The organism is Paenibacillus amylolyticus (genome assembly GCF_001570725.1).
Lineage (GTDB): Bacteria > Bacillota > Bacilli > Paenibacillales > Paenibacillaceae > Paenibacillus > Paenibacillus amylolyticus_A.
This window is the reverse complement of sequence record NZ_BCNV01000001.1, coordinates 632,823-863,508: the sequence shown is the minus strand read 5'-3', so window position 1 is coordinate 863,508 and position 230,686 is coordinate 632,823. Positions and strand designations below refer to the sequence as shown.

The following is a 230,686-nucleotide window of genomic DNA, read 5'->3' as shown; positions in this document are numbered from 1 at the left end:
AGTAATACCTGTCGTACCGGTTGCTCCTGTTGAACCTGTTGAACCTGTTGCTCCAGTTGGACCGATTTCCCCTGTAATACCTGTCGTACCTGTAGTACCCGTAACGCCAGTAACTCCCGTGGTTCCAGTTTCTCCAGTTAGACCGGTTACCCCTGTAACACCTGTGAATCCAGTAATACCTGCTGTGCCGGTGCTTCCAGTAGCTCCCGTCACACCAGTGATACCTGTAACGCCAGTTGCCCCTATCGATCCTGTTTCGCCGGTGGCTCCGGTTACACCTGTTAGACCCGTTTCCCCTGTGACACCAGTTACGCCAGTTGTGCCGGTTACGCCAGTAACTCCAGTTGTACCCGTGCTTCCTGTTGCTCCAGTCGTACCTGTGACTCCTGTTGTTCCTGTAGCGCCGGTGACTCCAGTTGTGCCAGCGGGTCCTGTTAACCCTGTATCACCAGTAATTCCGGTAGCACCAGTAATTCCGGTAGCACCAGTAATTCCGGTAGCACCAGTAATTCCAGTAAATCCAGTCACACCTGTGTTGCCCGTAACGCCAGTAACTCCCGTAGATCCGGTCGCCCCGGTTGGTCCCGTTACACCTGTCGTACCTGTTACGCCTGTTACACCCGTCTCACCAGTAATACCAGTGGCGCCAATCAGTCCAGTGATGCCTGTTGTTCCAGTAGAACCAGTTAGTCCAGTCGCACCAGTTAGTCCAGTCGCACCAGTGACTCCGGTGATACCTGTTTCTCCAGTAGATCCAGTCAAACCTGTCTCACCAGTTGGGCCGGTCGTACCTGTAATCCCCGTTTCCCCAGTGGCACCCGTAATGCCGGTAAATCCAGTAATACCTGTCGTCCCGGTTACTCCAGTCGTTCCTGTTGTACCTGTAATTCCTGTGGTTCCTGTTTGACCAGTACTTCCCGTTATACCTGTTAATCCAGTCGTTCCTGTTAGCCCCGTCTCGCCAGTGACACCAGTTGCTCCTGTTGATCCCGTTGTTCCTGTTTCACCAGTAGTTCCAGTTAATCCCATCACACCAATCCCAGTTGGACCAGTTGCTCCAGTGAATCCGGTGGCCCCAGCTAATCCAGCAACTCCAGTTGAACCTGTAAATCCGGTTATACCAGTATTTCCTGTAGCACCTGTCACGCCTGTTGCACCAAATCCGGTAATTCCAGTTGCCCCAGTTGTTCCTGTGACTCCAGTTGCTCCTGTGCCAGTTGGACCTGTAAATCCGGTTGTTCCAGTTATTCCGGTGCTGCCCGTGATTCCAGTTGAACCCGTAACACCCGTAACTCCAGTTACTCCAGTTACTCCAGTCCGTCCTGTGAGACCGATTGCTCCCCTTTTGCCTGGAGACCCAGGGTCTCCGGTTGCTCCAGTTGCCCCTGTTGTTCCGGTGTATCCTCTCATTCCTCGATAACCCCGTGGGCCGCGAAGGAAAGGAATCCTGTGGCTTTTCTTTTTTTTGCACGAACATCTGTTTTTCTTACAAGATTTACTCTTCTTCTTTGGGATAGCGTGCTTTTTTAATTTTTTTGCTTTCCGTTTAACTGTGCTGATTGAGGAAATTTTGCGTTTCTTTTTTGACATACCGCTCACAAGAAAATCCCCCCTCCTTGTACACCACGTCAAATCTCCGCATTTTACAATAGTACACTCTATGCCCGGGACTAGCTTTGTGCGCCCCCTAATCAATATGCCTATGAAACCACCATAATTAGTGATCAATCAATTACTTTTCTTTAAAAAATATATTCCCCTCTACTCACCCTGTAACTCCTTAATCGTCAACGCAATTCCGTCTGCAAAAGATGTTGCCACAACTGGACCAATCTGTTCCTCATATTTCTGTCTGCTCAAGATCAGGGGTTCCTCGGTCAGATATAACATCTCTACAATTTCTTTCATAACGGGTACACCCCGTCCAATCAACGACAATCCCAATTTTCCTAACGCCATCACAGGTTTTCTTATCCCCGCAGCCTTCTGTGCCATACGCACAATCTCATAACCCGAAATGATCCCCGATCCAGGAATGTTCCAGTTCTCTCCATACGTCGTCTCCCTGCTTGCCAGCTCCACTACCATAACCGCAGCATCCGGTAAATAGATGTACTCTCTGGGAACCTTCATATTTCCGATAAAAAAAGCCATCCTGCCTTTCGCTATCGCTTCAAGCGTTGAACCCAGATAGGAAGCCTGATTAGCCGATGGGCCATAATAGTCCGGCAAACGAACGATCATCACCTGAGCTCTGCTCCATCTTGTGCTAAATAACATTTGTTCATAGGCAAGTCGTGTCTTGCCTTTGCGGGTATGTGGCTGTTTCGGGTGTTCTTCCGTTACCTCGCTCATTTGCCTCCTACCATAAGGGTAGATTCCGTCTATTACAACCACGTTTAGCCCCAAGTGATCTGCCGCCGCCATCACGGATTCGCCCAGCGGGATCAGCCTGCTCTCCATTTCGTTATACGGGACATTCGCACAATGAAACATGACATCCGTTTCCTGAGAAGCAGCGATAATATCATCCGACCGAAATGCATCTCCCACTGCGATTTGCAGGTGATCTGGAGATCCCAACTTTACCGCAAGTTGCTCCAGTTTTTGATGGGAGCGGCCAAAAGCAATCGTAGAAATGCCTCGTTTGATCAATTCCTCCGTAATCGCTGCACCTGTTCCACCTGTGGCTCCAATCACAATAGCTCTTTTCATCGTAGATCGACCTCTTTCATCCATTTAGTTATTGATCAATTACTTACATGAAAACAATATAATCCATAATTAGTGATTGATCAATAACTAAAATTCAAAAAGGGAATTCCCATCCCTCTCTATCGGTCCTTCAGCTCAGGCATATCCAGTGCAGTAGATAAATTACACAACATCCCGATCGCCAGGAAAATCATGGTTCTTTTCAGCGGTTCAGCAATACCTGCAACGGTGAAAGCTTCAAGCACCATGCTTCGTACATCACTAATGCCTTTTTGCATGGCCTGACGAATGACTTCTTCCCGGATCGTCTGTGCCTGCATCTGAAGCAAAATTTCGCTCTTGTGCGATTCCAGAATCTTATCGTAGGCTTCAATGAGATCATTCTCCAACTGATCTGGCGTCGCCGTCTCCACCACAATTCGAAACGAATCAATCACCCGTGTCCATGAGACCTCAATTGCAGTTAGTAATAAAGCTTCTTTGGTTTTGAAAAAACGAAAGATATACGGCTGTGAGATCTGTGCCCGTTCAGCCACTTGGGCTGTTGTCGCACGATAATAGCCAATTTCCGCGAACACATCGATTGCCGCAGAGATAATATCATTTCGCCGATTAACCGACGCTGCTGTATCTTTAGCCATCATTTTCCCCTTCCAACGTACAGTTATGAATTGATCAATAACCTGAAGTATATCTGATTCATGTAATCAACGCAAAACGCAATAAAGTGACACTTCATTTAACCCTTGAGCTTACTCGGATTATAGCCATACGTTTGCCTGAAACGACTGATGAATTAACTGCTGTTCACCCGTCAGGTTGAATGCAAGGACGAATCCTTGCGAAATATGAATGAGTCCATGATCTGGCTGCACCCTCTCACGAGCGAACTGAACCAGACCCAGCCGTTTCCTGATGCCATCATCGTTCGTCAGGAATTGCTCGTCAGTACACCCGGCAGTAACTTTCCCGTCCAAAACCAACAAACCCGCAGACGCTGGCTTAAGCCGCTGCAGGTTGTGGAACATGTCGATGTTCAGCAGGATTCCTTGGAAGAATTCCGCAACATCATGATCCATGGGAATGGACCGGCTATGAATTTCATTTTGAGTGAACGGAAATGGTGCCAGTTTCGAAGAGAACATGGATCGTCTGAAACAGATTCGGACGATGCGGTACAAAAGTGTCAGTTCACTGCTGTAGAAGATGATGCAATCGGGATTCCGAATCCAGCTTGGGACAACTGTTGCAATAACCATGTGAATGACTGCCGTCTCCAACCTGATAAGCCAAACAACAATATCGGCGTATCAAGACCGGCGTTCCTTGCCACTCAGGGTGATCAAAACGATTCAGCTTCATGGCAAAAGTAAATTCATTTTCATTTTCTTCGTCGAGCCATATGCATTGATCTTCCTGGATCTGTGCAAGCCGTTGATCCGTCTTCCATATTCTTTGATCATTGACCATACGTACATACAATTGTTGAACATTATGCGCAACCAGAGTCCACATGACGTTATAACTCGCTCCTGTACCGTCAGCTACCGCTCGCAGAACAGGTTCCAGATGTAGCAGCATTTTCTTCTTAAGCAAGATACTCTCTGACCTGCGCTGAACAAATTCTTCACCAACCAGAGAGATTCTCTCCAGCCGGGTCTCATATCGCATGCCACCTGCTCCATTCAATTCAAATCGCACATCATCGTCTGCCATACTAAGTGGAATGTCGTACAGACTGAATGCAGAGATCACGGCCATCACCAGCACCGAATAGCGCTTGGCAAAAAGTGTACCGACGGCCACACTCCCTTTACCGTCCAGTTGAAGCCCTTGCTGCATGGCCTGTTCATGTAATATCGAATCTCGTTTCTCTTCATCCAGCAGATCCTTCACACGGAAAGCATACTTGAAATCATCGCAGTTCGCTCGGATTGTCGTCACAAAAAAATGCTGTAATGTTGCCGACATCTCTGAATGGTTATGCCCTGGATAACGTTCCATCTATTGAATCATATCTTCAACTTCGTTAATAATCTCGCTGCGACCGATTACCCCCCAGCCCTTAAACAGCCAGAACGAGTCTGTCGTATAGACCTGATCTGTACCAACAGCCGGTACTGCCTTCCAGAGTGAGCTGGCGTTGATGTTGTTTAAATACTCATCGGCATTCGGATCAACCTCAAGAACGACGAAATTGGCATCGATATCCGCGATTTTCTCCATGGACAGGTCCTCACGTTGTTCGGCAGGTGTCACAGCAGTGGGTATGAATCCAAGATCATGATACAAGAGTGTGTTGGTTGGATGGCCTTTTTCCGCATAAATTTGCAAGGTCTTCTCTCTTACACGCAAGTAAGCCAGCTTTTTCTGATCCAGTTGTTCGATCTTCGCTGTTAGTTGTTCTGCCTGTTGTTCCACCTCAGCGATTTTCTCCTTGGCCAGATCAACCTTGTTGAATAATCCGGCAATGGTCAACAGATCCTGTGTCCAATACGTTGTGTCATCTTCATAATCCAGCCATTCGTTACCAAGTACAATCGTCGGAGCGATTTTCTCCAACTGCTCATATGTACTCTCAGCAGTTCGACTCTCAACAACGATGACATCCGGATCAATCTGCAGGATAGCCTCCAGATTGGGACTATCTGCCGACCCTACCGTTGGAACACCGGCCAGCTGATCTGCAAGATAAGGCAGGTAATCTCCCCCGTAACGAACTTCTACATTAACGCCTGCTGGTTTCTCACCAATCGTTAACATGTGATCGATGTAGGCGGCGGATAACACAACCATACGCTCTATCTTTTGCGGTACAACCGCTGTTCCTTTGAGATGTTCAATCATTTGTGTACCACTCTCTTCCACAGGTGTATCCTGTGGCTGAGGCGTTGCTTCCGTCACTTCTGCTGTCTTGCCACATGCCGCCAGAACGAGCACAAGCAAGGCCAACAGTATCATCGTTGCTGCTCTCTGTCTTACCATTTGTAGTAAATCCCCTCTACTATTTAATAATAATAATCATTATCACTATAGTAGGGAAAAGCGAACGGGCTTGCCATGGATTATTCCACGCTCTTCACTTGCACAATATCACCGCACGGTAACACCCAGTTGCTCTGCTACATATCGCATAGCCCACATACGTCCGGTTGGACCCAGCGTTTTGAAGAAAATATCTCCTGCATTATAGACACAGCCTTCTTGAACAGCCCTTAATGCCAACCATTCACTAGATTGCTGCAATTGTCGCAATTGAGCCCGCGCCTCTTCCGTCGGATCCACCATTACAAATATATGATCCGTGTCGTATAACTGCAAATCGCCAACTTTCGTCTCCACAGCCCACTGTTTTTCCGGAAAATAACGTGGCAATTGAAATCCCAGATCATCGTACAAGAGAGCGCCTGTCTGGTTATTCAATCCATACATTCGGTAGAAATGAGAGGACACCCGGATGAACATAGCACTCTGCTTCCCCCACCTCGATTGAACGCGCCCTTGAAGCACCCGGCCCAGTTCAGCATGCTGTTCAATCCAATGTACAGCCTGTTCCCTACGGCCCATAATGTCCGCCATATACAGAAGTCTCTCACCAAAATGGTTGGTGTGCTCCAGCATCGCCGTAGGTGCGATATGATGCAGGGATTCATTGGGCTCTAAACGATCACTTGTAATGATCAGGTCCGGTTGGACTCGCCTCAACCCGTCATAGTTCTGATTGAAGCTGTCCAGGATAAGTCCCTGATGACTGTGCGCTTGAAGCGCAGGAACAGCAACATGTCGGGCCACTCTCTGACCATAAGATAGTGCGGACACTGGCGTCATCCCAAGCGTTATTACGTAGTCATCCAACCCGTAATACAATGTGGCAATGCGACTCACTTTATGTTTCATATACAACGTCGGGGCGACACCTTCGTTTTTCTTGAAGACTCTGCTGAAATAGTGCTCGTCCCTATAACCTACTTGCTCCGCAATTTCCTTGATTTTATCTGAAGAAAATAACAGTTGCTTGGCCTTCGCCATACGTTGTTTCAGGATATATTCGATCGGAGTCATGTTTAATTGCCGTTTGAACGTTCTTATAAAATGATTCACACTAAGCCCTGCCATGCGGGCCATCTGATCGACTCGAATGTCTTTCATATACTGATGTGTCATGTATTCAAGTGCCTGATCCATACCTGCTACAGGTGGAGTTGCTTCTTTCGCACGAATCATCAACTGAATCAATAACTGATGTAAGAGATTCTTCCTGCGCGTCTTTTCCAGACTTGTGAAAGCGTGTTTTCCATTCACCAGGGTATCCATCATCTCCTGAATATCACGTGTGCTAGAAGGAATATGAAGCTTGCCCGTAACAGGGAAATCAAATGCCTCAGTAAGCCAAGCCTTTCGACTCCGGGTAAGTGCCACACAGGAAAATAAAATGATCTGATATCGGACAGGTGCTTCCATATCCGTCTGAAACTCCACATGCATTCCTGGCTTCAACAAAAACCACTCGTCCTGAGACACCGTATGTACAACGTTATCCATAGACAGAGATCCCTTGCCAGCAATGACCCTGCAAATAGCGAACCTTTTCCAGATCCGACGCTGAACAGCCCCCGGATTGCTAGAGTAATGGCAGACGTGGACAGCAGTGAAATAGAGTTGCTCCAGTCGTTTTATCCAATCATTTTCTTTCATGCTGACGTCCCTTCCCTGTTCGAATCGAATCCTATAATCGCCTGATTACACTCTATTTTTTAGCTCCCAATAGTAAATTCTTTATACTATCCAACTGCAACTCCAGTGAATAAGGGTCTTCCATGACGAACTCATCCTCTGTACCATCCAAGGAACCATAGGCGTAGACTTGTCCTTTCTGCACAGCAGGCAGACGTTTCCACACCTCGCTGTTCAGGATCTCTTTGGCGTCTTCACTACCCGAACCATATAAGAAGATATGATCTCCCATATACTCAGGCAGTACTTCAAGGGAGATCGTCTCGAATCCATCCTTCATATCGAGTGCTTGCTGAGTTGGAGGCAGTTTCAGCATCTCATAGATCGTGGAACTACCATAGTTCCCACCTTCTGCACCAAGTACATACAACGCTTTGTATCCTATTTGTATGATGGATACGGTCTCGCCTTCTTTAATCACACCATCAATCTGCTGCTTAGTGTCTTCGATATTCCCTTCATATGTCGTGATCCATTGCTCTGCTTCCTTCTCTTTTCCAAAAACACCAGCAATCCGGCGTAGCTTTTCCAGTGGGCCAGAAGTTTTATCGCCTTCCCAATAAGGTAAAAAGACGGTCGTTGCAATTTTTTCGTAATCCTCAATATTTTTATCGATGGAACCGATGATGAGATCCGGCTCAAGTGACACTAATTTCTCCAGATTCATTGGGAACTCTCCTCCCAAATCCTCAATACCCGCTATAACATCAGCAGCAATGCCAGACTTTTCAATCCATCCTTCGTTCAGCATAAACGTTCTTACACCAACCGGTACAATGCCCAATTTCAACAGGTACCCCATATATTGATCTGAAGCAACACGCTGCGGATTAGCCGGTATCACCACATCTCCTCTTAATGTAGAAACCGTTCTCGTCTCTGGTTGTGCAGTCGATTTTCCTGCCTCCGCTGCTTGGTTACCCGCTTGTGTAGTAGCCGCATTCGTTTCTGTTTGTGTACCACTTGCAGACGGTGCAGGACTGGAACAGGCGGCGAGTAATAGCGTGAGACACAGCATCATGCTTAGTGCTGTCATTTTGAATTTTCCTTGCATCAGTAATTCCCCTCCAACATTCTTTTGATATTGATAATCAATATCATTATATAGAGAGAAATGTAGCGGATGAAGGGCATTTTCTTGCATCACACTGGGCAAATCTTGCTTATGGTTCAATGCCAATGCCTTTTTCGGCTTATTAAACTGTGGGCTTAGTCCTTTTTTGTAACGAATTGGAGAGAGTCCTTTGATTTTTTTGAAGCTGCGACTCAGTGAATGTGCATCCGGATAGCCCACCTGCTCTGCAATCTGTTGCAACGTAGCATTCGTATGGACCAGAAGATGTGCAGCTCTCTCCATTCGAATCTGTCCAAGATATTGAATGGGACTGATGTTCAACTTTTGTTTGAACAATCTGGACAAGTGTCCCACACTGCATTCCAATGCTTCAGCCATTACATCAAGAGCTATAGGTTCATGCAGATGAGCATTCATAAATTCAATCGCCTGTGTGACCGTATCCGGTTTATATGGCTGAATGGATTGTCCATGTAAGTCTGCCAACAAAAAATATACCCATTGATAAAATAAGGTTTTAGCATGTAACTTTGCGAGTTTCGTGGACTGTTCCCACTCCCGTTTCAATTCCTCCATACATTGATACATGTCCAGCGGACGGGTTGGTACAAGTGCATATTGGTCCTGGAACGGACGTTCATGGTCCATCAGATGCTGAATCTCCATACCACAGGGCAACGCCAGAATGGCTTTGTACAAAATCATATAATACGCCACGCCCGAATCCGTCTCCATGTTTAAGTACGCCTGCTTGCCCCCATGAACAATGTGGAATCCATCCACGATATATCTGTGTTGATCCATTTGTATCCGTGCACTTCCATCGATGATATATAGATAGGTGCTCGCTGGCAGTTGATAATTCTTCAACTTCTCGCCAGGATGCAAAGCGTTTTGGCGAACATCCAGTATTTTGACAAAAACATGGTTCCACAGCCTGATGTGATCATTCAAATTCATATCCTTTATACTTACCCTCCCGTCCAAATACATCTTTATGCCTTCTCAGCTGTTGTATGAACTGCCTGTTACGTTCGCTCGTTATGTACATTTCCTTTTATTATAGACCAATTGATAATAATTCTCAATAACTTAAGCAATCGATATAAACTCATGCAGATGGACATCCTATACAGACGACAATGCTTATGTACTGGGATAATACAGGTATAATCATCCTCTTCTTCTGAACCTGTTGCAAAATGATAAAAGGCATGATATATTAATTGAGCCATCAATGATTGAGGCATCAAATATTGATACATCAATGATCGAGAGCATTCAAATAATCATTAGACAATGGCATTGTATACTGCAACTATAATTATTGGTTAACATACGCCGTTGTTCATGATTCAGATTCACCCGGGAGGTCTAGTCATGACACGTATTGTTTCCAAAGAAGAACAGATCATCAACCTGCTGAACGTGCTGGGCAACAAAATCAGTCCCAAGTTCGAACGCTGTACGGGTATCAGTTCCTCTCGCTTTGAAATTCTGCATGAGCTGGATCAGGTCGATGAGATTAACCAATCCATGCTGCAGAAAATCATTAACATTGATAGTGCTGCGATTACACGCCACTTGAAACAGCTTGAGGCGGACCTGATGGTTACCAGACGCAAGAACCCCGAAGATAATCGGGTAACTTTTGTTCGTCTGACGGATCACGGTCGGAAGCAGATTGAAGGCTACAAAGCAGAGAAGACCAATTTCATCAACCAAATTTTGCAGGATTTCAGTGAAGACGAAGTTCAGGCTCTCGCCGATTACCTGGAACGTATGCAGAATAATTTTTAAACCTATATATAGAGGAGAGATTTATCCATGAGTACAATTGAAAGCAAATTCCAAAAAACCAATGATTTTAACGAAATTACTTACGGTCGTCGTTCTGTTAAGCTTTACGATCCTGAGGTAAAAATCAGTCGTGAAGAAATGACAGAAATTCTGGCAGAAGCTTCACGTGCACCTTCTTCCGTTAATATGCAACCTTGGCGTTTTCTTGTTGTAGATACAGCTGAAGGCAAAGAAAAACTCGCGCCTCTTGCTAAATTCAATCAAAATCAAGTATTGACTTCAGCAGCTGTCGTTGGCGTATTTATTGACATGAATAATGCTGAATATCTGGAAGAGATCTTCAGCAAAGCGGTAGAACATGGTTTCATGCCACAAGAAGTTAAAGACGCACAAGTTCAATTTGTTAAACCTTACTATGACAACATGCCTGCTGCCGATCTTCGCGACGTTAACCTGATTGATGCAGGTCTTGCTTCCATGCAATTGATGCTTGCTGCACGTGCTCATGGTTATGACACGAACCCAATCGGTGGTTACGAAAAAGATCAAATTGCTGAAGCATTCGGCATGGACAAAGAGCGTTATCAACCGGTTATGTTGATCTCGATCGGTAAATCGGCTAAAGAAGGCCACCCTTCCTACCGTCTGCCCGTAGATACAATCACAACTTGGGCATAATATCAGGGACGTTTTCCCTGTAAGTCATGATTAAATTGCTCAATAAGCTTACATTCTTAACACAATCCAACAAACACAATATGGAGGTTATACACTATGATTATCATTCACGCGCATCTGCAAGTTAAACCGGACCAAGAGCAAGCATTCCTCGCATCTGCGAAAGAACTGATTGCTGCAACACGTCAAGAAGAAGGCAACATCAGCTATGATCTGGCGAAGAGCACAGAACAAGAACAAAAATACACGATGATCGAGCTGTGGAAAGATGAAGCTGCTACAGCTTCCCACAACACAAGCGCGCATTTCCAAGCTTTTGTACAACAAGCAGCAGCATTCATGGCCGCTCCAATGAACGTTGAAGTATTTGCTGGAGAACAAGTGAAAGCTTAATCGCTCATTGACTGGCATGCGTAGTTGGCATGTGAAGAAGCCGCTCTTGGTCATATGACCGAGGGCGGCTTTTTTAGTTTTCTTTTGAAAATACGTCCACTTCAGATCCGCATTACTTGGTGTACAAATCTTTCATTAATTCGCGATTTTTCTGAGTAAACAAATCATTGTGCGAGGAGACCATCCCGTGTGCATTCGCATCAGGTGCCACATGCAACTTCGCTCGATTCACAGCATTGGCTGCGTCCTGGAACGCTCCGGCAATCAGATGAAGCTTTCCTTCATGATGCAAAATATCACCCGCGGCATAGATGCCCGGTACGGATGTCTCGCTGACCGGCGTTCCTGCAATCCAATGATCCTTCATATCAATCTGAATATGACTGTTGACCAGCAATTCCTTATCACGCTCATAGCCATAGTTAATGATGACCTCATCCACTGCCAGCTCAAGTGCTGCGCCATCCTCATTGCGTTTCAACACAACCGTCTCAATCTGTTGATGATCATCTGTAGCGACCAACTTCTCGATCGTTGTATTAAGCAGGCACTCGACCGAACTGTTGCAAAGACGAGATATTTCAGCTTCATGCCCCTTCAGTGTATCTTTCCGATACGTCAGATAGACTTGTTTGGCAATAAGTGCGAGTTCATTCGCCCAATCAATCGCCGCATTCCCTCCACCGGAAATGAGAACCGTTTTGTCTTTAAAGCGGGAGAGTGATTTGACGGTGTAATGTAGATTGGACACTTCAAAACGTTCTGCTCCTTCAATCTCCAGTTTGATTGGTTTCAAGATTCCTCCGCCGATAGCCAAGATCACGGTTTTGGAGTAATGCACCTCTGTGGAGGCTGTGTGCAATGTAAAATACCCCTGTTCATCTTTGGATATGGACGTGACCTTTTCTCCAAGAACTACCTCTGGCTGAAATGTCAGTCCCTGATTGACGATCTGTTCGATTAACTGGGCACCGGGAACAGGTTGTAACCCGCCCACATCCCAGATCATCTTTTCAGGATAAACATGTACCTTCCCGCCCAGATAAGGTTGGAATTCAATAATTTTCGTTTTCATCTCACGCAGCCCACTATAAAAAGCCGAAAATAAACCAGCGGGTCCTCCACCGATAATGGTTACATCAAATACTTCACGCTCGTTCATCCTGTATGCCCTCATTTCTAAATATGTTCTGCCCAATGATGGGCCGGTTCACGTATTTGAAACATATATTAATAATGATTCTCATTATCATTAAATATGATAGCAAGGATGAGCGCTCATGCGAATACACAAATCACGAATTCCATATGTATTATTGTCTAATTTAATTCAAGTACATGTTGGAATTAGTTTTAATGCCTTTCTAACTGATCCGCATATGCTGAGGGAGATACACCGAATTTATTTTTAAACACTCTGCTGAAATATAACGGATTAGGATACCCTACACTGATGGCTACATCACGGATAAGAAAATTCCCCGATTTCAACAGATCCCTTGCCTTCTCCATACGATGATGGATGACATAATCAATGGGTCGCAATCCCGTGTACTTATGAAAAAAATAGGAAAACTGTTTGGAATTCATTCCATGTGTCTCTGCTAACTCGTCCAGTGTCAGTGGATTCATGTAATTGACATTAATGTAGGACAGAGCTTCCTCAATGACCTGTTCACTCGGAGAAGTTACACTTTCCCGCTGCCTGTACCCCATCAGAACCTCGACCAGGATACTCAGAAATAGTTGCTTCACTCGAAGCTTTTCCATCCCCCCAGAATGATAAGCATGTTCTTGCAGCATCGCCAATAATTCTACGATCCTCGGATTGACTGCCTGATCCATTTTGAAATGCACATCTAATGCATTTTGGACGTCTTGTTCTTTTGCATCATCCATCTTGTCCGCCCCATAGAATACAGCGTAGTATTCATACTCGGTTTCGCTAATCACTCGGGAATCCATCTTCATGCCAGGAGCCGCATGAAACACTGACCCGGATTGTAGTTCGTATATCGTTCCATTGACCGTCATTCGTGCTTCTCCACGCATTACAAAAAGAAACCCGTACTTCAGAGTTTTAAATTCACGCAGTATACTTCTGGGCTGGATCACCAATCGGTTGACCTCATGTATCTCATAATGACTGCTTGCAAATGTGTTGGCTAGTTGATCTACATCAATCATGGCGTGTACCTGCTCTCTATATCAATGACTTGATTTCATTTTTGGTTTTGGCATTTATACTAACATACATAGCAAAAAACACGCCAATTAAGGCGTGTTTCTTCACTCATTGAACAGGTTACAATGGATTATACTCTCCGAGCCGGCGTGATGCTTTGCGGATTGTTAAACACATTTTTCGGGTCATACTTGGCTTTGACTCTCCGCAGTCTGGCATAGTTGGCTCCATAGTACACTGGACCGGAATTCTTGATCCCTTGGTCTGGAACGTTGATATAGGAACCCACAATGTATGGTTGCAATTTCTTGCGAGTATTACGAGCGAGTGCAATATTTTTGGCGCCATGGGATGGTTTGAGCCACGTACTGGTCCATTCCACATAGAACTTCTCTTTGCGCCAGAAGAACGCGGTAGATCTAGGTGATTTGCGACTTACCGCTCCGCCCCAGTTGAGGAAATAGAACCCGCCTGGTCCCTCTTCCAAGTTCTCCAAAAATGCGCGCATCGATTTGATGGCTTTGTCAGGGAATGGTTTCTGTCCAAAACCGGACGAGAACTGGTTACTGTACCTTTGAGTCTCAATTGGATCAGGAAGCAATAAGAACTTTACCACTTCCGTGTAAGGTAACAAACGAACAACGGAGCTCGTCGGTTTGCCAACACTCGTAATTGGCCGTAATAAACGGAGAGCCTCTGTTTTAGAGCCTAAGAACAACCCTTCCATAAGGACGTTGCCACCCTTTTTCGGTCCGATGGACAACTCGCTGCCCAGTCTCGTATCAACTGAGGGAGCCCACCTCTGCCATACTTTAAGTACCTCTTCGAATTGAGACCATGGCCAGGTGATTTTAAATACAGTAGCCTTCGCTGGAGCACGGCGCACTTTGAATTTGTAACGAGTGTATACTCCGAAGTTACCACCGCCTCCTCCCCTCGAGGCCCAAAAGAGATCTGAATTACGATTTTTATTGGCCCGAATCACTTTTCCGTTGGCATCCACCATCTCTACCTCAAGCAAGTTATCACTGATAAGACCGATGGTACGCTGGAGAGGCCCAATTCCCCCACCTAATGTAATTCCACCGATCCCTACGGTAGGGCTATCACCAAAAGGAGCTATGAATCCTTGCTTGGCAAGGGTATTCGCAATTCTTCCCACTCGATTACCCGTCCCCACAACAACGGTTCCATTTTTCTTATCAAGCTTAATGGAATTCAGATCACTCACATCAATCACAATTCCGCCGTTAACCTGTGAAAGATTGACCTCAAGCGCATGTCTGCCACTACGCGGCCTGATCGGTACATTGTTTTCACGCGCCCATTTGATGGCATTGGAGACGTCTTTCGTTTTTTGAGCAAATACAAAGACTTTAGGATATTTGTCGGTATGCGGGTCCCAGTTCTTGCGCGCCGCTTCATATCCCGGATCTCCTTTATAAATAACCCGTCCGGTAAGCTTTGTTGATGATTTCACACGTCCCACTCCCTATTGAACAAATGTTCTACAGTATTGCAACACAAGGCACTTTATACTGTATGAAGGGCATTCGCGGAGGGAATGGGCGAATGTATAAAAATAATCTGACCTGCTAAAAATTGAATCGAGGATGACCCGAAACCGTGTATCTATCGTATCCTTCCAGTTGAAGCAACTTTTCTTTCATCTTTAATCCGCCACTATAACCAGTCAATGTTCCGTTTTTGCCGATGACACGGTGGCATGGAATGACTATGGGAATCGGATTCGCTCCATTGGCGCTGCCCACCGCACGGATGGCTTTGGGATGATCGATCATCTTCGCAATCTCCAAATAACTGCGAATCTCACCATATGGAATCGTCATTAACGCTTGCCACACTGATATCTGAAATTTCGTCCCCTGTAGATCAAGAGGAATATCGAATGCCTTACTTTTCCCCTCACAATACCATTGCAACTGTTCCACATATGGAGAAAGCCTGTTCTGATCTTCAACTAGATTTGCATGGACAAACTTCTTGACGACCCATTCCTTCATATTCATATGGGTATCATCCGGCATAGATATCAGGCATAATCCTCGCTCCGTTGCAGCTACATTCACTGGCAAGTCGTTGAACAGAGTATGTGTAAAGGTTGTCCAGTAAATTTCAGTATGCATTGACTTCATTCTCTTACCACCCGGTAGCTATTGGAGCTGTACCTGTATGCGTCGGAAATAATGGCAGCACTTCCTCTGCCAACTCCTGGATCACCTCGGCGGGTGGCCGACTCGAAAATTGAATACCAAGTGCAGCATGATTAACGCCGACTGCTCGCCATTCCTCCAAAAGCTGAATGAGACCTGCCCGTCCTGTACGTAATATGTACCCGCCACGAAGTGGTGTTCGAGGATAATTGACATCTTCTACAAGATCAATCCATTCGTTCGTCATATGCGGCTTGAACATTCCATTAGGTATTTTTTCACGCCATGCATTGATCTTATGTCCAAGCATGCGGGGACCGGAGTCATTAGCCGTCGCTTCGGGATAGGTGAGCCAACCATCACTGTGCTCTGCGATCCAATCCAAGGATTGCCTGCTTGAACCTGTCACAACAAGTGGTATACCACCTGTTGCAGGCTTAGGTAACAAATCAAGCCCACTCATTTGACCCAGCGATGATTGAATGGTGGGACTGTTATGCTGAATCAGCTCACGAAAGAATTTTACGGTATCTCGAAAACGTTCATCCCGATGATCCACATGTAATCCATATGCCGGAAACTCAGCAGGGCGATCACCTGATGCAATGCCTAGTACAAGTCGTCCGCCCGAAAGTACATCAATGGAAGCGGCTGCCTTGGCTAAATCAATCGGATGGCGAAGCGTGAAAATGGCACTTCCTGTTACCAAGGATACGTTTTTGGTCCTTGCAGCAAGGTAGGCAAGATAAACAAATGGATCGAATACCTGCCCGGCATCTCGGAATCCAGGATCAAATAGCGGAACATCACGCACCCACACGGATGCAAAATGTTGTTGATCGATTATATCCACCAGGTCAGCCTGACCCTTCAGAACATCCATGTTACCTGTATAAAATCTAAGCGGTAGAAATAGGCCTATTGTCAATTGATCAGGGGCAAACATACGCCGGAAACCGGGATGATTATGAAATCCACCCACATTCAGTGCGGATTGTTGACCTCTCTCCATTTGTCCAATGGAGTCTGTTTTTTTATCCAATTCAAGTCTCCTCCTAAAGCAATGGTGATCCCCGTCATGGAGTGCTGTTCCCACCCAGACAGGACGTGATATAATTGTAATCGTCCATTGACCCCATAAGTAGTGACAAAACTAAACTATGTTATAGGGGCAGTTGACAAAACCAATAGGAGGTTATAGATGATCGATTTAACCTTATTGCTGAAGAGAGAGTCTGAAGAGCCGTTATACACCCAGCTATATCAATATATTAAGAAGGAAATTATGAACGGGAAGTTGCCAGCGCAGACACGGCTTCCATCCATTCGTTCGCTGTCTGCACACTTACATATTAGCCGTAATACCGTTGATCTGGCCTATCAACAGTTATTAGCAGAAGGTTACGTTCTAAGCAAACCAAGAAGTGGCTTATACGTTATGGATCTGCAATTGGATACCTTGCCCTCATCTCCTCATGTTCGTAAACAAGGGTCGGAAGATCACGCACTGGCTCATCCATCAATCCAGTACAATTTTCGATATGGTGATGTGGATGCTGAGCATTTTCCACTTGCTACTTGGCGTAAATTGTCCAACCTCAGCTTACAGCAAAACCATCAGGCCTTATTTTCTTATGGTGATCCACTTGGAGAACCTGGCCTTCGAATGGAAATTGCCAAGTACCTGCACGGATCAAGAGGTGTGAATTGTTCACCAGATCAAATCATGATAGGTGCTGGCATTCAATATCTACTTGCCGTGTTATCTGGATTATTAAAACCCGATAACCGCAGTATAGCGATGGAAGAGCCTGGCTATGACGGTGCTCGAACGATTTTTCAACATCATGGTCTACAACTTCGTCCGATTCCGTTGGAAACGGATGGGCTTCATATTCAGCAGCTCTATGAGAGTCAGTCCCGCATCGCGTATATTACGCCGTCTCACCAGTTCCCCTATGGGATGGTCATGCCTCTCCACAAGAGAATGCAATTACTGAAATGGGCAGCAGACCAGAATGGCATTATTATTGAGGACGATTACGATAGCGAGTTTAGATATGTCGGTAAGCCGATACCTTCCTTGCAGAGTCTGGATAGCCATCAACGTACGGTATACCTGGGGACTTTCTCAAAATGCCTGCTTCCTTCAATACGTATTGCCTACATGGTTCTGCCTAAACACTTGCTGGAGCTTCATAATAAGCATAACTACCGTTTGTATGATCAGACCGTTTCACGTTTTCACCAAAATACACTGGAGCTATTTATGAGAAATGGACATTGGGAAGCCCACATTCGCAAAATGCGCAAAGTATACCGCCATAAGCAATCCACACTGATCTCAACAATTCAGCAGCTGATGGGATCTAACGTGACAGTCATTGGTCAGGATGCAGGACTTCACATTTTACTGCGTGTACATAATGGAATGCATGAGCAACAATTGATTGCCACAGCTGAAAAGGAAGGTACCCAAGTCTATCCGGTATTGCCCTTCTGGGCACAACAAGCTCAGGCTGAGCAATCCATGGTTCAGATCGGTTTTGGCGGTTTGAGTATGGAGGATATTCAAAAGGGCGTACATTCGCTTCATCGTGCTTGGTTTGGAGAAAGTGAACGTTGAGTTTACATTAAAGTATTTCGCTGCAATTGGATGAATTGAAGGCTAGTCTGGCAACGCATCATGGGATAATTTAAGTGCAAAACAAAAAAACACGCCATCAAAGGCGTGTTTTTTTACTACTATATGGAGCCTAAAGGGATGGAACCCTTACCTCATCTCTGTTTAATTCAATGAAATAATTACTCTATGTCTAGCGTAGAACCAAGACTGATATTTAGCATACGTAAAATTATGAGTAACGACTCGGCTCTTGAAGCTTTAGCGTTTGGTTTGAATGAACCATCCGTTCCACCTTTTACAATACCCATATCGGATAACGTATCAATCTCCGCCTCTGCCCAATTACCAGAAACATCCGTAAATTTAGCATTCTTCTCTAAATTAGTGTTCAATACCTTTGAAAGCATAGCCACGATTTCTGCTCTGGAAATAGACTGATTCGGTCTGAATGTTCCATCCAGGTATCCGTTGATAATACCACTTGCTTTTAATGTAGCTATTGCCTCTCCCGCCCAGTGCCCATTGGTGTCCCGGAAGTTAGTATTACCTTCTGATGTTAAACCAAGTGCTTTTACTAACATCGTCGCAAATTCAGCTCTAGTGACGGTAGCATTAGCATGGAATGAACCATCCTTATACCCCTTAATGATCCCAAGCTTAGTCGCTAATTCAATTGCTTTCGCGTTTGGAGCATTCACAGGTACATCCTTGAATGTTATAGCAGGTACTGAATTTGCTTCCTCTACCAAAGCTTTAATTACGTCAATATTAACCTTTTCATTATAAAAAGGCTTAGATGTCGGCACTGGTGTTGATGTTGTTGGCGGTGCAGATGTAGGTGGAGTCGGCGTTGTTGTTGATGAAGGTGTTGATGGAGCTGGTGACGGTGTAGTCCCTCCGTTTGAAGGTCTCGATTCTATAATCTTCACCGTTCTGCTTACCCGTTCAGCCGCGTTTCCAGCTCGGTCGGTTACGTCATAATGAATCGTATAGACTCCTGGCTTATTGGCATCTATCGGATCACCTGATCTGACAACTTGCGAGGTCACATCCCCATCATACTCATCGGAGGCTCTCACTCCAGGATCGATAAACCCGGTTCCGCTATTTATCTCTATCAAGGAATTACCAACTAGAGTAATTGTCGGTTTATTACGATCAATTGATGTTATTTCTACTTGCTTCACAGTCTCGTTGCCACTTTGATCTTTGGCATATATGGTCATCCATCCATTATCGACGACGACAATTCCGGCAGTACCGTTTACGATAACCAACGGTGTTCCTGCCGCTGCAAAGTAGCTGCTATCCTGTTTGCCCAACGCATATTTCACCAGATCAATTCCATTCTGAGCATAGACATCAGCCGTAACACTTACGTTCTCTCTTGTCGGCTCAGACGAGTTGATCGTCCATTGAATGGTAGGGCCTACTGTAGAAATGTTGCTAACGGTAATCGTTTCAATGCTCTCATTTCCGGCAGCATCTTCCACATAGACGGTGTAGGTTCCGTTCTCCGCAACACTGAAGCTGTTGCCGCTAAACGCTGTACCAGCAGCGACAAAATAGGAGTTATCACGATTTCCCTCCGCCCATTTCTGTAACGCAACCCCGCTATCCTCATCAGAAACATCAGTCGTAATTGAAACTGGCTGATTCGTAGGAGCAGTTGAAGTGACGCTTAGTTGAATAACGGGCGGTGTTCGTTCTATATTGAAAGCATTCGAATGGTAGAATGTTTTATTACCGTTACTTTCGACGGTCTGAACATGTAAATACCACGTGCCTGCATCTAGAGGGGTAAGAATCTGAACGGTTCCATCAAACGGCGTCCAATCGTTGGCATCTGGTTCCACGGTCGTCTTTGTCCATTTGTAACTTTTCACCGCTGGAATGTATGAAGTACCTGTTAATTCCGTCGTTTGAGCATTCGACCAAGCTGCACCATCTGGATTAAAACGAATTGAAATCATTTTTTCATAAATCAATTTGATTGGAGTATTCGGTTCGCTATTGTTCGAAGCCACAAACTGTTCCGCATTTTCATAGCCAGAGATTTTAACTAATTTATCGTTATCCAAAAACCAATCAGAGACGATCGCTATGGATCTTCCTTCAAAGATTACGTTCTCTAATTCGTTTGTCATAAAAGCCATTGTACCGATGCTAGTTACATTACTCGGAATCGTGATGCTGGTTAATTTGTTATAGCTAAATGCTAAATAGTCAATAACGGTTACACTTTCGGGGATAACCACGCTGGTTAATCTGTTATCTGCAAAAGCATTTGACCCTATGCTGGTTACGCTATTCGGGATGGTCACACTTGTCAATTGGTTTTTGTAAAATGCATTTGACCCTATATGGGTCACGCTATCGGGGATGGTCACACTGGTTAATTGTTTGTTTTTAAAAACTTCACGTCCTATATGGGTGACTTCGTAAGTATCTAAAACACGAGGAATATCAACCACCAATTCATTGCCTGAATACCCTGTGATTGTCGCAGTTCCATCTCCATCAACTGAATACACCCAGTCACCAAAGGTAGCAGCACTAGCTTTTTGAATCTTCGAGGTCGTCCAACCTCCTCCCATGCTCACAGCCAAAATAATCAGGCAAATGAATAACTTCTGCACTTCCACAGAAAACCATCTCATGTGTTAATTTCCCCTCATCGTTAAATTGATTGGTATCCTTTTTTTGCTGGCATTATATGTCGAAAATGCTCACACGAGAAGTGTATTGGATACCACCCTATTGATCAACTTAACTCTGTCTTAATTCTAGCTTAACTTTAAGAGTTTAAAAAAGATGATACATATCAATGCTGTATCTCTTCTAGTAGGTCTCAAGAGTCTTATGGTTGTCTAGAACGCTTTACAGTTAGTCAAATACAAAAACGCCATCACATTAATGTGATGACGTTTTTAAATATGGAGCCTAGGGGGATCGAACCCCTGACCTCATCGCTGCCAGCGATGCGCTCTCCCAGCTGAGCTAAGGCCCCAGGATATAAAATGAACAACTTGTCCAGCTCTGCTACGTTCCGCAGACGACTCCTATATCATATAAAATCCAGCTTTCGCTGTCAATCACTTTTTGAAGCTCCAAAGTGATTGGAGAAGAACAACCGATTTCACTGGCACATACGGACTGGAACCTCAGACTGCTCTTCTCCCCTTACCCACTTCACTAATCCTCCAGATTGTCTTTGGACAACAGGGATTTTAGTTCTTTCATGAACATATTGATATCCTTGAACTGGCGATACACGGAAGCAAAGCGCACATACGCCACTTCATCGACTGGAAACAGCTGCTCCATCAATAGCTCACCAATCTGGCGGCTCTCGACCTCAGCATCGGCTGTATTACGCAAAGACTTTTCTACCTCAGATACCATCATCTCCAGCGTCTCAACAGAGACTGGACGCTTCTCACAGGCACGAATAAGCCCACGGAGAATCTTGTCCCGGCTAAACTCTTCCCGGCTGCCATCTTTCTTAATAACGATCAATGGTGTTTCTTCAATCATCTCAAACGTTGTAAATCTTCTGGCGCACTGCTCACATTCACGACGGCGACGAATCGATTTTGATTCATTAGCCGGCCTTGAATCAAGGACTTTGGTGCCCAGAAAAGCGCAATAAGGACATTTCAAATCAGATCACTTCCCACGTTTTACTTTTTACCACATATTCCCTGTACTCATTTTGTAATGAAAAACGCATTGCCGACACATAATACTTTTACCAACCCGCGAGGAGGTGAACAGCAATGGCACAAAGCAACGGTAACTCCAACAACTTGGTGGTAACTAAAGCTTCCGCAGCCCTCGAACAACTGAAATATGAAGTTGCTCAAGAACTCGGAATCAGCATCCCACAAGACGGATACCAAGGTAACATGACTTCTTACGAGAACGGTTCGATCGGTGGATACATCACGAAGCGTCTGGTAACAATTGCAGAACAGCAATTGGCAGGTCAATACCAATAATATCTGCATCGTATTACGCTACACAGAGGAGCATGGAGCGGCCGGTGAATAACCGGCCTGCTCTGTGCTTCTACTTATATACTTAGAACGTATTATAGATCTTTACATACTGATTATAATAGTAAATGACTCTTTGTACATAGTGACGCGTCTCACCAAACGGAATATCTTTCACCGTATCGAACGAGCCATCCCATACACCATCTCTAAGCCAACTGTTTACTTTGCCTGGACCCGCATTATAGGCAGCGATCATAACCGCTTCATTGCCATCAAATTGATCGGACAGATTGCGCAGATACCATGTGCCTAATTGAATATTGCGTTCAGGCTCGTGCTTCAATTCCTCCAGCGAAGTGTCGGGAATTTTGGCTTGTTCCAGTATCCAGTTCGCCGTGTCAGGCATCAGTTGCATGAGCCCAATGGCACCACGTTTGGATTCCTTGCTTGTCTTAAAATTGGTCTCCACCTTGATAATGGAAGCAATCAGAAACGGATCAACCTCATAACTCTGAGATTGGGCGCGAATCTCTTCCTTATAATGAATTGGATAGAACCATGCCATCCAGTTTGTATTCAGAAATAACACCAGTACAAAGGACACAAACATCAACAGCAGTACACGTTTCTTGCGTAATATTTTCATAACAAACCCTTACGCTGTAAATATGAGTCAATTTGCTGCTCCGTCGCAGGCCATAAGCCGCTGTTATCGATGACAATGTCTGCAAGCTGCTTTTTGCGCTCAATATCCATCTGTACATCCATCCGGGCTTCAGCCTGTGCCGCAGTCATTCCATCCCGACTCATCAAGCGATCTCGTTGGACTGACCTGGGAACATATACAACCATGACTTCCTCGAAACCATCTTCCAGACCCGATTCGTATAACAAAGGAATATCAGATACCACAAGTTTATCCGGATGTTGCAACGCGTATGCGGCGGCCCGTTCGCGCATCTCTCTACGGATCGCTGGGTGTGTGATGGCCTCCAATGCCTTTCGTTCCTCTGGTTGTTGAAAAACAATGCTTCCAAGCTTTTTCCGATCCAGTGTTCCATCTTCGTTCAGTATGGCTTGTCCGAACCGCTCAACAGCGGCGGCCAACACGGGATGCCCGGGCATCATAACTTCCCGGGCAATAACGTCTGCATCGATGAGCAACGCTCCCTTACTGGCGAGATAGGCGGAAACACTGCTTTTGCCTGTCGCGATCCCGCCGGTTAAGCCTATATTCATCGTTTCACCTCATAACAGCTTCATTATTCCCATAATCATTAACAATAGTGCTGGCAATACAGACAGTCTTCGCATCCAGCGCAGAGCTGAGAAACGCAGTCCAACCTTCATGCCGAGTGACAAAAACGCCCCACTAAACAGCGCAATAATGAGTGCCGTCCATAGTGTAGGGAATCCCAGAAGTGCCGCTCCCAATCCTGCTCCAAACGCATCCAGAGACAAGGCAATACCAAGCCACATCGCTTCTTGGGCAGATATACTCCCCGAGTTATCCATATCCGCCTTGGAGGGACTGCGAAGGATCTGAATGACGACCCCAAGCTTACGCAGCTCCAGTGTAAATACCATGCGTTCCAGCGATCCACCTGAAGCCGACTGTTCCAGATCCAGCGCAAGCACCTGGTTCCTGCCTTTTGAATCCGTCAGTGTCTCTTGTGTTTCTCCAACTCCAGTTGCTGATGTTTCCGTTCCCTCGTTCGTTCTAGTGTCTGTTTCCAGCTGTTCTTTGCCTTGCTTTCGAATAAGTTGCAACAGTGACCATGCACCAATGCCGATCAATATAACGGCTCCCACAATCGAAGCGATATCCGGTGACACCACATGGGACAACAGCACACCTACTTGCATCGACAAGGCAATAACCAATCCCGAACAGATCGAAATAACAGCGATAGATAACAGGGGAATCTTAGTCCTCCGTAACCCATATGTAATCCCGACTCCAAAACCATCTAAACTAAGCGCCAAAGCAAGCGCCAGCAATGAAATAAAATGATGCAGCACCCCGGATTCCTCCTCTGTGCGGTACTCGTGCCAACTGAAGATGCCAGTATGGGTATACGCCCGCTTATTTCTGCCATATCAGTATATGGAGGGAGGAATCCAAGGGTGCTATGATTTCATTATTTCGTTCATTCAGTTCATGTTCAGCGGCTGACAGTTCGGACAAAAATGCGTACCACGGCCACCAACTACCGTTTTTTCGATTAACGTACCACATGTTGCACACGGCTCTGACTTACGTCCGTAGATCTTCAGTTGATGCTGGAACATGCCCATCTCACCCTGTCCATTCACATAGGATTTGATGGAAGATCCTCCTGCATTCACTGCATCTTGCAACGTTGCCACAATCGCTTCATGCAGCACCGTTAACTGAGCTTCGGTCAGTGTCTTGGCAATAGTCTCGGGATGGATGCCTGCGCGAAATAGAGCCTCGTCCACATAAATATTCCCGATGCCGACCACATATGCCTGATTTAACAGTACAGCTTTAATTTTGGTTGTGCGCTTGCCAACCGCCTCACGGAATGCAGTTATTGTAAAGGCCGGATCAAGCGGCTCCAGTCCCAACTTCAGCAAAGGTTTCGATACCAGTTCCTCACCTGCATTGAACAGGTGCATCGTACCGAACTGGCGCACATCCTTATAACGTAATTCCGTACCATCATTAAAATGGAAGATCACATGTGTATGCTTCTCCACATCTTCATGCTGCTCGTACACACCGTATCTTCCTTCCATCCTCAGATGGGAGACAAGCACAAGCCCGTCCAGCAAAATACGCAAAAACTTGCCTCGTCGCTCCACCCCAATAACGGTATGTCCCGCGAGTTCCAGTGCAAATGCATCTATGTCGTCCGGCCGCTGAATAATCCGCGGCAAGCTAACGGTAACATGATCAATCGTTTTGCCTACAATAAGTTGATTCAATGTTCTTCTGACTGTTTCGACTTCCGGTAATTCCGGCATGATGTTCTCACCTCCCCTATATTATAACGGAAGATGGCGCTCAGCGGGACCCTTTTCTTATATCGAAAACATGGAAAGGTCTATTGTAAAATACCGGAAAAACCGCACAGCGCTTGATTTATTTCGCTTCGTACCAGTTATCACCAAAGCTGACTTCGGCTTTCAGCGGAACCGACAGTTCCAATGCTTTTTCCATAACCGAAGGTACTAAATCTTTCATCAATTCCAATTCATCGGCAGGCACTTCGAATACAAGCTCATCGTGCACCTGAAGCAACATACGGCTCTTCAAATTGCTTTCCCGCAGCGCTTCATCCATCTGTACCATGGCCAGCTTGATGATATCTGCCGCTGTTCCCTGAATAGGGGTATTCATCGCCGTACGCTCTGCGAAGGAACGCAGATTGAAATTACTGGCGTTAATCTCTGGCAGGTAACGACGTCGCTCCAACAACGTTTTGACGTAACCATCCTGCCGAGCTTCCTTCACAATGTCATCCATATATCGGCGCACACCCTGGAATACTTCAAAATACTGATCAATAAACTGTGCAGCCTCTTTACGCGTAATGTGCAGATTCTGTGACAAACCATAATCACTTATTCCATAAACGATACCAAAGTTAACTGCCTTGGCGGAACGACGCATATCCCCATCCACATCCTCAGGCTTCACGCCAAATACATCCGAAGCAGTCTTCGTATGAATATCCATATCGTTGACAAACGCTTCCTTCAAGCGCTCATCGTCTGAAATGTGTGCCAGTACACGCAGTTCAATCTGGGAATAGTCCGCTGCCAAAATGGACCATCCTGGCTCGGAAGGAACAAATACCTTCCGAATTTTGCGACCTTCCTCCATCCGAATCGGAATGTTTTGCAAGTTCGGGAACTGACTGCTAAGCCGTCCCGTTGCAGCAATGGTCTGACGGTAATACGTATGCACCTTGCCATCGCGATCCGAAATCTCTTTGAGTAACCCTTCCACATAAGTGGATTGCAGCTTGGCAAGCTGACGATATTGCAGAATATGCTTGACCACATCATTATAAGGAGCCAATTTCTCCAATACTTCCGCATCTGTGGAATAACCGGTTTTGGTTTTCTTCACCACTGGCAGGCCCAGTCTATCAAATAAAATCTCACCCAGTTGCTTCGGTGAATTCAGATTGAATTCCGTTCCTGACAGCTTGTAGATCTCAGCCATCAACCTGCTGATCTGCTCTTCAAACTCACTGCCCAAGGCTTGCAGATCGGCTGTATTGGCCTTGATGCCCTGTTTCTCCATGTCTGCCAGTATGCGTGACAACGGCATTTCCAGCTCATGGAACAGTGAATTCATCTCATCCGTTTCCAGCACCTGCTCCTGAAGTGGAATAATGGCTGCTACTGCAGCAGCTTTACGACATAGGAAATCGCCCAAGATCTCCATTTCCGGCACCTTATACTTGGCTCCTTTACCCATAATGGTGTCATCCTCTACGAGCGAAGGTAGACCATACTTGGTCGTGAGTCCACTAATCGTCTGGTTGGATTCCGTTGGATCAAGCAAATACGCCGCCAGTTGTACATCGAATGACGCACCTGCGAATTCAATGCCATGTGCATGCAGGGCCAGATCTACACGATGAAGATCATACCCGCGCTTAGGCTGCTCTGAATTACCAAGCCATGCCCGCACCGGAGCCGCTGCCTCGGATTGAAGCAATTCGGGAGCGATGAATGTATAGGCTCCAGCAGAACCTACAGCTAGTCCGATCAGTTTCGCTTGGTGTGGGTTATCCCCATGTGTTTCCACGTGGAGTACATCAATGGAATCAAGCGAACTGAACAGCTCACTGATCGTGTCCTCTGTTGCAATGGAGGATTGCACCTCGGCAGCAGGGACCGCTTCCTGTTCAGAACCGATGCTGCCACTGAATGACAGGCGTTCGAGCAAAGATTTGAATTCCAGTTTGGCCAATGCAGGGCCAGCATGTTCTTCTTTTAATCCGGCAAATTGCATATCCTCCCACGTCTGCTCCAGCGGAACTTCGCGGTGAATCGTCGCGAGTTTTTTGCTCATCCGGGCATCTTCGGCGTGGGCCTCAATCTTTTCTTTCATTTTGCCTTTCAATTCACCTGTGCCGTTCAGCACATCTTCTACCGATCCGAACTGGTGCAAAAGCTTCAATGCTGTCTTCTCTCCAACTCCGGGAATCCCCGGAATATTATCGGACGCATCGCCCATCAGACCCTTAAGATCAATGATTTGCAACGGCGTCAGACCATAGCGCTCCTTAATCTGAGCAGGATCATACAGTTCGATATCGGTTACTCCTTTACGCGTCAGCCCGATATGTACATGTTCGGAGGCAAGCTGCAGCATATCTTTGTCACCCGATACAACGAGCACCTGTCTGCCCGCTTCATCTGCGCGTTTGGTTAACGTTCCGATGATGTCATCCGCTTCGAATCCAGCCAGCTCAAACTGAGCGATGCCAAGTCCTTTCAGCAGTTCTTTGAGCAAAGGGAATTGCTCTGACAATTCTGGTGGTGTTTTCTCCCGGCCACCCTTGTATTCCTGGTACCCTTCGTGGCGGAACGTGATTTTGCCTGCATCAAAAGCGACCATAACATGTGTAGGCTTATGCTCTTCAAGCAGTCTCAGCAGCATCGTGGTGAAGCCGTATACCGCATTGGTATGCAGACCTTTCGAGTTGGTCAGTGGCGGCATTGCAAAAAACGCCCTGTAAATAATGCTATTTCCATCTATGAGAATAAACTTGTCCATTCCAGCACCTCGCGTATCATATGGTCAACCTCTTCAAATTACAACTACTCTCATGATACCATACCCACCTGTCACATCAAAAAGATTAGCCATCTTTTCACATCATTTTTACTCGCAAAAAAAGAACCTTCTCCGCAGACAGCCTGTGCACAGGCCACCCGGGAGAAAGTCCTTCATTTCGGTATTATTGCTATTCTTGCCAAGCATTGATTCCCCAATTCCAAAACAATGCTCTTCCTATTGGTTCAGATCCGGACGTTTACCTGTCACCAGGTATACCGTACTCTCACCAATGTTGGTTGCATGATCACCAATACGTTCAATGTAACGTCCAACCATCATCAGCAACATAGCCTGAGAAGCCTGATTCGGATGCTCCGTCATTAACGTGTAGAGATCACTGATCATGTGACTGTACAATTGATCGACCTGATCGTCCGTTTGAGCCATCTTATAGGCCAGGTCTGTGTTTTCTTTCAGGAAAGATTCGATGGATTCATCAATCATGGATTTCACGATTTCTGCCATTTGTGGAATATCCACCAGAGGTTTAATCAGTTTCTGTCCATCCATCCGAAGGGTTACCTTCGCCACGTCGAGCGCGAGATCTCCCATACGCTCCAGATCACTGGAAATTTTGAAAGCAACGATAATACGTCTGAGATCCTTTGCCACCGGCTGTTGTGTGATGATCAGTTTGGAGCCAAGTTCCATAATCTTGTCTTCAAGGGCATTCAGATTCGCATCATTCTTGATGATGACCTGAGCTTTCTCCGCGTTCATCGTCTGCAGACTCTCAATGGCACCATCCAGTGCCGCTCCTACATGTTCACCCATTTGCTTGAGCAAGGTACGTAGCTCTTCAAGCTCCTGATCAAATTCTTTTCTGCGAATCATAGATTTCATGTCCTCCTTGTCCATCATCTCCGGGTATGCCGGGATCGTTCCAATTCAGCTCGCTTAACCAAACCTTCCCGAGATATAATCCTCGGTCCGGGAATCTTGCGGTGTGGAGAATAACGTCTCCGTATCAGCTGCCTCCACCACTTCACCATTCAGGAAAAATACCGTACGTCCAGATACCCGTGCCGCTTGGTGCATATTGTGGGTAACCATAACGATCGTATACTTGTGATGCAATTCCTTCACCAGTTCCTCAATCTTCAATGTGGAGATCGGGTCGAGTGCCGATGTTGCTTCATCCATTAGCAGAACGTCAGGCTGTACAGCCAGCGCCCGTGCAATACAGAGACGCTGTTGTTGTCCACCGGACAAACTAAGTGCCGACTTTTTCAATACATCCTTCACTTCATCCCACAGTGCCGCATGGACAAGGCTTTGTTCCACCAATTGATCCAGTTCAGCCTTTTGGGTTACCCCGTGCAAGCGTGGTCCATAAGCGACGTTATCATAGATGGATTTCGGGAAAGGATTCGGTTGTTGAAACACCATGCCGACCCGTTTACGCAGGGTCTCCACTTCAATCTCATTACTGTAAATATCGGAGCCATTCAGCATAACCTGTCCTTCCACACGAACACCCGGAATCATGTCATTCATCCGGTTCAATGTGCGAAGCAATGTCGATTTACCACAACCTGACGGCCCGATGAACGCAGTAACGGTTTTTTCCGGCAGATCCATCGATATATTTTTAAGCGCGTGATGCGTATCATAGTATAAATTAAGATTTTCAATGTGAATGAGGTCCTTCATGGATGTTCACTTCTCCTTCGCTGCAGGGACACTGAAACTCCCTTTACGTTGAGACCGATGCTGATAATGATTCATCTCTGCTCGGCCATCTTTAATATCCTACCCTCTCATTGTAAAAACAGTATCACTTTCGTGTTAACGGAATGTAAAAAGACATCCTTAACCTTCATGATCTGCTTGATGGATCAATCTGATTGCTGATGCCTGCCTTATTGATTTGCTTTTATATCACTCACTATCCGCAACCATCTCATCCAGCTTCATTCGAATATGCTCAGCGACTTCTCCAGCTTTTCCGCCTTCCATGGCGATCTCCTCTGCTATACGAGACAAATCTCTCACTGCACTGTTCAGTTGCCGGAACGTTGCTCCCCCAGAGGTCACATGCACTGAACTATCGTCAATTTCGGTTCCGCTTGCCTTAACCAGTTCTACTGTCTGGAGGGTCAATCCACCAATATTCTCAAGCAATGAAGACATGTTGCCTGCAACCTCACGGGTCTGTTTCGCAAGCGCTCGAATCTCACCTGCAACAATCTGAAAACCTCGTCCGTATTCACCCGCGTGAGCTGCTTCGATGGAAGCATTTAGCGCAAGGAGTCCACTTTGATCTGCCAGGGATCGAATGGAATGTGCCATGCCTGAGCCGGTTTTGATCGAATCCAGCATGTAATCCGCATGTTGTCCTTGGCTCTCCATATGCTGATGTACGCGGTTATAGGAAGCATCGACGTGCTTCAAACTCTCTTCTCCATGCTCGGATAATGCCATGATCTCACGGGCTTCATGTACAGTTTGATTAGCCGCTTGCACCAGCTTGGTGACTGCATTATTGATTCTAGATATCTCTTGTCTGCTCTCGGTTACTGTACGTATGCGCTCTTCCGTAACAGCCTGTTGCAGTCTTCTGGATAGAGACATCACGTCACGCATCGTCAGCACACCGAGCAGTCTGTCTTGTTCTGTAACGAGCAGACAATCATAGAAATGCTGTTCAGTGCGTCCAAGTGCAATATCAATAATCGTTGTGGCTTCCATATCAATATCCGCAATAACCGGAGATGCATTCGCTACTTGTATGACGGGTTTACGGTAGAACAGATCTGCGGCAAAACGACCATTCAACATCCGATATAACGTCTCACGCATTAATAACCCGGTCGGTTTCATCTGCTCATCACATAATACGATGCACGGGTGCTCCTGATCCTGATTCATCATCGTCGCAGCTTCTCCACAGGTTGTATGGACCCCGGCGACAGGAACCTGACGATAATAGTCATGCAAATTGATTACAGGCTCTTCAGCAACAACCCTTACTTCATTATGCTTCATTTCAGGTGTAGTTAATTCTTCATTATGTAAAACAACGAGAGGCTGATCGGGTTTCACTTCGAGCAACATAGGCATAAATACGCAATCTCCTTTACGTAATAGCTCCGTCTTGAGGTAGGTTATGTAGGTACAAAGTATCACTCAGATAAGTCCATGCTACTCCCTCTGCGTAAAGAAAAATCTTCCTTTATGTTAAATGAACGTAAAATAAAACTCCCCGATCATTGCTAACTTGAATGATGGGGAGTTTTTCTTTTGACAACCAATTTATAACCTACACCGCGAATCGAATCAATGTGAACCGATTCCGGGTCTAGCTCCAGCTTTTTACGTAATGAGCTGACGTGAACATCCACGGTTCGTTGACCTCCAATATAATCGAAGCCCCACACCGCGTTCATCAGATCATCCCTTGTGAGCACCACACCTGGCTTTTTGGCCAAATATAGCAGTACTTCAAACTCTTTTGGACGCAGACTGATGGATTGTCCACCCAGTGTCACTTCATACTTCAGAGGATAGATCTCCAGCTCTCCCAAAATAATTCGTGAACCATCCTTGTCCTCAGGCTGTGGTAAATCTTCACCATTGGAATAACGTCTTAATACCGCATCCACTCTGGCTAATAACTCCGATACACCAAATGGTTTGGTAATATAATCATCGGCACCCGATTTCAGCCCCTGTACAACCTCGGCTTCACCGGTCTTTGCCGTCAGAATGATAACTGGTGTACTGACACCCTGAATTCTTAACTTGTTCAGAATGTCCAGACCATTCATACCCGGTAGCATCAGATCCAGTAAAATCAGATCAAATTCCTGAGACAAGGCCCGGTCATATCCTGCTGATCCGTGATCCTCAGCTGTAACGTCATAACCCTCTTGTGTCAGGTTATACGTGAGTAATCTTGATAATGTAGGTTCATCTTCAATAACTAGCAAACGCTGTGCCATGATACCCCTTCTCTCTTCATAGGTTGTCTGTTGCCACAACACTTTTTCTATCATAGCACTAAATTGTTAACGCTGTGTAAAACAATACATACTTTTTACATTTGATACCTGACACCTACATCTCTTCGTCCTGAATGAATGGAAGAATAACACGGAACGTTGTACCCATGCCCAGTTCACTCTCTACAGACAATTTGCCATGGTGTAATTCCACCAGATGTTTCACGATGGAAAGCCCAAGACCCGTTCCTCCGGAATTACGGGATCTGCCCTTATCGACGCGATAGAATCGTTCGAAGATTCGCGGCAAATCTTTTTTCGGTATGCCAATTCCCGTATCCGACACCGCAAACACGACTTCCTCATCGTTATCCATTGTCACCTGCAACTTCACCCGGCCACCGTCGGGCGTATAGTTGATTCCGTTGGATAAGAGATTGATGAATATCTGCTTCATTTTGTCCTCATCTGCTTCAATGTACAGTTCCTCGGGAACATGCATTTCCAGACGAATCTGCTTTTTCTCCGCCACTTTGGATAAAGTGCCCAGCACCATTTCGAAGAAAGAGTGTACATGAACAGGGGAGCATTGCAGCGGCGCGCGTTTGGATTCAATTTTGGATAACTCCAGAATATCCCCGATCAATCGATTAAGTCGATCTCCCTCATCATAGATGATTTTCAGGAATGAGCGCTCCGTCTCCTTGTCCTGTACCCCGCCACTGAGCAACGTTTCCGCAAACCCTTTGACCGCGGCAACAGGTGTCTTGAGCTCGTGAGAGACATTCGCGACAAACTCACTACGCATCGACTCCAGTCGACGGATCGCCGTCACGTCCTGTAAAAGGAACAACATGCCTCGATACCCGCCATCATCTTCGGACATGGGTACCCCATCAATACGAATCAATTTTTCCTCCGGGTTGAACACACTCACTTCTTCATGCATCCGTTCTTTAAGGGCAACACTCTCTTCAATGGTACGGGTTAATTCGTAGTGTCTTTTCAATTCAGTATAAGGTTTACCTGTAACCTTTCCTGCCTGAATACCCAGCATACGCTCCGCTTCCCGATTGACCAGCGCAATGGATTGCCCTGCATCGATCATAACAATGCCTCCAGTCATATTCGCCAGGACACTCTGTAGCAGCGCTTCATTGTCACGAATCGTTTTTAGCTGAGACTGCAAGCTGTCTGCCATTCCGTTTATCGCAAGCCCCAGCTGTCCGATCTCATCTCTACGCGTGACGTCCACTCTCGCATCGTATTCCAGCTTGGTAATGCGATGGGCCACTTTCGTAATATGCTCAATCGGCGAGGTTAATCCGCGTGCAACCCGATAACTGACAAACGCGACAATCAGGAACAGCAGTCCCAGTGCAGCAAACATGATCATCCATCCACGCTGAAGCCCCTGATCAACAGCCTGCAAACTCATGGAAAGACGAATATAGCCATCAAATTTGCCGCTCGGAATTTCAATCATGTCACTTTGATCCGAATTCACAGGTAGTGCCACGTACAGCATGTCCTGTCCCAGTGTTTCACTGTAACGTATGGACTGCCCGTATCCATCTCCAACGGCACCCTTAATCTCCTCTCGGTTCAAGTGGTTATCCATCGATGCCGGATCACTCTCGGAATCTCCGATGACCGTGCCATCTTTATTGATGAAAGTTACCCGGGAATCCGTTAGGCGATCTAATTCCAGCGCCCGATCTGAATAATACTTTCGTGTAGCTTGCGAGGTTGGATCACTTGCATCATGGAACGGGAAGGTTGCTTTGAGCAAATTAATCTCACGCACCATCGTTTGCTCCAGTGCGGTCGTATGCGTAGTCTTAAACACTCTGCCCATCGTATATCCAGCCACAATGACGGATACGCCGATCAGCACCATCATAATGATGGCAAGGCGAATTCGGAACGGTCTCATCTATCTCTTCCTTTATGATCAGATTAATATCTAATGTCTTACTCTACAATGAATCCAGTTCAATTCGATCCCCACGAGTACCAGGATTGGAAATAACGAGAAACTCCACTTCTTTGTCGCTCCGGTTCATCATCTGATGAGGCTCTCCCGGAGGAATCTCAATCCCTTCATGGGGTTCCAGCACAACCGTATCTCCATTAAGTTCCATACAGGCTTCACCGCTGAGAATAAAAAAGAACTGACGGCTTATCGAATGATAATGTCGGATTTCAGCCGTTCCTGCGGGCATTCGTTCATGAATAATGCTGAGTGTTTCATTTTGAACGAGGTGCCAACCATCGCACTGCCCGCCCCATATATAATGTGCTGCATTTTGTTTGCTCATTTTCATATGACTGTCCCCCTGAAGTAAACTTGCTCGGTCTATCATATCACAGATGACATGGTGACTATTCCCATTCATGAGGAAACATATCGATCTTGACTACAGTCAACTTTAGACAAGGCTAATCATAAAATATCATGGTTGTATGAAGACTGATCCCGACTTTTGTAAAAAGAAGACTGAGATATTTGATCTTCATCAATTTGCCGAAAATTCGAAATTTATTCGAAATTAGACTGTTTCATGATACAAAGTGTATTCCTATGCTGCTTGGGCTGATGTACAATGTACAGTATACAGATATGCTTTGACTAACATTACAGGCTTGATCATTCTAACCTGACATGGAGACCTGACAATGGAATCGCACATTAATTCATATATAACACTTGTAGCCACTTCAGCTGTGCTGAATGTCTTTTTGTGTTTATACACCTATTTCAGAAGATCCGAGATCCCCAGTTCCAAAGTATTCATTCTCTACACAGCAGCACTCTCCATATATACCTTCGGGTATGCCATTGAGCTGGCCAGCAACACGCTGGAACAGATGAAGTTTTGGACCACCGTGGAGTATATAGGCATGCCCTTCTCCGCATCTCTTGGTCTCATCCTGATGATAAAATATACCGGGAGAACGCTATCCAAAAAGGTAACTGCCGCGCTGTTTGTAATCCCTTCCATTACGCTATGTATGGTAGCAACCAATGATTTTCATCATCTATTTTATAAAAAAGTATGGCTAAGAGAAGATAGTTCTGTACCTCTGATGGATATCGCAGTAGGCCAATGGTATGTTGTACACGGTGCATTCACGTTCTCCTGTTTGTTGTGTGCCTGTCTTATTCTGATCGGACAATGGAAACACACCAAGAAGATGTATCGTCGTCAATTACTTACGCTGATCACTTCGCAGATTATTCCCATGGTCGCAGCTTTTCTGTACTTGCTTGGTTTGACGCCAGGCGGCATGGACCCTGTACCGGTGCTCATGTGTATCACATCTGCCATGTACATCTGGGCGATTCTATCCTCTCGTCTACTGACCATCGTGCCGATCGCCAAGGACAGTATTTTCGAAAGCATGCGTGAAGGTGTTATCGTACTGGATAGTTCGAATCGTCTGGTCGATTACAACCGATCTATGCGTGACATGTTGCCGGAGATTAATCCGACCATGATCGGCCGACCCTTGGATGACATATGGCTTAACCTTGCTGGAGAGACTTTTCCGGTTGAATACGGCAAGGAAGGATTGCAAATGGATCTGTACTGGCAGTTAGATGGAGAGACCGTATGTTATCAGGTCAGGACATCTTACGTGTATAACAAAGATGCGCAGACCGTGGGCAGCCTAATTATGCTCATCGATATAACGGAACAACGTTTCTTGCAAGAACAACTGAAGCAACTGGCTTATTTCGATGGTCTGACCAAAATTTACAACCGTACTCAATTTTTGCATAAAGGTCGGGAAATTTTAAGTGAAGCCCTCCTTAATCTGCAACCTGCCTCATTTATATTATTTGATATTGATCACTTTAAACGCATCAACGATACGTACGGGCATGATGTTGGCGATCAGGCCATCATTCATGTTGTCTCCGTCTGTAATCGTTATTTGAGCCCTGAGATGTTGTTCGCTCGTTATGGAGGAGAAGAGTTCGTGATCGCTCTTCCGAATACCTCGCTCCAGGAAGCCGAGAAACTTGCAGAACAACTGAGAGTTGCCTTGTTGAATGAACCGCTCGATGTTCAGGGAGTCCCTATTACGCTGACCTCAAGCTTTGGTATTGCTCAGTACAATGGAGGTGTGGATTCGCTGGAGTCCTTGTTACGCGATGCTGATACTGCCTTATACGAGTCCAAGCGCAATGGTCGGAATGCTGTTCGTGTCCATGCTGTGAGTACAGTCTAACCAATACAGACCGTGTCTGATGGAATATGTATGGTGCATGTTTGATAGCCATCTCTGTAGCTCCAGTTCACATAACCTGACTCTCTGTCGATCTCTTCATCGCAACAACTAAAATAGACAGCCCAAGAGGCTGTCTATTTTTCATTCGTTATAACGTAAACACCATCTACACCTTATTCAGCTTGTCCTTGTTACGTGTGCAAACGCTTAACATACCGCGATCAATACATCTCGTCATGATAAATTAAACGTGTCCAACGTACTTAGATCACCTGACTATTCACCATCAGGTACACCATGATTAGCAAGAATACAGCCAAAAGTGTACTGAACATACGGATCTTGCTTTGTTCGGGACCTACATCACGTTTGTTTTTCACACCTTCTGCAGCGAGTCGCAGCGGTTTACCCATAATTCCTCCAATAGCAGCAATAGCCAGGAGCAGAACGACAACGACCGCCATCCAGATATGAGAATACTCACCTTTTGTCATCAGGTAACCGCCTGTAAGAAGTTGAATCACAAGTCCATACTGCGCGACTTTGTTCAAAGAACGAAGCGACGCAAATGCTCCCTCTTGTGCTGCAGCATTCAAGGTACGGATTTTACCGACCACGAATGGCAGAATCAGATAGAATCCCATCGCCAGTGCTCCAACAATATGAAGCAGATACATAATCATTCCCAAAATTTTCATCCTCCTCAACATTTTCGGTGTGCTATACATCACATCCCATTATACTGGGGAACTTATCCAAAGAAAAGAAAACCTCCGGGTTTACCGGAGGTTTTCTCTCTATCTCTGTTCAAAAAGTTTTCAAACTTACAGGTTTACTACCGAAATGACGTTGCGAACCGAGTCAGCAGATTTATCCAATCCTGCTTTTTCTTCCGCAGTCAGTTCAAGTTCGAATATTTTCTCAATGCCGTTACCGCCTAGAATGGTTGGTACACCGAGGAACAGATCATTGTAGCCATACTCACCTTCAAGATAAGCGATCACTGGAATGATGCGTTTCTTGTCCTTCAAAATCGCTTCGGTCATCTGAACGAGTGAAGCCGCCGGTGCATAATATGCACTGCCGTTACCGAGCAGATTCACAATTTCACCACCACCAACACGTGTGCGCTGAACGATGGATTCGATTCGCTCTGCCGGAATCAGCGTATCGATCGGAATGCCACCTACGCTCGAATAACGAACGAGAGGTACCATATCGTCTCCGTGGCCGCCAAGAACGAATCCACGAACATCTTCAACAGATACATTCAACTCTTGCGCAATGAAGGTACAATAACGTGCTGTATCCAGAACACCTGACTGACCGATAACACGGTTTTTAGGAAAACCCAGGGTCTGATAAGCAGCATAAGTCATCGCATCCACCGGGTTGCTTAGAATAATGACGATGGAATCAGGGCAATATTTTTTCACATTTTCACAAACGGACTTCACGATACCCGCATTCGTATTGACCAGATCATCGCGGCTCATACCCGGTTTACGGGCGATACCCGCCGTGATGATTACAATCTCAGAACCTGCAGTATCTTCGTAGTTGGAAGTGCCGACGATATGACTGTCAAATCCTTGAACAGGACTTGCTTCCATCATATCGAGTGCTTTCCCCTTCGTCGGGTTCTCCAGTTGAGGAATATCAACCAGCACAACATCCCCGAGTTCTTTTTGGGCAAGCATTAATGCGGTCGTAGCACCGGTAAACCCGGCGCCGACTACTGTGATTTTTTTGCGCTGAATAGTCAAGATTCACATCTCCCCTTACAGGTTTTTAATGATTTGATCCGCGAATTCAGAACATTTCACTTCAGTAGCGCCGTCCATCAGACGTGCAAAGTCATACGTTACTGTTTTATTGTTAATGGATGTTTCCATACCTTTGTAGATCAGGTTAGCGGCTTCTTGCCATCCCAAGTGCTCAAGCAACATTACGCCGGACAGAATAACGGAACCAGGGTTCACGACATCTTTGTCCGCGTATTTAGGTGCAGTACCGTGAGTTGCTTCGAAGATAGCATGTCCTGTTACGTAGTTGATGTTCGCTCCAGGAGCGATACCAATTCCGCCAACTTGCGCTGCAAGTGCATCAGACAGATAGTCACCGTTCAGGTTCAATGTTGCGATAACATCAAATTCACCTGGACGAGTCAATACTTGTTGCAGAGCGATATCGGCAATTGCATCTTTTACGATGATTTTACCAGCATCTTCAGCGGCTTTTTGCGCTGCATTCGCTGCATCTGTACCTTCGTTATCTTTGATGATGTCATATTGTGCCCAAGTGAATACTTTGTCAGCGAACTCTTCTTCAGCCACTTCGTATCCCCAGTTTTTGAAGGCACCTTCAGTAAATTTCATGATATTACCTTTGTGTACCAAGGTAACACTCTTACGGTTATGATCAATTGCATATTGAATTGCTGCACGTACCAGACGTTTCGAACCTTCGGAAGAAACTGGTTTGATACCAATACCCGAAGTTTCAGGGAAACGAATTTTGTTAGCACCCATCTCCTGTTGCAAGAACTGGATTACTTTTTTCACTTCTTCAGAACCTTCAGCATACTCGATTCCTGCATAGATATCTTCCGTATTCTCACGGAAAATGACCATGTCTACCAGCTCAGGACGTTTAACCGGAGAAGGTACACCGTCGAAATAACGAACAGGACGCAAGCATGTGTACAGGTCAAGCTCCTGACGCAGGGCTACGTTCAGGGAACGAATACCGCCACCGATTGGCGTAGTCAATGGTCCTTTGATCGCTACGATATACTCGCGAATGGCTTCAAGCGTATCATTCGGCAACCACTCACCGTATGTATCGAATGCTTTTTGTCCAGCAAACACTTCATACCATGCAATTTTTTTGTTGCCATCGTATGCTTTTTCAACAGCTGCATCCAATACACGCTTAGAAGCTTTCCAGATGTCACGGCCTGTACCGTCACCCTCGATAAATGGAATGATCGGATTATTAGGTACTTGAAGTGTACCGTTATCAATTTGAATTTTTTCGCCTTCAGTTGGGTGAGCAAATTTTTCTAATTTCATAGTTAAAATTCCTCCTAGGTTTCATATGTGCAGTATTTATAATACCACTAGTCTTATTGAGGGAAGGGTCCTGAGAGCCAAAGCAAGTAACGCCTCTACTTTCCAACCCTTCACCTCGTCCTTATTATTATACTGGTTTTGCGGCTATTAGCGAAGTTCAATAGAAACGTATTTCTGTTCTGCAGGGCCAGTGTACTCCGCACGTGGACGAATGATGCGATTGTCCGCAAGCTGTTCCAAAATATGCGCAGTCCAACCAGATACCCGGCTGATGGCAAATATCGGCGTAAACAATTCCTGTTGAATATGCAGTTGGGTATATACAGAAGCAGAATAGAAGTCTACGTTTGGCTTCAGTCCTTTTTGTCCAGTTACCAGTTCCTCGATCTTCACAGACATATCATACAGACGTGTGTCATTGTTCAGCTCGCCCAGTTCCTTGGACATCTTCTGCAGATGTTTGGCACGTGGATCACCGTTTTTGTATACGCGATGTCCAAAGCCCATGATCTTTTCACGGTTGTTCAGTTTTTCCTGAATTGCCGCTTCCAGACGATCTGGCGTACCGATCTCATTCAACATTTTCATAACGGCTTCGTTCGCACCGCCATGCAGTGGTCCCTTCAGTGCGCCAATGGCGGAAGTTACACCGGAATAGATATCCGACAGCGTTGCAACCGTTACGCGTGCTGCAAATGTCGAAGCGTTCAACTCGTGATCCGCATGCAGGACAAGCGCTTGGTCCAATGCTTTTACTGCGGTCTCGGATGGTTCTTCACCAGTCATCATATATAAAAAGTTCTCTGCGATGGAAGCGCCTTCTTTTGGAGCCACAGGTTCTTTGCCCTGACGAATACGGGCGATGGCTGCCACAATCGTTGGCAACTGTGCTTGCAACTTAACGGCTTTGTTCTCATTCGCTTCCGTTGTCATCTCATCAGCTTGCTCGTCGTACAGTGCAAGTGCAGAGATAGCGGAACGAAGTGCTGCCATGGTACTCACGTTTTTCGGATACAATTGGATTTGTGCAATCAACTCGCTCGGAATCGGCGCGTAATCGCTCAGGCTTTTGCGAAGGGATTTCAGTTCATCTGTTGTCGGCAATTTACCAAACCACAACAAATAGGCAACTTCTTCAAAGCTGGCATGTTCAGCCAAATCGTCGATATCGTAACCACGGTATGTAAGCACACCGTCTACAATAGAGCTGATCGAAGAGGTTGTTGCAACGATGCCTTCCAGACCTTTGGTAGCTGTCATATTACATCTCTCCTTTAATAAGCGAAATCAGGAACCATTCCAGAGTGTCATATAAGTGCCAAAATGCACCTATCCTCTTTTTGTAAACATTTTCATTTTGAAATTACCAAATAATTCAAAATACGGTTTTCCTATCTGTCAATCGGTATTTACTTATAACATCATACTGGATTTTGTCGTTTATGTGAACATGATGAGAGTTCATTCGCACATCAAACTTCTTTATCGGTCCGATAAAGCATTTTTGAAAGCCTTTACAAAAACAAGGTTGACATTTAATGTTTTTTAACCAATTCTGTCGTATGAAGAACTTTCTATTGCTATATTCTGTAATACTGAGGCATACTCTAGGCAAAAGAAAGATTCAGGTATAGGTTAACCTCCCGGCGTTTCAAAACCTTGTAAATGCTCTATATTAATTAAGATAGCCATCTATTTCTAATACTGCTTCGTGCATCATACATAGGTCGGCTTAATTGAAATAAGGAGAGTTGATGCTTGGATAGAATTATAATGAAACGTCTGCTCCGCGGCTTATGGGTGATTATTGCGACCGTTCTGATCGCCGTTGCCATATACTTGCTGTTTCCGCTCTTATACCCTTTTGCGATCGCCTGGATTATCGCCTATGCCATGAATCCATTGGTGAAGCTGCTTCAGCATCGAGCTCGATTTCCCCGCTGGCTGGCTGTGACTCTTTCATTAATCCTTTATTTTGGAGCCATTGCGGTGGTACTATCTGCGGCTATTACCCGTATGGTGAAAGAAGTCATTTCACTGACGACAAGTTTCGATCTCCACGTTGATGAGATCAAAGACACGTTTGTGCGTTGGACTCAGAATGACACGATTCAGAGCTTGATTGCGCAGATCAATGAGTTTTACAAGGAAAATCCTAACTACCAGGAAACCATCAACAGCAATATTAGTAAAACGACTGAAACCGTAGGTACAGCCGTGACAGATCTGGTCACCGGATTTTTCAACATGATTCTGAGTCTGCTGACTTCCCTGCCTAACATGGGTGCGGTATTAATCGTTGTTCTGTTGTCTACGTTCTTCATTAGCAAAAGTTGGACCCGACATAGCATCACCGTCTCGGGTTGGGTACCCTCTTCCATTCGCAAGCCAATATCCGACATATGGACTGACCTTAAGAAGGCACTGTTCGGATACGCAAGAGCACAATTGATCATGATCTCGATTACAGCACTATTCGTCATGATTGGACTGCTTATATTGCAAGTCAATTCAGCCTTCACCATCGCTCTGATGATTGGTTTGGTCGATCTGCTTCCTTATCTGGGTGTCGGTCTGGTCATGGTGCCTTGGGCAGCATATCTGTTTATGAATGGAGATCTGTATCTTGGCATTGGGATCAGTGTCATCTATCTGATCTTACTGATCGCCCGTCAGATTATTGAACCAAAGGTACTTGCCAGCAGTGTAGGACTCGATCCGCTCGCCACGCTGGTTGGCATGTTCGTAGGATTGAAGCTGTTCGGTGTACTGGGTTTGATTATTGGTCCTGTCAGTCTGGTCATCCTCGATGCGTTCAATCGGGCTAACGTGTTACGCGACCTCAGAACATATATTATCAACGGACGTGTCCGATGAAGCATGACCTTATGAGCACGCAGGACAAATAAAAAAAAGGCTTCGTTCAACAGAAACCATCTGCTGAGCGGAGCCTTTTTGCATAACAACCCGTGTTTCATTCATTTCGGACGACGATAAAACGTGATGTTGCCACTTTTCATTTTTTTCTCCAACCATCCCAAGAAGAACAGACGGTATACCGGACGTGTTAACGGAAACACCAGTGTAAATCCGATCAGATCCGTTACAAAGCCTGGAATCAGGAGCAAGAAACCACCGACAAAAATAAAAAGACCATCGACCATTTTTCTTCCAGGTACCTTACCGCGCTCCATCTCGGATTTGGCGTCCACAAGTACTTTTCGCCCTTCAAACTGCAACATTGCTATACCAATCAAGGACGTGAGGATCATGAGAAGCAATGTCTTTCCGGCTCCAATCCAGTCACTCATCAGAATGAAACCAAATAATTCAATCACCGGAATGATTAATAGTAAAGCCCACATCCATTTTCGCATTGACGTATTACCCCTTTCCCGAAAGCCACACCTTTTCAAGCGCGCTGTATAGCTCAGAGGCTGCCTTATCCAGCCGAACCGGCTTCCAGTCCCCGTTTACCCATACATGCTGGGTAGAACCTGTAACCAGCCGTTCACCGGGGAGTGATTCATCCGCTGACCATACCCGTTCTCCAATCGCCATATGCTCATCAGGTTCTTCAGACATGCGCCTTATGTCGTACTCATAGTTCAGTCGCAGACCACTAAATGCAGCAATACGGGTGAAAATGATAATCTCATCATCATATCGGGCAGGTTTGTGATACTTCACATCCAGTCCGGTTACGGGAAGCAGTAACCCCTGTTCCTCCATTTTACGATATGTATACCCCATTTGGCGAATCATCTCAGTGCGACCGATTTCAAACCAGTTCAAATAGTTCGCGTGATAGACCACGCCCATCTGGTCACTCTCTTGATAGCGTACACGAAGACGTGCCGCATACCAGCTACCGTTGATCTGTTCCTGCATGTTATCGGCCTCCTTCGCTCTACCATTCATACGTGTTACATCGCTGTAAAGTGTCATTAAGATGGAAAAAAAGCAACGGGACACTAACGCCCCATTGCTTCTTTCCTGTTGCTTCTCCATCCAAAAACGAAATTAAGCGTTGTTTGGAATTTGGCTTACTTTAATCAGGTTGGTAGAACCGGAACGACCCAAAGGTACACCAGCTGTGATCACAACCAGGTCTCCTTCTTTAACAAGTCCCGATTTTACGCCGCCTTCAATTGCATTTTCGAACAAAGCATCCGTGGAATCAACCAGTCTTCCTTTGACAGGAGTTACACCCCAAGCCAGAGCCAAACGACGGGAAGTTCTATCTTCCGTTGTAACAGCGATGATTGGAGATTCTGGACGATACTTGGAAATCATGCGTGCAGTGTGTCCTGATTCAGTTGAAGTAATGATCGCTTTTGCGTTCAGATCTTGAGCTGAGAGGGCAACCGATTGGCTGATTGCTTCTGTAACGGTTGTTTGTTGAGCAACACGTTGTTTCAGATACAGCTCTTGGTAAGGCAGAGCAGATTCTGCTTTTTCAGCAATACGGGACATAGTCAGAACGGATTCAACTGGGTATTTACCCGCAGCTGTCTCACCAGACAACATGATAGCGTCCGTACCATCGAAGATCGCATTCGCCACGTCACTTGCTTCCGCACGTGTTGGACGCGGGTTACGCTGCATGGAATCCAGCATTTGTGTAGCTGTGATAACCGGTTTACCTGCAACATTACATTTTTCGATCATGCGTTTTTGTACCAATGGTACTTCTTCCGCAGGAATCTCAACACCGAGGTCACCACGAGCAACCATCAGGCCGTCAGATACTTCAAGGATTTCATCGAGGTTGTCGACACCTTGTTGGTTTTCGATTTTGGAGATGATTTGGATATGTCCAGCATTGTGTTTTTCAAGCAGTTCACGAATCTCAAGTACGTCACTCGCTTTACGAACAAAAGAAGCCGCGATGAAGTCGACACCTTGCTCAATACCGAATACGATATCGTTAGCGTCTTTTTCAGTGATACCCGGCAGAGAAATGGCAACGCCCGGAACGTTAACACCTTTTTTGCTTTTGATCGATCCGCCGTTAACGATACGGCATTTGATCTCGGTGCCTTGCACTTCCACCACAGTCAGTCCGATCAGACCGTCGTCGATCAGAATTGTAGATCCCGGTTCAACATCATTCGGAAGATCTGTATACGTAATGGAAAGACGTTCTTTGGTGCCCAGAATTTCTTCTGTTGTCAAAGTGATGTACTCGTCTTGAACCAATTCAATCGGCTCAACTTCGAGTTTACCTGTCCGAATTTCCGGTCCTTTGGTGTCCAGCAGGATCGCTACTGTTTTGTTCAACTCTTCGCATGCTTGGCGAATCGCAATGATCCGTCCGCCGTGCTCATCGAAATCACCGTGGGAGAAGTTCAGACGGGCCACATTCATACCGGCCATAATCAATTTTTTGGTGTTCTCCAGGGATTCACTGGATGGACCAATGGTACATACAATTTTCGTTTTGCGCATTTTGGGTTTCCTCCGATTTTAAAGGTATATCTCTTTATCTATTTTTCTTTTTCCAACTATTAAATTTACTATACTTTTGCTCATTTGTATAGGAAATTCGTCACATTATTCAGCATTTCCCGACAAATTACTCGCCACATCGACTTCTACAGGCTCTTGAGGGGCTTCAATGGGTGCTTGAGGTTCAAACGTGACCGATCCAATTTTACGGAATTTCTCATAACGATCCTGTTTCAGCTGATCCCCGCTCCAACCCTTCATCTCGTCGAGATGACGGACCAAAGCTTCGCTGATGAAAGCAGCAGACGCTTCATAATCCCGGTGAGCACCGCCGCGTGGCTCAGGGATGATATCTTCAATGACTTCCATCTCCAGGAGGTCTTTGGCTGTTATTTTCATCGCTTCAGCCGCCTGATCTGCCTTGGATGCATCCTTCCAGAGAATCGAAGCAGCCCCGTTCGGAGAGATCGCAGAATAGATCGCATGTTCCAGCATCAACACACGATTACCCACAGCCATAGCGAGGGCACCGCCGCTTCCACCTTCGCCGATGACCACAACAATAACAGGGACCGAAAGCTTCGCCATTTCCATCAGGTTGCGCGCAATAGCTTCCGATTGACCTCTCTCTTCTGCAGTATTACCCGGATACGCCCCTTTAGTATCAATAAACGTAATAATAGGGCGGCCAAATTTGTTCGCTTGTTTCATCAGACGCAGCCCTTTTCGGAAACCTTCCGGATGAGCGCTCCCGAAAAAGCGGGCGATATTATCCTTCGTATCTTTCCCCCGCTGTTGTCCAATTACCGTTACTGTCTTTCCATTGAACTTGGCAAGCCCACCAACAACCGCAAGATCATCTCCGAACATGCGGTCGCCGTGAAGCTCAATGAAGTCCGTAAATATCAGCTGGATCAGATCCAGCGCAGTTGGGCGCTGCTGATGACGAGCCAGATGCATCTTCTGAGCTGCCGTTATGCCTGTGTAGATCTCTTCTTCAAGTCTATGGTAACGCTCTTCCAGGCGGGCAATCTCATCCGTAAAGTCGATGCCTTTTTCCTGTCCAAACTGTACGAGTTCATCAATCTTTTTGCGCATCTCAACCAGAGGCGCTTCATATGGCAACTCACCCGCCATTTAGACCCCTCCTTTTTCACTATGCATATCCAGAAGCTTGCCAAGAGTGGCCCGAAGTTCTTTCCGGTGCACAACCATGTCCAACTGACCGTGTTGCATATTAAATTCAGCCGTCTGGAAATCATCAGGTAACTTCTGACGGATCGTCTGTTCGATAACGATTCTGCCGGCAAAACCAAATACAGCGCCAGGTTCGGCAATGTTAATATCGCCAAGACTCGCAAAACTTGCCGAGACTCCACCTGTCGTTGGGTCCGTAATGACCGAAATGTACAGCCCGCCCTGTTCATCCAAACGGGATAAAGCTGCGCTTGTTTTGGCCATTTGCATGAGACTGAGAATACTCTCCTGCATCCGGGCACCACCTGATGTGGAGAAAATGATCAATGGCAGGCGTTTCTCTGTTGCATGCTCAATGGCACGGGTGATTTTCTCCCCTACAACCGAACCCATACTGCCCGTGAAGAAATCAAAACTCATGACAGCGACAACTACAGGCAGGCCATCAATGGTTCCTTCCCCCGTAATTACCGCTTCTTTCAGACCCGATTTCAGGCGCTGTTGTTCCAGTTTGTTGCTATATCCAGGAAAGCCAAGTGGATCAACCGATATCATATCAGCGTCAAACTCAACAAACCCTTGATCATCAAGTACCATAGCAATGCGCTCCATAGCGTTAAGGCGCATATGGTAACCGCAAGCAGGACATACTTTCAGATTTTTCTCCAATTCCTTGCTATATTGAATGGTGCCGCATTTGCTGCACTTGTTCATAAGCCCTTCAGGTATTTCACGTTTTGGGCGTTCTAGGACTTCCTGGCCTTCGCCGGGAAGCGCACGCTCGGAAGGTATGGTAGCGTACTTCCGTTTCTTCTGGAATATATCTTTGAACACAACTACACCTCTCCAGCCGTTGATTTGATGGCCGCAACCTGCAGTTCGCTGCTTGTGGCAGCTTCATCCGCGTGCTACGGTAAACCGCTTACGACCCACACGCTGCCATGGGCCTTGTCCAGCATTCACAACAAAAAAATCCGCCGGTACAGGGCAAGGATCAGCGGCTTCTGTCAGCACGATTGATGTTACCTGCAATAACCGAAAGATTGTTGCGCCGATGTTTGAATCTATCTTGGTAGGGTCTCCGGGAGCAACCAGATCGGTCCTTGTCCTAACAAAAAAAGAAGGAAGGACAGCAGCATACAATACATGCAAGTCGATTCCTCTCTCCGCTTACGCGATTAGTCCCTTATGTACCGATGGTACTTCTTCATCTGCCAAGGCACGTCGATGTTGAACGAATCAGGAATGCAGAATGGAATTCAGCACTTCCTGGACCTCTTCCAATTCCCCAGAAGGGACGCGAATCTCAAATTGCTGCTTGGATAAACTGATGGGACGGGTCTGTACCAGAAAACCTTCTTCCGAAAGCTTGGTCTTGATCTTGTCCGCAACCTTTGCTGTCGGCGCAATGTAAATCACCGTCCACATGCCTTGTCCGCCCCCTAAGCTAATGTTCAGAGCCCGTATATTGGACTAATGATAACATACCTCACTTTTTTTCTGCAAGAAAGGGTTCGGGACCTTTGGGGAGAATTCGGGATCATGAGGGACGTTTGTCCCCCACGAATAACTCATATGGTTGACGAAATCTTCTTGTTCAGCCCCTCCGACAAGCAGCATCAAGCCTATCAGGGCAGCCTCAGCCGCCCTTGATGACTTCATATGAGCCATTGGAGTGACAACAGCATATAAGCATGGAAATGCAGGGGGTTACAGGTCTGAGGGGTATTTTTTGGCTTTAATATTTTTGTGTGCAATCCGGGCAGATGCGGCAGCCGCCACCCCTGCGACCAGATCATCCAAAAAGACATGAATGGCTGTTGCGTGTTCGTTCAAATCATGAATAACACCTATTTTTTCTTTATCCAGATAACCAAAGCTGGTTAAACCGATCATACCATACACATGAGTAATGCCGAGGGCCAGAGTCTCGTCCACTCCATACAGGGATTCATCCGCTTCCATAATAGCCTGTAACGGTTGAGGCAAGAGTTTTTTCTCCGCAAGTTCGTCGAGAGCAATACCGGTATATAGCGTGTATTGCACCTCTCGTTTCTGCAGAACGGATTTCACGCTGGTTACACAGTCGTCCAAGGTCAGTTCGGGGTGGTACCCTTTTTGCAGACGGTATACAATTGCTGCGATGGCATCAATCCGTACACCCCGCCGGGCCAGCATGGCTTCTACGATTTCATATGACATATCTCGACCTCCCGCATCAATCCCCCGAGGACCGCGAGGTCCTTCGGTGTTCTCAAGTGTATGCAGCAACCTGTTAAAATGTTCATAAAATGTGCGGATGGTTGAAGTCAGGAACCGTTCTAAAACAATTACCAAAAAACCTGTTCAGCATTTAGCCGAACAGGTTTCGTATTTATGGGATTAAGAGCTATCCCTTGCGGGACAGCCTCTTATTTAATTTTGACCGTGCCTTCACCTAGCATCTTCTCCATATCGGAGAACAGGGCTGGTGATGGCTTAATCCGATAGGCATCGCTCAGCGCAAGCAGCTTCTGTTGCTGCTCATAGAAGAGCACCGTCGCTACAGGTCCGGGATGCTCCTGAAGCAGCTGCTTCAGACGTGCCAGAAGCTCAGGTTTCTCCGCATGCGGGGCGATCTTCACGAACACCCGCTGCTCCACCGCCCGCGGTCCGCGGATCTGCTCCGGGCTGCCAGCCGCCTCTACGGCACCGCCGGCCCGGGAAGCCGCCGCCGTGGCTGCGCCCGTGCTCGCCGCATCGCTGCGCGTCGCTGCCGAACCTTGGCTTCCGCTGCTACGCACAGCGGAAGCCTCCCCGCCTGCGCTGCTGCGCTGCGCTTCGGCTCCTGCGCCCGCTGGCCGCCGCGGCGAAGCCGCCTGCGCCGGGCGCGAAGAGCTACCGCTGCCGGGCTTGCCGCGCCGGTCACGGCTGCGCAGCTGCTGCTCCAGTGCCGCCGGTGATAGCGGCGCCACTTCTTCAGCCAGCAGCTTAAACCCTTCGTCTTGCTGCTGCACTTTGGCACGCACGACGAGCAGTTCGCCTTTCCCGACATACTGCTGGCTACGCCGCCATACCTCGGGAAAGAGAACCACTTCGCAGCGTTCAATCTGGTCTTCCAGCTCCATGAACGCCATAGCCTTGCCTTGTTTCGTCGTAATCGACTTCACGGACACGACCATTCCCGCGGCGACGGTCATCGTATCGTCAGCCGCCTCCGTCAGCTCCATGATCCGGTCAGCTCCACTCGATTCCAGCACATCTTCATAGTCATCCAGCGGATGCCCGGAAAGATACAAGCCTAACAACTCACGCTCCAGCTCCAGTTGCTGTCCTGAAGAATAAGGGGGGATTTCCGGATATTCGATCTCCCAGTTCGGCGTCTCCACGAAGTCGAACAATTGAATCTGCAGATCCTCGCGTTCCTTGCGCCATTTCAGCGCTGCCTCTACCGTCTCATCCAGCATCGCGAGCAATTGGGCCCGGTGTCCAGGCAAGGTGTCAAAAGCGCCTGCCTGAATTAACGATTCAATCACACGTTTGTTGCATACACGCAAGTCCACACGACGACAAAAATCGAGCAAACTGTCGAACGGTCTCTCCTGCCTTACGATCATGATGCTTTCCATCGCCTGGGTACCGACATTTTTCACAGCGGCCAGACCGAACCGTATTGCACCCGTTAATTTTGCATCATCCGGATTCTCATCAGACACTGCAACATTCTTCTCTGCCGAGGACACTTCACTTTGCTCCGCGTGCGAAGAAGACACTTCTTGTCCCTGGTCATTACCATTTTCCGTTGAAGCAGCAGTCACCAATCTCGGTTCCTTCCGGTTGTCCGGTGCCTCAGGCATGGATGTCGCTGCTTGCCATTCATATCCACCACTGTCCTCTTCCGGCCCAGGACCGGGATCATCCGGCAGAGGTGCTTCACCATATTCGGCTTGTCCGGAATACCCATCATGCTCATGAACGGGATGTTCGTCGAAGGAACTTCCGTTACTGTTCCCGGCATGTTCTTCGGTAAATGTTCCGGTATCACTCTCTGCATTTACTCCCGCAGTCTGCTTCGATACATTGCTCTGATCCCCGGTTCCTGCACTGCCGGACGGCACAAATACAGGTGTAAACAGAATACCGCTCTCATTCACATCCGGCGGAAGCACCTCCATATCCATACGCCGACATTCCACCACGTACTCTGCCACTTTCCGATGGCTGCCCATCACAGCTGTAAGCATGGACGCCATAAAATGAACCGGATAATGTGCCTTCAGATAAGCCGTCTGGAACGCGAGCACACCATATGCCGCGGCATGAGCACGCGGGAAGCCATAATTGGCAAACTTGACGATCATATCATAGACCAGGTCTGCCTCTTCTTCGCTATACCCTTGTTTCAGACTGCCCTGTACAAAGTGTCCACGCTCCAGATCCAGCACTTCCCGTTTCTTCTTGGAGACCGCTCTGCGAAGCAAATCTGCTTCACCCAGCGAGAAACCCGCCATCCGGGAGGCAATCTGCATAATCTGTTCCTGATACACGATGATCCCGTACGTATCTTTCAGGATAGGCTCCAGATCCACATGAGGGTAATCCACTTCGATCTGTCCATGCTTGCCCTGAATATACTTGGATATGAACTCCATTGGGCCCGGACGGTACAAGGCAAGTACAGAGATTACATCTTCAAATACACTTGGCTTCATCTCTTTCAGCACACGGCGTACCCCGGCAGATTCCAGTTGGAATATGCCCATCGTGTCCCCTCGCCCAAGCATCTCGTACGTTAACGGATCATCATCGGGGATAAGGCGGAAATCCGGGATTTCTCCATGTTCCCCAATCCAGCGCACACAACGCTCAATGATTGAGAGGGTACGCAGACCCAAAAAGTCCATCTTAAGCAACCCAATCGACTCCAGGTTTTCCATCGAATACTGGGTTAATGCTGTCCCTTCACTGCCCTCCTGAAGCGGCACCGCATCGGTCAACGGATCACGGGAGATGACCACTCCCGCAGCATGCGTCGAAGCATGACGCGGCATGCCCTCGACCTTCATGGCCATATCCAGCAGTTCACGCGTTTTCGGTTTGGTCTCATACAGCGCCTTCAGTTCAGGTGTAGCTTCCATGGCCCGCTCGATGTTAATGCCGAGCTGCGCTGGAATCAGCTTCGCAGCCTTGTCCACTTCGCCATAAGGCACATTCAGTGCCCGCCCAACATCACGTACAGCCGCTCGGGCAGCCATCGTTCCAAACGTAATAATCTGGGCGACATGGGCTTTGCCATATTTATGCGCCACATAATCAATGACCTCATCCCGCCGCTCATCGCTGAAGTCAATATCAATATCCGGCATCGAGATCCGCTCGGGATTCAAGAACCGTTCGAAGAGCAGGTTGTATTTCATCGGATCAACATCGGTAATGTGCAAAGTGTAAGCTACCAGACTACCTGCCGAGGAGCCCCGGCCTGGTCCAGTAACAATCCCTTGTTTATGCGCATAGGCGATAAAATCCCAGACAATCAGGAAATAATCCGAGAACCCCATGCTGTCGATTACACCCAGTTCATACGCCAGGCGTTGTTCAAGTTCGGATCGAAGCTCCGCGTCTGTCCAGCGTGTGGACTGCGCGTAACGCTCCTTCATTCCTTCTTCGCACAGCTGACGCAGATACGCCGAAGGGCTGAGCCCATCAGGAAGCGGTCTGTACTCCGGCAAAATCGATTTGCCGAATTCCAGCTCCAATTCACAGGACTCCGCAATGCGGACGGTGTTCGCCAAAGCTTCCGGTACATGAGGAAACAAGCGAGCCATCTCTTCTTCACTTTTCAGATAGAGCTGATTGGTTCCGATCCGAAGCCGACTCTCATCGTCCACGGTCTTGCCCGTTCCGATACAAATCAGCACATCCTGAAGCTCAGCATCCTCTTCCGACAGGTAATGCGCATCATTGGTCGCGACAAGTGGAATCTCAAGCTCAGCAGCCAGTTTGATCAACTGCGGATTTACCCTTTTTTGCTCGGAAAGTCCATGATCCTGAAGTTCCAGATAGAAGTCGGCACCAAAGATATTTTTGTAGCGTAACGCCGCACGTCTTGCCTCTTCTTCTCGTCCATGCAGTAGATGCTGTGGTACTTCCCCGCCGAGACACGCACTGAGGCAGATAATGCCCTCGTGATGGGCAGCCAGACTTTCCATATCTACACGTGGCTTGTAATGAAAGCCTTCGAGATGTCCAATCGAGCACAATTTCATTAGATTACGGTAACCCGTCATATTTTTGGCCAGCAAAATCAAATGATGAATCGGTTGATCCTTGCGGCTTCCCCGCTCTTTGCGGGACCCTGCTGTCATGTATGCCTCGCAACCAATAATCGGCTTGATGCCTCGCTCCATACATGCTTTATAAAAAGGAATTGCACCATACATCACGCCATGGTCGGTCAGCGCAAGTGTCGTCATTCCGAGATCTGCAGCCTTGCCCACGAGATCCGGAATACGCGCAGCGCCGTCCAGCAAACTGTATTCGCTGTGAACGTGCAAATGCACAAAAGAACTCATGTTTTTTCTTCCTTTCGCCGCAGATAGTCACAGCATCGATCTTCTGATCCGTCTGCTGCCCTATCTTTCTCATATATATGAATTAAATAAATAAAAAATGGAATCACCTATTAAAATTCGTGACAACCTCTTAAAAGGAGACTTTATTATTCTATTTTATCATAACGTTCGGGGGCACGCCCATACAATAGAAGTACAAGCCGCTCCCCCTGTGACAGACCAAAGACAGGAGGTGTGCTGCTGGGTCTGAAAGGGGTGTTGCCAATGAGCACATTTTTGTCCAAAGCCATTCTTGATTTCTTTATTGCGTTTGGGATCGTGCTGGGCGGCGCGATGATCGGAGGTATTGGAGCGGTGATCTCGCTTCAACCTCCGACACAGACGATGCTCGATATTTCCGGAAAAATAAAGATATGGGCACTCGCAGCTGCTGTCGGTGGAACCATCGATCCCATGCGTGTCATCGAGAGCAATTTCCTGGATGGCAACCTGTCTCCGGCGGTCAAACAAATCCTGTATCTGATCTCTGCTTTTATGGGCGCGCATATGGGAACCGAATTAGTAAAATGGGTGTGCGGCGGAGGCCGGAGCTAATATGAGACAGGAACAGCGTTCATGAGGATTCCGCCATTCTCCCGTTACCGCCCGCTGATGCGAATGACCGCTGTATTTGTTCTGGGAATGATCGCTGGATGTGTCGTCTACAACGGTGTATTTCACCTAAGTTACAATGCGTTGTGGCTGAACAATCAGGAGCTGCAGCTTCAGCTGCATCAGAATGAGGAGGATATCAAAACGCTGAAAAAATACAGTAAACGCCAAACCGTTATCAAGGAAATCAAGGTGCGCGCAGAAGAATCTGATAAAGGTCCGGACGAAGCTTCTCTGAAAGTAATGTTACAGAAGCTCGGGGACGAACTTGAGGTGCTGCGGGGCAGAGATGTATTTAACATCGACGAGTACAGTAAAATGACGCGAATTATGCTGAATCAGAAAGTGTATTCTGTCAGAGAGAAGGAGTACACCGTTCAGGTCAAGACCATGCTGGTCATGGAAGGCGTACTGCAAGTTTGGGTACAGATTCGCATGCATGTTCCTGCGTAATAGCAAAAAAACTGCCCTTGTCTTCATCTCTGCATGGTACAATAAGGGCAGTAAATGCTTTCCAGAAAAGGAGCTGCGTCTTTGTGTTCATCGATGTACTCAAATATGCTCTGATCGCTATCTTTGCCGTTGTCATGGTCTTTGCAGCTCTGAACAGCATTCGTTCACGCAGAACCTCGGATGCTGCCAGCGCTGGTCTTTACCGCTCCTGGACGAATATCTGGATGGGTAGCATGCTCATCGTGCTTGCGCTAATCCTCATGTTTGTCTTCACGGGTTCCACGTTATCTGTAGTTGTGGAAGCGCTATTTCTAATTATGGGTGCATACAATGTATTCGCCGGAATACGTAACCGCAGTTACTATGCCAGGCTTCAACAACGGTCCAGTAATGGATCAGGTAAAACCTCTGGACAATCTTCATGATATCTTGAAGTATTATCGTTGTGTCTGCAAAAAAAGAGAGTACTTCCCTACATCGAGCGTTGCCTGAACCGCGGTTTCAGCGGAACCCAGCATTGCTTCTCGATCAGGAGTACTCTCTTTGTCTATGCCTGGAATCATTCGCCCGATTAGGCATGATCAATGGATTGTAATGTCATGACCGCTTTACATACCACACTGCCTTCACGGGTCACCACAATGTCCATCTTGCATGTACGACGGCTCGTTTCCAGAATAACCGGTCGAACCAGAATCTGATCTTCAATCTGTACGGGCCTTACAAAATAAGTCGTCACATTATCCACCACATGGTCGTTCCCTGTTACATCCCAAGCTGCCCGCCTGCCGGCCTGAGTCATCACATTCAACAGAACACCTTCCGAGATCGTCCCCAGGTCGGTTGCCATCTGGGGAATGATGAATCCGTGAAATAACAGTTCATTCTGTTCTCCGCGTTCCTCGGCAAACCCATTCCAGATCAGATGATCAAACGTCTCTCCCAGTTGGGGCTGCTTCTGGGCATCCCGCATGGCCTGTAGTACTTCCTTGCGTGTGACGGACGCAATCAGTTTGCGGTTCCGGTCCACGATCGGCAGAAAGTCGATGCCTTCCCAGGTCATAATCTGGGCTGCTGAAGCGAGTGAAGTCTGCAGTGAGGCCGTAATCGGGCGGCGTATCACGCATTTCTCAATACTCTGATCTGCCGTAAGCTCACTGACATCCTTCAGACTCACAATGCCGATGACCCGGTTCCATTCATCCACCACCGGGAAGCGGTGTTCTCCCGTTTCCGAAACCAGCATATGAAAATCTGCGGCTGAACTGGTCACCTTCAGCACCTGCAAGCGAGGTTTCTGACCGATGATATCCTCAACAAGCATAATTTTTTTCTTAATCAGCCGGTCGAAGATCGCACGGTTAATCATTGAAGCCACCGTGAATGTATCATGTCTGGATGAAATAATTGGTAGCCCAAGCTCGTCAGCCATAATTCTTACTTCACGGCTTGTCCCGAAACCACCTGTAATCAACACACCCGCTCCCTGTTCGAGGGCAAGAGAATGAGCATCCTCCCGGTTACCTACAATCAGCAAACTCCCAGCGTCAATATAACGGGCCATCGCCTGTTCTTTCATCGCACCGATCACATACTTGTGCAGCGGTTTGGCGAGGCCCTCGTTTCCGCCCAACACATGGCCCTCCACAATGGTCACAACATCCGCAAAGGTCAACTGCTCCGACATGCCCCGAGGTCTCTTCTCAATCCGCACGGTCCCAATTCGTTCCTTGGTCACGACCAGCCCGAAGTTCTCGGCCTCTTTCACCGCACGATAAGCTGTCCCTTCACTTACGCCCAGCTCCCGCGCAAGTCCACGTACCGATATTTTACTGCCAACCTTCAGTTGTTCAATATGTTGAAGTAACTGTTCATGCTTCGTTACGTTCTCTTCTTGTCCGTCCATCTGTACCACCCCCGAAGATGCATCTGTACTATACTGTATCTATTATAACACGCCCTTAGGAAAATAACCCCATCTCCTGCCCCATTCTCATAGGGAAATCCACCGCTTGAATTCAATCATCCGATTGATCTCTAATCTTATATGTACACAAAAGACCGGACCCCCTGATATGAAGGGGAATCCGGTCTTTTTTCCAGTGACAGAACCGAATCTGTCGGCCCTGCCCTGGCATACTGAATGTAATGCTATTCCTTATACAGACTTGCTCCGCTCTTGCTTGTCCAGCAGTTTCATCTCCCACTGCCGCAGCTTCGCCCGGCGAACAGCTTCCAGTGCACGTTTCTTCTCTTCATCCACACCGAGAATAAAATGCAGATGTGCACCAACGATTAATAAAGAGAACAGCACCCATACGATGCCAAAAATATTAACCCAGTCCATTCCTCCAGCAAAGGAAATCCGCGGCAGTGCAATGACCAGCATCGACAACGCGATAAGCAGATAGATCACATGTTTTGCTTTTTTCAACCTCTTCACCCTTCACAGCTCCTTCGTTCTTGATCAACTCTATATGTCTAGTCTATGAACGATAAGGAGCTAATATGAAAGGTTTAGGTAAAAAAACAAGACAAGCATTTACGCTTCAGCGCCACCGTACAGATGACCCAGGCTGTCTGCAATAATTTTGTTCACGTCTTCAATGATGACACTGAGGCGACGCTCTGCATCAAACAAACGACGGATGTTCAGGTTCAAGCTCAGTACTTCAAACAGCTTTTCCATTTTTTCCATTTCATCCGGAGCCGGCATATCCCCGCTCATCATGCGTTGTTGCAATTCCATCTGTTGATCACGGAAGTTATCCAGCATTGCTTTTGCATCCGGATCAGCTTCAATCAGCTTCATCGCGGAAGTAATCTCTTCCACCTCGCTGCTTTCTCTCAGTGCTTTGGCCAAATCATTGGCTTTGTCATAAATGTTCACTATTATTCCTCCTCAGATTGGTTTGTTCATCCGTGTTAATACACGCTTTTCTCTCCTGTCAAACAAGGGCGATCTGAAACAAGCCTTCGATAACGTACCCCTAATGAAATGCATTTAATCCATATGGGTCAATCACCAAGGGTTATATGTCCTCATATGATGAAGCACATGCCATGTTCAGATGCCGTTCAACTTCGAGATCAGACATCAAGTTGCCGCCCGGAAGGAGATCCGTGATGTCCACTAAAAAAGTAACGATTCAGGTTACCGGCTCGGGCATCCTGCAGGACGACGTCATCATGCTGGGCGAAGGGGTGCTCAAGGCACTTAAAATCCCTTCAGGAAGGCCGCTTCAGCTGCAATTTGGCTCTTTCCGCCGAGAAGTCACTGTCATTCCGGTACCAAGGTATGACGGACTGCGCATCAATCAGACGGTTGCCAGCAAGACCGGTCTTGTTCCGCGTTCGGTCCTGAGGGTATCCTATCGTTCAGCCAGCCGTACGCTTCGCCTTGGACCCTACATCAGTGTACTGGTTAGCCAGGATTATCCCGATCAGCCCGATCGGCCCTTTGGCTCCATCACGATGTTCTGTCAAGAACTGGTGAACGCCTGCCGTAAGCAGGGCGCCTATGTATCCTTTTTCACACCGGAGGATATTGGAGCGGTAACGGGTTATATGAAAGGCTGGGTGTATGATGACGGCTGGAAAAAGACTGTTCTGCCTGTAGCAGACGTCGTCAATAACCGGCTAACGTCCCGCAAGCTTGAGAACAAACCTAGCGTACAGCATTTTATGAAAGAAGTAAAATCGCTCTACGGCACGCAAACCTTCAATGAAAAGTTTCTGGACAAAAACGAAGTATTTGACGCACTCAAGTCCATTTCAACGCTTAAACGAGTTCTTCCCGAGTCCCATTTGCTCAAGACATCCTCCATGCTCAAGACCATGTGTAACCGACATCCGGTTGTATTTTTGAAGCCAGTTCGCGGTTCATTGGGCAAAGGCATCATCCGGGTCTCACGTCAGACGGACGGAAGTTTCTTGACTCTGGCGACTGGCGTCGGGGGTACCCGGAAACAAACGTATGCTTCTCTGGATAAACTGTATGCCAGTCTGTCTGGGAAAATGAAAACAACGCGTTACCAGATCCAACAAGGGCTGACTCTCATTGATCACAGTGGCAGACCCGTGGATTTCCGTGCGCTCGTGCAAAAAAACCGTACCGGAAAATGGAGTGTAACCTCCATCGTTGCCCGGATTGCAGGCGGGAGTCACTACGTATCCAATCTGGCACGGGGTGGAAGTCTCAGTACCGTGAAGGAAGCCGTTGCCAAAACACAGTTGTCCGGATCGGCCAAAGCTTCCGCATATGCAGGATTGCACACGGCAGCACTGGATATCGCCAAAGGGATCGAGAGTGCCATCCCTGCTCACTTTGGAGAACTTGGTATTGATCTGGCCCTGGATTCCACTGGACGCGTATGGCTGCTTGAAGTCAACTCGAAACCATCCAAGAACGACAATACACCACTGAGTGAGAGCAAGATCCGTCCTTCGGTCAAAGCCATGCTGGAATACTCCACGTACCTGGCCGGGTTTTGAAAAGTGATTCCCTATTGGACACAAATCTGATAGAAGAGAGGTGCAGCATAATGTTTCCATCAGCTCAGACAAAAACACTGGCCATTCTGGTACGTGCGACCGAAGGCTCACCTCCCTTCACGGATGAACTTTTCTGCCGTCGTCTCAGTCTGGGGAGTATGCGATATGCCCTTCAGGTTATTGTGATCCCGATATCGGTTGATGCAGCCCATTCCCCTCTTCAATGGGGATATGCCTATCATCAAGGGACGTGGGAGAAGATCCTTATTCCTACAGTCGACCTCATCATGGACCGTTGTCTTCGGCCCCTACCCAGAAACGTCAGACAGCAGCTCAAGGAACGGATATCCACCAATGGCACAGATCAGCACCGTTATTGGTCTGCTTCCCTGCCAGGAAAATGGGAAGTGCACCGTGTGCTGTCCCGAAATCCTGAATTGCGGGCAAAACTTGCACCGACAACTCGGATCGGGTTGCATATCCCCTGGGAAACATGGCTGGAACGTTGGCCCATGGGGCTGTTTTTCAAACCGGTATCAGGTACCCATGGCAAGAATACCTTTCGCCTGTCTCTGGGAGCGACTCCAGCCACATGGATCGTGGAGGGTCGTAACGCGGATAATGAAAAATTTTGTATCACCTTCGATCACACTCAGGCCGTATCTTCCTGGCTGGCAACACTTCAGGCTGAGCGCAAGATGATCGTGCAGCCCTATCTGGAGCTCAGCCATCAAGGAAGATCGTTCGACATACGGGCTCTAATGCAAAAGAACGGGCAAGGTCGCTGGACGCTGACAGGATGTATGGTGCGAGAAGGACCCGTGGGCTCGCTCACGTCGAATCTTCACGGAGGCGGTAGAGCATATCCCGCCCATGCATATCTGCTCCAGCGATATGGAACGGTCCGCACGGAAGCTCTGCTGAAGAGCATCCGGCAGACTGCCGCTCTTATCCCCACCCTGCTGGAGAGTCGTTTCGGCAGGCTAGCCGAATTGGGGCTTGATTTTGGAGCAGATGCCGATGGTCAACTCTGGCTAATTGAAGTCAATTCCAAACCAGGCCGCACCTCATTCGCAGAAGCGGGCGACCGACGCATGCATGCCCTGACTTATACCCGGCCGCTTGCCTATGCCCGTTATCTGTTGCAACAACATGTTCTCACGGACATCATTCGTCCAATGAAAATGCCGAATACATCCAGCAAAGCTGGCCTGAAACCCATCCCGATTCACGGCGGCTGAGGCCCGCAGCGCCCGCTTGCCATGGAGCACAAGGATCTTTTCAGGATAGGAGGATAAATCATGAGTTTGACCTTTTGCAATCTGCATTTCACCAAGCAACCGGATAAAGTGGTTTATGTATCGAACGCTTTAATGAAGAGCCTCAACCTGTCCGGCAAAAAAACGGTGAACCTTCGCTTCGGGCGTGACCGGGTGCCTGCGACGATCAAACCAATCAAAAAAGCAGGTAAACATCTCTATCTCGCTTCAGGCATCCGTAATCTGATGAACGTTCCCAAACGGGGCAGTATTTATCTCCGGAACTTGCAAAATGATGAAGTCCAGTTAGGTCCACTGATCGGCGTACTCTCCGATGGGCCTTCGACAAGCACGAATCCATTCGGTTCCCGTACAGGGTTCATCAAACAGTTACTCCGGGAAGGCAGCCGGAAATCCTATATTTATGCCTTTACTCCCCGGGATATTAACTGGCAGAACGAGACGGTATCCGGTTTTTTTCTGAATGATAACGGAAGCTTCACCCGCAGAACGGTACCCCTGCCCGATGTCGTTTACAACCGGTTGCCGAGCCGCCGTTCAGACTTCTCACCAGCGATTAACCAACTGCGGGAGCGATTTATTCGCCGGAAAATTCCATTCTTCAACTGGAGCTTCTTCAACAAATCGGATATCTATACATTGCTGGAAAATGAACCGACAGCAGGACGGTATATCCCTGAATCGATTACCAATCCGTCGGTGGAACAGATGAAAGAAATGCTGGAACGCCATCAGTTTGTCTACTATAAGCCTACTGCCGGAAGTCTGGGGAATGGGATCTATCGCCTGACCTACTCGCCAAAACGTGGATATTTCGCGCGTTATCGCAAAAAAGGTGGTAATGCTCTCCTGCGCTTCGGGTCGTTCAACAGTCTGATGCGCATGCTTCAGGGAAGACACGGCAAACAACTTCGCGGATATGTCGTTCAACAGGGAATACGACTGATTGAGATTGATGAATGTCCGATTGATTTTCGTTTTCACATGCACAAAAATGGTAACAATCAATGGGTTGTTGTCGGAATTGGCGCCAAAAAGGCAGGACGTGGCAGCGTCACAACACACATCAAAAATGGTGGCTCCCTAATGACCCCTGAGCAAGCTCTCAGTCGCAACTTCGGCGACCGTTCGGGAGAAGTTCTTCAGCAGGCCAAATCCGTCGCTATTACACTGGCCCAGGCGATTGAAACCCAGCACCAGCATCTGATTGGTGAGATTGGCTTTGATCTGGGCATTGATCAGGAGGAACATGTATGGATGTTCGAAGCGAACGCCAAACCCGGGCGCTCCATTTTCCGTCACCCTTCACTCCGGGTGGAGGGAAAATCGTCGGTGGAGCACATTTTGGAACACTGCCTGTATTTGAGCAAGTTCCGGAAGAAGGAAGGCATTTGATGAGCCTTCATGATGATTTCAAACCTGTCATTGCTGTTTTGACCATGCATGATAATCAGCGGATGTTCAGGGGGAATCATCAAAATTTTCAGGATATTCTGCAGACAGGCGAGAGCATGGGATATGTGGTGTACATTGTGACTGTGCGGGATCTGAACGTGAGTGGTCCCACCGTGAAAGGATATACGTACAACAAGGGGAGTGGAAAGTGGGTTTCACAGCCTTTCCCCCTTCCCCATGTGCTATACAATCGTATTCCCAACCGTGAAGATGAAGGAAAACCTTCCGTTCAGCGCAAAATTGACGAATGCATGCAATCGGGAATCGAACTGTATAACCCATTCTTCTTCAATAAATGGAACCTGTTCGAATGGCTCAAGAAATCCAAATCGACTCAGCAACTGATTCCCCATACTCGGCGGATGCGCAGCGCTTCTTCTCTCGGTGCCGTTCTGCGGACACATCCCTATCTGTACCTCAAGCCCGAGAGTGGCAAAGCTGGCAAAGGAATCATGATGCTGAAATTCCAGGAAAAAGAGCGCCTTCCCTATCGGCTTAAAATACAGACCACACGGAAAAGCACGACCTATAAGACGGCTACACTCGCCAAGTTATGGGCACGAATTCGCAAAGAAACCGGGCTTACGCCCTACATTATGCAACAAGGCATTGAACTGGCTTCCTCTCGTAAACGTCCTTTCGATTTGCGTGTTCTTGTACAAAAGAACAGCAAGGGTCAATGGAGCGTAACCGGTGTAGGTGCGAGACTTGCTGGCTCCCGCAGCATTACCACTCATGTGCCGCGCGGAGGAAGTGTGGAGGATCCCGAGAAGCTGTTGACCGAACTTTTCGGCGAAGAAATGACAACTACCCTGATGAAACGTGTGAAATCCACTTCATTGATGATCGCAAGACAGGTAGAACGAGGGTCAGGTTACACGCTCGGAGAGATGTCCATGGACCTGGGCATTGATGATCTGGGGGAAATCTGGTTCTTCGAAGCCAATGCGAAGCCCATGAAGTTCGATGAACCACAGATCAGGCGGCGGTCACTGGAACGTATATTTCACTACAGCGCTTATCTTGCCCGTCAGTCCAAACGATGATAGACAGGAATACTGCAAAAAGAAGGTGATTGTTTGTGTCCTCACCTGTTCTGGGCATTATGACGTTGTACTTAAATGAACATCGCGCTCTTGAAGAACGAAGCATCTATCGCAGAATGATTCTTGAGGGGCGCAAGCGGGGACTCGATATCTATGTATTCACACCTGCCGACGTACACCCAGGAGGCAAACAGATTGAGGCGATGGTTTTTCATGAGGAAAAAGGCTGGTCTCGGGAATGGCGATCATTCCCGGATCTGATCTTTGATCGCTGCCGGATTCAGCGTAACCGCAGATTCCAGCAACTGCTTGCTTTTCGGGAGAAATATGGACATCTGCTCTTTCTGAACAGACCACTGCGTAATAAATGGACCATCCATCAGACCCTTTCGGAAAAAGCCAACTTTCGTGAACACCTGCCGGAAACGGTGTTATTTCAGGATATGTCCGATGTGAACCGGATGCTCAAAGCGTCTTCTCTGGTCTACCTGAAACCCATTAACGGAACCGGCGGACGTGGTATTCTGCGCGTTGAACGCAGCAGTAGCGAGGCGAATACCGTCCTTGTTCAGGGACGGGATCAGAAGCGTCGTATTATCACGCCACGCAAAGTCCATCTATCACGCCTAGGTGCGTTGCTCCAACACTGGAATATGAAAGACAAATATCTTGTACAGAAGGGCATTCAACTTCAGCTTCCCAATGGACGGGTGCATGATTACCGCATGCTGGTTCAGAAGAACGGCGAGGGTCATTGGGAACTTACCGGATGTGCAGGACGCATGGGTGCAGAGAAAAGTGTAACCTCCAATCTGCATGGCGGCGGTCAGGCTGTAGCGATGAATCGACTCATGAAGCAATGGATCCCTGACGAAGAACTTCGAGCAGAAATTAACACGACGGCCGAGAAATTCGGTATTGATGTCGCTTCGTTTCTGGAAGATACCTATGGGGACTTATGCGAGCTGGCACTGGATTTGGCGATTGACAAGAGCGGTCGTATCTACCTGCTCGAAGTTAACCCCAAGCCTGCACGTGAAGTATTCGCCCGCATCGGTGAGCGGGATATGTATTATAAGGCCATCACTCAGCCACTTGAATATGCATTATGGGTATACCGTAACCGGGCAAGTCGCCCAGTCAAACAAATCAGAACCACCCGGCTTGCAAGCAACAGAACATCTGCATTGAAGAAAGCACGCAAAAAGAGATGATCTTGTTGATCACGAATAAGAGCGCCCAACCCGCTGATACATATCGGGTTGGGCGCTCTCGTATGATTATCGACATTCTTATCCGTTGATTCGCTTATTCCGCTTCATCATACAGACGCAGTAGTTCCTTAAAATCAGAGATCAGCGCATCCGAGCCTGCTAGCTCCTCATCACGACCGAATCCGGCATAGGCACAGCCGATGACCGTCTGATGGTTCATTTTACCCGCTTCCACATCAGAGGAGCGATCCCCGACCATCCAGGCGTCCTGAATCCGATGTTTCTCCAGCAGAATCTGTACTAAATTGATTTTGGAGGGCGTCTTGTACTGGCCTGCACTGTATACCCCTTCAAAGAAAGGCATAATCTCGTGTGCGAACGCTACCCCCTTCACATAATCCTCCAGCCCATTACTGGCGACAAACAGCCGTATTCCTTGGTCTTTCAATGCTTGTAGCGTTTCTTTCACTCCAGGATACAATTGGGAGCTACCTTCATCGAGCCCCTCAATCTCCAGTTGAAGCAGTAGTTCGTCTGCACGACGATGTGCCGCTTCCGACGCCTCAGGCATAACGACTTTCCATATATCTTCGAGCAACATGCCCAAACTTCCCAGCATCCGTTCCTCTGGTGGGGTTTCACCTTCAAAATGTCCTTCAGCACGTAATGTATCAAATAACTGCTGGTACGCTGGCAACAACAGGGTCTCTGTCTGGAACAGCGTACCATCCATGTCAAAAATCATCGCTTCCGGTTTGCGTAATACCGTCTCTTTGGTCATGTCCAATGTTCCTTTCGGATTGGGATATGTATATGTCATCTGAATTGTTCCCTTTCCATGATAAACATAACATCTGAACGTGTAAACCAACGATTGTAAAACCTCAGTAACCCTAACCTTATACAAAAACAACAAACATTATATGAAAGTTAAACAAACTATGTACAAACAAACTTCCTTTACGTATAATACTAAAAAATAGTGCTTTAGACATCAGATCTAAAGGCCTATGAAAATCAAATTTCCAGTTTTTTCGACAATTACATATACCCCATAGAGAGGAATAACAAACATGAATAAGCGCAGGACTTTCAAAATTTTTTATAAGATCGGATTGGGTTATTTGCTTGTACTGGCTGTACTTGCCGGCTGCATTCTCCTGATTCAGAGCAGTACAAGTAAGCTTCAAGAGGAACTGGATTTTCTGGTCGATCACGATATGAGAGTTCATGCCCTAACCTATGAGCTCGAAAGAAACATGGTAGACATGGAAACGGGGCAACGCGGTTACGTCATTACTGGTGAGGACAATTACCTCGATCCCTACACCAAAGGAAAAGAAGAGCTGGGTACGCTCAAAGATGAACTTGCGTTATTAATTTCGGACAACCCGGCCCAAACCGCACTCTTGGAAGACATACATAGTAATATGGAGAACTGGATTCAGATCGCTGGTGAACCTGTAATCGCCCTTCGCCAAGCGAATAATACCCCAGCCATTCTAGATTTCTTTGCCGATGATCCAGGTAAACGAGACATGGACCAAATACGCTCCGCCCTTGATACGTTTCGTACCAACGAGCTTACGCTGACCGACACCCGTACAGAAGCACTCAAGCAGAAAAACAAAATACTGAACTTGGAACTGTACGGGGCACTTCTCGTTGTCGCCATTATTTCCTTCATCACTGCGTTAATTTTGTCCCGTGCCATTGTCAGAAACATCCGTACTGTGAAGCAAGCCCTGAATGACATCGGTTCTTCCAATGGTGACCTGACGCTGAGAATCGCTACCCCAATGAGAGACGAAACTCGTGAACTTGCGGAGTCAGCCAATATCATGCTCGCTGGTTTGCAGCAAATGATGCTGGACGTTCAGAGCAATGCCATGACTCTGAGCACAGCTTCGGATCGATTGGATAAAGGGGTCTCCGATAGTCATATTGCCGGAAAAGAAGTTGCTACTGCTATGGAACGCGTCGCTGAAGGCGCCGACGAACAGGTTGCTCTAACTCAAACAATGGTAGCTGCGATGCAGCAATCCCTCACTGGGCTTAATCGGGTCGCCTCCTCGGCAGCTGATGTGGCTGAACGTGCCGTGCGTACGGAATCCATTGCTGTGGATGGGCAACAGCGTATTGATAATGCTGTAGGCAAAATGAGTTCCATTGAGCAATCCTTCCTCTCCGTACAGGAAGCCATTAACGACATTTCGAAGATGTCTGATCAAGTGATCAACATTGCAGATTCCATGTCAGGTATTGCAAGACAAACCAATCTGCTTGCACTTAATGCCGGAATTGAAGCTGCTCGCGCCGGGGAAAATGGACGTGGATTCGCCGTTGTTGCCTCGGAAATCCGTAATCTTGCTGACCAAAGCGCAACCTCAGCCAAAGAGATCACAAGTATATTGGAAACCGTAGTAGCAGGTGTTCAAAGTACGGTGCAGGTGGTTGATGAGAGCACACTTCATGTGAATGAAGGATTGCAAACTATCGAGGATGCAGGTAATGCTTTTTCAACCATTACTCAGCATATTCATGATCTCAGTGGTGAGGTGCTGGATGTATCCGCTGTTGTCGAGGAACTAACTTCCGGAAGTGAGGCTGTAATGAAGTCCATCACCGAAGTATCGGCTGTAGTGGAAGATACGGCATCAGCCACGGAAGAAGTATCCGCGATGACGGAGGAGCAACTTGCTTCTCTCCAGGAAATGTCGGATACATCCAAACAGTTAAATGAAATGTCCGACGCGCTTGATCAACTGGTTAAACGATTCAAGCTTGCGTAACCGGACTCAACCTACTGATTGAGTATCTATATAGCTGGATCATATTGCATATATCAAAGCAAAGAAGCATCGCAGACAGACTCACACGAGCCTCTGCGATGCTTCTTTGTGTTAAGGAGAGCTGAATCAGGAAATGGTGTGCCGGCACCTCTATCTGAAAAACCTGAGCACTCCTTTTCTTATCTCGATTGTTCCGTGTTCCGTAGTGCTTCAAGCACCAATTGCGCCTGATACCCATCATTAAAATCATATATTCTGGCCGGTTTGCCTTGTATACGGGCAATGACATGTTTAAGAACAGGCAGTTCACTGGCGGATTCAAGCACTTCCACTGGAGATAGTGGTTGCCCCACCAGGCCACTCTTCAGTTCATCCCAATTTTCCAGAGCAATCGTACCTTCTGTGCCATATACCACCATGGATACACGTTCTTCCCCGGCAAATTGAGAAATACCGTTTAGCTGAATTCGGGTTCCATCTTCCAGTTCCAGAGCAGCCTGTACTTCAAGCTCACAATCCCCATTTTCGGGATATTGAACCTGAGTCTTTACTACCCGGACTGCACCAAACACTTTTTGAATCATATGAATCCAGTGAATTCCCACTTCAAGAATAAATCCGCCCTGTTCACGGCTCGTAATCCATGCATTCTGTTGCCATGATCGTGGCCACTGTGGGAATTGCAGAATCAGGTCTATTTTGCGAATCGTGCCCACGGTGCCCTGCTCGATCATCTCTTGCAGCTTCAATACTGAAGGTTCATGTGGCATAGAGAAATGGATGGCATGAACGACACCCGATTGTTGCGCTGCATCCAGCATCTCTTTCGCTTCTTCCACACTATTGGCAAGCGGTTTCTCACAGAACACATGTATTTTTCGCTCCAGCGCCTCCATGACAACCGGATGATGAAATTTCGGCGGAACTGCAATATACAGCAGATCAATCTGATGTTCATTCATCAATTGCTTGTAATCCGTATACGTCCTAACCCCCGGATGAGAATCTGCAAAAGCCGCCAGACCTTCCTCATTCGCATCACACACCGCTACAATCTCAATCTTCGTGTCCATCTTCGTATTCTCAACTTGATGAACCATATGTAATCCCATTTTACCCAGCCCAATCAAAGCCATCTTCATCACTGTCACTTCATTCACCCCAATCCATTCCAGTATAGCAGAAAGCGACGTATTGCCAACGCTATACACTATTGCGAAAAAAAGAGCCCCCTCTTTCTGCGATGTTATTTCACGACTGAAAACCACCATTTTTAGTCATTATTTTACATTAATTGTATCTGTGTTTCGATTAGGTAATTTGTTGCAGGAATATATAACCATTTATTTTCGCTTTACCCAGCAACACTTTAAGCGTTACCAACTTAAGAATCAGGAACTTCGACTTACAAAATAGGTTGACAAAAAACCACAAAAAAAGATACTCTTCCTAATAACAAGCATATATTTCCTCTGACAACCTTAGACAACGACTTGCATTCAAATAATGGAATACGCGTATGGTTCTAATAACCTATTTCATGAAGCGAGGTGTCCCGCATGAGAACAGTTGCGGACTATTTGGCAGAAACTCTGCGTAATCTAGGCGTTACTCATGTCTTTGGTATTATTGGTAAATCCATCTGTCCTGCTGTCCTGAAGATGGTGGATTACGGATTAGAATTCATTCCAGGCCGTCATGAATCCAGCTCAGGTTTTGCCGCATCTGGTTATGCCCTTCAGACGGGCAAGCTTGGCGTTGCTTTTGCCACATCCGGTCCGGGCGGAACCAATCTGCTTACTGCCGCAGCCCATGCGAAGGCCAACAATCTGCCCGTACTGTTGATTACAGGTCATCAATCCATTCAGGAACTGGGGCTTCCCCAGTGTCAGGATTCCTCTTCCTATCTGGCTGATCTGGCCGAGATGTTCAGGCCTGCCACGCTGTTCAGTAAACTGGTAGAACGCGGAGATCACTTCGGCACCCTACTGAATCATGCCCTTTCCATTGCACTTGGCCCCAATAAAGGCCCTGTTCACCTCTGTCTACCTTTTGACGTACAGACTGAATTGTTATCTCAATGCCGGATTGTCATTCCCGAACCGGAACCTCTTCTTAGCGTATCTAACCTGAATCGCATTCTTCCTCTAATTCAACAATCCAAACGTCCCTTAATTATTGCTGGTAAAGGTGTAAGTCGCGCCAGAGCTCACGATGAATTGCTTCATTTGGCCGAATCGTTCAACATTCCCGTCATTACGACTCCTGGTGGAAAAGGAGCAATTGCGTGGGACCATCCCCTGTACCATGGACCTTGTGGTGTTGGAGGTTTCCCGCATGCAGACGACATGCTGAACCAAAGTGATCTCTATATCGTGCTCGGTTCACGTCTGAGTGATATGACCATCTGCAACTTAAAGCCTGAGAACCACCCGGAACATCTCATTCAATTCGACGCAGATCCTACGTTTGTCGGTAAGATTCTGAGCGCTCAAACCTTACATATCACGGGTGATTTGAAAGACAACATGCAATATTTGCTGGGAACACTCGTAGAGCATTCTTCTCCAAAGAGAAGCACGGCCCCCATAGATTACACTGTACCTTTACCGGATCTGCCCCGCTTGTCTCTGGCTTCTGTGCTGGACGGGATGAGTGAACTGCTTCCTTACGATCATAAGCTGTTTGTCGATGATGGCAGCCATGGATTTCATGCGGTTCAGCGATATAAAGTCAAGAAACCTGGCAGCTTTGTGTTTGACGCGTACTTTGCATGTATGGGTAATGCCATTGGTATGGCGATAGGTGCGAAAGCCGCTTCACCTGAAGAGACCGTCGTATGCATCACCGGTGACGGATGCTTTATGATGCTTGGCACGGAGATCAATGCCGCAGTATGCAACAATCTGGATGTTATTTTTATTGTCGTCAACAACAAACAACTGGATATGGCACTCAAAGGAATGGAAAAAACAACAGGCAGAATCGATGGCACCCTATTTGAAGTTCCTATGGACGCAGCCAAGTTTGCCGAATCTCTGGGTGCTGTTGCATTCCGTGCAGAAACCCTTGCCGAATTCTCATCTGCGCTGAACACAGCACAAACGTTGAATCAGGTGGCTGTCATTGAGCTACTGACCGATCGCGACGAGATTCCACCTACAGCTCATCGCACCGTAACTTTGAATTAGGAGGAGCATATCATGAGTGAACATGTGGCTCAGGGACTGGACCGTTTTGCTAAACTTTCTGGTGAGTACGGCGCTAAAGCCCTCGCCCCCATCAAAGAGCATTTTCCCGAATTATCCGAATTTATTATGGGGACGGCATATGGGGATATTTTTCAGCGCACCACGATTACGGATCAATGGAAGGAAGTTGCCATTATCTCTTCGTTGATCACTCAAGGACAGTATGAACAATTGGGGGTGCATTACACGATGGCTCTCAGCGTGGGAGTGACCGTGGATCAGCTCAAGGGAATATTGCTACATCTTGCGCCTTGTGTAGGTGCTCCACGCATTATAAGTGCATTTAATATATTGCTTACCACCTTGAAAGAAATACAGTAATTCACTTTTCTACATTTTTATACACCATTCGACTTTTTTATTGATCTTTTTACATTCCTACCTTTATAATGTGGTTAAATTATCCTTCAAACCAGCTCTCATCTTAGAAGCTTTCAGCAGAGGTCTCACGGGCTGTGTATCCATTAGCAGGATAGCCTTAACTCATTTAAAGGAGAGAGATCAAGCATGGGAAATTTCATTCTTAAGACTGACGTTCCGAACAAGGTGTTAAACATTGAACTGGAGGGTTCTTTCTCTCAAGAAGACGGTTTGCGTTCCATCTCGGCCTATCAGGATACGATCGCTCCTATTAACACCAAGGAGTATGACTTGAACATCGATTGCAAAAAGTTGAATGTTACTGCTCCGGAGATTGTTCCTCTTTTGGAAGGCTGCCTTCAAATGTTCAAAAAAGACGAATATAAAAAAGTCGTGTTGACCCTCGAGAACAACGCGATTCTAAAAATGCAATTGTCCCGACTTGGTCGGTCTGTAGGCCTGGACAATCTCGAAATCATATCTACCGTTACCACTTAATAAACCAGGCGGACAAGCTGTGAATTCACCCTTCCGCTCAAGAGGAGAATGAAGATGGCCGGAATTCGTATTGTAGATATCGATATCTATCATCCAGCAACCAAGGTGCACAATGATTTTTATATTGAACATTTTGATGCAAGAGGTGTAGATATTCGTGGATTGTTAAAGGCACTTGGTCGTGATACACGTTATAAAATTGACAATGATGACGAAAACTCACTAAGCATGGCCTTTGAGGCAGCCAGTAATCTACTGGAAAAAACCGGACTTACCGGTGCAGATATTGATCTGATTGCTTATGCAAGCCAAACGCCAGAATACATCTTTCCTACGAATTCCCTGATGATTCATCGCCTGATTAACGGAGCTTCTCACACGATCTGCATTGACAGTAACGCGAACTGTGCAGGCATGACCGCTGCTTTTGAACAGGTTAGCCGGCAGATGCTGGGCAATCCTCGAATTCGGCGTGCCTTAATCGTCGGCTCGGATTACGTGGCTCCTCACGCTAGTCCGGATGATCCCGTATACTTCGCCAATTTCGGTGATGCATCTGCAGCGGTTATTGTTGAGCGGGATGAACAAGCTGTCGGTTTCATTGATTCCATCTATCAGACGGATACCTGTGTGTATGGTAACTCACTCTTTCCTGCAGAAGGCCTGGCGAAACTGGGCAAAACGGGTGTAGATGCAGGTGCTTTTCATGTGAAATTCATCCCATTTGATGATTCCATCTGCGTGGATGCCGCTTCGGAGTCCATTCGTACCCTGCTGACACGTAACGAGATTGGACCAGACGAGATCAAAGCCGCCTGCTTCTCTCAACTATCCATTGGAAACATTCGGGCTGTCTCCGCGAACGTTGGCATCGGTGATGATATTGCCGTCTACATCGGAGACGAATTCGGGTATACCTCCACCAGCAGTCCATTCATCGCATTGCATCGAGCGGTTACATCAGGTCAGATTCAGCGTGGTGACAAAGTGCTCTTCTGGACCGTTGGAGCCGGGTGGCAAAATGTTGCCATGGTGGTAGAGTATTAGGCCTTTATTCGCCAAAATAATAACCAGGACGATCCCTTTTCTTCCAAAGTGGATCGTCTTTTTTATTGGGAAGCAATCCACATCTCAGCACGCGTAACTTCTTTTCGTCTCTATAACTTCAAAGCAAAAAGCAGCCCTCATCGGACTGCTAGGTTCCTATTTTCACCTGTTCAGAAAATCTTTTTCGTCTCCCGATCGTCTTTCAGAATCTCTACCGCCTCCCGGAAACGCAAGGAATGTACAATCTCCCGTTCCCGCAGAAACTTCAGACTATCCTGCAGATCCACGTCATCGGTCAGGTCGATCAACCATTGATATGTAGCCCTGGCTTTCTCTTCTGCTGCAATGTCCTCGTACAAATCCGCGATCGGATCACCTTTTGAAGCGATATAAGCTGCTGTAAATGGTACTCCCGAGGAATTCGTATAAAACAAGGCAGAATCACGCTGCGCATAGTTCGGCCCAAGTCCCGCTTCCTGCAACTGCTCCACCGAAGCGTCCTTTGTCAACTTGTAGATCATGGTGGCAATCATTTCCAAGTGAGCGAATTCCTCCGTGCCTATGTCCGTCAGTAGCCCAATAATTTTGTCCGGAATCGTATATCGCTGGTTCAAATACCGCAGTGCCGCCGCGAGTTCCCCATCCGCTCCTCCGTACTGTTCCGCTAGCAATTTTGCCATATGAGGATCACATTTACTAACCCTTACGGGATATTGCAGTTTTTTCTCATACACCCACATGCCAGACGCCTCCCTCTACGTTATCAAAATACACCCCTTCTTCGGCCGCCCCGAGCTTCCCGAACTGATAGTCTTGCGAGGAAACCCGGGGCCGATGCGTCACACTTGCCATGGCCAAGGTGTCTGAGACCATTCCCACGGATATTTGGAGAACGCATGCCCAAAGTTCATCAACGGTCCGTACAACTGTTGAAATTCATGCGCTACCCGCATTCGCTCCTGGCTGAACTTGTTGTACTGCTCAATGCTTTGGAAGTCTCCTGGATGGGTGTCCAGGTACAGATTCAGTTCCACTAACACGAAATCCAGCGCCTGAAGTTCTTCAAGCAATTCGTAGTATTTAGCGTCACAGGGTTTCGGCACTTCAGGTTCCATCCACTTCCACCTTCCTTCCCTTCGATCTCGCCGGTGTATAAGGGCTGTACAATGCAGGCCATAAGGTTCCCAATCTTAACGCTTCTGCCGGACTGTACTGCGGCCAGCCCATGGGCTGAAATGGAATAAACAATTGCGGAGGTACCAGATACGTCCGAATCGCTACCGGCGGACAAGGATCAAACGGCCCCACAAAAGGGGCGTAAGCACGAAGCTGCGGATCTTTCACAGAACAACGCCTCCTTATTACATCATTGGTGCAACTGAATACCACTGAGGTCCTTCCCATTTCCCGTCACTATAACCATATGACGCTGTCCCCAAAGTTAATCCGAAATTCGCCTGAACGAAGCCCAGAAATTCTCCGCTTTCTCACTCCAATAAAAAAAGACCCTCGGTTCGCTACCTTTTCAGGTAACTTCCGAAGGTCTCTATCTTTGCAGATTTCTTCTATAATCTGCGTCCTGTAACGAGAACTATTCTGCCGGTTTTTCTTCCGATTTCATATCTTGAGGGACAGATTGCTTGTACACTCGAACCCGGGTTATTCGCAAACGAGTGGATTCTTCCACCTCAAAGACGTATCCGTTCATTTCCTGCGTTCTGCCCTTGGCCGGACTTCCTCCAAGCTCTTTGAACAGCCATCCGCCAATGGTATCCACCTCTTCATCCTCAATGACGGCTCCGGTCCACTTATGAACCTCTTCAATAAGGGATCGACCATCAACGGAAAATGAATCACCACTGCGTTCCATATGCGGACGCTCATCCTCAAATTCGTCATACAGGTCTCCAACGATCTCTTCCAGAATCTCTTCGGCTGTTAGCAGCCCCGCCGTACCGCCATATTCGTCAACCACCAGTGTCATCTGGGAATGCTTCTTCTGCATCAGACGAAGCACATGGCTGATTTCCATGGATTCAGGAACGTTCAAGATCGGACGGACAAGTGAAGCGAGATCATGTTGTTGCTCCGGGTCAGCCAGCAACAGATCAGTGATGTGGATAAATCCGATAATCTCATCCTTGTCTTCCACTGCCACAGGATACCGGGAATGCTTGGTTGCATTAATAATCTTCAGGTTTTCTTCCAAAGACATATGGGTATACAGGCAATCCATGTCTGTACGTGGCAGCATCACTTCACGTGCCAGCATATCGGAGAAATCAAAGATGTTGTCCATCAGTTTGATCTCATCTTTATCGATGACACCACTCTTGGCACTCTGCTTCATCAGAATACGAAGTTCATCTTCCGAGTGTGCTTCTCCTTCGCTGGCAGGCTCGATACCCGCCAAACGCAGCAATGCATTAGCCGATACATTCAGTACCCAGATGAAGGGGAAGAAGATTTTGTAGAACAACAGCAAGGGTGCAGACAAAAACAATGCCACTCCGTCTGTTTTTTGAATTGCCAATGACTTAGGCGCAAGCTCACCCAGCACAATATGCAGAAACGTAATGATACAGAAACCGATAATGACAGACACTGTCGATATAAGCCCTGTATCACCTACGCCGATCTTATACATTAGTGGCTCAACGAGCAATTCGGAGATGGCCGGTTCTCCCAGCCACCCGAGTCCAAGCGATGTCAGTGTAATCCCGAACTGAGTTGCCGATAGATAGGAATCCAGTTTACTATTCACCTTCAATGCGTAACCAGCCATACGGTTTCCTTCACTCTGCAATTGAGTTAAGCGTGTCTGCCTTACTTTCACAAGGGAAAATTCCGCTGCGACAAATACGCCATTCAAAAATACGAGCAAAAAGACACAGACCAGATTAAATACCAGCTGCCCAAGATGAAATTCGGTATGAATATCCAAGTTGAAACTCCCCTTTTCTATCTATTTCAGGAATACACCTGGAATATCAACGTGTGATTGCCTTTCTCGATTTGAAATCCACACCTTTGTAATACATATCTGCCACCAGCAGGTTTGGTCCGCAACAGGATGCGATATCACAATGGCAGTTGACCGTTTGATTCAACGGATGTTCAGCTGACCATTCATGGAACACATCATCCAGTTTGCGATCACGAATGTTGCCAAATGCCGGGATGTCTGCAAAATCCGTCACATACACATTGCCCGTAAACATGTTGACGTTAACCCGGTTACGTCCGTCCGGATCATTGCGTACCGTCACATTTGGCTCGCTGTATAGTCGGTTGATCAGTTCCCGATCCTGCTCTGCGGCACTGCACGCGAAGAATGGCAGGGTTCCGAAGAGCATCCACATATCCTTGTCACGCACATCAAGCAAACGATGAATCGCTGCTCTCATATGGTCCAGTGATAACACAGGCAGGGAAGAAGCAAAGTTCGAATTATACATCGGATGCACCTCATGACGAACACAGCCCATCTCACGAATCAATTGATGAATACCATCCAGTTTGTCGTGTGTACGGAAGTTAATCATGGACTCGGCAGAGATAAACATGCCTGCTTCACTTAATTTACGGGAATTTTCAATCATTTTCTCATACATCTTCACCGCTACTTCACGTTTCACAGGTCTGCCACTATTCGCAAATCCGACTTGATGGAAATCGTCAGCATTCAGGTAGTTGAATGAGATATGCATAACGTCCAGATACGGCAAAAGTTGCTCATATCGGCTAATATCCAGCGTTAAGTTGGAATTGATCTGGGAACGAATTCCACGTTCCTTGGCATATTTAAGCAGTGGAATAATCATCTCATCCACTGTTTTCTGGCTAAAGCTTGGCTCGCCTCCCGTCAGACTAATCGTCTGCAGATGCTCGACTTCATCCAATCGTTTCAGCATCAGGGGTAACGGAAGAGCCGGTGCTTCACGCATCGTAAGCATATCTCCCACGGCACAGTGCTCACACCTCATGTTGCACAGATGTGTCACAGTCATTTCTACACTGGTCAACACATGGCGTCCATATGTACGCAGAGAGCCGATCGGATCCCACGGATCATTCGTCGGAGATAAAGGCATCGGTTGTACCGATCCTGAGTTTAGCATGGTCATTGTTCTTCACCTTATTCCTTTTATTAACCTAAAAAGTTTTATTTACATCATACCTTGTGTTTCTCTTTTTGGAGTTATCTTTTATCATAGCACAATTTTGATTGCTTCGGCATACGTAGACCCTGTCCATTACATGACAAAAAACACTCAGGTAACTCCGGGCCGAATCACGAAACGGCCCCGATATTACGACATGAGCGCTAATCATTTCCAAGCTTGTTCAGCTTTCCAACCGTTCACTTTGGGCAGATGAAGGTGTATCCTCCACACCCTCTACACCTGTAATCATCACAGACAGTGCTGTCAGAAGGTTGATTTCATAAGGCGAAGATAAGGTCTGGCCCTCCGCATCCTTGAGAACCCGGATCAGCGGACGTTGAGGAACGCGTGAATGAATCGATGCGACGACCCCGACTTCTCCTGTACTGAGCGTAACTGAAAGACCCACAGGGTAGATTGCTACACAATCTCTGAACTTCTCCAGCATGCGTTGTTCATAAAGCGTTCCTGAGCCAGTATACAGCACCTCTACGGCCTGATGTGGCAGCAAAGCTTGCTTGTACACCCGATTCGTCGTCATGGCATCATACGAATCAGCAAGCGCAATCCACTTGGCATACTCATGAATCTCTTTATCCTTCAGGCCAAAGGGATATCCGCTGCCATCAATTCGTTCATGATGCTGTAACGCACAATGCGCAGATAGAAGCGGAATACCTGGCTCGTCTTTGAGAATGCGGTGACCATATGTAGTGTGCTGCTGAATGATTTTGAATTCCTCGTCACTCAATCTGGAGGGTTTGTTCAGGATTTCTGGTGCAATCTGTGTTTTACCAATATCATGCAACAAGGCACCCAGACCAATCTCCATTAATTGCTGGCGTGTGTACCCCGAAGCGACACCAAGAACCAGTGTATACACACATACATTCAGCGAATGATTATACAGGTCAAAATCACTGGAGTTCATGTCCATCAGCATAATCATGGCTTCCTTCTGACTGCCGATGTCTTCCAGAATGGTATTCATCACACCACTAAGCGCTTTGCCGAAATGAGGAATCTGATTCTTCGTTTTCATACCGGACATGCTCTGAAATTGCTGCTTGATCTCTACCAGTGCCTTCCTTCGAGTCTCTTCCTGCAACATATCTGGAACAATGATATCCTCGGTCGCAGCATCTTTGATATACACATAACCGACCCCAAGATCCTTGAGACGCCCAATCAGTCGGCTCGTCAGCTCAACATCCTCACTAAGTAATACCAGGCCTTCTTCACTATAAATACGTTTCCCCAGCTTCATGCCAGGCTGCAATAAGTTTATATGTACTAAACGCACAGCCTATCCTCTCCCGCTCCGTAGATGTAATTACCACTAGCCGCCGCTACAGCAGAAGGCAAGTCCTTTATTTAGTTTCATGCCAGCGGGCTCGCAGGCTGTCGTCCAGCGCCCCTGGTCGTTTTAATTCCAGTTCCAGCAAATCGCGTATGAATTCCGGAAGATGATAGAGCGTACCGGTTCCATGAGCAAGAGAAGGATACCCCACATTGAACGTAAACATGTCCAGTGTTCCAACGATATACTCACATTGATCGTTCATAGGCTCCCCATTGATGTAAATGGTCTGAATTTTCTCATAGGCTGGGGCATGTGGATTGTATTGAACTTCCATTCCATCCATACACAGCGTGCCGAGAAGTTGACCACGAAAACCAAATCCGACAATGGCTTTACCGGAAAACTCGTCCAACAAGGACTGCTCAAGTGCTTCACGAATATGACTTCCACTCAAGCATATTGTACAAGCATTTATAGGAGATGGACATAGGGAATGCAACATTCCTTTTGTAACATTTCCCTGTGGCAGATCTCCGAGAAGCTGGCCCGCATTCACCAGAGACAACTGAGCTCCTGTAAATTGACGAACAGCTTGCGCAAGTAATGTGGCAAATGGAGACTCCCGATCATACTGGATGGGCAGCATCCGGTCCGTAATCACGGCCGTCTGATCCAGTGCCCTTTCGGCTTCCGTGCGATTCGTGGCGATTGCCAGAGAGACTTGATCATCCAGTAATATACTATCGGCAGCAACACATCCGCTGCTTACCAGTTCAAGAGGTTTTGCCATGCTTGTTCGTTCCAGAACCACTTTACCGAGCCATTGGCCGAATTTGCCGGCTGCGCCCAGCACGGTCTGACCAATGACTAATGGTTCTTCGAGAACATGATGGGTATGCCCACCGAGAATAACATCAATTCCAGCAATCTGCTCCGCCAGTCTCCGATCCGTGGAAAGTCCCAGATGTGAGAGAATAATCACCACATCCACTTCATGACGTAATGCTTCAACTTGAGCTTTTAACGTCTCCATCGGATCCAGAACATCCCATCCTAGCAGTTCATAGAAGGTAGTGAAGGGCGCAGTAGCTCCCAGCAAACCAATGCGAAATGGACCTTTCTCCACGATAAGAGAAGGTTTCATCCATACTGGCGGAAGGTCAGTGGCTTGTTCCACGACATTGCCGCACACTACCGGACACAGAAGTCCAGCGTAGGACTGTGCGAGCTGATCAGGCGTAAAGGTCAATCCTTCGTTATTCCCAATGGTTATAGCATCGTAGCCCGTCAGATTGATCACATCCACGTTAGCCGTGCCCAGCGTCCCTTCTGTCTCAACGGCCATACGGTCCATATGATCGCCAATATCCAATACAAGGAGGTTTCCACCTTGTTCACGTTCCTCATTGATCATAGCGGCGATGGTGCTCATGGAGCCGAAGTGACTGTGGATGTCATTGGTGTGCAGAATCGTCAATGTTTGCTTCTCTCTGGTGCTCATCACACCGCCTCCCCCACTCTTCGATAAACGTTCATTCTTCTAATGGATAAGCATAACATTTTCCGCTTCGTTATGATATATTTAAAGGGTTTAGAGATCAAAAAGAGGTGAGTCATATTCATGAAATTTACAATTCAACTATTTGCAGGCATTGCGGAACGTCTAAATACATCCCTTCTGGAGTTTGAGTACACTGGAGACGCTCCGACTGCTGCCGATATAAAAGAAAAACTGAGTCTGGATTACCCGGAGGCAGCTTCTCAGATACGGACATCCTTTTTGGCAGTTAACCAGCAGTACGCACCTGCCGATACGATACTCAAGTCAGAAGACGAACTTGCCTTGATTCCGCCCGTCTCCGGAGGTGATGGTACGGATATGCCCGGTGAAAAGCATCATTCTGCCTCCCCTGAGCATCGGACTGAAGATGGATTATTTTTGATTACCGAGTCCGCCCTGTCTGTGGAAGCTACAACGGCGCTGGTCATTACCGCGAATCACGGTGCAGCTCTTACTTTTGTAGGTACGACTCGCGAAATGACCGGTGAACAGCGCACCGTTCATCTGGAATACGAGGCTTATGTGCCGATGGCTCTTTCTCAGATGGCAGCCATTGGTACGGAGATCTCCGATCGCTGGCCTGGTGTACTGTGCGCAATCAGTCATCGCATCGGCAAAGTGGATGTGGCAGAGATTAGTGTTGTCATTGCCGTTTCCTCGCCTCATCGCAACGACTGTTATGATGCAAGCCGCTACGCCATTGAAAGACTCAAACAGACGGTCCCCATCTGGAAAAAGGAAATTTGGGAAGATGGTTCTGAATGGAAAGGACATCAACTAGGACCCTGGAACCCTATGGATAACTAAACAATGAGTCCTTACACCTTTTTCGACAGAGTGACTTAATAGTAAATAAGTCGTTGTCAACCCATTTTTTTCTTGTTATTATAATGATATGTGTCGATATTAGTCGAGGAAAAGGTGGTTTATACGTGAGAGTGCATGTTACTGATCTTAAACCTGGTGACCTGTTAAAAAATGATGTATACAACAGTTCGGGTCTCCACATGCTGATGAAAGGTTCCACCCTCAGTGAAGATGACCTATCCAAGCTGCTGCAACATGGAATCGATTACGCAGATGTAGAACATACAACATCCGACCTACACTCTGATGAACAAACCTTACCTTCCGATCAAACCCGTCTGTTAACTAATCTGTTTAACGATACGATCAAAGGTACTGAATCTCTATTTCAGCAAGCGATGGAGAAGGGTTTTATTGATGAGACACAGGTCGATGAGATTTTAATTACCCTAACGGGACAGCTGGAAAAACAAAAAGATGTTGTCTCCTTGTTGCTTATGCTGGACGGGGATAGCGATTATACCTACAACCATTCATTGCAAGTCGGAATGCTCGCTTTTTATATCGCCGGCTGGATGGGCTACAACCCAGAGGAATGTCTAACGGTAGCCAAAGCAGGATATCTTCATGATATCGGAAAGTCCAAGATTCCTTCTGAAATGTTACATAAACCGGGTAAATTGACCACGGAAGAATTCGATGAAATGAAGAAACACACGTTCTATGGATACGATATTATTAAAGAATCCACGCAGGATGAAATTCTGGCAACGGTTGCCCTTCAGCACCATGAGCGCGAGGACGGAAGTGGTTATCCACATGGACTGCGAGGCGACGAGATCCATCCATATGCCCGTATAACGGCTGTAGCGGACGTATACAGCGCCATGACGACCAATCGGGTGTATCAGACCAAACAGGAGCTTATCTCTGTTCTGTGCGAATTGTACAGCCTTAGCTTCGGTCAGTTAAATGGTGAAGCAACACAGGAACTGATCAAACACATGCTACCTAATTTTATCGGTAAAAGGGTTCTGCTCACCACGGGTCAGACGGGACTCATTGTCATGAATAATCCTGCAGATTATTTCCGACCACTCGTTCAGACCTCTACGGCCTTTATTGATTTAGCGAAGGAAAGAGATATTGCTATCGTTGAAATCTATGTACAGTAAGCATGCAACAAGCCATTAGGTTCATTTTTGCACAGCACGCAGGCATGTATACGAAGGAACAAACATTAGCTTGAATAACCAACTCATAGGTTGGCATATGTAAAAAGGGAAGCCATCACGGCTTCCCTTTTGTCTATCTCGATTCGTTCATGTTGGATTACACGCAGAATGCTTTCGTAATGATCACCAACAGAATGAACAGTACCAAGATCGCACCAGTGTTTGTGAACATATTGTATCCACCAACGCCGCCTACTCCGCCTACGTTGCCCCCACAGCCATATCCTACTTCGCTCATGTGATTGCCTCCTCTTCATCAGGTATACCCTAACATATGACGCTCCACGCCAGACGAACCGGGCGAACAGGCAACATTTAATAAATGGTTGTCTGCCTGGAATCTACCTGAGGATCCGCCTTCTGCTATTCCCTGTTCTTTGCAGGAGGCTATATGTCAGAATCCGAATAAACCTGGATACCCTTTTCCTTGCGGTACATGATGACGAGTAATCGCCAAAATTCATAACTGCCTGTGTCGTTCATAATAAACGGTCGATAATAGTCAAACGCTTCCTGCGCCCATGTGGGACAAGCCATATTGGAAAGCTGCTTCTGTTGCTGAATCCATCCCCCCTGAATCTCCAGCGTCTTCTGCATGGCTTCAAACATTCTCTTCTGCTCAGTGGTCATCGGCGGAGCCTCCTGTTCCTGAGATGCAGTTCCGTATTCTGCCTGTAGATATGCTCCCGGTTCCGTCACACCATCTTCACTGGCTGTATACCCATACGATGGCGCACTTGTTTTACGAATCTCATAATGTACATGCGGGCCGGTGCTCTGACCCGTGCTTCCCTGATTGCCGATAAGCTGACCTCGCTTCACGCGTTGTCCAACAGTTACAGCAATACGCGAAAGGTGCGCATAACAATGCAAATAGCCTCGATGATCCTGAAGTGCTACTGTAAGCCCGTAGCCGCCGAATCCGGAGCCTGTAACTCCCTCGGAAGCAAAACGTACCCTCCCCTCCATAAATGCATAGACGGGACCATTCCATGGCTCTGTTACGAGATCAATTCCGCGGTGAAACGTCTGTCCACCATGAATGGGATGAATCCGATAGCCGAATGAACTTGTAATCCGGTATCCCTCGAAAGGGTTCACGCTCATACACTCACATCCTTTTCTATCATTAGATGCTTAAATCTATGAAATGGCTTGTGCTATTGGTCTTATTTTATTACAAAAAAATACCGCTCAGAATAGTATTGGAAAAACCTTATGGTCTCTCCAACGCATATTCCAAGCGGCGCACTATGCCGTTATGAACATTCTATGAGATGTATATATTATTATTTCATTTTAACTACTACTCACTTCTAATTCAGAGGTCTGTATATGACACCTAGTTGATCCAACTCCTGTCCTGCTCTTCCATAAAACCCGGCGATATACCAACCAGCTGGTGCCTCAAGTTTGATTTCATCCGAGGTCTTTTGTCCGCCTTCAATTTTATTTCCAAGATTGGTGGACAACTCCACGTAAAAAATCCGTTTATCTCCATTACGTGTCCCCTGACCAATTGTAGCCTGAGTTAAGTACTCTCCGTCTGCCAGGTTCAGTGTGGCAATGTTCGATTGGCCGCCATGTGCCAGGTTCGTTCCATCCCCATATAACGTTGAAATGCCATCTACACGGTTGCCCGAGTTAAGCACTACAGAGCTGGGTCTGGCATCTGGAATCTGATTCAGATCATTAAAACCAGTTCCCCCGGACCCTCCAATCGTTGAACTAAGTTGGTACTGAGGAGATGTACTGTACACGAATTCCGCTGTAATCGGATAATGATCGGAGAGTTGCTTTCCACTCGGATCAACAAACGTTTGATTTTCCAAACGGTAGCTCTGCGCATTAAGTGACAATGCTTTGCTTCCTCGATACAAAATTTTGTCCACAATCTCATAGTTCGGACCATTTAAATTGGTTGCATCCATAAGGGCATCTCCATCAGCAGGAATGCTCCCACCTCGAATCAAATCGATCCACGGATCTCTTAATCCATTTTCAGACATGAGCAACTCTATATTGTCAGCGGAACGGGTGTACCGTGTATTGGTATCCCCGAATACGATAACCGCGTTCCCGTCCGAGTGCTCCTTTATGTAGTTGGAGAGCTGTCTGATATTATCTCGTCTGGCCTCAAGCGACTTATCGTCACCACCTGCGTCCGCGTGCAAATTGTATACGTCTACTTTCACCTGAGGTGCAATCTCATAAGTAGCTGCGGTGAATCCTTTCGGAGTCAATTCATCACTTCCATTGTCAAAAAGACCCGATCTCTTCTCCCAGGTAATGCGCTTCAGGTCACGGAATGGATATTTGGATAAACTGTTCAACCCACTGCCAAAACCGGCAATTCCGCTTGTTTTTGTTAAATACGGCAGAGTGACTTGGGATATCAGCTCATTATGATAATTAAAATCCTCTTGTACATTAATGATGTCATAGTCATTTAATTTGGGAGAAATCTGAACGGTGTACTCCTTCGGGTTCGAACTGGATACCAGATCCGGAAGACCACCTACGTTGTAACTAAGTACATTGAATGAACCGGTTACCGTTCCACCTTCTGCTGCACTTGCCGTTGGTGAAAATAATGGAGAGATCGTAAAGGCAACAACAGCAGACAATACCAAGGATGCTCCCTTTTTGACTATACTTCTTCGCATCATATACCCCCTCATATTTGAATCTATTCAAATATATGTAACATTCATTATGAGAAGAATAAATGTGCTCGCTTCATTTGTATAAATAGGACCTTTCTCGCAGGAAAATAAAAATACCCCATAGAGAGACTTTTAAAGAGTCTGCTCTACAGGGTATTCGATCACATTAAACGATATCTGCCGCTTAACATCAGCAGCTGGGTTCAGCTTCACGGCTTCGAAAGGCGCTGCATTGGATTAACCAATGGAGCCTTCCATTTCGAACTTGATCAATCTATTCATCTCAACTGCGTATTCCATTGGCAGTTCTTTCGTGAACGGCTCAATGAAGCCCATGATGATCATCTGTGTAGCTTCTGCATCCGTCAGACCGCGGCTCATCAGGTAGAAGAGCTGATCCTCGGACACTTTGGAGACTGTAGCTTCATGCTCCAGCATGATGTTATCATTCATGATTTCATTGTAAGGAATTGTATCCGATGTGGACTCATTATCGAGAATGAGCGTATCACACTTGATATTGGATTTCGCGCCCTCTGCTTGACGTCCAAAGGAAGCCAAACCACGGTACGTTACTTTACCACCATGTTTACTAATGGACTTGGATACAATCGTAGAGGTTGTATCCGGAGCCAAGTGGATCATTTTCGCTCCTGCATCCTGATGCTGGTTTTTACCAGCTACAGCGATGGAGAGTACGGAACCTTTAGCTCCACGGCCTTTCAGTACAACCGCAGGATATTTCATCGTCAGTTTGGAACCGATGTTACCATCGACCCATTCCATCGTTGCATTTTCTTCTGCAACCGCACGTTTAGTTACGAGGTTGTAGATGTTTGGTGCCCAGTTTTGAATCGTTGTGTAACGAACACGTGCATTTTTCTTACATACGATCTCAACGACCGCACTGTGCAGTGAGTTCGTGCTGTAAATCGGAGCTGTACAGCCCTCTACATAGTGAACGAAGCTGTCTTCGTCCGCAATGATGAGTGTACGCTCGAATTGTCCCATATTCTCGGAGTTAATCCGGAAGTAGGCTTGCAGAGGCACTTCACATTTAACGCCCTTAGGCACGTAGATGAAGCTTCCTCCGGACCATACCGCACTATTCAATGCAGCAAATTTGTTATCTGCTGGCGGAATAACCGTTGCAAAATATTCACGCAGGATTTCCGGATGCTCTCTAAGAGCCGTATCCGTATCCATGAAGATTACACCTTGGTCTTCCAATTCCTTTTGCATGTTGTGGTATACAACCTCGGACTCGTACTGAGCCGATACACCTGCTAGGAACTTTTGCTCCGCTTCAGGGATACCCAATTTATCAAAGGTTTCCTTGATTTCGGAAGGAACTTCCTCCCATGTTTTACCTTGTTTTTCAGAAGCACGAACGTAGTACTGAATTTCATTGAAATCCAATCCGTCGAGATCTCCGCCCCATTTCGGCATTGGCATCTTTTCGAATTGTTTCAAAGATTTCAGACGGAATTCCAACATCCAATCCGGTTCATTCTTAATCTTGGAAATCTCGGTAACCACTTCTGCAGTCAGACCTTTACCGGTTTGAAAGATGGATTTGTGCTCGTCGCGGAAACCATATTTGTACTCTTCCATTTCTGGTGCTTTTTTAGCCATCTTGCTCTACCTCCCTATCGTTATTGTACTTTGTTCTCTTCGTCAATCCCTTTGCGTAATGCATTCCAGGCCAGAGTGGCACATTTGATGCGTGCAGGGAACTTGTTCACACCGGATAGGGCTTCGAGATCTTCATAATCGTCGAAATCGACTTCTTCACCTTTCATCAGTGAGGAAAAACGGTTAGCGATATCGAGTGCCTGTTCCATCGTTTTGCCTTTGACAGCCTCGGTCATCATCGATGCCGAGGACATGCTGATGGAACAGCCTTCACCCGTATATTTGGCTTCCTGAACGATTCCGTCTTTCAGCAAAATTTGCAGTGAAATCCGGTCGCCGCACGTTGGATTGTTCAAATTCACCGTGACAGCGTCATTATCAAATGTTCCGCGGTTACGCGGGTTTTTGTAGTGGTCCATTATAACACGCCGGTACAGATCATCAAGTTGCATCGCCAAAATACTCCTTTGTCTGGATTAAGGCGCTGACAAGCCGATCTACATCTTGTTCGTTATTGTATAGATAGAAACTGGCACGAGCTGTTGAACTAACTTCAAGCCAGCGCATTAGCGGTTGACAGCAATGGTGTCCGGCACGAATGGCTACGCCACTCGCATCAAGCACAGTTGCCACATCATGCGGATGAACATCACCCAGGTTAAAGGTAACGACACCCACATGCCGCTTAGCTGGGCCATAGATCGTTAACCCATCAATTTCGGACAGACGTTCTGTCGCATAAGCTGCCAGCACACTTTCATGATGTGCAATCTCATCCATACCAATCTGTTCCAGAAAATCAATGGCAGCTCCCAAGCCTACCGCACCTGCGATAATTGGGGTTCCGCCTTCGAACTTCCAAGGAAGCTCTTTCCAGTTGGATTCGTACAGACCTACATCATCGATCATTTCACCGCCGAACTCAATAGGTTCCATGGACTCCAGCAGCGCCTTTTTGCCGTAGAGTGCACCGATTCCGGTTGGTCCGCACATTTTATGACCGGATAATGCATAGAAATCACAGTCCAGATCCTGAACGTCCACCTTCATGTGAGGTGTGCTTTGTGCGCCATCTACAACAATGACAGCACCATTGCGGTGTGCAATTTCTGCAATTTGTTTCACAGGATGGATTAGCCCCATAACATTGGATACATAAGCGATCGCTACAATTTTAGTATTGTTCGTAATCGTCTTCTCGACATCAGACAATTCAATATGACCGTCAGGCTGAAGCGGAATGTATTTCAATGTTGCACCTGTCTCCTTGGCAACTTGCTGCCAAGGAATCAGATTACTATGGTGCTCCATTTGCGTGATAACAATTTCATCGCCTTCTTTGCAATTGGCGCGGGCGTACGATGAAGCCACCAGATTCAGGGCTGTCGTTGTCCCGCGGGTAAAGATAATCTCCTGTGTACGGCGGGCATTGATAAACTTGGCTACCTTCTCACGTGCGCCTTCGTAAGCGTCTGTTGCACGGCTTCCAAGAGTATGAACACCGCGGTGCACGTTGGAGTTCTCATACTCATAATAATGTTTGACTGCTTCGATCACAGCACGAGGCTTCTGTGAAGTCGCAGCACTATCTAAATATACGAGCGGGTGTCCGTTAATTTCCTGGTGGAGGATCGGGAACTGCTCGCGAATGGACGGGTTCATTGTCCCAGCTTCTTCTCGATCAGGGACTGCAATTGGGTACGCAGTGCTTCCAGAGGAATATCCGCCACCACCGGAGCCAAGAAGCCGTAAATGATCAGGCGTTCGGCATCCGTACGGTTAATTCCGCGCGACATCAAGTAATGAATCTGCTCGGCATTGACTTGACCAACAGAAGCCGCGTGACCTGCTGTTACATCATCTTCGTCAATAAGAAGGATTGGGTTAGCGTCTCCACGTGCTTTAGGGCTCAGCATCAATACTTTCTCTGTCTGCTGTCCATCGGCTTTGGTAGCGCCTTTCTCAATCTTCGTGATCCCGTTAATGATTGCAGAAGCTTCTTCACGCATAACTGCACGTGTAATCATCTGACTTGGCGTATTCTTGCCGAAGTGACGAGCTTCTGTGGTGTAGTTGATTTTCTGCGAACCGGAACCTACAGCGATGACTTTGGAATCCGAACTTGATCCATTGCCTTTGAGCACGGTCATCGTGTTGCTCGCTGTATCGCCGTTATTCATTTCGCCCACAATCCACTCGATAGAAGCATCATTCTCCAACACTGCACGACGGAATGAAACATCAGTTACATTCACACTCAGTTGATGAACCGATGCGAAACGTACTTTAGCACCCGATTTTGCGAATACTTCCACAACACCGTTATGGAAAACAGGTGCGGACAATTCGCCAGATACATAGTTATCCACATAAGTTACAGAGCTGTTTGCTTCTGCAACAACAAGCACGTGAGGTGCAAACGTGGCAGATGCATCATCCGTAAGCAGAACTGCTTGCAGTGGTACTTCAATTTCCACGTTCTTCGGAACATACAGGAAAACCCCGCCATTCCAAAGTGCCGCATGCAATGCAGCGAGGGAATGCTCATCTGCTTTCACCGCTGTGTTCAAATATGGTTTTACCAGATCGCCATGTTCGCGAACCGCTGTAGCCAGATCCGTGAAGATAACTCCTTTTGCCGCCAGATCAGCAGACACCTTGGAGTAGACCGTACCGGAATTGCGCTGGATAACCAGGCTACCTTCAGCTTGATCCTGAACCAGATCTTTAATGGAAGCAGGTACTTCTGTCAAAGAAGAAATAGCTTCACTTGCTTTATATGTTCCGTACTCGCTGACATTCCAGCGTTCAATTTTTTGTTTTTCCAGTTTAGGAAGCGCAAGCCCGCTCGCAAGCTTTAAAGCTTCGAGCCGCTGTTCGGTCAACCAGCCGGGTTCATTGTTGCTTTCCGACAAGGCGCGAAGCGCTTCAGATTCAACCGGAAGAATTGTTTGTGTAGTCATTGATTAATCCTCCTCCGTTTTGTCTTTACGCTTCTTGACCTACAGTTTCGTCTGTAATTCCCAGTTCTTCCTTAACCCAGTCATATCCTTCAGCTTCCAGACGGTGTGCCAGTTCAGGTCCGCCGGATTTCACGATACGACCTTGCATCATAACGTGTACATAGTCAGGAGTAATGTAGTTAAGCAGGCGTTGATAGTGAGTGATGATCAAGAAACCACGATCTTCGCTCTTCATTGCGTTTACGCCGTTTGCAACGATTTTCAAAGCATCGATGTCCAGACCGGAGTCAATTTCATCAAGTACTACGATTTTCGGATCAAGCAGCATCATTTGCAGAATTTCGTTACGTTTTTTCTCACCACCGGAGAAACCTTCATTCAGGTAACGGTGAGCGAACTCAGGGTTCATGTCGAGTTCTTTCATTTTACCTTCCATTTGACGAATGAACTTGATCAGGGAGATCTCGTTACCTTCGCCGCGACGTGCATTGATTGCACTACGCAAGAAGTCGGAGTTCGTAACACCTGCAATTTCACTTGGGTATTGCATAGCCAGGAAGAGACCTGCACGTGCGCGCTCATCTACAGCCATATCCAATACATCTTCACCATCAAGTGTAATTGTACCGTCTGTTACTTCATATTTAGGGTGGCCCATCAATGCAGAAGCCAGAGTGGATTTACCTGTTCCGTTCGGTCCCATGATTGCGTGGATTTCTCCACCTTTCATTTCCAGGTTGATGCCTTTCAGGATTTCCTTACCTTCGATCGTCGCTTTCAGACCTTCAATGACGAAATTCGTAGCCATGTGTATTGTTTCCCTCCATTGATTAAATTGATGTTTGTTGTCGAAAACGAAAAAGCGCCTATTATATCTGAACAGGGCTTCCCCTGAATTTCTCCTGTACTTGATTCTGTAAAGGAAGAACACTTTAGAATAATTCTAAACTGATTCTCAATGATAATCAAGTCATTTCCTAAGAACCTTTGTCCCTTGCAGGAAACATTATTCTTTCTGATTCTATAATAAAAGACAAATTGAATCAAATTAGAAAACATCTTACCTGCAAATGTACAGTGAGAAAAATCACAGCAATTCAAGCTTTTATGTTATCTGCTGTACACTAATCCAAAAAAGGACTTATCCATATTATGGACAAGTCCCTCCGTTAATAACGTTACCATTTACATTTTGAGCATCTCGTTAATCTTCTGTACCTGTTCGTCAAAATCCGCAACGTCCACCACCGGCGTCATTTCGCGCGGCACCGGACCATTCGGAATAGAAATCCATGAACGGCAACCATTATATTCAGGCAGTACGGGGATCTCCATCGGTTCTTTCAAACGGTACACACGTAAAATCAATACATGGAGCGGATCTTTCCGTTTCCATTTCAAACGGTCTTCGGCAAAATCCGCTGTCCACATATGAAAGTCAAGAAGTCGATCCAGCATCTCCTGATCTCGTATCTCCAGATCCTGCGTTACTTCAGCGTATGCCGTAACGCGGATTGTTGAAGCTTCGGGCACCCATTCGGCCAATGATTCTTCAACATAGGATTGATCCGAGGACTTAATCAGTTCTTTACGCTGATGTTCATAAGTCGGATACAGGTAAAATGCTGGACTTTTCAGCTCAAAATGTCGGGTTTCCTCTACAATCCCACCTTTGCGCATCACCATAATCTGGCGACCCGTTTCCAGTGCTTTGATTGCAGAAGCCCATTCTTTTAAAGCCGGTATCGTTGGTTCTAACATAAGCGGTTCTCTCCCCTCTCGTTCTTGTCAGCAGTATAGACGCTCAGGGCATTTCTGACAACAGATCGGGGAGCAGAAGGCTTACGTAAGAGACACACTTGTATTAGGCTACAATAGTAGATTTATTAGCCCAGGAAAGAGCGAAGCATCCACATATGTTTCTCCAGATCCGCCTTGAAGCCTGTCAGCATATCGGATGTTGGTTGATCTTCAGCTGCATCTGCAACTTCGATCCCTTCCTGATATTCATTCGAAAGTGTAGCGAAGTCCTCGATCAGGTTTTGCACCATTGTTTTCGCGTCTTCGCCGCCTGCTGCTTCCTGGATAGAGGAAAGCTCCAGATATTCTTTCATTGTAGCCGCTGGGCTGCCTTTCAGCGTAAGAATACGCTCAGCGATTTCATCCATTTGCACCGTAACTTCGTTGTAGAACTCTTCGAATTTCACATGCAATGTGAAGAAGTTAGGTCCTTTAACGTACCAGTGATAGTTATGGATTTTGACATACAATACGTTCAGGTTAGCCACCTGACGATTAAGTACTTGTTCCACTGATTTTGCTTGATCTGTTTTGTTTGTTGTAGCCATATTAATCCCATCCTTTATTTAAAATTAGTCTGTCATGCAGCGGTAATCAGGTTGTCCTGCACTGTATAACAGAGAGTTAATAATGTGTCACCGCTTGGTAGCGGGGAGGCCTGCTCGCGGCGTTTCTCTCAACCGTCCGGCCTATTTGTTTTTACCCTTGAACAGGAAGTTCGAATCAGGATCGCCTTGGCTTGTCTCAAAAAAAAGTTCAAAAACCGCGCTATTTCCGATATACTGACATATACCAAGCAAAGAAGTGGGTTTTCCTGTTTCTTCATATATATGGAGGTGGCACCTTTGTCCCAATATCACCCTTTTACCCCCCAGGATGCAATTGAACTGGCCAAAACATTACCGGGTCCATTTGCGGCAGATGCGAATCTGGATTGTCACGAGATCGGCGACGGCAATCTGAATTTGGTATTCCACATTACGGATCAGAACTCCGATAAAAGTATCATTATCAAACAGGCGCTTCCTTATGCGAAAGTGGTTGGAGAATCATGGCCACTGTCTCTGGTGCGCGCCCGAATCGAACGTGAGATTCTTCAGGAAGAGTATCGTCTGTGTCCAGGGATGGTACCCAAAGTGTATCATTACGATGATGACCTCGCGTTAACGGTTATGGAAGATCTGAGTGATCATGTGATCATGCGCAAAGGCCTAATCGAAGGTGTTACCTATCCTCTTTTTGCACAGCATATTGGGGAATTCATGGCAAGAACGCTGTTCTTCACATCCGACTTGGGCATGGATCAGCAATTGAAGAAGGAACAACAGGGCAGATTCATTAATCCGGACCAATGCAAAATAACGGAAGATCTGATCTTTGATGAACCCTACCGGATCGCCGAGAAAAATAATTATGATTCTTCCATTGAAGATGAAGCTGAAGCCCTTCGTACAGATGGAGAACTTCACCTTGAAGTGGCCTTGCTGCGGGAAAAATTCCTGACACATGGGCAGGCACTGCTTCACGGAGATCTGCATACAGGCAGTATTTTTGTTACACCTGAATCGACGAAGGTCATTGATCCCGAATTTGCCTATTACGGCCCTATGGGATTCGATGTCGGTGCAGTCCTTGCGAATCTGCTCTTGAATTACGCATCCTTGCCAGGATGGATTCAGGATGAGACCGCTTTGCGTGAACGTGAAACGCTTTTGCTGAATATGGTTCGTGATGTATGGACTGAGTTCGAATCCCGTTTCCGTGCCCTCTGGGCTAACGACCTGATTGATCCAATGGCGAAAACGCCAGGGTACCAGGATCTGTATGTGCAACAATTGTTCAAAGATTCGATCGGCTTCGCAGGTGCCAAAATGGTTCGTCGTATTGTGGGCCTCGCTCACGTGGCGGATATAGATACCATCTCCGATGCGACCGAACGTGAACGTTCTCAGCGTAAATCATTGGCCATTGGTAAAGCGTTAATCAAAAACAATCGCCGCTTGAATACCATCGGTGAAGTGCTGGATCTTGTATCTACAGCTGTCTCAACTACTAAGGCTTAACATAAGGAACGGAGGAATCATCCATGACAACCCCTGAATATCAGCCTCTGTCCTCTCTCATCTGGAAAAAGGACAAGCTTGAAATGCTTGACCAGCGTCTGCTGCCCGAAACCATCCTCATGCTGAAATTGTACACACCCGAAGAAGTATGGGAATCCATCCACTCCATGAAAGTACGCGGTGCTCCAGCAATTGGCATTGCTGCTGCATTTGGTGTCGTACTGGGTGCGAAGTCATATGACGGAACGACCATTCAAGGCTGGCTGGATCACGTAAAATCCATATGTGCTCATCTGGCTACTTCCCGTCCAACAGCGGTGAACCTGTTCTGGGCACTGGATCGCATGATGCAAAAAGCAAATGAGGTCGTTGAATCCGGCCTGAGTCTGGAAGAGGGTAATACTGCTCTTGAAGTAGAAGCCCTGTTGATTCAGAAGGAAGACGAAGAAGTGTGCCGCATGATCGGCGAGAATGCACTACCTTTGTTCGAAGATGGTATGGGTGTACTCACCCACTGTAATGCAGGCGGACTGGCTACAGCGAAGTACGGTACGGCAACTGCTCCAATGTATCTCGCACAGGAACGTGGCATCCATCTCAAAGTATTTGCAGACGAGACTCGTCCTGTACTTCAAGGTGCACGCCTGACTGCATTTGAGTTACAGCAAGCCGGCATTGACGTTACGCTGCTCTGTGATAACATGGCAGGCATGGTCATGTCCAAAGGCTGGATTCAAGCCGTTATCGTCGGAACAGATCGTGTTGCTGCGAATGGCGATGTAGCTAACAAAATCGGAACCTACAGTGTGGCCGTGCTTGCCAAGGCTCACAATATTCCTTTCTATGTAGCAAGCCCACTGTCGACCATCGACTTGTCCACTCCATCGGGAGACCTCATTCCGATTGAGGAACGTGCTGCGGAGGAAGTGACTGAAGGATTTGGTAAACGTACCGCACCGCAAGGTGTTAAAGTATACAATCCAGCGTTTGACGTAACGCCTAACGAATATGTAACAGCTATTATCACGGAGAAAGGCGTTGTTCGCGCTCCTTTCCAAGAAAATCTGGCTGCCTTGTTCGCGAAGGAAGAAGCTTAACTTATGAAGAGTATTTAAAAAAAGTTTGTGTATATAGAGTTGGTGCATATCGTTGGTGGATACGACGTGCACTAGTTCTGAATTACGACGCTAAAGAAGGGCTTCCCATATGGGGAGCCCTTTTGTTAGTGATTAGATCATTTTCAACAAAGCCTCTACACCCGTCATGCCAACCGTAATGCCCATGGCCTCGGCTTCTGTTGTCACCGACTCCATAGGTGCATGCAGCAACTGCTCTAGTGTACGCACACCAACCGCCCGAGCTGCAATAATTTTGCGATCCCCGAGCTTCTCATTAAGTAATCCCACGTCGAGTGCTCCGCACATGATATATCCTTTGGATGTGTTAATGGTCAGCAACGTTGTTTTGGGCAGCTTAACTTCTACCCCAACCAATACATGCTCTCCAACTACAATAGGCTCCATCGTCACCATAATTTCCCGATCCACCTCCTCTTCCACAGGTCACGATAATTGTATGCCTCATTCTGGATTGTCGTGTGGACACCTGCCGTGTTTGAGAAAATGTAGGTACTTACAGTTCAAATACATTGTTGATAATTCTCTTCGCAGACTTAGATATTAGAAATATGCTTAGTTGGAAAATAAAAAGCTACCTAAGAAATGAGGCAGCTCCTTCACTGATTTAACCTACACTTTACATAGAATCCATTAGTTCATCGATATCGAAGTCCAGAGAGTTGTCGCTGTAGATTACTCGATTAATTAAGAAGCTTCCAAAGATAGAGAGGGAAAGACTAATATGTGTTTTTTTCTTATCTACTATCCAATAGCATTGGTAGCTTATCTTTCCAGCAGCTAGATCTTTCTCTTCGCCATCATACATAGTGACACGCTTGCCGCTTCGATCAAGAATGTCTCTGTTGTTAATAGATCTGTCATATGTTTCAAATAGATCTCGCTTTAAACTGAAATATTCACCTATCAAGTGCATTGTAGTTCCATTAGTATTGTTTGGGTCAAATACATACATTGCACGGACTAATTTGTTTTTGTAAAACAAGTAATACAGATTCGCATTCTTCCTAAATCCTTTTGTTTTATAAACTACGTAGGTAAAATCTTTACTTTTTACTGTTTCAAGGCTAAAAACGATAAAACCAACTTCTTCATACGTAGACCTCGTTTCCTAAATTATGGAATGATTATACTATGCCAAAAGGAGTGGGTCTATGGGATTAGATGCAAGGTAAATATTCATATAATACGTTGAATAACCGATAATGATATTAATCGGGAAGGAGGGAAATATGAACTCGATTTATAAAGTATCTTTTTTTATAACTGTACTTGTACTGATCATGTTGTCGTTTGTTCTTTTCACTGATATTAGAATTCCACTTGAAGGTACAGGTAGGTTCTATAAAAAAGAGACAATGAACTTTGGTATGGTCTTGTGTATTAGTATAACTGGATTATTGGGTGTCCTTTCAGGTTTAGCCGCACTTGAAGAAAAAGTATTGGTACATGCTTCATTTCTTTACAATTTCACGGGCTGGTTGTTTATGATGGCAGTTCATTATTACAGAGTTGCCTACAATAACGATTTATTTGATGGCTTACTTCTTAGCATCTTAAAATGGACTGCATTATTTATTATAATACATATAATATTTGCTTTCTTCTTCATTAGAGTGGATAAGAAAAAAGCAGAACGGGAAGAAGAGAAAAAGCGTAAAGGAAGTATTGAAAAAGTAGGTAACCATTACGTTTATACTTTTGGAGATGGAAGCAAGATTACCGTAACACAAGAAGACTTTCAGAAAAAAGATGAATAGCGAATACTAGTGGGGACGTCAATAATTGGCGCCCCTTTTTTTACTCTTTACGCTTCAACCAAATCAGGGGAGAGTACGCTCAATTCCGTCAGTTGACATCTGATTAAAATGCTCAGTACTTGCAGACAATTACAATGGCTTTATTCCATCACAATAATATCCTCAGCTTCTCAAATTGGGCCTACCTTAAAACGTATGTTCATCATTCTTTAATCGCCTTATCTCCGTCAAATCTCTTCTAATTCCCAGTACACGTCTATGAAGGACACTGCGATCTATTGATTCAGCTATCGACTTTTTGGACCGGACATCCGATTCACTTAATTGCTCCTGAGCTAGTTTCTTTTTATGTATTGGTTTGACTTGAAGTTTATTAATTTCAGGATTGATACGCTTCAATCTCTTCTGCTTCATAATCTGTTCAAATACGCTGTCCTCTTGACGCATGGTCTTCATTCCTTAAAGTTTGATGAACTCATTGTACCATAACAAGAAGACAGGTTGTGTATTCACTACACCATTCCATACCGATTTTAAAACCCTCCTCAATCCATCTCCAATTTATTTGTGAGTACATAATTTCAGAATCGAATAAAGCAAGTCCATTCAAAAATTTTTTAAACCTAATGAAATCTTTTCTCATAAGGTTCATGACGTGTCCCAGCACTTTGCGACTCTACTAAAAAACAAGATACAGTAGTTGTTCACACATGATATATCCTTTGGACATACTAATGGTTAGCAACGTTGTTTTGGGCAGTTTGACTTCTACCTCATCCAATACATGCTCTTCAACCACAATGGCCACCTGCGGAAAGACGTGAATAGTGGAGATTTATTGCAACATTTTTCCAATATATCAACTCATTTTCTGCGTCTCAAGCACTATGATTATTACCTTTTTAATGATATAGTGTATTGAAGCGTTTTATATGCTGACATACTTTTTAACGGGGCTGGGATGAATGAAAGAAACCTTATCCAATCAAGAGGAAATCGGCTTTCTATTTAATGTCGATATACTTATTAAGAGCCGCTCAAATGCATTGGCACTGCAGTCCCTGTTGGAGCTCATAAACAAAGAGGAACAAATTGCGGACTTTCGGATTCAATCCGGCATAGAGCTAGGCAAAATTATTGAAGCGACACTCCAGTCCAAGAAGGACTCCTTCGTCACACTTCACAATGAACGTAAAAAATCACAAGCCAACGCAGCACAGAAGGCGTCCACTGCAACTCAGACACCTGCCTCACCTGCTCCAGTCAAAGCACAGAATCAGCAAGAAAAAACAGTTAGCGAGAAAAAGCCTGCCCCCCAAACATCCAATGTTTCCGATGGAAATTCGTTTGATGCGTGGATTGACACGCTTATTAAAGAGAATCGTCTAACCCGTATTGTTGTCAACAACAAGAACGGTAAACATCAGAGCATTCCTTGCCGCATTTTGAATTTTGATCGGGATACCAGTGTGGTGAGTATCTACCATGTAGATGAAAAACAAGTGTATACGTTCCGAACCAATGAAATCGATGAGTTTCTGTAACTAACTTCTAACTTCATCTGATTAAAACAAAAAGCAACTTGCGTTAGAATGACGTGACATTCTAACGCAAGTTGCTTTTTAAGTTCAATGAATCATGATCCTACAAGATTGATTCAGCTGGATCATGAGCGATCCTTACCTCTCTGCCATACATCTAATGCCAGTAACAACCATCCGGCAATGAAGGCTACCCCACCAATCGGTGTGATGGCTCCCAGAATCTTGATACCGGAAATACTGAGCACATACAAGCTGCCCGAAAACACGATAATTCCGATAAACAACAGACGCGCGGCCCATTTCAGTTTCGTAGATGCCCCAAGCTGACCCGCCGTCAAGCCGATAATGAGCAAGGCCACTGCATGAATCATGTGATATTGCACACCCGTCTCATATGTAGCTATGGCCGCCGGTCCAATTGTATCCTTGAGCATGTGTGCGCCAAACGCACCGATTGCCACCGATAACATGGTCATTACAGCTCCAAGCATCATCCATCTTCGTTGCATGTAAGTTCTCTCCCTTAATTCAACTCTTCCCTTCTTTTATTGTAGCGAATCCACTCACCCTTTACCAGTCAGGGCGGAGCTTGACAGATCATATGTCTGTTTATACTTACTATTCCTATCCCTACCCTATGTATCATAGAAAACTGGCGTAAATCCTTGATTTTTATCGATAATTATGGAAAAGTAAACAGGTATGCATTCGTTGTATTTTAAGTGCAAGTTCAAAAAGATTGGTTTACGCCGATTAGGTTAATAACACTCAGTACGATGATTAAGGGAGGGATATTACAATTATGGATAATCACAATTCCTACAATTCAGGTTATAACAACACAGATCAATATAATAACAACATGGTTGAACCATACCCTCCAGATCATGAGAGGCAACCCATGGCTCCACTAAAACATTCCGGACCTGGAATCGCCAGCTTTATCATTGGATTGGTCGCAGTCGTGGGTTACATTCTGATATTCTTTATTGCCGCCATGGCTCTAAACGATTCAATCGAAGTTCTCACTCCGTTGCAAGCAGAAGAGCTTGCCCTGCATCCAGCGGTAATTCTGGCTTCCTTATCTATACTGGTTTGCCTGATTCTTAACCTGGCCGGAGGCATCCTAGGAATCATTGGTCTTATCCTCAAGAATCGCAAGAAAGTCTTTGCCATTATCGGGACGCTGTTAAATGGGATCATCATTCTGGCATTCATTGGTCTTATTTTGGCAGGCATGAGCATGATGTAACCATTTGCATCAGCGTCATGTTTCCTTATAATTAAAATGAATGGGTTTACACCTGGATATAATCTATATTATTTTGCTAAAAATTCTTGTATTTCAAAGGAGATTGACATGTCACGAATCAAAATTTTTGCGGACAGCACAAGTGATCTGGCTCCCGAATGGATCCAGCAACACGATATCGGTATCATCCCCCTGTATGTGGTGTTCGGTGAAGAATCATTGAAAGACGGTGCTGAGATTAAGCCTGAACAGCTATATGAACGTGTCAGTCAAGATGGGCGTCTTCCCAAAACAGCTGCACCTTCACCTGCTGATTTCATGACGGCCTTTCAACCTTACATAGACCAAGGGGATGAAATTTTATATATCAGTTTATCCTCTGAACTTTCCTCTACCTACCAAAATGCACGACTCGCGAGTTCCGAGTTTCCGGAAGGTCGAATTTCCGTCATCGACTCACAGAATCTCTCATCCGGAATTGCTCTTATGGTGATGAAAGCAGTACATGCGGCCGATAAAGGACAAAACCTGACTCAGATTACACACCTGATTGAGGCAATGAAACCAAATGTGCGCACGGAGTTTGTCATAGATACACTGGAGTATCTGCACAAAGGCGGGCGTTGTTCAGGCATGCAGAACCTGATTGGCAGTCTGTTGAAGATACGCCCTGTCATCCGAGTAACGGATGGCAAAATGGCACCTGCCTATAAAGTGCGCGGGAAACGGGAGAAAGCCCTCGAACAAATGCTGCAAAATACGCTCAGCGCGAAGGAACAGATTGATTCCGACCTGCTGATCGTTGTGCATACCATGGCTGAAGACGATGCGCTCGACCTGCAGAAGTCTTTGCAAGAACAGACGGGTGCCCGGGTGGAACTAACCACTGCGGGGTGTGTAATATGCAGTCACTGCGGTCCCAAAACGATTGGAATTATCTATAATACAGTTATATAGTTACACACAACATTGTATCGTATAACTAGATCCTATCTTCTGGATCTGTATGTGGTCACATCCAATACTTGCAACCGACATACCGATACAACACAAAAAGGGCATTCCGAGCTTAATCGCTCAGGATGCCCTTTACCATTTTGCTAAACCTAAGGAACGATCTTTCGTTTAAACCGACGGGTCATGCTGAAAATGCATCAATAACTTTTGGTCCGCAAATCATCCAGACTTTTAAAAGCATATCCTTGTTTACGCGCCTCATCGATAATGGAACCCAGAGCTTCCGTGTTGTCTTTGGATACCGAATGAAGCAAAATGACAGCCCCCGGATGCAGCTGTTTCAACACCTGCTGATGAGCATATTGTGCACCACGCTGCACATTCGTATCCCAGTCTTTATACGCAACAGACCAGAACACATTCACATACCCTTGGGCATGACTCTCTGCGAGCGTACGATTGTTAAAAATTCCACGTGGTGGCCGCAAAAAGGTCGCTTGTTGACCCGTTAGCCGATTCACTTCCGACTTGACCTTATCCAGTTCCAGCCTAAGCTTCTCATTGGAGATGCGGGTCATATCTGGATGGCTCCATGAATGGTTACCCACAATATGACCTTCAGCCGCCATGCGTTTGACCAACTCAGGTTGATCCTTGAGATAATGACCAGTCACAAAGAAAGCCGCAGGCACCTTCTTGGCACGCAAAACATCCAGTATGGCAGGCGTGAACCCATTCTCATACCCGTTATCAAACGTGAGATACAATTCCTTCTGCTTCGTATCCCCCAGGAAAATGGCATCGTTATGTTGTAAAATCGATTTAAAGCCTTCCTGGTCAATGGAGGGGAGCTGACCATTTTGACTTTTCTTGAAGCCAAAGTGATAAGCTCCGGTAACCGGCGATGCTTCAGCCTGTGCCGGTACCATACTGATGGATAATAGCCCCAACAGTATGTATAGAACCATTCGCTTCATTCTATCCGCTCCTGTTCCTGCAAAATTCGGTTAGTCGTTTGCACACACGAACACCTTCAGCTAATATGCCACAGGAACGGCTAATGTATGTAAATCATTAACGATCAAAACGTTTATTTTCATGTTGTGGCGGCGTTTGATGAAACAGTTCGAGCAAAGTCTGTGGTTTGCCACTGGAAGCGAGCCACTCCCTCACAGTCTGTATCGCACGGGTCTGCCCATCTCCCCGATCACGCCATGTAAGTAGCTCGATGACTTTGATAATCAAGGCCGACATATTGTGATTATCCAGTTCAGACCGCTCTGCCCTCAGCTTGTGATACAAAGCCTCCTGCTCCCAATCAAGTAGAATCTCATCTCCGATGGTTGGTTTCAATAGCGTGTACGCTCTGTCACAACCTTTACAACGAACCGTGCTAACCTGTTCATCTATAAATTCCACTCGGACATCCTGCTGGCAATCCGGGCACTTAAATCCAACCTGTATGTTTTGTATGTTTTCACTCATGACATTGTTCCTCCTGCTATGTATGTACTACATCTATACCCGATATGTTGTCGATTCACGCTTATTTTGAAGAAATCTGTAAGGTGCTATAATCTTGTAAATATGTTAAAATATTATACATATCATGGTAGGGAAAAGGCGGGATACTCATGTCAAAGGAAGAGCGCAACATAACCTGGCAATCATCCAGCATCAACAGACAAGACCGGGAGAAACATAATGGATACCGTAGTCGTGCCATCTGGTTTACCGGGTTATCGGGTGCAGGAAAGTCATCCCTTGCATTTGCCCTGGAGCAGTATCTCTACGACCAAGGCGTGCGTTGTTATGTTCTAGACGGGGATAATGTGCGCCATGGACTGAACCGGGATCTCGGTTTTACAGCTGGGGATCGTCAAGAAAATCTGCGGCGAATTGGTGAAGTGTCGAAGTTAATGCTGGATGCCGGGCTGTTCGTCCTTTCAGCCTTTATCTCTCCTCATGAACAGGATCGGGAGATGGTTAGACAGCTATTTGAACCGGATGATTTCATTGAAATCTATGTGCGCTGTTCGATTGAAGAATGTGAGCGGCGTGATCCCAAGGGCCTGTACAAAAAAGCCCGCAATGGTGACATCCCACATTTTACAGGCATTTCCGCCCCCTATGATGTACCCAAATCTCCTTCGTTCATTATCGATACGGAGCAATGGTCTATTGATGCCGCCGTGCAGGAGATCGTACAGCATTTGGAGCAGATCGGTGCTCTTCAACTGCCGCTTCCTTCCAATTCAGCACTGGTTCATTAATTATCAGTTACTACTTATATTAACGACTTACATGAAAGGCGCGCCCATCGTGGCGCGCCTCTTTACGTTATGTCATAACCTCCTACTGTCCCACAACACCCGCTTGCATGTTCAGTAGTTTGCTGAAGGTGCCTACGGGGTCTGTAGATAACTGCTGATATCCGCCCTCCTGGATGACACAACCTTCGTCCAGCACAATCACACGATCTGCCGTTCGAATGGTGGACAATCGGTGTGCAATCACAATAATGGTTACATGTCCTTTCAACCGTTCCAGCGCCTCATGAATATACTGTTCATTCTCACTATCCAGCGCACTCGTTGCTTCATCCAGCACTAGCACCGAAGGATTCCGCAGCATGGCCCGGGCGAGCACTAATCGCTGGCGTTCTCCTCCCGACAGACGAATACCTCGATCACCTATAATCGTATCCAAACCCTGAGGTAACTTACGCACAAAAGCCGCAGAAGATGAAAACTGCAAAGCCTGCCACATCTGTTCTTCACTTGCATTTGGATCAACCAGACGCAGATTCTCACGAATACTCGTATGAAATAGAAATGGGTCCTGGGAGACATATCCGATGGAACTTCGCCAGCTCAGTAGTCGCTCTTCTGACAGAGGTATACCATCAATCAAAATACGACCAGTCTCGGGCCTGACGAGGCCCATAATCAGATCTATCAGCGTGCTCTTCCCTGCTCCGGATTTGCCTACGATTGCAGTCATGCCCCTTGCCGGAATAGAAGCTTGCACATTCATTAATGAGTAGGTATCACTGCCCTCATAGCGATAAGAGACATCCTGACATGTGATAGATTCTTTAAGTGCCATTGGTTGAATCCCATCAATTCCAACATCTCCAGCTGAAGCAATCTCTTCACTAATCTCACGACTTTTCGCCGTCTGCGCTTGCAATTCTCTTACCACCCGAAACGCAGGCAGCATGGAGCTGATGTACTCCAGATTGGACTGAATTGCCGTAAATCTGGGCCATAAGCGGGAAAAGATAAGGATAATAAGCAGTAGACTTGCCGGAGGTACCGTCATTACACGGAGAGAAAGATAGATGAATGCCGCAATAATGATAGCCGCGGACATCCGGTGAATCAGCTGTGTTCCACTGTTCAATTGGCTGAACTGAATGACGTTGCGTTCAATCTGTCTGCACATGCGCTCGAACCAGTTCATATGTGAACGCTCAAGCATGTTGCTCTTAATATCCTTAATGCCGTTGAAATGCTCGGTAATGCCGTTATAATAACTTTGCGAGAATTCAGAGGTCTGGTCTCCGATCTGCTTGGCCCGCTTGACGAATTTTCTCAAGACTATAAATAAGAGCAATCCACAGACCAGCACAAGTGCCGTCAGCTTGGCGGATAACCAGAAAGCAAGACCAATCTGTATCCCCGTAAAGATCAGCGAGGCTGCCATTTGCAGCATAATGCTCGTTCCTTGGCTCACACGTGCAAGTTCAGTCGTTAATATATGGTTAAAATCGGATTTTCGTTTTTGGAGAAAAAATGACCATTGCGCCATGATAATGGCTCCATAGGTTTCCATGCGCAGCGTTCGTACAAATTGCTGCTGGATTCGCGTATTACGGATCGTCTGGAGGCGCTGCATCCAGGCCTGTCCGGAGACAATTAACACAAAGGTGAACAGTACGAGTAACAATTGGCTATTTTCAGAAAAACGATTCAACACTTCGCCAAGCCAGGGAATGTTTAAGCCTGTGGAGCCCATCTCAAATATGCCAATCAGACTCAGCATCGGAACAAGCATGTAGATGCCGATCCCTTCCATGAGACTGATACAGATCATTCCTAGCAGATTCCAATATAGAATGGGCCCCGTGACATGATGCAGCTTTCGCATGAAGTACTTTAATTCCGAGATCATACTTTACCCCTTTCCGTCACCGTATACCTTTTAATTCGCCGCCAGAACCAGAGAAACGGACGTAACGGAAAGTATAGAAAAAACAACGAACGTGGAAGCGGCAATTGATCCACATCCCATGTACTTGGATACAAGCGTTCAATAAAGAAGAACCACTTCTGCTTCGTGCTTCGAAGTTTAAACAAATACGATTGATAATTTTTCATATCAGCCGGACTTTCCAGCATGTCGTTCATGAACTTTGCGCCTTCGTTGGCTAATCGCTTGCCTGTACGGTCACTCAAGGACATCAAGGACCTGTACTCTACATCCAGCGGCGTGTTCAGCAGCTCCGAAACCAGATAAAGAGCCTGTGAACCGATCGATAAACGTCCCTCAGCTTTCAGACGTCTCTCTACTTTCTTCACATCGAGTGGCATGCTGCGGATCATCTGATCGATATCCAGTAACCAGCGCAGTCTGAACCAGCCGTGTCGTGCACCATGGGTTACGAGATAGGCCCATAGATCTTCTTGTTCGAGCATACGGACAGGTGTCTGTGTGTATGAACTGAACCGGCTACGTTTCCACAGCAATTCAAAATCGGTTTCTTTGCCCGAATCCGGGTTCAGGCGCCAATGGATCTCCACTTGAGTCCGTTTGACCGGATGGGTGTAACAGATATGATGTTCCCGCCATTTCCAGCTGCGCACCGTAGGTGCCCGCTCCCCTTCCTTGGATACGTATCCGAGGGTAGCCAGAATGCCTTCAGCCGCTTCCACATCATCGAATGGAATCAGAATATCCAGGTCTTTGGAGGTTCGCATCGATACATCGCCATAGAGATCATGCGCGAGCGCTGGTCCCTTTAGTGTAATATTGCGGATGCCGCGTTCACGAAAAGCTCCGCATACCTGCTCCATCTCAGCTGTCAGATGTAACATACGAAACGTATTGGCTGTATATTGTTGTCTCAAACTCTCCATAACATCTGCAGGAATGATCGTGGAGTTCAGTTCTTTCATTTTCAAATAAAGGACAGAGTATAAGCGGTGATGATAGACAAGCCGCAGAAAGAGCTGCCAATCGGTTCCTTGCAAACTCGCCTTGAGTTCTTCAGGGGATAGAGCCGTCAGATCACCTCTAATCATGCTCAAAATCAGCTTAAGCTCCTTCGGAAACCCTGATGAATAGAGTTCACTTTCATGTATCATAGACAATCTCCCCAGATCCCTTCTCCGGACACCGTTTGCCAAACACACCGACAACCGTATATTGGTCCATAGTATCAGCTCCGGTCACGATCAATTTCCCACTTCGCAGCCAGGCATGAGCCATCATATGTCCTTGCTTATTCCGTGCAGTCCCCATATATAACGTACTCTCTATCTTGCGTCGCTCAAGCATTTTCATTCCGGCAATCGCCATCACCAGGCAGCGGCTTTCCCATAACGTATATTTGCTGGCAAGCACAATCGCTTTGGAAATATTCCGTATCGCAATTACCTCGCTGCGGTCGAGTCCGGTCATCGGTGTTTCGACCATGGGCGTCCCTAGCCCTGGTGCGATTTTGGCAAATGGCATAGCCTTCAGAATTCGCGCCCAACCCAGGAGGACATAAGCTTCCCAGACCAGTCGGCGCATCGCGCGTGGAAGGGAGAAATAGGCCTTTATTTTTCGCAGCATCGTTCTACACTCCGCGGGTAACGTCAATTAGTCCTTCACGGGAAAGATGTTCCAGGAATTGCACTACCTGCTCACGACATACATCTGGCTCAATCTCATACTCCGCAGCCAGCACCTCAACCAGTTCACCCAATGTGCGTTCCTCTGCAATCAGATCCCAGATTCTCCCGCCGGTACTCCCGAGATTATAGTACTTTCCAGAGCTAATGCTCATCATAACTTTCTCACTGCCCATATCACTAACCAGATTGCCTTCCTTCCGGGTTACCCGGTCTTCCACATTCATCGGTGTAGTCGCTGTCATTGTCCTGTATGCACTCCTTTGCGAATATGATCTGTGATCCGATCCACCATCTCAAATGCTGTAAACTCAGCACCGGTTCTGGTCAATCTACCTATTTCCACACTTGCCGAGAGCCTTGAGACGGTCTCGAACAACCATTGTGCCAACCCCTGTCTTGCAACAAGTCCACCACGGAACGTATGGGAACACAGCAGATGCAGTCGTTCCAGCCCTGTCACTTCAACCAGTTGAACGGACGTATGGTCTTCTTCCGGTTGTGGAGCAAGTTCAAATATCCCTGCCAGTGGCACAGCCATCTCATGAAAATAGTGCTGAACAGGTATGGCATACTTCGTAATCTCTGCATGAACCGTTGCATAATCCTGTTCCTTCATGCCGAAGCCATCCAGACTGGGCTGCCACAATTTCTGCTGCGGATAACCAGGTGATACGATGGCCCTTCCCCCGGCATCCCAGGTCAGTGCGACAACATCATCGGTGAGAAGCGGATACCCGCGTGATGCGAGTGCAGCCGACAACGTCGATTTACCTGCCCCCGAATGTCCGACAAATGCGTAAGCCCATCCATCAATAACAACTGCACTACCATGCAGCGGAAGAATGCCACGTTGCATCATAATGACCGCCATACATGTGCCCAGAATAAATAATCTAACCTTCTTCTCATCTGCTTCCGGCTGGGGGCATACAACGATGCGCTTTCCGTGCTCCATTAGAAACAGACCTGTATCTTCGATTTTGAAAAAAAGGCTGCCTTCCCGTGCCACAAAGTTGTCGTTGCCGAGATCCCACTTTTCCCATAATGTATTCAGATCTGATGACTCAATGTGTACATCCACGACATCAGAACGAATCTCTGCATCCTTGGGTACGCTCTGTAATTCAGGCATTGGAATTTGGCTCGACCAGCGCAAACCATACGCTACATAATGCACAGGCAACAATGAACGACGCCTCCTTCGTAATAAAATGTAAAAAAAAGCCCTTATATTCGTGTTGCTCAATATAAGGGCGGAGGCGAAAAGCTGGATTTAGTGCATTCCGCCCTTTAAGTATGATGACACTTCATAAAACTTAATAACTTAGGAAGTTGGATCGTACAGATCCGCATCGTGAACCGTTACCCAGTCAATTTGTCTGTAGCCAGTACCGGCCATCGTTTGATTGACTTCCAACACTTCAAGAGCTGGTGCTTGCCATTCCTTTTTTTCCATTTGCATCGTATTCACCTCCTTTCATGTGCCCTCATTCAGAATTTCCGAATGAACCGATAAACGATCAGACTATGCATCATTAATCGCAGATCTGGATGAGAAGCAAGTTCAGGTCTCGGACTCGGAAAATTGGCTAGAGCAGACTTGATACGCTCCGTGTTTAATATGCCAGCAACCTTGCTATCAGAACACAACGCACGCAACTCTGCCGTAAAGGCATCCCAATTCGGAATGATGCGATGTAACCAGTCCGCCGGCTGTACACCCCGTACCCGCTGATTCAGTCTGACCTTGTCAGGCAACTCTGGTGAAGTAGCCCGGCGAATCAAGGAGCGATCCGTCCCGTGTTTCACATATTGTTCAATCGGTACGGACAAGCAGAACCGAATGACTCTGGCATCGCTTGTCGGGTCACGCTCCCAAGCCCGATAACGGAGAGAACATTTCGTGGCTACAGCACCGTTTTTGTTCGCAATGGCCAGATTATTGAATTTCTCGGCACGCACTTTGAGTGCATCCGCCTGAGCACCACCCTGCAGAACAATAATGGATTTGAGTCGTTCCAGTACACCCGTTCTTTGCGCAAAATCAGGATGGATCAACTGCACGGATGCAGCCTGGCTGGCTCCTTTGGATTGAGCCTTGAACCAATCCGGATATGCCTTTTTCCCGGTGATCTTGGCTATACGGGAGAAGGGCATGCCGGTCCGTTCACTATACTGCTGCATCTCACGGAACCAGCGGTACCAGCGACCACTTTTCAGTAGACTGGCGTAATAATCCAGAGCAGGCCCCCAGGAGATGGTGAAATTACCACGTGCTCCTGTGAGCAGAATGCCTGCATCCTGCTGGCTCGCTTTTTCATAGAATCCGCGTATCCAGAACGAATTTTCAAAGTATTTATAGGGCATTTCCATAATGTCGAGCCAGGTATCTACTTCACTAAGTGGACTTCTGCCTTCAAAATCAAGATAGTTCTCGGTTATATTGCCGACATGATTAATGGTGGAACGAATGAAGGGCCTCTCGTCCGCCAGCAACGTTTTCGACGTATAATCAGTGAAATCCGGCACGGGAACATAACTATAGGCATGCAGCCGTTTGCCCTGACTTCTCAGTGTTCCGGAGGCAAAACCAACCACGGCCCCAGAGTCCAACCCGCCACTTAATGCAGCAGCCACCTGTCTGTGGGTTCGCAATCGTGATCCGACAGCCTGCCCAAAGACCTCTCGAAACGCTTCTACATACTCACCGTCGGACTTAAGTCTTAGAGGCTCCACTTCATCCCAGCGATGGTATTGCTTCAGTTCCAGTCTCCCGTCCCGGAAGACAAGTGTATGTGCAGAAGGCAGTTGGCTTATTCCCCGATATACGGTCGAGTTGATATCTGCTGAATCATGCATGTCAGGAATGGCAAGGAACTCAGACAACCAGGTCTCATCAAGTTCTTTATGTACCCCTTCAAGCCCGAGCAACGGATTCATGAGTGTACAGAAAGCAAAACGTGAACCATCATGTCGGTAATAAAAAGCTCTCATGCCTGTAATGTCTCTTGCTGCATATAGTTTGCGATTCCGATCATCCCAGATGGCAAATACAAAATCCCCTAGCAATCGGACAGCTACATCGTCTCCCCAGCGTTGATAGGCACGCAAGATCAGTTCACTATCCGCCAGCATAGCCAGTTCCGCTCTGGATATGTGCAATTGATCAGCCAGTTGTTCCCGATTATCCAGGATGGCATCTGCTGTGATGGTCAGACCACTTTCCTCATCATATAAAGGCAGCTTCTCGCTCACTGATTCCGGTGTAATCCACTGGGCATGACAGCTGAGGAATGCCTCATGTCCCTTCCATACGCCTGTCGTATCTGCAGGAACATGCCCCAGGCTTGCGTACAAACGCCAGCTGTCTTCCCATAGCGCCTGCTGACCATCGTTGTGAACAATTCCTGCTATGGCGCTCATGATTTCCCTCCCCGTAGAATCTTGCGCTGTGAAGCCCAGGCGCTGATCTGATGACCAAATGGTACCCATGATTTGATACGCTGTATTTTGCTTTGAGCGGAGGCCAGCTGGACTTTCAAGCGCTCACGCTCACTGTATCCCCGTTCCAGACGATGATCTGCTGCACGCAGTGCGGCCTGCAATTGCCTGATCGTTGCCAGCGCAGCCAACGTCGGATCTGTCTTTTCCTTTCCTTCGCCAACTGGATCATTCCGATTCGCGAGCGAATCACGAACAACAGAATCAGCTGGCTGCAGCCGGTATTGTTGCTGCCACTGGCAACCGGTCGCTACCGTCAACTGATGCGTGATTCGGTCAATGACCTCCTGATCCGGACTTGCCTCATAACGAACACCCGTCCATTGTTCAGCTTCCGCCAGCTGTTCACTGTACCCCATCCGGTGGAACAGATCTGCACCCATCACACGGCAATACAGTTCAACTTCTTGCGGATCTAATATACTTTTCCAGTTGTTAACAGAACCCTGATGAGCCTCTTGATGCGAAGAGAGGAATGGATCACCCACACCCATACTGTAGAACATGTCAGATTTTGCACTGTCTAGAAACTGTCCATACTGTTCCATACCCTGTTCATATCGAATTCCCAGAAATGCACATAGTTTCTCGAGTTCTTCCTGAGGTCTGGCGACCAATTGTTCATATTGCAGTTCATGCGCATTGGCGTGTGGTTCGGCAAAATAATCATTCAAACGGAGCATACCCAGTGTGAGATCTACAGCTTTCATATTTAATTTGTTACTCTGCAGACTATGAGTCAGGTCGAATCCTTCACCTGTATGACGGTTTACCTTTTTGAATGATGCTGCGATGGCCAGAGGATTACGCTGGAGATGAATGCGCTTGGACTGCGGGAACAGACGATCCAGCCATTCAAGCATGTAATAATAACGAGGTGATTTATCAACGATGAAATCTGCTCCACTGCCTTCCAGGAATCCATTGTAGATCTCAAGAGCAAAACTTCTGCACGCCTTTTCGAAGACATCCTCAGATACCATGGCATTGTAGAACTGACGCATGATGGAGCTGCCACCATAAGCACGTGAATCGGTCTTTGGCAGATCGACAAGACTCATCAGAAACCACATTTCCTGGGTGGCAAATATACGGCTGTGATTTTGTAGCATGACGGTGGATAACGAGCTACCACTGCGGGGAACACATAGTAAGAAAACAAGTCCGTTACCTTGAGCGTCGATCAATGGCAGCCTCTCCTCTGTTCATTAAAATAAGCATGCAGCCGGGATAGACAAGACTCTACTTTTGTGCTTGGCAAAACGATTACTACGAACGCTATAGGTCAGCATTTTGCAACATTCCGTCGGAATTTTACCCAAGAGTGATGCAAAATACATGTATTCTTTCGACAACTCTCAGATACGTTATGTATTCATAGTTTTACTCTATGATACAAAATGTATCATGTCAATCTTTTATTTTCACCTTTTCATAAATTGTTACTCTTTCACTGTATTCTGCTGTCTGTCGTTTAAGCACTTATTCATGAGCAATTCTGAGTAGGATGCACAAACGCGAATAAGCTCCAGACATGTTCTGTGAGGAACAATGCCTGAAGCCACAAGAGTATCCATTAAGGAATTAGTATGAAAACCGATGAAAAACTAGCCCGTAAACCTTACATTTGAACCTTTCCCAACAGCTCCGATACGCCCTTTTCGCTCTTCTTCCTGATCTGCCAGTGTAGCATCCTGCATCCCCTTTTGTACCTTCACGGTTAACAATACAGCAATTCCAGCGACGAAAAAGAAGATGAGTGACAGAATGCCCCAACGCGTGGAACCAGTGATCTGCCCAACATAACCAAACACAAACGGACCGAAGATCGAAGAGAATTTGCCTGTAATATTCACAAAACCAAAATACTCTCCCGTTCTGCCAGCTGGCATCAGATTGCTAAACAGGGAACGAGCTGTGGATTGACTCACACCCTGCACGACACCAACCAGCCCAGCGAGTATATAAAAGTGGCTCGCTTGTGTCATGAAATAACCAAGAATCACAATACATATGTACACGGATAAACTCACGATCAATACCTGCTTCGCTCCCCAGCGCTGTGCCCATGCTCCCAATAACAAGGTGCACGGAAATCCGATGAACTGTGTCAGCAGTAGTGCGAGCATCAAGTCGGCTGTACCAATGCCAATACTTGTCCCATAGATCGTAGCCATCAGAATGATGGTATTAATGCCGTCATTAAAAAACCAGAAAGCCACCAGCATACGGATTAACTGGGGAAAACGGCGCATCTGACGGAAGGTTTGCCGCAGTCTGCGAACGCCCACCACGGCGTACCCTTTCCATGATCCAGGCATGTCCGGTGATGCAGGCCGTCTCGGAGCATGGCGAAAGATCGGTATTGAGAACAGTAACCACCACAACGATACGGAGATAAACGCAAGCCTTGTACCTGCCAGTGTACTGCTCATCCCAAACCAGCCCGGTTGCTGTATCATCAGCATGTTTACGACAAGCAGCAAGCCTCCTCCAATATATCCATAGGCATAACCTTTGGAGGATATCATGTCCCTGCGTTCCACGGGAACCAAATCCGGCAGCATCGCATCGTAAAAGGTGTTACCACCCGCAAAACCAATGGTCGAAATGACCAGTAACGCAGAAGCAAGGAGCCAGTCCCCTTCTCCAATTGCGCTGAATCCCAATGTAGCAAAGATGCCTATGATTGCAAATACACGCAGGAAGTCACCCTTCCGTCCTGACAAATCAGCCAACGTACCAAGCAACGGTGTTAACAGAGCTACGCACAACATGCCAATGGAATGTGTATAGGCCAGGTAGGAGGCAGCGGTATCCGTATCCAGCGTAGCTGCAGCCACCGAAGCATAGAATACAGGCAATACTGCCGCCAGTACTGTTGTTGCATACGCCGAGTTGGCCCAATCATACATAATCCAAGCCTTGATCGCCTTTTTATTCACATGAATCCTTCCTTTACATGCATCTCTATTATTTGATCAATGTCTTTCTCCTATTGTAAAGGAAGGATATCACACTTGTTCACTGTTTATGTAAAAAATGGAGCAGGTTCTATTCTTAAGACTCATCTTACCTCAGAGGTGAACTTGCGTAATTGTATCATTTTATATCCACTCTCATCACATATCGTCCTCGCCCGTGAATATACTTAATTACCGACAGGCCAAACTGTGCCGCGTAATCAATGGGGGGTGCCTACATGTCAAATTCACACCAGCCTTACTCGTTCGTCGTGTCGAAGGAAGATTGGTCGCTTCACCGCAAAGGGTACCAAGACCAGCAGCGCCATCAGCAAAAGGTGAAAGATGTCATCAAGCAGAATCTGCCTGATCTGATCACGGAAGAAAACATCATCATGTCTGATGGAAAACAAATCATCAAGGTACCGATCCGCAGTCTGGATGAGTACCGTTTTGTGTATAACTACCAGAAGCAAAAACATGTCGGCCAAGGAGACGGTGACAGTCAGGTCGGAGACGTCATCGGTCGTGATCCCGCTGCCTCGCAGAAACCCGGTAAAGGCGAAAAAGCTGGTGATCAGCCTGGTCATGATATTGTGGAAGCCGAAGTTAGTATTGAGGAACTGGAAGATATGCTTTTCGCTGAGCTGGAATTACCCGATCTGAAGCAGAAAGATAAAGACCTGATTGAGACACATACGGTGGTATTCAACGATATTCGCAAAAAAGGCATGCAGTCCAATATTGATAAGAAACGTACCATAATGGAGAATCTGCGCCGCAATGCAACGACCGGCACACCAGGCATCCATCACATCAGTCCGGATGACCTGCGCTACAAGACATGGGAAGACAAAATCATTCCACAATCCAATGCCGTTATTATTGCCATGATGGATACATCCGGGTCCATGGGTTCATTTGAGAAATACTGCGCGCGCAGCTTCTTCTTCTGGATGACTCGTTTTCTACGCCGCCAGTATGAGAAGGTCGAGATTGTTTTCCTCGCCCATCATACGGAAGCCAAGGAAGTGACCGAAGAAGAGTTCTTTACCCGTGGCGAAAGTGGAGGCACCATCTGCTCCTCTGTATATATGAAGGCGCTGGATATTATTGACAGTCGTTACCCACCTTCCAGCTACAATATCTACCCATTCCACTTCTCTGACGGGGATAACCTCACCTCGGATAACGAACGGTGTGTGAAGCTGATTGGTGAGTTAATGAAGCGCAGCAACATGTTTGGGTACGGCGAGGTGAATCAATACAACCGCAGCAGCACACTGATGTCGGCTTACCGTCATATCAAGATGGATCAATTCATGTATTATGTGATCAAAGAAAAAGGCGAAGTGTACAAAGCTTTGCGCAGCTTTTTCCAGAAAAGGGAAGGAGGCAGCGTTAGATGACAGATGAGATCCGCGACCTAGAATACGCCATTGCCGAGATTATGGAGATTGCCGATGGATTTGGCCTGGATTATTACCCCATGCGGTACGAAATCTGCCCATCGGATATTATTTATACATTTGGAGCCTACGGCATGCCGACCAGATTCAGCCACTGGAGCTTCGGCAAAACATTTCATAAGATGAAAATGCAATATGATTTTGGACTCAGCAAAATTTATGAGCTTGTCATTAACTCCAACCCTTGTTATGCCTTCCTGCTGGATGGAAATTCTCTGATTCAGAACAAATTAATCGTAGCCCACGTACTGGCGCACTGCGATTTTTTCAAAAATAACGCCCGCTTCTCCAAATCCAACCGTAATATGGTCGAAAGTATGGCCGCTACAGCGGATCGGATTAGTAATTATGAGATGGAGTACGGAACGGAAGCGGTTGAAGCATTTATCGATGCCGTGATCGCAATTCAGGAACATGTGGACCCACAGCTGATTAAACCCCGCCATTTGGACAAACAACGTTACATGGAGATGAAAATGCGGGAGCAGCGTGGTGAGAAAGCTCCACGGCCAGAAGGTCGCTATGATGATTTATGGTCACTTGACGTCGTGCAGGCCGAAGAAGCACCAGCCGAAGGCATACAGGTCCATCATTTCCCTCCTGAACCGGAGAAGGATGTTATGTGGTTTATTCAGGAATTTTCGGAAGTACTGACCGACTGGCAGCGGGATATCATGAGTATGATGCGTGAAGAGATGCTTTATTTCTGGCCACAGATGGAAACCAAAATCATGAACGAAGGCTGGGCATCCTACTGGCATCAACGCATTATACGCGAGCTCGATCTGAACAGTGAAGATACGATCGAATTTGCCAAACTCAACTCATCCGTGGTGCAACCATCCAAACAAAGTCTGAATCCGTATTATCTGGGACTGAAGATTTTCGAGGATATTGAACGCCGCTGGGATAATCCAACCCGTGAAGAACAGGAACGTTGGGGTCGTAAACCGGGGCAAGGTCGTGCCAAAATGTTCGAGGTGCGTGAATTCGATTCCGATACCTCCTTTATCCGCAATTACATGACCAAGCAATTAACCGAAGACCTCGACCTCTACGTATTCGAGAAAAAAGGCCCGGACTGGAAAATTACCGATAAGGCCTGGGAAAACATACGGGATCAGCTCGTATTTTCACGTGTCAACGGGGGATCCCCTTATCTGGTCGTGCAAGATGCTGACTATTTGCGGACCGGAGAACTCGTGCTCAAACATCAATATGAAGGCATCGAGCTGGATCTGAAATATATGGAACGCACCCTGCCTTATCTATATCGCCTCTGGGGACGCACGGTGCATGTGGAGACACGTGTCGAGGATAAACCGATCTGGTTTACGTATGATGGCAAGAAGCACCACCGCAAGTTTTTGTGAGGTTTTGGATAAAGACTATCAAAAGATAAGACACCAAAAAAGCGGCAAGTTCCCGACATACACGGGGACTTGCCGCTTGGCATATAAAAGAATTTAGGATTGTACCGGTGGTGTACCATTAACCTGCAACCGCAGCGGTACAAAAAAGTCATGCTCCACTTCACTTGCCGGCAAAGGACGACTGAAATAATATCCCTGAATCTCCCGGCAGTCATTCTGCATCAAAATATCCAGTTGACCTTTCGTCTCAATGCCTTCGGCAATGACTTCCATCTTGAGATTCTGTGCCATTGATATAATGGTCGCCACAATCGCCTGATCACTGTGACTCTCTGTAATGTCCGTCACGAATGAACGATCAATCTTGAGCTTGTGAATCGGGAAATGCTTCAGATAACTCAGTGAACTGTATCCCGTACCGAAATCATCCAGGCTGATCTTGACACCTAGCGCCGTTAGTTCGTTCAGGATCGCCGTGGATACTGTTGCATCCATCATCATGCTCTCTGTAATCTCCAGCTCCAGATATCGAGCATCCAGCCCTGTCTCATGGAGTGCATTTTTGACCTGTTCTACCAAATTGGATTGATGGAACTGCTGGCTGGACAAGTTAACCGATACCGGAATGAGTGGTCCACCACTGGCATGCCAGAGCTTCATCTGCCTGCATGCTTCGCGCAGAGTCCAGTTGCCAATTTCATAGATCATGCCCGTCTCTTCTGCAAGCGGGATGAACACATTGGGTGCGAGCAGACCTTTGAGTGGATGATTCCAACGAATAAGAGCCTCCACACCAATCATGCGACTATCCTCGGTACGAATCTGTGGTTGATAGTACAAGACCATCTCATCGCGCTCCAATGCTTTACGGAGGTAACCTTCCAGTTCAATACGTTCATAGAGTTCCGAATCCAGTTGAGCGGTGTAGAACTGAAAACCATTCTTGCCGTTCTTCTTCACTTCATACATGGCGGAGTCCGCATGTTTCAGCAAAGCATCCACGCCTGCGCCATGATTCGGATACATCGCAATTCCGATACTGGCTGTCACGTAAAAGTCATTCTCCTTCAAGCGGTAAGGTAACTGAATAGCTTCCACAATCTCTTTTGCAAGTTCTGCCACGCGTACCTCTGTCGCTTGATCATGGGTTACAACTAATGTGAACTCGTCACCACCCATGCGGGCCAGCATAACATTCTCCATAGCCAAGGGATCAGAAGCTTTTATAGCTGCCATGATCCGGTTACTAACTTCTCTTAGAAATACATCCCCAATGGAATGTCCCAGCGAGTCATTAATCATCTTGAACCGGTCTATATCCATGACCATAACGGCAAATGAATTTCCTTTTCCTTCTGAATCTTGAATTGTATAAGCCAGCACTTCATCCAACTTGCGCCGATTGGGCAGCCCCGTCAACGGATCATGCAAAGCCTGGTGACGAATGTTCTCCTGAGCCTGTTTCTCTTCCGTAATGTCCTTGATCAGAATGTGACTTCCCACATGCTTACCATCAATCACAACAGGAACTACAACAATACTAAGGTCCAGAAGTTCACCCTGTATGTCTCTCATCTTGGCCATGTAGTGCGCCTGCTCCATCCCATTATCATCCCAGTCGATGGAATCAAATTCACTGATCCATTCGATATCAATCCGTTGAGCAATCTCATCAATGGAACGATCCATGACTTCTTTTTCAGGATATCCGGTGATCGTCGTTACAGCCGCATTAATGCCTTTGACAATACCTTCCTTATTCACTGAAATAATGGCATCCGAATGGTTATGATACAGGGCCTGGTACCACTGCTCATTCTCATGAATCCGTCGATCTTTCTGTGACATTCGCTGATTGATAAATATGCCAAACAACGTCAAGCCAAGTGCAATAAATGTGCCCGATGCGATCAAATAGGCGAGAATACCTGGCTCAATCTGCATCCCTGAACTAGTCATCGACCCATCTGAATGATGAAAATGCGCAGCTGACATTCCGGTATAGTGCATTCCGGATATCCCCACACCCATAATGAGACCGCTCCCCATCTTGTAAACCCAGGTATGTCTGGATTGACGATAACGGAAGAAAAACATGAGCCACAATGCCGCGAATGAAGCAATGGCTGCAATCAGAATGGACAATACCACTCTGCCCGCCTCATACGTCACAGGAGTCGACATCGCTGCCATGCCCACATAATGCATCGAGCTGATCCCTGCTGTCATAAGTACTCCAGCAATCATGAGCTTGCTTATCTTGCCGGATTGTCTACCCGCAATGTTCAAGGCCACACCTGATGCGATAATAGCAAGCAGAACAGATAGAACAACCTTACCGGTGGAATAGGAGACCTGCGTAGGCAGAACAAAAGCCAGCATACCTACGAAATGCATGGACCAGATTCCCAAACCCATGGAGACTGCGCCGCAGGTAAGCCATACACTCCGCGCCATCCCACTAGTCCGGCTTACACGACCCGCAAGGTCAAGCGCTGCGTACGAAGCTAGCGATGCAATAATATAGGATAAAATAACAAGTTCTAAGTTGTACGTACCATGTAGGTGCTCCACTCACTCTTTCCTTTCAACCGGGAAATGCCTCATATGTATGCAAAAATGTAAAAAAGAAGCGAGTGCGCTGTCTGGATGACAGGCACTCCCTCCGCATCATTTGACTTGTGAACACAGACTTAGTTCAAGCCGGTGTCATACATCGGAACCCGTTTAATATCAATGTATATAGTCTAAACGTCCTAGCCTTGAAAATCAACACTTTTTTCCAGAAATACGGATGTTAAATACCTGACATTTTCGTATTCAAATCCATATCTGAATATTCTATTTGCGAGTCAGTAACAAACTCCCAAAACCGGAAGTATCTCGATAAGAATTACCTGATGCATCACTCCAGATGGAGACACTGCTTCGCTTGCCATCCCCGGCGCCATCATCATTAACCTGAAGATCGAATCCGATCCATCTTTTCCCCTCAGCAAGAACACTCTCCAGTGGGATCGCCGCCTCAACTATATAGCCCCCACTTGTTAATCGGGTGGCTGATTTGAAGCTTTCTTTCCGTGCATTTCCTCCAAAAGAACTCTCATTATCAAAGTTAACCCGGTACTGGGCATCATCCTCCTGGTAGTATGTTGTCTGATCTTTGCTCGGGTCGATAAAAATCTCGATCGAATCCTGCTCATGGGCATTAGAACTTAATTTGCTTCGCAAAGGATCTTTCACATCTGCCAATACGTACAGGTATTCCTCATCCCATAACAGATGTGCAGTCGCCGTTGCACCGGAGTTTCCGACCACCCAGATATCCGTTTTAACTGATGCAGCCTTTTTCCAAACGTTATCCTTTTTCGCATCAATGACAGGTTTGCCATAAGTGACCTTGGTTTGTTTCAAGACAGAACCGAGCTTCAGTTTGCCTCGGTTGGCTGGTTTGTCGGGTTGCTGATTGGAAATATCATTCCATACGATCGTAGCTGTCTTTCCAGCAGCATATTCGTCCGTAATCCGAAAATCCAGAGACAAGATCTGGCCTTCGGTAAGTGAAGCAGCTGACATAGGCAGTGATGCGTATACAACATAACCGTTTTTTGTCTCCTGTACGTTGTAAGTATTTTTATCTTTGCCTTTACCGCCATCCCGTTTAAATGTATATTGACCATTTGCAGACGGCGGATTTTTTTTCTTGGCAGACAGATCAGCTTCAGAAGTTGCAGCGCCTGTCCCCTTGACTTCTTCCGCGAGGAAAACCTGCACCTGATCCCCTTTGCGACGTATGGTATCCTTCACTTCCACTCGTAAATTCACCTTTTTGGCATCCCACATCATACGAGCCTCACCCGTAACCGCAGATGTACCATCTGCCAGATGATTAATTTCAAGTCCTTTTACAGCACCCCAAAGAATATCTTCCTGTCCTTTGTGATTCGGGAAAGAAGGGCTGGCCTTCAATGCTGTCCATTCATTACGATAGATCGGAAGGGTGGTAGGGTCCACCAGTGCCCAAAATGCCGGTTTTGCTTTTAATTTACGATCAAATAACAATGGTGCATCTTTGCGTCCTTTGACTGGATGATTATCAAGCCATGTACCATCATCCGCAAGTCCCCATACTGTAACACTGTCCATTACGCCGCGTTTTCCCAGCTCGTCGAACAGGTCGAACAGTTCACGATAACGGTAAGCTTGTTGCAGCATTAATTCATCTGTGACAGGCATCTCCAGTTCAGAATTACTCGAATAGATCGAAACGTCCAGCTCTGTAACCTGTACATTTACACCCAGAGCGATCACTTTCTCAAAAGCCTCACGAATGAGCTTTACATCCGGTCCGTACATGGATACATGCATCTGGAATCCAACCGCATCAATCGGTGTTCCTTTGGCAAGCAGCTTCTCTACAAGCTTCACCATATCATTCACCTTGTTTCCATTGCCTTCCATTCCATAGTCATTAATCACCAGTACAGCATCAGGGTCAGCCTCACGTGCATATCGGAAAGCTAGCTCAATGTAATCACTGTCATCTCCGTCGCCATCCACATCCCCAATAATATCTCTCCACTTGGAATTACTTGCCTCATTCCGCAAGCCGCCTCCGTCTGAGATGACTTCATTGACGACATCCCATGTATGAACCTTTCCTTTGTACCGGGTCACGATGGTTTGAATATGGGTTTTCATCCGTGCAAGCAACTGTTCCCGCGTGGCAGGTTTCGATGCATCATTTGGATCGGTAAAGAACCAGTCCGGCACCTGACTATGCCATAACAGTGTATGACCTCTTACCTCCATGTCATTTGCTTCGGCGAAGTTCACCAGACGATCCGCCTCTGACCAGACAAACTGTCCTTCCTGAGGCTGCATCGCATCCATTTTCATGAAGTTCCCAGCTGTAATACTATTAAAATGTTTCGTCAACAACTGGGAATGCGGATCTTCGGCATCCATTGCAGACTGGTCGATTGCCGCTCCCATTGCATAGTGTTGTCCCACAACATCCACTAGATTCGGAATGTTCGGCTCTATTTCAATTTTTTCGGCTTCCGTGATTAGTACATCATCCACGTAAAAAGTAATCGTATCCGCCGGCGTCACTTCCGCTGACGTCTTCCAAGGTGTCTCTGCATACATGCGGAATCCGGTGATGCCGCTATTTTCTCCGGGGATCACCACATCCGCCTCGATTTTTTTCCACTGTCCTTTGTTCAGAGTTGCAGAGGCAAACGTAGCATATTCTCGACTTGAAGCGTCGTTATTGTACTCTTTCTCCAATGAACCGTTAATAACCTGACTCGCAGGTCCTTCATCATACATCGCCCAGAACGACACATGAACGGTACTTCCCTTTTGCAGATGATCCAGCACCTCAATCAGTGGTCCGTGGAACGTCTCTGTCCGGGACGAGGTTTTCAGGCTGTGTGTGCTGTTATGACCGATGCCAGTTACTACCTCCAAATGCTCACTGCCCCGTGAACGCCAACTGCCAAGGTTCCCGTCTTCAAAATCAGCCGCAAACAGTTGTGCGCCAGGTTCGCCAGGCTCACCCGGATTCTCTGGTGCAGGTGTCACCATCCGAACGTTGAACGCATCCAGCAGGTATGCACTGGTGGGATCGCCACTCTCCAGATACAACAACAGATCGGTTCCTTGCTGGAAACTGTACTGACCCTGCAGTTTGACCCACTCCTGATCCGTCACTTGCTGAGCTGCATTCACTTGATCGTACTGCGCAGGCTCGTTGCCATCCCGACGTTCCACCGTAAATTTCAGATTGGCAGGTACGGAGCCTGGGACCAGCTTCACATAACCGGAGATCTCAACTACTGCATCCTTCTCTACTACACCTGTCAAAGATAATGCAGGGCCATGCCATGCCGCTGTTCGTCCCGTGGTCTGAAGTGAATACGCCCCTTCATATGCCTGATCTCCGGTAGCCGCGACGGTTACTCCGCCTCTCGCCGTCCACCCTTGAGTCGTACCATCCTCATACGAGTGAGCCAGTAACATATCCCCGGCTGCTGCAGCATTCACACGTGATCCTTCTGTACCGATACCTGGTAACAAACTGAAAACCATCACAGCTACCAAGCATAACCTTAACCATTTCCCGCGCATTCCATCTCCTCCTAGTAGGTTCATGTCAACGTCCTATGACTCTGCCAAGCGTTGGGCCTTTCACAACAATGTACTGCATACATGGATATACTTGTTGATCATTACGCTGGCAACAATCTTCATTGTTGCACGGATGGCATCAGGGACACCTGATGCATGGTCATCAACCTTTACGAGTGAGTATGACTTTTGCCACTCATACTTACTTTTTCGATATTAAGTAAGCGGTTACAAATAAATTTATGTTATTATACCTTTTATTGTCAATACACATAATAAGTGAAAATAACACCCCCTTTAAATTGTTGTTAACCCTCTATCCAGCGGTGAAAATCAATGAACTATCTATTATCATCATAACAAGACGATACGATAAAAAAGCACAGCCTATGGCTGTGCTCTTGTTTGTTCCAAATTATGATTCATTGACTGGTGCTGTCGTCTGACGGATAACCAGATTGGAGGGTTCCGTAACAACAGGAGGAGAATACGCCGGATTTTCGATCATGGCAATCAGATATTCAATGGACTTAATGCCAATGGAATAGATATTCTGATTCACCGTGGTCAATCCTGGTTTGAACACCTCGGCATAATACGTGTTGTCGAATCCAACAACCGAGATATCTTCTGGTACACGCAGTCCATGCTTTTCAATCTCATGAATCGCACCAAAAGCAGACATATCCGAAGCACAGACAATCCCCGTTGGTTGATCCTGAAGTGCCAACAATCGTCGGGCAGCCTTGCTTCCCCCGTCGAATGAATAATCGCAGACTTCCAGATATACCGTAGAATACGGAATACCACATTCTTTCAGCCCTTCCCGATATCCTTCCAATCGCAGATTGGCTACGGCAGGTCCAAGGGTGCCTGAAATATAGGCAATCTTGTGATGCCCAAGCTCATGCAAATGTTTGACACTCATGGAGATCCCGTTTGCGTTATCCGTTGTAATGTATCCGGCACGCTTACCTAACATATCTGTATCAACAAACATCGTCGGAATCTCTGCATCCACCAGTTCCTGAATACTCGCGTTTTCTCTGCCTTCCCCGAATACTACAACGCCATCCACATTACGGCTGCGGCAATGTTTGATGAACGAGTATGTCGGGTCATCGAATCGAGTAGACAACCGGACCAGATCGTATCCACTGTTCTCCAGCGCTGTCTTGATCCCTTCCAGCAACTCCGACACAAACGGGTTCGTAAACGGAACTGTTAACAGTACACCCACCGTCCATGAACGGCGTTTTACAAGTCCACGTGCGACCACATTGGGTTGATATTTCAATAATTCGATGGCTATATTGACTTTTTTGCGCGTTTTTTCACTTACATCGGGATAATCGTTTATCACTTTGGAAACGGTTGCAACAGATACTCCCGCTTCCTTGGCCACATCATGGATAGAAGCCATCTGATCACCTCAACCTCTTTCAAATCCCCTGTCTCCGGCTGCATTTTCTATAACATCGGCAGGTTTGTCTACCCATTATAGCTTAAAACAGCCTGAAACGGTATGGAAGCTTCCTAATGGTTTTAACGTCTATTCCTGCTGTTCCAGTTTCTTCAAATCCAGAGACAGTTTCTCCATTGTTGTCGCAAATACAGCGAGTTCAGCCGAGCGTGAAGCTTGGCTCCGAGCACCGCGGGACGTATGATCCGACTCCTGCTGCACACTGCTCAGTTTCTTCATGATCTGCTCCAAATTAGACTGAATTTTACCCTGGGCATCTCGGGAACTGGCTGCAAGCTTGCGCACCTCACTGGCGACCACTTCGAAGCCTCGTCCAAACTCTCCTGCATGAGCAGCTTCAATCGCTGCATTCAGACCGACAAGATGACTCTGATCCGATATCTCGCGAATGAGTTCACCCATTTTTCCAATCTGATTGATCTCCCCCGTCAATTCGGTAAGCAGAACTTGAGCCTGATCCTGAGAAGCCGCTGTTTCCTTCGCTACACTCGAGATCGCCAGGGCATTTTCATTTAATTCACTAATCATGCCCGTAAGTTCTTGCGTAATCTGCGTGATCGCCTGTAATGTATGTTGTTGATCATCGGCAAGCTGTGATAACTTTTCTTTTTCCTTCTTCTCATAGGCCTCAAGGACAAGCTGTGAATCCAGATTGAACATTTTGCTAAGCGCCTGGATAACAAGATGCCAGGAATCAGGGATAACCTGTTGGAATATGCTTGTTGCGATATCTAGGTAGACCATATAAGTGCCCAGATAATAATCCTCGGACAAACCAATACGGGAATGCACAAGTCCAATCGCAATCCGTTGCTCAATATATGCGTCGTCAACGACCCCGTCCGTCATCGATAACCAGTACATCTTCTGTGTTTCTTTGAGACGATCAATCGTAGAGAATCGGGCAATCAGATCTACCAATTCAGGATAATTTCCCACATGATTGTAGAAATGATCTACCACTTCATTAACGACTTTTTTAAAAACAGGCCGATGATCGGCAAGCAGGGCTAAATCCCCTGCGGTTAATCCCATGTAATCAAGTTGCTTCTGTCTTGTTGCGGAAATACTGCTCATATCTGGTTCAGTCAGCTCCTTAATAAACACTATATTACTTTAAATTGTAAATATATGTATCGATTATAGACTAAAATACCTAAATATACATATACCATTAGAACTAATTCTCTTTAAAATTAACCTTATTTGTCAGCTTTTTAGATGTATAAGATCCTCATCGAACTAAAAAGGCCCCGACCCTGCTGTGAAGGAGCCTCACAGCAGGCATCAGGAGCCTGATCCGGAATGGTTCGTTGCCGATTAGCGATTAAGCAGACTGCCCACATAACGTAGCAGTTCATTCGCACTGGCTGCGGTATATCCATGTTCCTCAATTAACCGTTTGATCACTTCATTCATTCGTTTCAATTGTGTGGCATCCGGTGTTTTGGTTGAAGTTGTGATCTTGACGATGTCTTTCAGATCGGTAAACAACTTCTTCTCAATCGCTTCACGCAGACGATCATGGCTGCTGTATTCAAACTTGCGCTCCTTGCGGGAGTATGCCGAGATTCGAATCAAAATCTCTTCCCTGAACGCTTTCTTCGCATTCTCGGAGATCCCGATCTGCTCTTCAATGGAACGCATCAAACGCTCATCCGGGTCCATCTCTTCATCCGTGAGCGGATCACGAATCTTGGACCAGTTGCAGAATGCTTCGATGTTATCGAGATAATTCTCGAATAACGTTCTGGCTGACTCCTCGAACGAGTACACAAATGCTTTCTGTACTTCCTTCTTGGCCAGTTCATCATACTCCTTGCGTGCAAGAGCGATAAAGTTCAGATAACGCTCCCGCTCTTCCTTCGTAATCGAAGCATGCTGGTCCAGACCGTCCTTGATGGCCCGCAGAATGTCCAGCGCGTTAATGCACTGAAGATTTTGCTTGATCAAAGCACTGGATATCCGGTTGATGACATACCGTGGGTCAATGCCAGACATCCCTTCATCCAGATACTCATTTTGCATCTCGCGCAGATCGGCTTCTTTGTATCCTTCCACTTCTTCACCATCATACATCCGCATTTTTTTCACGAGATCCATGCCCTGTTTCTTTGTTTCCTTCAAGCGGGTAAGTATGGAAAAAATGGCTGCAGTCCGCAGTGCATGCGGTGCAATATGAACATGCTTCATGTCACTTTGTTGAATCAGCTTGGCATAGATTTTCTCTTCCTCGGACACCTTCAGATTGTACGGAATCGGCATGACAATCATCCGGGATTGCAGCGCCTCATTTTTCTTGTTGGAGATAAAGGACTTATACTCCGATTCATTCGTATGCGCCACAATCATTTCATCCGCACTGATTAGGGCGAAGCGTCCTGCTTTGAAATTACCTTCTTGCGTGAGCGACAAGAGATTCCACAGGAATTTCTCATCACATTTCAACATCTCCTGGAACTCCATCAGCCCACGGTTTGCCTTGTTCAGCTCCCCATCAAAACGATAGGCACGTGGATCGGATTCGGAACCAAACTCCGTAATGGTAGAAAAGTCGATACTACCGGTCAGATCGGCTATGTCCTGTGATTTCGGATCAGATGGACTGAACGTTCCTATCCCCACCCGATTATCTTCGGAAACAAGGACTCGTTCCACGGGCACCTTGCTGATATCACCACCATATTCGGTACGCAGTCTCATCTGGCAGGATGGGCAAAGGTTGCCCTCAATGCGGACTCCAATTTCCTTTTCCACTTCAGGACGAAGCTCCAATGGAATCAGATGCAGTGGTTCCTCATGCATCGGGCATCCATCAATAGCGTATATGGCACCTTTCTCTGTCCGCGAGAACTGTTCAAGCCCCCGCTTGAGCAGCGTCACCAACGTCGATTTACCTCCGCTTACGGGACCCATCAGGAGCAAGATCCGTTTACGTACATCCAGACGGCGTGCTGCCGAGTGAAAGTATTCTTCGACCAGCTTTTCAATCGATCGATCCAGTCCAAATATCTCCTGTTCAAAAAACTTGTACCGCTTATGCCCACCTACTTCTTCCACGCCAAACGATTCAATCATCTCATACACTCTGGCGTGAGCCGTCATTGCCGGAGTCGGGTCCTCTCTCAGCAGCGCAATATAATCTTCAAATGTTCCGTTCCATGTCAAACGGTCACTCTCTGCCCGATGTTCCGCAACGCGTTCAAAAATATTCATGCTTGGTACCTCCCATGGCTCCTTTAGTGTGATTGTCAACCATTCCGAATGGTATGAAGAAATCAATAGAATTGCGGCTCCTGCTTGAATACCAATCTCGCGGTCCTGTGTAGTCCCGCCACCCTCTGTCCAAACGTCTTGTTTTGTTGTGAAAAGTGTATTACATACCTATGCGGCAATTCGGATAAGTTGACCTCTTTTTTTCAATCAACCACTTCGAATTTTGGCTTTTCCCTGTTCTATCAGACATCTTGTGCCCTCAGAAAAAAATGAACGAATATGATATAATGAGGGTTCTAAATTCAGGAAACCGGACAACACATGGTCAAAGACAGGCCACTTCAGGAAAGGAGTACGGACGATGGCTGTGCAATACGAAACTGAATTATATTCGCCTGTGAAGGCTTTCTTCGAGCAGCGCGGCTTCGACGTCAAGGCGGAAGTCAGACATTGTGACCTCGTAGGGGTCAGATCGGACCAGGACGAACCACTCATTGTGGAAATGAAAAAAACATTTAACCTCTCCCTGTTGTTGCAGGGCATGCAGCGATTGAAGCTTAGCCCGTTTGTGTATCTGGCCGTCGAGCGCAACCGTAGCAAACGCGGAGCCGTGAACCAACGCTGGAGCGAACTGACCGCACTATGCAGACAACTCGGTCTTGGGCTGCTGACTGTCACATTTTACAAAACCAAAGCTCCCTTAATTGATGTACTGTGCGAACCATCTGCCCAGACGGCCCTCACTAGCCACAATCAAGTTACCCGCAAAAGCGGCATTCGGCGGAAACGTTTGCTCAAGGAATTCGACGAACGCAGTGGAGACTACAATACGGGAGGCAGTACACGCAGACAGCTGGTCACCGCATATCGTGAGAAGGCCTTACGTGTCGCATCCGCTCTACGGACGAACGGAGAATCCTCTCCCGCCAACCTTGCCAGACAGACAGGTATAGGCTCTGCAGCGGCGATTCTGCAAAAAAATTATTATGGCTGGTTTGAACGCCTCTCCCGCGGAAAGTATATTCTGACGATCAAGGGAGTACAAGCGTTAACCGAGCATGCACACATGCTTGAGGATAATGATATGATCGAACGAACCATGAATGAACTTGATGTAACATATTATGTATCTGGTGAGAACCAGGACGACCTTGCGCACATCGCTGAAGCAGCGGAGCAGTACTTGAAAAATACAGGCCATATCTAATTCGGAATCATCTGGCGTATCGTATTCAAAAAAATGAGAATACAAAAACACCTGTAATCTCCAGTGGAGAATACAGGTGTTTTTGTGTGTACTATATAAAAGAATGCTATTAGAATTTCACAGCTACTTCGGAAGCCAATTTCAGACCTGCAGTAACGATTTCTTCAGCACGATCTGCAGCAGCGTTATGTCCTTCAACGATAACCAGCTCAGGGTTTTGAATGCCCCAGAAAGCCAATACGTTAGTTACATATTTAACAGACATTTCAACAGAAGCCATAGGCTCTACGGAATAAACGCCACCACGTGCGTTCAACAATGCCACTTTTTTGTCGCCTACGAGACCTACAGGGCCTTCAGCTGTGTATTTGAACATTTTACCAGCTTGGCTCAGGTAGGAAATGTAGTTCACCAGTGGAGCAGGAACAGTGAAGTTCCAGAGCGGGAATGCAAATACCACTTTGTCTGCTGCCAGGAATTGATCTTGCAGTTGTGCAGCCAGTGCTGCAGCTTTTTGCTCTTCAGCAGTTGCTTCAATGCCGTTTGCTGCTTTGTAGCCACCTGTAATTACAGTGTTGCCATAGTAAGGAAGATCTGTATTGTAGAGATCCAGCTCAGTAACTGTGTCACCTGGGTGGGACTCTTTGTATGCGCTCAAGAATGCATCGTACAATTTAACGCTGACTGCTTGATCTGCAGGACGGTCATTTGCTTTAACGAATAAAATATTAGACATGTTGAATTTTCCCCCGTTAGATAAAATATATGAGTGCTCTTTCTGAATTCACCACAATTGCAGCTTATATAAAGAAACCAACAACTCATTAATACATATTATATATAAAAATGTTAGTGGATGCAATAACGTAATCACTAAGTTCATGAACCAATTTGCATTTTGCTACAATCTATTTTGATTCGACTCAGCTGCGAGCCGTAAATTCGGATATGGCTTCACTGATCAAGTTCATGCCGAGCAGCAATTCATCGCGTCCCGGATGGCTAAAGTTCAATCGAATGTAACGTTGATCCTGTACACCTGTGGAGCATAGCGAGCCTGGAAGAAAAGATACACCTTTGGGCAGAGCCGCCTTGAGCAGAGCGCCACTATCCAATCCTTCCGGCAACTGTACCCACAGATACATACCGCCCTCAGGGATGTTGTACTGACATCCTTTCCAGCCCGGTCTCTTCAACAATTCAAGCATCAGTTTGAGCCTTGTCTTATATTCCCGGTTCAGCATGGACAGGTGATCACTCCATCGAAAAGGGGAATGGGCGAGCAGTTGATACAACAGCCGCTGATTCATCGGACTGGACTGACCATCTGCAATCCGTTTAACGGAGGCCATGGCCTGAATCAGCGCAGGATGTCCAGCAGCCCATCCGGTCCGAAGAGCGGGCGCTACCGTTTTGCTAAACGAACCGATGTAGAGAACATGTCCACCCTGGTCGGCAGTATCCAGTGCAAAAAGTGAAGGATATTTACGATAGAATTCCGCCGGCTCAAGGCCATCGAAATGAAGCTCTCCGTAAGAATCATCTTCCACAAGCAACACACCATAGCGCGAACACAGCTCAAGGACAGCCTCCCGCCGCTCCATACTCCACAGAGCACCCGTCGGATTCGAGAAGCTGGGTGCAGCAAAAAGCAGCTTCGGTCTCACCTGCTGCATGTGCTGCTCCAAAAGGTCTGGCAGTATCCCGTCCCGATCACCCATTACGGGTACAATCTTGGCTCCTTGCATCTCCAGAACCTCTAAACAGCCTGGAGATGTGGGATGTTCCACCAGTACGGAGTCCCCTGGCTCAAGTAATAGACGCATCACCAGATCGATGGCCTGCTGGGTACCAGTTGTCAACAGAATCTGCTCGGGTACCGTTCGTATGCCTTTGCGTGCATTCCAGTCTTTGTTCAACCACTCTCTCAAGGGTGTGTAGCCTGCTGGCTCTCCATATTGCAATGCGGAAGGGCCTGAACTAAAGACAGACACCGCTGCTTCTTCCAGCAATTTGAAAGGAAACAATTCCTCCGCAGGCAATTCCTCTGCCAGAGAAATGAAATAATCCCTGCCAGACATCTCACGTATATCCCTCAGCGGTGATGACAAAAGCCTGTTGGTACGGGAAGCAAAGAAATATTTCATCGATCCGATCCCCTTTCATCCCTATCGAAACTGAACTCGCAGTTCGCAGCCCTACAACCTATTCCTGCTCGCCATCGAATATGACCGGATGCACACCTGACCTGTTATGAGGATGGGAAAAACTAAACCGGTTCGTCAGGATACCGTCTTCGCCTGCCTTGCATGCAAGGCATAACGTTCAATGGCCTGTGCTCTGCTGCTTACTTCCAGCTTCACGTATATTTTACGCAGATAATTATCAATCGAGCGCCTGCTAACGTTGATCTCACTCGCTATTTTATCATAGGTTACACCCTGAACAATTCTTTCCATGATAAAAGTTTCGGTTTCGGTTAATTCAATGACACGTTCTTCGGTTGGAGACTCGACGGGTTGCGCCCACTCCGCACTGTTTAACCACGATAATGGAATGGATACATGGCCCTCACGTAACCCCGAGATCAGATGAATCAGCTGGCTAGGGGAAGCCTGTTTCGATAGCATGCCGCTTGCACCAAGACTCATCAGATGACGAAACAGCTTCACATTGTCTTCATCTGTCAAAATGATGATGTGACTATGTGCCGACAGATTCTTCATCTGGGCAATATATTGATCTGCCTGGCCCTCTGGAAGTCGATAATCCATGAGAATCAGATCAGGCTGGTGAATATTCACCAGATCGAGCCCTTCTGTTCCGGTCGAAGTCATGCCACGTACCGTCAGATCCTGCTGCTCTTCCAAAATCAATTTTGTACCGAGCATGCTGGTGGGGTGGATATCTACGATGACCACCTGCCATACTTTTTTCATTGTTGTTCCCCCTGTTATGTATTGGACAAATAACTTCTACCTTCTGCCATGATGGTTCCACTGTCTATGCGACAGTCCGAGTATAGAAGAAGCATAGGTCGGATTATGTCGAAAAACAGAAAAATACAGGGTAAACTTGCTAAATAAGCTCTATTTTCACTGTATTTTGTCATAAAAACACCATGACGTTCATCTTTCCATGCCCGGAAAGGTCAAAATATAGTATAAATTTCCTGCATTTCTATCTAAAAAAGTCGAAAAACCTGCCCAAAGTTCCTACTTATTGCATCTATAAGAAATTGTATCCTAGGACTTCCTTCCGATGCAATCTCTTTTTACTCTATTAAGTAAAGAATTTCATTTTTGCGTAATCAATAGGGGCATGATAGAATGAGGACTGGAAAAATTTTTGTACCTATAAATGACCAGGAGTGATGATATGAAACCATCTGCCCCGCCCTCTGACATCCATCACACCCGGAGCGCCAAAGGCAAGGCCGGATCTTCAATCAAGCTGTTTCTGGTAATGTGGATTGTTCTCATTGCACTCGGAGTCGTTGGAACCTACTATTATAGTAACCATCTCCAGCAACAGATGATTAACCAGCTTCAGGCCCATAATCAGCAGCAGATTGCAGCGCTAAAAACCGACTACGAAAAGCAGCTAACAACGATATCGAAGGAAGTCGCAGACCTGCAAGGACAGGTGCAATCCTTCAATGAATTGCTGACTTTTACCAAGGATAATGCAAGTGACAAAACGGATAACAGCAACAAACTGTATACCCAGCTGAGCGAAGTCAAAAAACAACTGGAGACACTCCAGAAAAAGATGGACCTGCTCAAATGATTACACCCGTCAAACAGGTTAATCGTTTTTTTATGCTTGCACTCGCTCCTTTTGTTGGATTGATATTATGCCTGCTGCTGCTTCGTCCTCCACTTGAACCCGGAGGTTTGATTCCTGCCGAACTGTCAGAGGATACGATTACACCCCGGACCCAAGCAATTAGCCAAGAGCTTGCAGGGGCTAAAGACGCTGCTGTCCAAACTTCTTCTTCTATTAAAAGAACGACGCAGCTCTATAATAAAACAACGAGTACGATGTCTACACTTGTGCAGAAGGCTACTGCTCAGGCGGATCGCCCAGAAACCATTTATAACAAGCGGATTTCGGCCAAGCTGGGCGTTCCATTTGAACGGGTAGACAGTGACCGATTGACAATTGAAATGTATAGAGTCAATCCTGGCAGCTATAAGGGCTATGCCATGAAGATTAAGCTTAAAGATCCCACGGCCATGCAGATGGCTCTAGACAGCGAACCTGGACGATCTGAGACGACCATGCAGGCTGTGAAACGTAACGGTGCAATTGCCGGGATCAATGCAGGGGGATTTGCTGACAGTGGTGGCAAACGTTATCCGCTCAGCACCACCGTCATGGACGGGAAATACGTGAATGGTTTTCAGGCCAGTTTCAAAGATCTGTTCTTTGTAGGACTTAATGATGCCGGCAAGCTGGTCGGAGGCAAGTTCTTCGACAAAAACTCCCTGGATCGCCTGCAACCGCAATTCGGGGCTACCTTTGTGCCGGTACTACTACAGAATGGGCGCAAAACCGCGATTCCCGCCAAGTGGAAGGTATCACCCAAACGAGCGCCACGTACAGTCATTGGCAATTATAAAGACGACCAGTTATTGATCATTGTGGTCGACGGATATAATGAGGGTGGAAGTTCCGGTGCTACCCTTGAAGAGTTGCAAGGACGGTTGTACAAGCTTGGGGTCATCGACGCCTATAATCTGGATGGCGGTGGATCTTCCTCGCTTATTCTGAATAATCGGGTTGTGAATAACCCTTCAGATGGCAGCCTCAGACCGGTACCCACACACTTTTTATTTTACAAATAATAGGGTGAAGCATTTCTTTTCTACCTATAATGGTTATAATAGAAGAAAATGAGCTTGTGCAGGAGGTGCGAAGGGTATGTCGTTTTCACTGACATTCTGGATTATTGCAGTCGTATTGACTCTCTTCATTACAGGCATTCTCACTTCATCCTACAACAATGACAAAACAAAAGGTCTGTAAAGGCCAAGCCTCTCTCCGGAGAGGCTTTTTTAATGTTTTAATGCTTTATCCTCGAAATAGCAAGAGACAAGGCTTAAAAGAATGATGCAATTCTTCTAAGCCTTGTCTCTTGCTGTATTCGGGATCAATAGCTAACCGCCCGGTCATTCCGCATGGATATCACAGAATCAGACTGAATAGGTCCACTCACTGACCCACCTTCAACCAATGTCACGTATATCCGTTCATGGTCTACGGGTTCTCCGGCGATAATCTTGATCAATTGTTCAGCAGCGAGCGATCCCCACTTGCGTTTGGAATAATCAATGCTTGCCAATCTCGGCTGCACGTATTTGCTTAGTTCAATATTATCGAATCCGATGACATCAATCTCCTGCCCAACGCCAAGTACACTTTCCGCCAGACGATCACACAGGCCAATAGCCATCTCATCATTGAGGCAGAATACCGCTGCGGGCCCATCATACGCCTGCACAATCTGATCTGCGGCTCGTTCTCCACCACTCTTCTCAAAATCACCCGTGATCTCAATCCATTCCACATCGGCTTCACGTTCAGCGACCTGTCTTACAGCCTTCATCCGCTGCACAGAGTCAAACGAACCTTCCGGTCCTGTTACCACGTAGATCTTCTTGTGTCCCTGTTCAATCAGATGTTCCATCGCAAGTGTCGCCCCGGCTTTGTTATCCAGCAGAACCTGATTAATGTTGGGATGATCCATCTCACGGTCCAATACAACAATTTTGTGCCCTCGATCGGCATATTGCATCAGTTCTTCACTTGCAAAGGTATGATCCAGAATGATTGCACCATCAATCATCCGTTCCGGAAGCATGCGATGGGATTGTTTACCGCTGCACACGATCAGGTCATAACCTTGGGCATTACATACGGCTTTCATGCCACTCAGCAAGTCTCCATATACATCTCCGCTAAAATCGGTCAAGAATACACCCAGAATTTTGGATTCCCTCTTCTTAAGTGTTCTTGCAGCGGCATTAGGAACATAGTTCAGCTCTTTGGCAATGGCCAAAATTTTGGAACTCGTCTCATCGGTCACTTTGTTGCTGCCATTCAGCGCATATGACACGGTGGAGATGGAAACTCCCGCCTGTTTGGCGATATCCTTGATACTGACCACATTCTTCGCTCCCCTGTTATGTTTGTCAGGCCTTCCATAGCGAAAGGCCTGACACATTACTCTTTCCATCTCCCTGATTAAACGAGTCTGAATGATTTCTTCTGGGTATCCCGACTGTTTGCACCAACAAGAAGATGGAACTCGCCTTTATCACTGCGATGACTTAAGTCCGAATGGTGATAACGAAGCTGTTCTTCATTTAATGTAAACGTGGCTGTACCACTCTCTCCTGGCGCAAGGGCAAGTTTCACATATCCTTTTAACTCACGCATTGGACGAACCACTTCACCCGTTACATCACGAACATACAATTGAACCGTCTCCACACCTGCACGCTCGCCCGTGTTGGTTACACGTACCTGGATGCTCAGGGACTCATCAGCAGTCAACTCATTACTTGAGACTTCGAGACCACCATAAGAGAAGGAAGTATAAGAGAGACCATAACCGAACGGAAGCAACGGTTCATTCGGGCTGTCAATGTATTTGGAAACATAACGTTCTTCCGTCTTCTCCGGGTTCAGTGGACGACCAGTATTGAAATGGTTGTAATAGACCGGAATCTGACCTACAGACTGCGGGAAGGACATCGTCAGACGTGCAGATGGATTCACTACACCTGTCAGAACATCTGCAATCGCTGCTCCGCCTTCACTGCCCGGGAACCAGGCTTCAAGAAGGGCATCCGATTCATCGATGACACCATGAAGATCCAATGGACGGCCGTTGAAAATAACGGTGGCAATTGGTTTGCCGGCTGCTTTGAGCTGTTTGACCAATTCCAATTGGGCCGCTGGCAGACGGATATCCGTGCGTGAGCCACCTTCTCCGCTCATCTCGGAGTCTTCTCCCAGAGCGAGAACAATCAGATCTGCTTTGCTTGCCACTTCCAGGGCTTCGGCAATCTGCTCAGCTGTAATGGTATGAACATCACTACCTTGGGCAAATTGAACTTTCCCACTCGTCAGGCGCTCTTGCAGAGCTGTTCCCAGCTTGACTGCATCTTCCTTAACCCCTTCACAGGACCACCAACCCAGAATGTCTGTACTCTGTGCAAAAGGACCAATGAGGGCTACATTAGCTTCCGGTTGAAGCGGAAGAACATTGCCATCATTCTTCAAGAGCACAGCTGATTTCGTTGCCAATTCATACGATACCTGACGATGCTCTTTGGAGAAAACAATCTCGCGCTCCCGTTCCGGATCGGCTGCACGCAGCGGATTGTCGAACAATCCCAATTTTTCTTTCAGTTGCAGAATTCGCAGAACGGCTTCATCAATGAGCTCCTCTTCCACTTCACCGCTCTCAATCAGCTCAGGCAAATGATGCACATAACAAGGTGTCATCATCTCCATATCTACCCCTGCACGAATGGCACGATACGCCGCTTCACGGTCATCTTCCGCAGCTCCATGTGCAATCATCTCCCGAATGGAAGCCCAATCCGAGATCAATACGCCATCAAAGCCCCACTCTTCACGCAAAATGCCACGCATTAACTTCTCATTGCCACTTGCCGGAATACCGTCAACCGTATTGAACGAAGTCATGACCATTTCCACACCCGCATCCAATGCTGCTTTGTACGCTGGCAAATAGTACTCACGCAAGTTACGCTCGGACATGTCCACCGTATTGTAATCCCGACCACCTTCAGCCGCTCCATAAGCCGCAAAGTGTTTGACACAGGCAGCAAGGCGATCAGGCTCATCTTTCAAGCTATCTCCTTGATATCCTCTTACGAACGCAGCTGCGAACAAGCTGTTCAGATAAGGATCTTCTCCTGTCGTCTCCATCACACGACCCCAGCGCGGGTCACGAACTAGATCCACCATCGGTGCAAAGGTTACATGCAAACCGGATACAGCTGATTCACGTGCTGCAATTTCAGCACTTTTCTCAGCCAGTTCTGTGTCCCATGAGCAACCAATCGCCAGCGGAATCGGGAAAATGGTTTTGAATCCATGTACCACGTCAGCCATGAACAAGAGCGGAATGCCCAAACGGCTTTTTTTCATATAAGCTTGCTGCACATCAATGATGGCCTGCGCACCGGACAACCCTAGAATGGACCCACTGGCATCCACGGACTGCTCCGTAATTCCCATCTCTTCCATGGGCCCTGTGATCTGGCCTTCAACATTCGTTCCTTCATAAAAGTTGGCAGTCAACTGAAGAAGCTGCGCTGTTTTTTCCTCCAACGTCATCTGTTTTACCAAGTCAAGCAACTGCTCGTTATTCATCAATAGTATCCTCCACTACAAATTGTTGAAATAAAGAACCCGGCTGCGTTCGGGGAGAGACCGCGCACCGGGTTCAAAATTAATTACTGAATGATTACTAGAATTTATCGTTTAGCTCATCCAAGTAAGGCTGAACCAGGGACATTTTACTGTTCACCCATTCTTTCCAGTTTGCCTCCAGATCTCCGTTTTTGAGGATCAGGTTGGCATATTCGTTCTGGTAGTCGAATGAAGCCTGACTCTTAGCTTTGGAATCATACAGGTTGACATCCCAATCGTATGTTGCAAGTGATTTGCCTTCTGTACCGAGTTTTGCTTTTTCTTCGAACAATTTCACGGCTCTATCACGGTAATCCTTTTTAATTGCAGGGTTTACAACACTGAAGTCGTCACCCAGCAGGTAGAGACCTTCGAAACGTGCTGGATATTTATCTTCCAATACTGTTCCTTCTGGCAACAAGCTAACCAGTTCTTGGTTCTCATCATATTTCCAATCAGTTCCTTCAAAGCCCATGTTAATAAGCAACTGTCCTTCTTTTGTTGCGGAGTAATCGATCAGATCCATGATCCGTTCGAATTTCTCATCACTGATGTCCGGATTGAAGATCAATGCCGACCAGAAGTTGGCTTGCTCCATGTTACGGTATTTCCCGTCATCGCCTACTACGATTGCTGTGTGTACCAGTTCATCACTATCTACACCCAGATTTTTTCTCATATCAGAATCCAGGCCTTGTCTGTACGAAGCGAGTCCGCCCAGACTTGTTACAGCAGCTGTACCGGTTACTTTGAAGTTGTTTTGACCTTCATTGTTTTTCCATGTGTAGAACTCAGGATTGAGCAGTCCATCTTTATAAGCTTTTTGCATCAATTTAAGTCCTGTCAGCGTTTCAGGATCTGCTGGTCCCCAGTGGAACTGGCCATCTTCACCTTTGTAGAACGGAGAGTCAGTCATGGCATGCACACTGTTCGGCATAATCATGTTTGTCATTGCATCTCCAGCATTGTAAGACAGAGGTACAAGTTTGTTACCCACTTTGCCTGGATCTTTTTCTTTCACAAGCGCAGCATATTCGTTCAATTCAGTTGTTGTATACGCATCTTTCAGTTCAAAACCAACCGCTTCAGCCCAGTCTTTACGAAGCGCAATGACACCAATTTGGTTCGTCAGTGGGTCAGCTGGTTTGTTCTCGAAATAGATTGGTCTAGGCAGGACATATGTTCCACCCGTCAATTCTTCCAACTTGTCTCCAAGACCCGTCAAATTGTAAGCTGCTGCCACGTTAGGCCAGCGTTCTTTCCAGTCATCCGGGAATTTGTAGAACAAGCCTTGTTCAATACTGTTCATGGCATCGCCATGTACGTAGTTCCATACCGCTACATCCGGCAAGTCGCCAGAGTTGATCCACAGACGAAGCTTCTCGCCCCATGAATCCCAATCGATATAGTTGTAGTCCCAAGTTACATTGAATTTGTCTGTCCAGAACTTGTGGAAGTCATTATCCAGGTTCCCGTTTTTAATTTCTGTCAGGTTAGCTACAGAGATGGTCAGGTTGTCTTTGTAATTTCCCTCTGCATCTTTTTCGTTACCACCTGAAGCTCCTTGGCTGGAACAAGCGGTCACCATCAGCATAACTACACTAAGCGTGATGGCAAAGAGAGCTCGTACTGACAACTTTTTGTTCGTTTTCATGTTTTACCCCCATGTTTTTAGTAGAATTTTATTGCAAAATCCTATACGTATAATCAGGTCTTGATTGCCCCTGTTAATACCCCTTTGGCAAAGTGTTTTTGCAGCATTGGGAAGAAACACATAATTGGTACCATGGTGACAAATACGGCCGCCATCTTCATGCCCATGGAGAAATTGCTCGCTTGGGCAGCATCCACACTGGATGCATTGGATGCATTCGTCGTAGATGTCACGATAATATTTCGGAGTACATTCTGGAGCGGTAACTGATCCGCTTTTCGAAGGAATATCATCGCATCATACCAACTGTTCCAGTAAGCCACACCGTAGAACAATGTGATTGTAGCCATAATTGGTGTAGCCAGCGGAAGAACAACAGAGAACAAAATTCTCCACTCTCCGGCTCCATCCAGTCTCGCCGATTCCATGAGTGATTCAGGCAAGGTGTAGAAGTAGTTCATCATCAGAATCATGTTAAACGCACTGAAACTTCCCGCCAGGATAACGGACCACAGCGTACCAGTAAGATGAAGTGATTTCATGATCAGGTAGAGCGGTACGATACCACCATTAAAGATCATGGTGAACAGTACCAGGAAAAAGATAAATTTCTTAAACGGAAATTTGTTACGACTAAGGCCATATGCCATGCTCGTTGTCAGGAACAAGCTGAGTGGCAAGCCGATGACTAGCAAAATAATTGTATTTTTGTACCCCGACAGAATCGTTCCGTCAGCGAACAATGCCTTGTAGGAATCCAATGTCCATTCTTTAGGGAACATCAAAAATGGATTGTCAGCATACTCTTTTTGTGTTGCAAACGAGATCATGATGACATTCCAGAATGGAATCAGAATCATCAAGGCAAGCACAAGTAATATCGCAAATATGAAGTAATCGAGAAGTGTCATTCTTTCCGTGCCAATTCTCGGTTTTTTGTTAGCTTTCTTGCTCATTTCATTTCTCCTCCTCTCTTATCGGAACAAACCGTCTCCGCCAAGCCACTTGGCAAATCTGTCAGCAAGAAGCAGCAAGGCCATATTCACCAGGGAACGGAACAAGCTGACCGCTGTCGAGAATGAGAAATCGGTTGATGACTGGAACGTAATCCGATAGATGTATACATCGAGTACTTCCGATACATTTTTGGTAGCCGCATTCGCCAAGTTGAAGATCTGGTCGAAACCGGAAGACATCAATCCACCAACGGACAAAATAAACATGATCGTGATAGTTGGAAGGATGTTCGGTAAAGTAATTCTGAACATCTGTTGCATACGGGAAGCCCCGTCAATCTGTGCTGATTCATACTGATCCTGGTCAATACCGGAAATGGCAGCCAGGAATATAATTGCGCCCCATCCACTTGATTTCCAAATATCAGTTAACAGCAACATCGGTACAAAGTTGGATTCGGATCCCAGGAAGTTAATCGTTGGCAACCCGAGTAATCCGAGCGCGCTGTTTACCAGTCCGTCATATGCCAGCACATTGATGACTACACCGGATACGATGATCCAGGACAGGAAGTGCGGGAACGTAAGAACGGTTTGGAACAATTTTTTCCCTCTACGCATCCGCAATTCATTCAGCAACAACGCCAGAATGATCGGGAACGGGAACTGAATAATCAGTTTCAGAATATTGATGTACAGCGTACGCCATACGGCATCGATAAAGGTTGGATCACGGAAAACATATTTGAAGTTCTCGAATCCGCTCCATGGACTTCCCCAGATGCCCAGATTGGCCTTGTAATCTTTGAATGCCAGAGACAGGCCGCCCATCGGCATGTAGGCAAACAAGATTAGCCAGACAAGCCCCGGAATAAGCAGGGTGTATGTCATTCGGTGCTTCCAGATTTCAGTCCAGAGCGAATTGCCCTTCACGTTTCCCTTCAGCTTTTTGCTAGGTCCTTCGGCTGCAGGTTTCACATTGCATCTCCTCACTCTACTGTGGTCTTGTCGTTGTACAGAAAATCAAACATCGTTCTAAGGTGGTGCTCCCAAAATCTCCATTCATGAGCCCCCGGCGTCTCCACATACCGAAAATCAAAGGCCGTCCCCTGCATGTATTTCGCAAAATCGCGATTCATCTCAACGAAGGGGTCACTGTCGCCGCAGCAACTGAGGATATCCGGTAAAGGTGCACCCTGTTCCAGCAGCTTGGCTGACAGTTTGTAAATATCCTGATCGGCTTTTACCTGTAACCGTTCTCCAAAAACCGCTTTCATTTCCTTGATCATGGTCGCTGGCATATGGGGATCATGAAGGCGTGTCTGGATATCCGTAACGCCGGATAAAGACACTACTTTGCGATATCGCTCTGGATAAGTTAGCCCACATTTCAGTGCACCATATCCACCCATCGATAAACCGGCAATGTACGTTTTCTCCGGATCAGGATTCAGATTGAGTAGACGCTTGCATACTTCAGGTAACTCCTGAGTGATGTAGTGGAAGTAATTCAGGCCGTATTCCATATCGGTGTAATAGCTTCGATTCGCTTCTGGCATAATGACGGTACAGCCGTATTGGGCTGCATACATCTCAATTGTGGTTAACCGCTGCCAGGTACTCGCATTATCGCCTGCCCCGTGCAACAGATATAGTGTACCGCCTGAAGTCTCTCCGGAGTCACTGGACACAACATGTATGCTCGTATTCATGCATAAGGTTGGCGACCCAGTTTCGATCGTTATATGTGCCATAATGTAACCCCTCTCATCATCGCCTGCTGTCTTTACTCATTCGTTTCACTGGCGTTGGATTGCAGGCTGTTGTAGATTCCCTTGTAATACGATGGGTTATCGAAACGATTTTCTCGAATCGTTTCAAAACATAACCAACGTTGATCCACATGGACTTCATTACAACACTTTTAATGTGGAAGCGATTTCTTCGAATCGTTTCGAATAAATCATAAGCCCGATGAGTAAATCCTGTCAATAACCTTTTTACAAATTTCGCGTTATTTTCTCGAAAACATGCTATTTTAAGTCTGAATTTGCGCCCAAAGACACTATTATTGCGAAAAAATGAAATTTTAGTCAGTACTATTACAACTTTAATTGACATCAAACCAGCTTTATACTAACATGGGTTCTGATTTTGCAATCGAATTACGGAAACGTTTCACCAACCGATTTTACTCAGGTTTCACCTGATATTAGGGAGGTTAATATGTCTGAGAAACTCCAAGGCTTCATCCAAGCGATTACCGAGCAACAATTGAATGTTATCTCCATTCGCATATTACAAAAAGGACACCTGCTTGCCCATTGGGACCGGGATACAGATCAGCGCCGGGTACAACATTCCATCAGCAAATCCTTCACCTGTATGGCCGTTGGACTTGCGCTTGAAGAAGGTCTGATACATCTGGATGCCACACTTGGTGATTATTTCACCTATAATCATGTCCCCATTGCGCAGGACCATCTCCCCTCGCCGCGGGAACTGAAGTTACGTGATCTTCTCCGAATGTCTTCAGGCCATGACTCGCCGCCTCTTTGGGCGGATGAACGTGCTTCATTGACCGAGAAGGATTGGGTGAAACATTACATGTCTCTACCTCTGGACCGGATGCCTGGAGAACAATTTACATACAGCAGTGGCGATACGTTTATGATCTCGGCCATGCTGCAGGCTGCTACCGGCCAAACCGTGAAAGATTACCTGACTCCACGGTTATTTGAGCCGCTTGGCATACATGATGTAGAGTGGGAAACCTCTCCACTGGGGGTAACACTCGGTTGTGCTGGTCTTTGGATAAGCAATGAGGAGCTAAGTCGATTTGGACAATTACTGCTGCAGAAGGGCCTCTGGGAAGGCACACAGCTTGTACCTGCGGATTGGATTAGAGAGGCTACTTCCCAGCAGATCGAAACGACTGGAGACGGTGATTGGGGAAAAGGTTACGGATATCAGTTCTGGATGTGTTCCCACGATGCTTACCGCGCTGATGGCGCCTATGGTCAGTTGTGCATCATCCTTCCCTCAAGGGAAGCTGTCATATGTATTAACAGTGAAGAGGACAATATACAAGGCATCCTGGATGCCGTATGGGATAAGGTTTTACCTACTTGCATCCAACCTTAGTTTACGTATTTTCCTTTTATTCATTTGGAAACGTACCCTCGGCTGAATAATAAAAATACAAAAAAAAACGCCACGGGGTCAATGGACCCCATGACGTTATTTCTTACCCGTGCTGTGGAAGCTGAGTCATTTCATCTAAACATTGTGCGCATATGTAACGCTCTTTGAACTCGTTGACTTCCTCGATGGATCCGCAGAAAATACATTTTGGACGATATCTCTCCAAGATAATATGGTCCCCTTGTACTAAGATCTCTACAGGATCTCCCTCATTCATTTGATACCTTTTACGCAAAGATTTAGGCAATACGATCCTACCTAATTGGTCAACTTTGCGAACTACTCCAGCTGGCTTCATAGCTACGGCACACCTCTCCTATCTTACTCTAAATTTCTAGGTACATTTGTACTATGTTTATAGATTCGCCAACATTTTGTCGAATCCTGCTGGAAATAAACATTTTTTGTCCTTTTTTTTGAAAAATGTTTTTTTACCGAATTCTAGCCGTCATTAATAACCCGAATTTAACCCTCTAACCCCGGAAAATTAAGCTGGCGCAATGCTTCATACACAATAATTGCTGCCGAATTGGACAGATTTAATGATCTAACGTCACCAGTCATTGGCATTTTCATACATGTGTCGGGATTCGCAGCAATTAATTCAGGCGGCAGGCCTTTAGTCTCTTTACCAAAGACAAGGAAATCCCCATCTTGAAATTTAAAATCACTATATCGATTCTTGGCCTTCGTAGTTGCGTAGAAGAAACGACCTTCCGAGTACTTCTCCTGAACCTCTTCGAATGAGTCGTGGTATTCAATATGAACGGCATGCCAATAATCCAGCCCTGCCCGTTTCAATGTAGCATCATCTGTTCGAAATCCAAGTGGACGCACGAGATGCAGATGGGTGCCGGTCGCCGCACAAGTACGCGAAATATTGCCTGTGTTCGCCGGAATTTCTGGTTCAACCAGAACGATGTGTAAAGCCATATGTGTTCAATCTCCTTTTCATTTCATGTTGACGACAACCCTCTAATCTTAAAGAAAAGCCCTCCACACGTCAATGTGGAAGGCTCTGGTAAGGCACAGGATTAGACACGAAGGTCCATGACACCGTACCTATACTTAATTATCCATTTGTCTTCTGGAAGTGGCTCATGAAGTCTGTCAGTGCCTTAACACTCTCATAAGGAGCAGCATTGTAAATGGAGGCACGGAGACCACCCACACTGCGATGTCCTTTCAGACCTACGAATCCTTCTTCTTCCGATGCCTTAATGAACTTCTTCTCCAGTTCCTCAGAAGCAAGACGGAAGGTTACATTCATGAGGGAACGATCTTCTGCTTCCACACAACCACGGTAGAAATCACCGGAAGAATCGATCGTGTTATAGAGCAATTCCGCTTTTTTCGTATTTTTTTGCTCAATACCAGCCAGTCCGCCCTGTTCTTCAATCCATTTCAATACTTCATTCACCATATATACCGAGAAGGAAGGTGGCGTATTGTATAGGGAGTTGTTGTCTACATGCGTGCTGTAACGAAGCATGGTTGGAATCGTTTTAGGCGATTCACTCACCAGTTCCTCACGAGCAATCACAACCGTAATTCCAGATGGACCCAGGTTCTTCTGTGCACCTGCGTAGATCATGCCGAATTGATTGAGATCGAATGGTTTACAGAAAATATCACTCGACATGTCCGCAATCAGAGGTACTGAACCGGTATCCGGGAATGATTTGAATTGCGTACCTTCAATCGTTTCGTTGGAAGTCAAATGCACATAAGCCGTACGTTCAGGCAGACTCAGATTCGAAACATCCGGCAATTTCATGAACTTCTCTGCTTCCGAAGATGCAGCAACATGTGTCTCGCCGATCAGCTTCGCCTCAGACAGAGCCTTCTTGGCCCAGCTGCCAGTCATTAAGTAACTTGCTGTCTGTCCTGCTCCGAGCAGGTTCATGGGCAGCATCGCGAACTGAGTGCTTGCACCACCCTGCAGAAAGAGAACCTTGTATCCTTTTGGATTGCCTAGAAGCGACAACAAACGCTCCTGAGCTTCATTATGTACAGACTCGTACACCGCTCCACGGTGAGACATCTCCATAATCGACATGCCTGTATTACGAAAATCTACAAATTCCGCCTGTGCACGCTCCAGTACCTCAAGTGGTAACGCCGCAGGTCCTGCATTAAAGTTATACGCTCTTTTTGTCACAAAATCCCCCGCCCTTTCCATCCGTAACTCTGACATATTAAGTGAATATTATCGCTATGATATCAGTATTCTCTATCTGCTTCAAGGGCAATATGCACTGAAGTGTTGAATTCAGGCCATCAAATTCCTTTATCACCCTGCAAAGTTAAAGCGCTACATTGTTTAATTCAAGGAAAAGCCTCCGAGAGCGTGTCCCGGAGGCTTTAGGTTGGAACAAGATCTGTTCCGACCTCGACTGATTAGCAGTCGAAGTAGAGGCTGTACTCGTGCGGATGAATGCGGATCGCTACTGCTTTCGCTTCATCACGTTTGAGGTTGATGTAGTTTTCAATGAATTCTTTCGTGAATACGCCGCCTTCAGTCAAGAACTCGTTATCAGCTGCCAATGCATCAAGCGCTTCTTCGAGGGAAGCTGGCACACTGCGGATGTTTTCTTTATCTGCATCAGACAGGTCATAGATGTTTTTGTCGAGCGGACCATATCCAAGCTCAGTTGGGTTGATTTTACGTTTGATTCCATCCAGACCAGCCATCAACATTGCGGAGAATGCCAAGTATGGGTTAGCTGTGGAGTCAGGTGTACGGAACTCGATACGACAACCTTTAGGTGTAACCGCTGCAACCGGAATACGAACTGCTGCGGAACGGTTACCTTTGGAGTAAACCAGGTTTACTGGTGCTTCGTAACCAGGTACGAGACGTTTGAACGAGTTGGTACTAGGGTTAGTCAAAGCGATCAGGGCCGGAGCATGGTACAGGATACCTCCGATGTAGTGCAAAGCCATTTCACTCAGGTTAGCATATCCCGCTTTGTCATAGAACAATGGGGAATCGCCATCGAAGATGGATTGGTGAACGTGCATTCCGCTACCATTATCACCGAACAATGGTTTTGGCATGAATGTTGCTACTTTACCATATTGACGTGCAGTGTTGTGCACGATGTATTTGTATGCAAGCAGGTTATCTGCTGTTTTCTTCAGTGTATCAAAACGGAAGTTGATTTCGGCTTGACCCGCTGTCGCCACTTCATGGTGATGACGCTCGATCGACAGGCCTGCTTCTTCCAAAAGACGACACATTTCGCTACGAATATCTTGTTGTGTATCCACTGGCGCTACTGGAACATATCCACCTTTAGTGCGAACTTTGAAGCCCAGGTTTCCGCCTTCTTCTTTGCGGTTCGTGTTCCATGAAGCTTCTTCGGAATCTACGAAGTAGGAAGAGCTGTTCGTGCCGCTCTCATAACGTACATCGTCGAAGATGAAGAACTCGGATTCAGGTGCGAAGAATGCTGCTGTACCTACACCGCTCTCTTGCAAATAAGCTTCTGCTTTAACAGCGATACTACGTGGGTCACGCTCATAACGCTCGCCATCCGGAGTGAAGATATCACACATAACATTCAATGTAGGGTGTGCTGTGAACGGATCGACATAAGTCGCTTCAGGATCTGGCATCATAACCATATCGGACTCTTCAATTCCGCGGAAACCTTGGATAGAAGAACCGTCAAAAGCTACTCCATTTACGAACGTGTCTGCATCAACAGCCGAAGCTGGCAACGAGATGTGATGTGCACGACCAGCTAAATCTACAAAACGAAAATCTACCCACTCGATGTTGTTCTCTTGAATTGATTTCAATACGTTTTCAACCGACATGTATTCGTCCTCCCAAATATTCCGAACATTAAACAACCCCACTAAGAAAATGTCTAAATTCGAATTTTTTTCTGTCGTCATTATAAATTTCAAAACATGACATCGTCAATACTTATGTAAGGTATTTTTTGAAGGGATGTTAGCTATACTCACACTTTATAAATAACAAAAATTCATATAACAACTATTTTTATATACATTTAACTGGTTTAATGCGGTAAAGCGACCCCTATTTTAACCTAAATCATGGAAAAAACTTCACATCATAAATGTTTCTTATCACTATTGATTAATAAATACGTTCAAAACTGCAAAATATGCAAAAAACCGAGCATCTATCTGATTCCGTTGCAATGAACGAGACCAGAGGAGATGCCCGGATGATGATCCAGACCTTGACTATAAAATTCTTATTACACGCCTACACGTGCCGGGAAAAATTCTGCCGGTTGTTTGGCTGTGCTGAATGATTTACCCACGATTGGTGCCAATTTCTCCAGATCCTGCAGCAGGTTGGCGAATTGGTCAGGGAACAAGGACTGCACACCATCTCCTGTCATGGAGTTATCCGGATCGGTATGCATCTCAATGATCAGACCATTGGCACCTGCAGCCACAGAAGCTTTCGTCATTGGTTCCACCAGTTCACGGCGCCCAGTACCATGGCTCGGGTCTGAAATAACCGGCAAATGGCTCAGAGACTGCAGAACAGGGATCGCGGACAGATCAAGCGTATTCCGTGTGTAGGATTCAAACGTACGAATACCGCGCTCACACAGCATGACATTCGGGTTACCACCCGCAAGAATGTATTCAGCCGCATTCAACAATTCATCGTATGTCGCACTGAAGCCACGTTTCAACAATACCGGTTTGCCACACTCGCCCAATTTGCGGAGCAGGTCAAAGTTCTGCATGTTACGTGTGCCTACTTGCAGAATATCTGCGTACTCGGCACAAATATCCACATACTCGGGTGTCATAACTTCTGTAATAGTCAGTAGGTCATGTTTCTTGCCTGCTTCTGCCATCATGATCAATCCCTCTACACCTGTTCCCTGGAAGCTGTAAGGACCTGTACGCGGCTTAAATGCACCTCCACGCAGCACTTGCCCACCAGCAGCTTTCACAAGCCCGGCAATCTCATCAATCTGCGCAGCGGATTCAACCGCACATGGTCCACCCATGACAACAAGTTCTTTCCCGCCGATATCTACACCTTTGATGGAGATCACCGTATCTTCAGGGTGGAAGTCACGGCTTGCCAATTTGTAGGACTTCGAGATTTTCACGACATTCTCGACACCTTTCATTTGGCGAAGATGCTCCTGCATTTTAGGTTCAACTTTGCCAATCAAACCGATAATAGTACGATCCTCTCCGCGAGAGATGTGCACCTGAAGCCCTTCTTTTTCAATAACTGCAACGATATCCTGAATCTGTTCCTCCGGAGTAGCCTTGCCTGCAATAACGATCATATTAATTCCCATCCTTCCTTGTATGAGAGCACAATAATTTCTTAACGTGCGTCTGATTAAATCCGAAAACTCTGTCGCGCTTAAACGCTTGTTCGCTTTTAAGCTTTTATCCGTTAAAGTAAATATACCATAGTTCTCCTATTGCGTCAAGGTACGCATTCCTTATCCATATACACAAAGAACCCTGCTCCGCAGGCTCCGAATTCGGTTCTGCGTAACAGGGTTCTTCTCAATTCATTTATAACTTTTGATCTTCACTTACATGCCCTTGCCCTACGGGGTACGTGTTTTTTCTCTAACTGGTGGCAGCAGTTTACTCATGTTCACGGTACGCTTAATTTCCCACGTCTCCGGCTTATCATGTTCATACTGCTCCAGATAAAGGATGACTTCCTTCGTAATCGGTGTTGGTGTTGAAGCACCCGAAGTAACGGCCACCTTATTTACACCTTTAAGCCATTCTTGCTGAATCTCTGCCACATCGGATACACGATAGGCCGTAACCCCCGCGATCTCCTCCGACACTTGTGCCAGACGGTTAGAGTTATTGCTGCGAGGATCACCTACAACAATAACCAGATCAGACTGCCCCGCCTGTTCAGCGACAGCTTCCTGACGCACTTGAGTCGCCAAGCAGATTTCATTATGAATCTCTGCACCCGGAAACTTCTCCAGCAGACGACTCATAATATGCTTGATGTCCCATTGACTCATTGTGGTCTGATTCGTGATCAGAATTTTGCCTGCAGGTACGTTCAGTTCATCAATCTCTTCTTCCTTTTCGATCAGATGAACAAGATCTGGTGCAACACCTACAGCACCTTCTGGTTCAGGATGGTTCTTTTTGCCGATATAGATGATCTGATAACCTTCTGCCGTCTTCTCCCGAATGAGATCATGGGTCTTGGTGACATCAGGGCATGTTGCATCCACTGTCGTCAACCCTTTGTCCCGTGCTAGCTTGCGCACTTCTGGAGAAACACCATGAGCTGTGAAAATAATCGTGCCACTCTCCACTTGACTCAAAATATCCATCCGGTTCGGACCATCCAATGTAATAATACCTTCATCCTCAAAGGAATCCGTCACATGTTGGTTATGCACAATCATACCCAATATATAAATAGGTCGTGGTAAATCCAGATTGCGTGCCGCTTGACGCGCGAGCACCATCGCATCCACAACGCCGTAACAATATCCCCGCGGTGAAATTCGCAGTACTTCCACTTGGTTGCCACCCGCTTTCTTTCTCGGCAACGTTGCCGATGTAATTGCAGTCCTGTCTATTATACCTTTATTCGATAGGCGGAGCAAAGACAACCGGCAACCAGATAATAAAGGTGGTTCCTTCTCCACGTCTGGTCACAACCTCAACCGATCCATGGTGTTCCTCAATGATCCACTTGGCAATGGAAAGTCCCAGACCTATGCCCGGTGTAGCCCCGCGGGATTCATCTGCCCGATAGAAGCGATCAAAGATGAACGGCACTTCGTCCCGATCCATCCCAATACCGGTGTCGCTGATGCGTAGTCCTACCTGACCTTTGTACAATACAGCATCCAGGGTCACCGAGCCTTCCGGTGTGTATTTAAACGCATTTTCGATGAAAATAAACAACATCTGTTGCAGATAATCCTTGCTGCCGTTCACATAGATACCATTGAGTATTGACAGATCACCCGGACGCCAGTCCGCATGATGATCCAGAAATTGCGATCTACGCGCCACTTCCTGTACCAAGATCTGTAGAGGAATCGGATTGAGTTCAATTTTCTGGCCTGTATCCGCTCTCGCCAATGACAGCATGTCACTGATCAATCTGCTCATGCGCTTGCCTTCATCGGCCATGTCCTCCAACGCCTCGACGGACATCTGTCTTACCGTTTCTTCATCCAGATTCGGTCGGTCGGTTCCCTCCTGATCCCACAGCTTCTTCAGGAAGTCAACATTCCCGCGAATGGTCGTCAGCGGCGTACGCAGCTCATGCGATGCATCGGATACAAAGCGGCGCTGGGCAGCATTCGTCTCCTCCAACCCGCGGAAGGACAATTCTGTACGTTCAAGCATGTTATTCACCGTTTCGATCAAACGCCCAATCTCATCCTTCGGTCCTGCATATTGAATTCGTACACTCAAGTCATCCCCGGATTGAATCTGGTTCGCAGCATCAATGACATTCACAAGTGGACGCATCGACTTCCGAGCCAGTACGAGACCTGAGGTAATAGCCAAAGCCATCGCCACCAGCCAGCCAAATACCAAAATATTAAGAAGCGCTTCTAATAAGCGCTCCTGTGAACTTACGTTAGCTCCTACCTGAAGTATTCCACGTACCTCATTGGTTCCTTGAAGAGAAAGGGGAAGCTGATTCACCAGAAATGGTGTTCCATCCACATAGATTTTGGATATGCCACGCTTTTCAAGAATTTCATTGGATTTCAATACCGGAAACTGAATCTCCAGTTTCTTCATATTGCCAGAAATTATGCCTGAACGACTCTGATAATCCCAGAGTTGAATGTAAATTTGTGCCTCCTGAAGCTGGCTCTCTGTAAATGGGTCCAGATCCAACGACTGCGAAAGAGGATTTACACCAATTTGATCCGTAATCCGGGCACTTTTTACCTTCAATTGCTGTTCGACTTCCTGATAGGAGTTAAAGTATACAAAGGCATAGATTACAACGCCCCAAAAGATAAGCACGGCCGCCAAAATGCCAGAATACCATGCGGTTAGTCTTAACCGAATGGACATGTCAGGAGTCACCTCTCAGAATATAACCGGCTCCCCGGATGGTCTGGATTAGACGTTTGCCACCGTACTCTTCAGTCTTCTGTCTGAGCATGGCAATGTACACTTCAAGCACGTTAGACTCACCGCTGTAATCATAACCCCAGATTTTATCCATAATCAGATCGCGTGACAGTACCCGTCTTGGATTTTGCATAAACAAATTCAACAGTTCAAATTCCTTGGCGGTCAGTTCCAGGCGTTGCCCATCTCGCACCACTTCACGTGAGTCATTGTCCAGAATAATATCTTCATACATCAGACGATTGTCCGGTGTACCCGCGATATCTGACTTGCGGCGCAGTAATGCACGGACACGTGCCAATAATTCTTCCAACGCAAACGGCTTCACGAGATAGTCATCGGCCCCTGTGTCCAGTCCGGTCACCCGGCTCTGTACTTCATCCTTGGCCGTAAGCATCAGCACTGGCACTTTGCTGCCTGCTTCCCTCAATCTGCGACATACCTCAAATCCGTCAATCTGCGGCATCATCACATCCAGCACAACGATGTCCGGCTCTTTATCCATCAGTTTGCTGAGACCTTCAGCTCCATTGGAAGCGGTCTGTACCTCATATCCTTCAAAAGCCAGCCCGCGGCGGAGCATGGACACAATTTTTTCGTCATCATCCACAATCAAAATAGTTGAGCGCATGGTCTTTCTCCTTTATCCTAACGTTTTATCCCATTGTAACAGGCAGAAGCACAATCTGCATCTTCAAGTAAAAGTTCCATCCAAGCGTGCTCCATTGTTATCCCGTTAGTTCAGGGCAAAAAAAACGGAAGGGCCTTCAAACCCTTCCGTTCTGCCAATCGTTAACCCAATATTATGGTTGCTGCTGTTGTGTATCCGTTGTTTGTGAAGTATCAAAATCATTTTTGTTACCGATTTTGATTTTCAGATCCATTTTCTTACCGTCACGAACCACATTCAATGTCACTTCACTGCCGATTTCCTGTTTCTTGATAAAATCAATCAGATCCTGACTTGTGGCGTATGGCGTACCGTTGGCACCTGTGATGATGTCATATGCACGAAGATCTGCTTGGTAAGCCGGTGATTGGAAGATCGTGCTGGCTACGACAGAACCTTCGGTCACATCTGTTCCCATTTGTTTAGCGACTTCAGGCGTGAGAGCCATCAGAGATGCACCGATAAATGGTACTGGCTCTTTGGGAACTTCTTTGTTCTCTTTAAGATATTTAACCGCTTCAGAGATGACGCTTGACGGGATCGCAAAACCAATTCCCTGTGCATCTGCGCTTACTGCAACGTTCATCCCGATAACTTCTCCGTTCAGGTTAAGCAACGGACCACCGGAGTTACCCGGGTTAATGGAAGCATCCGTTTGCAGCAAGTGGCTATATTCACGTGTTTTACCTGTTTCTTCATCCGGAATGCTAATCGTACGTTCTTTGGCACTCAATACACCTGCTGTAACGGTGTGTTCGAACCCTTCAGGGTTACCAATAGCTACAAGCCATTCACCGACTTGCGTACTGTTGGAATCGCCCAATGGAGCTACAGGGAACGCATCGTCACCACTGTTTTTCTCAATTTTCAATACGGCTAAATCCAGATCGAAGCTGCTACCGAGCAGTTTCGCTTCATAAGGCTTGCTGTTGTTCTCCAGTGTAACCTGAATCACATCTGCACCCTGAACCACGTGCTGGTTCGTCAGGATATATCCTTCTTTGTCAAAAATAAATCCAGAGCCAATGCCCAGTGGGACTAACTGATTACTGCTTTGCTGTTGTTGTTGCTGGCTCTGGCCTTGATTACCTTCCGTTCCATTACCGAAGAAGTATTGGTACAACGGATCGCTTGTATTCGATCCACCTTGACCAGTACCTGTGCGTGAGGACTGCTTCGCGAGTGTTTCGATTTTGACGACTGCTGGACTTGTACTCGTTACTACGGAAGAAACATCTTCTTTGCCTGTTGGCAGTAACGACGCTGTCACATTGTTGCCTCCGCCTGTGTTCGTAGACGCTTCCTGTCCCGAGCTTTCATTGCCTGTGTTCGTAAGTGCCGTCTCCGGTGTGAACATGTTCGTTCTGTCGGCTGTGTACATGAGAACGGTAATGACCAGCATGCCGGCAATAAAGGAGAACAAAAGTGATCTTACGGAAGAACGCGGCTTGCGGTTATTATAATTCCAGTTGCCTTTGCCGCCATTCCCTTGATCTCCACCGTTACCTGAGGCGTTTCCGCCGCCTCCGGACGATCTTTTCGCTTGCTCGGATGGTTCACTGTTATAGTAAGTAGGTACGGGTCTCACCGGATCAGGTTTTGTAATCTCTACATTACCTTCTTCACGCTGATTATTGCTTCCCATGTGATTTGCTGTATCTTCCTGATTCACGGACTGAAAAGGTCCATAAGAATAATAATAGGAGGATTCGTCCGTTCCGGAAGAATTCCGGTTCTCCGTTTGTTTGGTTTCGTTTTCCTCGTCTTGACGGTTCGATCTATAATTACGTTCGTCCATGCCTCTCTACCTCCCAATCTCTTATTCCCAAGAGATATTCTTTAACTGTCCTTATTTTGTACTTTAAACCTTAACCGTACCTTAAAAACAATTAAAAAGGAGATAAAAGCACGTAAGAATAGATTATTTTCCCCGTCATGACAGCATTTTACCCTTTCGTTTTCACCCAGCCCTGACGATGCGCATAGATAGCCAATTGTGTACGATCATCCATCTCGCATTTCATCAGCAGGTTGCTCACATGTGTTTTGACGGTTTTGATACTGATATGTAGTTCTTCTCCAATGTCTTTGTTGGTCTTTCCCTCTGCAATAAGCAACAGTACTTCCTTCTCCCGTTCAGTCAGACCTGATTCACTCTCTCTCGCTGTACGTTGCCTGATTCCCCGAGTTAAGGCCTGTGACACATCACCTGTCATCACAGGCATGCCTCTATAGGCCCCTTGAAGAGCATAGATCAGTTCTTCGGCAGAGACCGTCTTCAGGACATAACTGACCGCTCCGGCTTCAATCGCTTGAACAACAAGATCATCCTCTAGGAAACTCGTGAGCATCACAATCTTCATCCCCGGAAACTCAGTCATGATGGCTTGTGTCGCCTCAGCACCATTCATAACCGGCATCATCAGATCCATCAGGATCAGGTCCGGCATTTCACTATCATTTAACTTACGCAACTGATCAAGCGCATCCTGTCCATGGCCAGCTTCCCCCATCACATGAAAAGTAGGCTCCAGCATCAGATACGTTTTCAACCCCATTCGCACCATATCATGATCATCCACAATCATCACGTTTACTTTACCGCTCATTCCGTCTCCCCCTCTAGTTCACTCAGGAACGTTCGGGAATTTCGGGATGAATACCCGTACCGTTGTTCCCGCTCCCGGCTTTGATATAATCTGAACTTGCCCCCCAAGCTTCTCTGCCCGTTCACGCATGGTGGATAATCCATAAGACCCTGGACGCTCGGCTTGCTGCAAAAATCCCTGGCCATCATCGCTGATGCTCATGCTGATCTGATGTTCACTCTCCCGTATGGACAGACTGACCAGTCCTGCCTCTGCATGCTTCACGACATTGGCAACCGCCTCCTGAATAACAAGAAACAGCTGGTGCTCAATGGCATCCGAGATTCCGCCATCCAGTTCCAGCTCCTTCACACCTTTGAGACCATTCTGCCTGCAATAGTCGGGAAACCAGCTATCCAGTGCCGCGGTGAGATCACGCCCTTCCAACTCCACCGGTCGAAGTTGGGCAATCAGTCCTCGCATCTGACGTTGTGCAATATGTGACATCTGAATCAACTGGTCCAGTACTTTCCCGCCATGTTCCGGATTCATCTCCAGCAAACGCGGCAAGGATGAAGCCGACATATGCATGGCAAACAGCTGCTGGCTAACCGTGTCATGAAGATCCCTTGCCATTCGTTTGCGCTCTTCAATCACAGCCCGTTCCGAGGCTTGCTCCTTCTCAATGACTTCCTGCTCACCAAGGCGCTGAAGCAGTCTCATCTTTTTCTCAATTGAATCCATCATGACATTGAACTCCTGATATACACGACCGAACGAAGCATCATCCGCTTCAGGCATGCGCACCGCCAGATTGCCCTTGGACACTTTCAACATGTTGAGATCAAGCAAATCGATCTTGCGCTGAAGCCGCAAAGCAGCAATGTATCCGGTGATAACGGTGGCCAGCACAACAACGGCAACATAGGTCCATGCCCGCTGACGTCCAGCCCCCATCAATACCTCTCCATACAATAGATAGAATCCACCCAGCGTAATCAGACCGGTTAGCGCAAAATACATCATCAGTTCCCACTTATTGGCCTTGAGAATTGTTCGGATCATGCATTAACCCACCTTATTGACTTTGACGTCTCCGATAAACACACTTACAATAATCCGCACCTTTTTGCTGGCTTCACGATAATGAGCAGTTTCAGCTTGAGCACTACTTAGGAATCCGCCGCGTTTCTGGTTCAACAATGACATGTCTCCAATGAATGAATTCGTCGTCACTGTCACACCCAGATCCATATCCTCTGGTACAAATACTTTTACATCACCGATAAATGAAGAAATGACAATCTTCGTCTCCCCGTAAGGAATCTGTGCTTTGGTCAAATCAATCACGGTATCTCCGATAAAGGCCGAGATGTTCATCGGTTTTAGCGAGAACACTTCCTGTCCCATGTACAGATCTCCAATGAATGCTGATTTATTAATGGTATTTCCACTGCCATAATCTCCATAACCATTCCCGTAGCCATCGTCATAATGTTCTTCATATCCGGTATCACTGGAGTTATACGATTGATATTTCTTCTTATATTGATGCCCTTGTGAAGATGAATCCGTTGATCCTGTGAAATGAGGGCCATGTGAATCGTTCTTCTGTTCCTGTTTCGGTTTGCCAAATGTTTTCTCGAATTGTTCGTCAAACGAAGATGGCATCTCCAAATCCTCAGGGGACAACGGTTTATAAGGTTGCTCAGGTGCTGGAGGTGGCTGCATCTTGTCATGATGTTTCCGATCACGACGTCGCGGCCCAATCAGTACGAACAATCCTCCGCCAATCAGCATAACCGGAATCAGATAACGAATGAACTCCCCCATGGAGTAATCAATCCATCCCAGGTTGCGGGCAAGAAAGTATCCACCAATCGCCAGTACAATTACCGGTCCAATGAAGGCATAGCCCCCGTTGCGACGTATCTCGGAGATCCCTTTGACTCCCCACCAGATTAAAAATAACGGCCAATATGTTCTGAAAATATATCCTACATCAATGTCATATCCCAATTGTCTGAACAAGATCATCGCACCAATAGCAATAAGAGGTATGCCTACCCACCAGCGGTCACGCGTAGATCGTTTCATCGCTCATGTCTCCTTCGTCTGTATTATGTATCCAGTGTAACTCAGACAAGACAATGAGAACAGCGGCGGCAGATGGAAGTCTTCTCGGTCTCGAGACTGAGATGGGAGGATATATTTGTAAAAACTTCACATATGTAAAACACCCCGGAGCTGCTGCTCCAGGGTGCTGAATCATCATTTTAGTTAATGAATCTTCAATTATTTTTTGTATTTTGATGCTTTGCCTTGGCTTGTTTGGCCTGTGTTTTCTACACCAAACTCGGCATTGTATTTTTCATCAGGTGTTTGGAAATTATCTTGTACTTTGTGTTGAGCGGATTGCTTCACTTTAGCTGCTGCATTCTCTTCTCCAAACTCTGCATTGTACTTCTCGTTTGGCGTTTGGTACCCTTGTGATTTTTTAGCCACAACGAATCACCTCTCTCTTCATATTTACGCTGCATTGCTGCACCGCGGGGTTCGTCCCCAGTCAGTATTATGTGGAGAGAGCACTTCAGTTATTCATGTGACCATGTGAAATTATATGGCCTTGTCCAACCACGAATCCGGTACGGATTTGTACACATCGATCGCATCGGCCAACTCGCTGAGCATCTTTTCTGTGCACTTCCCAGCGCCTTGCCTGATCACCTGTACCTCCACATCCTTCTTGCCCCACTCTTTGTACACTTGCTTGGTTGTCGGGAAATACAGATCGATTTTATTGCCTTTGATCGCTGAACCGGTATCTGCAACAATGCCGTAACCATAGCCCGGAATGTACAGAATGGAACCCATCGGGAATAATTTCGGATCAGCCGCAATTGTGGAAACTGTTTCTTTATCACGACGTACTTTTACACCGGAATACGTAATTCCGTATTGAGGATGTTTTGGTCCTTTTCCTGTAGACTCCACACCTGCCGTATATCCCGTTGCTGTAACCTTTTGTGTACCCAGAATTTGTTCTGAACGCGGAGCAAGCACCGGCATAGACGGATCTGCCACTTGTTTCTCAGGAAGCTCAGGCCTTGGAATGACCATCGGTTGCGGTGACCACAATAAAGCCATATACACCATCGTTGTCAGCTGTGCCTCATCGCTGTATTGAACGCTGACCTGTTCCGGAGATTCCTGAATAGGCTTGCTATAAGTCTCAATAACCGGACCTTCAATGCTGCTGTTGCGACTCTCGATATGCAGTACTGCACTTTCCTCTTCAAATGTATACGCATCCGCCTGATCCAGTCCAATGATCATCCCGGCGAACATCACACAGCCAACCAGTAAACCCCGTATATGTTTTTTTTGAATTGAGAATTGCTTTTTCATTGTATAACCTCCCCCTCACTGCAAAGGTTTTCCAAAAAGCAATTAATCTATACTTTTCACAACAAACACGACGAAAAAACGCCTGAATAACATAGGTCAATCCCATGTCATTCAAGCGTTTTTCTGATTGATCAGCGCAACTTATGCACTGGTTATCTGATAGATCATTTGTTCATTTACACCAAACGTGTTGCAATTTCCTCTTTCAGTTGAGCGATAATCTCATCGAGCGGTTTCATGCCCAGATCGCCTTCTCCACGCTTACGCACGGATACCGCTTCTGCATTACGCTCATTCTCACCGACAACAAACATATAAGGCATTTTCTCCAGCTGTGCCTCACGGATTTTATATCCAAGCTTCTCATTCCGCAGATCGGCTTCAGCAGAGATTCCCGCACGTTTCAACTTCGCTTCCACTTCACGCGCATAATCGTCGAAGTTTCCAGATACCGGGATCACTTTCGCCTGAACCGGAGACAACCACAGCGGGAAAGCTCCTGCAAAGTTCTCCAGCAAGAATGCTGTGAAACGTTCCATTGTACTAATTACACCGCGGTGAATAACGACTGGACGATGTTTCTGTCCGTCATCTCCCACATATTCAAGTTCAAAGCGCTCAGGCAACAGGAAGTCCAGTTGGACTGTAGACAATGTCTCTTCTTTGCCCAGTGCTGTTTTGATCTGTACATCCAGTTTCGGACCGTAGAACGCCGCTTCACCTTCAGCTTCATAGAATGGAAGGTCAAGTTCTTCCACAACTTCACGCAGCATGCGTTGAGACATTTCCCACATCTCGTCGTTTTGGAAGTATTTCTCGGTATCCTTCGGATCGCGATAGGACAGACGGAAACGGTATTCGTTGATACCGAAATCTTTGTACACCGTTTGAATCAATTCGATAACACGAGCAAACTCTTCTTTGATCTGATCTGGGCGTGCAAAAATGTGTGAGTCGTTCAGTGTCATTGCACGTACACGGTGCAAACCTGTTAGCGCCCCCGACATTTCGTAACGGTGCATCATGCCAAGCTCGGCAATCCGGATTGGCAGATCACGGTAGCTGTGCATGCTGGACTTGTACACCATCATATGGTGAGGACAGTTCATTGGACGGAGAACGAGTTCCTCGTTATCCATAACCATTTTCGGGAACATATCTTCCTGGTAGTGCTCCCAGTGTCCGGATGTTTTGTACAATTCCACGTTACCCAGCACCGGTGTGTATACATGCTGGTATCCAAGACTTTCTTCCAGATCCACAATATAACGTTCCAGAGTACGGCGCAGCTTCGCACCATTAGGCAACCAGATTGGCAGGCCTTGTCCGACCAGTTGGGAGAATGTGAACATTTCGAGCTCTTTACCCAGCTTGCGGTGATCCCGTTTGCGAGCTTCTTCAAGGAAGTGCAAATGCTCGTCCAGCTGTGCTTTTTTCACAAAAGCCGTACCATAGATACGTTGAAGCATTTTGTTTTTGCTATCTCCACGCCAGTAAGCACCCGCGACATTCATCAGTTTGAACACTTTGATTTTGCTAGTCGATGGTACGTGAGGACCACGACACAAGTCGAAGAATTCGCCTTGCTCATAAATCGTAATCACGCTGTCTTCTGGCAAGTCACGAATCAACTCAAGTTTGTACGGATCGCCTACTTCTTCGAACGTTTTGATCGCGTCCTCGCGGCTAACTTCCTTACGTACAATTGGCAAGTTCTCGTTCACAATACGTTCCATTTCCTTCTCGATCTTTTGCAGATCTTCAGGATTGAGCGCATGTTCAAGGTCCATATCATAGTAGAAACCATCTTCAATGACAGGACCGATACCAAGGCGTACCTCTTGGTTACCATATAAACGTTTCACTGCTTGAGCCATCAAGTGAGCTGTACTATGACGCATCACTTCAAGGCCTTCTGGTGAATCCAGAGTTACGATCTCCACCAAAGCTCCCTCATGAAGCGTTGTGGACAAGTCCACCACGATACCATCCAGCTTGCCGGCTACGGCATTTTTGCGCAATCCACTGCTAATCGAAGCGGCTACGTCCTCAATAGTGCTGCCATCTGCGTACTCACGTACCGAACCATCCGGTAATTTAATGTTCACTGCCATTTGTCTCATTCCTCCTGTAAATGTAACCTTCGTGTCCAGATATTCATGGACTGATTATCTATTGCTATTCCAGTCAGTATGCAAAGGAACGCAAAAAACACCCGTCCCGGCAAAGGGACGAGTGACATATACTCGTGGTTCCACCCTAATTCAGCTGATTCATTCCTATGCGGAAATACAGCCCTCATTGGCATGTCGATAACGGGCATGACCCGGCAGATCCTTACTCGCGGATAATCCCCAATAAAGGCGACATTTTAACTCCACTTTCAAAATTGCAGCTACAAAGGGGTAAACCATACGTGATATCCGGAGGAAATTTCAGCCAAGGTTCCTCTCTCTGCACCGATCTTGCGTGTGGTTGTTGTCTTTGTCAACGCTTTTGGTTCAATGGTTCACATGAAAAAATCATGGATCAACAGTTATTATAATTGCCGAGATCACTTGCGTCAAGACCTGTCAACAATCCTGAACGCAGTACTTCACATTCCGGGCAATGATGACATATTTGCACCTTGTCTTCAAAGATCTGGCATATGGTCGAGATGATCGGCAAATCCGGGGTGCGTGTATGCAATATGACTTTCTCTGGAGAGATCGAAATGAGTGTACTTACAATCATATCTTCAATATCCATCTCCAATTCTAGACCCGGCATCTCTACGACGACCTGCTCATCCTTTTGCACAGGTAACAGATTAAGTCCGGCATCAAGCACCTGAAATTCATGCATTCCCTTGTGCACAAGATGGACCAGAGGTACTTTGGCTTCCTGAAAAAACACAAAATATTTTAACAGCCCCATAAACTCTTCATACTGCCGATCCATCCAGAATTCATCCAGCGCATACTCCACTAATTCCTGAAGCTCCTGCTTATATGGACGTATGCGGAAATTGATAATGCCTTCAAGATGAAAAAAATGAACATCCTCCAGATCCTGACGCAATCCACTGGCCAACGTAGTACGGCGGCGTTCCCGAAGTCCGGGTTGATCCAGATCACCATTTAATAGTAGAGGCATACATATCCGATTAACCTTTTCCACCTCGTGCTCATCCATGACAGAACATGCCTTGGCAATCATATCCTCCACCATGTTCCGTTCTTGTGTCTCCATAATGAAGTCAGCGAGTCCAAGGGAGAGCAGATCACTGATCCGGGGAAGCCATTGCTGGAAGTCTTCGTGATTCTCATTCCCTCTGCATACCCAGGTTGCTCTTCCATCATTATGTTTGAAGGTGAGCCGAAATCCTCTTTTACTTATATGTAAACCTTTGGTTTTTTCCTTGACACAACGATAAAATTGATCTGCTTCCTCTTGCCCCGATACATCGGTCCATACAGCGAACAGTTCCACAAGAATCACTCCTTTCCTTCCTGTTCAAAGTATATGGCAAGGCTGATGGGGATATACGAAGCGGATTGATGGAAAGCGTGTCATGATTTCTCAGTATATTATGAAGAGGTTTGGAGTTAAGACAAAAATGTGTTATTATTTTAATAACAGTATGTTTCACGGAAAAGGAGGGAAGCCAAAATGAGACAACAACCTAGAATACTCCACTACACCATTATTATCATTTTGTGCGTTTTCCAAGCCTTGTGCTTCCCTATTCCGATGCAGTCCGAGTCTGCCGTTGGGGTGTCTGTTGACGCAACTTCCAATAAGGAAGTGTTGCTACAAATACCCGAATCCCAGCAGAAACCTGTTATTCGCAAATATCCACAAGTCATGTCCAAGCTGATTGCGGTTACGCATAATAAGCCTGTCTTTCTTGTCCTCGCATTGTTATTGATGCTGCGAATCCCTACAACGGGTCTGTCCTTTAAACCGTGGTATTGTCTGTTCAAACGCAGATTATTTCTGCTGCCTATTAAGTTTACCAGCATGTATGTATCCCTCACCCCAATGGCACCAAAATACGTGAACGCTCTTCACTAGCCGTTACGACGTATTTACAGGTTGCTTTTGCATGGAGACACCTCTGTATTTAAGACGGTGTTCTTGTGCATAACTTATAACCCTTTTAGCACACGTTAGATAAACGAATGTTTATGACAGTACCTATTTTTGTTGTACCCACACCGACAAATTCAAATCATATGGCTGTGTCAGGAATTTCTGGCTCTGTTTACCCGCATCATTTGATGTTCCTTTGAGCAGCAGATTATTCATTTTCGGGAAATAAGCCTGTCTTCTGTGGCCAGCCCCTAATTATAAGGAGGCAACAATCCATGGATGTACGCGAAACAGACTTGCCGGGAATCGGCAAAAAATTTCAGATTGAAACAAGCAGCGGTGATAAAATCGTCATTATTATTCACGATGACGGTCGCCGGGAAATGTACCACTTCGAGTATGATGATCCCGATCAAAGTATCTCGATGATTACGCTTGACGATTACGAAGCACGACAGATTGCTGCTATTGTTGGCGGATTGACTTACAAACCGAAGCAGCTTGAAAATATTGAAGTAACGTTTGACGACCTCATTATCGAGTGGTACAAAATCGAAGCATCCTTCGGATGTATCGGTAAATCCATTGGTGAATTGGACGTACGTCAAAACTCTGGGGCAACGGTGATCGCCGTTGTAGAGAAAAATCACAAAAAACATATCAGCCCAGGTCCGGAGGTAGTTATCAGTGCAGAATCCACGGTGGTAGCCGTTGGCGAACGCAATCAGCAGAAACTGTTTAAATCCCTCCTCCTGACTGGAAGGGGGTAAATAGATGGATCATCTGATATTCGAAGTAGGTCTGGCCCTTGTGCTCATTGCGGCAGCCGGCCTTTTATCGGCAAAACTAAGATTTTCGGTCGTTCCATTTTATATTCTGATCGGTATGGCCGTTGGCCCACATGCCATGAAAATCTGGCATCTGGACTTCCGTTTCATTGAAAGTCAGCCTTTTATTGATTTTATGGGTCGGATCGGTATTCTGTTCCTGCTCTTCTACCTTGGACTTGAATTCTCGGTAGGTCGTTTAATTAAATCGGGCCGCTCTATTGCAGTTGGCGGCTCGATCTACATCGGAATTAACTTTACGTTGGGATTATTATTTGGTTTTATGTCCGGCTTCCCGGCTGCAGAAGCACTCATTATCGCAGGTATAACCACCATCTCTTCCAGTGCCATTGTAGCTAAGGTACTCGTCGATTTGAAACGAACGGCCAATCCGGAGACAGAGATGATACTGGGAATTATTATGTTCGAAGATGTATTCCTCGCTGTATATATCTCGATCTTGTCCGGACTTGTGCTCAGTGATTCATCCTCCATCGGAGGCGTCTTCATGTCCGCTCTCATTGCCCTCGGATTCATGCTTATCGTGATTATCCTTGGACGTAAAGCAACACCGCTCTTAAACAAATTGCTAAAAATTCGATCGAATGAGCTATTCTCTCTCGTTGTATTCGGAGCCTTGTTCCTGGTAGCCGGTTTCTCTGAAACCATTCATGTCGCCGAAGCGATCGGTGCATTGCTGGTTGGACTGGTGCTTGCTGAAACAGAACATGCGAAACGGATTGAGCACTTGATTCTGCCGTTCCGTGACTTCTTCGGAGCAATCTTCTTCTTCAGCTTCGGATTGTCCATTGATCCGTTGTCCCTGGGTGGCGAAGCCGTATGGCTGGCTCTGATTGCAGTTGTTATTACATTGTTCGGTAACTTCCTGGCAGGCATGCTGGCTGGACGCAGTGCAGGACTATCTCCCAAAGCATCGGCCAATATTGGTTTAACCATTGTGTCACGGGGTGAATTCTCCATCATCTTGGCCAACATGGGTAAAGCCGGTGGACTGTTACCAATGATTCAACCGTTTGCCGCGTTGTATGTACTGATTCTGGCCATTCTGGGTCCTTTATTAACGAAAGAGTCCAAACATGTATTCCGTTTATTGGATAAAATATTCAAGTTCAAAGATAATCGGAAAAAGAAAGAAGAACCGAAGGTTCTGCAGAAAGAAGGATAATTCTTATGTCTGTACAGAACAGACATAATATCGTACTTCGCGGCTCTACGCCGATCTTTCTGTGATTAACCCAGGGAGAATGGCTCGAAAGCCGCACAAAGGAGGCTGACCTATGAAAGCACCTCTGATATCGGCTAATCCGGTGCCAAACACCGCCAAGACCAGAATATCTTCTACCCGCCGCTGGTTAAATTTGTTGCTTGTGATTGCGGGCGGAATTCTGGCCTCCGTGGGACTTGAATTGTTCTTACACCCCAATAAGATCATTATTGGAGGCATTACAGGCATTTCCTCACTGTTCGCCCACTGGACCGAAATGAGGATTGGATTGTTCCTATTTTTATTCAATGTTCCGTTTATATTTCTGTCCTACAAGATTGTGCAGAAGAAATTTGTACTGGTAACTGTTCTAGGTCTGGTTGTCTTTTCGATCGGTGCCATTGTGCTTCATCCCATGCCGCCACTTGTAGAGCACCCGCTGGCTGCCGCCATGTTTGGCGGATTATGCCTCGGACTCGGAATTGGGCTTGTCGTGCGGTATGGTGGGACACTGGATACGCTGGAAATCGGTGATCCTTCTTCCCGTCCACCTGAACGTGTATTTAGCGGGAAACGGATGCTTATCGAAAAAATAATCATGCTGCTTAACTTGTTGATACTGACAGCCGCTGGTGTTGTCTTTGGTTGGGACCAAGCGATGTATTCCGTAATCGCCTATCTTATAGCTTATGAAATGGTGTACATTGCGTTCAGGGGATTCTCTTCCAAGCGCAAAATATGCATTTTGACTACGCAAAGCTCTCAAGTTGAAAAAGCTGTACGCAAACGGCTGCGCCGTGAACCTGGAACGCTGGAAGCAGCTTCTGACTCAACACAACTCGCTATGGCGGAAGGATGGATCAAACAGATCCCGGGTGCACTTTATTATGAGGTACACGTGCTGGAGATGATCTGGTTGAAGTCCATTGTGCGTCACATTGATCCACATGCGGGCATTGTGACAAATCCGGAAAAATAATAGCTCATGTAAGTTGAACTAAAGATACTTACACTGACACTACGATGACAGAACAACCTTCCAATCGCTGTTATCCCCAGATTTTTTCTATTCCCTTTTCTCAAGGGAAAAATCCGGGGATAAAGGCGAACGCTTCGCTTTTTCAGGTTTTTTCTGCCCTCTTCGTTATCGTGTAATTTTAATTCAACTTACAAAAAACGCTCTCTTCCCCTATGGATGGACAGTATTGTCCACCAAGGTCAGAGAGCGTTTTTTGTTATCAGACTTAATAGTGATTATAGTTCAACGATAGCTTTGACTACATGTGAATCTGGCAAAAGCCATTGGTCCATTGCAGAAGGTAATTCATCAAAATCCACACGGTGTGTAATATAACCATCCATGCTTAATTTCTTTTGACGCAAGGTCGACAGGACATGTTCAAAATCTGCTCGGGTTGCGTTTCGACTGCCCAGGATGCTCATCTCCCGTTTGTGAAACTCAGGATCATGAAAGGTAATATCCGCTTTTACCAGTCCTACAAAAATGAGCTGACCACTATGCGCCACATATTGAATGGCTTCATTCATGGAGTTCACGTTACCGGTTGCGTCAAAAACAGCCGTAGCATAGTCACCTCCGGTGATTTCAGCCACTTGTTCTACAGTACGCTCATTGGCCTGAACCAGATCATCCGCTCCAGCCCAAGCCCGGCTAAGCTCCAACCTGTCCAGATTACGATCAACGGCAATAACACGTGCTCCCGCCTGTTTGGCGAATGCCATCACGCCAAGTCCAATGGGGCCAGCTCCAATCACAACCACATGCTCACCAAGCTTGATTCCTGCTCTCCTGACGGCATGGGCACCAATGCTTAATGGTTCTACCATCGCTGTCTCATCCAGTGTCAAACCTTCTGCTGAGAGCAGATGTGAGACAGGCACGCTGATTCTTTCTCTCATGCCTCCGTCGAGGTGCACACCCATGACCTGCATGGACACACAGCAATTACTTTTTCCACTACGACATGCAATACAATGACCACAGTGCAGATACGGAATAACGCTTACCTGATCCCCTGGCTGTAGCCCTGCATCGTTCGGACCGATCTCTTCAATAACAGCCGCCAGTTCATGACCGAGTACGCGAGGATAGGTAAAGAATGGCTGATTGCCTTTGTACGCATGCAGATCCGTACCACAGATCCCAATCCGTCGAATGGCAACCAATGCCTCTCCTTCTGCTCGTTCCGGTTGAGGCAGGTCTTGGAGCTCTAAACGGTCTATTTCTTCACATACAACGGCTCTCATCATTGTTCCCCCTTGGATGCTTCTGATGGCATGTTGCTATACTCAGTATTATATTCAGGACGTCCGCTTGACCACGTCTCATTATGCAATGGTGCCAGAATGCGCAGCACTTCCTCCAGCAGACTCTGATCTATCGGTTCTTCTATCCACGTTGCGTTATTGATGATATTGCGTTGGTTGGCACTGCTCACCAGTGTTGTGGGAATTTGTTCATTCGCCGTCGAGAATTGAACAGCCAGCTTAGCAATATCACTGCCTTGTTCTGCACAGAAGCGGGCAGCCTTCAAGCAGAGCTGTTTCACCCGTTCATCTGCCGGATGCCAGGCAGGAGCACCTCGGGTACTTAACAAGCCCATAGAAAGAGGCGAAGCATTAACAAGGCCAATTTCTTTCTTTTCCAACAAAGGTAACAACGATAATAATGAGGTATCATTCAATGAATAATGGCAATACGATATAATGGCATCCGCATCGATCTGTGGCAGAACCTTCTCGAACAACGGTAAAGGCAATCCGCATATCCCCGCCTGACGAATAACACCCTGATCTTTCAGCCGCAGCAACGTTGGAAAAGCTTCTTCTACAATAATCTCTGCTGGTACAAATTCAATATCATGCAGGAATAAAATGTCAATATAGTCCGTATGCAGTCGATTCAGACTCTCTTGCACACTATTCAGAATCCGCTGACGTGAAAAATCAAACTCACTTTCCCCATACCGTCCGGCTTTGGTGGATAAAATATACGAACTGCGCGGCAAGCTACGAATGGCTTCACCCAGCACCGTCTCTGCCTTCGTCAGTCCGTAGTAAGGTGAAACGTCTATGTAATTCATCCCCGCATCTACGGCAGCATGAACAGTACGAACCCCTTCGTCCCGGTCAATGTCACGAAATACTGAACCGAGTGAGGATGCTCCAAAGCTCAATACAGGTACGTCCAGTTCCGTCTTGCCAAGTATTCTTCTCTTCATCGGTTTAACCCCTTCCAGCGTGTCTGACTACACAAGTTCCCTTTCATTGTAACAGTTCAATTTCAATATAAAATATCGCCAATTGCGTAACATGTACTGTTTAATGACCTCAATCCGCAGAATAAAATCAAAAAAGCCCGCCGTCTCTCCAAACGGAGTAGTCGGCAGGCTTGGCTTCATAATTACTTATCTAACGATCAGTGTTTATGGAGAGTATTGAATTAATTATAATTAGTTCTGCATTACGAAATCTTCATGCACGGAATTCTCTTCGTCGAACATGCGCACGATGTCATATCGCGTGTTACGTTGTGCCGGAATATAACCGGACTCCCGAATCAAACGGAGAATGGATTCAATGTTAACTTTATATGTTGCACCAGCAGCAGATACAACGTTCTCTTCAATCATCGTGCTACCGAAGTCATTACAGCCAAATTCAAGCGACTTCTTACCGATCTCAGGACCCATGGTTACCCAAGAGGATTGTATATTCTTGATATTATCCAGCACCAGTCGGCTGATGGCTACAGTCTTCAAGTACTCTTCCGGCGTCTGACGCTCCAGCTTGAGGTTTGTATTATCCGGTTGGAAAGTCCAAGGAATGAACGCCAAGAAACCTTCGGAGTCATATTTGTTCGCAATACATTCGTCCTGAGCTTCACGTACACGGAGCAAGTGCAATGCACGCTCTTCCATCGATTCACCAAGACCGATAACCATTGTTGCCGTGGTGTTCATGCCGATACGGTGTGCCGTTTGCATCACGTCCATCCAATCCCGCCATGAACCTTTCAAGCGGCTGATTTTCCGGCGTGTGCGGTCATCCAGAATTTCAGCACCACCACCAGGCAGGGAATCCAGTCCAGCTTCGTGAATGGCACGAACAACCTCTTCCAATGTAAGACCATCGGATACTTCAACCATTTTCATAATCTCAGCTGGTGAGAACGAGTGCATCGTGATATTCGGGAACCGCTCCTTGATGGCTTTCAACAGGTCTGTGTAATAGCTGAAAGGCAGGTTCGGATTCGTTCCGCCTTGCATCAGAATCTCGGTACCATTCACATCTTCCGTTTCCTGAATCTTCTGGAAAATAACTTCATCCGGAAGCACGTAACCTTCATCCGAACCAGGTCTGCGATAGAAAGCACAAAAACGGCAGTACACATCACACACGTTCGTGTAGTTGACGTTACGCCCAATTACAAATGTTCTGTATGGTTCAGGGTGCATGCGTTTCATAATAACATTAGCAGCTGCCCCGATTTTGTCCACTTCATTCGATTCAAATAGCTCAATCGTGTCTTCCAAGTCCAAACGTTCGCCCCGAAGGGCTTTATCTAAGATACGGTCTACCGTACTCATCGTAAAAAAGCCTCCCTCATGAAGAGAAATTATATAACGATCCGTCCCAACTTGTTCAAGAGAAGCAAGTTCTGGTGGCAACATCGTATTTCTGTACTCCACATATCGTAACACAGGTTACATGTGAAAAAAAGCACCTTATGTACAGGTGCTTTAAAAATAAGTAAAAATTTTTACATATGGAATCAAATTTATTCGATATTAAACGATACGCATAGGCGTATTCGGGTACCCTTCTTTTCTAGGATTCCTGAAGTGCTTGTTCCAAATCTACAATCAGATCTTCGATATCTTCCAGACCCACAGAGAAACGCAGCAACCCGTCTGTAATACCTCGGTCACGGCGAACCTCAGCCGGCATTGCCGCATGAGACATCATCGCTGGGTAAGACAAAATACTCTCCACAGCTCCCAAGCTTACAGCAACAATGGGTAGCTTCACCCGGTTAAGGACTGCTTTTGCCCGATCACCTGAACCAACGTCAAACGAAACGACAGCTCCATATCCTGTTGACTGACGCTCATGTGCCTCGCGGCCCGGATGATCCTCCAGCCCTGGATAAAAGACAGCGGTAATATCACTGCGCTCATTAAGCCAAGCTGCCAGTTTGGCTGTGCTCTGTTCACTGTGAGCCATGCGAGCCCCCAAGGTTTTCATGCCGCGCATCAGAAGCCAGGATTCTTGTGCACCAAGTACAGTTCCGAGTCCATTTTGCAACTGTTTCAGTTGTACGCCAAGTGATTCCGTGCGAGCAACGGCTAACCCTGCCAGTACGTCACTGTGACCTCCGAGAAACTTCGTAGCACTATGTACGACGATATCCACACCAAGCTCAATTGGACGCTGATAGTAAGGTGTCATAAAAGTGTTATCCAGAATCGTGATCAGGTCATGTTCCTTCGACCAGTCAGTCACAGCAGCGATATCCGTGATTCGCAGTGTCGGGTTGGACGGTGTTTCCATATAAACTGCCTTGGTGTTCGGCTTGAGCGCCGCTTTTACTTCATCTATATTGGTCATGTCTACAAAGGTCGTCTCGATCTGCATACGGCTCAATATGGAAGTAAGCAAACGATACGTACCTCCATATACATCTTCCGTTACAATCATGTGATCCCCTGCGGAGAACATCATGAACACGCTGGATATCGCGGCCATTCCCGATGAATAGGCGAATCCTCGTGCTCCACCCTCCAGCAGTGTGATGTAATCTTCCAAAGCCTGACGTGTCGGATTACCTGAACGACTGTAATCATGTTGAGGTGGATTGAAAATATCAAAATGATGGAACGTCGAAGCTTGATAGATCGGTACACTTGAGGCTCCAGTTGTTTTGTCGATCTCATCACCGAAATGAAGCAATTTGGTATCAAATTTCAACTCGGAATTTGGCTTGTTATTGGACTCACTCATGAGTGCACGCCTCCTTCCACTTCCTGTTGTGCAGCTGTCAGAGCATTGCCGAGATCTGCAATCAGATCATCTGCATGTTCAATACCCACGGAGAATCGAAGCAGACGGTCATCCACACCTACGGCGTCACGAATTTCAAGCGGTATATCCGCATGCGTTTGTACCGCCGGGTAAGTCATAAGTGATTCTACGCCACCAAGACTTTCGGCAAAAGCGATCAGTTTGATATGACGCAGCAATGGTTCAACATAACGTGCATCCTTCACTTTGAAAGAGAAGATACCTGTGTTACCCGTGGATTGTTTATTCTGAACTTCATACCCCGGATGATCCGACAAGCCTGGATGATATACTTCACCCACTGCCGGATGCTCAAGCAAGTATTTGGCAATGGTAAGCGCATTGTACTCGTGACGCTCCATGCGAAGAGCCAGCGTTTTCATGCCTTTCATCAACTGGTAGGAGTCACTTGGAGACAACACCGCCCCAATTGAATTATGCAGGAACGCCATTTCCGCAGATAACGCCTCACCCTTAGTTATGATTAATCCGGCTAGCACATCATTGTGTCCGCCCAGATATTTGGTAGCACTATGAATGATGATATCGGCACCCAGTTCAATCGGACGTTGGAAAAATGGAGTCAACAACGTGTTGTCAACAATTGTCAACACGTTGTAACTTTTCGCCCAGGAAGCGACAGCTTCAACATCGGTAATCATCATCAGTGGATTGGTTGGTGTCTCGATGAATACAGCTTTTGTATTCGGCTGACGAACATTCTCCAGTGCTGCAAGGTCATTCGTGTCCACATAACTTGCAGTTACGCCGAAACGGGACAAGATGCGTTCAAGCAGACGATAGGTTCCGCCATACAGATCCAGCGATACAATCAGATGATCCCCTTGACCAAACATGGCAAAGATGGTTTGCAGCGCGGCCATACCCGAGCTACAGGCGAACCCTGCATCACCGGACTCCAGCGCGGCGGCTGCTTCTTCCAACACTTTGCGTGTTGGGTTGGTCGTACGAATATAATCAAACCCCGTGCTTTGTCCAAGCTTCGGGTGGCGAAACGCAGTGGATTGATAGATCGGAAAGTTAATGGCGCCTGTTACCGGTTCATTGATGGACCCAATTTGTGCTAAGCGGCTTTCGATTTTCAACTTGTTGTTGTCTTCCATTGCTGCATCCTCCTGTAATCTCGATTAGATTTGCGGGCCAATATCGTAAGGTGTTTCTTGATACACATAGTAATTGAGCCAATTAGAGAATAATAAGTTGGCATGAGCGCGCCAAGTAGCCGGTGGCACACGGGAAGGATCATCATTCGGATAATAATGTCTAGGCAGCGCGATATCCAACCCTTTCGCTGCATCCCGGTCATACTCCCACTTTAATGAGAAGGGGTCATACTCGGCATGTCCTGTGGCAAAAATCTGTTTGCCGTCTTTGGTAGCAACCAGGAAAATACCGGCTTCTTCGGATTCAGCCAAAATCTCTAAATTCTCATTCTTTTCAATATCTTCACGTCTCACTTCCGTATGACGGGAATGTGGAACGTTGAATACTTCATCGAATCCACGCAACAACGGAACATGAGGCTTGTTGATCGTATGCGGGAAGACGCCAAAACACTTTTCATCAAGCGCAACCTTGGGTACGTCAAAATGATGGTACAAACCTGCCTGGGAAGCCCAACATATGTGCAGAGTTGAAGTCACATTGGTTTTGGTCCATTCGAAGATCTCCTGGATTTCATTCCAATAGTTCACGTCTTCGAAATCCATCTGTTCCACAGGGGCACCCGTAATGATCATGCCATCGAAACGACGATGCTCAATCTCATCGAAGGTTTTATAGAACAAATCCAAATACTCCTGTGACGTATTCTTCGACGTATGGGATTTCGGATGCACCAGAACGACATCCACCTGAATGGGTGTGTTTCCCACCAGACGAAGCAATTGTGTTTCGGTCGTTTCCTTCGTAGGCATCAGGTTTAATATAGCGATACGGAGTGGACGAATATCCTGCTTGTATGCAGAAGTTTCATCCATGACGAAGATATTCTCTCCTTCAAGTACTTCTTTTGCTGGTAGAGTATCGGGTATTTTGATTGGCATGGTAAGTCTAACTCCTCCTTGTGCATAAATAGATGCAGCCACCGCTGGCTTGATGTCTTCACATCAATACAGTTATAGGCTGCCATGAGCTTGTCTCCAAACATTGAATTGAAGTTCCATCCAAAGTTACGACAATCTCAAGTTCCTTAGCGAAAATCACTGCTGAGAAGTCGGGGCATATGACAAAGACCTTCCTCGGATTTCGAGAAAGGTCATATGTAAATAGATATGCGCCTCTCTCATCTCTCAGTTACAACAGTGTCACTCGGACACTTGGTCGCTGCAAGAATTAGCACCGTGCGGTATACCGCCGGTTGCCGGGTTTCATCGGGCCAGTCCCTCCACCTACTCTTGATAAGATTTCGCTGTATTAAGTTGTAATTTAATATGGTTCACCGTCTACTTTATTACATTAATGCCATCACGTCAAGTTGCAGTTCTACGTCTGCATTCCAGATCGGAACCGTTCATCATCCGTTGTCATACACTGCCTCAGGGCGCGAAATAGACACATTTTTGCGCTTGAAAGCACCTTGTACCAGCGGTATACTAAACAAGGTGTTATAAACCCTTATGTGAGAGGTGACATATTAAATGGATGGCGACCCGAGGCCTGACTGGCAGCCGAATTCCGACAAACTGCATAGAGAATTGACATCAGCATGCCGGCAGCGGGACGTGACTTCCGTTTGATTATATAGTGAACGCAGCCCTGATCTCCAGGCTCCGCTGCCGACCGGCTGATTTGTTCTTTTTGCGCCCATAATGATAATATCCGCCAGGTTGGCGGGTGCAGAAGGAGTAGATTAACAATGAAAATCCGGTTGGTTAACAACGGTGTATTTATTCCGGTGGACGACATTCAGCAGGCGCTGACTCCACCAGCGGAAGGATTTTACTGGATTGATGCGGACGTAGATGATTTGGCGGTGCTTCAGCCGCTGTTCTTGATGCATGATCTGGCAGTGGAAGACTGTCTCAGTGATGAAGAACAACGTCCGAAGATTGAAATTTATGAGAACCATTACTTTATTGTGATTAATAGCATTCGTTTCGATGATGAAGAGATATTTCTACGTGCGGTGAACTTGTTCCTCGGCAGACATTTCATCATTAGTGTTACGAAGCAGAAGGTCAGCGAATTGCGCACACTGAAACCCATCCTGTGGGAACAGGAAATCAGCACACCGGATCGTCTGCTCTACTTGCTGGTTGACTTGATTGTTGATAATTATTTCACCGTAGGTGACCGAATTGAAGCTCGGATCGAGAAGCTTGAGGAAGACATTCTGATGCACACCAAAAAGTCACATCTGAATGAAATCATCGGGCTGCGCAGTGAGATTCTGTGGCTGAAGAAAGTGCTCGGACCTCAGAAAGAGGTTATTAACACACTGAACAAAAAAGATCTGCGTCTCATTGATGATCAGCTGCAAAAGTATTTCAGTGACATCTATGAGAATGCTGTAAAAATATCTGAAACCTTTGAAACATATCGCGACCTGATGGGCAACTTACGAGAAGCCTACCAATCCAGTATTGCGAATCGGGCGAATGAGATCATGCGTGTGTTTACCGCCATTACCACAGTCTTCATGCCGCTGACGGTCATTACCGGTATCTACGGCATGAACTTTACGAATATGCCAGAGCTTAACTGGAAATACAGCTATTTTGTTGTGATTGGCCTGATGGTCACACTGGGCCTGAGCATGTTCTTCATTTTCCGCAAAAAAGACTGGGTATGAACTAGAATGAAATGAAATAACAAAGACGAAGCGCTCCTGTGGGAGAAACGCCTCGTCTTTTTTTCATTTCCTTCACCTAACCTACATTCTGCTCTGTCTCTGCATGCCGACGAAAGCGGATTCGAATCATGCGCAGTCTTTCATAGACCTGCTCCAGACTGCCTCCGTCGGGCTTCTCTCCTCCATATACCTTATGTAATACTGGCTTCAGGAACGTATCTCCCAGCTCCTCATACGCACTCCATACGGCCTCTTGTTCGTTCTCTGGCATCACTGCCAGCTCCACATCCAGAAGACAATCGGTATCATAACCTTCGAGATCCAGTGTCTCTAACAGCTCAATCAACTCACGTCGGGATAATCCAGATCGATGAACAATCTCCTCTAACGTATATCCTTCCTTCATACCCTCAAGCACTTGCTTGCGCGTGGTGAACTTGTCGAGTTCCTGCTTGTACTTCTGCTCTCTCTGCTTATATAACCAGCTCTCATACTCTTCTTCCTTCAGTGCCGTGTATACCCAGTCCAGCGGGAATGTCGTTGAACGCTCCAACCCATTCGTAATCTCCATCCACTCTGTACCATACTCGTTTGCTTTGCTCTCCCCTACGCCGGGCAGTTGCATGAGTTCATCCATCGACTGCGGAACGAAGGCACTGATTAAACGCAGCAGGCGGTTCGTTGCAATAAAATATGGTGCCTTCCGATCAGATACAGCTCTCTTCCTGCGCCATGTGCACAGATCCGTGTATAACTGCTCATTGCCGTATACTTCACTGTAACAATGGAGCCGCTGTCCACCATAACTGCGTGACTTCAGTTCATCATTCTCGTGAAATAAACCCTGCAACTGCGGTCGGTACCCCTCACTCATCTGTATGGCAAGCTGATGACGGTAGATATGAAGCAGCTCCTCCCAAGAGGTCCCTTCGTACCAGATGCTGTCCTCACGCTCTCCTTCCTCGTAGCAACTCCATCCCAGCTGCCAGCTATCATCCTCTTCCCCAATCCATAGCTGCGCATATTCTGCATTCTGATCTGACAATCTGGACAATCTGTTCATGAAAATGACTTCCATTTTCCGTTCCCTCCCTTTCACATTTCAGCCTATACGGGTTAGTTATGCTACCTACAGGCGCACAAAAAAAACACCTCTCCTGCAAAATCCATGCAAGAGAGGTGCTTCCTCATTAACCGTGCTATGCTGTTGCCCATATCATACCACAATGGTAAAATTCGTCAATCCCTTATTGTTCTACTTGTTCAACGCCAATTTGGCAAGCGCCAGTGAACCGCACAGCCCTGCATTGTCGCCAAGTCCTGGTGAAACAACATACTGGTCAATATCAGATTGAAGTGCCGGATGCTGAACGTATCCTGCAAGCAACTCCTGCAGTTTGCTGCGAACCATCGGGAACAAATGCTCCTGCTTCATTACCCCGCCACCCATTACGATTTTCTGCGGTGAGAGTATCAGAACATAGTTCATCAGTGCATGTGCAAGGTAATGCGCCTCGATCTCCCATGCTTTATGATCTGCTGGCAGTTCATAAGCCGGTTGCTCCCAACGTTTGTTAATGGCCGGTCCTGCTGCAAGACCTTCGAGGCAGTCACCATGGTATGGACAGAAACCCTCGTATGTATCCTCCGGATGTCTGCGTACAATGATATGTCCCATCTCTGGATGTGACAATCCATGGACCATTTTACCGCCAACCACAGCACCTGCACCAATGCCTGTACCCACAGTGATATACAGACAGCTCTCAAGACCTTGTGCAGCGCCCCAGGTTGCTTCTCCAAGTGCCGCACCATTCACATCCGTATCAAATGTCATCGGTACATCAAAATGCTCCTTGAGCTTGCCAATGACGTTATACTGTCCCCAATGTGGTTTCGGTGTTGTTGTGATATAACCATACGTTGGGCTTCCTTCAATCGGATCAATCGGGCCAAATGAACCTACGCCCAGAGCTTCAATGCCTTTGCCTTCAAAAAACGAAATCACTTGAGCCATTGTCTCTTCCGGTGTCGTCGTGGGAAAACTTACGCGTTCCAGAACTTCTCCATTTTCCGTGCCAATACCACATACAAATTTCGTTCCGCCTGCTTCAATTGCGCCTAAGATCGTCATGTTAGTCACACTCCCAAGTTAGTTTAAAAAGGAATTGATATTGCTTTACTTGATGACACTATAATTACCCTGCTACTTAATCTCCAGCTTGGACAATCGTTTCATTAACGTCTGCCTCCAGCTGTCTGACAGCGCAGGAATGGCCAGTAACGCCTGAATACCTTCGGCATTTTCTTTCCCCTGATGCATAATTCGATTGGCTTCAAGAACCGTCATTGATGTAGGATCGGTGCTGATCCGTCGAAATATCGACGAAGGCCTTACCTCCCCTTCTTGCAGTACACGAAAGTAAAAGCCCGTATGCCCACTCTCCTGAAAATAAACAGGAAGTTCCTTATAGTCATACCTCGCACCCAGCTTGAAGCAAGGTTGTCTGGGCTGACTGACCTGCACCGTGGCTTCGCCCAACTCGTACACATCACCAATCCGTACGTCTTCTTCGGCACAGCCTTCAACCGTCAGATTTTCTCCACAAGCTCCCCAGTCCAGCTTGCGATTCATCAGCTGTTCCAACGCCGGATACCGACTGTAATCGTATACACAAACGGCCTTATCAGGTCCGCCATGATGCACCAGATCCGCCTGGGCATCCCCTGTCATTCCAGAGAATGACAGGAAAACCGCGTCGGTTACAGGATGTTTCACAATGCCGCTCATCACTTCACGCTTCTGTCCAGAGAGCGGCTGCGGCAGACCTACATTAATAGTCAGAACTGCTGTGTTGCCTCCCCCTGGCTTTCGATCAGATGTGAGTGTCATTTGCATCATCCCTCCCATAATTACTTTCTTTTAACGCACAGAGCCACCAAATACCAGTGCGTTACTCAAGAGCCGGCCTGGTGAAGTTAGCATTTTGCCCCCGGCATACATGCCCGAGGATGCACCGCCATCCAGATTCATGGCCTGTTTGGCACCAAGCTTCTGCATCACCGCTGCCCACTCCTTGACTGTCGCTCCGGAAACGGTAGCCAGCATGACAGAACCATCCGCCATGATGGCGATACCACTTCTGGCACCGGATGCAGTAAGAATCTTGGCATCCTTGAAACCTTCGCTCGTCGGATTAACAGCTACCTTACCGTCTTTTACCAGACGTGGTCCTGCTCCAACAGCCGTCACTACATCTTGCCAAGGGATCTCTTTGCCTGCGGCGTTCGTATACTTATAATTCATTTCTACGGTTGAACCAACGGTGAAACGGTCCGAAGAAGACTTCTGATTACCTGTGAACACCAATACCGAGCCATTCTTAGGAATCGCTACATTCGTATTGGGTACTTTTTTGGTCACGACGCCATTTTCCATGACAACCGCAGTTCCACCTTTGAACCCGACTGTAGCACCTCTTTCAGGTGTATAAAGCATCGTAATGCTCGCGTTCGCTGAAGGTGTTCGATTAATAAAGGTTGCATACCAACTGCGTGATTTGCCTTTCGTATCTGTCACTTTACCTGTCAGGCTCACCTGAAGTGAATCCATGATCGCCGAGCCGTCTTCCTTAAATCCGATGGATGTTCCATATCTACCAATATGTATGACCTTACCATTTGCTATTAACATGCCATATGGATCTGGTGCTCCGTTATATGCTTCAAAAAATGCTCCGTTAATGGCTGCTTGTGCGCCATAAGCTTTCACTATCGACGGCAATGTTGCCGTTTGGCCCACTTGCTTCTTCGCGAGTCCCACCGTAACGGGTGTTCCCTTCGGAATCGTAACCGTCTGTACGGTAAAATTACGTCCTGCTGCTTTTACTTTCTGCACTTTGGTGCTAATTGCTGCTTTGGCATCTGCTGTCTGTGGCGCACTTACTGCTCCCGAAAGAATTACGGGCAAGGCCAGGACGAGGGCCATAGCCCCTGTCCACCACTTTTTACCTGTTCGTACGTTCTTCATGTTGCTCACCCTATTGCCACTCCCATCCAAGAGCCAAGGCTCTTCATCTCAAGTTGTTCAAACTTGTCCATCACCATATCCGGATCAAGACGCAATTCACAGATATCCAGCGCACAGGCAACCGGAACAGCACAATGAATCTCTGCCAGTTTGCGGGACAGATGAAGCATGTCCAGATCATTCTCAATCTTGTTACGCACCGAAGGGGTCAGTTTATCCATGTTGCTCAAAATCCCTTCAATGGAGCCGTATTCCTGTACAAGCTTCAACGCTGTTTTCTCACCAATTCCCCGTACTCCAGGATAATTGTCGCTGGCGTCTCCCATCAGACCCTTCATGTCAATCACTTGACGAGGTGTCAGTTGTTTCTCTGCCATGAGCGTTTCAGGGTTGTACACCATGTAGTTGCCATGGCCTTTTTTCATAATAATGATACTTGTGCGGTCATTAATCAGTTGCAGCATGTCGTGGTCACCCGTCAGTACCATAACATTCATATCTGTCTCTTCGGTGTAATACTTAGCAAGCGTTCCGATGCAATCGTCGGCTTCGAATCCTTGTGCACCTATATTCGGAATACCCAGGCTATCCATCACTTCACGAATCAGGGCAAACTGGGGAATCAGGTCATCCGGAGCTTCGGCCCGGTTGCCTTTGTAAGCTGCGTATTCTTCACCGCGGAACGTCTTACCGCCCATATCCCAACAACATACGACATGACTTGGCCCAAAAGTCTGAACCGCATCCCAGAAATAACGGATAAATCCGTAGACTGCGTTGGTAGGCAATCCTGCCTTTGTACGTCTGATATATCCGCTTGCAGATGTCGCATAAAAAGCACGGAACAACACCGCCATACCGTCTACCAGCAACAAAGTAGGTTCATTACGTTGATTCACTTGAATTTGTTCTCTCCTGTCCTGATTCTATAGAAATTAAACTAAAGTATATTTACACTTACCATTCCGATGACAGAACAACCTTCTGATCGCTGTTATCCCCAGATTTTTTTGATTCCCTTTTCCAAAGGGGGAAAATCCGGGGATAAAGGCGAACGCTCCACTTCTTCAGGTTCTTTCTGTCCTCTCCATTTTCGTGTAAATGTTTAGTTCAATTTCTATAGCAAATAAAATATCGAATTAATTCTATCATTATAGCATAGTTCCGCCAACCATCGATCAGCCAAAAAAGCCCTGAATTTTGAACAATTCAAGGCTGATATTCAGCGCGTTTATGCGTTATTCCATTCCTGCTCATACGTTTCTTCCTTGAATCCAACCGTCACCTTTTCTCCATCCGTAACGATCGGACGTTTGATCAGACGACCATTGGAAGCCAACAAACGAATCTGTTCATCAGCGGACATGCCCGGAAGCTTGTCCTTCAATTGTTGTTCTTTGTACACTTCCCCGCTCGTATTAAAGAACTTCTTCACTTCCAATCCGCTCTTTTGGATTAGTTCTGTTAGTTCAACTTCTGATGGCGGTGTGTCAAAAATAGGGATCAGCTCCAGCTCATGGCCTTGCGCTTCAAGCCATTTCACAGCTTTGCGGCATGTGCCGCATTTGGCATATTGATATACTTTTAAGTTACTCATGTATGTGTTCCTCCAAATGCTCCGGTATCGACTTCTCGCTTCCCTTGGTTTGCTTCGCAAATCCAAAAGTCGCTCCAAATCGATACCATTGCCATGTAATTTTACTGACTTTTGCGAATGAGATCAAAACACATTCGCTATATTTTTTGGATCAAGACCTTACAGCTTTAATCTCTTAAAAAGCTTTAAAAGATTTGAAATCTTAAAAGATTTAACATGAAACTGCTAAACATCAATACATTAAACCATACAACCATAAGGATTAGCCTACGGCATGTTGTTCGGGTTCATGAAGCATCCCTCACACAAGTTAGCCAGTCAGCGTTACTCCCAGCAGGACGAGCCCATGCAGGTACCTGTGAAACAGGGTTTAGAACTAAACGCCCCGGCGCAGCTTCCTACAGTTCTTCTCTGGGAGCTGCCTCATCATTCAAACGCTGCTCCAGCGCAGCCATATCTGCTGGAAAAGGGGCCTGGAACGTTATACGTTCCTGTAGAATGGGATGTTCGAACGTCAGCTCACAGGCATGCAAGGCCTGGCGTTCGATCCAGCTGTCCCTTTCATCCCGAACAGCTATGGTCTGCTCATCGATCTCGTGCACAGGTAGTGTCTTGTACATCCGGTCACCGATCAACGGGCAGCCGATGGAAGTCATATGTACCCTGATCTGATGGGTTCTGCCACTTTCCAGCTTAAGACTTACTGCACTGGCGCTGCCTTCTGCCCAACGTGTTAAGGTCGTGTACAACGTTCTTGCAGCGTAGCCATCAGGTGTAACGATTCTGCGATGCGGCTCTTCAGGATCACGATCAATCGGACCATCCACTGCGCCCTCTTTCGGAACAGGGCTTCCGTGTACAAGCGCAATATATTTCTTATCCACCGTTCCCGCAATCATCTGTTCAGACACATGCTGATGCACATAAGGGTTCTTGGCTATTGCGAGCACACCTGACGTTTCCTGATCAAGTCGATGAATCGGTCTGAACCGGAAGCGTTCGCCCTTGGTTTTCCAGTAATGAACAACGCCATTTGCCAAAGTACCCGTATAATGTCCATGTGTCGGATGAACGATGATGCCCGCATCCTTGTTGACAATAAGCAAGTGCTCATCTTCATACAGAACAGTAAAGGGAATAGGTTCAGGCAAAATATCATCCGATTCCTCTTGCTCCATCCGAACTTCAACGACATCACCCGCAGCTACCTTGACGCTAATATACACGCGCTCTCCATTTAACATGACACCTTGTTCGGTCAGCTTGATTTTGGACAAAAGCTTGCGCGACACCAGCAGCCGGCGCTGAAGCACGGTCTTCAGCAGCCAGCCATCTTCTTGCTCGGTCACCGTGTAGACAATGGGCGAATAGTAGTGGCTCATTCTTTGCGGCGGAAGACTTTTTTGCTCCGCACATATTCAATATCCGCCACCTGTTGTCTCGCGTTGGCCGTCCGTGCAACCACGAAGAAATAATCAGACAGTCGGTTTAGATACCGTCGTACAGACGGATTAATATCTGTATGTTGTCCAAGTGTTACGGTGCGACGCTCTGCACGGCGACATACCGTACGGCACACATGTAGAGCAGAGGATAGCTGACTGCCACCAGGAATAATGAATCGTTCCACTTTTGGATTCTCAGCATCATACTGGTCGATCCATTGTTCCAGACGCGTGACCATTTCATCTCTTACCTTATATTTGGTTTCACTAATCTTAACGAAAGCCAGATCGGACCCACAATCGAATAGTTCCTGCTGAACTTCCAGCAGATGTTCACGCAGATCTTCGAATTCTCCCTGAGCAGAGTCAATAAGGCTGATCGCCTGACCGACAAAACAGTTCAGTTCATCAATCGTGCCATACGCCTCAACTCGATCATCATCCTTGATGACACGTCCACCGATGACCGAAGTCTGTCCTTCGTCACCTGTTCGTGTATATATACCCATTGTTATCCCTCCAATTGTTATTATAATAATGAATACGGGAATGCCATTTTTTCAGAAACCAGTCTATCGCTTTACACGTATATAAGAATTGGTGTGCTCTGCCGAGTATACGACAAATCTTTGGAAACCAAAAGTAAAGGAGACGATTATGCAAAACTGGATAACCGATTTCATGGAACAATACGGCTACATAGGCATTGCACTCATTATTGCTCTTGAGAACGTATTTCCCCCGATTCCATCCGAAATCATCTTGCCGTTTGGCGGGTTCATGACCACCTATACCAGTCTCACCCTTCCAGGTGTAATTATTGCCGCTACCATCGGCTCCGTCCTTGGTGCAGTGTTACTCTATGGTATCGGACTCCTCATTGACGTCGAACGCCTTGAGAAAATTGTGGAACGCTGGGGACATGTTCTGCGCATCAAAAAAGAAGATATTCACCGTGTCGATGCATGGTTTGACAAATATGGCATGTGGACCGTATTGTTCTGTCGAATGGTTCCCCTCGTCCGTAGTCTCATCTCCATTCCTGCAGGCATGTCCAACATGAAATTTGGTTTATTCCTTCTCTTTACAACCATTGGTACACTGATCTGGAATGTCATTCTTGTCTCCGTTGGCGCTGCACTTGGCGCATCATGGGAGAGCATTTTACACTTTATGGACGTTTATTCCATTGTAGTGTACGTCATTCTGGCCATCATTGTCATCGGATGTATCATCTGGTGGATCAGACGTAGCAAAAAGCAGAAATAAAAAAAGGATAGACTTCATAAATAAAGCCTCCTTGCCACCATGATCGTGGTCGAGGAGGCTTCTTCATATCACCCGTTTATGTCATCTCGTTACCGTTCGTCTTCATACCGCATTTCCTGACTTTTCAGATCAATAGCCAGACCGGATACCAGCATGTACATCTTTTCAGCATGGATCTGCAGCATCCGGTTAACCGAGGCCATTCTTGCTGTAAATATCCGTTCTTCCTCGGTAGGATGCAATGTACCATGCATTTCATTGGTAATCACAAGCAACTTCCCCTGATAAGACAACAACGCATCGAGCAAAAGCTGAGTCTCTGAACGCTGATGATTCAGATCATCTGTTGCCCTGAAACCGGCAGCCATCCATGAGGTCAGACTGTCTACAATTACAATGCGCTGATCCGCCAAAAACAGATTGGATTCCCGATTAATCTGGGTGATCACCTCTGTCAGTTGCTGACCGTTCCCGGCATGAATGGCACGATAATGAGCGGATGGCAATTCGGGAATAACGGGATCATGATCACCAGTGGATAAATATACGCCCTCCCGGCTAATCCCGGCTGCGTAATTGAGGGCAAACCGGGTTTTACCACTACCTATGCCGCCTGTGACCGTAATCAACAATCCGCTTCCCTCCTTCCATAGCCATTCTGTATTTTCTTTACTCTGTCAGCGCCTTCAGCACTTTCTTGGATTCTTCGACATTGGACGTGGACACCGGAATGGTGGCGAACAAATTACTCGCAGCATATTCTACATCTTTAAACATCTTCATGTCTTCGAGCGGAATGCCGTAAAGATGTGATTCCTGCTTGAGATCTGAACCGTCATCTCCCTCACCTTTCTCCACCAATACACCGCCTTCAAATACACCCCGCTCAAACTTCTTCGGATCAAAGGTATCATCCAGCGGAATGTTGGAGCCATTGCTTCCATATTGTTTCATGTCGGCTTCAGGCAAAATGAAGATATCATGTCCACCAGCCGCATACTCTACCATAATTTTCTGAACATCATACATCGCACTGGTGATCACTTCCACCTTGGGTTCCTCGCCCAATTTTTGTTGCAAATTAGCCTGCAACTGCTCTGAGATTACAGATGGATTTCCTTGGTTATCAATGATGAAAATGGAAAAACCATCTTTACCACCACAACCCGCAAGCAGAAAAACGATAGAAATGATCGCAGTAAGCCCCCAAAATCTCTTCATTCCAGTTCCCCCTTTAGTCTCCTACGTCCAATATATCACAATTGTTCCACGCAAAAAAATAACCTGTCTTATCAGGGGATCACCCTTGCTATGCACACAAAAAAGAAGACCCTCTCAGGTCTTCCTTCTAACGCAATAAAATGAAACGTTTCAATCCAGCGAAAACGTTATTTTCCTTTAATCGGGTTAGCCTTCATGTATTCATTAATCTTTAAATCCAGCAAACTGCTGATTTCAATTACAATATCGGATGTGAATGATTTCTCTTCGAGGAAGATCTGTTCCATCTTGCGACGAAGCATATGAATCTCATCTTCCAAGGAAATGTCATGCAAAGATGCGTTATCAGGTTTCACCGACCATCGGTCGCCATGATCGCCTTCTGCCAGATAGTGCCCACGATTAGTCGGTAAATCATATTCAACACAAAACAAAGCCAACCCCTCCTTGGAAAAATGGTTTCCAAATATATGAAAACTTATTTCAAATTGAAATTATATCACAATATTTTGTAAAAGAAAGTTATTTTTTTCCAATAATACAATGCCACAGTTTTTCTATACTTCTATTTTAGTATTAACCCTCTTTTTGCACTTTGTAAACAAAGTTTCCGATTCGTTCCAATGCTTCATTCAATTGGGTTACAGAAGTAGCATACGAGCAGCGCAAGAAGCCTTCACCTTGAGGTCCAAAAACATTGCCGGGAACAGCAGCAACTTTATTCTCGGTTAACAATCGCTCAGCAAACAGATCGGAACTCATGCCCGTCTTTTGAATACTCGGGAATGCATAGAATGCGCCTTGAGGTTCATGACAATCAAGTCCAATATCCCGGAATCCCTGCACAATCAAACGTCTGCGCTGATTATACGATTCTACCATTCGGTCCTTCTCACCCAAACCGTTCGTCAATGCTTCAAGCGCAGCAACCTGACCCATGGCCGGTGCACACATTACCGTATACTGATGGATTTTGAGCATGGCTGCAATAAGCTCAGGATGACCACACATGTACCCGATCCGCCAACCTGTCATTGCAAAAGCCTTGGAAAATCCGCTTACGAGAATGGTCCGCTCCTTCATGTCAGGAATAGCTGCAAAGCTAACATGTTTTTGCGTATACGTCAATTCAGCGTAAATTTCATCAGCGATCACAATCAGATCATGCTTTTTGATCACTTCAGCAATAGGCAGCCACTCTTCATACGTCATGATGGCTCCTGTAGGATTACTCGGATAACACAGAATAACCACTTTTGACTTCGGTGTGATGCCAGCTTCAAGTGCTTCGGCCGTTAACTTGAACTGATCTTTCGCATAAGTTTCAACACCGACGGGTATACCGCCACCGATGGAGGCGATTGGTGAATAAGCCACGTACGAAGGTTCAGGAATAAGAATCTCGTCGCCAGGTACGATTAATGCACGCAAAGCAAGGTCAATTGCTTCACTGCCACCCACGGTAACAATAATCTCATCCTTGGGATCATATTTAGTATCAAACTGAGTATCGAGATAATCGCTGATGGCTTCTCTCAGCTTCGGCATGCCTGCGTTGGATGTGTAGCTGGTCATACCTCTTTCCAGCGAGTATACACAGGCTTCACGCATATGCCAAGGTGTAACAAAATCGGGTTCACCCACACCCAATGTGATAATATCCTTGTTGTCTCCAACCAGATCAAAAAATTTGCGAATTCCGGATGGAGGTATCTGCTGCACGAGGGGTGCCAGATAAGATGTCATTTTCTTGTTGTTCCCGGTTGTCTGTTCATTCACTATCATGACACATCTTCCTTTACGGCGAGATCATGAGACGGTTGTCTTCCTGATGGTCTTCAAAGATAATCCCGTCCTGCTTATATTTTTTAAGAATAAAATTCGTTTTGGTTGAAAGTACAGAGTCAATCGGAGACAGTTTCTCCGACACAAAGTTAGCGACTTCACGCAGGTTACCACCTTCTACTTCAACGAGCAGATCGTATGCACCTGACATGAGATATACGGATTTCACTTGCGGATAGAGATAAATGCGTTCGGCAATCCCTTCAAAGCCACGACCACGCTCCGGCGTGATCTGCACCTCAATCAGGGCCGTTACTTTCTCATCATCTATTTTGCTCCAGTTCACGACGGTTGCGTATTTCACGATGACGTGGTCTTGTTCAAGCTGTGCCACGGCGTTCTTGATCTTGTCTTCCGACTCCCCCAGCAGCGTCGACAGCAGTGCGGGAGTCCTTCTCGCGTCTTCCTTCAGCAGATCCAGCACTTTTAATTGCAGATCGTTCAAATCTTTCATGGTTTTCCCTCCAGCGTCATCCAGGTTCCTGAAAATGAATTAATACTTATATTACATGAATTTAACGTTGATGCAAAGACAAAAGACCGCCTGCCCTGAATTCAGGCAAGCGGTGGTATGGTCTTGGTTAGCCAAGTGCTTCAAACCTCATTTCCACAGGTTACATGTAATAAGGGTTACCGTAATTCGGCTGATGCTGAGGCACATTAGGAGCTTGGCTATATGAACTGTTCTGCGTATTCTTCTCCTGGATGAATTGCTGACACTTCTGTTGCGTCTGGTGTGCAGACTGAATTTGCTTGTCCACATCCTGACGAAGTGCCTTGGAAGAGACAGAATACATGTTGTTTTGCTGCATCAGATTGAACAGTTCCCCTTGTAATCTCAGGGTGTCATTTGTTAAATCTGTGAACATTCGACGTGTCATGGGGCAGGAAGCTTCCGTTGTCGCAGTCGTATATTCGCGCGAGGTTCGTCTTAAATCTGCAAGAATCGACTTCAGCAGATCCTGCTCCTGCATAAAAGCGCCATTAGATGATAAAGATTGAGAATACATGCGTTTTCCTCCTATACAGTTAGAATTGACTTCGATTACTGAACTTGCGCTGGGGCAAGAGATTGATGTTGCTGCAGCGCATTGACAAGGGTATTCAGATGCTGTTCATGTGAGCGAACATAATGATTCAGTGCCTGTTGAATTTGTGGGTTATGTGTGATGGAAGCGGTGGCTGCACACTGCTTAATCAGCAGCTCTTCATTGGTAATCGAGTCCGCAATGTAGTTCAATTCCTTGGGACTCAACGCTTGCATAGCTTGATTCTGCATGTTTCGATGGCCTCCTCGGCATAAAGTTTATGCGCAATTATTGTTAGCCCGGTCACACAAAAGTATACAAATTTAAAATCATAAAGGAGATGTTTCTAATGGATCTGGTCTATGGCACACCGTTCTGGCCTTCCACTTTTAATTCAACGTTTAATTATCCTGCTCTTCGAGAAGACATCTCGTGTGACTGCCTCATCATTGGCGGTGGTATGGGGGGCGCTCTGACTTCGAAACTGCTCTCAGAGAAAGGTGTTAACACGGTTGTTATTGATAAGCGAGATATTGCCCAAGGTAGCAGCTCTGCCAATACAGGTCTTTTGCAATACACGAATGACAAGACCCTAACCTCATGTATTCATACCTTTGGTGAAGCCAAAGGCGTACGTTTTTATGAACTTTGCCGGGAAGCCATGAAACAACTTACTCAGATTGCAGGTACTCTGGATACGGATCCTTGGTTTATTCCACGAACAAGTCTTTGCTTTGCAAGCAGTGAAGATGATGTGAGTCTATTGGAGGAAGAATATCAAACGCTGAAGCACTACGGCTTTGAAGCCGAACTGTGGAATGCCGACAAAATCAAAACACATTTCCCCTTCAGTAAACCAGCTGCACTGTATACACTGGGAGATGCGGAAGTGAACCCCTATCGATTCGTTCATGCCTTATTTGAATCAGCCAATAAGCTTGGGGCCCGAATCTATGGTCAGACCGAAATGATACACTGTGAATACGATGAAGATGGTGTAGTATGCCACACTTCTAACGGTAAGATCCGTGCCAGCAAAGTCATATTTGCTGCCGGTTACGAGACACAGGATATCAAAAAGGATCGCGGAGCCTATCTGAAAACGACCTATGCGATTGCTACCAAGCCGCTACCTGATCTTAAGGAATGGTATGAGTACAGCATGATTTGGGAGACCGCACGCCCCTATTTGTATATGCGAACAACTCCGGATGGAAGAATCATCGCAGGTGGTTTGGATGAAGAAATACCTCGGGAGGATCAACGTGAAATTCGGGCAAAACACCGGGGAGATACACTTCTGGAAGAGGTCCGTTCCTATTTCCCTTTAGATGGTCTTGCAGTCGATTATGCCTGGGGTGCCGTGTTTGGTAATACGAATGATGGTCTGCCACTGATCGGTACACATCCCGATTATCCGCATTCTTACTTTGTGGAAGGCTATGGAGGCAACGGGACGGTGTACAGTATGATTGCTGCTTCCCTGATTACAGATGCCATAACTGGCAAGCAGAACCCTGATATGGATCTATTCTCACTCACACGTACAAGTAAACCATCTCCCGTATAACATCCGATTTGAGCTGTATATAAGCTATGCATGCGTTATAAATAATTAAGGGTACAGTGCCAGGAAAGTGATCTCTTTCCCGGATCTGTACCCTTTTGGTTACGAACCCCCGATATATTGACTGTCCTCTAAGCCGAGGGCTCCTGACCTTCCGTTCGGTTCAATAATCTGTGCATAAAGATCCAGCCGATTAACGGAAAAGCACCTAGGACAATAATAAGCCAGGTTAACATGCGTAGAGACGGAGCATTCATGACCGTTACAATAAATACGGCCAATCCAAAAAGCCTGCCGAGCATCAGGCATAATTCTCTCAAAACGACAAGTTCAACCCTTTTCTCCACATTTTCGCCACTCGTGCCCATCATGTCGAATCCCGCTGATATCATTGGCAATACATATAGTGGCATTGCAACAGCACTCCCAATCCCCATGATTAACAGCGTACCAAAGGTGACTTTCCAGAGTAGAGGAAGGAGCACAAGCAGAAGAATCAGGGCTCCGATGAACATACCTCTTGATCTATACTGCGGTTTAAACCATTTCCCCGCTGCCCAATAACTTACAAGTGCCACGGCTGAGGTGATGAGTGAAAACTGTCCCAATTTGTACTCCTGTGCTGTAGCCACGTAGACAAGCAGTGCAATCAGAAAGGCAAAGACACCCTCACGAGCGCCCTGAGCGAATAAACCCAAAGCCAAGGTTCTCCAGGGACTATCCGGTTTGGATATCTGTGTCCAAGGCTCCGACCAACGGTATGTACCGCTTACCTTTCTTTTTTTGAGAAAAAAACTAAAGACTACCGCTATGACATAAATGACGAGTGATATTGTAAATATAAAGCGATATCCTGTGTTGTCTGTCATTCGGGTAATAACCAGACCAGAGAACCATGGACCTATAATTCCTGTCATTGAGCCAAGTAACCCCACCCAGCCATTAAATAGATCCCTGTTTGCCCGATCCGTTATTTCAAAATACACGACATTAAACGCGATCCAGAATAGCCCAAGCGAACAACCCAGTAGTATGCCTAGAGGCCAAATCCAGTCTACAGCGTTGGAACCCGCCCAGAGGACAATCATATAGAAAAGGCCAGACAGCGCAGTACCTAGACGTAATGCACTCATTTTATTGTGTTCCTTGACCCATTTGCCAGCCAGCCAGAACGTGAGTCCAATAGCCAGTTGCTGACTGATGGTGAACCAACCCAACATGGCATAATCCGGACGGCTTTTCCACAGAAACACATTCAAAAAGGTTCCCGACAATGCTCCAGCTAACGCAAACAATCCATTCACGCCCAAAAGCAGAATGGATTGTCGGCCTAAAGTAATCTTCATCTGCTCCTCCTTTATCCACCTGAAATGAACTGTACACAGGTAGGTCTCAGGGTTAACGTGCCCCAAGCAGGAGGAAAACATGATGAATCTTCAGGATTGCTTTGAAATTAGTTTAAATCTTCGGAAATGCTTATTTCTGCGCACTTAGATTCTGAATCAGACGTAGACGGTCATCCTCAGACAGACTGTATTGAACTTGGAAACATCCAGAGCACACATAGGTTAGCACCTTGAATGGTGTTGACAATAGTGACCCTTCACCTGAAGCAGCGTTAGCAACTGGTGTGAAGTTATCCTGTGTTGCGGCTTGTGTACCTGCGAGAATCATGAATTCACGGCAATTCGGGCACTCTGGTACTTCTTCCTGATGATCAAGTTGCTGCTGTACACCTTGTTCATACTGAAACAGATCATTACCTTCATCTGCGTATTTGGTTAACGTTCGTAACTCCGGCAATTTGAGTTCGACTTCATCCCCCCACAGATCAGAAAGATCCGTAGTCTGTTTCTCGTTCGTTACATCGTCTACATCATAGATGTCGTCCTCAGCTTCATCGTTCTCTTCATCATCGATGTTAATGTTCAACGTACGGTATCCTTTTAACTCATTGTGGCAATAAGGACACTCTTCTTCAGGACCGAGCTCCTCATCCCATACAATCTCCGTCTGACACCAAGGACATACTGTTGTTTCCATATTGATCAACCTTTCTCTTTCATATAATCATGTATTCATTACATAGATGACACCGATGGCAAAAAAAACAATCGATGCCGCAAACAGAATCCGTATCAGTATTTTCATGACCGGTCCCCCTAGATAATGCTCGCGCCAATAACAAACGACAACGAGACGGAAATAATCATGGATATCAATCCGACAGCTCGGTTATCCGCTTCGATCTCCTTATCAATGGAGAATACGGGTGTGAGGAATTCGAACAAAAAATAGGCAACGAGCAAAAGAATAAATCCGACAAACGACCACGTCATGGCTTCATACACCGAAGATTTAGCCTGTATGCAGAAACGCAGTACGTTGCAGATCCCGAAAATCTTGCCTCCAGTGGCCATCGCAACGGCCACATTGCCCTTCTTGATCTCCGTCCAGCATTTATATTTGGTCACCAGTTCGAAGCAAGCCAGAAATACAAGCAGCTCCATAATCGCTACCGAGAAAAAACCGAGCACCATCCCCAAGGGATGAGACAGCAATTGGTCAATGCTTTCTTTCACGCACCGTTCCCCTCTCCCCATCTGCGACCTTCATGCATAAGGCCGCAGAATATCATTGATTCATGGTCCGGCTATTCCAATTCTGCGACGGTCACACCGTTTCCGCCTTCTCCGTAATTGCCCAGCCGGTAACTTTTAATATGTTTATGCTTACGCAGGTAATCCTGAATACCGGAACGCAAAATTCCTGTACCTTTACCGTGAATTATATAAACTTGGCCCAGGTTGGCGAGGAAAGCTTCATCAATGAAACGGTCTGTCTCCATCAGGGCTTCTTCCAGGTTGGTACCACGCAGATCCAGTTCACTCTTCACGTTGTCATCACGCGTGCGCTTCATGCCAGTTACCGGTTTCTGCTTCGGTTTGGCTGCGGGAGCCGATTGCTGCAGTTCCAGGTCATCCAGGGATACTTTCATTTTCATGATCCCCAGCTGCACCATCGCATCTTTGCTACCAGACATCTCCACAACATGACCTTTTTGATTCAAACTATAGACAAGCACTTCATCACCAGGACCGATGGCACGCGTCTTCGGTGCTGTTGCCGTCTTTTTGACAGTCTTCCGGCGCTTCTCCGGTTCAGCTTCATCCAGCTGTTTGCGAGCGGCAATAAGTTTGTGCTCCTTAACAGAAGCCCCTTCTTCCATAGCCAACAGACGAAGATCTGCGATAATCTTCTCCGCTTCGGCACGAGCCTTGTCCACAATGCTGCGTGCATCCTCTTCTGCTTTTTCAATCCGGCGATCACGCTGCTGTTCCAGCTTCTCCAGTTCCGTCTCATGACGACTGCGTAATTTCTCCATGTCCTGGCGCAAGCTCTCGGCCTTCTCACGCTCTTGTTCAGCCGTAAGACGGTTCTCTTCAAGAGAAGCAATCATGTGCTCGATCCGTTGATCTTCTTCCTTCACTTCGCCACGGGCGTAGTCGAGAATGTAACCCGGCAGTCCCAGTCGCTCTGCAATGGCAAATGCATTACTTCGTCCAGGTACACCCACCAGAAGGCGATATGTCGGACTCAGTGTATTAATGTCAAATTCCATGCTGGCATTAATGACACCTTTGCGCTCATATGCGTATGCTTTCAGTTCACTGTAGTGGGTGGTTGCAACCATGCGACATCCCGTCCGGTGCATATGCTCCAGCATGGAGATCGCCAGTGCGGACCCTTCAGCCGGGTCTGTTCCTGCTCCAAGTTCATCGAGCAATACCAAACTTTTTGGCGTCATGTTCTTCAGAATGCGAATGATGTTCGTCATATGGCTTGAGAAAGTACTCAGATTTTGCTCAATACTCTGTTCGTCCCCAATGTCCGCATAGATCGCATCAAATACACATAGCTGACTTCCATCTTCTGCGGGAACAAATAAACCGGACATGGCCATCAAGCTCAGCAATCCAATCGTTTTGAGCGTTACCGTTTTACCACCCGTATTCGGGCCTGTCACGATAATGGATGTGTAATCATTGCCCAGTTCAATGTCAATTGGAACCACGTTTTCGATCGGTATTAACGGATGACGGCCTTTTTTTAGTTTGATGAATCCGCGGTCATTCATGCGTGGTAGCGTTGCTTTCAGTTCACGAGCCAGACGTGCCTTGGCAAAGATAAAATCAAGCGATCCCAGCAAGTCGACATCATACAGCAGCCATTCTCCCTGTTCACTGACAAGTGCCGTCAATTTCTGCAAAATAATTTCTATTTCGCGCTCTTCCCGAATACGGGTCTCGCGCAATTTGTTGTTCATTGCAACGATGGATTCCGGCTCAATGAACAATGTTGCACCCGAACCGGATTGATCATGCACAATCCCACCAAAGTACGAACGATATTCGGCTTTCACCGGGATAACAAAACGGTCTCCCCTGATCGTGATGAGCTGATCCTGCAGCATCTTAGATACCGTAGAGGATCGAATCATGGAATCCAGCTTCTCGCGAATTCGCGCTTCTCCGCCTCTCAGCTCACGACGAATCTGCGCCAGCGTTACGCTTGCACTGTCAGCAACTTCTGCATTATCGTCGATACAGATTTTGATGGCATCCTCAAGCGTCTTTTGCTCTGACAGTTGATCACTGATATAAAACAAGGATTCGATGGGCTCATCTTCATGCAGAGTGGCAATCAGACGTTTCAATCGTCGTGCAGCAAAGGTCGTATTGGATATTCCCAAAAGCTCGTGAGGGTTAAGCGTTCCTCCAATTTCAGCACGTTTGATGGAGGCCGTAATATCTACAATTCCCCCAAAAGACGGCGAGCCCTTCAAGCGATCAAATGTAAAGGCTTCATCGGTTTGCTGAAGCAACCGTTTCACTTCTTCAAGTTCACTGATCGGTTCAAGTTGCTCCGCTTTCTTTTTCCCCATCGTGGTCTGGGCATAGCTAAGCAATGTATTTAAAATTTTGCGATATTCCAGTGTGTGTAAAATTTTTGTGTCCAAGTGTACAACTCCTTCCAAACTATATCTGTATTATAACGAAAGAAACTTTCTTGCGCTATTTAACGAATCCTTCCACACATAACTTCAACCATAGCATCACAAACTACAGGTGTCAGGATTGTGCAACCTCTCCGAGCCCCTTGGAGTTGCCCTGCTCAGTTCAATCCGAATAAAAGGAGGTACACACCATGAATTTCCTGGGACATGTCGTGCGATTTGTCATCGCTGCAATTGTATTAATGGTGGTCAGCTGGATCGTTCCCGGATTCGCCGTTGGTGGCTTCTGGAGCGCTCTGTTGCTTGCTCTTGTCATTGCCCTGCTCGGCTGGATCGTTGAAGGTATCTTCGGCAAAAGGGTCAACCCGTTTGGTCGCGGTATTGTCGGATTTATCGTTAGCGCACTGGTGATTTGGCTGGGTCAATATGTTGTAGATCATGTTGAGGTCAGCCTGCTCGGTGCCATTCTCGCTGCGCTGGTTATTGGGATTATCGATCTCTTCATCCCGGTATCCACCCCTTTTGATGCCGGACGAAGCTCCAAAAGCTAATCCCAGCTTCTCCTTTTCATCTCCATGAATGCTTCTAAACCTCTGAAGGCCTGTGCCGGATGAGGTTTATTTCATTTGAAGTAGTAAAGAACCATCCACTCAAGCTGTACAATTTTCAACAAAACGACATACGCAGCGTGTACAGGCATCCATATATTGCGGTATGATGACTGAAGCAATCATTCACATTTTATCCATATCACGTTTAAGGAGGTACATGATGAAGAAGGGCATAGCATGGCTCGCTGCCTGTATGTTAATTCTGGTCCTCGCTGCATGCGGAGGGGCGAATCAGTCCGCAGACTCTGGCAGTAACGGGTCCGATGCTGGCGTTACAGCCAGCGAAGAACTGGTCATCAAGGCAAGCAACTACGAATTCGATCAACCCGAGTACCATCTTAAAAAAGGTGTCCCGGTTAACATTGTTTATGAAAATGTAAACGGCAATCATGGAATACTCGTGCCTGAGCTGAATCTTATGCTAGACACCAGAAACAGTTCCAAAGTGATTACCCCGGACAAAGTCGGTGAGTTTGAAATGTCCTGTTCGGTCTTCTGTGGTTCGGGACACAGCAGCATGATCTCCAAAATTATCGTTGAAGAATAGTATTCAAGACAAGGAGCCCCCGCAGCGACGGGAGCTCCTTCTTTAGTATAACAAATTGTACCAGAGTGCGTTGCCCACGAGCCAGTTCTGCCACAATCATTCCGCTAGGTCTGGTCCTGTTCAATCAATTCAATCCATTCGTTATATTCCGTCTGCAATTTCGTATATTCATCATGCAACTGACGATATTCCGTATTCAGCTGCTCTGCCTTTTCCTGCTCCATTTCGCGTTCAACCTGTAACAAACGTAATTGATTAGCTGCCAGTTCATAACGCTCGCCCATCTCAAGCAGTTCATTTTCCATGATCTGTTTCTCTTGAGTTGCTTCTGCCCGTAACTGATCCAGCTGCTGTCGTTCTTGCTCCAGTCCCTCCAGCAACTCGCTACTTGCCGCGCTTTCTCTCTTCCATACCGTCAGTTCATTCTCAAGCGCAGCCCAGCGCTCATGCCAGGATTGTTCCTGAGCCGCCCATTCATCTGCACGGCGTTGCCACACCTGGTCGTTCTGCTCTGCTTGTGCAACGCTGGAGCGGAGTTCTTCTTCACGTCTCGTCAACTGCTCCAGACGGGATGACAACTCAGCCTGTTTGGCTGACAGTTCTTCATGTTTGATCTGCCACTCCAACGCTTCTTCCTCAGTCTGGGCTAGCCGGCTCTCTTGCTCCGAGTAGCGCTCGGATAGTTTCGCTGAAGATTGTCTTGCTTCTTCAAGCACTCTTACAATCTCTTGCTTCTCCGTACTCAATTCATCCAGCTTGGAACTGTAATTCTCTTCCCGTTGTAATGCATCACTGTAGTCGTTACGTATTTGTTTATAATTCTCCTGAAGTCGGTTCAACTCTTCCCGAACAACATTCAGCTCAACTTCAAGCTGTTTGCGTTTCTCTTCCAAAAGCTCTGCTTCCTTCTGATAATGCACAGCCTCTTCATGGTTGAAACGAGACTCTTCCTTCACCACGGACAATTCATCATGAAGGGATTGCACACCAGACTCCAGCGTTTCATTTTGTTCAGCAACTTCGAGAATTTGGTTCTCCAGGTCACCGATCTCAGCCAACCGTTGCTCTGCAAGGTCTTTCAAGGACTGCTCACGTTCCGTAAGCGTGCCGATCTCATTCTGCAATGTACGCACCGCAGCATGAGCCTGTTCAAGCACCTTATGCAACCTGCGCTGTTCCTCTTCCGACTTCACTTCAGCCTCACGAAGGTTTTGAGCTTCCTGTTCAAGCTGTGCATGTTGCTCCTGAAGTTTGCGCAGCTGCGCTGTGAGAGAGGTTTCCCTATCCACAGTTTCGTTATACTTCTGCTTCCATTGTTCCTGTGCATCACGGGATTGCTGGGCGGCTTGCTCCGTCTCACGCAGAAGCTCCTGCAACTGGGAACGATCCTCTTTTAACTGTTCCAGTTGCTGCTCCAGTTCCGTGATTCGGCGAGTCTGAACTTCCTGCTCCTGTTTTCGGACCCCATGCTCATGACGCAATGTTTCCAATTGACCACGCTCGTGCTGAAGCTGCTGTTCTTGCTCTGCAACCACATCCTGTGCACTGATGAGCTGGGTCATCACTTCTTCCAATTGCTCTTCGACATCTAATAGTCGAGTCTCCGCCTCTTTACGTTGTTCCTCCAGCTGCTGCATGAGCTTGCCACGTTCTTCTTGCAGTAAGGCTTCCGCAGCGGATGCAGCTTCTATTGCGCGAGATGCCGCTGCTTCCTTAGCTTGCTGCAATTGTTCCTCGAGTGCTGCTTCTTTCTCCATCCATTCGAGTTCCGACTGCTCGGATATCGCTTTGAACTCCGCATTCAATTGATTCACCTGAGTCAGGCGCTTCTGCTCCGCTTGTTCCTGCAAAGCAGCTCGCTCTTGATTCGCTTCTTCCGTCAGAGCATGAGTCTGTTCCAGTGCTTTTTCTTCAGCCTGCTGGAGGCGAAGTTCCATCTGTTGTTGAAGTTCGTTATATTGCAGTGCCGCTTCTTCCTGGGCTTTCTTCAAATTGGCCTCAGCCTGCTCCAACTCGGACAGAATGGCGGACTCGGCTTCTTCCTTGGCTGTCTGAACCTGCTGTGCGGCCTTGGCTTCAATTTGTTGACGTTCTGTAACGGCACGGCGTTCAGCTTCTTTTAATTGAGCTGCAGTCTTGTCCTGCAATTCCTTATATTGCGTTGCAGCTTTGGCCTGCGCCTGCTGCAGTTCGGATACAGAACGGTTCTGAGCTTCTTTTAGCTGTGAAGCGGCCTGTGCCTGTGCAGTTTTGAGCTGATTAGCCACTTTTTCTTCCATTTCCTTCAGCTGTCTCGTTGCCTTGACTTCTGCTTCCTTGAGTTGTGCCGCTGCCTTAGTCTCTGCTTCCTTAAGTTGTGCGGTAGCTTGAGCCTGCAATTTCTGCACTCGCTCTGTTGCCTGGGTACGCTCCTGCTCAAGCAATGTGTTTAACTTGGCCATTTCGGCTTGCTTGTCCTTTTCGGCCTTCTGCAGCGCCTGCTCAGCTTCAAGCTTCAGCTTCTGCAAATCAGCAAGAGACTGGTCACGCCGTTCCAATTCTTGTTGATGTTCATTTTGTATGGCGTTCAACCGATTCAATTCATTTCTCAGTTCTGTACGTTCTCCAGTAAGCATCTTCAGCTCATTCCGGATTTCCTGAGTCTGAAGAGACTGTTCAGCCATATGTACAGCCGCCAGTACCGCGATACGCGGAGTATCCAGACGGGAATTTTGCTTGGAGATCGCGCTCATACGCTCATCTACCAGATTAGCTACTTGTTTCATATAGTCGGCACTGCTGCCAACCAGTTTATAGGAAGTCCCGTAGATATCTACGGTGACGCGTGTACGATCAGGTGTAGTCACAGTTGTGCCCTCCTTCAAGTCTGTATGTTGATTCTAAGCTGTAATCACAAAAAAGTCACATCGATCCTCTAATGCTAAGGATTCGATGTGACTTCAAACAATTCCTGCTAATCTTTGTTCAAAAAATCTTCTTCTGTCCTATTTACGCAATTCCGCTCCAAATTGCTCTTCCAGACGGGCCACTACACGGGCATGAACTTCAGTAACTTCCTCATCGGTCAGTGTACGTTCACGATTCCGGTACACCAGTGCCATTGCCACGCTCTTCTTGTTTTCACCCAGTTTACTTCCAGTAAACACATCGAATACCTGTACGGTTTGCAGCAACTCACCCGCAGATTCACGAATGGCGCGCAGCATATCTCCAGCTTCAATATCCTCATTCACAACAACCGCGATATCACGTTCCATTGCTGGGAACCGCGGAAGCTCACGATAACGAATGTCAGCGTCTGCTTCACTGTAGATCGATTCAAGTGCAATCTCTGCGATGTACACATCATTCAGATCATACTGCTGTTGCAGTTCCGGATGCAATTGACCCAGTGTACCGATCAATGTGCCTTCTCCGCCATCCTTCCCTTCCAGGTAAACCGATGCAGAGCGTCCCGGATGGAATCCTTCAGGGCTATTTGCTACCAAGCGAATGCGTTGTTCCAGACCCACATAGGCGAACAGATGCTCAAGCGCACCTTTCAGATCGAAGAAGTCTACTTTCTCCGCTCCAACATTCCACTGCTGGCTTGCACGATTCCCGGTGAGCAGCAAGCCCAGTACCGGAATCTCATGTGGTTGCTTGGTCAACTGATCTTCTTCAGTGAAGAATACATTGCCCACTTCAAATACAGCCAGTGAATCCTGTTTACGGTTCATGTTATATACCGCTGCATCCAGCATTTGCGGCAAAATACTTGTACGAAGCACACTGCGGTCCTCACTCATAGGCATCGCGAGCTTCACGGCTTTACTTCCTTTTGTCAACGCCGGGAACAGAGTCGCTTTATCCGGGTGTACAAAGGAGTAACTGATCATTTCCTGCCAGCCACTGCCTGAGAGCAATCCACGAATGGTACGACGCATTGCTTGTGAGCGTGTATAAGCCCCCGGAGTCGTTGGTCCTTCAATCCATGTGGTTGGAATGTTGTCATATCCGTACAGACGTGCAATCTCTTCAAACAGGTCTACGTCGAGCGTAATATCCCCTCTGCGTGTTGGCACTTCCACATCCAGCAATCCTTGATCAGCATCACCACATGCAAAGTGCAAGCGAGCGAAGATGGTTTTCACCTCAAGCAAAGACAGATCGGTTCCCAGATAACGATTCAGTCGATCCAGCGACAATTGAATTACACGTTTCTCCGCAGCTTCCGCTCCAGCTTCCACGATTCCTTGGTGCACTTCACCTTCAGCATAACGCTGAATCAGTTCAGCCGCACGATCCAAAGCCGTAATGACCGCGCCCGGGTCTACTTCCTTCTCAAAACGCATGCTTGCTTCGGAACGCAGCCCCAGTTGGCGCGACGTTTTCCGAACAGTTCCGCCATCGAACTTGGCGGACTCCAAGAGCAGATTCACCGTGCTTTCCGACACCTCGGAATTCTCGCCACCCATAACCCCAGCGATGGCTACCGGTTTCACGCCATCTGTGATGAGCAACATGTGCGGCTCCAGCTTGCGCTCTTGACCATCGAGCGTAACGATCGTTTCGCCTTCGTTGGCCATCCGCACTTCAATATGGCCTTTTTCCAGCTTATCTGCATCAAATGCATGTAGCGGTTGACCGTATTCCAACATGACATAGTTCGTGATATCAACGATATTATTAATCGGACGAACACCCGCAGCCATCAGACGGTTTTGCATCCACAGCGGGGAAGCACCCAGCTTAATGCCTGTTACATAACGAGCTGCATAGTGACTGCATTGCTCTTGTGCCTTAATCTCTACAGAGATATGATTCGCAGCCGCATCACCAACTTCAACCAGTTGGTCTTTGGGACTCGGCAGCTTCACTTCACGACCCAGGATGGCACCCACTTCATAAGCTGCACCACGCATGCTGAGACAGTCGGAACGGTTCGGTGTCAGGTCCAGTTCAAGCACATGATCGTCGAGACCAAGAACCTGGCTGATTGGCGTGCCAACCTCTGTTTGTTCTGGCAGAACGAGAATACCTTCCTGCTGATCTTTCGGCAGCAATTTGTCGTTCATGCCCAGCTCTTTGGCGGAACAGATCATGCCAAGGGATACAACACCGCGCAGTTTGGCTTTTTTGATATCCAATCCACCAGGGAGCTTCGCTCCAACCAAGGCTACGACTACTTTTTGGCCTGCGTCCACATTTTTCGCGCCACACACGATTTGCAGATCTTCTTCTTGGCCGGCATCGATGACACATACATTCAGTTTGTCTGCATCGGGGTGTTTCTCCTTGCTCTTCACATAACCCACAACAACTTTATTCACGCCCTTGTTGCGGTTCTCCACTACATCAATCTCAACTCCCGCACGGGTGATTTTCTCTGCCAATTCCTGTGGCGTCACACCTTCAAGGGAAATATAATCAGACAGCCAATCTGTCGATACTCTCATGGACGTTCACTTCCTTCATCTATAAATTGGTGTTCCCGGTTCATTCGCTTGCTCTATATGGTTAATCTATCTTGTCTTAAAATTACAGCCGTCCAAATTGCTTCAGGAAGGTCAGATCACTATTGTAGAAGTGACGGATATCATCAACACCATACTTCAGCATGGCGATACGTTCTACACCCATACCAAATGCGAAACCACTGTATTTCTCCGGATCATAGCCGCCCATTTCCAATACTTTCGGGTGAACCATACCGCCGCCCAAAATTTCAAGCCAGCCTGTTTGCTTACATACCCGACAGCCGCTGCCGCCACATTGTACACACGTTACATCCACTTCCGCACTTGGCTCCGTGAACGGGAAGAAGCTTGGACGCAGACGAATTTCCGTATGGGAACCGAACATTTCGCGCACGAATTGCAGCAGGGTTCCTTTCAGATCACTCATACGAATGTTTTCGCTGATGACCAATCCTTCAACCTGGTTGAATTGGAAAGAGTGCGTCGCATCGTCGTCATCACGGCGGTATACTTTACCTGGGCAGATGACTTTGACAGGCACTTCGCCCTTCATGCTCTGCATGGTACGTACTTGAACCGGAGACGTATGGGTACGCATCAACAAGTCTTCTGTAACATAGAAGGAATCCTGCATATCGCGCGCCGGGTGATTCTTCGGCAGATTCAATGCTTCAAAGTTGTAATAATCCATTTCGACTTCAGGACCTTCCGCTACGCGGTATCCCATACCGATGAAAATATCTTCGATCTCCTGTACCACTTTAGTCAGTGGATGCAGTCCACCTTGACGTCCACGACGTCCTGGCAGAGTCACATCAATTTTCTCGGATTGCAGACGCTTAGCCGTCTCTTCCTTCTGGAACTGATCCTGCTTGCTGTCGATGACTTCCTCAATGGCAGCCCGAACATCATTGGCTACTTGACCAATAACTGGACGTTCCTCTGCACTAAGCGCACCCATTCCGCGCAAAATTTCAGTCAATGCACCCTTTTTCCCCAAATACTTCACACGCAGATCACTGAGCGTCTGCGGATCATTCACACCAGACAACTGCTCCAGCGCTTCGATCTTTAATGCCTCTAAACGTTCTTTCATGTGTAATTGCCCCCTTTTTGTGGTGTTTTTGCAACAAAAAAAGGCCTTCTCTCCCCTGAAGGGACGAAAAGACCGTGGTACCACCCTTGTTAGACATCCCTTGCTGCACGGCCCCTTTGACCTGCAACTCGTTTTGCCTCACTTTGTACGGAATAACGACCGTTAACCGTTTGCCCCTACTGTTGCCTCTGTGTCTGCACACAAACAGGTTCAGGGAACCGCTTCGGAGTGAATTTCGGCAGCCTTGTTCTACAGAAACGCTCTCAATCTACGGCGCTTCCTCCCTGTCCAGAGGCACTGCTTACTTATCTCCATCATCACGTTTGCTTTTAAGTTAAACCTCTAGAGGTTGTCAAAAAGTCCGCTTTTGATTACGAATGATGCCTGACGGCATCATCAGCATCGAATATGGCATTCAGCCGAATAAGCAGATGCTTACGAAGTATGTTTCCTTCGGAAACATTGTAGTTGCTCACGTAGTTTTCCCTACGCTCCGCTACTCCATTTCTATCTTCATCCCATCTTCTTGGTACTGAAAACCGATCTTTTTGAACACTTCCCCATATCGATGTAATCATCGATGATCGTTCATAATTATATGCAAAATAGATCGAAATAGCAAGCTGTCCATCTTCTAATTTATGCTTGCACCCTTATCTTTCAATTGTTTCAGGCGCTGCTGGATTTCGCGAATCTCCGTTGCCTCGACTTCTCGTTCACTCTCATGTTCAGGCAGTGTCAGACTATCTTTTCCAGCAGCGCTCACAGGAGACAGTAACTCGGATAAGCGCATCTGCAATCGCAACCGTTCGTCATCAGATTCCCGGGTCTCGAGCGCCAGCTCCCGAAGTTTAATGGACTCCTCCCAATCCGGCACACTTCCTTCAAACAGGGTTGCTGTGCCACCAGGTTCCAGATCGCACAAGCGATTCGCTAGTGACTTCGTTAGCATCCGGTCATGAGATACAAGCACCAAAGCACCTGAAGCCTGTTTCAATACATTCTCCATGACTTCCTGGGTATCGATGTCCAGATAGTTGGTCGGCTCATCCAGCACCAGCAGATTCGCTCCGCCAAAGTACAGTCTCAGAAATGCCACTCTGCACTTTTCTCCCATGCTCAAATCCCCAATGCGCTTGAACACATCATCCCTGGAAAACAGGAAACATCCCAGAATGGTACGTGCCGCACTTTGTGTCATGGATGGAAGGGTAAGCAAGCTGTCCAGCAGCGTCAGATTCTCGGGAAGTCCTTCCAGCTCTTGTGAAAAGTAACCGATTCTCAGCTGTGGATGCCGTGTGACCTTGCCTTGCGAAGGTTCCAGCTCACCAATCATCAGCTTCAACAGTGTCGTCTTGCCCGTTCCATTAGGGCCCCGTACGGCAAGACGATCTCCGCGTTCCACAGCGATTCGAAGGTCGCGAAGCAAGAGCTGGTTACCTGTATATGAAAAACTCACCTCTTCCAGCGCAAGCAGCTGGCGTGCAGCCAGTGTATTCATATGCAGTTCCATGTTTAACTTTGCAGCTTCACGAGGCTTATCCACCCGTTCCCGCTCCAAACGCTCCAGCTGTTTTTGTTTGGCATGGTAACGTGAAATATTCTTGTTAGCTTTGGCCTTGTAGAAGCTCTGGGTGATCTTCACCTCCACATCAGTCGCCGAATTATGCGCTTTATGGAACCATTCCTGATAATTTCGAATCGTTTCTTCCAGCGCCTTACGTTCCAATTCCTGTCTGCGGTAGATCGTTTCCTGTTCGCGTAATTCACGCTCTTTGTGGATCTTGTAGTCGGAGTATCCGCCCTTGTATTTGGTCAGGGCATCTGGACTGAACTCGATGACTCCTGTTGCTACCTGATCAATAAACGTACGATCGTGTGATACAAATAACAGCGTACCTTCGTATGAGGATAACCACTCTTCCAGCCAACGCATGCTTCCCTCATCCAGATGATTTGTCGGTTCATCCAGGATCAGGAATTTGGGTTTGCTGACAAGCAGGCCAGCCAAACGGGCCTTTGTTTTTTGTCCACCGCTCAAGGAATGATAGGGTCTGTTCCAATGCTCTGCGGATAATCCAAGGCGTGTCAGCACCTTCTCTACCTCGGTCTCCCACATATAACCGTTCAGCTGTTCATATTGCTCCATGACTTGCGTATAGGCTGCAAGCAGCTCATCATCAGCCTCACTGCTAATGCTCAAGCGCTGTTCCAGTTCTTCCAATTTCCATTTCACTTCATAGATCTGACCGCTCTCACGCCGGACCGCATCCAGTACATTCATGCCATCCTCAATCTCCGAGCGCTGGCGCATGAACCCCCATTCCTGCTGCGGGATATGTCGTTCAATTCTTCCACCACCATGCTCTTCACCCAAAATGATGCGTAACAACGTTGTCTTGCCGCATCCGTTGCGACCCAGAATGGCGAGTCTCTCGCCCTCATTAATCTCCAAATTCAATCCTGTAAACAATTCAATACCGTTCCACTCTTTTGATACTTCATGTAAGCGTACCAATGTCATCATGAGGCCTCATCCTTCCTGCATCCTTTTTGCTGAACAAAAAAACCGCTGGCATCAGCCGGCGGTTTGGCAATTCAGGGTTGGATCAAGCATTCAAAGACAGATCTAAGGTAAGCTACGGCATGAACAAAGAAACCCCAAATACAGGGTACACGTAAACCTCAAAGGCTTACTTGCTCCATACCTTTTCCCATAGCTGAATTTGGACACACGAATCCCCTCAATGCTCAGCCGCTCTGGCTGACTGCGTCATAAAACCGTCTGCAGTTAACTGGGGTTCAATTCATGTGTTTTACTTCATGGGACGTATGGTTACCTCTCATTCATGTGTAGTATCAATTTCTCCGTTATTGTACCAGATCATTGTTAAAAAGCAAAGGTTACCCCCCTATTTCTTTTAGGGCAAAAGAAAAAAGCCTCTGCATCGCAAGGGCTCTGGGTACTGCTTCGTTAAGCGGGTGATGGGAATCGAACCCACGCTATTAGCTTGGAAGGCTAAAGTTCTACCATTGAACTACACCCGCATGATTGATGATTCATAATTAAGTTCCGTTCGGAAGTTAACAGTGATTTTACAAAAAATAATATACCATGATTCTCTGTAGCATGCAAGTCATATTTACCATTTTTTTCATTAAGCGTCCATCTATAAAAAAGCAGGAGCACTCACGCGCCCCCGCTGTTCCCTATCCTGTGGGTTTATCCACATCTCTCAAAAACCGCTTTTCGAAATCAGCGGCTTCAATTGGTTTACTGAAGAAATACCCTTGAGCCTCGTGACAGTGCTGATTACGAAGAAAGACCATCTGATCTTCGTTCTCCACGCCCTCAGCCGTTACTTTCAGATGTAAATGATGTGCCATTGAAGTGATGGTGGATACGATCGCAGCATTATTGCTGTCCTCCATGACCTCGTTAACGAATGAACGGTCAATCTTGAGCCGGTCAATCGGCAGATCCTTCAGATAATGCAACGAGCTGTATCCCGTTCCAAAATCATCAATACTGATATGCACACCAATCTCTTTGATTTTACGTAACTGCTCAAATGCTCGGTCTTTATCAAATGTCATACTCTCCGTAATCTCCAGTTCAAGCCATACCGGCTCAAGCCCAGTCTCCTTGAGAATGCCATTGATATTGTCCAATAGATGCGAATGCCTGAACTGTCTCATGGACAGATTCACCGAAACACACAGTTTACGATAACCCGCTTCCTGCCACTGCTTATTCTGTGCACACGCTTCACGAAGCACCCATTCGCCAAGCGGGACAATCAACCCACTCTCTTCTGCCAGAGGAATAAATTCCGCCGGAGATACCGAGCCTCGCTGCGGATGCTGCCAACGCACCAATGCTTCCATGCCGACGATTAGTCCACTTTGCAGATTAACCTGCGGCTGGTAAACCAGGTAGAATTGACCTCGATCCAACGCTTTGCGCAGATCATTCTCAAGCTGCAAACGCTCCTGTGCTTTCATCTGCATCGCATGAGCATAACGGTTCAATTCCATGCCCTGTTCCTTGGCATTGTGCAGAGCCGTATCTGCATTCTGAATAATCTCCTGCGGTGACTCGCCATCGTGCGGGAAAATAGCCATCCCGATTCCAAGTGTAAGATGATACTCATTACCATCAACCAGGACTGGCTTCTCGAAGAGTTGCAAAATGGATCTTGTTCTCCGCAACGCTGTATCGGTTGTGCTGAAATCTGTCATCGTCAATGCAAACTCATCTCTTCCCAGGCCGAATACTTCTTCTCCTGGAAGTGACGAATGTTTCAGACGTTGACCTACCTGGCGCAGAACCCGGTTAGCTGCTTGCTGTCCAAGCGAATCATTAATGGTCTTGAACCGATTAATATTCAGGACGAGCACCCCGACAAGCTGTTCCTCCACCACGGCATCATCCATCATCATTTTCAACCGCTGCGAAAGGCGACGACGGTTTGGAAGCCCCGTCACATCCTCATGATGGGCAATATAATTCATCTTGGCTTCAGCAACCTGCTGTTGCAGGAACGGCGTATCCACAACGGACGTGTACAAACCTTTTTGGATGAAAAAATATGCCATACAGTTACTCAGCAATCCGAGCAGCAAATTGAGATCGTTCACCCCTGTGGCGGAAACAAAATAACATTCCCCAAAGAAGAAACACAGAATGCCGCATAGAATGGACGGCAAGTCACCATCCTTGGTTTTTTTCCATTGTACAAACAAAATTACGGCAATAATGCCATACAGCAATCCGACCATAAAATGAACCCGGGTGAAAATCCCACCAAGCACTTCACCCTCAAGCATATTCGGCAACATGCTCCATTCCTGAATAGCCAATGTGTATAAAATAACAAAGGTACCCAATGTGCCACTGAACAGTAAGAATTTGCGCGGTAACGCAATTTCCTTCTCATTTATGGTATACACGAGCAGTAAACCTACTGAACATACCATAGATCCCATGGTTGACATCATTAAGGAGAATTCCGATTCCATCATCGCTCCGTTCGGAATCTCTTCTGCAAATGAAACGATATGAACCAGTTCAAACAGACCAATCAATAAAAAGAGTGTTGTCAATAACACTCTCCGCAGGGTAAGCTTCTGTGTCCGAAACAACCAGCTTTGATTATAAATGCCGATACAAGCCGCCGCCGCAGCGAATCCACCCAAGAGTGTCAAAACAGGGTAACCCGATATGATGAGATCAGAGCTTGAAGAAGAACGAAACCATTGACTTGCGAGGAAACACAATAAGCCGCATACAGCGACCCAACCTATTTTTCTCTGATCTTGCAGATTAACCTTCATGCCGTGTTTTCCTTCCCGGGATCACCTATCCTGAATTACATTAACCAAACTTTGCAAGCTCGCTACACAATTCGACAAAAAACATATTTACCAACGTTCAATTCACATGCATACACATGCTATCTGGTACATAATAACATTTAATTCTGTATACGTGAACTAAAAAATAGTTACTCCTAGGAATATTTATTCATAAAAATGGAGAAAAACAAGGCATTAAGAACTAAAAAAACATGGATCTCGGGGAAGAGTCCATGTTTTCCTAGTTTGCAACTGTATTTCAGACTATATTACTTGTCGAAATTCACTTCTGGTGTTGTTAACTTATCATAGAAATCAACAACCTTATCCCTGTCTTCCGATGAACGAAGCGCCATCGCCGAACGTGGATGCTCGTCCAATGCACCTGTGATCATGTAAGGCAGAATGTAGCCCCACTCTTCTTTTTCTCTGAGGGGTACCATCAGCTGTTCCAGTACACCAAGTACTGGGCGCAGATTGTATTTCGTACCTTTCAGATGAGCTACGAGCAATTCGGTTGGGCAGTTACCTGCGGCACGTCCCATACCATATACAGAAGCATCAAGCAGTTCAACTCCCAATTCCGCCGCAACCAATGTGTTGGAGAACGCGAGTTGCATGTTGTTATGTGTGTGAACCCCAAGGCGCTTGTTAGGCAAGTGAGTCTTGAACTTCTCTACCAGGTATTTCACATCATTATGATCGAGGCTACCGTAGGAATCTACAATGTAAACCACATCTACGGAACTTTCTTTGATCAATTCAAATGCTTCCAGCAACTCATTCTCCATAACATTGGAGAGTGCCATAATATTCAGTGTTGTTTCATATCCACGATCATGGAATGTTTGAACCAGTGCAAGTGCCTTGTCTACATCTTTGCTGTAGCAGGCAACCCGGATCAGATCCAGCATGCTCTCGCTGCGAGGCAAGATGTCGTTCTCATCCACACGTCCAACGTCAACCAATGCAGACAGTTTGGTATTTCCTTTTTGAGGAATAACTTTGCGCAAGAAATCATCATTCAGGAAACGCCAAGGTCCCGCTTCCTCCGCACCTTTCAGCAACTTCGGAGAGTTTTTATATCCAATTTCCATATAATCAACGCCAGCTTCATTCAACCCAGCATACAGCTGTTGAACAAAGTCCACGCTAAAGTCCCAATTATTCACCAATCCGCCATCACGGATCGTACAATCTACAATTTTGCAATGATTTGTCTTCATTAATGTCTGCTCCTTTTCTGACCAACTTGTGTATTCCTCTCATGATACTTGAACGTGACAAGAAAAGTAAAGGGATTCCGGACTTATTTACTTCGATAAGATTTCCAGATTCGGTCAATCTCAACCATATCGGAACGATCCGGGACTTTTCTTCCATAACGCACGCTGTTATACGTATCTGGCAGTTTCGTAGACAGCTCATCTTCTTCTTGCTTCACACCATTTTGAATGATGGTCTGGGCAGCCTCCAGCGGAGTGTGTGTCCCCTGTATTCTCACTCCTCGATGGGCAGCCTTGTCAATCCAAGTCCGATAGTAATACCGAACACGTTCAGTATCCTGCACAGGTGGCGTTTCTTTCTTCCGAAACCAAGTCTTTCGAACTTTTTCCGGCGCCTCAAGCGTCTCACTGACATCCATATACTCCGTACGTGGTTCTGCCTTCTTCGCACCTGGTTGTAGCATTCCCTTGAATCGATCCATAAGTCTGTTTATCGTTTTTTGTCCGAACCTCAGAAGCAGCCACAGGATTGCTCCTGCTACAGCACACATCACTACCCACCCTAAAATGTTCCAGAAGACTGAGGGCTCGGATGGCGGCTCTCTCCAGTCATTCGGTATATTTAGCGGCTGATTGGGGTTGTCCATTGGCAATCGTGGCTCCTCGCCGGAAATCGGACCAAACCATCCCCTGATCCATGCAAGCAAGCGGTCACGTAGCGGCCCCAGCCATGCAGCCAGACTTGGGAAAGCACCGATCGCGACGATGACAATAAACATCCACATGAACCGCTGATGATTCGCACGCGCAAACTCACGCAATACTAATTTTCTCTTGCCGTCATTGAGCATTGCCTGATCCAGTTGCAGCATATATCGTCCAACCAGCCAGAAGGCAAAGCTGATCACTCCCGCAACATAGATCCACAGGGTGTAGGCTTGTATCGGCTGCATGAATTCCAATTGGTTCGAAGCAACCGTAAGCACGATCGCACTGATTACCCCCATAATCTGCAAACGCCATAACAAAACAGAATGAAAAGCTGCCTCGAAGGTCAGACCTGCATAAGCCGAGATGACTCCACACAGCACCAAGGTGATGATATCCGGCATCGGGAGAATGAGGCTCATCCCAACTACGAGTCCGAAGAAAAGCCCTATGACGAGTGCCGTTACTCCACGAATAAATGTACTTTTCTCGCTAAAGACCGGAATTTTTTGCTGAATGAATTGTCCCGACCAACCCACTAGAACAACCAGGATGAATAGTGTGTACGGCAAATGTTCCATGGCGTAAAATGAAGCAATCGTAAATATCGGAAAAAGGTATATGGCCGCCATCAAGACGGCAAGCATCGCTATGAGTCCCTTGGTCGTCGCTACCTGTCTGTCCCTCATGCACTCACCGCCTTCGTATCACCCTTCACGTCTTCTACCGGAAGAATCGTCACGCGATGTCCTTGTTCGTGCAGACGGGCGATCTCGTGCTCCATAGCGGCAGATACATAGGATGTAATCAGCAGATAGCTGCGGATTTGCTGTGCTTCTTCGTTCAAACGTACTTCATCATTCAGAAATTGCTCCATAGGCACCATGCATTTCAACTCGGTCGCAGCCATTGCTTCCAGTACCCTTTCTAGATGAGGTGTGCCATAATCCGGCTCAATCCGAAGTGCATCGCGACCTCCACCCACATGATAACCATTATGAGCGAAGCCTGCCGGCAACCCTCTACCGATCGCATCCACTGCAGCTGTAGCAGCGTAACGAAGGGCCCGTTCGATCTTTTCTGGTCGAGTGACTACACTCCACATATCTGCTGACTCCTGAATGTTAACTACAATCCATGATTGCGGATCTGCTGTCCATCCCTGCTTGTAGACTTGCAATTCACTCGTACGTGCGCTCGCTTTCCAGTGGATACGATTCATGGGGTCGCCTGCACCATAAGGGCGAACACCCAGAATCAGGAACGGGTCTTCGACAATCCATCGCGATACTTCCACTTCCCCCTGCCACACTTGATATATGGCGGGAAGATCCTCTGCCTTCACTAATGAAGGATACACGACCATAGACATTTGCAAAGGAATCGGTTTGGTGGAACGCCACACGCCAAAGAGATCCCCACCTGTCATGCTTGCTGTATTGAGTGGATAGATGCCACGCTGAGTACATGAGAACGGATGCTTGCGCGTAATACGCGTAAACGGTTTTAGTGTGAAAATGCTCTTATGGTTCTGATAGATTTCGCCTTGGCTAATATCCATTCCTGAGCCAGAACGAAATACAAACGACACAGGCATCATCGCTTCAAGTCTAAGCCAGGGAACGGAGACTCGTTTTTCATTCGATATTGTCTCCACCATCTCAAGTTCATCTCCAGCATAACAACGCAGCTTGCTGAATTGTCTGCTGTACTTGAGCTTCCGCAGTGCAGGTCGTCCGAACCATACACCGTGTATGCCAACGACAATGCCTCCTACAAGGACAAGCCATAATAATGCCATAAGACTAACGCTCGCTTGTAGCGAGGTTCTCCGTTGGCACTTCTGTCTGATTCAGAAGTTCCTGGATGATACGCTCTGCCAAGCCTTCTTGTTGTCTGATCCGGTTACGGAATACAAGTCGGTGGGCCAGCACAGGTTCCGCCAGAACTTTGATATCATCCGGCAAAACAAAGTCTCTGCCATGCAGTGCAGCCCAGGCCTGACTTGCCTTAAGTAATGCCTGAGCCCCTCGTGGACTTACGCCAAGCGAGAGCTCGGGATGTTGCCTTGTCGCTTCGGTTAACTGAATGATATATCGTAGCAAATCTTCGTTGATTTTCACTGTTTTATACGTATCCTGGGCCTTCAAAAGTTCTTCACGACTGATCACTGCCGACAAATCGTCAACAGAGCGGCTGGCTACCGTACGTCTCAAAATTTCTACACTCTCTTCACTGCTTGGATAACCCATGCGAATTTTCATCATAAAACGATCCATCTGCGCTTCAGGTAACGGAAAAGTTCCCTGGTTATCTATGGGGTTCTGGGTAGCAATAACGATAAATGGCCGCTCCAGCTGTCTCGTTGAACCATCGATACTGATCTGGCGCTCTTCCATGCACTCCAGCAAGCTTGATTGCGTACGCGGTGTAGCACGGTTAATCTCGTCCGCTAGCACAAGATTGGCGAACAAGGGGCCAGGTCTGAATTCAAAATCCCCTTCTTTTTGATTGAAGAAATGAATACCTGTCAAGTCAGATGGCAATAAGTCCGGTGTAAACTGTATACGCTGGAATGTACAGTCCAATGAGGAGGCTACCGATTTGGCGAGCATCGTTTTCCCGGTACCCGGTACATCCTCCAGCAACACATGTCCTGATGCTATGATCGCTGTCATCACCAGCTCTATGGTATGCTCTTTGCCCACGATCACTTTTCCCACGTGATTCATCAATTGTTGATTCATTCGTTCCATTCCTTGGATTTCCATCTGCATCTCATCCTTCCGTTATGGAGCTTATGTATTCGCATTCATTACTAACTATAACCCTAATTGGCAACATAAAACAAAGGAGTCGGCTATTTGCCGACTCCTTTACGCCCCACTCTTCTCAATATACCAAGGGTAACATAATCATAAACCGCGTACCTTCGCCTTTTTTGCTATCTACCGAGATGGTACCTCCATGGTTCTTGATGATCCGGTAACTCACCGAGAGTCCCAGGCCCGTTCCGCTCTCCTTCGTCGTGAAGAATGGATCAAACAGACGCACAAGTGTGTTATGATCCATTCCCTGACCGTTATCGGCGATGGAGATCTGCACGAACTTGTTTTCCGTAGCGGTAGATATTCGAATCAGGCCGGTGTGTTCTTCGCCGACTTCCTCGATGGCATCCATTGCATTTTTCACCATATTCAAAATAACCTGCTTAATCTGTTTGACATCGATGGACACATTCAGCGGGGCATCCCCTTCATCCAACGTGATCTCGCATCCCTTCATCAAACCTTCGCTCTCTGTCAGCAAGACCACCTCTTTGAGCAAAGAGTCGACAGACATCACGGTCTTCTGAGGGGCTGACGGTTTGGAAGAATTCAAGAATTCGTAGATGATGTCGTTCGCCCGATCAATTTCTGTCAGTATGATGCGAGCGTACTCGTCTTTGCCAAGCTGCAACAGATGGGGCCGAAGTAACTGGATGAACCCACGGATTGCGGTTAACGGATTACGAATTTCATGAGCAATAGATGCCGAAATGCGCCCCAGCATCGCAAGTTTGTCATTTTGATAAGCGGTCTGTTCAATCTGTTTATAATCAGATACATCCTTGACGCTGAACAAGAAGTCTCCGTCCATCTGATCCCCGTACGTCACAGTAACCAGCCAATGCCTTCCATATTCATCAATCAACTCATGATAGCGCTTACGGTGGAAGATGGTTTCCCGATAAATACGTAAAATTTTCTTTTTCTTGAATCGGCTCATCTGCGGATGATGCAGCATTTGCATCAGGGTGCAGCCGCTCAACAGACTTCTTGGAAGCTCCAACAATTTTGCCATCTGAACGTTAATAAACGTCAATACACCGTGGCTGTCAAACAACATAATACCGCTATCCAGATGTTCCAGTACATTCTCATACTTGTTGTTATCCAGATGTACGGGCGGGAATCCATCCGTTGGTTGAGGCACTGTATCCTGAAATTCACTAATCATGTCAGGTTCCTCCTTTTCACGTAAATGATAAACTTGCCATTCGGACATCATATCATCACAGAAACAGGAAGGGCCGATTTTATTTTTCATTACCGGTGCCCTTTCGTTGGGGGGCTGAGCCGAAAATATGGATGGCATGTCCGGAACTCAAGCTGGTCTATTCCCGGTAACCAACAGTCGATCCGGAAAATCATATACGTTTGTCCCATTCTGACATTCTCCTATTCCCAAACACGAACATTTTTTTGCTCCGCCTCTTTTGCAAGTCTGTTTTTATCATAGACAAGTTTATAGAAGAGAGTCAATCGGAGAAAGTGTCGAATGGAAATTATTTTAAAAAAAACCTCGAATTAGTTCCGGATCAATGCACAAAAACGAAGCCGTTTCACCCAGGAGGCAAATCAGCTTCGTTTTTAATATCTTTACTTTATGATATATCCGAGAACATCTATAGTCCGGTCTTATTATGCTGAATTTTCAGTCTGCGCTGACTCATCACAGCTAATCGACGTTTAAGTTCACTTTCCCACTTCTCGTCTTTTGTTTCTTTCGCGAGTCTGAGCAGATCCAGAGCCATATCAATCTGGCGCTGCACAATGACCATGGCATCCTCACTCTCACGGTTTATACAGTTTTCGAAAATGGCATCTTCATCCTCTGTTACATAATCTTGAAAATCGATCTCGGATGCACCGTCTCCATGCGCGTATTCTGCGAGAATCTCATATTCATTTTCCACTTTATAATGCACCTCAACCCGATGACACACCGGGCAAAACAGCAGGGGAACATTATGAACCTGGGTGCGGTAATGCTTCAGCGTGCCCTTCGTTCCAACCATACTTGCCCCACAACAGTAACTCATTTTTGTTCACCCTCCTTATTACGTGCCGGGACTTTTTTATTAAAATGCAATCCCGTACACTTCCAGCACTTCCGAAAAGGAATAGTTCCATCAGTGTATCACATTCATGTACAGATTATAAATGCAGAGCACCGGAATATTTACCGGGTTTCCATACCCTATTCGCCTTGAAGGCCATCAATTCCTCTTTCAACAGATAAAAAGAAGACTTTCTTCTAATACATCATTAACACGTTTAGCTGCTTGTTCAAACACTTTTGATTAACTTCGTGATAACTTCCGGCAAAAGGGTGCAAAAAGCCCTCAATCCCTAACGGGATGAGGGCTTGAACAAAAACCGTTCAAGTTAACCTGGCTTACAGGTTAGTGTCGCCTGGTTTCCAGTTCATTGCACACAATCCGCCGGATTGCAGTGCTTGCAGTACGCGAAGTGTTTCTTCAACACTACGGCCTACATCATTGTGGTTAACTACTTGATATTTCAGTTCGCCTTCTGGATCGATGATGAACAGACCGCGCAATGCTACGCCTTCTTCTTCGATCAGAACGCCGTAATCTTTAGCCACTTGCTTCGTGATATCGGAAGCCAGTGGGAAGTTCAATTGACCCAGACCATTGCTGTCTACAGGTGTATTGATCCATGCTTTGTGGCTGTGTACGGAGTCTACGCTCACGCCAAGGATTTCAGTATCCAAAGCTTTGAATTGCTCGGAAGCAACGCTCAAAGCTGTAATTTCAGTTGGGCACACAAATGTGAAGTCCAAAGGATAAAAGAAGAATACGAGCCATTTGCCACGATAATCGGACAGTTTAACGGAACCGAAATCTTGTCCGTCTCCCGATACTGTTTCCATTGCGAAATCCGGTGCTGGTCTACCAACCAAACGTTCTGCCATAACTAAAAATTCCTCCTTTGGGATTATGTAAGCATCCTTGCGGATTGCTCATCATCAAGAAAAACGCGAACGCTTTTCCTGTAATTAAAATGATTTGATACTTGATAACAAGTACAAGTAAAATGTTATCATCCGGACTTCCCAAAGTCAAGATTATAAACATTATTTTTTTATAATAATTATAAATAAGGATTTTTCGTGCCAAAATGATAAAGGAACAGCCCTTTGTACATTCCATAACTGGAAACAAAGGGCTGCCATGTTGTTGGTAATATTATTACGCCTGTTTCTGAATAGCCGCGACGATCAGATCGCCCATTTCGGTTGTGCTGATCGCTGTGCTCTTGTCTACAGCAATATCACTCGTACGGTGTCCTGCGTTCAGTACATCAGACACAGCTGCTTCAATAGCGTCCGCGCCTTCTGCATAACCGAAGGTTGTGCGGAACATCAGCGCCAAAGAGAGAATGGTTGCAATCGGGTTAGCAAGGCCTTGACCAGCGATGTCCGGTGCAGAACCGTGTACCGGCTCATAAAGTCCAAAGCTGCCCTCTCCCAGTGATGCAGATGCCAGCATGCCGATGGAACCCGTCAGCATCGCTGCTTCATCACTCAGGATATCTCCGAACATATTTTCCGTTACGATGACATCGAAGCTGGCTGGACGGCGCAACAATTGCATTGCGCAGTTGTCCACAAGTACATGCTCCAGTTCAACATCCGGATAATCCGGTGCTACCCGGTTCACGACTTCACGCCAGAGACGGGAAGTTTCCAATACGTTGGCTTTGTCTACCGAAGCCAGCTTTTTGCGACGTCCTTGCGCAATCTCGAACGCCTGACGAACGATCCGCTCCACTTCCGTTACATTATACGCACAAGTATCTACCGCCTCTTCGCCATGTGCACTTTCACGTCTGAACTTCTCACCGAAGTAGATCCCACCAGTCAACTCACGTACCACCATCAGATCCGTACCTTCCAGTACTTCAGGCTTCAGAGTTGAAGCATCCTTCAGGCAATCAAATACGACAGCCGGACGCAGGTTGGAGAACAATCCGAGCGCTTTACGAATACCCAGCAAGCCTGTTTCCGGACGAAGTTCCTTGCTGTTGTTATCCCATTTTGGACCGCCAACCGCTCCAAGCAGGACCGCATCTGCACCTTTACATACCGTCAGTGTTTCTTCTGGAAGAGGTGTACCCTTCTCATCAATCGCGATTCCACCAAACAACGCATGCTCTGTCTCAAAACGGTAACCGAATACTTCCTCTGTACGTTTAAGAACTTTCTCAGCCTCAGCTACGACTTCAGGACCGATTCCGTCACCTGCAATAACTGCAATTTTTTTCACGTCTGCCATGGGTTGTCCACTCCTTATATTTCATTCATTAATTATTCATAAAGTAACGTCTCATATTAACTCTCTCTTTTGTATCATATTCCAAGGTCATTTGACCAAGATATACAATCTATGACTTTAATAGATTTTACCTATAAGCTAATAGAGATTAGCCTTCACAAGTTGTTCCTGACCCTCCCGGTGGGGTAAAATATAGCTGAATTCAAATCAGTACGCAGGAGGGATAGTTAACATGCAATATTCGTATTTGGGTAAATCAGGCCTTAAGGTCAGCCGAATCTGTCTTGGTACCATGAATTTCGGGCCTGCTACAGATGAGAAAGAAGCTTTCCGCATTATGGACGCAGCACTCGATGCAGGCGTGAACTTCTTTGATACCGCTAACATTTACGGCTGGGGTGAGAATTCCGGACTTACCGAAGAAATTATCGGACGCTGGTTCAATCAGGGCGGTGGCAGACGTGAAAAAGTAGTGCTTGCTACCAAAGTCTATGGCTCCATGCATGATGATACAGACGGCCCCAACAACGAAGCCGGACTATCCGCCTATAAAATCAGACGTCATCTGGAGGGTTCCCTCCGCCGCTTGCAGACGGATCATATCGAGCTGTACCAGATGCACCATGTGGACCCTGCCATATCTTGGGATGAGCTGTGGGGTTCGTTCGAGAATGCGATTCATCAGGGTAAAATCGGTTATGTAGGATCAAGTAACTTTGCTGCATGGCAGATTGCAATTGCTCAAAGCGAGGCCAAGAATCGCCACTTCCTCGGTCTGGTGTCCGAACAACATAAATATAGCCTCAACTGTCGTTTACCTGAACTGGAAGTATTGCCTGCCGCCAAAGAACTGGGTCTCGGTGTCATTCCATGGAGTCCGCTGGATGGTGGATTACTGGGACGTAATGCGCTGCAGAAGCTGGAAGGAACACGTAGCGGAGGTATCGCTGGACGGATCGAGCAGCAGCAAGCTCAGCTTGAAGACTTCGCAGCACTGTGTCGTGATCTTGGTGAACCACAGGATACAGTAGCTTTGGCCTGGGTTGCAGCCAATCCGGCAGTCACTGCCCCAATTATCGGACCGCGTACGCTGGAGCAGTTTGAAACCGCGCTCAAATGTTTGGACGTCACTTTGGATGAAGCCGTGCTCAAACGTCTGGATGAGATTTTCCCGGGTCCAGGTGGACATGCACCTAATGCTTATGCGTGGTAACAGCTTGATAGCGTAAGCCAATGTAATAGATAACCGTATAACATACACTGTGTTTCACTTCTTAATTATATATATCAGCATTTTGCATAATTCGAATCATACCGCTCACCAAAATGCTCAAATAAAACCCAAAGAGTCTGACCCTCCACAAGAGAGTCAGACTTTTTACGTACCTCACTGAACGGAGCAAAGCAGGCTGAACGATCTTCTATATCCGTTAAGATTAAGACAGATCATCCTGGCAGTTTATATGCGTTCCAGCTTGAAGTTCAGTTCAATGAAGGATTCTTGCTTTCTGCACCAGAACCTATAGGTTCACGTTTACACGATTCGTATATGTTTTTCGTTTCTCAATCAATTGGTTCAGACCGTCCACATAAGCACGTGCACTTGCACCAAGTATATCCGTACTCACGCCACGTCCTTGTACCGAAACCTGATTTTGAGTCAGCACAACATGTACTTCACCCAATGCATCCTTACCATGCGTTACCGATTTGATGGAATAGTCAGACAACGTTACGTCTTCCCCACTCACCTGGTCAATCGCATTGTAGATTGCATCTACCGATCCGTTACCCTCTGCTTGCTTCTCAACCGTATCCCCGTCAAGCGTCGCAATGCGGACTTTGGCCGTTGGTACCGATTCATCTCCGTACGTAACGAAGATCGATTCCAGTTTATACACCTCAGGTGCATCCTGCAATTTCTCTTCAATTACCGCAAGCAAATCTTCGTCAGTCACTTCTTTCTTCTTATCAGCCAGATCTTTGAACTGGGCAAAAGCCCGATTCAACGCTTCTTCTTCCAGCTCATATCCCAGATCAATCAAACGCTCACGGAACGCATGACGACCGGAATGTTTACCCAGTACTAGCTTGCTTTCCTTCAGACCGATGGATTCTGGAGTCATGATCTCGTACGTGGTTTTTTCCTTCAGCATACCATCCTGGTGAATTCCGGATTCATGTGCGAAGGCGTTCGCCCCAACAATAGCTTTGTTGCCAGGTACAACCATACCTGTCAAACGGCTAACCAGACGACTGGTCCGTGCAATCTCAGACAACTGCAGCGATGTTTTTGCCTGGAAAAATTCCTGACGTGTCTCCAGCGCCATAGCAATCTCCTCGATCGCCGTGTTCCCTGCACGTTCACCAATGCCATTGATCGTACCTTCGATCTGATCGGCTCCATTGAGAATGGCTGCAAGTGTGTTGGCTGTCGCCATACCCAAGTCATTATGACAGTGAGCACTCAGCTGTACCTTTTCTATGCCGTGTACATTCTCCTTGAGATGTTTGAAAATGTTTCCGTATTCATATGGGCTCAGGTAGCCGACTGTATCGGGAATATTCACCACGGCTGCACCCTCTTCAACAGCCATATTCACCATTTCTACGAGGAAATCATACTCGGTACGACCTGCATCCTCAAGTGAGAATTCGATCTTCGAAAATGTTTTCTTCGCATAACGAATCGCGGAACGAGCCGTATCCAGTACTTGCGCTTTATCCATACGCAATTTATGTTGGCGGTGAATAGGCGAAGTTGCCAGGAACACGTGAATGCACGGGTCCTGTGCACCTTTAAGTGCTTCCTTAACCGCATCAATATCTTGCTCTCTGGAACGGGACAAACCTATTACGGTCACATTTTTGACCGCATTTGCTACTGCATTGACAGCTGCCAGGTCACCTGGAGATGCCGCTGGGAAACCAGCTTCCATCCGGTCAATGCCAAGCCGCTCGAGCTGATGGGCAATTTCCACCTTTTCACGAGTGTTCAGATTGACTCCCGGGGATTGCTCTCCATCACGCAGCGTTGTGTCAAATACATAGATTTTACGCACGCTTCGCACCTCCTGTACTTGTATTATATTGTTTCTCTGAACCAGCAATAGCGGCTCACGCATAAGCACGGCCGCTATTCCCAGTTAAAGCTCTAAGTTTACTTGAATACCTTAAAGTGCATGTGCTAAAAGTTAATAATTATTTCTTGATCCAGTGCATCATCTCACGCAATTGTCCGCCAACCACTTCGATTGGGTGTTCAGCTTCGTTACGACGAGTTGCTGTCAAGAATGCACGTCCGGATTGGTTTTCCAGGATAAAGTCGCGTGCGAATTTACCTTGTTGGATATCCGTCAGGACTTCTTTCATTGCTTTCTTCGTATCTTCAGTTACCACGCGAGGTCCAGTTACATAGTCACCGTACTCAGCTGTGTTACTGATGGAATCACGCATACTTGCAAGTCCACCTTCATACATCATGTCAACGATCAGCTTCAGTTCGTGCAGACATTCGAAGTATGCCATTTCAGGAGCATAACCCGCTTCTGTCAATGTTTCGAATCCAGCTTTAACCAATGCACTTACGCCACCACACAGAACAGCTTGCTCACCGAACAAATCTGTTTCTGTTTCTTCACGGAAGGAAGTTTCGATAACCCCTGCGCGTGTACAACCGATACCTTTAGCATAAGCCAAACCGATTTCTTTAGCTTTACCCGTTGCATCTTGCTCAATCGCGATCAGGCCTGGTACACCAAAACCTTCTACGTACGTACGACGTACCATGTGACCAGGGGACTTAGGAGCTACCAGCAATACATCGCTGTTTTTTGGAGCAACGATTTGACCGAAATGAACGTTGAAACCGTGTGAGAAGAGCAATGCAGCGCCTTCTTTGAGGTTTGGTTCGATTTCGTTTTTGTATACAGAAGCTTGCGTTTCGTCAGGCAGCAAGATTTGAACTACATCTGCGCGGCTTGTTGCTTCAGCCGGGGACAGAACTTCAAATCCGTCATTTTTTGCAGTGTCGAAGGATTTACCTTCACGAAGTCCGATGACTACGTTCAATCCGCTATCACGAAGGTTTTGAGCTTGGGCGTGGCCCTGGCTACCATAACCGATTACCGCGATCGTTTTTCCTTTCAATACGTTAAGCTCTGCATCCTGTTCATAATAAGTAGTTACTGGCATGTTTATAAGTCCTCCTTTGTATTGTAAAGAACCCTTCATTAATGAGCGGGTGTCTCAATGGACCGGCTCGCTTGGTGTGTCGAGAGCGTCTTTGGGTCTGATCCAATCCGTTCAGACACCCGCCCATTAATGCGGGAATGTAGCTATATTTTCAAGCGTTACATCACTAAAATGTTACATTACAACTGTTAAGGGACTGACACTCTCACATAAAGATCAACTGTATATGTTAGCTAACCGTCGTCCCCTCTTCATCCATTATAGCCTTATACGTTGCCGCGTACCAATGCAGTTATGCCTGTACGAGACAATTCGCGAATGCCGTATGGCTTGAGCAATTCAATCATGGCATCGATTTTGTCCGTATCGCCAACAACCTGTACAATCAGGCTCCCTGGACCAACATCAACAACGGATGCGCGGAATGTTTCCACCACACCCAGAATTTCTGGACGTTCGGAAGGCTCAGCTTTTACCTTAATTAATGCAAGTTCACGAGCTACCATCGGCTTCAGGCTGAAATCAACCACTTTAATGACATCGATGATTTTGTACAATTGTTTCTCAATCTGCTCCAGCGTTTTATCGTCACCAATGGTGACAATAACCATCCGGGAAAGTCCGGGTTCTTCCGATTGACCTACTGTAATACTCTCAATGTTAAATCCGCGTCGACCGAACAACCCTGATACACGCTGAAGGACACCTGGCTGATCGTTAACCAATATTGAAATCGTATGTCTAATCATTCGTCAGCATCCCCCATCAGCATTTGATCAATTGTTGCTCCCTGCGGAACCATTGGATACACATTTTCTTCCTTGCGTACCACGAATTCTACAACGACTGGTCCTGGTGTATCAAGTGCTTCCTGCCAAGCACGCGCCGCTTCTTCTTTATTCGTTGCACGCAATCCTTTAACACCATATGCTTCAGCCAGTTTTACAAAATCCGGACTTCCTGCCAGATCAATGTGGCTGTAACGGTTCTCATAGATGATCTCCTGCCATTGGCGAACCATTCCGAGTACCTGATTGTTAATGATCACAATTTTTACCGGTATATTGTTAATGGCACAGATCGCGAGTTCTTGGGAACACATCTGCATTCCGCCATCCCCGTTAATGGAGATAACCAGTCTGTCGGGATTGGCCATCTGAGCACCAATTGCAGAAGGGAATCCAAAGCCCATCGTTCCGAGACCACCCGAAGTTACCCATGAACGCGGTTGATTAAATTTGTAATATTGTGCTGCCCACATCTGATGTTGTCCCACATCCGTAGTTACAATCGCTTCACCTTTGGTTGTATCATTCAGCATTTCAACAACCCACTGGGGTTTCAGCACTTCGTCTGAATCCGTATAGCTGTAAGGCTTCTCTTGTTTCCACTGTTTGATCTGGTCTCTCCATGCATCTGCACGCTCTGCACGCCCAACCTCTTTGTTGGCTATTTCAAGTACCGTTTTCACATCACCAACGATTGGAATATCGGTTGCAATGTTTTTACCAATCTCAGCCGGATCGATATCGATATGAACGATCTTGGCATGTGGAGCGAATCCATCCAGCTTGCCTGTTACCCGATCATCGAATCGTGCGCCGATATTGATCAGCAGGTCCGCTTTTTGAATAGCCTGATTGGAAGTGTATGTTCCGTGCATACCCGGCATTCCTGTCCATAATTCATGACCACTCGGGAATGCGCCAAGACCAAGAAGTGTAGTCGTAATTGGAATACCTGTCTTCTCAACAAACTCGAACAGTTCTTCATGTCCACCCGAGTATACCACACCGCCACCAGCCAAAATCATTGGACGTTCTGCTTCCTGAATGGCCTGAGCCAAACGGTCAACCTGCAGTTTGTTCGGCACTGTCCGTGGATTGTACCCTCTCAATATAACAGGTTCAGTTGTCGGTTCAAACAATGTTTTGTTCGCTGATACATCTTTCGGGATGTCGATCAGTACAGGACCTTTGCGACCCGTGTTGGCAATATGGAATGCCTCATGAATTACGCTCGACAGATCTTTTACATCTTTCACCAGATAACTGTGTTTGGTTATTGGCATTGTAATCCCCGTAATATCAGCTTCCTGGAAGGCATCTGAACCGATCAGGCTCGAAATGACGTTCCCCGTAATGACTACGAGTGGTACTGAATCCATATACGCTGTTGCAATACCGGTCACCAGATTCGTTGCTCCTGGTCCGGAGGTAGCGATACAGACACCAACTTTGCCGCTCGCCCGTGCATAACCGTCAGCTGCATGAATCGCACCTTGTTCGTGACGGGTTAAGACATGTTTGAAATCCTCGAAACCATACATCGCATCGTAAATGTACAACACTGCGCCGCCCGGGTAACCAAATACACACTCAACACCTTCAAGCAACAAGCTTCTCAGCAGAATTTCAGATCCGCTAATGACCTCCGGCTTCATCCATTTTTCACGTAATTCATCTGTTGACCGCACTTCTGGAATTTGAGCTCCCATCAGTCATCCTCCTCTCGGAATTTACACCATTCTGACATTTAAAGTTACAAAAAAAACCTTCCATCCCTGCAAACAAGTTCATGCTTGCGAGGGACGAAAGGTTATCGCTTCCGTGGTACCACCCAACTTTGTCCGAAATTTCGCAATAACGGACCTTACCAGGTACAACAAAACGAATAGCCCAAACGAACATAGTCGTTTCCCATACCTGTTGTCTGTAACGCAGACATACGATTTTCCCTAATACGCGAAAGGAGTGACATCCAGTGCTTTTCAGGAAAACAGCTCCGAGGTGAGCTCGTATATAAGGGATAATGGTGGTGGTTTCAGCAATTCCAGCCACTCTCTGAGCAAAAGAGCCCTTAAAACTTCGTCCTCTTCATAGCCGATGAAATATTCTCGTTAAATGTTAGGAACATTATATGATTCCTCTAACCGATAAGTCAATACCTGTTTTGCATAAAAATTCAGAGAGCCTTTCAACCTCACTCTTTAGCCTTTAAGGTTGCCCTAATCCCAGCACTTCATTCAGTCACCTTTTATCTTGCTCCGGGCATAGGATATACGAGCAGCACGACTGGTCCTGAAAGGAGGCTCCGCATGGTGATTCGGCAACGCACATCCAAGCTGGATGATGGCGCCATCATGAAGCTGATTGACACTCAACTTGTTCCTCTCTCTCACATGAGTGAAAAAGAAATTAACAAAATCCGCAAAGAAATACCCCTGCGAATGAACAGGGGCATGACCTTTGTTGTCTCGCCGGAGCCAGACAAAGCTGCTGTCGCATTCATCCATTTTCTCATGCACGGGGAACTGCTCTATGTCGATATGATGGCTGTTAGTCCGAAAGAACAACGCAAACGTTATGGGCAAACTTTGTTACTCAAAGCAGAGAGCTTTGCGGCGTCTCGGGGGTGTAAAAGATCGAAAGTTATGGTGGATGAAGGCAATACCAAAGGACTTCATTTTTATCAAAAAAATGGATATAGTGCGATTCGATACATTATGATAAGCCGCTGCTACGAAATGGAAAAAACATTATAGAATGTCCTAGAAAAATCCTGGTGGACGTGGACCTGGACCATAAGGGCTGAATCCAGGACCCGGTCCAAATCCGCCACCAGGTCCTCCAGGTCCATATCCCGGTCCGTAGCCTGGACCATATCCAGGGCCCGGTTTTGGTCCAGGTCCATATCCGGGACCGAAGCCGGGACCACCTCCATAAGCATAAGGCAGTGTGGCAATAGCGAGCAGATCAAACAATACCAGTGGCAGAATCGCTTTTGTACGTACTTTTTTGCCATTCAAACGCTTGAGTACCAGTTTGTTGCCCGATACTTTCAACAGCTTTCCCGTAACCCGAGTGCCGTCTTTTTTGATTGCAACAATATTTTTACCTATTAATTTCATCGCTTCATCACGCGTAACTTGTTGTTTCATACTTTCCCCTCCTCCTCGGATCGTTCAAAACAGTGTATTCGTCCATCACTGAATTCGCCTGTTTCTTTGTCCCTACCTGAAAATATGGGTATCTGCACGAGAACCAAAGCAAGCGTGAAAAAGTGGCTTGGTGAAACTCAAGAAAACAAAAAAAAGCCCGCACAAGGCGGACCCTTTATCAAAACTGTGAATAACTAAACTGATATGGAAAAGGTTGTTACCTTTTACCCGGATCATAAGCTTCACCGAGTGCAGACGGAGCCGAAGAACGTCCAACCGCTGCAACGAGAACGATGATGGTAAGCAGGTAAGGCAACATAAAAATAATTTCCTGGGGAATACTTTGTGACCATTCGAACAACTGTACATAGTTTCGGATCGCTTGTGAGAATCCGAAGAACACAGCAGCACCAAAGGCACCAATCGGGTTCCACTTACCAAAGATCATAGCTGCAATGGCAATATAACCTTGGCCGGAAACCGTATTGTGTGAGAATGTCCCCGTCGTCGTCAACGTGATTGCAGCTCCACCAATGGCCGCAAGCGCACCACTGATCATAACGCCAATATAGCGATAACGAAGCACTTTAACACCAACCGTATCAGCCGCACTTGGATGTTCACCTACAGAACGAAGGCGTAGACCAAATGGCGTTTTGAACATGATGTAATACGTCAGGAATACGAACAAAATGGCCAGATATGTCGTTGGATATACGTTCTTGAAGAAGGCTTCTCCAAGCAAAGGAATGTCTTTCAAGAATGGCACATCAAACTTGCTGAAGCCTTGAACCAACGGTGAATCACCAGAACCTTCAAACAACAGTTTAACCAAGTACAACGTACTTCCTGCGGCCAAAAAGTTAATAACGATACCACTGATAATCTGGTCTGCCTTAAATGTGATAGACGCAACGGCATGAATCAACGATACCAGTACGCCCAATACAATCGCGAGCAAAACCCCCATCCAGGCAGATGTCGTTCCGCCCATGCCCGCCTCTTGCGCATAATGGGCCCCGATTCCAGCTGCAAAGGCACCGAAGACCATAAAACCTTCAAGTCCAAGGTTGGTTACACCTGATTTTTCCGAGAAAATTCCGCCGAGTGATGCAAAAATCAATGCCGTAGCAAAGACAAGCGTCGTATTGATAATTTGCCCAATTGTCAACAAGTCCATCTACAACACCTTCTCTTTCTTACGCTTCGAATAGAACGGTTTAAGTATCCAGCGCACGATGCCTTGTGCCGCAATGAAGAAGATAATCGAACCGATCACAATCCGAATAATCTCAGGCGGAACATCCGCAGCAAAACTCATACCTGCAGATCCGTACGTGAGGGTACCGAACAGCACTGCCCCCAATAACACCCCAAACGGATGATTCAAACCAATCAGGGCAACCGCAATTCCGTCAAAACCCGTTCCCGGTGAACCAGACATTACAGTCTGGTACTGGAACACCCCAAGCACCTGGAATGCACCGCCAAGACCTGCAAGCATACCACTGATGAACATCGCTTTTACGATATTCCGGTTAACATGCATACCTGCATATTCAGCCGCATTAGGGTTGTAACCTACCGCGCGGATTTCATAACCCTGTTTTGTTTTCCACATATAGATATAAAAGAGCACAGCCATCACAATGGCAATCAACGTTCCCATGTGTACACGGGAGTTGCCCATCAGTTCAGAAAGCCATGTCAAACTAATCGAAGCCGATTCACTGATATCCACGGAACGATTCTCGCCTTTTAACAGCAAGAATTGGCGAACGATAAGGTTGGCCAAATACAGACCAATCCAGTTCAACATGATACTACTGATAACTTCATTGACACCACGCGTTGCTTTCAGATAACCAGCAATCGCGGCCCAAAGACCACCAAACAATGCACCCGCAATCAAAGCCAGTGGCGCATGGAGGTAGATCGGCAAACCTGCAAACTTAACACCAACAAATGTTGCAGCGGTCATACCGACGAGAAATTGACCTTCTCCCCCGATGTTGAACAGCCCTGCACGTGACGCGAATGCAAATGCAAGTCCCGTCATGATCAGTGGTGTCATTTCCCGTACCGCTTCACCAAAGTTGTACATGTCTCCAAATACCTTGGTGAACAATGCGCCATAGGCTTCAATCGGATTGTAGCCACCGATCAGCATGACAACCCCACCGAGAATCAGACCCATAACAATGGCGACTACAGGCAAAATAAATGAATCTCGGGTAAACCATTTCAATACGTTATTCATGCGCAGTACCTCTCTTTTGGGTGCTGCCCGCCATCATCAAGCCGAGCTCCCTGTCATTGGTTTCTTCCGGCAGCACCTCGCCAACGATCTGGCCTTCATAGATAACAGCAATTCGGTCAGATACATTGATAATCTCATCAAGCTCAAATGAAATCAGCAGAACAGCCTTACCTTGATCGCGTTGTGCAATCAATTGCTTTTGCACGAACTCAATAGCCCCTACGTCCAAACCACGCGTTGGTTGGGCAGCAATAAGCAGTTCAGGGTTTTTATCCACCTCACGGGCGATAATGGCCTTCTGCTGGTTTCCTCCGGACAAGGAACGAGCTTTGGTCTCGATGCTTGGTGTACGCACGTCAAATGCCTCCACAAGCCGCTTCGCCTGCTTTTTGATTGCATCGAAGTTAAGGAACCCTTTACGGGTGTATGGTGCCTTATAGTACGATTCCAGAACGATATTTTCACTCACTGAAAAATCAAGTACAAGTCCGTGTTTATGTCGATCTTCCGGAATGTGGGCTACACCCGACTCCGAAATATGGCGCGGAGAATGATTGGACAGCTCCTTGCCCTCCAAACGAATCGAACCACTCTCGACTTTACGAAGTCCGGTAAGGGCTTCAATCAGTTCACTTTGGCCGTTACCATCCACGCCTGCGATTCCGACAATCTCTCCTGCACGTACGTTCAGGTTAAGTTGGTTCAGAACTGCAATGCCTTCTTTATTCTTGGCGGTTAATTTGCTGACTTCGAGCACATTCGCTCCAGGTGTAGCCGGCTTTTTGTCCACTTTGAATGTGACATTCCGACCTACCATTTTCTCAGCCAGTTCATTTGGATTGGTTTCCGATGTTTTGACCGAATCAATCACTTTACCCCGACGGATAATCGTTACCGTGTCAGAGATCTCCATGATCTCTTTCAGTTTGTGCGTGATCAGAATAATCGATTTGCCTTCGGCAACGAGCTTCTTCATGATGGTCATCAGTTCTTTGATCTCTTGAGGAGTCAATACGGCTGTAGGCTCGTCAAAAATCAAAATATCTGCACCACGATACAACGTTTTAACAATCTCAACACGTTGCTGCATTCCGACAGAGATATCATGAATTTTGGCATGAGGATTCACCTTGAGTCCATACTGTTCGGACAGACGCTGAACTTCAGCAGCTGCTTTTTTATAGTTAATATTGAGACCCTTCGTTGGTTCAGATCCCAAAATAATGTTCTCTGTTACCGTGAACGGCTGTACAAGCTTAAAGTGCTGATGCACCATGCCGATGCCAAGATCGATCGCTCGGTTAGGGCTGTCGATGATGACAGGCTTGCCATTCACTTCAATGGAACCTTCATCTGGCTGATAGAGACCAAATACAATATTCATCAACGTTGACTTACCAGCGCCATTTTCGCCCAGTAGCGCATGGATCTCGCCTTTACGAAGCTGAAGGCTGATGGCGTCGTTGGCAACAATGCCTGGGAAACGCTTCGTAATTTGTTTTAACTCAACGACGGGGGTTGCTGCACCCATGTAATCACCCTTATAACTGATATAGTGTGGTTCCGCAAACGAAAGAAAAGCTCCTACCGGAGCGTTGATACACAATGACCTTGTACAATTGTTATGATGACTTGATCAAATGTTCCTGTTCTTGCAGTCATAAGGCCGGTCAAGACCGGCCCCAATGATTATTCTTTTGCTACGAAGATCAAATTACTCAGTAGGTACTTTGATTTCGCCGCTGATGATTTTTTCTTTGTACTCTTCTACTTTTGCAAGTATATCAGCAGATACGTTGGCAGTAGAAGTATCAGCAATACCTACGCCGTTTTCTTTCAACGTCAGGTTCTCGGAACCGCCAGCAAATGTACCGTCGATTACTTCTTGGTTAACGCGCTTAACAGCTTCGTCAACTTTTTTGATCATGGAAGTCAAAGTGATCTCATCACCAAACTCAAGAGATTGGTCTTTGTCAACACCGATAACCCATACATCTTGACCTTGTTTCTTACGAGCACTTGCTTCGTTAAACACACCGTTACCTGTCGCGCCAGAAGCGTGGAAGATAATATCTACGCCTTCATTGTAAAGTGTTGCTGCTGCTGCTTTACCAAGGTCAGGTTTATCAAATGCACCTGTGTAGTTAGAAATGAATTGAGCATCAGGGTTAACTGCTTTAACGCCTTCTCTGAATCCTACTTCAAACTTTTTGATCAGTGGGCTTTCCATACCGCCTACAAAACCAATTTTGTTCGTTTTTGTTGTCAGACCGGCAACAACACCAACCAAGAAAGATCCTTCTTCTTCAGCAAAAGTTACGGACTTAACATTAGGAGAATCCACTACGCTGTCAATGATCGCGAGTTTAGCATCGGCGTTTTGGTCAGCAACCGTTTTGATTGCATCAGCCAATTGGAAACCGATACCCCAAGTCAGATCATATCCGCCTTTAACGAATTCGTTCAGGTTAGGAATGTACTCTTCATCGGATTTACTTTGCAGGTATTTAACTGCAGTACCTGTTTCTGTTTCAGTCGCTTGCAGAGCTTCCCAAGCGGATTGGTTAAAGGATTTGTCATTAACTCCACCTACGTCAGTAACCATACCGATTTTGAGATCGGATTTAGTTTCAGTGGATGTGCCACCTGTATCTCCTCCGGCATTTGTTTCTTCTTTCGGTTTGCTACCGCAACCTGCGAGCATAACCGATACCGCCAGCAACATTACCAAAGACAAGCTGAGCATCTTTTTCATTTTCTCTTTTTCCCCCTTAATGATATATCCTCATTCCAATCCAGCCCACATTTGAACGGTTAACAGATAGCTGGAATGACTTTTATGCAGAATGTATGGTTTCTTCGACATAAAAAGCGCATTCTCACCCTTGAAGCATCCTATCATCTGTCGAAAAACCGAACATTATGACATGGAGAGAAATATTAGGACTAGCCTACTAGAGGTGATTATACAATCAACCAGTGTTAAAATCCAGATGTTTCATCACCAAATATCACATATTTTTGTTCTTTTTTTATTGAAAACGCTTAATAATTTAGCGATTTAACACACTAACGTTACAGCGATGTGATGTTATATAACAAAAACATACCACATACTTTAGTGATGAGTGGAATTCCCCTGTTTTCATTTGTATTATTTCACCGTTCGTATTTTATGTATTCCCATGGTCTGTTATTCACCAGTCATCTGGTTTCATTGTTCCCTTTCAGACTATAGCCTATTCGCTCTACTCATTCAGAGATTCATCTTCGGATTTCTTCCAAGCCGTAAAAAAAGCCGCCATATAGGTACGGCGGCTTGTATCATACAATTTAAGCGTTGATTTTGCCTTTAGCTACAGTAGCCAAAGAGTTGAACGCATTGATGTCGTTAACGGCCAGATCAGCCAACATTTTGCGGTTCATGTCTACTCCAGCAAGTTTCAAACCATGGATCAGTTTGTTGTAAGACAAACCATTCATACGTGCTGCAGCATTGATACGAACGATCCACAGTCTGCGGAAGTTACGTTTCGTGTTGCGACGGTCACGGTATGCGTATACCAGGGATTTCATTACTTGCTCGTTAGCTGTTTTAAAAATACGGTGTTTGGAACCGAAATAACCTCTTGCCAGTTTCAAAACCTTTTTATGACGACGACGTACTACAAAACCGCCTTTTACTCTTGCCATATTAAAGAACCTCCCAAATAAATATAAATGTATCCGTGGTATGTGTACGGCCGTAGCCGATCCCCCATACGGAATGTACTAATTAGAATTAGCCTTTCAAGTTAGCCAAGCCTTGTTTCAAACGTCTAACATCCCCGGCAGCCATAACTGGGTTACCGTTCAGAACGCGCTTAGCACGTTTGGATTTGTGGGAAAGCAAGTGGTTTTTGTGAGCTTTGTAACGAAGGACTTTACCGGAACCGGTAATTTTGAAGCGTCCTTTCAAACTGCTGTGTGTTTTCATTTTAGGCATTTTGTGTTTCCTCCTCCAATGTTATCAGGCTTTAGGAGCCAAAATCATGATCATACTGCGGCCTTCCAATTTCGGTTGACGTTCAATAGTACAAAGTTCTGCAACTTCTACCTTTACGCGCTCCAAAATCCGTTGACCAATCGCGGCATGTGCAATTTCACGTCCGCGGTAACGAACAGAACATTTCACTTTGTCGCCTTCGTTCAAAAACTTAACTACATTACGAAGCTTCGTTTGATAATCGTGCTCCTCAATATTGGAACGGAACCATACTTCTTTAATGTCAACAATTTTCTGGTTCTTACGGGCTTCTTTTTCTTTCTTTTGTTGCTCATAGCGGAATTTGCCATAGTCCATGATGCGACACACCGGCGGTTTAGCCTGTGGTGCCACATTGACCAGATCCAAATTCAGGTCAATCGCCATTTGCAGTGCTTCGCGAATGGGCGTAATCCCAATTTGTTCTCCTTCAGCTCCGACAAGGCGTACTTCCTTCGCCCGAATCTCATCATTAATCATGTGATCTTTACTAATAACCGTCCACCTCCAGGTCATTTTGAATATCCTGTTACACAAAAATAAAAGGGATGCCGGTCAAGCTACCGACATCCCTGTAATCAACACAATTCTTCATGAGTATACACTTCATAAATTATTGGGATCGTTGACCAGCCAACATCATGTTGATCAGGTGAGAAGTCGGACTTCTACTTGTGATTCCATTGCTATTCGTTTCAAAGCCGTTTTAAAGCACTTGAATACTATAACATCCACGAAATGCATTGTCAACATCTCTACAACTTTATTTTCTGAAATTATACATTTGTTATATCCGATGCCGACAAAGTCATGCTTGCGTGTCCCTTACCCTTGCTTGCTCTGTACCTCATCCAAGCGCACAACACGCGTGTGTTGGGTGTGACTCCACTGCTTGTTGTTCTGCGTAAAGAAAGCGTAGAACGTAATCGGGTACCATGACAACAGGTAAATCGGGAACAAAATCAGATATAGATAAACTTTGGCGAAGGTAACCTTCTCCAGCGCCATGGACAACAGGAACGTCAGAATATTCAGACCAATGGCCACGAATCCGACCCATAACGGGAAGTAACCATAAATATTCGCAATGTGCGGACCATTGAATATCGCCATGTCTACCCACATTGCAGCAGTCATCAGGAATGTAAGCAATACAACATAGACGTTGGCTCCATAGATAGCAAGGTCGAATTTCACCAAACTTCTTTCCTTAATGGACTGCCAGAGCAGTGGGAAGAAGTATCTACGTGCAACTGTAAAGTGACCTTGCATCCAGCGGAGACGTTGTCGCGCTGAAGCTTTGAACGTTAATGGCTTCTCATCAAATACTTTGGCATCATAGTTGAAAACAGGATACACATTACGTTGCACACTGCGCATCGTAAACTCCAGATCCTCTACCAGACTTGTTGCGCCCCAGCCAATTTCCTTCAACAGGTTGGTCTCGAAGCACATTCCGGTACCTCCGAGGAAGTTCGCCATATTCAAGTTATGACGAGACAACTGCCACAGACGGTTGATGTACCAGTAAGATACACCGTATGCTGCAGTGATCCAGGAATCCTCTGGATTTTTCGTATCAATGTATCCTTGGATAACACGCGAACCATTGTTCAAGTCATCATTCATCTCAAGCAAGAAGTTACGGTCAACCAGGTTATCCGCGTCAAACATAACAACTGCGTCATACTGACGTGGCAATTTCCACAGGTATTTAAGCATCCATTCGATGGCATACCCTTTACCTCTCAGATCAGCGTTGGTACGTACACAGGCATTCAACCCATGTTCTCTGACAATTTGAGCCGTTCCATCCGTACAGTTGTCACAGATGACGAACACATCATACAGATCTTCCGGATAATCAAGTTGTTTCAAGTTCTCCATCAAGGCACCAATGACCTGTTCCTCATTGTGTGCTGCGACGAGTACAGCGAATGATTTTGTCGCCGGATAATGTTTCTTTTTCTTTTTCTTAATCAGACCGAACAGCGAAAACGTGAATTGGTACACGGCTAGCAGTGCCAGAATGACCTGCATCGTGACGAATATAGCGTCCAACATCGTTCTCTGTTACCCCCTTTTTTTCAAAACCCAGTTTACTCAAGCATTTCTCTTCCTGATTCTGCAATTTATTTTTTTGTGATCTGCAGAATATGACCCTGTTCTTTTGTGTACTACGTGAATATATCAGGCAATGTTTCAAAGCTTGGTTGCTATCAGTTGGCTGCTTTATCGATTCTGTATTCTTTTCAGTCATTTGTCAAAACCCCAATTCCACTTTCTGAAGCAGAAATGTGATCTTTAAACGCTGAATAGACACTTCGTGATACCACAACCTCGCATTCATGCCTGTTATATCTTATTTTCAGCCGTTTACTTGATTTTTATTTCTAAAGTCCCTGCTTTTTTCATCAGCATGTTATTCTTCGTCAGAGGCTCTATAACAAATAACGCAAACAGACCTCAAAAAGTTTAAACCAAAACTCACATTTTTTTTACCTCATTTCAGCCATGTTGAATCATTGTATCTTTTTTGGCTAACCCAAGTCAAAAAGTTAAGATGGGTATATATCCACTCTTTAACATGAATTTTACGTTCTTTACATGTGTTCTTCTTGAAAAGGACAACATTTAAAAATATGATAAACATATACCTGAAATAACCTCAAGTTCACGAAAAACGGTTATATACTAATCAGGACGAAACCGGATGCAGAAAAATCACCGGAAATACTGCCGCCATTACGGGCGGCCTGACTGGCAGGAGGCCAATATGAGCCGTTTATTCTTAAAGTTTCAAGAGTATGATCGAAATGTTTTTATGTGGATCAACGGCCGACTTCATAATCGTTTTATGAATTTTTGGCTGTATTATTTCACCCATCTGGGTGGAGCAACTTCTTCTATTGCAGTATCCTTGTTAATCTGGCTGCTCGCTCCGGCTCCATGGAGCACAACAGGACTTCAGGCTTGTATCGCTCTTGCGATCAGCCACATTCCCGTAGCCATCGCGAAAAAATTGTATCCCCGCATTCGGCCTTATCTGGCCTTGCCGGATACCATCACGTTTCGTAATCCCCTGACGGACCACTCGTTTCCTTCAGGACACACGACTGCCATTTTTTCGGTCACGGTTCCATTTATGACCACTGATCCGATCTTATTGCTAATATTGTTGCCTGTGGCCCTTATTGTCGGATTCTCTCGAATATACCTGGGATTACACTACCCTTCCGATGTTCTTGCAGGTGCCACAATAGGTACTTTAGTCGCACTTGCAACAGTTGCATTCTGGGCTTAAAGCCGATATGTTAGACTCAGAAAAACCTAGCAGGAACAGGTGAAGCAAGCGTGGAGAAAAAAAGAGTATTACTATTATCTGAAGGCTTTGGTACGGGTCATACTCAAGCCGCCTATGCACTGTCCAGCAATTTGCGAAAACTCTCGCCAGACGTGCAGACGAAAGTGCTCGAACTTGGAAGTTTTTTAAATCCCAAGATGGCACCTCTTATTATAACGGCATACAAAAAAACGGTTACCAACCAACCCAAACTCGTGGGATACGTATACAGACATCAATATAAAAAATCATTGAACAGGCTGACAACGCTGGCGCTGCATAAACTGTTCTATACACATACTCGCAGCGTCGTGCGTCAGCTACGTCCCAATGCGATCGTCTGCACCCACCCAATCCCAAGTGCTGTCATTTCCAGATTGAAGCGTCTGGGTGTACAGGTTCCCCTATGCACAGTCATCACCGACTATGATGCACATGGGACATGGATTAACCGTGAAGTAGACCTTTATCTGGTTTCTTCCGATGAGGTTAAGTCCAAACTAATGCTGCGTGGCGTACCAATAGACAAAATTCGAGTCACAGGCATTCCTGTACATCCTAACTTCTGGGAGCATCCGGGACGAGATGAGATCCGAAGCAGATTCAACCTCAAGAACATGCCTACTGTACTGGTAATGGGAGGGGGTTGGGGAATGCTAAGTGACAAGTTGGTCCATCCGTTGCTAACTCGCTGGCATGAAGATATCCAGATCATTTTTTGTCTCGGTCGCAATGATAAAGCACGGATCAGCATGGAACAGAATCCGATGTATCGCAAAGAAAACATCCATATCATTGGCTACACGAACGAAATCGACAAATTGATGGAAGTTTCCGACCTGCTGATCACCAAACCTGGTGGAATGACTTGCAGCGAAGGCTTGGCCAAAGGAATTCCAATGTTGTTTCACAACCCCATACCTGGTCAGGAAGAAGAAAACGTCCATTATTTTACCGCAAGAGGTTTGGGTGAACCCATAACTTCGCTGGACGTAGTGGTCAAATGGATGAACAAGCTGTTGCATCACTACCCGGATGTCGTACGTAAACGCAAACGCCATCTGGCGGAGATCGCCAAGGTTCATCCGATGGAGAGCGCTCAAAGCATCATCGATCTGCTGGAGGACATTCGTCCTTCATCCGCAGAAGAGGCTCGTTTATGATTTTATCCCAAACGGGAGGCTGCTTCCCGCAGGGTTGGTCCAATCACAGCTCTAAACAACGGCTTTAAACAAGCCTGCAACCACATTGAAAAGGTGCCTTCGGATCTGAAGGCACCTTTTCTGTATGAAGGAAAGTACAAACTATTGGATGCCCGCTGACTTCAGATACTCCTGCCACTGCTTGGTGTACTCTGCCTGAATTTTTTCCAACCCTGCTTGCTTAGCCTTCTCCA

General features: G+C 46.5%; 206 protein-coding genes, 2 tRNA genes and 1 riboswitch (2 of these 209 only partly in view). Of the genes, 48 read left to right on the top strand and 160 right to left on the bottom strand.

The genetic code is table 11. The features are described from left to right. The 8 genes from PAHA3_RS04070 to PAHA3_RS04035 form a co-directional block, all read right to left on the bottom strand. Positions 1 to 1,410, bottom strand: partial view of a beta strand repeat-containing protein gene (locus PAHA3_RS04070; protein ID WP_062833580.1) — the beginning only. It extends 6,141 nt beyond the left edge of the window; only the first 1,410 of its 7,551 coding nucleotides appear in the window; it begins with the start codon at positions 1,408 to 1,410; its stop codon lies off the left edge, out of view. Positions 1,411 to 1,761: 351 nt separating this feature from the next. Continuing rightward, positions 1,762 to 2,715: an SDR family NAD(P)-dependent oxidoreductase gene (locus tag PAHA3_RS04065; protein WP_062833579.1), complete on the bottom strand. Its 954-nt coding sequence runs from the start codon at positions 2,713 to 2,715 to the stop codon at positions 1,762 to 1,764. 119 nt (positions 2,716 to 2,834) lie between these two features. Continuing rightward, positions 2,835 to 3,356: a TetR/AcrR family transcriptional regulator gene (locus PAHA3_RS04060; protein ID WP_062833578.1), complete on the bottom strand. Its 522-nt coding sequence runs from the start codon at positions 3,354 to 3,356 to the stop codon at positions 2,835 to 2,837. A gap of 120 nt (positions 3,357 to 3,476) precedes the next feature. Then, positions 3,477 to 3,794, bottom strand: a complete 318-nt coding sequence (locus PAHA3_RS04055; RefSeq protein ID WP_153028172.1) for a hypothetical protein — start codon at positions 3,792 to 3,794, stop codon at positions 3,477 to 3,479. Positions 3,795 to 3,906: 112 nt separating this feature from the next. Continuing rightward, positions 3,907 to 4,719 (bottom strand): (2Fe-2S)-binding protein, encoded by an 813-nt coding sequence (locus PAHA3_RS04050; RefSeq protein WP_062833576.1) that lies wholly within the window; start codon positions 4,717 to 4,719, stop codon positions 3,907 to 3,909. Next, positions 4,720 to 5,700, bottom strand: coding sequence for an ABC transporter substrate-binding protein (locus tag PAHA3_RS04045; RefSeq protein ID WP_062833575.1), 981 nt, complete (start codon positions 5,698 to 5,700; stop codon positions 4,720 to 4,722). A gap of 108 nt (positions 5,701 to 5,808) precedes the next feature. Next, on the bottom strand, positions 5,809 to 7,410 hold the full coding sequence (locus PAHA3_RS04040) for an AraC family transcriptional regulator (RefSeq protein WP_082762711.1): 1,602 nt from the start codon (positions 7,408 to 7,410) through the stop codon (positions 5,809 to 5,811). A 52-nt stretch (positions 7,411 to 7,462) separates the two neighbouring features. Next, positions 7,463 to 9,484 (bottom strand): AraC family transcriptional regulator, encoded by a 2,022-nt coding sequence (locus tag PAHA3_RS04035; protein ID WP_062835968.1) that lies wholly within the window; start codon positions 9,482 to 9,484, stop codon positions 7,463 to 7,465. Positions 9,485 to 9,904: 420 nt separating this feature from the next. On the opposite strand from PAHA3_RS04035, the gene PAHA3_RS04030 reads away from it, so the two are divergent. From PAHA3_RS04030 to PAHA3_RS04020, 3 genes are all read left to right on the top strand, one after another. Beyond that, complete coding sequence (locus PAHA3_RS04030) at positions 9,905 to 10,324, top strand: MarR family winged helix-turn-helix transcriptional regulator (RefSeq protein ID WP_062833573.1); 420 nt, start codon at positions 9,905 to 9,907, stop codon at positions 10,322 to 10,324. 27 nt (positions 10,325 to 10,351) lie between these two features. Further along, a complete protein-coding gene (locus tag PAHA3_RS04025; protein WP_062833572.1) occupies positions 10,352 to 11,002 on the top strand; it encodes a nitroreductase family protein in 651 nt (216 codons plus the stop codon). 96 nt (positions 11,003 to 11,098) lie between these two features. Then, positions 11,099 to 11,395 (top strand): putative quinol monooxygenase, encoded by a 297-nt coding sequence (locus tag PAHA3_RS04020; protein ID WP_062833571.1) that lies wholly within the window; start codon positions 11,099 to 11,101, stop codon positions 11,393 to 11,395. A gap of 112 nt (positions 11,396 to 11,507) precedes the next feature. Here PAHA3_RS04020 and PAHA3_RS04015 read toward each other — a convergent pair whose 3' ends face one another. The 5 genes from PAHA3_RS04015 to PAHA3_RS03995 form a co-directional block, all read right to left on the bottom strand. Beyond that, positions 11,508 to 12,557 carry an NAD(P)/FAD-dependent oxidoreductase gene (locus tag PAHA3_RS04015; RefSeq protein ID WP_062833570.1) on the bottom strand — a complete coding sequence of 350 codons (1,050 nt, stop codon included), beginning with the start codon at positions 12,555 to 12,557 and terminating at the stop codon, positions 11,508 to 11,510. 191 nt (positions 12,558 to 12,748) lie between these two features. Beyond that, complete coding sequence (locus PAHA3_RS04010) at positions 12,749 to 13,582, bottom strand: AraC family transcriptional regulator (RefSeq protein ID WP_062833569.1); 834 nt, start codon at positions 13,580 to 13,582, stop codon at positions 12,749 to 12,751. A gap of 128 nt (positions 13,583 to 13,710) precedes the next feature. Continuing rightward, a complete protein-coding gene (locus PAHA3_RS04005; protein WP_062833568.1) occupies positions 13,711 to 15,060 on the bottom strand; it encodes an FAD-binding oxidoreductase in 1,350 nt (449 codons plus the stop codon). A gap of 115 nt (positions 15,061 to 15,175) precedes the next feature. Next, positions 15,176 to 15,736, bottom strand: a complete 561-nt coding sequence (locus tag PAHA3_RS04000) for a methylated-DNA--[protein]-cysteine S-methyltransferase (protein WP_062833567.1) — start codon at positions 15,734 to 15,736, stop codon at positions 15,176 to 15,178. Between the two features lie 4 nt (positions 15,737 to 15,740). Further along, the gene (locus PAHA3_RS03995; RefSeq protein WP_082762710.1) at positions 15,741 to 16,796 is read right to left on the bottom strand and encodes an LLM class oxidoreductase; all 1,056 of its coding nucleotides are present in this window, start codon (positions 16,794 to 16,796) and stop codon (positions 15,741 to 15,743) included. 159 nt (positions 16,797 to 16,955) lie between these two features. Between PAHA3_RS03995 and pdxR the strand changes: the two genes are divergently transcribed. Continuing rightward, the gene (gene pdxR, locus PAHA3_RS03990) at positions 16,956 to 18,380 is read left to right on the top strand and encodes a MocR-like pyridoxine biosynthesis transcription factor PdxR (RefSeq protein ID WP_062833566.1); all 1,425 of its coding nucleotides are present in this window, start codon (positions 16,956 to 16,958) and stop codon (positions 18,378 to 18,380) included. A 179-nt stretch (positions 18,381 to 18,559) separates the two neighbouring features. On the opposite strand, the gene PAHA3_RS03985 is transcribed toward pdxR, so the two are convergent. From PAHA3_RS03985 to nrdR, 3 genes are all read right to left on the bottom strand, one after another. After that, positions 18,560 to 21,040, bottom strand: a complete 2,481-nt coding sequence (locus PAHA3_RS03985; protein ID WP_062833565.1) for an S-layer homology domain-containing protein — start codon at positions 21,038 to 21,040, stop codon at positions 18,560 to 18,562. Between the two features lie 277 nt (positions 21,041 to 21,317). Then, positions 21,318 to 21,390: transfer RNA gene (locus PAHA3_RS03980), tRNA-Ala, on the bottom strand. A gap of 185 nt (positions 21,391 to 21,575) precedes the next feature. After that, positions 21,576 to 22,043: a transcriptional regulator NrdR gene (gene nrdR, locus PAHA3_RS03975; RefSeq protein ID WP_062833564.1), complete on the bottom strand. Its 468-nt coding sequence runs from the start codon at positions 22,041 to 22,043 to the stop codon at positions 21,576 to 21,578. A gap of 116 nt (positions 22,044 to 22,159) precedes the next feature. Here nrdR and PAHA3_RS03970 point away from each other — a divergent pair, with 116 nt between their 5' ends. After that, a complete protein-coding gene (locus tag PAHA3_RS03970; RefSeq protein ID WP_053783555.1) occupies positions 22,160 to 22,381 on the top strand; it encodes an alpha/beta-type small acid-soluble spore protein in 222 nt (73 codons plus the stop codon). Positions 22,382 to 22,463: 82 nt separating this feature from the next. Here the strand turns inward: PAHA3_RS03970 and PAHA3_RS03965 are convergent, their stop codons facing one another. The 11 genes from PAHA3_RS03965 to PAHA3_RS03915 all read right to left on the bottom strand — a co-directional run bounded on the left by PAHA3_RS03965 (position 22,464) and on the right by PAHA3_RS03915 (position 34,479). After that, positions 22,464 to 23,027 carry a lytic transglycosylase domain-containing protein gene (locus PAHA3_RS03965; RefSeq protein WP_062833563.1) on the bottom strand — a complete coding sequence of 188 codons (564 nt, stop codon included), beginning with the start codon at positions 23,025 to 23,027 and terminating at the stop codon, positions 22,464 to 22,466. Then, a complete protein-coding gene (coaE, locus tag PAHA3_RS03960) occupies positions 23,024 to 23,620 on the bottom strand; it encodes a dephospho-CoA kinase (protein WP_062833562.1) in 597 nt (198 codons plus the stop codon). Before coaE ends, PAHA3_RS03965 begins: the two co-directional genes overlap by 4 nt. Positions 23,621 to 23,629: 9 nt before the next feature. Next, a complete protein-coding gene (locus PAHA3_RS03955; RefSeq protein WP_062833561.1) occupies positions 23,630 to 24,403 on the bottom strand; it encodes a manganese efflux pump in 774 nt (257 codons plus the stop codon). 132 nt (positions 24,404 to 24,535) lie between these two features. After that, positions 24,536 to 25,372: a DNA-formamidopyrimidine glycosylase gene (mutM, locus tag PAHA3_RS03950; protein WP_062833560.1), complete on the bottom strand. Its 837-nt coding sequence runs from the start codon at positions 25,370 to 25,372 to the stop codon at positions 24,536 to 24,538. 118 nt (positions 25,373 to 25,490) lie between these two features. Beyond that, positions 25,491 to 28,145, bottom strand: coding sequence for a DNA polymerase I (gene polA / locus PAHA3_RS03945; RefSeq protein ID WP_062833559.1), 2,655 nt, complete (start codon positions 28,143 to 28,145; stop codon positions 25,491 to 25,493). A gap of 237 nt (positions 28,146 to 28,382) precedes the next feature. Continuing rightward, entirely contained in the window at positions 28,383 to 29,042 is a 660-nt protein-coding gene (gene phoU / locus PAHA3_RS03940; RefSeq protein WP_017689478.1) for a phosphate signaling complex protein PhoU, read from the bottom strand. A 63-nt stretch (positions 29,043 to 29,105) separates the two neighbouring features. Further along, positions 29,106 to 29,861 (bottom strand): phosphate ABC transporter ATP-binding protein PstB, encoded by a 756-nt coding sequence (gene pstB / locus PAHA3_RS03935; RefSeq protein ID WP_036609821.1) that lies wholly within the window; start codon positions 29,859 to 29,861, stop codon positions 29,106 to 29,108. Positions 29,862 to 30,089: 228 nt separating this feature from the next. Continuing rightward, positions 30,090 to 31,271 carry a methyl-accepting chemotaxis protein gene (locus PAHA3_RS03930; RefSeq protein ID WP_062833558.1) on the bottom strand — a complete coding sequence of 394 codons (1,182 nt, stop codon included), beginning with the start codon at positions 31,269 to 31,271 and terminating at the stop codon, positions 30,090 to 30,092. A gap of 152 nt (positions 31,272 to 31,423) precedes the next feature. Continuing rightward, entirely contained in the window at positions 31,424 to 32,152 is a 729-nt protein-coding gene (locus PAHA3_RS03925; RefSeq protein ID WP_062833557.1) for a response regulator transcription factor, read from the bottom strand. Positions 32,153 to 32,267: 115 nt separating this feature from the next. Then, positions 32,268 to 34,088, bottom strand: coding sequence for a two-component system histidine kinase PnpS (gene pnpS / locus PAHA3_RS03920; RefSeq protein ID WP_062833556.1), 1,821 nt, complete (start codon positions 34,086 to 34,088; stop codon positions 32,268 to 32,270). Between the two features lie 43 nt (positions 34,089 to 34,131). Then, on the bottom strand, positions 34,132 to 34,479 hold the full coding sequence (locus PAHA3_RS03915) for a cupin domain-containing protein (protein WP_062833555.1): 348 nt from the start codon (positions 34,477 to 34,479) through the stop codon (positions 34,132 to 34,134). A gap of 352 nt (positions 34,480 to 34,831) precedes the next feature. On the opposite strand from PAHA3_RS03915, the gene PAHA3_RS03910 reads away from it, so the two are divergent. Further along, positions 34,832 to 36,391 (top strand): histidine kinase N-terminal 7TM domain-containing diguanylate cyclase, encoded by a 1,560-nt coding sequence (locus PAHA3_RS03910; protein ID WP_062833554.1) that lies wholly within the window; start codon positions 34,832 to 34,834, stop codon positions 36,389 to 36,391. Positions 36,392 to 36,654: 263 nt separating this feature from the next. Here the strand turns inward: PAHA3_RS03910 and PAHA3_RS03905 are convergent, their stop codons facing one another. The 4 genes from PAHA3_RS03905 to citZ all read right to left on the bottom strand — a co-directional run bounded on the left by PAHA3_RS03905 (position 36,655) and on the right by citZ (position 40,725). Next, positions 36,655 to 37,080 carry a hypothetical protein gene (locus tag PAHA3_RS03905; protein WP_139331820.1) on the bottom strand — a complete coding sequence of 142 codons (426 nt, stop codon included), beginning with the start codon at positions 37,078 to 37,080 and terminating at the stop codon, positions 36,655 to 36,657. Positions 37,081 to 37,215: 135 nt separating this feature from the next. Continuing rightward, on the bottom strand, positions 37,216 to 38,157 hold the full coding sequence (gene mdh / locus PAHA3_RS03900) for a malate dehydrogenase (RefSeq protein WP_062833553.1): 942 nt from the start codon (positions 38,155 to 38,157) through the stop codon (positions 37,216 to 37,218). Between the two features lie 15 nt (positions 38,158 to 38,172). Then, positions 38,173 to 39,465 (bottom strand): NADP-dependent isocitrate dehydrogenase, encoded by a 1,293-nt coding sequence (gene icd / locus PAHA3_RS03895; RefSeq protein ID WP_062833552.1) that lies wholly within the window; start codon positions 39,463 to 39,465, stop codon positions 38,173 to 38,175. Between the two features lie 147 nt (positions 39,466 to 39,612). Then, entirely contained in the window at positions 39,613 to 40,725 is a 1,113-nt protein-coding gene (gene citZ / locus PAHA3_RS03890; RefSeq protein WP_062833551.1) for a citrate synthase, read from the bottom strand. A gap of 498 nt (positions 40,726 to 41,223) precedes the next feature. Between citZ and ytvI the strand changes: the two genes are divergently transcribed. After that, a complete protein-coding gene (gene ytvI / locus PAHA3_RS03885) occupies positions 41,224 to 42,342 on the top strand; it encodes a sporulation integral membrane protein YtvI (protein WP_062833550.1) in 1,119 nt (372 codons plus the stop codon). Between the two features lie 101 nt (positions 42,343 to 42,443). On the opposite strand, the gene PAHA3_RS03880 is transcribed toward ytvI, so the two are convergent. The 9 genes from PAHA3_RS03880 to PAHA3_RS30790 all read right to left on the bottom strand — a co-directional run bounded on the left by PAHA3_RS03880 (position 42,444) and on the right by PAHA3_RS30790 (position 52,664). Further along, positions 42,444 to 42,842 (bottom strand): FxsA family protein, encoded by a 399-nt coding sequence (locus tag PAHA3_RS03880; RefSeq protein ID WP_062833549.1) that lies wholly within the window; start codon positions 42,840 to 42,842, stop codon positions 42,444 to 42,446. A 7-nt stretch (positions 42,843 to 42,849) separates the two neighbouring features. Continuing rightward, positions 42,850 to 43,356: an acyl-CoA thioesterase gene (locus PAHA3_RS03875; protein WP_062833548.1), complete on the bottom strand. Its 507-nt coding sequence runs from the start codon at positions 43,354 to 43,356 to the stop codon at positions 42,850 to 42,852. A gap of 132 nt (positions 43,357 to 43,488) precedes the next feature. Next, positions 43,489 to 44,916 (bottom strand): pyruvate kinase, encoded by a 1,428-nt coding sequence (gene pyk, locus PAHA3_RS03870; protein ID WP_062833547.1) that lies wholly within the window; start codon positions 44,914 to 44,916, stop codon positions 43,489 to 43,491. A 105-nt stretch (positions 44,917 to 45,021) separates the two neighbouring features. Next, positions 45,022 to 46,053 carry an acetyl-CoA carboxylase carboxyltransferase subunit alpha gene (locus PAHA3_RS03865; protein ID WP_062833546.1) on the bottom strand — a complete coding sequence of 344 codons (1,032 nt, stop codon included), beginning with the start codon at positions 46,051 to 46,053 and terminating at the stop codon, positions 45,022 to 45,024. Beyond that, complete coding sequence (accD, locus tag PAHA3_RS03860) at positions 46,054 to 46,947, bottom strand: acetyl-CoA carboxylase, carboxyltransferase subunit beta (RefSeq protein WP_036609844.1); 894 nt, start codon at positions 46,945 to 46,947, stop codon at positions 46,054 to 46,056. 63 nt (positions 46,948 to 47,010) lie between these two features. After that, positions 47,011 to 47,145, bottom strand: a complete 135-nt coding sequence (locus tag PAHA3_RS31065; protein WP_268801799.1) for a hypothetical protein — start codon at positions 47,143 to 47,145, stop codon at positions 47,011 to 47,013. 207 nt (positions 47,146 to 47,352) lie between these two features. After that, positions 47,353 to 47,541 (bottom strand): hypothetical protein, encoded by a 189-nt coding sequence (locus PAHA3_RS03850; RefSeq protein ID WP_017689496.1) that lies wholly within the window; start codon positions 47,539 to 47,541, stop codon positions 47,353 to 47,355. A gap of 282 nt (positions 47,542 to 47,823) precedes the next feature. Continuing rightward, positions 47,824 to 48,315 (bottom strand): phosphatidylglycerophosphatase A family protein, encoded by a 492-nt coding sequence (locus PAHA3_RS03845; protein ID WP_062833545.1) that lies wholly within the window; start codon positions 48,313 to 48,315, stop codon positions 47,824 to 47,826. Positions 48,316 to 48,524: 209 nt separating this feature from the next. Next, positions 48,525 to 52,664, bottom strand: coding sequence for a DNA polymerase III subunit alpha (locus tag PAHA3_RS30790; protein WP_062833544.1), 4,140 nt, complete (start codon positions 52,662 to 52,664; stop codon positions 48,525 to 48,527). Positions 52,665 to 52,928: 264 nt separating this feature from the next. Between PAHA3_RS30790 and PAHA3_RS03835 the strand changes: the two genes are divergently transcribed. From PAHA3_RS03835 to PAHA3_RS03825, 3 genes are all read left to right on the top strand, one after another. Next, a complete protein-coding gene (locus tag PAHA3_RS03835; RefSeq protein ID WP_026081169.1) occupies positions 52,929 to 53,258 on the top strand; it encodes a YtrH family sporulation protein in 330 nt (109 codons plus the stop codon). Between the two features lie 21 nt (positions 53,259 to 53,279). Then, positions 53,280 to 53,768: a hypothetical protein gene (locus tag PAHA3_RS03830; protein WP_017689500.1), complete on the top strand. Its 489-nt coding sequence runs from the start codon at positions 53,280 to 53,282 to the stop codon at positions 53,766 to 53,768. Between the two features lie 83 nt (positions 53,769 to 53,851). After that, on the top strand, positions 53,852 to 54,193 hold the full coding sequence (locus PAHA3_RS03825) for a YtpI family protein (protein ID WP_082762708.1): 342 nt from the start codon (positions 53,852 to 53,854) through the stop codon (positions 54,191 to 54,193). A gap of 146 nt (positions 54,194 to 54,339) precedes the next feature. On the opposite strand, the gene PAHA3_RS03820 is transcribed toward PAHA3_RS03825, so the two are convergent. The 3 genes from PAHA3_RS03820 to PAHA3_RS03810 all read right to left on the bottom strand — a co-directional run bounded on the left by PAHA3_RS03820 (position 54,340) and on the right by PAHA3_RS03810 (position 56,658). Next, positions 54,340 to 55,674, bottom strand: a complete 1,335-nt coding sequence (locus PAHA3_RS03820; RefSeq protein WP_062833543.1) for a DRTGG domain-containing protein — start codon at positions 55,672 to 55,674, stop codon at positions 54,340 to 54,342. Between the two features lie 252 nt (positions 55,675 to 55,926). Then, positions 55,927 to 56,211 (bottom strand): hypothetical protein, encoded by a 285-nt coding sequence (locus PAHA3_RS03815; RefSeq protein ID WP_139331819.1) that lies wholly within the window; start codon positions 56,209 to 56,211, stop codon positions 55,927 to 55,929. Between the two features lie 99 nt (positions 56,212 to 56,310). Further along, a complete protein-coding gene (locus tag PAHA3_RS03810; RefSeq protein ID WP_036609862.1) occupies positions 56,311 to 56,658 on the bottom strand; it encodes a YlbF family regulator in 348 nt (115 codons plus the stop codon). Positions 56,659 to 56,894: 236 nt separating this feature from the next. Here PAHA3_RS03810 and PAHA3_RS03805 point away from each other — a divergent pair, with 236 nt between their 5' ends. From PAHA3_RS03805 to PAHA3_RS03785, 5 genes are read left to right on the top strand one after another with little or no spacing between them, the layout of a single operon-like run. Next, entirely contained in the window at positions 56,895 to 58,262 is a 1,368-nt protein-coding gene (locus PAHA3_RS03805) for a YheC/YheD family endospore coat-associated protein (RefSeq protein WP_062833542.1), read from the top strand. Positions 58,263 to 58,312: 50 nt separating this feature from the next. Next, positions 58,313 to 59,503, top strand: coding sequence for a YheC/YheD family endospore coat-associated protein (locus PAHA3_RS03800; protein WP_062833541.1), 1,191 nt, complete (start codon positions 58,313 to 58,315; stop codon positions 59,501 to 59,503). 60 nt (positions 59,504 to 59,563) lie between these two features. Beyond that, on the top strand, positions 59,564 to 60,937 hold the full coding sequence (locus PAHA3_RS03795; protein ID WP_062833540.1) for a YheC/YheD family endospore coat-associated protein: 1,374 nt from the start codon (positions 59,564 to 59,566) through the stop codon (positions 60,935 to 60,937). Further along, the gene (locus PAHA3_RS03790) at positions 60,937 to 62,043 is read left to right on the top strand and encodes a YheC/YheD family endospore coat-associated protein (RefSeq protein WP_062833539.1); all 1,107 of its coding nucleotides are present in this window, start codon (positions 60,937 to 60,939) and stop codon (positions 62,041 to 62,043) included. Before PAHA3_RS03795 ends, PAHA3_RS03790 begins: the two co-directional genes overlap by 1 nt. A gap of 35 nt (positions 62,044 to 62,078) precedes the next feature. Next, positions 62,079 to 63,257 carry a YheC/YheD family endospore coat-associated protein gene (locus PAHA3_RS03785; protein WP_235599366.1) on the top strand — a complete coding sequence of 393 codons (1,179 nt, stop codon included), beginning with the start codon at positions 62,079 to 62,081 and terminating at the stop codon, positions 63,255 to 63,257. A gap of 94 nt (positions 63,258 to 63,351) precedes the next feature. Here PAHA3_RS03785 and PAHA3_RS03780 read toward each other — a convergent pair whose 3' ends face one another. Further along, positions 63,352 to 64,038, bottom strand: a complete 687-nt coding sequence (locus PAHA3_RS03780) for an HAD family hydrolase (RefSeq protein ID WP_062835962.1) — start codon at positions 64,036 to 64,038, stop codon at positions 63,352 to 63,354. A gap of 292 nt (positions 64,039 to 64,330) precedes the next feature. On the opposite strand from PAHA3_RS03780, the gene PAHA3_RS03775 reads away from it, so the two are divergent. Next, positions 64,331 to 66,049 carry a methyl-accepting chemotaxis protein gene (locus PAHA3_RS03775; protein WP_062833538.1) on the top strand — a complete coding sequence of 573 codons (1,719 nt, stop codon included), beginning with the start codon at positions 64,331 to 64,333 and terminating at the stop codon, positions 66,047 to 66,049. A gap of 179 nt (positions 66,050 to 66,228) precedes the next feature. Here the strand turns inward: PAHA3_RS03775 and PAHA3_RS03770 are convergent, their stop codons facing one another. Then, the gene (locus PAHA3_RS03770; protein ID WP_371327898.1) at positions 66,229 to 67,260 is read right to left on the bottom strand and encodes a Gfo/Idh/MocA family protein; all 1,032 of its coding nucleotides are present in this window, start codon (positions 67,258 to 67,260) and stop codon (positions 66,229 to 66,231) included. 348 nt (positions 67,261 to 67,608) lie between these two features. Between PAHA3_RS03770 and PAHA3_RS03765 the strand changes: the two genes are divergently transcribed. The 4 genes from PAHA3_RS03765 to PAHA3_RS03750 all read left to right on the top strand — a co-directional run bounded on the left by PAHA3_RS03765 (position 67,609) and on the right by PAHA3_RS03750 (position 71,205). After that, positions 67,609 to 69,240: a thiamine pyrophosphate-binding protein gene (locus PAHA3_RS03765; RefSeq protein ID WP_062833537.1), complete on the top strand. Its 1,632-nt coding sequence runs from the start codon at positions 67,609 to 67,611 to the stop codon at positions 69,238 to 69,240. Positions 69,241 to 69,252: 12 nt separating this feature from the next. After that, complete coding sequence (locus PAHA3_RS03760) at positions 69,253 to 69,621, top strand: carboxymuconolactone decarboxylase family protein (protein ID WP_062833536.1); 369 nt, start codon at positions 69,253 to 69,255, stop codon at positions 69,619 to 69,621. Positions 69,622 to 69,807: 186 nt separating this feature from the next. Further along, positions 69,808 to 70,158, top strand: coding sequence for a hypothetical protein (locus tag PAHA3_RS03755; RefSeq protein WP_062833535.1), 351 nt, complete (start codon positions 69,808 to 69,810; stop codon positions 70,156 to 70,158). 54 nt (positions 70,159 to 70,212) lie between these two features. After that, positions 70,213 to 71,205 (top strand): 3-oxoacyl-[acyl-carrier-protein] synthase III C-terminal domain-containing protein, encoded by a 993-nt coding sequence (locus PAHA3_RS03750; RefSeq protein ID WP_062833534.1) that lies wholly within the window; start codon positions 70,213 to 70,215, stop codon positions 71,203 to 71,205. A 170-nt stretch (positions 71,206 to 71,375) separates the two neighbouring features. Here PAHA3_RS03750 and PAHA3_RS03745 read toward each other — a convergent pair whose 3' ends face one another. From PAHA3_RS03745 to PAHA3_RS03715, 8 genes are all read right to left on the bottom strand, one after another. Continuing rightward, complete coding sequence (locus tag PAHA3_RS03745; RefSeq protein ID WP_017689524.1) at positions 71,376 to 71,945, bottom strand: manganese catalase family protein; 570 nt, start codon at positions 71,943 to 71,945, stop codon at positions 71,376 to 71,378. Further along, on the bottom strand, positions 71,932 to 72,057 hold the full coding sequence (locus PAHA3_RS31060; RefSeq protein ID WP_268801798.1) for a hypothetical protein: 126 nt from the start codon (positions 72,055 to 72,057) through the stop codon (positions 71,932 to 71,934). The genes PAHA3_RS03745 and PAHA3_RS31060 overlap by 14 nt, the downstream gene beginning before the upstream one ends. Then, positions 72,045 to 72,320, bottom strand: coding sequence for a spore coat protein CotJB (locus tag PAHA3_RS03740; protein WP_036609910.1), 276 nt, complete (start codon positions 72,318 to 72,320; stop codon positions 72,045 to 72,047). Before PAHA3_RS03740 ends, PAHA3_RS31060 begins: the two co-directional genes overlap by 13 nt. After that, entirely contained in the window at positions 72,310 to 72,549 is a 240-nt protein-coding gene (locus tag PAHA3_RS03735) for a spore coat associated protein CotJA (RefSeq protein ID WP_036609912.1), read from the bottom strand. Before PAHA3_RS03735 ends, PAHA3_RS03740 begins: the two co-directional genes overlap by 11 nt. Positions 72,550 to 72,796: 247 nt before the next feature. Then, a complete protein-coding gene (locus tag PAHA3_RS03730; protein ID WP_062833533.1) occupies positions 72,797 to 74,149 on the bottom strand; it encodes a hemolysin family protein in 1,353 nt (450 codons plus the stop codon). 46 nt (positions 74,150 to 74,195) lie between these two features. Then, positions 74,196 to 75,332 (bottom strand): radical SAM/CxCxxxxC motif protein YfkAB, encoded by a 1,137-nt coding sequence (gene yfkAB / locus PAHA3_RS03725; protein ID WP_091032604.1) that lies wholly within the window; start codon positions 75,330 to 75,332, stop codon positions 74,196 to 74,198. A 220-nt stretch (positions 75,333 to 75,552) separates the two neighbouring features. Further along, the gene (locus tag PAHA3_RS03720) at positions 75,553 to 76,674 is read right to left on the bottom strand and encodes an HD-GYP domain-containing protein (protein WP_062833532.1); all 1,122 of its coding nucleotides are present in this window, start codon (positions 76,672 to 76,674) and stop codon (positions 75,553 to 75,555) included. A 67-nt stretch (positions 76,675 to 76,741) separates the two neighbouring features. Continuing rightward, positions 76,742 to 78,175, bottom strand: a complete 1,434-nt coding sequence (locus PAHA3_RS03715) for a bifunctional metallophosphatase/5'-nucleotidase (RefSeq protein ID WP_062833531.1) — start codon at positions 78,173 to 78,175, stop codon at positions 76,742 to 76,744. Positions 78,176 to 78,295: 120 nt separating this feature from the next. Here PAHA3_RS03715 and PAHA3_RS03710 point away from each other — a divergent pair, with 120 nt between their 5' ends. Together PAHA3_RS03710 and PAHA3_RS03705 are read left to right on the top strand one after the other, a co-directional pair. Continuing rightward, positions 78,296 to 79,042 (top strand): molybdenum cofactor biosynthesis protein, encoded by a 747-nt coding sequence (locus PAHA3_RS03710; protein ID WP_062833530.1) that lies wholly within the window; start codon positions 78,296 to 78,298, stop codon positions 79,040 to 79,042. Between the two features lie 125 nt (positions 79,043 to 79,167). Continuing rightward, on the top strand, positions 79,168 to 80,217 hold the full coding sequence (locus PAHA3_RS03705) for an HD-GYP domain-containing protein (protein ID WP_062833529.1): 1,050 nt from the start codon (positions 79,168 to 79,170) through the stop codon (positions 80,215 to 80,217). A gap of 157 nt (positions 80,218 to 80,374) precedes the next feature. Here PAHA3_RS03705 and PAHA3_RS30340 read toward each other — a convergent pair whose 3' ends face one another. The 10 genes from PAHA3_RS30340 to PAHA3_RS03660 form a co-directional block, all read right to left on the bottom strand. Continuing rightward, positions 80,375 to 80,515 (bottom strand): hypothetical protein, encoded by a 141-nt coding sequence (locus PAHA3_RS30340; RefSeq protein WP_017689533.1) that lies wholly within the window; start codon positions 80,513 to 80,515, stop codon positions 80,375 to 80,377. A 149-nt stretch (positions 80,516 to 80,664) separates the two neighbouring features. After that, complete coding sequence (locus tag PAHA3_RS03700) at positions 80,665 to 81,384, bottom strand: M23 family metallopeptidase (RefSeq protein ID WP_062833528.1); 720 nt, start codon at positions 81,382 to 81,384, stop codon at positions 80,665 to 80,667. 209 nt (positions 81,385 to 81,593) lie between these two features. Beyond that, the gene (locus PAHA3_RS03695; RefSeq protein WP_082762707.1) at positions 81,594 to 82,943 is read right to left on the bottom strand and encodes a jacalin-like lectin; all 1,350 of its coding nucleotides are present in this window, start codon (positions 82,941 to 82,943) and stop codon (positions 81,594 to 81,596) included. A 237-nt stretch (positions 82,944 to 83,180) separates the two neighbouring features. Beyond that, positions 83,181 to 84,578, bottom strand: a complete 1,398-nt coding sequence (gene sufB, locus PAHA3_RS03690) for a Fe-S cluster assembly protein SufB (RefSeq protein ID WP_062833527.1) — start codon at positions 84,576 to 84,578, stop codon at positions 83,181 to 83,183. Positions 84,579 to 84,598: 20 nt separating this feature from the next. Continuing rightward, entirely contained in the window at positions 84,599 to 85,030 is a 432-nt protein-coding gene (gene sufU, locus PAHA3_RS03685; RefSeq protein ID WP_017689537.1) for a Fe-S cluster assembly sulfur transfer protein SufU, read from the bottom strand. Next, positions 85,020 to 86,240 (bottom strand): cysteine desulfurase, encoded by a 1,221-nt coding sequence (locus PAHA3_RS03680; RefSeq protein WP_062833526.1) that lies wholly within the window; start codon positions 86,238 to 86,240, stop codon positions 85,020 to 85,022. The genes sufU and PAHA3_RS03680 overlap by 11 nt, the downstream gene beginning before the upstream one ends. Continuing rightward, on the bottom strand, positions 86,237 to 87,541 hold the full coding sequence (gene sufD / locus PAHA3_RS03675) for a Fe-S cluster assembly protein SufD (protein ID WP_062833525.1): 1,305 nt from the start codon (positions 87,539 to 87,541) through the stop codon (positions 86,237 to 86,239). The genes PAHA3_RS03680 and sufD overlap by 4 nt, the downstream gene beginning before the upstream one ends. 25 nt (positions 87,542 to 87,566) lie before the next feature. Then, entirely contained in the window at positions 87,567 to 88,349 is a 783-nt protein-coding gene (sufC, locus tag PAHA3_RS03670) for a Fe-S cluster assembly ATPase SufC (protein ID WP_062833524.1), read from the bottom strand. Between the two features lie 377 nt (positions 88,350 to 88,726). Continuing rightward, the gene (locus tag PAHA3_RS03665; protein ID WP_062833523.1) at positions 88,727 to 89,302 is read right to left on the bottom strand and encodes a DUF1802 family protein; all 576 of its coding nucleotides are present in this window, start codon (positions 89,300 to 89,302) and stop codon (positions 88,727 to 88,729) included. A gap of 125 nt (positions 89,303 to 89,427) precedes the next feature. Beyond that, positions 89,428 to 89,889 carry a Dps family protein gene (locus PAHA3_RS03660; protein ID WP_062833522.1) on the bottom strand — a complete coding sequence of 154 codons (462 nt, stop codon included), beginning with the start codon at positions 89,887 to 89,889 and terminating at the stop codon, positions 89,428 to 89,430. A gap of 297 nt (positions 89,890 to 90,186) precedes the next feature. On the opposite strand from PAHA3_RS03660, the gene mtnK reads away from it, so the two are divergent. After that, positions 90,187 to 91,404 carry an S-methyl-5-thioribose kinase gene (mtnK, locus tag PAHA3_RS03655; RefSeq protein ID WP_062833521.1) on the top strand — a complete coding sequence of 406 codons (1,218 nt, stop codon included), beginning with the start codon at positions 90,187 to 90,189 and terminating at the stop codon, positions 91,402 to 91,404. Between the two features lie 23 nt (positions 91,405 to 91,427). Further along, positions 91,428 to 92,501 carry an S-methyl-5-thioribose-1-phosphate isomerase gene (gene mtnA, locus PAHA3_RS03650; RefSeq protein ID WP_062833520.1) on the top strand — a complete coding sequence of 358 codons (1,074 nt, stop codon included), beginning with the start codon at positions 91,428 to 91,430 and terminating at the stop codon, positions 92,499 to 92,501. Positions 92,502 to 92,633: 132 nt separating this feature from the next. Here mtnA and PAHA3_RS03645 read toward each other — a convergent pair whose 3' ends face one another. Next, a complete protein-coding gene (locus tag PAHA3_RS03645) occupies positions 92,634 to 92,936 on the bottom strand; it encodes a YunC family protein (RefSeq protein ID WP_017689545.1) in 303 nt (100 codons plus the stop codon). 836 nt (positions 92,937 to 93,772) lie between these two features. Here PAHA3_RS03645 and PAHA3_RS03635 point away from each other — a divergent pair. Further along, complete coding sequence (locus PAHA3_RS03635; RefSeq protein WP_062833518.1) at positions 93,773 to 94,300, top strand: hypothetical protein; 528 nt, start codon at positions 93,773 to 93,775, stop codon at positions 94,298 to 94,300. Between the two features lie 186 nt (positions 94,301 to 94,486). On the opposite strand, the gene PAHA3_RS03630 is transcribed toward PAHA3_RS03635, so the two are convergent. Next, positions 94,487 to 94,747, bottom strand: a complete 261-nt coding sequence (locus PAHA3_RS03630; RefSeq protein WP_062833517.1) for a hypothetical protein — start codon at positions 94,745 to 94,747, stop codon at positions 94,487 to 94,489. A gap of 518 nt (positions 94,748 to 95,265) precedes the next feature. Between PAHA3_RS03630 and PAHA3_RS03620 the strand changes: the two genes are divergently transcribed. Next, positions 95,266 to 95,844 carry a hypothetical protein gene (locus PAHA3_RS03620; RefSeq protein WP_062833515.1) on the top strand — a complete coding sequence of 193 codons (579 nt, stop codon included), beginning with the start codon at positions 95,266 to 95,268 and terminating at the stop codon, positions 95,842 to 95,844. Positions 95,845 to 95,966: 122 nt separating this feature from the next. Here PAHA3_RS03620 and PAHA3_RS03615 read toward each other — a convergent pair whose 3' ends face one another. Next, complete coding sequence (locus PAHA3_RS03615; protein WP_062833514.1) at positions 95,967 to 96,353, bottom strand: DUF423 domain-containing protein; 387 nt, start codon at positions 96,351 to 96,353, stop codon at positions 95,967 to 95,969. A 293-nt stretch (positions 96,354 to 96,646) separates the two neighbouring features. On the opposite strand from PAHA3_RS03615, the gene PAHA3_RS03610 reads away from it, so the two are divergent. Together PAHA3_RS03610 and PAHA3_RS03605 are read left to right on the top strand one after the other, a co-directional pair. Further along, positions 96,647 to 97,096 (top strand): hypothetical protein, encoded by a 450-nt coding sequence (locus PAHA3_RS03610; protein ID WP_062833513.1) that lies wholly within the window; start codon positions 96,647 to 96,649, stop codon positions 97,094 to 97,096. Between the two features lie 108 nt (positions 97,097 to 97,204). Further along, the gene (locus PAHA3_RS03605) at positions 97,205 to 98,053 is read left to right on the top strand and encodes a DegV family protein (RefSeq protein ID WP_062833512.1); all 849 of its coding nucleotides are present in this window, start codon (positions 97,205 to 97,207) and stop codon (positions 98,051 to 98,053) included. A 197-nt stretch (positions 98,054 to 98,250) separates the two neighbouring features. On the opposite strand, the gene pdaA is transcribed toward PAHA3_RS03605, so the two are convergent. Beyond that, complete coding sequence (gene pdaA, locus PAHA3_RS03600) at positions 98,251 to 99,030, bottom strand: delta-lactam-biosynthetic de-N-acetylase (protein WP_062833511.1); 780 nt, start codon at positions 99,028 to 99,030, stop codon at positions 98,251 to 98,253. Between the two features lie 97 nt (positions 99,031 to 99,127). Then, positions 99,128 to 99,538 carry a hypothetical protein gene (locus PAHA3_RS03595; protein ID WP_062833510.1) on the bottom strand — a complete coding sequence of 137 codons (411 nt, stop codon included), beginning with the start codon at positions 99,536 to 99,538 and terminating at the stop codon, positions 99,128 to 99,130. Between the two features lie 149 nt (positions 99,539 to 99,687). Between PAHA3_RS03595 and cysC the strand changes: the two genes are divergently transcribed. Continuing rightward, positions 99,688 to 100,326: an adenylyl-sulfate kinase gene (gene cysC / locus PAHA3_RS03590; protein ID WP_062833509.1), complete on the top strand. Its 639-nt coding sequence runs from the start codon at positions 99,688 to 99,690 to the stop codon at positions 100,324 to 100,326. An 82-nt stretch (positions 100,327 to 100,408) separates the two neighbouring features. Here the strand turns inward: cysC and PAHA3_RS03585 are convergent, their stop codons facing one another. The 9 genes from PAHA3_RS03585 to PAHA3_RS03550 all read right to left on the bottom strand — a co-directional run bounded on the left by PAHA3_RS03585 (position 100,409) and on the right by PAHA3_RS03550 (position 110,402). Next, positions 100,409 to 102,226 carry an ABC transporter ATP-binding protein gene (locus tag PAHA3_RS03585; RefSeq protein ID WP_167350902.1) on the bottom strand — a complete coding sequence of 606 codons (1,818 nt, stop codon included), beginning with the start codon at positions 102,224 to 102,226 and terminating at the stop codon, positions 100,409 to 100,411. Continuing rightward, positions 102,226 to 103,359: a nucleotidyltransferase domain-containing protein gene (locus PAHA3_RS03580; RefSeq protein WP_235599468.1), complete on the bottom strand. Its 1,134-nt coding sequence runs from the start codon at positions 103,357 to 103,359 to the stop codon at positions 102,226 to 102,228. The genes PAHA3_RS03585 and PAHA3_RS03580 overlap by 1 nt, the downstream gene beginning before the upstream one ends. A gap of 52 nt (positions 103,360 to 103,411) precedes the next feature. Next, a complete protein-coding gene (locus PAHA3_RS03575) occupies positions 103,412 to 103,894 on the bottom strand; it encodes a lasso peptide biosynthesis B2 protein (protein WP_062833506.1) in 483 nt (160 codons plus the stop codon). A gap of 4 nt (positions 103,895 to 103,898) precedes the next feature. Beyond that, entirely contained in the window at positions 103,899 to 104,198 is a 300-nt protein-coding gene (locus PAHA3_RS03570; protein ID WP_062833505.1) for a lasso peptide biosynthesis PqqD family chaperone, read from the bottom strand. Then, entirely contained in the window at positions 104,195 to 105,142 is a 948-nt protein-coding gene (locus PAHA3_RS03565) for a hypothetical protein (RefSeq protein ID WP_062833504.1), read from the bottom strand. Before PAHA3_RS03565 ends, PAHA3_RS03570 begins: the two co-directional genes overlap by 4 nt. Before the next feature lie 138 nt (positions 105,143 to 105,280). Beyond that, on the bottom strand, positions 105,281 to 105,418 hold the full coding sequence (locus PAHA3_RS30105) for a paeninodin family lasso peptide (protein WP_017689562.1): 138 nt from the start codon (positions 105,416 to 105,418) through the stop codon (positions 105,281 to 105,283). A 29-nt stretch (positions 105,419 to 105,447) separates the two neighbouring features. Next, positions 105,448 to 107,379 (bottom strand): asparagine synthase-related protein, encoded by a 1,932-nt coding sequence (locus tag PAHA3_RS03560; RefSeq protein ID WP_062833503.1) that lies wholly within the window; start codon positions 107,377 to 107,379, stop codon positions 105,448 to 105,450. Next, on the bottom strand, positions 107,376 to 108,644 hold the full coding sequence (locus tag PAHA3_RS03555) for a sulfotransferase family protein (protein ID WP_082762706.1): 1,269 nt from the start codon (positions 108,642 to 108,644) through the stop codon (positions 107,376 to 107,378). The genes PAHA3_RS03560 and PAHA3_RS03555 overlap by 4 nt, the downstream gene beginning before the upstream one ends. Before the next feature lie 420 nt (positions 108,645 to 109,064). Further along, complete coding sequence (locus PAHA3_RS03550; RefSeq protein WP_062833501.1) at positions 109,065 to 110,402, bottom strand: MFS transporter; 1,338 nt, start codon at positions 110,400 to 110,402, stop codon at positions 109,065 to 109,067. A 257-nt stretch (positions 110,403 to 110,659) separates the two neighbouring features. Between PAHA3_RS03550 and yhbH the strand changes: the two genes are divergently transcribed. Both yhbH and PAHA3_RS03540 read left to right on the top strand, forming a co-directional pair. Further along, positions 110,660 to 111,829, top strand: a complete 1,170-nt coding sequence (gene yhbH, locus PAHA3_RS03545) for a sporulation protein YhbH (protein ID WP_062833500.1) — start codon at positions 110,660 to 110,662, stop codon at positions 111,827 to 111,829. Further along, complete coding sequence (locus PAHA3_RS03540) at positions 111,826 to 113,262, top strand: SpoVR family protein (RefSeq protein ID WP_062833499.1); 1,437 nt, start codon at positions 111,826 to 111,828, stop codon at positions 113,260 to 113,262. Before yhbH ends, PAHA3_RS03540 begins: the two co-directional genes overlap by 4 nt. A 93-nt stretch (positions 113,263 to 113,355) precedes the next feature. Here PAHA3_RS03540 and PAHA3_RS03535 read toward each other — a convergent pair whose 3' ends face one another. The 5 genes from PAHA3_RS03535 to PAHA3_RS03515 form a co-directional block, all read right to left on the bottom strand. Continuing rightward, the gene (locus PAHA3_RS03535; protein ID WP_062833498.1) at positions 113,356 to 115,836 is read right to left on the bottom strand and encodes an EAL domain-containing protein; all 2,481 of its coding nucleotides are present in this window, start codon (positions 115,834 to 115,836) and stop codon (positions 113,356 to 113,358) included. A 267-nt stretch (positions 115,837 to 116,103) separates the two neighbouring features. After that, positions 116,104 to 119,397, bottom strand: a complete 3,294-nt coding sequence (locus PAHA3_RS03530; RefSeq protein ID WP_062833497.1) for an endo-1,4-beta-xylanase — start codon at positions 119,395 to 119,397, stop codon at positions 116,104 to 116,106. Between the two features lie 415 nt (positions 119,398 to 119,812). After that, on the bottom strand, positions 119,813 to 120,820 hold the full coding sequence (locus PAHA3_RS03525) for a LacI family DNA-binding transcriptional regulator (protein ID WP_062833496.1): 1,008 nt from the start codon (positions 120,818 to 120,820) through the stop codon (positions 119,813 to 119,815). A 129-nt stretch (positions 120,821 to 120,949) separates the two neighbouring features. Then, the gene (locus tag PAHA3_RS03520; protein ID WP_062833495.1) at positions 120,950 to 121,957 is read right to left on the bottom strand and encodes a globin-coupled sensor protein; all 1,008 of its coding nucleotides are present in this window, start codon (positions 121,955 to 121,957) and stop codon (positions 120,950 to 120,952) included. 243 nt (positions 121,958 to 122,200) lie between these two features. After that, on the bottom strand, positions 122,201 to 124,096 hold the full coding sequence (locus PAHA3_RS03515; protein WP_062833494.1) for a PrkA family serine protein kinase: 1,896 nt from the start codon (positions 124,094 to 124,096) through the stop codon (positions 122,201 to 122,203). Positions 124,097 to 124,457: 361 nt separating this feature from the next. Here PAHA3_RS03515 and PAHA3_RS03510 point away from each other — a divergent pair, with 361 nt between their 5' ends. Then, positions 124,458 to 125,303, top strand: coding sequence for a DUF2161 domain-containing phosphodiesterase (locus PAHA3_RS03510; RefSeq protein WP_082762704.1), 846 nt, complete (start codon positions 124,458 to 124,460; stop codon positions 125,301 to 125,303). A 109-nt stretch (positions 125,304 to 125,412) separates the two neighbouring features. Here PAHA3_RS03510 and PAHA3_RS03505 read toward each other — a convergent pair whose 3' ends face one another. From PAHA3_RS03505 to PAHA3_RS03495, 3 genes are all read right to left on the bottom strand, one after another. Beyond that, on the bottom strand, positions 125,413 to 126,039 hold the full coding sequence (locus PAHA3_RS03505) for an FMN-dependent NADH-azoreductase (RefSeq protein WP_062833493.1): 627 nt from the start codon (positions 126,037 to 126,039) through the stop codon (positions 125,413 to 125,415). A 187-nt stretch (positions 126,040 to 126,226) separates the two neighbouring features. Then, positions 126,227 to 127,450, bottom strand: a complete 1,224-nt coding sequence (locus PAHA3_RS03500; RefSeq protein ID WP_062833492.1) for an aminotransferase-like domain-containing protein — start codon at positions 127,448 to 127,450, stop codon at positions 126,227 to 126,229. 135 nt (positions 127,451 to 127,585) lie between these two features. Then, positions 127,586 to 128,242: a response regulator transcription factor gene (locus tag PAHA3_RS03495; RefSeq protein ID WP_062833491.1), complete on the bottom strand. Its 657-nt coding sequence runs from the start codon at positions 128,240 to 128,242 to the stop codon at positions 127,586 to 127,588. Between the two features lie 439 nt (positions 128,243 to 128,681). Between PAHA3_RS03495 and PAHA3_RS03490 the strand changes: the two genes are divergently transcribed. Both PAHA3_RS03490 and PAHA3_RS03485 read left to right on the top strand, forming a co-directional pair. Further along, entirely contained in the window at positions 128,682 to 129,092 is a 411-nt protein-coding gene (locus PAHA3_RS03490) for a uroporphyrinogen-III C-methyltransferase (RefSeq protein ID WP_062833490.1), read from the top strand. Continuing rightward, entirely contained in the window at positions 129,089 to 130,153 is a 1,065-nt protein-coding gene (locus PAHA3_RS03485; RefSeq protein ID WP_062833489.1) for a phosphodiester glycosidase family protein, read from the top strand. Before PAHA3_RS03490 ends, PAHA3_RS03485 begins: the two co-directional genes overlap by 4 nt. Positions 130,154 to 130,458: 305 nt before the next feature. Here the strand turns inward: PAHA3_RS03485 and PAHA3_RS03480 are convergent, their stop codons facing one another. The 6 genes from PAHA3_RS03480 to PAHA3_RS03455 form a co-directional block, all read right to left on the bottom strand. Continuing rightward, the gene (locus tag PAHA3_RS03480) at positions 130,459 to 131,475 is read right to left on the bottom strand and encodes a LacI family DNA-binding transcriptional regulator (RefSeq protein ID WP_062835958.1); all 1,017 of its coding nucleotides are present in this window, start codon (positions 131,473 to 131,475) and stop codon (positions 130,459 to 130,461) included. A gap of 77 nt (positions 131,476 to 131,552) precedes the next feature. Beyond that, positions 131,553 to 133,718 (bottom strand): beta-glucosidase BglX, encoded by a 2,166-nt coding sequence (gene bglX, locus PAHA3_RS03475; protein ID WP_062833488.1) that lies wholly within the window; start codon positions 133,716 to 133,718, stop codon positions 131,553 to 131,555. A gap of 97 nt (positions 133,719 to 133,815) precedes the next feature. Next, positions 133,816 to 135,411 (bottom strand): hypothetical protein, encoded by a 1,596-nt coding sequence (locus PAHA3_RS03470; RefSeq protein WP_062833487.1) that lies wholly within the window; start codon positions 135,409 to 135,411, stop codon positions 133,816 to 133,818. Positions 135,412 to 135,464: 53 nt separating this feature from the next. Then, a complete protein-coding gene (locus PAHA3_RS03465; RefSeq protein WP_062833486.1) occupies positions 135,465 to 136,367 on the bottom strand; it encodes a carbohydrate ABC transporter permease in 903 nt (300 codons plus the stop codon). A gap of 18 nt (positions 136,368 to 136,385) precedes the next feature. After that, positions 136,386 to 137,345, bottom strand: a complete 960-nt coding sequence (locus tag PAHA3_RS03460) for an ABC transporter permease (RefSeq protein WP_062833485.1) — start codon at positions 137,343 to 137,345, stop codon at positions 136,386 to 136,388. Positions 137,346 to 137,356: 11 nt separating this feature from the next. After that, a complete protein-coding gene (locus PAHA3_RS03455) occupies positions 137,357 to 138,079 on the bottom strand; it encodes an alpha/beta hydrolase (protein WP_235599364.1) in 723 nt (240 codons plus the stop codon). Positions 138,080 to 138,593: 514 nt separating this feature from the next. On the opposite strand from PAHA3_RS03455, the gene PAHA3_RS03450 reads away from it, so the two are divergent. Further along, positions 138,594 to 139,511, top strand: a complete 918-nt coding sequence (locus PAHA3_RS03450; protein ID WP_062833483.1) for a serine hydrolase domain-containing protein — start codon at positions 138,594 to 138,596, stop codon at positions 139,509 to 139,511. 103 nt (positions 139,512 to 139,614) lie between these two features. Here the strand turns inward: PAHA3_RS03450 and PAHA3_RS03445 are convergent, their stop codons facing one another. The 16 genes from PAHA3_RS03445 to PAHA3_RS03370 form a co-directional block, all read right to left on the bottom strand. After that, positions 139,615 to 139,869: an AbrB/MazE/SpoVT family DNA-binding domain-containing protein gene (locus tag PAHA3_RS03445; protein WP_036610032.1), complete on the bottom strand. Its 255-nt coding sequence runs from the start codon at positions 139,867 to 139,869 to the stop codon at positions 139,615 to 139,617. Positions 139,870 to 140,036: 167 nt separating this feature from the next. Continuing rightward, positions 140,037 to 140,504, bottom strand: a complete 468-nt coding sequence (trmL, locus tag PAHA3_RS03440; RefSeq protein WP_062833482.1) for a tRNA (uridine(34)/cytosine(34)/5-carboxymethylaminomethyluridine(34)-2'-O)-methyltransferase TrmL — start codon at positions 140,502 to 140,504, stop codon at positions 140,037 to 140,039. Between the two features lie 139 nt (positions 140,505 to 140,643). After that, positions 140,644 to 141,732: a 3-phosphoserine/phosphohydroxythreonine transaminase gene (gene serC / locus PAHA3_RS03435; protein ID WP_062833481.1), complete on the bottom strand. Its 1,089-nt coding sequence runs from the start codon at positions 141,730 to 141,732 to the stop codon at positions 140,644 to 140,646. 239 nt (positions 141,733 to 141,971) lie between these two features. Continuing rightward, on the bottom strand, positions 141,972 to 143,396 hold the full coding sequence (gene glnA / locus PAHA3_RS03430) for a type I glutamate--ammonia ligase (RefSeq protein ID WP_062833480.1): 1,425 nt from the start codon (positions 143,394 to 143,396) through the stop codon (positions 141,972 to 141,974). A 413-nt stretch (positions 143,397 to 143,809) separates the two neighbouring features. Continuing rightward, positions 143,810 to 144,874 (bottom strand): 3-deoxy-7-phosphoheptulonate synthase, encoded by a 1,065-nt coding sequence (aroF, locus tag PAHA3_RS03425; protein ID WP_036610039.1) that lies wholly within the window; start codon positions 144,872 to 144,874, stop codon positions 143,810 to 143,812. 273 nt (positions 144,875 to 145,147) lie between these two features. Further along, the gene (locus tag PAHA3_RS03420) at positions 145,148 to 146,101 is read right to left on the bottom strand and encodes a 4-hydroxy-3-methylbut-2-enyl diphosphate reductase (RefSeq protein WP_062833479.1); all 954 of its coding nucleotides are present in this window, start codon (positions 146,099 to 146,101) and stop codon (positions 145,148 to 145,150) included. A 67-nt stretch (positions 146,102 to 146,168) separates the two neighbouring features. Continuing rightward, entirely contained in the window at positions 146,169 to 147,629 is a 1,461-nt protein-coding gene (locus tag PAHA3_RS03415; RefSeq protein ID WP_062833478.1) for a sensor histidine kinase, read from the bottom strand. Position 147,630: 1 nt separating this feature from the next. After that, positions 147,631 to 148,320, bottom strand: coding sequence for a response regulator transcription factor (locus tag PAHA3_RS03410; RefSeq protein ID WP_062833477.1), 690 nt, complete (start codon positions 148,318 to 148,320; stop codon positions 147,631 to 147,633). Positions 148,321 to 148,492: 172 nt separating this feature from the next. Next, positions 148,493 to 150,157, bottom strand: coding sequence for a S1C family serine protease (locus PAHA3_RS03405; RefSeq protein ID WP_062833476.1), 1,665 nt, complete (start codon positions 150,155 to 150,157; stop codon positions 148,493 to 148,495). Positions 150,158 to 150,305: 148 nt separating this feature from the next. Further along, complete coding sequence (locus PAHA3_RS03400; RefSeq protein ID WP_062833475.1) at positions 150,306 to 150,968, bottom strand: response regulator; 663 nt, start codon at positions 150,966 to 150,968, stop codon at positions 150,306 to 150,308. A gap of 18 nt (positions 150,969 to 150,986) precedes the next feature. Next, complete coding sequence (locus tag PAHA3_RS03395; protein ID WP_062833474.1) at positions 150,987 to 152,012, bottom strand: HAMP domain-containing sensor histidine kinase; 1,026 nt, start codon at positions 152,010 to 152,012, stop codon at positions 150,987 to 150,989. A gap of 3 nt (positions 152,013 to 152,015) precedes the next feature. After that, positions 152,016 to 153,044, bottom strand: coding sequence for a cell wall-active antibiotics response protein LiaF (liaF, locus tag PAHA3_RS03390; RefSeq protein WP_062833473.1), 1,029 nt, complete (start codon positions 153,042 to 153,044; stop codon positions 152,016 to 152,018). Between the two features lie 198 nt (positions 153,045 to 153,242). Then, positions 153,243 to 153,452 (bottom strand): hypothetical protein, encoded by a 210-nt coding sequence (locus tag PAHA3_RS03385; protein WP_062833472.1) that lies wholly within the window; start codon positions 153,450 to 153,452, stop codon positions 153,243 to 153,245. A gap of 111 nt (positions 153,453 to 153,563) precedes the next feature. Further along, entirely contained in the window at positions 153,564 to 154,103 is a 540-nt protein-coding gene (locus PAHA3_RS03380) for a 3D domain-containing protein (protein WP_081595013.1), read from the bottom strand. Between the two features lie 428 nt (positions 154,104 to 154,531). Beyond that, positions 154,532 to 156,469 (bottom strand): threonine--tRNA ligase, encoded by a 1,938-nt coding sequence (gene thrS / locus PAHA3_RS03375; RefSeq protein WP_062833471.1) that lies wholly within the window; start codon positions 156,467 to 156,469, stop codon positions 154,532 to 154,534. 415 nt (positions 156,470 to 156,884) lie between these two features. Next, positions 156,885 to 157,838 carry a putative sporulation protein YtxC gene (locus PAHA3_RS03370; protein WP_062833470.1) on the bottom strand — a complete coding sequence of 318 codons (954 nt, stop codon included), beginning with the start codon at positions 157,836 to 157,838 and terminating at the stop codon, positions 156,885 to 156,887. 171 nt (positions 157,839 to 158,009) lie between these two features. Between PAHA3_RS03370 and PAHA3_RS03365 the strand changes: the two genes are divergently transcribed. The 4 genes from PAHA3_RS03365 (at position 158,010) to PAHA3_RS03350 (ending at position 161,463) form a co-directional block, all read left to right on the top strand. Continuing rightward, a complete protein-coding gene (locus PAHA3_RS03365) occupies positions 158,010 to 158,414 on the top strand; it encodes a hypothetical protein (RefSeq protein WP_062833469.1) in 405 nt (134 codons plus the stop codon). A 293-nt stretch (positions 158,415 to 158,707) separates the two neighbouring features. Next, a complete protein-coding gene (locus tag PAHA3_RS03360; RefSeq protein ID WP_062833468.1) occupies positions 158,708 to 159,202 on the top strand; it encodes a cation:proton antiporter regulatory subunit in 495 nt (164 codons plus the stop codon). Between the two features lie 4 nt (positions 159,203 to 159,206). Next, a complete protein-coding gene (locus tag PAHA3_RS03355; protein ID WP_062833467.1) occupies positions 159,207 to 160,445 on the top strand; it encodes a cation:proton antiporter in 1,239 nt (412 codons plus the stop codon). 112 nt (positions 160,446 to 160,557) lie between these two features. Then, the gene (locus PAHA3_RS03350) at positions 160,558 to 161,463 is read left to right on the top strand and encodes a YitT family protein (protein ID WP_062833466.1); all 906 of its coding nucleotides are present in this window, start codon (positions 160,558 to 160,560) and stop codon (positions 161,461 to 161,463) included. A gap of 275 nt (positions 161,464 to 161,738) precedes the next feature. Here the strand turns inward: PAHA3_RS03350 and PAHA3_RS03345 are convergent, their stop codons facing one another. The 6 genes from PAHA3_RS03345 to metA all read right to left on the bottom strand — a co-directional run bounded on the left by PAHA3_RS03345 (position 161,739) and on the right by metA (position 168,634). After that, positions 161,739 to 162,752 carry a zinc-binding alcohol dehydrogenase family protein gene (locus PAHA3_RS03345; protein WP_062833465.1) on the bottom strand — a complete coding sequence of 338 codons (1,014 nt, stop codon included), beginning with the start codon at positions 162,750 to 162,752 and terminating at the stop codon, positions 161,739 to 161,741. After that, the gene (locus PAHA3_RS03340) at positions 162,752 to 163,726 is read right to left on the bottom strand and encodes an aldo/keto reductase (protein WP_062833464.1); all 975 of its coding nucleotides are present in this window, start codon (positions 163,724 to 163,726) and stop codon (positions 162,752 to 162,754) included. The genes PAHA3_RS03345 and PAHA3_RS03340 overlap by 1 nt, the downstream gene beginning before the upstream one ends. Before the next feature lie 231 nt (positions 163,727 to 163,957). After that, the gene (gene mqnC, locus PAHA3_RS03335; protein ID WP_062835957.1) at positions 163,958 to 165,094 is read right to left on the bottom strand and encodes a cyclic dehypoxanthinyl futalosine synthase; all 1,137 of its coding nucleotides are present in this window, start codon (positions 165,092 to 165,094) and stop codon (positions 163,958 to 163,960) included. A 241-nt stretch (positions 165,095 to 165,335) separates the two neighbouring features. Continuing rightward, positions 165,336 to 166,508 (bottom strand): trans-sulfuration enzyme family protein, encoded by a 1,173-nt coding sequence (locus PAHA3_RS03330; protein ID WP_062833463.1) that lies wholly within the window; start codon positions 166,506 to 166,508, stop codon positions 165,336 to 165,338. Next, positions 166,505 to 167,692: a PLP-dependent transferase gene (locus PAHA3_RS03325; RefSeq protein ID WP_062833462.1), complete on the bottom strand. Its 1,188-nt coding sequence runs from the start codon at positions 167,690 to 167,692 to the stop codon at positions 166,505 to 166,507. The genes PAHA3_RS03330 and PAHA3_RS03325 overlap by 4 nt, the downstream gene beginning before the upstream one ends. 24 nt (positions 167,693 to 167,716) lie before the next feature. After that, on the bottom strand, positions 167,717 to 168,634 hold the full coding sequence (metA, locus tag PAHA3_RS03320; protein ID WP_062833461.1) for a homoserine O-acetyltransferase MetA: 918 nt from the start codon (positions 168,632 to 168,634) through the stop codon (positions 167,717 to 167,719). A 236-nt stretch (positions 168,635 to 168,870) separates the two neighbouring features. Then, a riboswitch (SAM riboswitch) is annotated at positions 168,871 to 168,995 on the bottom strand. Positions 168,996 to 169,446: 451 nt separating this feature from the next. Here metA and corA point away from each other — a divergent pair. Next, the gene (gene corA, locus PAHA3_RS03315) at positions 169,447 to 170,382 is read left to right on the top strand and encodes a magnesium/cobalt transporter CorA (protein ID WP_062833460.1); all 936 of its coding nucleotides are present in this window, start codon (positions 169,447 to 169,449) and stop codon (positions 170,380 to 170,382) included. Between the two features lie 76 nt (positions 170,383 to 170,458). Here corA and PAHA3_RS03310 read toward each other — a convergent pair whose 3' ends face one another. The 8 genes from PAHA3_RS03310 to PAHA3_RS03275 form a co-directional block, all read right to left on the bottom strand. Continuing rightward, complete coding sequence (locus tag PAHA3_RS03310) at positions 170,459 to 171,460, bottom strand: HRDC domain-containing protein (protein WP_062833459.1); 1,002 nt, start codon at positions 171,458 to 171,460, stop codon at positions 170,459 to 170,461. 177 nt (positions 171,461 to 171,637) lie between these two features. Further along, complete coding sequence (locus PAHA3_RS03305; RefSeq protein WP_047842269.1) at positions 171,638 to 172,516, bottom strand: ROK family protein; 879 nt, start codon at positions 172,514 to 172,516, stop codon at positions 171,638 to 171,640. Between the two features lie 72 nt (positions 172,517 to 172,588). Beyond that, positions 172,589 to 173,275 (bottom strand): MOSC domain-containing protein, encoded by a 687-nt coding sequence (locus PAHA3_RS03300; RefSeq protein ID WP_062833458.1) that lies wholly within the window; start codon positions 173,273 to 173,275, stop codon positions 172,589 to 172,591. A gap of 30 nt (positions 173,276 to 173,305) precedes the next feature. Next, positions 173,306 to 174,412 carry a phosphodiester glycosidase family protein gene (locus PAHA3_RS03295; RefSeq protein ID WP_062835956.1) on the bottom strand — a complete coding sequence of 369 codons (1,107 nt, stop codon included), beginning with the start codon at positions 174,410 to 174,412 and terminating at the stop codon, positions 173,306 to 173,308. 5 nt (positions 174,413 to 174,417) lie between these two features. Next, positions 174,418 to 175,311 (bottom strand): 5'-3' exonuclease, encoded by an 894-nt coding sequence (locus PAHA3_RS03290; protein WP_017689620.1) that lies wholly within the window; start codon positions 175,309 to 175,311, stop codon positions 174,418 to 174,420. 332 nt (positions 175,312 to 175,643) lie between these two features. After that, positions 175,644 to 176,009, bottom strand: coding sequence for an arsenate reductase family protein (locus PAHA3_RS03285; RefSeq protein ID WP_062833457.1), 366 nt, complete (start codon positions 176,007 to 176,009; stop codon positions 175,644 to 175,646). Between the two features lie 398 nt (positions 176,010 to 176,407). Further along, positions 176,408 to 177,391 carry an RluA family pseudouridine synthase gene (locus PAHA3_RS03280; RefSeq protein WP_062833456.1) on the bottom strand — a complete coding sequence of 328 codons (984 nt, stop codon included), beginning with the start codon at positions 177,389 to 177,391 and terminating at the stop codon, positions 176,408 to 176,410. Next, a complete protein-coding gene (locus tag PAHA3_RS03275) occupies positions 177,388 to 177,963 on the bottom strand; it encodes a cob(I)yrinic acid a,c-diamide adenosyltransferase (protein WP_036610088.1) in 576 nt (191 codons plus the stop codon). The genes PAHA3_RS03280 and PAHA3_RS03275 overlap by 4 nt, the downstream gene beginning before the upstream one ends. Positions 177,964 to 178,111: 148 nt before the next feature. Here PAHA3_RS03275 and PAHA3_RS03270 point away from each other — a divergent pair, with 148 nt between their 5' ends. Next, positions 178,112 to 178,723 (top strand): DedA family protein, encoded by a 612-nt coding sequence (locus PAHA3_RS03270; RefSeq protein ID WP_062833455.1) that lies wholly within the window; start codon positions 178,112 to 178,114, stop codon positions 178,721 to 178,723. A gap of 89 nt (positions 178,724 to 178,812) precedes the next feature. Here PAHA3_RS03270 and PAHA3_RS03265 read toward each other — a convergent pair whose 3' ends face one another. The 7 genes from PAHA3_RS03265 to PAHA3_RS03235 form a co-directional block, all read right to left on the bottom strand. Further along, on the bottom strand, positions 178,813 to 179,355 hold the full coding sequence (locus PAHA3_RS03265) for a bifunctional adenosylcobinamide kinase/adenosylcobinamide-phosphate guanylyltransferase (RefSeq protein WP_062833454.1): 543 nt from the start codon (positions 179,353 to 179,355) through the stop codon (positions 178,813 to 178,815). Between the two features lie 37 nt (positions 179,356 to 179,392). Continuing rightward, on the bottom strand, positions 179,393 to 179,944 hold the full coding sequence (locus PAHA3_RS03260) for a hypothetical protein (protein ID WP_062833453.1): 552 nt from the start codon (positions 179,942 to 179,944) through the stop codon (positions 179,393 to 179,395). A 167-nt stretch (positions 179,945 to 180,111) separates the two neighbouring features. Next, on the bottom strand, positions 180,112 to 180,333 hold the full coding sequence (locus tag PAHA3_RS03255; RefSeq protein WP_176872852.1) for an aspartyl-phosphate phosphatase Spo0E family protein: 222 nt from the start codon (positions 180,331 to 180,333) through the stop codon (positions 180,112 to 180,114). A gap of 187 nt (positions 180,334 to 180,520) precedes the next feature. Continuing rightward, on the bottom strand, positions 180,521 to 181,729 hold the full coding sequence (locus PAHA3_RS03250; protein ID WP_062833451.1) for an aminotransferase class I/II-fold pyridoxal phosphate-dependent enzyme: 1,209 nt from the start codon (positions 181,727 to 181,729) through the stop codon (positions 180,521 to 180,523). A gap of 13 nt (positions 181,730 to 181,742) precedes the next feature. After that, a complete protein-coding gene (locus tag PAHA3_RS03245) occupies positions 181,743 to 182,243 on the bottom strand; it encodes an Lrp/AsnC family transcriptional regulator (RefSeq protein WP_024628343.1) in 501 nt (166 codons plus the stop codon). A gap of 160 nt (positions 182,244 to 182,403) precedes the next feature. Continuing rightward, entirely contained in the window at positions 182,404 to 182,799 is a 396-nt protein-coding gene (locus PAHA3_RS03240) for a spore coat protein (RefSeq protein WP_062833450.1), read from the bottom strand. A 35-nt stretch (positions 182,800 to 182,834) separates the two neighbouring features. Then, on the bottom strand, positions 182,835 to 183,068 hold the full coding sequence (locus tag PAHA3_RS03235) for a hypothetical protein (protein WP_062833449.1): 234 nt from the start codon (positions 183,066 to 183,068) through the stop codon (positions 182,835 to 182,837). A 98-nt stretch (positions 183,069 to 183,166) separates the two neighbouring features. Here PAHA3_RS03235 and PAHA3_RS03230 point away from each other — a divergent pair, with 98 nt between their 5' ends. After that, on the top strand, positions 183,167 to 184,387 hold the full coding sequence (locus PAHA3_RS03230) for an NAD(P)/FAD-dependent oxidoreductase (RefSeq protein WP_062833448.1): 1,221 nt from the start codon (positions 183,167 to 183,169) through the stop codon (positions 184,385 to 184,387). A 128-nt stretch (positions 184,388 to 184,515) separates the two neighbouring features. Here the strand turns inward: PAHA3_RS03230 and PAHA3_RS03225 are convergent, their stop codons facing one another. From PAHA3_RS03225 to PAHA3_RS03210, 4 genes are all read right to left on the bottom strand, one after another. After that, positions 184,516 to 185,730 carry an MFS transporter gene (locus tag PAHA3_RS03225; RefSeq protein ID WP_062833447.1) on the bottom strand — a complete coding sequence of 405 codons (1,215 nt, stop codon included), beginning with the start codon at positions 185,728 to 185,730 and terminating at the stop codon, positions 184,516 to 184,518. Positions 185,731 to 185,860: 130 nt separating this feature from the next. Then, a complete protein-coding gene (locus PAHA3_RS03220; RefSeq protein ID WP_062833446.1) occupies positions 185,861 to 186,427 on the bottom strand; it encodes a hypothetical protein in 567 nt (188 codons plus the stop codon). A 119-nt stretch (positions 186,428 to 186,546) separates the two neighbouring features. Next, positions 186,547 to 186,987, bottom strand: a complete 441-nt coding sequence (locus PAHA3_RS03215) for a DUF350 domain-containing protein (protein ID WP_082762702.1) — start codon at positions 186,985 to 186,987, stop codon at positions 186,547 to 186,549. Positions 186,988 to 187,037: 50 nt separating this feature from the next. Beyond that, positions 187,038 to 189,404, bottom strand: a complete 2,367-nt coding sequence (locus PAHA3_RS03210) for an endonuclease MutS2 (RefSeq protein WP_062833444.1) — start codon at positions 189,402 to 189,404, stop codon at positions 187,038 to 187,040. Between the two features lie 188 nt (positions 189,405 to 189,592). Here PAHA3_RS03210 and PAHA3_RS03205 point away from each other — a divergent pair, with 188 nt between their 5' ends. Together PAHA3_RS03205 and PAHA3_RS03200 are read left to right on the top strand one after the other, a co-directional pair. Continuing rightward, the gene (locus PAHA3_RS03205) at positions 189,593 to 189,952 is read left to right on the top strand and encodes a phage holin family protein (RefSeq protein ID WP_036610114.1); all 360 of its coding nucleotides are present in this window, start codon (positions 189,593 to 189,595) and stop codon (positions 189,950 to 189,952) included. Positions 189,953 to 190,172: 220 nt separating this feature from the next. After that, the gene (locus tag PAHA3_RS03200; RefSeq protein ID WP_062833443.1) at positions 190,173 to 190,559 is read left to right on the top strand and encodes a cytochrome C oxidase subunit II; all 387 of its coding nucleotides are present in this window, start codon (positions 190,173 to 190,175) and stop codon (positions 190,557 to 190,559) included. A 104-nt stretch (positions 190,560 to 190,663) separates the two neighbouring features. Here PAHA3_RS03200 and zapA read toward each other — a convergent pair whose 3' ends face one another. The 14 genes from zapA to leuB all read right to left on the bottom strand — a co-directional run bounded on the left by zapA (position 190,664) and on the right by leuB (position 211,529). Further along, positions 190,664 to 193,405 (bottom strand): cell division protein ZapA, encoded by a 2,742-nt coding sequence (zapA, locus tag PAHA3_RS03195; RefSeq protein WP_062833442.1) that lies wholly within the window; start codon positions 193,403 to 193,405, stop codon positions 190,664 to 190,666. Between the two features lie 138 nt (positions 193,406 to 193,543). Then, positions 193,544 to 195,997, bottom strand: coding sequence for a phenylalanine--tRNA ligase subunit beta (gene pheT, locus PAHA3_RS03190; RefSeq protein ID WP_062833441.1), 2,454 nt, complete (start codon positions 195,995 to 195,997; stop codon positions 193,544 to 193,546). An 82-nt stretch (positions 195,998 to 196,079) separates the two neighbouring features. After that, on the bottom strand, positions 196,080 to 197,114 hold the full coding sequence (pheS, locus tag PAHA3_RS03185; RefSeq protein WP_047842255.1) for a phenylalanine--tRNA ligase subunit alpha: 1,035 nt from the start codon (positions 197,112 to 197,114) through the stop codon (positions 196,080 to 196,082). Between the two features lie 634 nt (positions 197,115 to 197,748). After that, positions 197,749 to 199,641 (bottom strand): ribosomal protection-like ABC-F family protein, encoded by a 1,893-nt coding sequence (abc-f, locus tag PAHA3_RS03180; protein WP_062833440.1) that lies wholly within the window; start codon positions 199,639 to 199,641, stop codon positions 197,749 to 197,751. 450 nt (positions 199,642 to 200,091) lie between these two features. Beyond that, positions 200,092 to 200,162, bottom strand: a tRNA-Gly gene (locus PAHA3_RS03175). 162 nt (positions 200,163 to 200,324) lie between these two features. Beyond that, positions 200,325 to 202,451, bottom strand: coding sequence for a bifunctional diguanylate cyclase/phosphodiesterase (locus tag PAHA3_RS03170; protein ID WP_062833439.1), 2,127 nt, complete (start codon positions 202,449 to 202,451; stop codon positions 200,325 to 200,327). A 290-nt stretch (positions 202,452 to 202,741) separates the two neighbouring features. Further along, on the bottom strand, positions 202,742 to 203,698 hold the full coding sequence (locus tag PAHA3_RS03165; RefSeq protein ID WP_062833438.1) for an aldolase catalytic domain-containing protein: 957 nt from the start codon (positions 203,696 to 203,698) through the stop codon (positions 202,742 to 202,744). An 83-nt stretch (positions 203,699 to 203,781) separates the two neighbouring features. After that, positions 203,782 to 205,095, bottom strand: a complete 1,314-nt coding sequence (locus tag PAHA3_RS03160; protein ID WP_062833437.1) for a hypothetical protein — start codon at positions 205,093 to 205,095, stop codon at positions 203,782 to 203,784. Then, entirely contained in the window at positions 205,092 to 206,207 is a 1,116-nt protein-coding gene (locus PAHA3_RS03155; protein WP_062833436.1) for a DUF58 domain-containing protein, read from the bottom strand. Before PAHA3_RS03155 ends, PAHA3_RS03160 begins: the two co-directional genes overlap by 4 nt. Positions 206,208 to 206,211: 4 nt before the next feature. Next, positions 206,212 to 207,177, bottom strand: a complete 966-nt coding sequence (locus PAHA3_RS03150; RefSeq protein WP_062833435.1) for an AAA family ATPase — start codon at positions 207,175 to 207,177, stop codon at positions 206,212 to 206,214. Positions 207,178 to 207,298: 121 nt separating this feature from the next. Further along, a complete protein-coding gene (locus PAHA3_RS03145; RefSeq protein ID WP_062833434.1) occupies positions 207,299 to 208,405 on the bottom strand; it encodes a PAS domain-containing sensor histidine kinase in 1,107 nt (368 codons plus the stop codon). 448 nt (positions 208,406 to 208,853) lie between these two features. After that, positions 208,854 to 209,270 (bottom strand): hypothetical protein, encoded by a 417-nt coding sequence (locus PAHA3_RS03140; protein WP_062833433.1) that lies wholly within the window; start codon positions 209,268 to 209,270, stop codon positions 208,854 to 208,856. Between the two features lie 356 nt (positions 209,271 to 209,626). Continuing rightward, positions 209,627 to 210,166 carry a peroxiredoxin gene (locus tag PAHA3_RS03135; protein ID WP_036610146.1) on the bottom strand — a complete coding sequence of 180 codons (540 nt, stop codon included), beginning with the start codon at positions 210,164 to 210,166 and terminating at the stop codon, positions 209,627 to 209,629. 277 nt (positions 210,167 to 210,443) lie between these two features. Further along, complete coding sequence (leuB, locus tag PAHA3_RS03130) at positions 210,444 to 211,529, bottom strand: 3-isopropylmalate dehydrogenase (RefSeq protein WP_062833432.1); 1,086 nt, start codon at positions 211,527 to 211,529, stop codon at positions 210,444 to 210,446. A 232-nt stretch (positions 211,530 to 211,761) separates the two neighbouring features. Between leuB and PAHA3_RS03125 the strand changes: the two genes are divergently transcribed. Further along, positions 211,762 to 212,742 carry an aldo/keto reductase gene (locus PAHA3_RS03125; RefSeq protein ID WP_062833431.1) on the top strand — a complete coding sequence of 327 codons (981 nt, stop codon included), beginning with the start codon at positions 211,762 to 211,764 and terminating at the stop codon, positions 212,740 to 212,742. Positions 212,743 to 213,049: 307 nt separating this feature from the next. Here the strand turns inward: PAHA3_RS03125 and PAHA3_RS03120 are convergent, their stop codons facing one another. The 4 genes from PAHA3_RS03120 to ilvB form a co-directional block, all read right to left on the bottom strand. Next, positions 213,050 to 214,591, bottom strand: a complete 1,542-nt coding sequence (locus tag PAHA3_RS03120) for a 2-isopropylmalate synthase (protein ID WP_062833430.1) — start codon at positions 214,589 to 214,591, stop codon at positions 213,050 to 213,052. 139 nt (positions 214,592 to 214,730) lie between these two features. Continuing rightward, entirely contained in the window at positions 214,731 to 215,723 is a 993-nt protein-coding gene (gene ilvC, locus PAHA3_RS03115) for a ketol-acid reductoisomerase (protein WP_062833429.1), read from the bottom strand. A gap of 266 nt (positions 215,724 to 215,989) precedes the next feature. After that, a complete protein-coding gene (ilvN, locus tag PAHA3_RS03110) occupies positions 215,990 to 216,472 on the bottom strand; it encodes an acetolactate synthase small subunit (RefSeq protein ID WP_024628317.1) in 483 nt (160 codons plus the stop codon). Continuing rightward, on the bottom strand, positions 216,469 to 218,220 hold the full coding sequence (gene ilvB, locus PAHA3_RS03105; protein WP_062833428.1) for a biosynthetic-type acetolactate synthase large subunit: 1,752 nt from the start codon (positions 218,218 to 218,220) through the stop codon (positions 216,469 to 216,471). Before ilvB ends, ilvN begins: the two co-directional genes overlap by 4 nt. 603 nt (positions 218,221 to 218,823) lie before the next feature. Here ilvB and PAHA3_RS03100 point away from each other — a divergent pair. Next, positions 218,824 to 219,267 (top strand): GNAT family N-acetyltransferase, encoded by a 444-nt coding sequence (locus tag PAHA3_RS03100; protein ID WP_062835954.1) that lies wholly within the window; start codon positions 218,824 to 218,826, stop codon positions 219,265 to 219,267. 6 nt (positions 219,268 to 219,273) lie between these two features. Here PAHA3_RS03100 and PAHA3_RS30335 read toward each other — a convergent pair whose 3' ends face one another. The 9 genes from PAHA3_RS30335 to PAHA3_RS03055 all read right to left on the bottom strand — a co-directional run bounded on the left by PAHA3_RS30335 (position 219,274) and on the right by PAHA3_RS03055 (position 228,011). Then, positions 219,274 to 219,663, bottom strand: coding sequence for a hypothetical protein (locus PAHA3_RS30335; RefSeq protein ID WP_062833427.1), 390 nt, complete (start codon positions 219,661 to 219,663; stop codon positions 219,274 to 219,276). Between the two features lie 217 nt (positions 219,664 to 219,880). After that, entirely contained in the window at positions 219,881 to 220,843 is a 963-nt protein-coding gene (locus PAHA3_RS03090) for an ABC transporter permease (RefSeq protein ID WP_062833426.1), read from the bottom strand. Further along, a complete protein-coding gene (locus tag PAHA3_RS03085; protein ID WP_062833425.1) occupies positions 220,844 to 221,923 on the bottom strand; it encodes an ABC transporter permease in 1,080 nt (359 codons plus the stop codon). After that, positions 221,916 to 223,454 (bottom strand): ABC transporter ATP-binding protein, encoded by a 1,539-nt coding sequence (locus tag PAHA3_RS03080; protein WP_062833424.1) that lies wholly within the window; start codon positions 223,452 to 223,454, stop codon positions 221,916 to 221,918. The genes PAHA3_RS03085 and PAHA3_RS03080 overlap by 8 nt, the downstream gene beginning before the upstream one ends. A gap of 183 nt (positions 223,455 to 223,637) precedes the next feature. After that, positions 223,638 to 224,678, bottom strand: coding sequence for a BMP family lipoprotein (locus tag PAHA3_RS03075; RefSeq protein WP_062833423.1), 1,041 nt, complete (start codon positions 224,676 to 224,678; stop codon positions 223,638 to 223,640). Between the two features lie 578 nt (positions 224,679 to 225,256). Beyond that, positions 225,257 to 225,616: a 50S ribosomal protein L20 gene (rplT, locus tag PAHA3_RS03070; RefSeq protein ID WP_017689664.1), complete on the bottom strand. Its 360-nt coding sequence runs from the start codon at positions 225,614 to 225,616 to the stop codon at positions 225,257 to 225,259. Positions 225,617 to 225,704: 88 nt separating this feature from the next. Then, positions 225,705 to 225,908 (bottom strand): 50S ribosomal protein L35, encoded by a 204-nt coding sequence (rpmI, locus tag PAHA3_RS03065; RefSeq protein WP_017689665.1) that lies wholly within the window; start codon positions 225,906 to 225,908, stop codon positions 225,705 to 225,707. Positions 225,909 to 225,932: 24 nt separating this feature from the next. Next, positions 225,933 to 226,427, bottom strand: coding sequence for a translation initiation factor IF-3 (gene infC / locus PAHA3_RS03060; protein WP_062833422.1), 495 nt, complete (start codon positions 226,425 to 226,427; stop codon positions 225,933 to 225,935). A gap of 345 nt (positions 226,428 to 226,772) precedes the next feature. Continuing rightward, complete coding sequence (locus tag PAHA3_RS03055; RefSeq protein WP_062833421.1) at positions 226,773 to 228,011, bottom strand: glycosyltransferase family 2 protein; 1,239 nt, start codon at positions 228,009 to 228,011, stop codon at positions 226,773 to 226,775. Positions 228,012 to 228,723: 712 nt separating this feature from the next. Here PAHA3_RS03055 and PAHA3_RS03050 point away from each other — a divergent pair. After that, complete coding sequence (locus tag PAHA3_RS03050) at positions 228,724 to 229,251, top strand: phosphatase PAP2 family protein (RefSeq protein ID WP_062833420.1); 528 nt, start codon at positions 228,724 to 228,726, stop codon at positions 229,249 to 229,251. Positions 229,252 to 229,301: 50 nt separating this feature from the next. Continuing rightward, positions 229,302 to 230,453 carry an MGDG synthase family glycosyltransferase gene (locus PAHA3_RS03045; RefSeq protein ID WP_062833419.1) on the top strand — a complete coding sequence of 384 codons (1,152 nt, stop codon included), beginning with the start codon at positions 229,302 to 229,304 and terminating at the stop codon, positions 230,451 to 230,453. A 141-nt stretch (positions 230,454 to 230,594) separates the two neighbouring features. Here the strand turns inward: PAHA3_RS03045 and PAHA3_RS03040 are convergent, their stop codons facing one another. Next, positions 230,595 to 230,686 carry the 3' portion of an ABC transporter substrate-binding protein gene (locus tag PAHA3_RS03040; protein WP_062833418.1) on the bottom strand. Its footprint extends 1,462 nt past the window's final position, so only the last 92 of its 1,554 coding nucleotides appear in the window; its start codon lies beyond the right edge, outside the window; its stop codon occupies positions 230,595 to 230,597.

Coding starts and splice junctions, on each gene's coding strand:
- PAHA3_RS03250 (WP_062833451.1), bottom strand. CDS start 181,729: ATGATAGTGAATGAACAGACAACCGGGAACAACAAGAAAATGACATCT.
- citZ (WP_062833551.1), bottom strand. CDS start 40,725: ATGACAGCTACCAAAGGTCTGGAAGGCATCGTTGCAACAACCTCTTCG.
- PAHA3_RS03910 (WP_062833554.1), top strand. CDS start 34,832: ATGGAATCGCACATTAATTCATATATAACACTTGTAGCCACTTCAGCT.
- PAHA3_RS03325 (WP_062833462.1), bottom strand. CDS start 167,692: ATGGAAGACAACAACAAGTTGAAAATCGAAAGCCGCTTAGCACAAATT.
- sufB (WP_062833527.1), bottom strand. CDS start 84,578: ATGGCTAAAAAAGCACCAGAAATGGAAGAGTACAAATATGGTTTCCGC.
- PAHA3_RS03465 (WP_062833486.1), bottom strand. CDS start 136,367: ATGAGCAAGAAAGCTAACAAAAAACCGAGAATTGGCACGGAAAGAATG.
- thrS (WP_062833471.1), bottom strand. CDS start 156,469: ATGGCAGTGAACATTAAATTACCGGATGGTTCGGTACGTGAGTACGCA.
- PAHA3_RS03970 (WP_053783555.1), top strand. CDS start 22,160: ATGGCACAAAGCAACGGTAACTCCAACAACTTGGTGGTAACTAAAGCT.
- PAHA3_RS03450 (WP_062833483.1), top strand. CDS start 138,594: ATGTCTGAGAAACTCCAAGGCTTCATCCAAGCGATTACCGAGCAACAA.
- PAHA3_RS03410 (WP_062833477.1), bottom strand. CDS start 148,320: ATGCGCTCAACTATTTTGATTGTGGATGATGACGAAAAAATTGTGTCC.
- PAHA3_RS30790 (WP_062833544.1), bottom strand. CDS start 52,664: ATGAGTTCTTTTGTGCATTTGCACGTTCACAGCGAATACAGTTTGCTG.
- PAHA3_RS03595 (WP_062833510.1), bottom strand. CDS start 99,538: ATGAGTGAAAACATACAAAACATACAGGTTGGATTTAAGTGCCCGGAT.
- PAHA3_RS03395 (WP_062833474.1), bottom strand. CDS start 152,012: ATGATCCGAACAATTCTCAAGGCCAATAAGTGGGAACTGATGATGTAT.
- PAHA3_RS31060 (WP_268801798.1), bottom strand. CDS start 72,057: ATGGCAAGTGTGACGCATCGGCCCCGGGTTTCCTCGCAAGACTATCAG.
- PAHA3_RS03235 (WP_062833449.1), bottom strand. CDS start 183,068: ATGCAGAATCAAGCTATGCAAGCGTTGAGTCCCAAGGAATTGAACTAC.
- PAHA3_RS03345 (WP_062833465.1), bottom strand. CDS start 162,752: ATGAGAGCCGTTGTATGTGAAGAAATAGACCGTTTAGAGCTCCAAGAC.
- PAHA3_RS03490 (WP_062833490.1), top strand. CDS start 128,682: ATGAAACCATCTGCCCCGCCCTCTGACATCCATCACACCCGGAGCGCC.
- PAHA3_RS03405 (WP_062833476.1), bottom strand. CDS start 150,157: ATGGACGAACGTAATTATAGATCGAACCGTCAAGACGAGGAAAACGAA.
- phoU (WP_017689478.1), bottom strand. CDS start 29,042: ATGATTCGCAGAAAAGAATTTGATCAGGAGCTTGAAGAGCTACGTACC.
- PAHA3_RS03240 (WP_062833450.1), bottom strand. CDS start 182,799: ATGTATTCTCAATCTTTATCATCTAATGGCGCTTTTATGCAGGAGCAG.
- rpmI (WP_017689665.1), bottom strand. CDS start 225,908: ATGCCTAAAATGAAAACACACAGCAGTTTGAAAGGACGCTTCAAAATT.
- PAHA3_RS04010 (WP_062833569.1), bottom strand. CDS start 13,582: ATGATTGATGTAGATCAACTAGCCAACACATTTGCAAGCAGTCATTAT.
- PAHA3_RS03850 (WP_017689496.1), bottom strand. CDS start 47,541: ATGTGGACGGTGATTTACATTGCGCCGACAGCAAAGGTTGCGGACAAG.
- PAHA3_RS03305 (WP_047842269.1), bottom strand. CDS start 172,516: ATGACGATCTTAGGCGCAATTGAAGCAGGCGGAACGAAATTTGTATGT.
- PAHA3_RS03745 (WP_017689524.1), bottom strand. CDS start 71,945: ATGTGGGTGTATGAGAAAAAACTGCAATATCCCGTAAGGGTTAGTAAA.
- mutM (WP_062833560.1), bottom strand. CDS start 25,372: ATGCCGGAATTACCGGAAGTCGAAACAGTCAGAAGAACATTGAATCAA.
- PAHA3_RS03160 (WP_062833437.1), bottom strand. CDS start 205,095: ATGAGGGACAGACAGGTAGCGACGACCAAGGGACTCATAGCGATGCTT.
- PAHA3_RS03985 (WP_062833565.1), bottom strand. CDS start 21,040: ATGAGATGGTTTTCTGTGGAAGTGCAGAAGTTATTCATTTGCCTGATT.
- PAHA3_RS03710 (WP_062833530.1), top strand. CDS start 78,296: ATGAAATTTACAATTCAACTATTTGCAGGCATTGCGGAACGTCTAAAT.
- PAHA3_RS03295 (WP_062835956.1), bottom strand. CDS start 174,412: ATGAAGAACGTACGAACAGGTAAAAAGTGGTGGACAGGGGCTATGGCC.
- PAHA3_RS04020 (WP_062833571.1), top strand. CDS start 11,099: ATGATTATCATTCACGCGCATCTGCAAGTTAAACCGGACCAAGAGCAA.
- PAHA3_RS03775 (WP_062833538.1), top strand. CDS start 64,331: ATGAATAAGCGCAGGACTTTCAAAATTTTTTATAAGATCGGATTGGGT.
- PAHA3_RS03080 (WP_062833424.1), bottom strand. CDS start 223,454: ATGGGTGCAGCAACCCCCGTCGTTGAGTTAAAACAAATTACGAAGCGT.
- PAHA3_RS03280 (WP_062833456.1), bottom strand. CDS start 177,391: ATGAGCCACTACTATTCGCCCATTGTCTACACGGTGACCGAGCAAGAA.
- PAHA3_RS03365 (WP_062833469.1), top strand. CDS start 158,010: ATGAGACAACAACCTAGAATACTCCACTACACCATTATTATCATTTTG.
- pheT (WP_062833441.1), bottom strand. CDS start 195,997: ATGAGAGTATCGACAGATTGGCTGTCTGATTATATTTCCCTTGAAGGT.
- glnA (WP_062833480.1), bottom strand. CDS start 143,396: ATGTCGGTTGAAAACGTATTGAAATCAATTCAAGAGAACAACATCGAG.
- bglX (WP_062833488.1), bottom strand. CDS start 133,718: ATGAATAACGAGCAGTTGCTTGACTTGGTAAAACAGATGACGTTGGAG.
- mqnC (WP_062835957.1), bottom strand. CDS start 165,094: ATGAGTACGGTAGACCGTATCTTAGATAAAGCCCTTCGGGGCGAACGT.
- PAHA3_RS03575 (WP_062833506.1), bottom strand. CDS start 103,894: ATGCTGCGAAAAATAAAGGCCTATTTCTCCCTTCCACGCGCGATGCGC.
- icd (WP_062833552.1), bottom strand. CDS start 39,465: ATGAAATTAGAAAAATTTGCTCACCCAACTGAAGGCGAAAAAATTCAA.
- PAHA3_RS03880 (WP_062833549.1), bottom strand. CDS start 42,842: ATGCGAAAATGGATGTGGGCTTTACTATTAATCATTCCGGTGATTGAA.
- pstB (WP_036609821.1), bottom strand. CDS start 29,861: ATGAAGGACCTCATTCACATTGAAAATCTTAATTTATACTATGATACG.
- PAHA3_RS04045 (WP_062833575.1), bottom strand. CDS start 5,700: ATGGTAAGACAGAGAGCAGCAACGATGATACTGTTGGCCTTGCTTGTG.
- PAHA3_RS03470 (WP_062833487.1), bottom strand. CDS start 135,411: ATGAAAACGAACAAAAAGTTGTCAGTACGAGCTCTCTTTGCCATCACG.
- PAHA3_RS03835 (WP_026081169.1), top strand. CDS start 52,929: ATGAGCACATTTTTGTCCAAAGCCATTCTTGATTTCTTTATTGCGTTT.
- PAHA3_RS04035 (WP_062835968.1), bottom strand. CDS start 9,484: ATGAATTTGAATGATCACATCAGGCTGTGGAACCATGTTTTTGTCAAA.
- PAHA3_RS03075 (WP_062833423.1), bottom strand. CDS start 224,678: ATGAAAAAGATGCTCAGCTTGTCTTTGGTAATGTTGCTGGCGGTATCG.
- PAHA3_RS03350 (WP_062833466.1), top strand. CDS start 160,558: ATGAAAGCACCTCTGATATCGGCTAATCCGGTGCCAAACACCGCCAAG.
- cysC (WP_062833509.1), top strand. CDS start 99,688: ATGTCAAAGGAAGAGCGCAACATAACCTGGCAATCATCCAGCATCAAC.
- PAHA3_RS03780 (WP_062835962.1), bottom strand. CDS start 64,038: ATGACCAAAGAGACGGTATTACGCAAACCGGAAGCGATGATTTTTGAC.
- PAHA3_RS04050 (WP_062833576.1), bottom strand. CDS start 4,719: ATGGAACGTTATCCAGGGCATAACCATTCAGAGATGTCGGCAACATTA.
- sufD (WP_062833525.1), bottom strand. CDS start 87,541: ATGACTACACAAACAATTCTTCCGGTTGAATCTGAAGCGCTTCGCGCC.
- PAHA3_RS03145 (WP_062833434.1), bottom strand. CDS start 208,405: ATGATTAGTGAATTTCAGGATACAGTGCCTCAACCAACGGATGGATTC.
- PAHA3_RS03510 (WP_082762704.1), top strand. CDS start 124,458: ATGGCTGTGCAATACGAAACTGAATTATATTCGCCTGTGAAGGCTTTC.
- PAHA3_RS03660 (WP_062833522.1), bottom strand. CDS start 89,889: ATGGCTACAACAAACAAAACAGATCAAGCAAAATCAGTGGAACAAGTA.
- PAHA3_RS03360 (WP_062833468.1), top strand. CDS start 158,708: ATGGATGTACGCGAAACAGACTTGCCGGGAATCGGCAAAAAATTTCAG.
- PAHA3_RS03515 (WP_062833494.1), bottom strand. CDS start 124,096: ATGAATATTTTTGAACGCGTTGCGGAACATCGGGCAGAGAGTGACCGT.
- PAHA3_RS03635 (WP_062833518.1), top strand. CDS start 93,773: ATGAACTCGATTTATAAAGTATCTTTTTTTATAACTGTACTTGTACTG.
- PAHA3_RS03680 (WP_062833526.1), bottom strand. CDS start 86,240: ATGAACCCGTCCATTCGCGAGCAGTTCCCGATCCTCCACCAGGAAATT.
- ilvB (WP_062833428.1), bottom strand. CDS start 218,220: ATGGGAGCTCAAATTCCAGAAGTGCGGTCAACAGATGAATTACGTGAA.
- ilvN (WP_024628317.1), bottom strand. CDS start 216,472: ATGATTAGACATACGATTTCAATATTGGTTAACGATCAGCCAGGTGTC.
- PAHA3_RS03155 (WP_062833436.1), bottom strand. CDS start 206,207: ATGGCATTATTATGGCTTGTCCTTGTAGGAGGCATTGTCGTTGGCATA.
- PAHA3_RS03355 (WP_062833467.1), top strand. CDS start 159,207: ATGGATCATCTGATATTCGAAGTAGGTCTGGCCCTTGTGCTCATTGCG.
- PAHA3_RS03925 (WP_062833557.1), bottom strand. CDS start 32,152: ATGGCACAGCGTTTGCTAGTTATTGAAGATGAACCTACATTATCAAGA.
- PAHA3_RS03790 (WP_062833539.1), top strand. CDS start 60,937: ATGAGCCTTCATGATGATTTCAAACCTGTCATTGCTGTTTTGACCATG.
- PAHA3_RS03750 (WP_062833534.1), top strand. CDS start 70,213: ATGGCCGGAATTCGTATTGTAGATATCGATATCTATCATCCAGCAACC.
- PAHA3_RS03610 (WP_062833513.1), top strand. CDS start 96,647: ATGGATAATCACAATTCCTACAATTCAGGTTATAACAACACAGATCAA.
- PAHA3_RS03865 (WP_062833546.1), bottom strand. CDS start 46,053: ATGGCGGGTGAGTTGCCATATGAAGCGCCTCTGGTTGAGATGCGCAAA.
- PAHA3_RS03380 (WP_081595013.1), bottom strand. CDS start 154,103: ATGGTGTATATGGCTTTATTGTGGTCACCGCAACCGATGGTCATTCCA.
- PAHA3_RS03845 (WP_062833545.1), bottom strand. CDS start 48,315: ATGTCATATGAAATCGTAGAAGCCATGCTGGCCCGGCGGGGTGTACGG.
- PAHA3_RS03245 (WP_024628343.1), bottom strand. CDS start 182,243: ATGAAAGATTTGAACGATCTGCAATTAAAAGTGCTGGATCTGCTGAAG.
- PAHA3_RS30340 (WP_017689533.1), bottom strand. CDS start 80,515: ATGAGCGAAGTAGGATATGGCTGTGGGGGCAACGTAGGCGGAGTAGGC.
- leuB (WP_062833432.1), bottom strand. CDS start 211,529: ATGGCAGACGTGAAAAAAATTGCAGTTATTGCAGGTGACGGAATCGGT.
- PAHA3_RS04040 (WP_082762711.1), bottom strand. CDS start 7,410: ATGAAAGAAAATGATTGGATAAAACGACTGGAGCAACTCTATTTCACT.
- PAHA3_RS03300 (WP_062833458.1), bottom strand. CDS start 173,275: ATGACACTCACATCTGATCGAAAGCCAGGGGGAGGCAACACAGCAGTT.
- PAHA3_RS03830 (WP_017689500.1), top strand. CDS start 53,280: ATGAGGATTCCGCCATTCTCCCGTTACCGCCCGCTGATGCGAATGACC.
- PAHA3_RS03820 (WP_062833543.1), bottom strand. CDS start 55,674: ATGGACGGACAAGAAGAGAACGTAACGAAGCATGAACAGTTACTTCAA.
- PAHA3_RS03125 (WP_062833431.1), top strand. CDS start 211,762: ATGCAATATTCGTATTTGGGTAAATCAGGCCTTAAGGTCAGCCGAATC.
- pdaA (WP_062833511.1), bottom strand. CDS start 99,030: ATGAAGCGAATGGTTCTATACATACTGTTGGGGCTATTATCCATCAGT.
- PAHA3_RS03795 (WP_062833540.1), top strand. CDS start 59,564: ATGAGTTTGACCTTTTGCAATCTGCATTTCACCAAGCAACCGGATAAA.
- aroF (WP_036610039.1), bottom strand. CDS start 144,874: ATGATCGTTATTGCAGGCAAGGCTACTCCGGAGGAACAGATTCAGGAT.
- PAHA3_RS03540 (WP_062833499.1), top strand. CDS start 111,826: ATGACAGATGAGATCCGCGACCTAGAATACGCCATTGCCGAGATTATG.
- PAHA3_RS03740 (WP_036609910.1), bottom strand. CDS start 72,320: ATGGAACCTGAAGTGCCGAAACCCTGTGACGCTAAATACTACGAATTG.
- metA (WP_062833461.1), bottom strand. CDS start 168,634: ATGCCAATCAAAATACCCGATACTCTACCAGCAAAAGAAGTACTTGAA.
- PAHA3_RS03400 (WP_062833475.1), bottom strand. CDS start 150,968: ATGAGCGGTAAAGTAAACGTGATGATTGTGGATGATCATGATATGGTG.
- PAHA3_RS03580 (WP_235599468.1), bottom strand. CDS start 103,359: ATGATTAGAGGTGATCTGACGGCTCTATCCCCTGAAGAACTCAAGGCG.
- PAHA3_RS03560 (WP_062833503.1), bottom strand. CDS start 107,379: ATGAGCGCCATAGCAGGAATTGTTCACAACGATGGTCAGCAGGCGCTA.
- PAHA3_RS03615 (WP_062833514.1), bottom strand. CDS start 96,353: ATGCAACGAAGATGGATGATGCTTGGAGCTGTAATGACCATGTTATCG.
- pyk (WP_062833547.1), bottom strand. CDS start 44,916: ATGCGCAAAACGAAAATTGTATGTACCATTGGTCCATCCAGTGAATCC.
- sufC (WP_062833524.1), bottom strand. CDS start 88,349: ATGGCTACGAATTTCGTCATTGAAGGTCTGAAAGCGACGATCGAAGGT.
- PAHA3_RS03530 (WP_062833497.1), bottom strand. CDS start 119,397: ATGCGCGGGAAATGGTTAAGGTTATGCTTGGTAGCTGTGATGGTTTTC.
- PAHA3_RS03170 (WP_062833439.1), bottom strand. CDS start 202,451: ATGAAGGTTAATCTGCAAGATCAGAGAAAAATAGGTTGGGTCGCTGTA.
- PAHA3_RS30335 (WP_062833427.1), bottom strand. CDS start 219,663: ATGAAACAACAAGTTACGCGTGATGAAGCGATGAAATTAATAGGTAAA.
- PAHA3_RS03225 (WP_062833447.1), bottom strand. CDS start 185,730: ATGAAGATTACTTTAGGCCGACAATCCATTCTGCTTTTGGGCGTGAAT.
- PAHA3_RS03340 (WP_062833464.1), bottom strand. CDS start 163,726: ATGAAGAGAAGAATACTTGGCAAGACGGAACTGGACGTACCTGTATTG.
- PAHA3_RS03230 (WP_062833448.1), top strand. CDS start 183,167: ATGGATCTGGTCTATGGCACACCGTTCTGGCCTTCCACTTTTAATTCA.
- PAHA3_RS03085 (WP_062833425.1), bottom strand. CDS start 221,923: ATGAATAACGTATTGAAATGGTTTACCCGAGATTCATTTATTTTGCCT.
- PAHA3_RS03620 (WP_062833515.1), top strand. CDS start 95,266: ATGAAAGAAACCTTATCCAATCAAGAGGAAATCGGCTTTCTATTTAAT.
- PAHA3_RS03505 (WP_062833493.1), bottom strand. CDS start 126,039: ATGTCTAATATTTTATTCGTTAAAGCAAATGACCGTCCTGCAGATCAA.
- PAHA3_RS03805 (WP_062833542.1), top strand. CDS start 56,895: ATGTCCACTAAAAAAGTAACGATTCAGGTTACCGGCTCGGGCATCCTG.
- PAHA3_RS03135 (WP_036610146.1), bottom strand. CDS start 210,166: ATGGCAGAACGTTTGGTTGGTAGACCAGCACCGGATTTCGCAATGGAA.
- PAHA3_RS03495 (WP_062833491.1), bottom strand. CDS start 128,242: ATGAAAAAAGTATGGCAGGTGGTCATCGTAGATATCCACCCCACCAGC.
- PAHA3_RS03050 (WP_062833420.1), top strand. CDS start 228,724: ATGAGCCGTTTATTCTTAAAGTTTCAAGAGTATGATCGAAATGTTTTT.
- PAHA3_RS03275 (WP_036610088.1), bottom strand. CDS start 177,963: ATGGGTATATATACACGAACAGGTGACGAAGGACAGACTTCGGTCATC.
- PAHA3_RS03665 (WP_062833523.1), bottom strand. CDS start 89,302: ATGTTAGAACCAACGATACCGGCTTTAAAAGAATGGGCTTCTGCAATC.
- PAHA3_RS03270 (WP_062833455.1), top strand. CDS start 178,112: ATGCAAAACTGGATAACCGATTTCATGGAACAATACGGCTACATAGGC.
- pdxR (WP_062833566.1), top strand. CDS start 16,956: ATGATCGATTTAACCTTATTGCTGAAGAGAGAGTCTGAAGAGCCGTTA.
- PAHA3_RS03260 (WP_062833453.1), bottom strand. CDS start 179,944: ATGAAGAGATTTTGGGGGCTTACTGCGATCATTTCTATCGTTTTTCTG.
- polA (WP_062833559.1), bottom strand. CDS start 28,145: ATGGACAAGTTTATTCTCATAGATGGAAATAGCATTATTTACAGGGCG.
- PAHA3_RS03150 (WP_062833435.1), bottom strand. CDS start 207,177: ATGGAAATCCAAGGAATGGAACGAATGAATCAACAATTGATGAATCAC.
- infC (WP_062833422.1), bottom strand. CDS start 226,427: ATGATTAATGATGAGATTCGGGCGAAGGAAGTACGCCTTGTCGGAGCT.
- PAHA3_RS03755 (WP_062833535.1), top strand. CDS start 69,808: ATGGGAAATTTCATTCTTAAGACTGACGTTCCGAACAAGGTGTTAAAC.
- PAHA3_RS03915 (WP_062833555.1), bottom strand. CDS start 34,479: ATGAAAATGAGCAAACAAAATGCAGCACATTATATATGGGGCGGGCAG.
- PAHA3_RS03140 (WP_062833433.1), bottom strand. CDS start 209,270: ATGAGTTACTGTTGTGGGGCAAGTATGGTTGGAACGAAGGGCACGCTG.
- PAHA3_RS03520 (WP_062833495.1), bottom strand. CDS start 121,957: ATGAGCAGTATTTCCGCAACAAGACAGAAGCAACTTGATTACATGGGA.
- rplT (WP_017689664.1), bottom strand. CDS start 225,616: ATGGCAAGAGTAAAAGGCGGTTTTGTAGTACGTCGTCGTCATAAAAAG.
- PAHA3_RS04030 (WP_062833573.1), top strand. CDS start 9,905: ATGACACGTATTGTTTCCAAAGAAGAACAGATCATCAACCTGCTGAAC.
- PAHA3_RS03605 (WP_062833512.1), top strand. CDS start 97,205: ATGTCACGAATCAAAATTTTTGCGGACAGCACAAGTGATCTGGCTCCC.
- pheS (WP_047842255.1), bottom strand. CDS start 197,114: ATGAAAGAACGTTTAGAGGCATTAAAGATCGAAGCGCTGGAGCAGTTG.
- pnpS (WP_062833556.1), bottom strand. CDS start 34,088: ATGAGACCGTTCCGAATTCGCCTTGCCATCATTATGATGGTGCTGATC.
- mtnA (WP_062833520.1), top strand. CDS start 91,428: ATGACAACCCCTGAATATCAGCCTCTGTCCTCTCTCATCTGGAAAAAG.
- PAHA3_RS03765 (WP_062833537.1), top strand. CDS start 67,609: ATGAGAACAGTTGCGGACTATTTGGCAGAAACTCTGCGTAATCTAGGC.
- PAHA3_RS03215 (WP_082762702.1), bottom strand. CDS start 186,987: ATGGGGAGAGGGGAACGGTGCGTGAAAGAAAGCATTGACCAATTGCTG.
- sufU (WP_017689537.1), bottom strand. CDS start 85,030: ATGCAACTTGATGATCTGTACCGGCGTGTTATAATGGACCACTACAAA.
- PAHA3_RS03455 (WP_235599364.1), bottom strand. CDS start 138,079: ATGAATACGAGCATACATGTTGTGTCCAGTGACTCCGGAGAGACTTCA.
- PAHA3_RS03485 (WP_062833489.1), top strand. CDS start 129,089: ATGATTACACCCGTCAAACAGGTTAATCGTTTTTTTATGCTTGCACTC.
- PAHA3_RS03205 (WP_036610114.1), top strand. CDS start 189,593: ATGAATTTCCTGGGACATGTCGTGCGATTTGTCATCGCTGCAATTGTA.
- PAHA3_RS03525 (WP_062833496.1), bottom strand. CDS start 120,820: ATGGCTTCTATCCATGATGTGGCCAAGGAAGCGGGAGTATCTGTTGCA.
- PAHA3_RS03055 (WP_062833421.1), bottom strand. CDS start 228,011: ATGTTGGACGCTATATTCGTCACGATGCAGGTCATTCTGGCACTGCTA.
- PAHA3_RS03090 (WP_062833426.1), bottom strand. CDS start 220,843: ATGGACTTGTTGACAATTGGGCAAATTATCAATACGACGCTTGTCTTT.
- yhbH (WP_062833500.1), top strand. CDS start 110,660: ATGTCAAATTCACACCAGCCTTACTCGTTCGTCGTGTCGAAGGAAGAT.
- PAHA3_RS03330 (WP_062833463.1), bottom strand. CDS start 166,508: ATGAGTGAGTCCAATAACAAGCCAAATTCCGAGTTGAAATTTGATACC.
- PAHA3_RS03875 (WP_062833548.1), bottom strand. CDS start 43,356: ATGCAGGAACAGATCAACGGTAGCTGGTATGCGGCACGTCTTCGTGTA.
- abc-f (WP_062833440.1), bottom strand. CDS start 199,641: ATGATGACATTGGTACGCTTACATGAAGTATCAAAAGAGTGGAACGGT.
- PAHA3_RS03200 (WP_062833443.1), top strand. CDS start 190,173: ATGAAGAAGGGCATAGCATGGCTCGCTGCCTGTATGTTAATTCTGGTC.
- PAHA3_RS03285 (WP_062833457.1), bottom strand. CDS start 176,009: ATGAGTAACTTAAAAGTATATCAATATGCCAAATGCGGCACATGCCGC.
- PAHA3_RS03220 (WP_062833446.1), bottom strand. CDS start 186,427: ATGGAAACAACAGTATGTCCTTGGTGTCAGACGGAGATTGTATGGGAT.
- PAHA3_RS03500 (WP_062833492.1), bottom strand. CDS start 127,450: ATGAAATATTTCTTTGCTTCCCGTACCAACAGGCTTTTGTCATCACCG.
- PAHA3_RS03415 (WP_062833478.1), bottom strand. CDS start 147,629: ATGTCCATTCGGTTAAGACTAACCGCATGGTATTCTGGCATTTTGGCG.
- PAHA3_RS03645 (WP_017689545.1), bottom strand. CDS start 92,936: ATGGTGACGATGGAGCCTATTGTAGTTGGAGAGCATGTATTGGTTGGG.
- corA (WP_062833460.1), top strand. CDS start 169,447: ATGAAAATCCGGTTGGTTAACAACGGTGTATTTATTCCGGTGGACGAC.
- ilvC (WP_062833429.1), bottom strand. CDS start 215,723: ATGCCAGTAACTACTTATTATGAACAGGATGCAGAGCTTAACGTATTG.
- PAHA3_RS04065 (WP_062833579.1), bottom strand. CDS start 2,715: ATGAAAAGAGCTATTGTGATTGGAGCCACAGGTGGAACAGGTGCAGCG.
- PAHA3_RS03165 (WP_062833438.1), bottom strand. CDS start 203,698: ATGAAGACAAATCATTGCAAAATTGTAGATTGTACGATCCGTGATGGC.
- coaE (WP_062833562.1), bottom strand. CDS start 23,620: ATGAATATAGGCTTAACCGGCGGGATCGCGACAGGCAAAAGCAGTGTT.
- PAHA3_RS04000 (WP_062833567.1), bottom strand. CDS start 15,736: ATGAAGTCAATGCATACTGAAATTTACTGGACAACCTTTACACATACT.
- yfkAB (WP_091032604.1), bottom strand. CDS start 75,332: ATGACCATGCTAAACTCAGGATCGGTACAACCGATGCCTTTATCTCCG.
- PAHA3_RS03965 (WP_062833563.1), bottom strand. CDS start 23,027: ATGAAAATATTACGCAAGAAACGTGTACTGCTGTTGATGTTTGTGTCC.
- PAHA3_RS03630 (WP_062833517.1), bottom strand. CDS start 94,747: ATGCGTCAAGAGGACAGCGTATTTGAACAGATTATGAAGCAGAAGAGA.
- PAHA3_RS03800 (WP_062833541.1), top strand. CDS start 58,313: ATGTTTCCATCAGCTCAGACAAAAACACTGGCCATTCTGGTACGTGCG.
- PAHA3_RS03930 (WP_062833558.1), bottom strand. CDS start 31,271: ATGCCTATGTTGCTCGAAGTGAAACCCGATCAGCCTCTCGTTGTTTTA.
- PAHA3_RS03760 (WP_062833536.1), top strand. CDS start 69,253: ATGAGTGAACATGTGGCTCAGGGACTGGACCGTTTTGCTAAACTTTCT.
- PAHA3_RS03310 (WP_062833459.1), bottom strand. CDS start 171,460: ATGGAAGTCATTTTCATGAACAGATTGTCCAGATTGTCAGATCAGAAT.
- PAHA3_RS04015 (WP_062833570.1), bottom strand. CDS start 12,557: ATGAACGAGCGTGAAGTATTTGATGTAACCATTATCGGTGGAGGACCC.
- PAHA3_RS03700 (WP_062833528.1), bottom strand. CDS start 81,384: ATGAGCGTGAACCCTTTCGAGGGATACCGGATTACAAGTTCATTCGGC.
- PAHA3_RS03570 (WP_062833505.1), bottom strand. CDS start 104,198: ATGACAGCGACTACACCGATGAATGTGGAAGACCGGGTAACCCGGAAG.
- PAHA3_RS03445 (WP_036610032.1), bottom strand. CDS start 139,869: ATGAAGCCAGCTGGAGTAGTTCGCAAAGTTGACCAATTAGGTAGGATC.
- PAHA3_RS03695 (WP_082762707.1), bottom strand. CDS start 82,943: ATGCGAAGAAGTATAGTCAAAAAGGGAGCATCCTTGGTATTGTCTGCT.
- PAHA3_RS04060 (WP_062833578.1), bottom strand. CDS start 3,356: ATGGCTAAAGATACAGCAGCGTCGGTTAATCGGCGAAATGATATTATC.
- PAHA3_RS04025 (WP_062833572.1), top strand. CDS start 10,352: ATGAGTACAATTGAAAGCAAATTCCAAAAAACCAATGATTTTAACGAA.
- PAHA3_RS03715 (WP_062833531.1), bottom strand. CDS start 78,175: ATGAGCACCAGAGAGAAGCAAACATTGACGATTCTGCACACCAATGAC.
- liaF (WP_062833473.1), bottom strand. CDS start 153,044: ATGAAACGATCTACGCGTGACCGCTGGTGGGTAGGCATACCTCTTATT.
- PAHA3_RS30105 (WP_017689562.1), bottom strand. CDS start 105,418: ATGCAAATGGAAAAAAAGGAATGGCAAGCACCAGCTCTTGAAGTGTTG.
- trmL (WP_062833482.1), bottom strand. CDS start 140,504: ATGGCTTTACACATCGTTCTGGTTGAACCAGAAATTCCGGCGAACACA.
- PAHA3_RS04055 (WP_153028172.1), bottom strand. CDS start 3,794: ATGGATCATGATGTTGCGGAATTCTTCCAAGGAATCCTGCTGAACATC.